The 213,215-nt window shown below is 63.4% G+C and carries 203 protein-coding genes and 2 tRNA genes; 82 read left to right on the forward strand and 123 right to left on the reverse strand.

Going from position 1 to position 213,215, the window contains the following annotated elements; translation table 11 throughout:
• Positions 1–142 precede the first annotated feature (142 nt).
• The 3 genes from prfB to I0K07_RS10965 all read right to left on the reverse strand — a co-directional run bounded on the left by prfB (position 143) and on the right by I0K07_RS10965 (position 5,206).
• A protein-coding gene (gene prfB / locus I0K07_RS10955) for a peptide chain release factor 2 (protein ID WP_203293328.1) occupies positions 143–1,274 on the reverse strand; the annotation gives its coding sequence in 2 pieces (ribosomal slippage) (positions 143–1,204 and positions 1,206–1,274; 1,131 coding nt in all).
• Positions 1,275–1,382: 108 nt separating this feature from the next.
• Complete coding sequence (locus I0K07_RS10960) at positions 1,383–3,890, reverse strand: penicillin-binding protein 1A (protein WP_203293330.1); 2,508 nt, start codon at positions 3,888–3,890, stop codon at positions 1,383–1,385.
• A 104-nt stretch (positions 3,891–3,994) separates the two neighbouring features.
• Positions 3,995–5,206 (reverse strand): N-acetylmuramoyl-L-alanine amidase, encoded by a 1,212-nt coding sequence (locus tag I0K07_RS10965; RefSeq protein ID WP_203293332.1) that lies wholly within the window; start codon positions 5,204–5,206, stop codon positions 3,995–3,997.
• 486 nt (positions 5,207–5,692) lie between these two features.
• Between I0K07_RS10965 and I0K07_RS10970 the strand changes: the two genes are divergently transcribed.
• From I0K07_RS10970 to I0K07_RS10985, 4 genes are all read left to right on the forward strand, one after another.
• The gene (locus tag I0K07_RS10970) at positions 5,693–8,353 is read left to right on the forward strand and encodes an Rne/Rng family ribonuclease (RefSeq protein WP_203293334.1); all 2,661 of its coding nucleotides are present in this window, start codon (positions 5,693–5,695) and stop codon (positions 8,351–8,353) included.
• A gap of 114 nt (positions 8,354–8,467) precedes the next feature.
• Positions 8,468–9,832 carry a M48 family metalloprotease gene (locus I0K07_RS10975; protein WP_203293336.1) on the forward strand — a complete coding sequence of 455 codons (1,365 nt, stop codon included), beginning with the start codon at positions 8,468–8,470 and terminating at the stop codon, positions 9,830–9,832.
• 12 nt (positions 9,833–9,844) lie between these two features.
• Positions 9,845–11,014: a GNAT family N-acetyltransferase gene (locus I0K07_RS10980; protein ID WP_203293338.1), complete on the forward strand. Its 1,170-nt coding sequence runs from the start codon at positions 9,845–9,847 to the stop codon at positions 11,012–11,014.
• Positions 11,015–11,117: 103 nt separating this feature from the next.
• On the forward strand, positions 11,118–11,555 hold the full coding sequence (locus I0K07_RS10985; RefSeq protein ID WP_203293340.1) for an HIT family protein: 438 nt from the start codon (positions 11,118–11,120) through the stop codon (positions 11,553–11,555).
• Here the strand turns inward: I0K07_RS10985 and I0K07_RS10990 are convergent.
• On the reverse strand, positions 11,552–11,974 hold the full coding sequence (locus tag I0K07_RS10990; protein WP_203293342.1) for a hypothetical protein: 423 nt from the start codon (positions 11,972–11,974) through the stop codon (positions 11,552–11,554). The genes I0K07_RS10985 and I0K07_RS10990 overlap by 4 nt on opposite strands.
• A 75-nt stretch (positions 11,975–12,049) precedes the next feature.
• Positions 12,050–13,855: a DNA helicase RecQ gene (recQ, locus tag I0K07_RS10995; protein ID WP_203293718.1), complete on the reverse strand. Its 1,806-nt coding sequence runs from the start codon at positions 13,853–13,855 to the stop codon at positions 12,050–12,052.
• Between the two features lie 172 nt (positions 13,856–14,027).
• Between recQ and I0K07_RS11000 the strand changes: the two genes are divergently transcribed.
• Entirely contained in the window at positions 14,028–15,428 is a 1,401-nt protein-coding gene (locus I0K07_RS11000; RefSeq protein WP_203293344.1) for a S41 family peptidase, read from the forward strand.
• On the opposite strand, the gene I0K07_RS11005 is transcribed toward I0K07_RS11000, so the two are convergent.
• A complete protein-coding gene (locus I0K07_RS11005; RefSeq protein ID WP_203293346.1) occupies positions 15,425–16,264 on the reverse strand; it encodes a DUF2306 domain-containing protein in 840 nt (279 codons plus the stop codon). The genes I0K07_RS11000 and I0K07_RS11005 overlap by 4 nt on opposite strands.
• Positions 16,265–16,406: 142 nt before the next feature.
• Here I0K07_RS11005 and I0K07_RS11010 point away from each other — a divergent pair, with 142 nt between their 5' ends.
• A complete protein-coding gene (locus tag I0K07_RS11010) occupies positions 16,407–17,501 on the forward strand; it encodes a helix-turn-helix domain-containing protein (protein WP_203293348.1) in 1,095 nt (364 codons plus the stop codon).
• A gap of 82 nt (positions 17,502–17,583) precedes the next feature.
• On the opposite strand, the gene clpA is transcribed toward I0K07_RS11010, so the two are convergent.
• The 3 genes from clpA to I0K07_RS11025 form a co-directional block, all read right to left on the reverse strand.
• Complete coding sequence (gene clpA / locus I0K07_RS11015) at positions 17,584–19,893, reverse strand: ATP-dependent Clp protease ATP-binding subunit ClpA (protein WP_203293350.1); 2,310 nt, start codon at positions 19,891–19,893, stop codon at positions 17,584–17,586.
• A 4-nt stretch (positions 19,894–19,897) separates the two neighbouring features.
• Positions 19,898–20,227 carry an ATP-dependent Clp protease adapter ClpS gene (gene clpS, locus I0K07_RS11020; protein ID WP_203293352.1) on the reverse strand — a complete coding sequence of 110 codons (330 nt, stop codon included), beginning with the start codon at positions 20,225–20,227 and terminating at the stop codon, positions 19,898–19,900.
• Positions 20,228–20,633: 406 nt separating this feature from the next.
• Positions 20,634–21,281 (reverse strand): phasin family protein, encoded by a 648-nt coding sequence (locus I0K07_RS11025; RefSeq protein ID WP_238934798.1) that lies wholly within the window; start codon positions 21,279–21,281, stop codon positions 20,634–20,636.
• Between the two features lie 159 nt (positions 21,282–21,440).
• On the opposite strand from I0K07_RS11025, the gene I0K07_RS11030 reads away from it, so the two are divergent.
• The 7 genes from I0K07_RS11030 to rpmG all read left to right on the forward strand — a co-directional run bounded on the left by I0K07_RS11030 (position 21,441) and on the right by rpmG (position 30,186).
• Entirely contained in the window at positions 21,441–22,733 is a 1,293-nt protein-coding gene (locus I0K07_RS11030; RefSeq protein WP_203293354.1) for a D-alanyl-D-alanine carboxypeptidase, read from the forward strand.
• A gap of 140 nt (positions 22,734–22,873) precedes the next feature.
• Entirely contained in the window at positions 22,874–25,483 is a 2,610-nt protein-coding gene (gene topA, locus I0K07_RS11035; protein ID WP_203293356.1) for a type I DNA topoisomerase, read from the forward strand.
• A 5-nt stretch (positions 25,484–25,488) separates the two neighbouring features.
• Positions 25,489–27,753, forward strand: a complete 2,265-nt coding sequence (gene rnr / locus I0K07_RS11040; RefSeq protein WP_203293358.1) for a ribonuclease R — start codon at positions 25,489–25,491, stop codon at positions 27,751–27,753.
• A complete protein-coding gene (locus I0K07_RS11045; protein WP_203293360.1) occupies positions 27,750–28,430 on the forward strand; it encodes an NUDIX hydrolase in 681 nt (226 codons plus the stop codon). Before rnr ends, I0K07_RS11045 begins: the two co-directional genes overlap by 4 nt.
• Position 28,431: 1 nt before the next feature.
• Positions 28,432–28,704: a hypothetical protein gene (locus I0K07_RS11050; RefSeq protein ID WP_203293362.1), complete on the forward strand. Its 273-nt coding sequence runs from the start codon at positions 28,432–28,434 to the stop codon at positions 28,702–28,704.
• 39 nt (positions 28,705–28,743) lie between these two features.
• On the forward strand, positions 28,744–29,919 hold the full coding sequence (locus I0K07_RS11055) for an MFS transporter (RefSeq protein WP_203293364.1): 1,176 nt from the start codon (positions 28,744–28,746) through the stop codon (positions 29,917–29,919).
• A gap of 99 nt (positions 29,920–30,018) precedes the next feature.
• A complete protein-coding gene (gene rpmG / locus I0K07_RS11060; RefSeq protein ID WP_203293366.1) occupies positions 30,019–30,186 on the forward strand; it encodes a 50S ribosomal protein L33 in 168 nt (55 codons plus the stop codon).
• 56 nt (positions 30,187–30,242) lie between these two features.
• On the opposite strand, the gene I0K07_RS11065 is transcribed toward rpmG, so the two are convergent.
• Both I0K07_RS11065 and I0K07_RS11070 read right to left on the reverse strand, forming a co-directional pair.
• Positions 30,243–31,607 carry a PleD family two-component system response regulator gene (locus I0K07_RS11065; protein ID WP_203293368.1) on the reverse strand — a complete coding sequence of 455 codons (1,365 nt, stop codon included), beginning with the start codon at positions 31,605–31,607 and terminating at the stop codon, positions 30,243–30,245.
• A 10-nt stretch (positions 31,608–31,617) separates the two neighbouring features.
• Positions 31,618–31,983 (reverse strand): response regulator, encoded by a 366-nt coding sequence (locus I0K07_RS11070; RefSeq protein WP_138510557.1) that lies wholly within the window; start codon positions 31,981–31,983, stop codon positions 31,618–31,620.
• Between the two features lie 177 nt (positions 31,984–32,160).
• Between I0K07_RS11070 and I0K07_RS11075 the strand changes: the two genes are divergently transcribed.
• On the forward strand, positions 32,161–33,066 hold the full coding sequence (locus tag I0K07_RS11075) for an ROK family protein (protein ID WP_338041058.1): 906 nt from the start codon (positions 32,161–32,163) through the stop codon (positions 33,064–33,066).
• The gene (locus I0K07_RS11080) at positions 33,063–34,364 is read left to right on the forward strand and encodes a DNA polymerase IV (protein ID WP_203293370.1); all 1,302 of its coding nucleotides are present in this window, start codon (positions 33,063–33,065) and stop codon (positions 34,362–34,364) included. Before I0K07_RS11075 ends, I0K07_RS11080 begins: the two co-directional genes overlap by 4 nt.
• On the opposite strand, the gene I0K07_RS11085 is transcribed toward I0K07_RS11080, so the two are convergent.
• On the reverse strand, positions 34,355–35,218 hold the full coding sequence (locus I0K07_RS11085) for an alpha/beta hydrolase family protein (protein WP_203293372.1): 864 nt from the start codon (positions 35,216–35,218) through the stop codon (positions 34,355–34,357). The genes I0K07_RS11080 and I0K07_RS11085 overlap by 10 nt on opposite strands.
• 101 nt (positions 35,219–35,319) lie before the next feature.
• On the opposite strand from I0K07_RS11085, the gene I0K07_RS11090 reads away from it, so the two are divergent.
• Entirely contained in the window at positions 35,320–35,781 is a 462-nt protein-coding gene (locus I0K07_RS11090; RefSeq protein WP_203293374.1) for a RidA family protein, read from the forward strand.
• A 3-nt stretch (positions 35,782–35,784) separates the two neighbouring features.
• Here the strand turns inward: I0K07_RS11090 and I0K07_RS11095 are convergent, their stop codons facing one another.
• Positions 35,785–36,357, reverse strand: a complete 573-nt coding sequence (locus tag I0K07_RS11095) for a manganese efflux pump MntP (RefSeq protein WP_203293376.1) — start codon at positions 36,355–36,357, stop codon at positions 35,785–35,787.
• A gap of 154 nt (positions 36,358–36,511) precedes the next feature.
• On the opposite strand from I0K07_RS11095, the gene I0K07_RS11100 reads away from it, so the two are divergent.
• Positions 36,512–37,249 (forward strand): DsbA family protein, encoded by a 738-nt coding sequence (locus I0K07_RS11100; protein ID WP_238934799.1) that lies wholly within the window; start codon positions 36,512–36,514, stop codon positions 37,247–37,249.
• Between the two features lie 68 nt (positions 37,250–37,317).
• On the opposite strand, the gene I0K07_RS11105 is transcribed toward I0K07_RS11100, so the two are convergent.
• Complete coding sequence (locus I0K07_RS11105; RefSeq protein WP_203293378.1) at positions 37,318–37,683, reverse strand: VOC family protein; 366 nt, start codon at positions 37,681–37,683, stop codon at positions 37,318–37,320.
• A 126-nt stretch (positions 37,684–37,809) separates the two neighbouring features.
• Between I0K07_RS11105 and I0K07_RS11110 the strand changes: the two genes are divergently transcribed.
• Positions 37,810–38,598, forward strand: a complete 789-nt coding sequence (locus tag I0K07_RS11110) for a potassium channel family protein (protein ID WP_203293380.1) — start codon at positions 37,810–37,812, stop codon at positions 38,596–38,598.
• Position 38,599: 1 nt separating this feature from the next.
• On the opposite strand, the gene I0K07_RS11115 is transcribed toward I0K07_RS11110, so the two are convergent.
• Positions 38,600–39,400, reverse strand: coding sequence for a thiazole synthase (locus I0K07_RS11115; protein ID WP_275297525.1), 801 nt, complete (start codon positions 39,398–39,400; stop codon positions 38,600–38,602).
• A gap of 2 nt (positions 39,401–39,402) precedes the next feature.
• Positions 39,403–39,603, reverse strand: coding sequence for a sulfur carrier protein ThiS (gene thiS, locus I0K07_RS11120; RefSeq protein WP_203293728.1), 201 nt, complete (start codon positions 39,601–39,603; stop codon positions 39,403–39,405).
• Between the two features lie 75 nt (positions 39,604–39,678).
• On the opposite strand from thiS, the gene aroQ reads away from it, so the two are divergent.
• From aroQ to aat, 4 genes are read left to right on the forward strand one after another with little or no spacing between them, the layout of a single operon-like run.
• Positions 39,679–40,113, forward strand: a complete 435-nt coding sequence (aroQ, locus tag I0K07_RS11125) for a type II 3-dehydroquinate dehydratase (RefSeq protein WP_203293382.1) — start codon at positions 39,679–39,681, stop codon at positions 40,111–40,113.
• Between the two features lie 31 nt (positions 40,114–40,144).
• Positions 40,145–40,633 (forward strand): acetyl-CoA carboxylase biotin carboxyl carrier protein, encoded by a 489-nt coding sequence (gene accB, locus I0K07_RS11130; RefSeq protein ID WP_203293384.1) that lies wholly within the window; start codon positions 40,145–40,147, stop codon positions 40,631–40,633.
• A gap of 29 nt (positions 40,634–40,662) precedes the next feature.
• Positions 40,663–42,009, forward strand: a complete 1,347-nt coding sequence (gene accC, locus I0K07_RS11135; protein ID WP_203293386.1) for an acetyl-CoA carboxylase biotin carboxylase subunit — start codon at positions 40,663–40,665, stop codon at positions 42,007–42,009.
• A 26-nt stretch (positions 42,010–42,035) separates the two neighbouring features.
• Positions 42,036–42,716 (forward strand): leucyl/phenylalanyl-tRNA--protein transferase, encoded by a 681-nt coding sequence (gene aat, locus I0K07_RS11140; protein ID WP_203293388.1) that lies wholly within the window; start codon positions 42,036–42,038, stop codon positions 42,714–42,716.
• On the opposite strand, the gene I0K07_RS11145 is transcribed toward aat, so the two are convergent.
• Both I0K07_RS11145 and I0K07_RS11150 read right to left on the reverse strand, forming a co-directional pair.
• Positions 42,683–43,153, reverse strand: coding sequence for a DUF2155 domain-containing protein (locus I0K07_RS11145; protein ID WP_203293390.1), 471 nt, complete (start codon positions 43,151–43,153; stop codon positions 42,683–42,685). The two genes, aat and I0K07_RS11145, sit on opposite strands and share 34 nt — an antisense overlap.
• A 41-nt stretch (positions 43,154–43,194) precedes the next feature.
• A complete protein-coding gene (locus I0K07_RS11150) occupies positions 43,195–43,605 on the reverse strand; it encodes an NADH:ubiquinone oxidoreductase subunit NDUFA12 (RefSeq protein WP_203293392.1) in 411 nt (136 codons plus the stop codon).
• 168 nt (positions 43,606–43,773) lie between these two features.
• On the opposite strand from I0K07_RS11150, the gene I0K07_RS11155 reads away from it, so the two are divergent.
• The 3 genes from I0K07_RS11155 to I0K07_RS11165 all read left to right on the forward strand — a co-directional run bounded on the left by I0K07_RS11155 (position 43,774) and on the right by I0K07_RS11165 (position 48,644).
• Entirely contained in the window at positions 43,774–46,713 is a 2,940-nt protein-coding gene (locus I0K07_RS11155) for a TSCPD domain-containing protein (RefSeq protein WP_203293394.1), read from the forward strand.
• Between the two features lie 54 nt (positions 46,714–46,767).
• A complete protein-coding gene (locus tag I0K07_RS11160) occupies positions 46,768–47,256 on the forward strand; it encodes a pentapeptide repeat-containing protein (protein ID WP_203293395.1) in 489 nt (162 codons plus the stop codon).
• 125 nt (positions 47,257–47,381) lie between these two features.
• A complete protein-coding gene (locus I0K07_RS11165; RefSeq protein ID WP_203293397.1) occupies positions 47,382–48,644 on the forward strand; it encodes a pentapeptide repeat-containing protein in 1,263 nt (420 codons plus the stop codon).
• A 73-nt stretch (positions 48,645–48,717) separates the two neighbouring features.
• On the opposite strand, the gene aspS is transcribed toward I0K07_RS11165, so the two are convergent.
• Together aspS and I0K07_RS11175 are read right to left on the reverse strand one after the other, a co-directional pair.
• Positions 48,718–50,532, reverse strand: a complete 1,815-nt coding sequence (gene aspS / locus I0K07_RS11170; protein ID WP_203293399.1) for an aspartate--tRNA ligase — start codon at positions 50,530–50,532, stop codon at positions 48,718–48,720.
• Positions 50,533–50,750: 218 nt separating this feature from the next.
• Entirely contained in the window at positions 50,751–51,575 is an 825-nt protein-coding gene (locus I0K07_RS11175) for a flagellin (RefSeq protein WP_203293401.1), read from the reverse strand.
• An 874-nt stretch (positions 51,576–52,449) separates the two neighbouring features.
• On the opposite strand from I0K07_RS11175, the gene I0K07_RS11180 reads away from it, so the two are divergent.
• The 5 genes from I0K07_RS11180 to rnd are packed head-to-tail and all read left to right on the forward strand — an operon-like array spanning position 52,450 to position 57,166.
• Positions 52,450–53,076, forward strand: a complete 627-nt coding sequence (locus tag I0K07_RS11180; protein WP_203293403.1) for a TetR/AcrR family transcriptional regulator — start codon at positions 52,450–52,452, stop codon at positions 53,074–53,076.
• A gap of 46 nt (positions 53,077–53,122) precedes the next feature.
• Positions 53,123–53,884: a lysophospholipid acyltransferase family protein gene (locus I0K07_RS11185; protein ID WP_203293405.1), complete on the forward strand. Its 762-nt coding sequence runs from the start codon at positions 53,123–53,125 to the stop codon at positions 53,882–53,884.
• 33 nt (positions 53,885–53,917) lie between these two features.
• Positions 53,918–54,655: a lysophospholipid acyltransferase family protein gene (locus I0K07_RS11190; RefSeq protein WP_203293407.1), complete on the forward strand. Its 738-nt coding sequence runs from the start codon at positions 53,918–53,920 to the stop codon at positions 54,653–54,655.
• Positions 54,652–55,971, forward strand: a complete 1,320-nt coding sequence (locus tag I0K07_RS11195) for an MFS transporter (RefSeq protein WP_203293409.1) — start codon at positions 54,652–54,654, stop codon at positions 55,969–55,971. The genes I0K07_RS11190 and I0K07_RS11195 overlap by 4 nt, the downstream gene beginning before the upstream one ends.
• A 37-nt stretch (positions 55,972–56,008) precedes the next feature.
• Positions 56,009–57,166 (forward strand): ribonuclease D, encoded by a 1,158-nt coding sequence (rnd, locus tag I0K07_RS11200; RefSeq protein ID WP_203293411.1) that lies wholly within the window; start codon positions 56,009–56,011, stop codon positions 57,164–57,166.
• A gap of 36 nt (positions 57,167–57,202) precedes the next feature.
• Here the strand turns inward: rnd and I0K07_RS11205 are convergent, their stop codons facing one another.
• The 4 genes from I0K07_RS11205 to I0K07_RS11220 are packed head-to-tail and all read right to left on the reverse strand — an operon-like array spanning position 57,203 to position 62,696.
• Positions 57,203–58,726: a Ppx/GppA family phosphatase gene (locus I0K07_RS11205; RefSeq protein WP_203293413.1), complete on the reverse strand. Its 1,524-nt coding sequence runs from the start codon at positions 58,724–58,726 to the stop codon at positions 57,203–57,205.
• Between the two features lie 5 nt (positions 58,727–58,731).
• On the reverse strand, positions 58,732–60,909 hold the full coding sequence (locus I0K07_RS11210; RefSeq protein WP_203293415.1) for an RNA degradosome polyphosphate kinase: 2,178 nt from the start codon (positions 60,907–60,909) through the stop codon (positions 58,732–58,734).
• Positions 60,906–61,586 carry a P-loop NTPase family protein gene (locus I0K07_RS11215; protein WP_203293417.1) on the reverse strand — a complete coding sequence of 227 codons (681 nt, stop codon included), beginning with the start codon at positions 61,584–61,586 and terminating at the stop codon, positions 60,906–60,908. The genes I0K07_RS11210 and I0K07_RS11215 overlap by 4 nt, the downstream gene beginning before the upstream one ends.
• A 27-nt stretch (positions 61,587–61,613) precedes the next feature.
• Entirely contained in the window at positions 61,614–62,696 is a 1,083-nt protein-coding gene (locus tag I0K07_RS11220; protein WP_203293419.1) for a DUF2066 domain-containing protein, read from the reverse strand.
• A gap of 130 nt (positions 62,697–62,826) precedes the next feature.
• Here I0K07_RS11220 and purM point away from each other — a divergent pair, with 130 nt between their 5' ends.
• Genes purM through arfB form a run of 3 tightly spaced genes read left to right on the forward strand, consistent with a single transcriptional unit; the run spans position 62,827 to position 64,958 of the window.
• Positions 62,827–63,867 (forward strand): phosphoribosylformylglycinamidine cyclo-ligase, encoded by a 1,041-nt coding sequence (gene purM, locus I0K07_RS11225; RefSeq protein WP_203293421.1) that lies wholly within the window; start codon positions 62,827–62,829, stop codon positions 63,865–63,867.
• Positions 63,868–63,887: 20 nt separating this feature from the next.
• The gene (gene purN / locus I0K07_RS11230; RefSeq protein ID WP_203293423.1) at positions 63,888–64,538 is read left to right on the forward strand and encodes a phosphoribosylglycinamide formyltransferase; all 651 of its coding nucleotides are present in this window, start codon (positions 63,888–63,890) and stop codon (positions 64,536–64,538) included.
• Positions 64,539–64,958, forward strand: coding sequence for an alternative ribosome rescue aminoacyl-tRNA hydrolase ArfB (gene arfB, locus I0K07_RS11235; RefSeq protein WP_203293425.1), 420 nt, complete (start codon positions 64,539–64,541; stop codon positions 64,956–64,958). It abuts the gene before it with no gap.
• Here arfB and I0K07_RS11240 read toward each other — a convergent pair.
• Both I0K07_RS11240 and I0K07_RS11245 read right to left on the reverse strand, forming a co-directional pair.
• Positions 64,955–66,001: an adenosine deaminase gene (locus I0K07_RS11240; RefSeq protein WP_420828488.1), complete on the reverse strand. Its 1,047-nt coding sequence runs from the start codon at positions 65,999–66,001 to the stop codon at positions 64,955–64,957. The two genes, arfB and I0K07_RS11240, sit on opposite strands and share 4 nt — an antisense overlap.
• A gap of 40 nt (positions 66,002–66,041) precedes the next feature.
• Positions 66,042–67,262, reverse strand: coding sequence for a winged helix-turn-helix domain-containing protein (locus I0K07_RS11245; protein WP_203293429.1), 1,221 nt, complete (start codon positions 67,260–67,262; stop codon positions 66,042–66,044).
• A gap of 145 nt (positions 67,263–67,407) precedes the next feature.
• Here I0K07_RS11245 and I0K07_RS11250 point away from each other — a divergent pair, with 145 nt between their 5' ends.
• The gene (locus tag I0K07_RS11250; RefSeq protein ID WP_203293431.1) at positions 67,408–68,868 is read left to right on the forward strand and encodes a S41 family peptidase; all 1,461 of its coding nucleotides are present in this window, start codon (positions 67,408–67,410) and stop codon (positions 68,866–68,868) included.
• Here the strand turns inward: I0K07_RS11250 and I0K07_RS11255 are convergent.
• The 3 genes from I0K07_RS11255 to ndk form a co-directional block, all read right to left on the reverse strand.
• Positions 68,865–69,485: a LysE family translocator gene (locus I0K07_RS11255; RefSeq protein WP_203293433.1), complete on the reverse strand. Its 621-nt coding sequence runs from the start codon at positions 69,483–69,485 to the stop codon at positions 68,865–68,867. The two genes, I0K07_RS11250 and I0K07_RS11255, sit on opposite strands and share 4 nt — an antisense overlap.
• Before the next feature lie 101 nt (positions 69,486–69,586).
• Positions 69,587–70,459 (reverse strand): hypothetical protein, encoded by an 873-nt coding sequence (locus tag I0K07_RS11260; RefSeq protein ID WP_203293435.1) that lies wholly within the window; start codon positions 70,457–70,459, stop codon positions 69,587–69,589.
• A gap of 139 nt (positions 70,460–70,598) precedes the next feature.
• Positions 70,599–71,021, reverse strand: a complete 423-nt coding sequence (gene ndk, locus I0K07_RS11265) for a nucleoside-diphosphate kinase (protein ID WP_203293437.1) — start codon at positions 71,019–71,021, stop codon at positions 70,599–70,601.
• A 209-nt stretch (positions 71,022–71,230) separates the two neighbouring features.
• On the opposite strand from ndk, the gene I0K07_RS11270 reads away from it, so the two are divergent.
• On the forward strand, positions 71,231–72,493 hold the full coding sequence (locus tag I0K07_RS11270; protein WP_203293439.1) for a TraB/GumN family protein: 1,263 nt from the start codon (positions 71,231–71,233) through the stop codon (positions 72,491–72,493).
• 58 nt (positions 72,494–72,551) lie between these two features.
• Here the strand turns inward: I0K07_RS11270 and I0K07_RS11275 are convergent, their stop codons facing one another.
• Complete coding sequence (locus I0K07_RS11275) at positions 72,552–73,331, reverse strand: DUF2268 domain-containing putative Zn-dependent protease (RefSeq protein ID WP_203293441.1); 780 nt, start codon at positions 73,329–73,331, stop codon at positions 72,552–72,554.
• 187 nt (positions 73,332–73,518) lie between these two features.
• Between I0K07_RS11275 and I0K07_RS11280 the strand changes: the two genes are divergently transcribed.
• On the forward strand, positions 73,519–75,402 hold the full coding sequence (locus I0K07_RS11280; RefSeq protein WP_203293443.1) for an ABC-F family ATP-binding cassette domain-containing protein: 1,884 nt from the start codon (positions 73,519–73,521) through the stop codon (positions 75,400–75,402).
• A gap of 1 nt (position 75,403) precedes the next feature.
• On the opposite strand, the gene I0K07_RS11285 is transcribed toward I0K07_RS11280, so the two are convergent.
• Both I0K07_RS11285 and I0K07_RS11290 read right to left on the reverse strand, forming a co-directional pair.
• Positions 75,404–76,381, reverse strand: coding sequence for a hypothetical protein (locus I0K07_RS11285; protein ID WP_203293445.1), 978 nt, complete (start codon positions 76,379–76,381; stop codon positions 75,404–75,406).
• Positions 76,382–76,636: 255 nt separating this feature from the next.
• On the reverse strand, positions 76,637–77,011 hold the full coding sequence (locus I0K07_RS11290; RefSeq protein ID WP_203293447.1) for a hypothetical protein: 375 nt from the start codon (positions 77,009–77,011) through the stop codon (positions 76,637–76,639).
• A gap of 320 nt (positions 77,012–77,331) precedes the next feature.
• Between I0K07_RS11290 and I0K07_RS11295 the strand changes: the two genes are divergently transcribed.
• Positions 77,332–77,631, forward strand: a complete 300-nt coding sequence (locus I0K07_RS11295) for a hypothetical protein (protein WP_203293449.1) — start codon at positions 77,332–77,334, stop codon at positions 77,629–77,631.
• Between the two features lie 15 nt (positions 77,632–77,646).
• Here the strand turns inward: I0K07_RS11295 and I0K07_RS11300 are convergent, their stop codons facing one another.
• On the reverse strand, positions 77,647–78,552 hold the full coding sequence (locus tag I0K07_RS11300) for a TolB family protein (RefSeq protein WP_203293451.1): 906 nt from the start codon (positions 78,550–78,552) through the stop codon (positions 77,647–77,649).
• Between the two features lie 181 nt (positions 78,553–78,733).
• Between I0K07_RS11300 and I0K07_RS11305 the strand changes: the two genes are divergently transcribed.
• Positions 78,734–79,951 (forward strand): winged helix-turn-helix domain-containing protein, encoded by a 1,218-nt coding sequence (locus I0K07_RS11305; RefSeq protein WP_203293453.1) that lies wholly within the window; start codon positions 78,734–78,736, stop codon positions 79,949–79,951.
• Here I0K07_RS11305 and I0K07_RS11310 read toward each other — a convergent pair.
• The 4 genes from I0K07_RS11310 to I0K07_RS11325 are packed head-to-tail and all read right to left on the reverse strand — an operon-like array spanning position 79,948 to position 82,623.
• A complete protein-coding gene (locus I0K07_RS11310) occupies positions 79,948–80,301 on the reverse strand; it encodes an I78 family peptidase inhibitor (protein ID WP_203293455.1) in 354 nt (117 codons plus the stop codon). The two genes, I0K07_RS11305 and I0K07_RS11310, sit on opposite strands and share 4 nt — an antisense overlap.
• Positions 80,302–80,326: 25 nt before the next feature.
• Positions 80,327–80,644, reverse strand: coding sequence for an I78 family peptidase inhibitor (locus tag I0K07_RS11315; protein WP_203293457.1), 318 nt, complete (start codon positions 80,642–80,644; stop codon positions 80,327–80,329).
• Entirely contained in the window at positions 80,641–81,093 is a 453-nt protein-coding gene (locus I0K07_RS11320) for a DNA polymerase III subunit chi (protein WP_203293459.1), read from the reverse strand. The genes I0K07_RS11315 and I0K07_RS11320 overlap by 4 nt, the downstream gene beginning before the upstream one ends.
• Before the next feature lie 51 nt (positions 81,094–81,144).
• Positions 81,145–82,623: a leucyl aminopeptidase gene (locus tag I0K07_RS11325; RefSeq protein WP_203293462.1), complete on the reverse strand. Its 1,479-nt coding sequence runs from the start codon at positions 82,621–82,623 to the stop codon at positions 81,145–81,147.
• 123 nt (positions 82,624–82,746) lie between these two features.
• Here I0K07_RS11325 and I0K07_RS11330 point away from each other — a divergent pair, with 123 nt between their 5' ends.
• The 6 genes from I0K07_RS11330 (at position 82,747) to rsmA (ending at position 90,457) form a co-directional block, all read left to right on the forward strand.
• Positions 82,747–83,874, forward strand: a complete 1,128-nt coding sequence (locus I0K07_RS11330) for an LptF/LptG family permease (RefSeq protein ID WP_203293464.1) — start codon at positions 82,747–82,749, stop codon at positions 83,872–83,874.
• Entirely contained in the window at positions 83,871–84,968 is a 1,098-nt protein-coding gene (lptG, locus tag I0K07_RS11335) for an LPS export ABC transporter permease LptG (protein WP_203293466.1), read from the forward strand. The genes I0K07_RS11330 and lptG overlap by 4 nt, the downstream gene beginning before the upstream one ends.
• Before the next feature lie 83 nt (positions 84,969–85,051).
• Complete coding sequence (locus tag I0K07_RS11340) at positions 85,052–87,253, forward strand: LPS-assembly protein LptD (RefSeq protein WP_203293468.1); 2,202 nt, start codon at positions 85,052–85,054, stop codon at positions 87,251–87,253.
• Between the two features lie 68 nt (positions 87,254–87,321).
• Positions 87,322–88,590: a peptidylprolyl isomerase gene (locus I0K07_RS11345; protein WP_238934801.1), complete on the forward strand. Its 1,269-nt coding sequence runs from the start codon at positions 87,322–87,324 to the stop codon at positions 88,588–88,590.
• A complete protein-coding gene (gene pdxA / locus I0K07_RS11350) occupies positions 88,590–89,606 on the forward strand; it encodes a 4-hydroxythreonine-4-phosphate dehydrogenase PdxA (protein ID WP_203293471.1) in 1,017 nt (338 codons plus the stop codon). Before I0K07_RS11345 ends, pdxA begins: the two co-directional genes overlap by 1 nt.
• Positions 89,603–90,457 carry a 16S rRNA (adenine(1518)-N(6)/adenine(1519)-N(6))-dimethyltransferase RsmA gene (gene rsmA / locus I0K07_RS11355; RefSeq protein ID WP_203293473.1) on the forward strand — a complete coding sequence of 285 codons (855 nt, stop codon included), beginning with the start codon at positions 89,603–89,605 and terminating at the stop codon, positions 90,455–90,457. Before pdxA ends, rsmA begins: the two co-directional genes overlap by 4 nt.
• Before the next feature lie 18 nt (positions 90,458–90,475).
• Here rsmA and gmk read toward each other — a convergent pair whose 3' ends face one another.
• From gmk to fabD, 8 genes are all read right to left on the reverse strand, one after another.
• Complete coding sequence (gene gmk / locus I0K07_RS11360) at positions 90,476–91,132, reverse strand: guanylate kinase (protein WP_203293475.1); 657 nt, start codon at positions 91,130–91,132, stop codon at positions 90,476–90,478.
• Positions 91,122–91,997 carry a YicC/YloC family endoribonuclease gene (locus I0K07_RS11365; RefSeq protein ID WP_203293477.1) on the reverse strand — a complete coding sequence of 292 codons (876 nt, stop codon included), beginning with the start codon at positions 91,995–91,997 and terminating at the stop codon, positions 91,122–91,124. Before I0K07_RS11365 ends, gmk begins: the two co-directional genes overlap by 11 nt.
• Positions 91,997–93,049 carry an endolytic transglycosylase MltG gene (gene mltG / locus I0K07_RS11370; RefSeq protein WP_203293479.1) on the reverse strand — a complete coding sequence of 351 codons (1,053 nt, stop codon included), beginning with the start codon at positions 93,047–93,049 and terminating at the stop codon, positions 91,997–91,999. Before mltG ends, I0K07_RS11365 begins: the two co-directional genes overlap by 1 nt.
• Positions 93,050–93,071: 22 nt before the next feature.
• Positions 93,072–94,355 carry a beta-ketoacyl-ACP synthase II gene (gene fabF / locus I0K07_RS11375; protein WP_203293481.1) on the reverse strand — a complete coding sequence of 428 codons (1,284 nt, stop codon included), beginning with the start codon at positions 94,353–94,355 and terminating at the stop codon, positions 93,072–93,074.
• Positions 94,356–94,365: 10 nt separating this feature from the next.
• Complete coding sequence (locus tag I0K07_RS11380) at positions 94,366–94,602, reverse strand: acyl carrier protein (RefSeq protein ID WP_138510330.1); 237 nt, start codon at positions 94,600–94,602, stop codon at positions 94,366–94,368.
• Positions 94,603–94,759: 157 nt separating this feature from the next.
• Entirely contained in the window at positions 94,760–95,497 is a 738-nt protein-coding gene (fabG, locus tag I0K07_RS11385; protein ID WP_203293483.1) for a 3-oxoacyl-[acyl-carrier-protein] reductase, read from the reverse strand.
• A gap of 15 nt (positions 95,498–95,512) precedes the next feature.
• Positions 95,513–95,797, reverse strand: a complete 285-nt coding sequence (locus I0K07_RS11390; protein ID WP_203293485.1) for a hypothetical protein — start codon at positions 95,795–95,797, stop codon at positions 95,513–95,515.
• A 5-nt stretch (positions 95,798–95,802) separates the two neighbouring features.
• Entirely contained in the window at positions 95,803–96,750 is a 948-nt protein-coding gene (gene fabD, locus I0K07_RS11395; protein ID WP_203293487.1) for an ACP S-malonyltransferase, read from the reverse strand.
• A 240-nt stretch (positions 96,751–96,990) separates the two neighbouring features.
• Between fabD and rpsF the strand changes: the two genes are divergently transcribed.
• The 7 genes from rpsF to alr all read left to right on the forward strand — a co-directional run bounded on the left by rpsF (position 96,991) and on the right by alr (position 102,239).
• A complete protein-coding gene (gene rpsF / locus I0K07_RS11400; RefSeq protein WP_203293489.1) occupies positions 96,991–97,347 on the forward strand; it encodes a 30S ribosomal protein S6 in 357 nt (118 codons plus the stop codon).
• 14 nt (positions 97,348–97,361) lie between these two features.
• A complete protein-coding gene (gene rpsR / locus I0K07_RS11405; protein ID WP_138510340.1) occupies positions 97,362–97,616 on the forward strand; it encodes a 30S ribosomal protein S18 in 255 nt (84 codons plus the stop codon).
• Positions 97,617–97,630: 14 nt separating this feature from the next.
• The gene (gene rplI / locus I0K07_RS11410; protein WP_203293491.1) at positions 97,631–98,263 is read left to right on the forward strand and encodes a 50S ribosomal protein L9; all 633 of its coding nucleotides are present in this window, start codon (positions 97,631–97,633) and stop codon (positions 98,261–98,263) included.
• 120 nt (positions 98,264–98,383) lie between these two features.
• A complete protein-coding gene (locus tag I0K07_RS11415) occupies positions 98,384–98,821 on the forward strand; it encodes a hypothetical protein (RefSeq protein ID WP_203293493.1) in 438 nt (145 codons plus the stop codon).
• A gap of 206 nt (positions 98,822–99,027) precedes the next feature.
• Positions 99,028–99,408 (forward strand): hypothetical protein, encoded by a 381-nt coding sequence (locus tag I0K07_RS11420; RefSeq protein WP_203293495.1) that lies wholly within the window; start codon positions 99,028–99,030, stop codon positions 99,406–99,408.
• 250 nt (positions 99,409–99,658) lie between these two features.
• Complete coding sequence (locus I0K07_RS11425; RefSeq protein WP_203293497.1) at positions 99,659–101,146, forward strand: replicative DNA helicase; 1,488 nt, start codon at positions 99,659–99,661, stop codon at positions 101,144–101,146.
• Positions 101,127–102,239 carry an alanine racemase gene (alr, locus tag I0K07_RS11430; protein WP_203293499.1) on the forward strand — a complete coding sequence of 371 codons (1,113 nt, stop codon included), beginning with the start codon at positions 101,127–101,129 and terminating at the stop codon, positions 102,237–102,239. The genes I0K07_RS11425 and alr overlap by 20 nt, the downstream gene beginning before the upstream one ends.
• A 4-nt stretch (positions 102,240–102,243) precedes the next feature.
• Here the strand turns inward: alr and I0K07_RS11435 are convergent, their stop codons facing one another.
• Positions 102,244–102,618 (reverse strand): hypothetical protein, encoded by a 375-nt coding sequence (locus I0K07_RS11435; RefSeq protein ID WP_203293501.1) that lies wholly within the window; start codon positions 102,616–102,618, stop codon positions 102,244–102,246.
• 298 nt (positions 102,619–102,916) lie between these two features.
• Here I0K07_RS11435 and radA point away from each other — a divergent pair, with 298 nt between their 5' ends.
• From radA to I0K07_RS11460, 5 genes are read left to right on the forward strand one after another with little or no spacing between them, the layout of a single operon-like run.
• Positions 102,917–104,293, forward strand: a complete 1,377-nt coding sequence (gene radA / locus I0K07_RS11440; protein ID WP_203293503.1) for a DNA repair protein RadA — start codon at positions 102,917–102,919, stop codon at positions 104,291–104,293.
• Between the two features lie 12 nt (positions 104,294–104,305).
• Positions 104,306–104,950: a CvpA family protein gene (locus I0K07_RS11445; protein ID WP_203293505.1), complete on the forward strand. Its 645-nt coding sequence runs from the start codon at positions 104,306–104,308 to the stop codon at positions 104,948–104,950.
• A complete protein-coding gene (purF, locus tag I0K07_RS11450) occupies positions 104,947–106,428 on the forward strand; it encodes an amidophosphoribosyltransferase (protein WP_203293508.1) in 1,482 nt (493 codons plus the stop codon). The genes I0K07_RS11445 and purF overlap by 4 nt, the downstream gene beginning before the upstream one ends.
• On the forward strand, positions 106,425–107,141 hold the full coding sequence (locus I0K07_RS11455; RefSeq protein WP_203293510.1) for an SDR family NAD(P)-dependent oxidoreductase: 717 nt from the start codon (positions 106,425–106,427) through the stop codon (positions 107,139–107,141). The genes purF and I0K07_RS11455 overlap by 4 nt, the downstream gene beginning before the upstream one ends.
• Positions 107,142–107,179: 38 nt before the next feature.
• Positions 107,180–107,692 carry a GNAT family N-acetyltransferase gene (locus I0K07_RS11460; RefSeq protein WP_203293512.1) on the forward strand — a complete coding sequence of 171 codons (513 nt, stop codon included), beginning with the start codon at positions 107,180–107,182 and terminating at the stop codon, positions 107,690–107,692.
• On the opposite strand, the gene der is transcribed toward I0K07_RS11460, so the two are convergent.
• The 13 genes from der to I0K07_RS11525 form a co-directional block, all read right to left on the reverse strand.
• A complete protein-coding gene (gene der / locus I0K07_RS11465) occupies positions 107,678–109,174 on the reverse strand; it encodes a ribosome biogenesis GTPase Der (protein WP_203293514.1) in 1,497 nt (498 codons plus the stop codon). The genes I0K07_RS11460 and der overlap by 15 nt on opposite strands.
• Before the next feature lie 84 nt (positions 109,175–109,258).
• Entirely contained in the window at positions 109,259–110,626 is a 1,368-nt protein-coding gene (locus tag I0K07_RS11470; RefSeq protein ID WP_203293516.1) for an outer membrane protein assembly factor BamB family protein, read from the reverse strand.
• Positions 110,619–111,383: a tetratricopeptide repeat protein gene (locus I0K07_RS11475; RefSeq protein WP_203293518.1), complete on the reverse strand. Its 765-nt coding sequence runs from the start codon at positions 111,381–111,383 to the stop codon at positions 110,619–110,621. The genes I0K07_RS11470 and I0K07_RS11475 overlap by 8 nt, the downstream gene beginning before the upstream one ends.
• Before the next feature lie 86 nt (positions 111,384–111,469).
• Complete coding sequence (panB, locus tag I0K07_RS11480; RefSeq protein WP_203293520.1) at positions 111,470–112,297, reverse strand: 3-methyl-2-oxobutanoate hydroxymethyltransferase; 828 nt, start codon at positions 112,295–112,297, stop codon at positions 111,470–111,472.
• A gap of 670 nt (positions 112,298–112,967) precedes the next feature.
• Complete coding sequence (locus I0K07_RS11485) at positions 112,968–113,309, reverse strand: hypothetical protein (RefSeq protein ID WP_203293522.1); 342 nt, start codon at positions 113,307–113,309, stop codon at positions 112,968–112,970.
• On the reverse strand, positions 113,306–113,848 hold the full coding sequence (locus I0K07_RS11490; RefSeq protein ID WP_203293524.1) for an RNA polymerase sigma factor: 543 nt from the start codon (positions 113,846–113,848) through the stop codon (positions 113,306–113,308). Before I0K07_RS11490 ends, I0K07_RS11485 begins: the two co-directional genes overlap by 4 nt.
• 25 nt (positions 113,849–113,873) lie before the next feature.
• On the reverse strand, positions 113,874–114,251 hold the full coding sequence (locus tag I0K07_RS11495) for a DUF6249 domain-containing protein (protein WP_203293526.1): 378 nt from the start codon (positions 114,249–114,251) through the stop codon (positions 113,874–113,876).
• A gap of 78 nt (positions 114,252–114,329) precedes the next feature.
• Positions 114,330–114,887 carry an NnrU family protein gene (locus I0K07_RS11500; protein ID WP_203293528.1) on the reverse strand — a complete coding sequence of 186 codons (558 nt, stop codon included), beginning with the start codon at positions 114,885–114,887 and terminating at the stop codon, positions 114,330–114,332.
• 68 nt (positions 114,888–114,955) lie between these two features.
• A complete protein-coding gene (locus I0K07_RS11505; RefSeq protein ID WP_203293530.1) occupies positions 114,956–115,312 on the reverse strand; it encodes a hypothetical protein in 357 nt (118 codons plus the stop codon).
• Complete coding sequence (locus tag I0K07_RS11510; protein ID WP_203293532.1) at positions 115,309–115,839, reverse strand: RNA polymerase sigma factor; 531 nt, start codon at positions 115,837–115,839, stop codon at positions 115,309–115,311. Before I0K07_RS11510 ends, I0K07_RS11505 begins: the two co-directional genes overlap by 4 nt.
• A 1-nt stretch (position 115,840) precedes the next feature.
• Entirely contained in the window at positions 115,841–116,257 is a 417-nt protein-coding gene (locus tag I0K07_RS11515) for a hypothetical protein (protein ID WP_203293534.1), read from the reverse strand.
• 106 nt (positions 116,258–116,363) lie between these two features.
• Positions 116,364–116,993, reverse strand: coding sequence for a COG3650 family protein (locus I0K07_RS11520; protein ID WP_203293536.1), 630 nt, complete (start codon positions 116,991–116,993; stop codon positions 116,364–116,366).
• Between the two features lie 61 nt (positions 116,994–117,054).
• Complete coding sequence (locus I0K07_RS11525; RefSeq protein ID WP_203293538.1) at positions 117,055–118,545, reverse strand: LytR/AlgR family response regulator transcription factor; 1,491 nt, start codon at positions 118,543–118,545, stop codon at positions 117,055–117,057.
• Positions 118,546–118,721: 176 nt separating this feature from the next.
• Here I0K07_RS11525 and I0K07_RS11530 point away from each other — a divergent pair, with 176 nt between their 5' ends.
• The 3 genes from I0K07_RS11530 to I0K07_RS11540 all read left to right on the forward strand — a co-directional run bounded on the left by I0K07_RS11530 (position 118,722) and on the right by I0K07_RS11540 (position 121,864).
• The gene (locus tag I0K07_RS11530; protein ID WP_203293540.1) at positions 118,722–120,173 is read left to right on the forward strand and encodes an alpha/beta fold hydrolase; all 1,452 of its coding nucleotides are present in this window, start codon (positions 118,722–118,724) and stop codon (positions 120,171–120,173) included.
• Between the two features lie 82 nt (positions 120,174–120,255).
• The gene (locus I0K07_RS11535) at positions 120,256–121,098 is read left to right on the forward strand and encodes an AraC family transcriptional regulator (protein ID WP_203293542.1); all 843 of its coding nucleotides are present in this window, start codon (positions 120,256–120,258) and stop codon (positions 121,096–121,098) included.
• A gap of 70 nt (positions 121,099–121,168) precedes the next feature.
• The gene (locus I0K07_RS11540; RefSeq protein ID WP_203293544.1) at positions 121,169–121,864 is read left to right on the forward strand and encodes an SOS response-associated peptidase; all 696 of its coding nucleotides are present in this window, start codon (positions 121,169–121,171) and stop codon (positions 121,862–121,864) included.
• A gap of 9 nt (positions 121,865–121,873) precedes the next feature.
• On the opposite strand, the gene I0K07_RS11545 is transcribed toward I0K07_RS11540, so the two are convergent.
• A complete protein-coding gene (locus I0K07_RS11545) occupies positions 121,874–122,083 on the reverse strand; it encodes a SlyX family protein (protein WP_203293546.1) in 210 nt (69 codons plus the stop codon).
• A 192-nt stretch (positions 122,084–122,275) separates the two neighbouring features.
• On the opposite strand from I0K07_RS11545, the gene I0K07_RS11550 reads away from it, so the two are divergent.
• Entirely contained in the window at positions 122,276–124,201 is a 1,926-nt protein-coding gene (locus I0K07_RS11550; protein WP_203293548.1) for an ATP-binding protein, read from the forward strand.
• 32 nt (positions 124,202–124,233) lie between these two features.
• Positions 124,234–124,617, forward strand: coding sequence for a DNA-binding transcriptional response regulator (locus I0K07_RS11555; protein ID WP_203293550.1), 384 nt, complete (start codon positions 124,234–124,236; stop codon positions 124,615–124,617).
• A 78-nt stretch (positions 124,618–124,695) separates the two neighbouring features.
• On the opposite strand, the gene katG is transcribed toward I0K07_RS11555, so the two are convergent.
• Complete coding sequence (gene katG, locus I0K07_RS11560; protein ID WP_203293552.1) at positions 124,696–126,855, reverse strand: catalase/peroxidase HPI; 2,160 nt, start codon at positions 126,853–126,855, stop codon at positions 124,696–124,698.
• 202 nt (positions 126,856–127,057) lie between these two features.
• Here katG and I0K07_RS11565 point away from each other — a divergent pair, with 202 nt between their 5' ends.
• Positions 127,058–127,537: a glutathione peroxidase gene (locus I0K07_RS11565; RefSeq protein ID WP_203293554.1), complete on the forward strand. Its 480-nt coding sequence runs from the start codon at positions 127,058–127,060 to the stop codon at positions 127,535–127,537.
• On the opposite strand, the gene I0K07_RS11570 is transcribed toward I0K07_RS11565, so the two are convergent.
• The 4 genes from I0K07_RS11570 to I0K07_RS11585 all read right to left on the reverse strand — a co-directional run bounded on the left by I0K07_RS11570 (position 127,534) and on the right by I0K07_RS11585 (position 129,453).
• On the reverse strand, positions 127,534–127,710 hold the full coding sequence (locus tag I0K07_RS11570) for a hypothetical protein (RefSeq protein ID WP_203293556.1): 177 nt from the start codon (positions 127,708–127,710) through the stop codon (positions 127,534–127,536). The genes I0K07_RS11565 and I0K07_RS11570 overlap by 4 nt on opposite strands.
• Complete coding sequence (locus I0K07_RS11575) at positions 127,707–128,183, reverse strand: nuclear transport factor 2 family protein (RefSeq protein ID WP_203293558.1); 477 nt, start codon at positions 128,181–128,183, stop codon at positions 127,707–127,709. Before I0K07_RS11575 ends, I0K07_RS11570 begins: the two co-directional genes overlap by 4 nt.
• Positions 128,180–128,827 carry a pyridoxamine 5'-phosphate oxidase family protein gene (locus I0K07_RS11580; RefSeq protein ID WP_203293560.1) on the reverse strand — a complete coding sequence of 216 codons (648 nt, stop codon included), beginning with the start codon at positions 128,825–128,827 and terminating at the stop codon, positions 128,180–128,182. The genes I0K07_RS11575 and I0K07_RS11580 overlap by 4 nt, the downstream gene beginning before the upstream one ends.
• Positions 128,828–128,907: 80 nt before the next feature.
• Entirely contained in the window at positions 128,908–129,453 is a 546-nt protein-coding gene (locus tag I0K07_RS11585; RefSeq protein ID WP_203293562.1) for a carboxymuconolactone decarboxylase family protein, read from the reverse strand.
• Between the two features lie 123 nt (positions 129,454–129,576).
• On the opposite strand from I0K07_RS11585, the gene I0K07_RS11590 reads away from it, so the two are divergent.
• Positions 129,577–130,485 (forward strand): LysR family transcriptional regulator, encoded by a 909-nt coding sequence (locus I0K07_RS11590; RefSeq protein WP_203293564.1) that lies wholly within the window; start codon positions 129,577–129,579, stop codon positions 130,483–130,485.
• Here the strand turns inward: I0K07_RS11590 and I0K07_RS11595 are convergent.
• Positions 130,482–131,348 (reverse strand): GNAT family N-acetyltransferase, encoded by an 867-nt coding sequence (locus I0K07_RS11595; RefSeq protein ID WP_203293566.1) that lies wholly within the window; start codon positions 131,346–131,348, stop codon positions 130,482–130,484. The genes I0K07_RS11590 and I0K07_RS11595 overlap by 4 nt on opposite strands.
• A gap of 433 nt (positions 131,349–131,781) precedes the next feature.
• The gene (gene guaA / locus I0K07_RS11600) at positions 131,782–133,356 is read right to left on the reverse strand and encodes a glutamine-hydrolyzing GMP synthase (protein WP_238934804.1); all 1,575 of its coding nucleotides are present in this window, start codon (positions 133,354–133,356) and stop codon (positions 131,782–131,784) included.
• Between the two features lie 261 nt (positions 133,357–133,617).
• Between guaA and I0K07_RS11605 the strand changes: the two genes are divergently transcribed.
• From I0K07_RS11605 to I0K07_RS11620, 4 genes are all read left to right on the forward strand, one after another.
• Positions 133,618–134,214, forward strand: coding sequence for a YceI family protein (locus tag I0K07_RS11605; protein ID WP_203293568.1), 597 nt, complete (start codon positions 133,618–133,620; stop codon positions 134,212–134,214).
• A 200-nt stretch (positions 134,215–134,414) separates the two neighbouring features.
• Positions 134,415–135,152, forward strand: a complete 738-nt coding sequence (locus tag I0K07_RS11610) for a sulfotransferase family protein (protein WP_203293570.1) — start codon at positions 134,415–134,417, stop codon at positions 135,150–135,152.
• Positions 135,145–136,017, forward strand: coding sequence for a sulfotransferase family protein (locus I0K07_RS11615; protein ID WP_203293572.1), 873 nt, complete (start codon positions 135,145–135,147; stop codon positions 136,015–136,017). The genes I0K07_RS11610 and I0K07_RS11615 overlap by 8 nt, the downstream gene beginning before the upstream one ends.
• 53 nt (positions 136,018–136,070) lie before the next feature.
• Positions 136,071–136,790, forward strand: a complete 720-nt coding sequence (locus tag I0K07_RS11620) for a sterol desaturase family protein (protein ID WP_203293574.1) — start codon at positions 136,071–136,073, stop codon at positions 136,788–136,790.
• Positions 136,791–136,793: 3 nt separating this feature from the next.
• Here I0K07_RS11620 and I0K07_RS11625 read toward each other — a convergent pair whose 3' ends face one another.
• From I0K07_RS11625 to I0K07_RS11660, 8 genes are all read right to left on the reverse strand, one after another.
• Positions 136,794–137,306 carry a hypothetical protein gene (locus I0K07_RS11625; RefSeq protein ID WP_203293576.1) on the reverse strand — a complete coding sequence of 171 codons (513 nt, stop codon included), beginning with the start codon at positions 137,304–137,306 and terminating at the stop codon, positions 136,794–136,796.
• A complete protein-coding gene (locus I0K07_RS11630; protein ID WP_203293578.1) occupies positions 137,303–138,616 on the reverse strand; it encodes an RsmB/NOP family class I SAM-dependent RNA methyltransferase in 1,314 nt (437 codons plus the stop codon). Before I0K07_RS11630 ends, I0K07_RS11625 begins: the two co-directional genes overlap by 4 nt.
• A gap of 178 nt (positions 138,617–138,794) precedes the next feature.
• Entirely contained in the window at positions 138,795–139,163 is a 369-nt protein-coding gene (locus tag I0K07_RS11635; RefSeq protein WP_203293580.1) for a DUF3088 family protein, read from the reverse strand.
• The gene (locus I0K07_RS11640; RefSeq protein WP_203293582.1) at positions 139,160–139,576 is read right to left on the reverse strand and encodes an MAPEG family protein; all 417 of its coding nucleotides are present in this window, start codon (positions 139,574–139,576) and stop codon (positions 139,160–139,162) included. Before I0K07_RS11640 ends, I0K07_RS11635 begins: the two co-directional genes overlap by 4 nt.
• A 110-nt stretch (positions 139,577–139,686) precedes the next feature.
• Complete coding sequence (gene guaB / locus I0K07_RS11645) at positions 139,687–141,156, reverse strand: IMP dehydrogenase (protein WP_203293584.1); 1,470 nt, start codon at positions 141,154–141,156, stop codon at positions 139,687–139,689.
• A gap of 87 nt (positions 141,157–141,243) precedes the next feature.
• The gene (locus I0K07_RS11650; protein ID WP_203293586.1) at positions 141,244–144,192 is read right to left on the reverse strand and encodes a tetratricopeptide repeat protein; all 2,949 of its coding nucleotides are present in this window, start codon (positions 144,190–144,192) and stop codon (positions 141,244–141,246) included.
• Positions 144,193–144,328: 136 nt separating this feature from the next.
• Positions 144,329–145,009, reverse strand: coding sequence for a DUF4336 domain-containing protein (locus tag I0K07_RS11655; protein WP_203293588.1), 681 nt, complete (start codon positions 145,007–145,009; stop codon positions 144,329–144,331).
• A 91-nt stretch (positions 145,010–145,100) separates the two neighbouring features.
• Positions 145,101–146,177 carry a serine hydrolase domain-containing protein gene (locus I0K07_RS11660; protein ID WP_203293590.1) on the reverse strand — a complete coding sequence of 359 codons (1,077 nt, stop codon included), beginning with the start codon at positions 146,175–146,177 and terminating at the stop codon, positions 145,101–145,103.
• A 105-nt stretch (positions 146,178–146,282) separates the two neighbouring features.
• On the opposite strand from I0K07_RS11660, the gene I0K07_RS11665 reads away from it, so the two are divergent.
• Positions 146,283–147,872, forward strand: coding sequence for a winged helix-turn-helix domain-containing protein (locus I0K07_RS11665; RefSeq protein ID WP_203293591.1), 1,590 nt, complete (start codon positions 146,283–146,285; stop codon positions 147,870–147,872).
• A 116-nt stretch (positions 147,873–147,988) separates the two neighbouring features.
• Positions 147,989–148,396: an ExbD/TolR family protein gene (locus I0K07_RS11670; protein ID WP_203293593.1), complete on the forward strand. Its 408-nt coding sequence runs from the start codon at positions 147,989–147,991 to the stop codon at positions 148,394–148,396.
• Here I0K07_RS11670 and I0K07_RS11675 read toward each other — a convergent pair.
• Complete coding sequence (locus I0K07_RS11675; protein WP_203293595.1) at positions 148,393–149,148, reverse strand: RlmE family RNA methyltransferase; 756 nt, start codon at positions 149,146–149,148, stop codon at positions 148,393–148,395. The genes I0K07_RS11670 and I0K07_RS11675 overlap by 4 nt on opposite strands.
• A complete protein-coding gene (locus tag I0K07_RS11680) occupies positions 149,145–150,251 on the reverse strand; it encodes a Ppx/GppA phosphatase family protein (RefSeq protein ID WP_203293597.1) in 1,107 nt (368 codons plus the stop codon). Before I0K07_RS11680 ends, I0K07_RS11675 begins: the two co-directional genes overlap by 4 nt.
• Positions 150,252–150,463: 212 nt before the next feature.
• Here I0K07_RS11680 and hspQ point away from each other — a divergent pair, with 212 nt between their 5' ends.
• The gene (hspQ, locus tag I0K07_RS11685) at positions 150,464–150,799 is read left to right on the forward strand and encodes a heat shock protein HspQ (RefSeq protein ID WP_203293599.1); all 336 of its coding nucleotides are present in this window, start codon (positions 150,464–150,466) and stop codon (positions 150,797–150,799) included.
• A gap of 10 nt (positions 150,800–150,809) precedes the next feature.
• On the opposite strand, the gene I0K07_RS11690 is transcribed toward hspQ, so the two are convergent.
• The 5 genes from I0K07_RS11690 to I0K07_RS11710 all read right to left on the reverse strand — a co-directional run bounded on the left by I0K07_RS11690 (position 150,810) and on the right by I0K07_RS11710 (position 155,837).
• A complete protein-coding gene (locus I0K07_RS11690) occupies positions 150,810–152,363 on the reverse strand; it encodes a class I adenylate-forming enzyme family protein (protein WP_203293601.1) in 1,554 nt (517 codons plus the stop codon).
• Between the two features lie 109 nt (positions 152,364–152,472).
• Positions 152,473–153,480, reverse strand: a complete 1,008-nt coding sequence (locus I0K07_RS11695) for a fumarylacetoacetate hydrolase family protein (protein WP_203293603.1) — start codon at positions 153,478–153,480, stop codon at positions 152,473–152,475.
• Between the two features lie 56 nt (positions 153,481–153,536).
• Positions 153,537–154,535, reverse strand: a complete 999-nt coding sequence (locus I0K07_RS11700) for a sulfotransferase family protein (RefSeq protein ID WP_203293605.1) — start codon at positions 154,533–154,535, stop codon at positions 153,537–153,539.
• A gap of 13 nt (positions 154,536–154,548) precedes the next feature.
• Positions 154,549–155,178, reverse strand: a complete 630-nt coding sequence (locus I0K07_RS11705) for a carbonic anhydrase (protein WP_203293607.1) — start codon at positions 155,176–155,178, stop codon at positions 154,549–154,551.
• Positions 155,179–155,369: 191 nt separating this feature from the next.
• Entirely contained in the window at positions 155,370–155,837 is a 468-nt protein-coding gene (locus I0K07_RS11710; protein ID WP_203293609.1) for a tetratricopeptide repeat protein, read from the reverse strand.
• Positions 155,838–155,928: 91 nt separating this feature from the next.
• Here I0K07_RS11710 and I0K07_RS11715 point away from each other — a divergent pair, with 91 nt between their 5' ends.
• A complete protein-coding gene (locus tag I0K07_RS11715; protein WP_203293611.1) occupies positions 155,929–156,837 on the forward strand; it encodes a LysR family transcriptional regulator in 909 nt (302 codons plus the stop codon).
• Between the two features lie 9 nt (positions 156,838–156,846).
• On the opposite strand, the gene I0K07_RS11720 is transcribed toward I0K07_RS11715, so the two are convergent.
• The 5 genes from I0K07_RS11720 to I0K07_RS11740 form a co-directional block, all read right to left on the reverse strand.
• Positions 156,847–157,503, reverse strand: coding sequence for a TIGR02466 family protein (locus I0K07_RS11720; RefSeq protein ID WP_203293613.1), 657 nt, complete (start codon positions 157,501–157,503; stop codon positions 156,847–156,849).
• A 2-nt stretch (positions 157,504–157,505) separates the two neighbouring features.
• Positions 157,506–158,564: an isoaspartyl peptidase/L-asparaginase family protein gene (locus I0K07_RS11725; protein ID WP_203293615.1), complete on the reverse strand. Its 1,059-nt coding sequence runs from the start codon at positions 158,562–158,564 to the stop codon at positions 157,506–157,508.
• A gap of 91 nt (positions 158,565–158,655) precedes the next feature.
• The gene (gene pbpC, locus I0K07_RS11730) at positions 158,656–160,692 is read right to left on the reverse strand and encodes a penicillin-binding protein 1C (protein ID WP_203293617.1); all 2,037 of its coding nucleotides are present in this window, start codon (positions 160,690–160,692) and stop codon (positions 158,656–158,658) included.
• A 2-nt stretch (positions 160,693–160,694) separates the two neighbouring features.
• Positions 160,695–165,551 carry an alpha-2-macroglobulin family protein gene (locus I0K07_RS11735; protein WP_203293619.1) on the reverse strand — a complete coding sequence of 1,619 codons (4,857 nt, stop codon included), beginning with the start codon at positions 165,549–165,551 and terminating at the stop codon, positions 160,695–160,697.
• 92 nt (positions 165,552–165,643) lie between these two features.
• Positions 165,644–166,360: a sulfite exporter TauE/SafE family protein gene (locus I0K07_RS11740; RefSeq protein ID WP_203293621.1), complete on the reverse strand. Its 717-nt coding sequence runs from the start codon at positions 166,358–166,360 to the stop codon at positions 165,644–165,646.
• Between the two features lie 115 nt (positions 166,361–166,475).
• Between I0K07_RS11740 and I0K07_RS11745 the strand changes: the two genes are divergently transcribed.
• Positions 166,476–167,246: a DUF2189 domain-containing protein gene (locus I0K07_RS11745; RefSeq protein ID WP_203293623.1), complete on the forward strand. Its 771-nt coding sequence runs from the start codon at positions 166,476–166,478 to the stop codon at positions 167,244–167,246.
• On the opposite strand, the gene ccoS is transcribed toward I0K07_RS11745, so the two are convergent.
• Genes ccoS through ccoN form a run of 8 tightly spaced genes read right to left on the reverse strand, consistent with a single transcriptional unit; the run spans position 167,243 to position 175,117 of the window.
• Positions 167,243–167,416 (reverse strand): cbb3-type cytochrome oxidase assembly protein CcoS, encoded by a 174-nt coding sequence (gene ccoS, locus I0K07_RS11750; protein ID WP_203293625.1) that lies wholly within the window; start codon positions 167,414–167,416, stop codon positions 167,243–167,245. The two genes, I0K07_RS11745 and ccoS, sit on opposite strands and share 4 nt — an antisense overlap.
• Positions 167,416–169,596: a heavy metal translocating P-type ATPase gene (locus tag I0K07_RS11755; RefSeq protein ID WP_338041062.1), complete on the reverse strand. Its 2,181-nt coding sequence runs from the start codon at positions 169,594–169,596 to the stop codon at positions 167,416–167,418. The genes ccoS and I0K07_RS11755 overlap by 1 nt, the downstream gene beginning before the upstream one ends.
• Complete coding sequence (locus tag I0K07_RS11760) at positions 169,584–170,054, reverse strand: FixH family protein (protein WP_203293627.1); 471 nt, start codon at positions 170,052–170,054, stop codon at positions 169,584–169,586. Before I0K07_RS11760 ends, I0K07_RS11755 begins: the two co-directional genes overlap by 13 nt.
• Positions 170,051–171,535, reverse strand: a complete 1,485-nt coding sequence (ccoG, locus tag I0K07_RS11765) for a cytochrome c oxidase accessory protein CcoG (RefSeq protein WP_203293629.1) — start codon at positions 171,533–171,535, stop codon at positions 170,051–170,053. Before ccoG ends, I0K07_RS11760 begins: the two co-directional genes overlap by 4 nt.
• Before the next feature lie 41 nt (positions 171,536–171,576).
• The gene (gene ccoP / locus I0K07_RS11770; protein ID WP_203293631.1) at positions 171,577–172,506 is read right to left on the reverse strand and encodes a cytochrome-c oxidase, cbb3-type subunit III; all 930 of its coding nucleotides are present in this window, start codon (positions 172,504–172,506) and stop codon (positions 171,577–171,579) included.
• On the reverse strand, positions 172,496–172,690 hold the full coding sequence (locus I0K07_RS11775; RefSeq protein WP_203293633.1) for a cbb3-type cytochrome c oxidase subunit 3: 195 nt from the start codon (positions 172,688–172,690) through the stop codon (positions 172,496–172,498). The genes ccoP and I0K07_RS11775 overlap by 11 nt, the downstream gene beginning before the upstream one ends.
• A 4-nt stretch (positions 172,691–172,694) precedes the next feature.
• On the reverse strand, positions 172,695–173,453 hold the full coding sequence (gene ccoO, locus I0K07_RS11780; RefSeq protein WP_203293635.1) for a cytochrome-c oxidase, cbb3-type subunit II: 759 nt from the start codon (positions 173,451–173,453) through the stop codon (positions 172,695–172,697).
• An 11-nt stretch (positions 173,454–173,464) separates the two neighbouring features.
• Positions 173,465–175,117, reverse strand: a complete 1,653-nt coding sequence (gene ccoN / locus I0K07_RS11785; RefSeq protein WP_238934805.1) for a cytochrome-c oxidase, cbb3-type subunit I — start codon at positions 175,115–175,117, stop codon at positions 173,465–173,467.
• A gap of 197 nt (positions 175,118–175,314) precedes the next feature.
• Between ccoN and I0K07_RS11790 the strand changes: the two genes are divergently transcribed.
• Positions 175,315–176,373 (forward strand): DUF2855 family protein, encoded by a 1,059-nt coding sequence (locus I0K07_RS11790; protein WP_203293637.1) that lies wholly within the window; start codon positions 175,315–175,317, stop codon positions 176,371–176,373.
• Positions 176,374–176,478: 105 nt separating this feature from the next.
• On the forward strand, positions 176,479–177,975 hold the full coding sequence (locus tag I0K07_RS11795; protein WP_203293639.1) for an MBL fold metallo-hydrolase: 1,497 nt from the start codon (positions 176,479–176,481) through the stop codon (positions 177,973–177,975).
• A gap of 40 nt (positions 177,976–178,015) precedes the next feature.
• Here the strand turns inward: I0K07_RS11795 and fsa are convergent, their stop codons facing one another.
• The 6 genes from fsa to I0K07_RS11825 all read right to left on the reverse strand — a co-directional run bounded on the left by fsa (position 178,016) and on the right by I0K07_RS11825 (position 182,684).
• A complete protein-coding gene (gene fsa / locus I0K07_RS11800; protein ID WP_203293641.1) occupies positions 178,016–178,669 on the reverse strand; it encodes a fructose-6-phosphate aldolase in 654 nt (217 codons plus the stop codon).
• Positions 178,670–178,773: 104 nt separating this feature from the next.
• Complete coding sequence (locus I0K07_RS11805; RefSeq protein WP_203293643.1) at positions 178,774–179,835, reverse strand: hypothetical protein; 1,062 nt, start codon at positions 179,833–179,835, stop codon at positions 178,774–178,776.
• A gap of 75 nt (positions 179,836–179,910) precedes the next feature.
• The gene (locus I0K07_RS11810) at positions 179,911–180,501 is read right to left on the reverse strand and encodes a GNAT family N-acetyltransferase (RefSeq protein ID WP_203293645.1); all 591 of its coding nucleotides are present in this window, start codon (positions 180,499–180,501) and stop codon (positions 179,911–179,913) included.
• 2 nt (positions 180,502–180,503) lie between these two features.
• Positions 180,504–181,757: a threonine ammonia-lyase gene (locus I0K07_RS11815; RefSeq protein WP_203293647.1), complete on the reverse strand. Its 1,254-nt coding sequence runs from the start codon at positions 181,755–181,757 to the stop codon at positions 180,504–180,506.
• An 85-nt stretch (positions 181,758–181,842) separates the two neighbouring features.
• Positions 181,843–181,992 carry a hypothetical protein gene (locus I0K07_RS11820; protein ID WP_203293649.1) on the reverse strand — a complete coding sequence of 50 codons (150 nt, stop codon included), beginning with the start codon at positions 181,990–181,992 and terminating at the stop codon, positions 181,843–181,845.
• A gap of 122 nt (positions 181,993–182,114) precedes the next feature.
• Positions 182,115–182,684, reverse strand: coding sequence for a DUF4287 domain-containing protein (locus tag I0K07_RS11825; protein WP_203293651.1), 570 nt, complete (start codon positions 182,682–182,684; stop codon positions 182,115–182,117).
• Positions 182,685–182,872: 188 nt separating this feature from the next.
• On the opposite strand from I0K07_RS11825, the gene I0K07_RS11830 reads away from it, so the two are divergent.
• A complete protein-coding gene (locus I0K07_RS11830; RefSeq protein ID WP_203293653.1) occupies positions 182,873–186,328 on the forward strand; it encodes a pyruvate carboxylase in 3,456 nt (1,151 codons plus the stop codon).
• Between the two features lie 153 nt (positions 186,329–186,481).
• On the opposite strand, the gene I0K07_RS11835 is transcribed toward I0K07_RS11830, so the two are convergent.
• The 6 genes from I0K07_RS11835 to I0K07_RS11860 form a co-directional block, all read right to left on the reverse strand.
• The gene (locus I0K07_RS11835; protein ID WP_238934806.1) at positions 186,482–187,465 is read right to left on the reverse strand and encodes a DUF3137 domain-containing protein; all 984 of its coding nucleotides are present in this window, start codon (positions 187,463–187,465) and stop codon (positions 186,482–186,484) included.
• Positions 187,466–187,468: 3 nt separating this feature from the next.
• Positions 187,469–190,309, reverse strand: coding sequence for a valine--tRNA ligase (locus I0K07_RS11840; protein ID WP_203293655.1), 2,841 nt, complete (start codon positions 190,307–190,309; stop codon positions 187,469–187,471).
• Between the two features lie 192 nt (positions 190,310–190,501).
• Positions 190,502–190,885: an endonuclease domain-containing protein gene (locus tag I0K07_RS15880; protein WP_238934807.1), complete on the reverse strand. Its 384-nt coding sequence runs from the start codon at positions 190,883–190,885 to the stop codon at positions 190,502–190,504.
• A 164-nt stretch (positions 190,886–191,049) separates the two neighbouring features.
• The gene (locus I0K07_RS11850; RefSeq protein WP_203293659.1) at positions 191,050–191,652 is read right to left on the reverse strand and encodes a DUF2497 domain-containing protein; all 603 of its coding nucleotides are present in this window, start codon (positions 191,650–191,652) and stop codon (positions 191,050–191,052) included.
• Positions 191,653–191,746: 94 nt separating this feature from the next.
• A complete protein-coding gene (locus I0K07_RS11855; RefSeq protein ID WP_203293661.1) occupies positions 191,747–193,141 on the reverse strand; it encodes a TolC family outer membrane protein in 1,395 nt (464 codons plus the stop codon).
• Between the two features lie 229 nt (positions 193,142–193,370).
• The gene (locus I0K07_RS11860) at positions 193,371–194,024 is read right to left on the reverse strand and encodes a methyltransferase domain-containing protein (RefSeq protein WP_203293663.1); all 654 of its coding nucleotides are present in this window, start codon (positions 194,022–194,024) and stop codon (positions 193,371–193,373) included.
• 169 nt (positions 194,025–194,193) lie between these two features.
• Between I0K07_RS11860 and I0K07_RS11865 the strand changes: the two genes are divergently transcribed.
• Positions 194,194–194,267, forward strand: a tRNA-Cys gene (locus I0K07_RS11865).
• 8 nt (positions 194,268–194,275) lie between these two features.
• On the opposite strand, the gene I0K07_RS11870 is transcribed toward I0K07_RS11865, so the two are convergent.
• Positions 194,276–194,971 (reverse strand): SDR family NAD(P)-dependent oxidoreductase, encoded by a 696-nt coding sequence (locus I0K07_RS11870; protein ID WP_203293665.1) that lies wholly within the window; start codon positions 194,969–194,971, stop codon positions 194,276–194,278.
• A 63-nt stretch (positions 194,972–195,034) separates the two neighbouring features.
• Here I0K07_RS11870 and I0K07_RS11875 point away from each other — a divergent pair, with 63 nt between their 5' ends.
• Complete coding sequence (locus I0K07_RS11875) at positions 195,035–196,549, forward strand: cryptochrome/photolyase family protein (protein ID WP_203293667.1); 1,515 nt, start codon at positions 195,035–195,037, stop codon at positions 196,547–196,549.
• Here the strand turns inward: I0K07_RS11875 and I0K07_RS15995 are convergent.
• Both I0K07_RS15995 and I0K07_RS11885 read right to left on the reverse strand, forming a co-directional pair.
• Positions 196,510–196,692 (reverse strand): DUF2256 domain-containing protein, encoded by a 183-nt coding sequence (locus tag I0K07_RS15995; protein WP_203293669.1) that lies wholly within the window; start codon positions 196,690–196,692, stop codon positions 196,510–196,512. The two genes, I0K07_RS11875 and I0K07_RS15995, sit on opposite strands and share 40 nt — an antisense overlap.
• Positions 196,693–196,762: 70 nt before the next feature.
• Positions 196,763–197,119: an Mpo1-like protein gene (locus tag I0K07_RS11885; protein ID WP_203293671.1), complete on the reverse strand. Its 357-nt coding sequence runs from the start codon at positions 197,117–197,119 to the stop codon at positions 196,763–196,765.
• Positions 197,120–197,489: 370 nt separating this feature from the next.
• Here I0K07_RS11885 and I0K07_RS11890 point away from each other — a divergent pair.
• Positions 197,490–197,565: transfer RNA gene (locus I0K07_RS11890), tRNA-Asn, on the forward strand.
• 78 nt (positions 197,566–197,643) lie between these two features.
• On the opposite strand, the gene I0K07_RS11895 is transcribed toward I0K07_RS11890, so the two are convergent.
• The 3 genes from I0K07_RS11895 to I0K07_RS11905 form a co-directional block, all read right to left on the reverse strand.
• Complete coding sequence (locus tag I0K07_RS11895) at positions 197,644–198,369, reverse strand: prephenate dehydrogenase (protein WP_203293673.1); 726 nt, start codon at positions 198,367–198,369, stop codon at positions 197,644–197,646.
• Positions 198,370–198,421: 52 nt separating this feature from the next.
• The gene (locus I0K07_RS11900) at positions 198,422–200,320 is read right to left on the reverse strand and encodes an ABCB family ABC transporter ATP-binding protein/permease (protein ID WP_238934808.1); all 1,899 of its coding nucleotides are present in this window, start codon (positions 200,318–200,320) and stop codon (positions 198,422–198,424) included.
• 171 nt (positions 200,321–200,491) lie between these two features.
• The gene (locus I0K07_RS11905) at positions 200,492–201,499 is read right to left on the reverse strand and encodes a LysM peptidoglycan-binding domain-containing protein (protein WP_203293677.1); all 1,008 of its coding nucleotides are present in this window, start codon (positions 201,497–201,499) and stop codon (positions 200,492–200,494) included.
• Between the two features lie 132 nt (positions 201,500–201,631).
• Here I0K07_RS11905 and I0K07_RS11910 point away from each other — a divergent pair, with 132 nt between their 5' ends.
• Positions 201,632–202,195 (forward strand): LOG family protein, encoded by a 564-nt coding sequence (locus I0K07_RS11910; RefSeq protein WP_203293679.1) that lies wholly within the window; start codon positions 201,632–201,634, stop codon positions 202,193–202,195.
• Between the two features lie 150 nt (positions 202,196–202,345).
• On the opposite strand, the gene I0K07_RS11915 is transcribed toward I0K07_RS11910, so the two are convergent.
• The 8 genes from I0K07_RS11915 to I0K07_RS11950 all read right to left on the reverse strand — a co-directional run bounded on the left by I0K07_RS11915 (position 202,346) and on the right by I0K07_RS11950 (position 208,850).
• Positions 202,346–202,549: a helix-turn-helix domain-containing protein gene (locus I0K07_RS11915; RefSeq protein ID WP_203293681.1), complete on the reverse strand. Its 204-nt coding sequence runs from the start codon at positions 202,547–202,549 to the stop codon at positions 202,346–202,348.
• The gene (locus I0K07_RS11920; RefSeq protein WP_203293683.1) at positions 202,546–202,935 is read right to left on the reverse strand and encodes a hypothetical protein; all 390 of its coding nucleotides are present in this window, start codon (positions 202,933–202,935) and stop codon (positions 202,546–202,548) included. Before I0K07_RS11920 ends, I0K07_RS11915 begins: the two co-directional genes overlap by 4 nt.
• Positions 202,932–203,078 (reverse strand): hypothetical protein, encoded by a 147-nt coding sequence (locus I0K07_RS11925; protein WP_203293685.1) that lies wholly within the window; start codon positions 203,076–203,078, stop codon positions 202,932–202,934. Before I0K07_RS11925 ends, I0K07_RS11920 begins: the two co-directional genes overlap by 4 nt.
• 165 nt (positions 203,079–203,243) lie before the next feature.
• Complete coding sequence (gene gltX, locus I0K07_RS11930) at positions 203,244–204,581, reverse strand: glutamate--tRNA ligase (protein WP_203293687.1); 1,338 nt, start codon at positions 204,579–204,581, stop codon at positions 203,244–203,246.
• A 70-nt stretch (positions 204,582–204,651) separates the two neighbouring features.
• Positions 204,652–205,086 (reverse strand): hypothetical protein, encoded by a 435-nt coding sequence (locus I0K07_RS11935; RefSeq protein ID WP_203293689.1) that lies wholly within the window; start codon positions 205,084–205,086, stop codon positions 204,652–204,654.
• 468 nt (positions 205,087–205,554) lie between these two features.
• Positions 205,555–207,225 carry an NAD+ synthase gene (locus tag I0K07_RS11940; RefSeq protein WP_203293691.1) on the reverse strand — a complete coding sequence of 557 codons (1,671 nt, stop codon included), beginning with the start codon at positions 207,223–207,225 and terminating at the stop codon, positions 205,555–205,557.
• A gap of 73 nt (positions 207,226–207,298) precedes the next feature.
• Positions 207,299–208,228 carry a Gfo/Idh/MocA family protein gene (locus tag I0K07_RS11945; protein WP_203293693.1) on the reverse strand — a complete coding sequence of 310 codons (930 nt, stop codon included), beginning with the start codon at positions 208,226–208,228 and terminating at the stop codon, positions 207,299–207,301.
• 136 nt (positions 208,229–208,364) lie between these two features.
• Positions 208,365–208,850, reverse strand: coding sequence for a GNAT family N-acetyltransferase (locus I0K07_RS11950; RefSeq protein WP_203293695.1), 486 nt, complete (start codon positions 208,848–208,850; stop codon positions 208,365–208,367).
• An 87-nt stretch (positions 208,851–208,937) separates the two neighbouring features.
• Between I0K07_RS11950 and I0K07_RS11955 the strand changes: the two genes are divergently transcribed.
• Positions 208,938–209,717: a DUF3667 domain-containing protein gene (locus I0K07_RS11955; RefSeq protein WP_203293697.1), complete on the forward strand. Its 780-nt coding sequence runs from the start codon at positions 208,938–208,940 to the stop codon at positions 209,715–209,717.
• Between the two features lie 25 nt (positions 209,718–209,742).
• Positions 209,743–210,738 (forward strand): NADP-dependent oxidoreductase, encoded by a 996-nt coding sequence (locus I0K07_RS11960; RefSeq protein ID WP_203293699.1) that lies wholly within the window; start codon positions 209,743–209,745, stop codon positions 210,736–210,738.
• Between the two features lie 32 nt (positions 210,739–210,770).
• On the opposite strand, the gene I0K07_RS11965 is transcribed toward I0K07_RS11960, so the two are convergent.
• Positions 210,771–212,060 carry a GAF domain-containing sensor histidine kinase gene (locus I0K07_RS11965; protein ID WP_203293701.1) on the reverse strand — a complete coding sequence of 430 codons (1,290 nt, stop codon included), beginning with the start codon at positions 212,058–212,060 and terminating at the stop codon, positions 210,771–210,773.
• Positions 212,057–212,443 carry a response regulator gene (locus tag I0K07_RS11970; protein ID WP_203293703.1) on the reverse strand — a complete coding sequence of 129 codons (387 nt, stop codon included), beginning with the start codon at positions 212,441–212,443 and terminating at the stop codon, positions 212,057–212,059. The genes I0K07_RS11965 and I0K07_RS11970 overlap by 4 nt, the downstream gene beginning before the upstream one ends.
• A 456-nt stretch (positions 212,444–212,899) precedes the next feature.
• On the opposite strand from I0K07_RS11970, the gene I0K07_RS11975 reads away from it, so the two are divergent.
• Positions 212,900–213,166 (forward strand): HU family DNA-binding protein, encoded by a 267-nt coding sequence (locus I0K07_RS11975; protein ID WP_203293706.1) that lies wholly within the window; start codon positions 212,900–212,902, stop codon positions 213,164–213,166.
• Positions 213,167–213,215: the final 49 nt, after the last annotated feature.

A 213,215-nucleotide genomic window follows, 5' to 3' on the forward strand; every position in this document is an offset into this window, starting at 1 on the left:
AAATCGGGAGGTCATTGATGGGTCTGTTCACCGCGCTTCAGCGCGAGTTTGACTATGTGAGCGGCATGCTGCGCGTGTTCAGCGCTGTGAAGAAGGTGCCCACCGCCGGCTTTTTTTGTGCCGGAATGTCCGGGGTCCGGGATCAGGCCTCGTCCTGGTCCTCGCCCCCGACGCGGGCGGCCAGGGCGGCCGCCATGAACTCGTCCAGATCACCATCCAGCACACCGCCGGTATTGGACGTCTCCACATTGGTGCGCAGATCCTTGACCATCTGGTAGGGCTGCAGGACGTAGGAGCGGATCTGGTGGCCCCAGCCGATCTCCGTCTTGGCATCGGCCTCGGCCTGGGCTGCAGCCTCACGGGCCTGCAGTTCGACCTCATAGACGCGCGCCCGCAGCATGTCCCAGGCCTGGGACCGGTTCTTGTGCTGGGAGCGGTCATTCTGGCACTGGACCACGATCGGCTTGTCCTGGCCGGGCATGTCATAGGTCAGGCGGACAGCACTGTCCGTCTTGTTGACGTGCTGACCACCCGCGCCGGAGGCGCGATAGGTGTCGGTGCGGACCTTGGACTCGTCGATCTCCACCTCGATGGCATCATCGATGGACGGGAAGACCCCAACCGAGGTGAAACTGGTGTGGCGGCGGGCCGCGCTGTCGAAGGGCGAAATGCGCACCAGACGATGCACGCCGCTCTCCGTCTTCAGCCAGCCATAGGCATTCTCGCCCTTGACCAGAAGGGTCGTGGATTTCAGGCCGGCTTCCTCGCCCGCCTGCTCTTCCATGATCTCCACCTTGTAGCCATGGGCATTGGCCCAGCGGGAATACATGCGCGCCAGCATGGCCGCCCAGTCCTGGCTCTCCGTGCCACCGGCACCGGAGTGGATTTCCACGAAGGCGTCATTGCCGTCAGCTTCACCGGAAAGCAGGGCTTCCAACTGGGCGCGGCGCATGCGTTCGGCGAGACGGTTGAGGCCGGCAATGGCCTCCTCGACCATTTCCTCATCGCCTTCCATCTCGGCGAGTTCGACAATCTCGACCGTGTCGGAGAGCTCGGTCTCCGCTTCGCGAATCGTCGTCATCGCATTGTCGATGCGATTGCGCTCGCGCATCAGGGCTTGGGCTTTCTGGGGGTCATTCCAGAAGTCGGGCGCTTCGGACTGAGCGTTCAGCTCATCAAGGCGTTTCTGGGCAGTATCCCAGTCAAAGACGCCTCCTCAGCAGGCCAACTGCCTGCTGGATTTCGTCGGACAGGGTCTGGATGTCAGCGCGCATGGCGTGGCACCTCACTCTTCATTCGGATGAATCGGCAGAACTGCCGGAACAGGACAGCAGGGATTATAACCGCGCCCGCAGCAAGACAAGATGGTCAGGGCAGATGGGTCAGTACAGACCGCCCAGCCCGTCATCCTCGTCTTCCTCTTCCTCCTCGCCATCGCCCTCTTCGGAGAGCAGGACGGCGAGCGGATCATCGCTGACGGAGGAGCGGGCAAAGGACAGGCCGCTCTCTTCTTCTTCGGTCTCGCGGGATGGTTCCGTCCCCGGGCGGAAGGCTTCGAGGAGCACACCCGGCTGACCCAGCGCGCCCGGCTCACCGGACTGACGGTCGATCGGCACAAGGCGCACGCCTTCGGGCACACGGAAGGGCGCGACCGGATAATTTTCCAGAGCAACCGCCAGGAAATCGCGGGCGATCGGAGCCGCCACCCGCCCCCCGGCCTCGCCCGGCCCAAGCTGGTAGGGCGTGTCGAAACCGACATAGACGCCGACCACGAGGTCCGGGCCGAAGCCGACAAACCAGGCATCGCGGAAATCATTCGTCGTGCCGGTCTTGCCGCCGAGCGGACGGCCCAGCGGACGCAGTGCCGTACCGGTACCGCGCTGAACCGCACCTTCCAGCATGTGGACGACCTGATACGCGGTCACCGGATCGACGATTTCCTCACGCATTTCCGGGAAGAGCGGTTCGAGCAGGGAGGGGTCCCATTCGGCCTCATCACACGTATCGCAGGGCAGAACTTCATGGGCGTAGATCGTCGCGCCGGTGCGGTCCTGGACACGGTCCAGAATGGTCGGCTGGACCTGGCGGCCGCCATTGATCAAAGCCGCATAGGCGGTCACCAGACGGTCCAGCGTGGTTTCCCCGGCACCCAGCGCCATCGCCAGAACGGGTTCCATATCGTCATAAATGCCGAAGCGCTCGCCATATTCGGCAATCGGCGCCATGCCCATTTCCTGGGCGAGACGCACGGTCATCACATTCCGGGACAATTCCAGACCCAGGCGCAGGGTCGACATGCCGTAATAGCGTTCCGAATAGTTGGACGGCATGTAGAAGCGCTCATCCGCGCCGCCGGAGGCCACGAATGGCGCGTCCAGGATCAGGCTGGCCGGCGTATAGCCATTGTCCAGAGCGGCCGCGTAGACGAAGGGTTTGAAGGAGGAGCCCGGCTGGCGGCGGGCCTGGGTGGCCCGGTTGAACTGACTGTGCTGGAAGGAATAACCGCCCACCATGGCCAGGACGCGGCCGGTGTGCGGGTCCATGGCGAGAATACCGCCATTGATTTCAGGCACCTGACGCAGGCCGTACTGGCCCTCGCCGTAATCCTCCTGGTCGGCAATCGAGGCGACCAGAATGACATCCCCGGCGCTCAGCGCGTCGGACGGGCGACGGACGAGATCGCCCAGTTCACCATCCGGCAGGGTTTCGCGGGCCCATTCCAGGGCCGACATCGGAATCTCGCCCTCATGACCGTTCAGCAGGCCAATCCGGGCTGCAGAGGCCGTGGTCTCCAGAACGACGGCCGGAATCCAGCCCTCATCCAGATCGCGCGGGATTTCCACTTCGGCGAGACGTTCATCCCAGCCCTCACCCAGTTCGATCGTGGCCAGGGCGCCGCGGAAACCATGGCGGCGGTCATAGGCTTCCAGACCATCACGCAGGGCGCGGCGGGCAGCCAGCTGCATATTGGTGTCGAGCGTGGTGCGGATGGAGAGGCCGCCATCATACAGCTCGTCATCGCCATACATGGAGAAGACCTGGCGGCGGACATTCTCGACGAAATATTCGGCGGCCGTATAGGTGGCGCCGGACAGGCGGTCGACGACTTCCAACGGCTGGGCCTGGGCCTCTTCGGCGGCTTCGGCGGAGATATAGCCATTCTCGGCCATCCGCGAGAGCACCCAGTTGCGGCGCTCGATGGCGGCAGCGTGATGGCGTTCGGGATGATAATTGGCCGGGCCCTTCGGCAGAGCGGCGAGATAGGCGATCTCGTGCAATTCCAGCTCGTCCAGGGATTTGCCGAAATAGTTCAGCGCCGCCGCGGCCACGCCATAGGCGCGATTGCCCAGATAGATTTCATTGAGATAGAGCTCGAGGATCTGGTCCTTGGTGAAAGCCCGCTCGATCCGGCGGGACAGCACCATTTCCTGCACTTTGCGCTCGATCCGCTGTTCCGAGGAGAGCAGGAAATTCTTGGCGACCTGTTGCGTGATCGTGGAGGCGCCTTCCAGGCGGCGGCCATTGAGCACGTTGGAGACATTGGACAGGGCCGCACGGATGATGCCGCGGAAATCCAGCCCGCCATGCTCATAGAAATTCTTGTCCTCGGCCGAGATGAAGGCATGGACGACATTTTGCGGAATATTGTCGATCGGCACGAAGACGCGGTGTTCGCGGGCATATTCGGCGATCAGCAGGCCGTCACCGGCATGCACCCGGCTCATCACCGGCGGCTGATATTCCGCCAATTGCTGGTGATTGGGCAGGTCCGCAGTGACGCGCACGACATAGACGGCCGCTGCAATGAAACCGATGACGCCCAGCACGGCGGCGGCGATACCGCCCCACAGCGCGGTACGCATCATGTTACGCAAAGTGAAGATCTTCATTACGCCTTGTGCCCTCTGGCCGCTCTACCCGCTGGACAGACATAACCCAGGAGCATGACACCGAGGCGGCATTATGGCCGCAGCGGGTTCGAGATTAAAGCGATTCAGCGTGCCGGAAGTGCAATCTGGTCGCTATCGGCGAAATCATCATCGCCGCGATTGGCGAAGTAGTCGTCGATACCGGAGACGACAGATGCCATCTGGCGGCGGCGCGCCGCGGCTGAAGTGAGATTATTCTCATCGGTCCGGTTGGTCAGGAAGCCCATCTCGACCAGGACAGCCGGGACACGCGGATCCAGCAGGACGAACAGGTTCGCCTGGCGGTGCGGGTTGGGCAGAAGCGGGCCGGCGCTGGACAGGTGTTCCAGCAGAACCTCGGCAAAGGCGGAGGACTGGTTGCGCTTCTCGCGCAGTTCCAGCTCCAGCAGGATGTGGTTCACCTCGGCCAGTTGGGTCCGGTCATTATTCTGCCGGCCGCGCTGGCGCGCGCGGTCTTCGGCGCGATCATTGAGCGTGTAGACAGCCGCACCGCGGGTCGAACCGTTCGGCGAGGAATCCGCATGCAGCGAGATGAACAGGTCAGCGCGCGAATCGGCCATCACACCCACGCGCTCTTCCCAGGACGGGTAGATGTCGCGGTCGCGGGTCAGCAGGACTTCATAACGGCCCGTGGCTTCCAGCTGACGGCGCAGTTCACGCGCAGCTTCCAGCGTCACATCGCTCTCATGCGTGCCCTGCCCGCCAATGGTGCCGGGGTCACGGCCGCCATGACCGGCATCCACAACAATGACACGGCGTTCGCGGGCCGGCGGCACATAGACCGCTTCCACGCGTTCCATGATCAGGGAATCAAGGCTGCCCGCGGAGGTATGGCTGAAACCGGAGGCCGTCTGGAAACTGGCTTCGGTGGAGCGTTCCACATCGATGACGAGACGGTGATTGCCACCCGGCGACGCCGGATCGAGGGCGAACTGGCTGACGATAACGGCCGGATGCTCGAGCTCGAACACCACGCGCGAGGATGCCGTGGAGTTCGAGAAGAACCGGAAACCGTCGACGAGACCGTGGCCCACGCCCTCGCCGGCTTCCAGCCCGCGCACGGACCAATCCATGTTCGGCAGGTCGACCACGAGGCGATCGGAAATTCCATCGAGGGTGAAAGCGCGGAAGTCGACCGCTTCAGCGGTTTCGATCACGACACGTGTGCGCTCGCCGTCCACACCGAAGCGGACATCGCGCACTTCCTGGTCTGCCATCCCTGCCCCACAGGCAAGAACAGCCCCCATCACCGCCGTCATGATCGTTCTGATACGCATAGCCACACCATCTATGCCGTAGCGATTCTGTCTACGGCTTTTCAGTCACCCTAACGTGCGGACCTTGACGTTTGGTTGATGCACCAGTGCGAAATGCAACGCAACCACCCAACCGCGAGAGACACTTTTCATAGCCGACGGAATGATGCATGTTGCCAAGACCTTGGCGAAACCGCAGCCGCATGACGGCTGGCCGCGTCCCAGGGCCCCCGGCCGGATAGCCATCCCGCCGGTTTCACTATCGCCGCTTCGGTACTGATTTCTTTGGTGCCCAAGCCCCGATCGCCGCGCCCGACGCCCTGAACAAGGCCGGGAGGCGCACATGGTAAACGCTGATGCGCGAGGAGCGCCTGATGCACAGTCCTATGACATCACGTCACGAGACGGCAGGCAGCTCCCCGGCGACAGCCCCCCCGCCGCCGCAGATCGTCCGCTCCACAATTCGGGGCCGGTCCATCCTGCAGGCGTGCGCAGGAGAGACTTTTAATGTCCAAGAAAATGTTGATCGACGCCGGTCATCGCGAAGAGACCCGCGTCGTCGTCGTCGACGGTTCCAAAGTTGAGGATTTCGATTTCGAGGCGGAAGCCCGCCGTCCCATCCGCGGAAATATCTATCTGGCCAAGGTCACGCGCGTAGAGCCGTCGCTGCAGGCCGCTTTCGTTGAGTATGGCGGGAATCGTCACGGCTTCCTGGCCTTCAACGAAATCCATCCCGACTACTACCAGATCCCCTATGAGGACCGCATGGCCCTCGCCGAGGAAGAAGCCTCGGCTGTGCAGGAGGATGCCGAGGACGACGTCGCTGAGAGCGAGGACGCCGCAGAGGCGAATGCCGACGCGGCCGATACGGCTGCGGCTGACGGTGAAGAGGCGCCCGAAGCGCCGGAAACCATCGGTGATGACAGTGAAGACGACATGGATGACGCGCAGGCTGCGCGCCGCCGCCGTCAGCTGTACCGCAAGTACAAGATCCAGGAAGTCATCAAGCGCCGCCAGATCCTTCTGGTCCAGGTCGCCAAGGAAGAACGTGGAAACAAGGGTGCAGCCCTGACCACCTATCTCTCCCTGGCCGGCCGCTATTGCGTGCTGATGCCGAACACGCCGCGCGGTGGCGGGATTTCCCGCAAGATCTCCAACGCCTCCGACCGCAAGCGCCTGAAAGGCGTGGTCAACGAGCTGGAACTGCCCAAGGGCGTCGGCCTGATCATCCGCACCGCGGGTGCCAGCCGCACCAAGACCGAAATCAAGCGCGATGCCGATTACCTCCTGCGCCTGTGGGAGAATATCCGCGCGCTGACGCTGAAATCCGTGGCCCCCTCACTGATCTATGAGGAAGGCAATCTGGTGAAGCGGGTGATCCGCGATCTCTATGACAAGGAGATCGACAGCGTCCTGGTGGAAGGCGAAGAGGCCTACAAGGAGGCCAAGGCCTTCATGAAGATGCTGATGCCTTCACACGCCAAGAAGGTGCAGCACTACAAGGAAACCGTGCCGCTCTTCCTGCGTTTCCAGGTCGAGGCCCAGCTGGAAGCCATCTATTCGCCGATCGCGCCGCTGAAATCCGGCGGTTATCTGGTGATCAACCCGACCGAAGCCCTCGTCTCCATCGACGTGAACTCGGGCCGGGCCACGCGTGAGCGCAATATCGAAGCCACCGCCCTGCGCACCAATCTGGAAGCCGCTGCGGAAGCGGCGCGCCAGATGCGCCTGCGCGACCTGGCCGGTCTCGTCGTGATCGATTTCATCGACATGGACGAGAACAAGAATAACCGCGCCGTCGAAAAGAAGATGAAGGACGTGCTCAAGCGCGACCGGGCCCGCCTGCAAATGGGCCGCATCTCCCAGTTCGGCCTGATGGAAATCTCGCGCCAGCGCCGCCGTACCAGCCTGCTGGAAGGCTCAACCACGCCCTGCCCGACCTGCCGGGGCACGGGACATCTGCGCTCCACCGAGTCCAGCGCCCTGGTCGCCCTGCGCGGCCTGGAACGCGAAGGCACGCGCGGCAAGTCCAAGCGCGTGCGCATCTCGGTGCCGACCGATGTCGCCATCTACCTGTTGAACGACAAGCGCGACCATCTGATGCAAATCGAGGAACGCTTCTCGATGCGCATCATCGTGGCCGCCGATGACAGCATCCTGGCACCCGAATTCACCATCGAGGCCCTGGAAAGCCGCGAGCCGGGTGAAGAACTCCAGATCGCACCGCTCTCCGTGGAATCGATCGAGGAAATCTCCATTCCGGACGAGGATGAGACCACGGCCAGTGAGGACGACGAACCGCGCGAAGGCACGGGCCGTCGCCGCCGCCGTCGCCGCCGCCGCAAATCGGGTGGCTCCGAGGACGCTCCGGCTTCCATGGACGTGATCTCGGTCGATGATGAGGAATCCGGTGACAGCGCCGAGGCCTCCGACGAGAGCAGTGAAGACGGCGAAGACCAGCCGCGTCGCCGCCGCCGTCGCGGCCGCCGGGGTGGCCGTGGCCGCCGCCGCAATGAGAACCAGGCCGAAACGGGCAATGAGGATACGGGCGAAGAGTCCGGTGAGGACACCGCCGAAGCCGGCGCCGAACCGGTCGAGGCCAAGGCCGATGCTCCGGCCGTCGAACCTGCGGCTGATGCCGAACCGGCCGTAGAGGCCGAAGCGGAAGAAAAGCCGAAGCCGAAGCGCCGCACCCGTCGCAAGAAGGCCGACGTTGAAGCTGAAGCCGAAGCGAAGACGGACGAGGCTCCGGCTGCAGAGGCTGAAGCCCCGGCCGAAACCGCTGCCGAGGACGAAAAGCCGAAACGCCGGACCCGCCGTCCGCGCAAGAAGGCGGAGGCCGAGCCGGCCGCTGAAACGGTAGAGGCCGAAGCCAAGACCGAAGCCGAACCGGTTGCCGAAGCTGAAGCGGAAGAAAAGCCCAAGCCGAAGCGCCGCACGCGCCGCAAGAAGGAAGAGCCCAAGGCCGATGCCGAAGCTCCGGCCGAAGCTCCGGCGGAAACGCCGGCTGAGGCTCCGGTTGAGGCCGCCGCGGAAGAAACACCGGCCGAAGCGACGGAAACGCCTGCCGAGGACCGTGAAACGGAAACGGCCGGTGCCGGCGACGATGACGGCCGGCCGAAACGCCGCGGCTGGTGGAACCGCACCGGCCTGTTCGGCGGCAATTAAGACAGACTGCCGGACCGCCCCTTGCATGGGGGCGGTCCGGTCGCCATTTCGTGAGCTGGCGTGTTGGGGAACCGCTGTTATCATGACCGGGCGGGGGCAAGACGTGGAGGCAGGATGTCATTCCTGAAAGCCATCGCCGCGGCCACCAGCCTAGCTGTGGCCAGCTCGGCACCGAGTTGGGGTCAGTCGCTGATCCGGGATACGGAAATCGAGCACATGCTGCACGATTACGCCGACCCGATCATCGAGGCTGCCGGACTGCAGGTTGCCGATGTTGATCTGTATATCGTCGCCGACAATTCCCTGAATGCCTTCGTCACCGGCGGACAGAACATCTTTCTCCATACCGGCATCATCGTGGAAGCCGACACGCCCAACCAGCTCAGAGGCGTGATTGCGCACGAAACCGGTCATATCACCGGCGCCCACCTGGCCCGCTCCGGCGACGCCATGCGCAATGCCCAAGCCCCCATGTTCATCTCACTGGGTTTGGGTGTTCTGGCAGCGCTGGCCGGTGAAGGCGGTGCGGCTGGTGCCCTGATGGCGTCCAGCCAGCAATTCGGCGCCCTCTCCTTCCTCACCTATAGCCGGGCCCAGGAAGCCTCCGCCGACCAGGCCGGTCTGCAATTCCTGGAAGCCGCCGGTGAGCCGGCCACGGGCCTCGTCGAATTCTTCGAACGCTTCCGCTACCAGGAAGTCATGTCGCAGGCGCGCCGCTTCCCCTATTTCCGGTCGCACCCGCTGTCCTCGGAACGGATCTCCTATCTGCGGGACCGCGCTGCGAATGCGCCCTCGGTGAACAATGTCGATACGCCGGAAGAGATCGCCTATCTGCGGCGCATCCAGGCCAAGATCTACGGCTTCCTGGTGGATCCGGAATACGTCTTCTTCCGCTATCCAGAGAGCGATACCTCCCTGCCCGCCCGTTATGCCCGGGCCGTGGCCTATTATCACGAGGCCCGCCTCGACCGGGCCCTTGAAGAGATCAACAGCCTGCTCGCGGAAGAACCTGACAACCCGTATTTCCACGAATTGCACGGCCAGATGCTGTTCGAAAGCGGTCATGCCGAAGACGCCATCGCACCGCACCGTCGTTCGGTGGAATTGGAGCCGACAGCACCGCTGCTCCGGATCAATCTGGCGATCGCCATGATTGCGACGGAAAACCCCGCCTATCTCGATGAAGCCGCCCAGCATTTGCGCGTCGCTCTGGATATCGAGCCTGATAATGGGTTCGGCTGGTATCAGCTCTCCATCATTCATGAGCGAAATGGGGAGACCTCCCTCGCCCAGCTGGCCATCGCCGAACAGGCCTTTGCCTCCGGACAACGCATGCGGGCCAACCAGTTTGCCGCCCGCGCCCGCGAAGGCCTGGAACAGGGGTCCACTCCCTGGTTCCGCGCCACGGAGATCCAGGCCATATCACAGCCGACCGAGGCGGAATTGCGGGAGATGCGCCGCCAGCAGCGCCGCAATTGACGGGATACCGGCATGCCCGCAGATGATGATCGTTCCCCGGACGAGACACTGAGCCTGCGCGCGACGACGGGTCTGGCCGAGGTGTCACGCGAGGACTGGGACCGGCTCGCCAATCCGCCCGGCGAAGCCTACGACCCCTTCCTGAGCTGGGACTTTCTGGAAGCCCTGGAAGCCAGCGGCAGCGTGTCCGACGAGACCGGCTGGTCACCGCGTCATTTGCTGCTGGAAAACGGGAATGGCGATTTGCTGGGCGTGATGCCCTTCTACATCAAGTCCCATTCCATGGGTGAATACGTGTTCGACCAGGGCTGGGCGGACGCCTATGAACGGGCCGGCGGGCAGTATTATCCCAAATTCCTGACAGCCGTGCCCTTCACGCCGGTGACCGGCCGGCGCCTTCTCGCGCCGACACCGGCCCTGCGCCAGGCTCTGATCATGGGCGCCGTTGATCTCACCCGCCGCAACCAGGCCTCCAGCTGGCACATCACCTTTCCCGCCCTGCAAGATGCACAGGATTTGGGCGATATGGGGCTGTTGCAGCGGATCGACCGGCAATTCATCTGGTCGAACCGGGGATATGGAAGCTATGACGACTTCCTCGGCGACCTCTCATCCCGCAAGCGCAAGGGCTTGCGCAAGGAACGGCGCACCGCCCAGGAGGGAATCGAGATCGAGCGGCTGAGTGGTGCAGACCTCCAGCCGGGGCACTGGGACGTCTTCTTTGCCTGTTATCAGGAGACCGGGTCACGCAAATGGGGTTTTCCCTATCTCAACCGGGCCTTCTTTGACCTCCTGCACCAGCGCATGGCGGACCAGGTCATTCTGGTCATGGCCAAGAAGGAGGGCCGCTATATCGCCTCCGCCCTCAATCTGGTGGGGTCGGATGCACTGTACGGCCGGTATTGGGGGCGTCTGGAGGACCATCCCTTCCTGCATTTCGAACTCTGCTATCACCAGGCCATCGACATTGCGATCGAGCGCGGTCTGGACCGGGTCGAGGCCGGGGCCCAGGGCGATCACAAACTGGCGCGCGGCTATCGGCCAACAGCCGTCCGCTCGGCACATTTCATCGCCAATGAGGGCTTCCGGGACGCGGTTGCCGAATACCTGAACCGCGAGCGCCCGGCAGTGGAATCGGACATTGCTTTCCTCGATGAGGAAAGCCCGTTCAGGCACGAGTGACGGCATTGAAGGCCTATCCCCGTCCGCTTCTTCAGCCAGAAGCCTTGCATCCCGGACCGGCTCGGCCTTCCATACCGACAGAGCGATCAACGAGGACACCGCAATGAGCCTGTACGGCGACTATGATCCCGAAAACATCTTCGCGAAAATCCTGAAGGGCGAGATGCCGTGCGTGAAAGTCTATGAGGACGAGCACGTCATTTCCTTCATGGACATCTTCCCGCAGGCGCCCGGTCACACGCTGGTCGTGCCCCGGGAGCCGGTCCGCAATGCGCTGGAGATGACCGACGGGGCGCTGCAGGCGACGATCGTGCGGGTCAAGCGGATCGGCAATGCCGTCAAAACCGCCCTCAAGCCGGACGGGATTGTCATCACCCAGTTCAATGGTGCTCCGGCGGGTCAGACGATTTTCCACGTCCATTTCCACATCATTCCGCGCATGGAAGGCCAGGCGCTGGGCGCCCATGGCGGCGGACAGGCGGACATGGATGAGCTGAAAGCGCAGGCCGAGAAGATCGCCGCGGCGATCGAGATGCCCTAGAGCTGGATCGGACGGACCGGGCGCGGTCCCAGGGAACCGTCGAAGCTGAGAATGAGCAGGAGCGCGAAGATGGCGCCCTGCAGGGTGAAGGAAAACAGCGCCCAGGCATCCACGGCAACCATGTTGGCAAACAGGGCATTGCCGGACATCAGAATCCATTCTCCCCGGTCCAGAATGAAGGATAGAATGAAGACTGGCAGGGCGAGCCGCCAACGCAGCAGGACCAGCATCAGGGTCACGCCATTCATCACGACGTGGGAAAAGAACAGGATTTCCTGAACCAGGCCGAGTGAGTTGACGAATTCAATGGCTTGAAGCTTGTCCGGCCAGAGGCCCAGCCGGGCGGAAATGTCATGCAGGGCCCAGAACAGGCCGTAAAGGACCTGGATCACGACCAGACCGATCAGAACGCGGTGCATTCCGTCCATCCGTCCTGACATGACCGACCCTTCCAGCTGTTCCCATGCCAGAACGCCATGAGTCTGCCGTGCGCGTCATCCCTCTGCCGGCGCGCTGCCCTGGATGATTTCGAGAAACGCCTCGCCATAATCGGACAGTTTCTTCGGGCCGACACCCTTCACCTCGCCCATCTGCACCAGATCTGCAGGCTTCAGTGCCGCCATTTCCATCAGGGTGGCATCCGGGAAGACGACATAGGCCGGAACGCCCTTGGCCGCCGCAAGGTCGCGCCGTAAGGCTTTCAGCCGCCCCAGCAGGTCGGCATCGACATCATCCGGCAAGACCTGGACCGCGCGCCGCGGACCGGAGGAAGATTTGCGCGCGACATATTCACGGGTTTCCACCCTCGCTTTGCCGGCAAGAACCGCTTCGCCCTGTTCGGTCAGCTGCAGCGCGCCAAATCCCTCGATGTCCAGAATCAGCTGGCCGCCGGCCAGGCATTGCCGGACCAGGCTCTGCCAGAAGGGTTTGGGGCGCCCCGCACCCACTCCATAAGTGGGCAGGGTGTCATGACCGCGCTCGCGGATTTTTTCGGTATCCGCGCCACGAACGATGTCGATGATATGCGCCGTCCCGAAACGCTGGCCTGTGCGGGCGACGGCCGACATCAGCATTTGTGCCTCGCGCGTCGCATCGACCAGCTTGGGCGGATCGAGGCAGATATCGCAATTGCCGCAGGCTTCCTCGCGCTCCTCACCGAAATAGGCCAGCAGGACCTGGCGGCGGCAGCGCGTGGCTTCGCAATAGGCCAGCAAGGCATCCAGGCGTTTGTGCTCACGCCGCTTGTGGTCGAGATCCTCGCCATCCTGTTCGATGAATTGCCGGCGCATGCGGGCATCCGACAGGCCGTAGAGCATCAGCGCCTCGGCCGCCCCGCCATCGCGGCCGGCCCGGCCGATCTCCTGATAATAGGCCTCCATCGAGGCTGGCAGGTCGAGATGAAGGACATAGCGGATGTCCGGTTTGTCGATCCCCATGCCGAAAGCGATCGTCGCCACCATGATCACGGCGGGTTCCGCCATGAAGATTTCCTGGTGCTCGCGGCGCCTCTCCGGCGCCAGGCCTGCATGATAGGGCAAGGCCCGATAGCCGGCATCGACAAGCCGCTGCGCGGTTTCCTCGGTTGATTTGCGGGACAGGCAATAGATGATCCCGGACACGTCCCGGCGGTCCTGCAGGAAGGCGAGCATTTGCTCCACGCCCTTCTCGCGCGGCATCACCGCGAGGGAGAGATTGGGACGGTCAAACCCGTGCACCACGATCTCCCCGCCCCCGCCGAAGAGCTTGCGGGCGATATCCTCACGCGTGGCGGTATCGGCCGTCGCCGTGAAGGCGGCCAGGCGGGCTTGGGGGAAGTGATCCCGAAGCGCACTCAATTGCTCGTATTCCGGACGAAAGGCGGCGCCCCATTTGGAGATGCAGTGCGCCTCATCAACCACGAAGAGCGCAGGGGAGATGCGCTGCAGGGCTGCGAGCATGCGCGGTGTCATCAGACGTTCCGGCGAAAGATAAAGCAGCCGGATCTCGCCCGCCTCGAAACGCCGCCAGTCCGCGACATTCTCCTCCCTCGAGCGGCCGGAGTGGATGGCCGCAGCCTCCACACCATTGGCCTTCAGCCCGGCGACCTGGTCATCCATCAGGGCGGTAAGCGGCGAGACCACGATGGTGGGGCCATCGAGCAGGAGGGCTGGCACCTGGTAGCACAGGGATTTGCCCGCGCCGGTCGGCATCACGCACAGGGTCGGATACCCTTCCAGAATATTGGCGACAATGCCTTCCTGGCCCGGCCGGAAACCGGGAAATCCGAAAACATCGTGGAGAATCTCGAGTGGCGCCGTCATGCTCTGACAGGTGACGTGAACCGCCTCCGGGAACAAGGCCGATCCAGAAAGAATGTCAGGCATACCCTCACGGGCATCCGCAAGAACGTCCTACCAATTCTTCACCTCGCGCAAACTTTCCCCTCAGACGCGCGCCCTCAAAGTCCTGGCTACGACACGGGGAGATATCCTGATGAAATTGTTCCAAGCCGCATGCCTGATGCTCGCAGTCACCCTACCGGCCCAGGCGGATGAGGCTGAACCGCTGAGTGAGCAGGAAGCCCGCGAGGAGGTGGAGCGCGTCTACACCCGGATCATGACGGAACACCCCGATCCGCTCTGGTATACCAGCGAGGCGGACTGGGAAGACCATCGCGACACGCTGCTTTCCCGGACCGGTGAGATCACCCATGAGCGCCAGTATTTCGACCTGGCCGGGCTGATGTCCCTGGCGATGGACACGCATGTCCAGATCTATCCGGAAGCCGATACGCCCGGTTTTGAAACCAGCTATCCGCTGCGCTTTCGCCTTCTGGCCGATGGCGTTTGCATCACGGCGGCCGATGATCCCTATCGGGACTGGGTCGGCGGCTGCATCGAGACCATCAATGGACGGCCAATGGCGGCCGAGCTGGACCGGATCGAGGATTACGCCTTTTCCGACAATCCACTGCGTCGTCGCAGCTGGGCGGCTGAGCAATGGCTGATGAACCCGGCCGCCCACCGGTATTTCGGCTGGCAGAATGAAGAGGGCGTAACGCCGCTGCGCCTGCGCATGCCGGATGGCGAGCGCCGCCAGCTTGCCCTGGACCATGAACGCGAAGAGCCGGTCGACACCGTCCTGCGCAGTGGTCGCAGCCAAGCCTATTACTGGCCCGAAGACTGGCGCACGCTTGACGATCTGGCGGCCTCTCCCACGCCCCTCTCCCGGAGCCGCTTGGAAGAGAATTTCTGGGCGACCGACCTGGCCGGTGGCAACATCCTCTACATCCAGGTCAATACGACTTCGGACCGGGCCGACGGGACCCGCTTCATCGACTTCACGCTCGACCTGTTCCAGGAGCTGCGGCAGCGTCAAAACACGCCCGAGCGGATCATCCTGGACCTGCGCTATAATCTGGGCGGCTGGATCAGCCGCTCCCTGCCGATGGCCTTTCTGACCCAGTCCACAGGCGTGTGCTGCCGCCGCGGCAGTGTCGTCGTGCTGACCGGGCCCGAAACCATTTCAGCCGGCAGCGTGTTCGCCGGGGCGATGGAAATCGCGACACGGCCGGTCGTGATCGGACAGCCGACCGGAGGTCGCCCCAATCTCTTCATCGGGCATAGCGGCGAAACGCTCGCACATTCAGGCCTTTGGGCCGAAGTGGCCAGTGAGGCCTATTACGGAACAGACACCAGCGATAACCGGCATTTTGTGGCACCGGACATTCCGGTTGAAGAAAATCTGGCGGATCTGATCGCCGGCCGGGACCGCGCACTTGAAGCCGCGCTGGCCCTAACCGAAGAGCAGGCTGAAGCCTTCTACCCCGGGGACACGCCGGGCCGCCCTTGGACGCGTCCGTCCCAGGAGCAGGCCCGGCCGGACACCGACTAGATATGCGGGCTCCACATCATCATCCAGGCCCCGAAGACGCCCAGAGCCGTGAAGGCTGCGGCCAGCAGGACCACGCCTGACATGGCGAACTTCACAGCGCTGGACCGGCTGTCCTGGGCGCGCATGTAGAGCTCAAGCAGGATCCAGGGAATGAGGAAGCTTCCCCAGGCGATGAAGCTGTCAAACCAGCCCGTCAGGTCCCGTGACATGCCGGCGCCCCCGGTCAGCATGGCCCAGCCCATATAGCCGATCCGGGTGAACCAGACGCCGCTGACAAAGATGAAGAGACGCATCGCCCAGCGCCGGTGGGAATTGATCTGGCGCGCCATGGCATGGCGCAGGGCAAAACCTGCCGCGACGAGGATCAGGATGGCATCCATTGTGGTGCCCAACGCCGCGACATCATTCACGCGCGTGCCACGAATCCAGATCAGACCGATCCCGCCCAGCGCCATGAAGACGGCGATCAGCATATAGGTGCGGCCGGTCCAGCGGTGGAGCGCCGGAAAGCGTTTGCGCAGGGCTGGTGTCAGCTGCAGCAAGCCACCCGCGGTGATCACCGCAGCGAGCAGAACATGGCTGATGAAGGCCAGATTCCCCCAAGCATCGCCTTGGGTGTAGCCCTCCATCAGGCCCGTATCGTCCCAACTGGCATAGTCACCGGCCACGGTCACCGGGAGATAGGCCAACGTGATGTAATAGACGAACATCCACTGGCCGGTGGCGGCCGCCAGGAACCAGAGCTTGGCCGAAGCGGACAAGAGGGTTCGCGACAGGGACAGGCCGGCTGGCGGGACCGGCGAACGGGCGGCTGTCGGGGCAGACGCGTCAGACATGTTTCACTCCTCATTTTTGGCCGGCGCTAGAACGGGGATGCCGACCGCAACATTCCCCTGCCAGAAAGCGCGAAAACCGGTCCTGCCGATTTGGAAATCGACCGGAATTCAGGCAAAGAGAGCGGTGAAAAGGAGGCCGTCCATGCTGGATTTCGTGCTGGCCATCAAACTCGGCGTCGCGGCTGTGGCCCTGACCTGGATCCTCGGCATCGTGATGATGCCCAAGCGTCAGACCCTGCATATCGTCTGGGCGATTTTTTGTGGTGGCTTGGCCGCCGTCATGCTGCGCGAGGTTTTCACACCGGCCCAGCTGGGCGTGATGGGCCCGGCCCTGATCATCGCCAGCTGTGCCAGCTGCAGCCTGTTCTGGCTGGTTTCACGCGCGCTTTTCCGACCGAATGCGGCAGTGGGCTGGCCCCAGCTCCTTTTGGTCGGTGGCATTTTTGCCCCCACCGTGATCAAGCAATTCCTGCTGGCCATCCAGGCCGATACCGTTCTGGGGGCCGCCGCACAGGCCCAGCTGTTCGAAAGCCTGAGCCACGGCCAGACCCTGCTCAGCTCGACGGTTCTGGTCCTGTCCTTCTGGGAAGGCGTGCGCGGCTGGTCACCTGCCCTGCCCGCCAATGAAAAACGCCTGCGCGGCCTGTTCCTGGCGACCTTCGGCCTGTGCGTATCCACTTGCGTGATGGTGCTAGATCATGGAAGCGCTAATCTGCCCGCTGATCTGATGGCCGCCATCCAGGCGATCTGCGCCTTGGCGATCCTGGCCGTGACCAGCGTCGCCGTGCGCTATCGTGAACGCCATCCGCTGCCCGTCGAAACGCCGACTTCACGTCCCGTCCTGGCAGACGAGGCCCGGGAGGAAGCCCGCGAAATGGCCCGGCGCATCCGCGCCCTGATGGAGCAGGACGCGCCCTACCTGGACCCGGACTTCAAAGTCGCAGGCCTGGCGCGTCGCCTGCGCGAGCCGGACTACAAAATCTCCCGCGCCATCACGGCCGGTCTGGAAGCGCCGAATTTCAATCGCTACGTCAATGGCTGGCGGGTTGAACACGCCAAGGGCCTGCTGGCGGACCCTTCCCTGGTCAAAGAGCCGGTGCTGAACATTGCCCTGGATAGCGGATTTGCCTCACTCGGCCCGTTCAACCGGGCCTTCAAGGAGATGACCGGCCAGACACCGCGCGACTACCGCAAGGCCCGGCTTGAGACTGATCCCGGCCTCGCCCGGCTGGCTTGATCCCCACTGGCCCCAGACCGGCACAAAGAAAAACGGCGCCCCGAGAGGCGCCGTTTCATTTTTCAGGGATCGAAGGTGAGGATCAGACCTCTTCCTTCTTGTCCTTTTTCTTGGAATTGCGCGGCAGGAGCCGGTCGCCCGGTGTGATGTGGAAGTCGAGCCGGTCATTGTCGGCCGGGTCCACATCGACCTTCACAAGCCCACCCTTCTTCAACTCACCGAACAGGATCTGGTCCGCCAGCGGCTTCTTGATGTGCTCCTGGATGACGCGCGAGAGCGGACGGGCGCCGAAACGCTTGTCATAGCCACGCTCGGACAACCAGGCCGTCGCATCCGGGGTCAGTTCGAAGGTCACGCCGCGATCGATCAGCTGGGCCTCCAGCTGCAGGACGAATTTCTCGACCACGCGGCCGATCGTGTCGGCAGCCAGCGGGGCGAACGGAATGATCGCGTCCAGACGGTTGCGGAATTCCGGCGTGAACAGGCGTTCCACGGCGGCATCGGCCTCGTCCGTCTTCTTGCCACGGCCGAAACCGATGGCTTCCTTCTGGGCATCGGCGGCCCCCGCATTCGTCGTCATCACCAGGATGACATTGCGGAAGTCGACCTTCTTGCCGTTCGAGTCGGTCAGCGTGCCATTGTCCATCACCTGCAGGAGGATGTTGAACAGGTCCGGGTGGGCCTTCTCGATCTCGTCGAGCAGCAGCACGGAGTGCGGATGCTGGTCGACCGCATCGGTCAGCAGACCGCCCTGGTCGAAACCGACATAGCCCGGAGGCGCACCGATCAGCCGCGAAACAGCATGGCGCTCCATGTATTCGGACATGTCGAACCGGTGCAGTTCCACACCCATGATATCTGCCAGCTGACGCGTGACCTCGGTCTTGCCGACACCCGTGGGGCCGGAGAAGAGGTAACAGCCGATCGGCTTGTTCGGTTCACGCAGGCCGGCACGGGACAGTTTGATCGCCGTCGCCAGCTGGTCGATGGCATTGTCCTGACCGAAGACGACATGCTTCAGATCCGTCTCCAGATTCTTCAGCGAGGTTTCGTCATCCTTGGAGACGGTCTTCGGCGGGATGCGGGCCATGGTCGAGACCACATTCTCCACTTCCTTGACGCCGATCGTCTTCTTGCGCTTGGACACGGGCTGGAGACGCATCTGGGCCCCGGCCTCGTCGATCACGTCGATCGCCTTGTCCGGCAGTTTGCGGTCGCCCATATAGCGCGCCGACAATTCCACGGCCGATTTGAGCGCTTCATTGGTGAAGCGGACATCGTGGAAATCCTCGAAATAGGATTTCAGGCCCTGCAGGATCTTGATGGCATCCGGCACGGACGGCTCGGCCACATCGATCTTCTGGAAGCGCCGCGCCAGGGCCCGGTCCTTCTCGAAGTGCTGACGATATTCCTTGTAGGTCGTCGAGCCCATGCAACGCAGGCCACCATTCTGAAGCGCCGGCTTCAGCAGGTTGGAGGCATCCATGGCACCGCCGGAGGTGGCACCGGCCCCGATCACCGTATGGATCTCGTCGATGAAGAGGACGGCATTGTCCTTTTCCTCGAGTTCCTTGACGACCTGTTTCACGCGCTCCTCGAAATCACCGCGATAGCGGGTGCCGGCGAGCAGGGAGCCCATGTCGAGCGAGTAGATCGTCGCTCCGGCCAGAACGTCGGGCACTTCCTTCTCGACGATCTTGCGGGCGATACCCTCGGCAATGGCGGTCTTGCCAACGCCCGGATCACCCACCAGGAGCGGATTGTTCTTGCGGCGGCGCACCAGGACCTGGATGCAACGCTCCACCTCGGCATCGCGGCCGATCAGCGGATCGACTTCGCCCTTCTTGGCCTTCTCGTTGAGATTGACGCAATAGGCGGAGAGCGCATCGCCATCCTTGGCCGGCTCTTCGGTTTCCTCGGTCCCGCGCACAGCGCGCTCCTCGGAAGCGCCCGGCTTGCGGCCGATCCCATGCGAGATGAAATTCACCGCGTCATAGCGGGTCATGTCGCGCTCGGCGAGGAAGTAGGCGGCATGGCTTTCGCGCTCGGCGAACAGCGCCACCAGAACATTCGCCCCGGTGACTTCCTCACGTCCGGCATTCTGGACGTGGATCACGGCGCGCTGGATGACGCGCTGGAAACCGGCCGTCGGCTTGGCATCCTCGTCATCATCGACGACGAGCTCGGACAATTCGTTGTCGACATATTCGGTCAGCGTGGCGCGAAGCTCGTCGAGATCGACTTCGCAGGCCTTCATGACGGCGCTGGCATCCTGGTCGTCCACGAGCGCAAGCAGGAGGTGCTCCAGGGTCGCGAATTCGTGTCCACGCTCATTGGCGTAACCCAGAGCGCGGTGCAGGCTGTCTTCCAAGTCTGAAGAGAAAGATGGCACCACTCTACTCCTTTTCCATTGTGCACTGGAGCGGGTGCTGGGCCCGCCGTGCAGCGTCCATGACCTGGGCTACCTTTGTCTCGGCAACCTCATACGTGTACACGCCACACATGCCGACACCGTTCTGATGAACATGGAGCATGATTCTCGCGGCATCCTCGGGAGTTTTTCGAAATATGCGGACGAGAATCTCGACCACGAACTCCATTGGCGTGTAGTCATCATTGAGTAGGAGAACACGGTAAAGCGAAGGTTTCTTGGTCGCCGGACGCGTCTTCGTAGCGAGGCCCGCACCTTCCTCAATTCCGTTATCTTCTTGATTTTTATCGGTCATATTTTAATCGTGCTCGAATATTACTCACGGGCTCTCAAACAGAGATGGGGGTGCGCCCGCTCATTGGAAAGACCCCGGCTGCAAACCGGTCGAGATCAAAAATATAGCACGCCGGACAAATTCTTTCTTCCCGTTTCGTGCGGAAGGACATATGAAGGGGCCCCCACATTTTGTGAGGGATCCACCGGATCACCTTCGGGCCCGGTCGGGGAGGACAGCGCCGTCAGCATCCAGAAAACTGGAGCGGGCGCAAAACGACGGCAGACACGGCGCGCTCAAAGCCGGCCGAACGTGTCCCGTCAGACGCCTGGGCGACCCACCGCCCCAAGAATCATCATTCCCAAAAAAAAGGGCCCGGTGACGATCACCGGGCCCAGTCGGGGAGGAAAACTCGTTTGCTGAAGCCTTAGTGCGGCTGGGCCAGTTCCATGGCCGCCATGACGCGCGCGTTGAGCGGCTTCAGCGAATCCTTCACCAGGTCGGAGAACAGGTCGGACGTCTTGTTCAGCTCAGCAAGGTAGCTGTCGACGGCGGATTTGGTGTACTCAGACTGGATTTCAAACAATTCCTGGACCGACTTGGCCGAGGCAAAAGCCTTGGTCGCGGTGACGCCTTCTTCCATCAGCGATTTCGCATAGGCGACGGCGTTCGCGTTGGCGGTCTCGATACCCTTGCCGGCCACGGTGGCCGAGGCGATCAGGGCATCCACGGTTTCTTTCTGGAAGTTGCTGGCTTCGGTGACCGATTTCAGCGTCTTCTCAAAACCTTCCTTGAGCGCTTCATTGCTCGCGGCGGTCATGCTCTCAATGGTCTGGTTCATGTCAAAGCTCATCTCAGTGGGGGCAACCGAGACCTGTGCAGGCTTGGATGCCGGTTGGGGAGTGGCGGTCTTCAACTTGGGCTCCGCCGGTTTGCCCACTTTCTTCTTCGCCGGGGCCTTAGACTTCACCGCCGGTGTTTTCTTGACCGTCGCCTTGACCGTCTTCGGTGCAGCCTTGGCAGCTTTCGCTGCGGGCGCTTCCGTTTCGGCCGGGGTCGTTTTGACGTCGCTCATCGATCTAACTTTTGTTGCGACCGCTCTTCGCAGTCGCACAATACATACGCCCCACCCCGGGCAGGGTCAAGGGATTTTTGTGCGGCGCACAATTTTTCGCTCATGCCCTATGAGACAGGCTTAACCGGCTGGCAATAAGCGGCTTGGCACACTGCAGCCATGCTTGGCTTTTCGCGTTTCATCCTTGCAGGTTTTCTGGTGCTGGCGACCTGGTGCGTCCCGGCCGCACCCGTGCATGCCGATACGTCTCGCTATGCGGCCTTCGTTGTCGACCAGACAACAGGCGTGGTGATGCATTCCCGCCGGTCCGATGCCAGCCGCTATCCCGCATCCCTGACGAAGATGATGACGCTCTACATGCTGTTTGATGCCCTGGAATCCGGGGAAATCGGCCTGCAGGACCAGATCCGGGTGTCAGCCAACGCCGCCAATGCGGTGCCCTCCCGACTGGGGCTGGAAGCCGGCGACACGATCACCGTGGAAACCGCGATTCGCGCCCTGGTGATCAAGAGCGCCAATGATGTCGCCATTGCCGTGGGTGAACGCCTGGGTGGCGGTGAGAGCCGCTTCGCCACGCTGATGACGGAACGGGCCGGCGAGCTGGGCCTGACCCAGACGGTATTCCGCAACGCCTCCGGCCTGCCCGACCGGCGCCAGACCACGACGGCCCGCGACATGGCCCGCCTCGGCATCGCCTTGCACCGGGATTTCCCGCAATACTTCCACTATTTCGACGAAGAAAGCTTCACCTATAACGGCCGGACCTACCGCAATCACAACTCGCTGGTGGGCCGCGTCGAAGGCGTGGACGGTCTCAAGACCGGCTATATCCGGGCCTCCGGCTTCAATGTCGTGGTCTCGGCCGAGCGTGGTGACCACCGGATCGTGGCCGTTGTGATGGGCGGCCCCAGTGCTGCAGCGCGCGACGCCCATGCCGAGGAACTGCTGGAAGCCGCCTTCGACACGCTGGAACAGCGTGAGGATACCCGCCTGTTCGCCGCCCTCTCCTCGCCGCGTGTCAGCCCGATGCGCCAACAGGAGCTGATCGCCATGGACGTCGCCGCCCTGCACCTGGCCGAGCCGACCGAAATGGGTTCCAGCCAGCCCGCTCCGCCCGTCCGCATCGTCCTAGCCGACGAGGACGAAATGAACCAGCCGCGCCTTTCCGACATGAATACCGAGGTCGAGCATCCCTCCCTGCTGCGCGGCGCCTGGTCTGTCCAGGTGGGCGCCTATAATTCCGCCGACCAGGCACGGGACCAGCTAGACCGGGTCACGACATTCTCCCTCGCGCTCAACGAGGCCCAGCCCGCAGCCCGTTCCGTTGATATCAATGGCAGCCGACTGTGGCGGGCCCGCTTCGAATCGCTGACGGAAGACGAAGCCCGTCAGGCCTGCGAAGACCTGTCCGCCCGCCGCGAAGCCTGCTTCGCCGTCGCACCGGGACGCTGATTTCCGACACTTTCCACGCCTGTCCTGCGCGATGGGCTGGAATCTTCTGGTCGGTTGACACAACCTTGCCCCTCGAACACTTTCGCGCGCCTTGGCTGCCGCCCGGCGGCCCCTAACCTCATGTCTGGACGCAATTGCCGATGAATGTCGTCGTCGTAGAATCCCCGGCCAAGGCCAAGACCATCAACAAATATCTCGGGTCGGATTACACGGTTCTGGCAAGTTTCGGACATGTGCGCGACCTGCCGCCCAAGGACGGATCGGTCAAGCCGGACGAGGATTTCGCCATGGCATGGGAGGTCGACACGGCCTCCACGAAACGGGTGAAAGCCATCGCCGATGCGGTCAAGGAGAGCGACCGGCTCATCCTCGCGACTGACCCGGATCGCGAAGGTGAAGCGATTTCCTGGCACTTGCTGGAAGCGCTGACCAAGCGCCGCGTGCTCAAGGATGTCGTGATCGAACGTGTCGCCTTCAACGCGATCACCAAACAGGCCGTGCAGGAAGCCATGCGACATCCGCGGGCCGTCGACATGGAATTGGTGAATGCCTACCTGGCCCGACGCGCGCTGGATTATCTGGTGGGCTTCACCCTGTCCCCGGTCCTGTGGCGCAAGCTTCCCGGGTCGCGCTCCGCCGGCCGCGTGCAATCGGTCGCGCTGCGCCTGATCTGCGACCGGGAACTGGAAATCGAGAAATTCCGGGCCGAGGAATACTGGACCGTCGATGCCGATATCACGGCCGGCTCCGATCCGTTCCGCGCCAAACTGGTCACCCTGGATGGCAAGAAGCTGCAGAAGCTCTCCATCAAGGACCGCGCCATGGCCAATGCCGCGGTCGAGGCGATCAAGTCGGCGGATCTGTCGATTGCCTCGGTCGAGGCCAAGCCGGCCAAGCGCAATCCGCCGCCGCCCTTCACCACCTCGACCCTGCAGCAGGAAGCGGCCCGCAAGCTCGGCTTCTCCGCCACCCGCACCATGCAGACGGCGCAGAAACTCTATGAGGGCGTCAATATCGGCGGTGAGACGACCGGTCTGATCACCTATATGCGGACCGACGGCGTCTCCATGGTGCCCGAAGCGATCAGCCAGGCCCGCGATGTGATCGGCAAGGAGCATGGCTCGCTCTATGTGCCTGCCAGCCCCCGCATGTACTCCACCAAGGCCAAGAACGCCCAGGAGGCCCACGAGGCCATCCGCCCGACCTCCTTCTCGCGCCTGCCGGAAACGCTAAGCCTGGATGAGGACATGGCGCGCCTCTACCAGCTGATCTGGCGCCGTGCCGTGGCCAGCCAGATGGAAAGCGCCCGCTTCGAGCGCACAACGATCGAAATTGCCTCGTCCGACCAGAAGACCGGCCTGCGTGCCACCGGATCGGTCCTGCAGTTCGACGGCTTCCTGACCCTCTACCAGGAAGGCCGCGATGATGAGGAAGATGAAGGCGAGACCCGCCTGCCCAAGGTGACGCAGGGCGTGTCGGCCGAAGCCGGCAAGACCTATGCGGACCAGCACTTCACCCAGCCGCCCCCGCGCTTCACCGAAGCCTCGCTGGTCAAGCGGATGGAAGAGCTGGGCATTGGCCGCCCGTCGACCTACGCCTCCACCCTGCAGGTCCTGCGGGATCGCGACTATGTGCAGATGGAGAAGAACCGTTTCCATCCGCTCGACAAGGGCCGTGTGGTCACGGCTTTCCTGGAGAATTTCTTTGCCCGCTATGTGGAGTATGACTTCACGGCCGGGCTGGAGACCCAGCTCGACAAGGTGTCCGCCGGTGAGCTGGACTGGAAACAGCTTCTGCGTGATTTCTGGACCGAATTCCGTGCGGCCGTCGACGAGATCGGCGATCTGCGGATCGGTGAGGTCCTCGACGCGCTGAACGAGGCCCTGGCCCCGCACATCTTCCCGGAAAAGGAAGACGGCACGGATCCGCGCCTCTGCCCGTCCTGTGGCGAAGGCACGCTCTCCCTGCGTCTGGGCAAGTTCGGCGCTTTCCTGGGCTGCTCCAACTATCCGGACTGCAAATTCACCCGCCAGATGGGCGAACAGGATGCCGAACCGAAGATCGAGGGCGATGGCCAGGTGGCCATCCACCCGGAAACCGGCAAGCCGATCGTGCTCAAGGATGGCCGTTTCGGTATCTATCTGGAGATGGAGCTGGAGGGCGAAGACAAGCCCAAGCGCGCCTCGATCCCCAAGGGCTGGGACGCCAAGGAGCTGACCGAGGCCCAGGCGATCCAGCTGATCGACCTGCCGCGCCTGGTCGGCGAACACCCCGATGACGGCCAGCCCATCACGGCAAATATCGGCCGCTATGGTCCCTATGTTCATCACGAAAAGACCTATGCGAACCTGCCGACAGTCGAGGAAGTCTTCGAGATCGGCCTGAACCGCGCCGTTTCGGTGATTGCCGACAAGCGCGCCAATGGCGGCCGCCGCGGCTCCACGGCAACCGCGCTCAAAGAGCTAGGCGAGCATGACGGCAAGCCCGTGCGCATCATGTCGGGCCGCTATGGGCCCTATGTGAAGTATGAGAAGGTCAATGCCACCCTGCCCAAGGGCACGGATCCGGAAAGCGTGACGCTGGAACAGGCCATGGAATGGGTCGAGGCCAAGGCGGCCAAGGGCGGCAAGAAGAAGGCGCCGGCCAAGAAAAAGGCCCCCGCCAAAAAGAAGACCGCCGCGAAAAAGACAACCGCCAAGAAGACGACTGCCAAAAAGCCCGCCGCGAGCAAGAAGGCGGAGACGGAGTAGCCAGGATGGCCGGCGAACCGACATCAGACGCCGGCTCCCTGCGCGAGGCGGTCATAGAGGCTATCAAGCTGGGCGAAGGCCAGTTCGGCAAACGCGAGATTGCGCGCGCCCTCAAGCTCAAGGGGACAGAAGCGAAATGGGCGTTGAAAGACGCCCTCTCCGCCCTCGAGACCGAGGGCGCGATCACCCGAAATAGCGACAAGTCCTACACTCTGGCCGGCACCCTGCCCGCCGTTACCGTCGTCGAGATCACCGACCGGGACACGGATGGCGAATTGCTGGCGACGCCTGTGCGCGCTGACCGCGCGGCGCCGCGCATCCGGCTGGCGCCCGGCGAAGGAGCCGGCGGCAAGGGCGAGACCGCCCTGGGTATTGGCGACAAGGCGCTGGTCCGCCTCTCACCCGACGAAGAAGGCGGGTACGAGGCCCGGCTGATCAAACGTCTGGGCCAAAGCGCCCACAAGATTCTCTGCGTCCTGCGCAAACCGGCTTCCGGACCGATGCGCCTGGTGCCCGTTGACCGGCGCTCGCGCCATGAAATGGTCCCGGCCCGCGGTGAAGCCGACAAGGCCGAGGATGGCGATCTCGTCCTCTGCCAGATCGCCCGCGAACGCCGCCACGGCCTCAAGACGGCCGAGATCGTCGAAGTGATCGGCGATGTGTCCGGCCCCGGTGCCGGCAGCCTGATCGCACTCTATTCGCACGGCGTGCCGCAGGGTTTCTCGGAAACCGAACAGCGCGAGGCGGATACGGTCAAACCCGCCAAGATGAAGGACCGCGAGGACCTTCGTGGACTGCCCCTGATCACGATCGACCCGGACGACGCCAAGGACCATGATGATGCTGTCTGGGCGGCACCGGACGACAATCCGAAGAATGAAGGTGGCTGGCAGGTCATCGTCGCGATCGCCGATGTGGCCGCCTATGTGACGCCGGGCAGCGCACTGGACCGTGGGGCCTTCAAGCGCGGCAATTCGGTCTATCTGCCCGACCGGGTCGTGCCGATGCTGCCGGAACGCCTGTCCAATGATCTATGCTCCCTGCGTGAGCTGGAAGAACGCCCCTGCATGGCCGTGCGCATGGTGTTCGACAGCCAGGGCAATAAAACCTCCCACCGCTTCCTGCGCGGCTGGATGAAGTCGGCGGCGAAACTCTCCTACACCCAGGCCCAGACAGCGATTGATGGGGGCGATGGCGGACCAGCCAATGCCTTGCTGGACGAAGTCCTGAAACCGCTCTGGGGCGCCTATTTCGCGGTACGCGAAGCCCGGGCCCGCCGTGAACCGCTGGAAATTGATGCTCCGGAACGCCGCGTGCGGGTCGGTCCGGACGGCAAGGTGATCGGTGTTGAGGTGCGCGAACGTTTCGATGCCCACAAGCTGATCGAAGAATTCATGATCCAGGCGAATGTCTGTGCCGCGGAGACGCTGGAAAAGCACAACACACCGCTGATCTACCGGGTCCACCCACAGCCCTCGAAGGAAAAGATCGAGGGCCTGGCCGCCTATCTGCCCACTGTCGGCCTGAAATGGACACGGGGCGAACGCCTTCAGACGGGACGCTTCAACCAGCTGCTCAAGCAAGCCAAAGCGTCCGAGCATTATGAGACGATCAATGAGGTCGTCCTGCGCAGCCAGTCCCAGGCCGTCTATGACACGGATAATCAGGGCCATTTCGGCCTTAATCTGGACCGTTATGCCCACTTCACCTCACCGATCCGCCGGTATGCCGACCTGACCGTTCACCGTGCCCTGATCCGGGCTCTTAATCTGGGCTCCGACGGGCAGTCCGATGAAGAGCGCTCCAAGCTGGAGGTGATTTCCGAGGAGATCACCCATGCCGAGCGGCGTGCCATGGCAGCCGAGCGCGATGCCGTGGACCGCTATATCGCCCTCTACCTCGCCGACAAGGTCGGTACGGAGTTCGGTGGCCGCATTACCGGCGTGACACGCTTTGGCCTGTTCGTGCGCCTGAACGAGACCGGCGCGGACGGTCTGGTGCCGATCAGCACGCTGGGCCAGGAACGCTTCGAACATGTCGAGGCCGAACACGCGCTGGTCGGTCTGGAAACCGGTACGCGCTTCCGTCTGGGCCTGTCTGTCACGGTCCGCGTGGAGGAAGCCCAGCCCATTACAGGCGGCCTCCTGCTGGACATCCTGACGCCCGGCGAAAAAGGCCCGAAACCGAAATCCCGCTTCCGCCATGGCGGACCGCCGGGTGGCCGCCGCTCCGGCAAGCCCTGGAAGGGCAAGAAGGGGCGCCGCCGATGAGTGATGAAACGCGCAGCCGCGATGTCAAACCCATGCGCCCCAAACTGGCGGCCTCGCTGATCCTGACCCGCCCTGTGGCCGACACGGTGGAAGTCCTGATGGGGCGCCGCTCGTCCAAGCATGTCTTCATGCCGAACAAATATGTCTTCCCGGGCGGCCGGGTGGACCGGGCTGACCTGACAGCGCCCTATGCCCGTGATCTGGACCCACGAGTGCTGGACATCATGTCCCGCACCCTCCCCGCTCAGCGCGCCCGAGCCGCGGCCGCAGCGGCCGTGCGCGAAACCGCCGAGGAAACCGGTCTGCTGATTGCCCGGGAGGGCGAAGTGCGCTCGCGCCATGCCAATTGGTCGCCCTTCCGCAAGCACAGGGCGGCACCGGATCTGGGCGGGCTGAAACTCATCACCCGTGCCATAACCCCGCCGGGACGGACGCGCCGCTTCGATACCTGGTTCTTCACCGCCGATGCCGGTGTCCTGTTCGACGACCGCCCGCCCTCACCCAGCCCCGAACTGGAAGACGTGCAATGGGTGCCGCTCGCCGAGACCCGCGATCTGGACCTGCCCTTCGTGACGCATTTCGTGCTCGATGAGCTGGGCCGTGTCCTGCCGCCCGCCCCGGAAACGCCGCGCTGCATGCGTGCCCGTCATGGCAAGATGGTATTGGAGGCGCTTTGACATGGCGCAGCCCCATCTCCTCGCCCGCCTGATCCGCAACCATCCCGCCCTGGCGCTGGGCCTGCCCTGGGGGCTGATCATGATCATTGTCATGACGGTGTTCAGCGTGCTTCAGGGCCAGGCCTTCCTCCCGACACTTGTGCTTCACGTGCCGCTCTACGGTCTGGGGGGATTGGCTTTCGGCTTCGCGATGAAATGGCTTGCCCTGCGCCAGATGCGCCGGCAGGCCGAAACGGCGCCGAACACAGACGAAACCCACCCGCCTGCCGCCTGAGCGAGACGGCGCAGAAAAGCGGGGCTATAGCTCGCTGCCATGTTCGCCCTGCTGACCGATATCCGTTATGGCCAGACCCGCGCGCTTGTCGCCGCGATCTGCTGTGCCGCCGTGTGCGGGATCGTGTTCGGCCTGTCGATGCCACTGATCTCATTGCGGCTGGAATACATGACAGGGTCGGGGCTGGTCGTGGGCCTGAACGGTGCCGCGGCAGCGCTTTCCACTCTGGTCATGGCGCCGGTCATGCCGCGCATCATGCGCTTGGCCAAGCCGCGCTATCTGCTGAGCCTGGGCCTGGCCTGTGCCGCCGCCCTCTTCCTGCTTTTCCCGGTCTTCGTGAGCGTGGAAGCCTGGTTCGTCCTGCGCTTTATCGTCGGCTGCCTGATGACCCTGGTCTTCGTGATCTCGGAGAGCTGGATCAACCAAGTCGTCTCGCCGCACAGACGGGCACTGATGCTGGGCATTTACGGCACGGCCCTCGCCGGCGGGTTCGGCGTCGGCGGGCTGTTGTTCGCGGCACTCGACCCCATGGCGGACACGGCCTTCTGGCTGGGCGCGCTGATCTTCCTGGCCGGCATTCTCCCTGTGACCCTGCTGAAGGGGCCCCAGGCAGTACCGCCGGACGAGGAAGGCTCTTCCATCAAAGCCATCCTCAAGGCCGCAGGTTCGGCCCCTGCGGCGATTCTCGCGGGCCTGGCCTTCGGGGCCCTTGAAACCCTCGCCTTCTCGCTCCTGCCCGTCTATGGCGACCGGATCGGGCTGGAGCACGCCCTGATCGGTGCGCTCATGGTGGCAGCCGCCCTGGGCGGACTGTCCTTCCAGATCCCGCTGGGTTGGATCGCCGACAAGACGAACCGGCGCGCCACCCTGTTCTGGATCGCGGCCTTCACCACCCTGTCTCCCCTTGCGATGGGGCTAAGCAGTGGAAACCTCGCACTCTTGCTCATGCTTGTTTTCCTGCAGGCCGGCATGGCCAGCGGCATGTATTCGGTCGGCCTTTCACTGCTGGGTGAGCGCTTCTCCGGCGGCGCCATCGCGCCGGCCAATGCGGCCTTCATCTTTGCCTATGGACTGGGCAGTTTCGCAGGCCCGCCCATAGCCGGTGGCGCCATGGACATGATGGGTCCCTGGGGCCTGCTCGTGACGCTTGCGGCGATCTCCGGCAGCTATGTCCTGATCGTGGGTCTGCGGAGCCTGACACGGCAGGCTGACTGACCGCTGTCAGGAGTTGACTTCGTACCCTGCATGCGTATGTTCGCGCGCTCCCGCGACGGCACAGGGCCGTGTGCGCACCAAGTTTTATGGACCAGAGCCATGGCGAAGCCGACAACCATCAAGATCCGCCTGAACTCCACGGCTGATACGGGTTACTTCTACGTGACCAAGAAGAATGCGCGTACGATGACCGAGAAGCTCGTGCTGAAGAAGTACGACCCGATCGCGCGCAAGCACGTCGAATTCAAGGAAGCCAAAATCAAGTAGGTCGATGGCGCGATTTATCGCGCTTCACTGAACGGTTTCAGGCAATAAGCCTTCAGTCAGGCCGCGGATGCTACCGCGGCCTGAACTTGATTCCGGCCATCATGTTTCGCGGCATACAAGGCCGTGTCCGCGCGGCGCAGCAGGCTCTCGAAGCTCTCGCCGATCTGGGCCTGGGCCAGACCGATACTCACCGTCACGGCGATGTCGGTGCCGTCTTCCAGCACAAAAGCCTCGTCCGCCACGCCGGCCCGCAGCCGCTCGGCGGCGATCTGGGCCTCGGCCATGCCGGCACCCGGCATCACGACCAGGAATTCCTCACCGCCATAACGCGCCGCCAGATCGAGGGCGCGCAGCGCGCTCTGCATGCGTTTGGCAAACCCCTGCAGGACATGGTCCCCGGCCTCATGGCCATAGAGGTCATTGATCGATTTGAAATGGTCGATATCCGCGATCATCACGGAAACCGGCGCACCGCCATTATTGGCCCCGGCCAGCGCCTGGCGCAGGCGTGAGGAGATATAGCGGCGGTTATGCAGGCCGGTCAGCGGATCGGTGACAGCCATTTCCAGACTGTGGTCGAGGGAAGCGCGCAAACGGTCCGCATAGCTCTTGCGGCGCAGCTGGGTGCGCGCCCGGGCATTCAACTCACCCGCATCGACCGGACGGTGAATGATGTCATTCACGCCGAGATCGAGGGCCCGGACAGCCTTGGGCACATCATCCGTGCTGACCACGGCCAGAATCGGTAATTGGCGCGTCTCGGCATCCGAACGGATGCGCGCGCACAGGCGAAGCCCGTCATAATCGGGCGATGTCAGATCGACGATGAGCAGGTCCGCACCGGCCCGGGCGGCGGCAACAGCCTGCGCCGGGTCCGTGAAACAGCTGGCCGCCACGCCCGCCGGCAGAGCCGACTCATAGCGCTTGGAAGCACGCGGATCTGCAGACACGATGATGGCGTGATGCCCTTCGGTCTGCTCCTCGACGATGTCCGCATCCACCTCTGAAAAGGCGGCACTGGATTCGCGGTGGCGCAGTTCGTCCAGCAGGGTTTTCAGACGCAGAAGGCTGCGCACCCGGGCGAACAGGGCAACATCATCAATCGGCTTGGTCAGGAAATCATCCGCGCCGGACTCCAGGCCGCGGATCCGGTCTTCGCGCTGGTCGAGTGCGGTGACCATGACAACCGGGATGTGGCGGGTATGACGATCAGCCTTCAGCTTGGCACAGGTCTCATACCCGTCCATGCGTGGCATCATCACATCGAGAAGAATCAGGTCCGGCTGTTGCGAGCGGGCGACTTCGATCGCCTCGAAACCATCGCTGGCCGTGCAGACATCGAAATACTCAGCCTGGAGCCGCGCCTCGAGAAGGCGCACATTCGCAGCCTGATCATCGACAACAAGGATACGCGCACTCACCAGAAACTCCCTAATCCAGGAACTGGCGAACGGTCTCGATGAAGGTGGTCACGGTAATCGGTTTGGACAGGTAGGCTTCACAGCCTCCTTCCCGAATCCGTTCCTCATCCCCTTTCATCGCGAACGCCGTCACGGCGACAACAGGAATGGCCGACAGGGATTCGTCGTCCTTGAGCCACTTGGTGACTTCAAGGCCGGAGACTTCCGGCAACTGGATGTCCATGAGAATCAGGTCGGGTGTATGTTCACGGGCGAGTTCGAGCGCCTTGAAGCCATCCTTCGTCTGCAAGGTCTCATAGCCATGAGCTTCAAGCAGATCGTTGAAGAGCTTCATGTTGAGCTCGTTATCCTCGACGATCAGAACCTTTTTCGGCATGACCTGCAGCATGTCGGCGACGCGCTTCCCGTGTAATGCACGCTTTTTACGTGCGTGTTTGACCCCGCCTGCATCAAACCCGATCTTCCTTAACCAACCATGAGTCACCGAGCACTTTTCGGGCTCACAGGAACAAGATAAGAACAAAATCGTTCAATTAAAGGCCTGGAGAATAGCGTGACGGGAAACGCCAACCGGATTGGGATTGATTTGGGCGGAACCAAGATTGAGGCCGTCCTGATGGCCCCGGACGGCGCCATTCTCGCCCGTGAGCGGATCGCTACGCCTCCAGATTATGCCGCCAGCCTCGACGCCATTGCAGCCCTAGTGGGACGCATCGAGGATGGCGGATTGCCTTGCCGCACGGGCCTAGGCCACCCCGGCTCTCTTAATCCTGAGACCGGGCTCATGCGCAATGCCAACTCCACCTGGCTCAATGGAAAGCCTCTCAAGCGCGATCTGTCTGCACGTCTGGGGCGGGATGTACGCACCGCCAATGATGCCGATTGTTTCGCCCTTTCAGAAGCCAGAGACGGAGCCGGAACAGGCGCAGACAGCGTGTTCGGGGTGATTCTGGGAACCGGCGTTGGCGGCGGGCTGGTCTTTGACGGAGCCCTTCACGCCGGGGCCGGACAGAAGGCGGGGGAATGGGGACATAATCCCCTGCCCTGGCTCCAGGCCGACGAGTATCCAGGCATCCCATGCTGGTGTGGCAAGTCCGGCTGCCTGGAAACCTGGCTCTCCGGCCCGGGCCTGTCGCGCTGGCATGCGGCCGAAACCGGTGAGGTGCGCGATGCCGCCGACATCCTGTCGGCGCAGGATGGTCCGGCAAAGGCCAGCCGAGCCCGCTATGTCAGCCGGATGGCACGCGGTCTCGCCCACGTCATCAATCTCGTCGACCCTGATGTCGTCGTGCTGGGCGGGGGCGTTTCCAATGCGCCCGGCCTGGCGGAGGACGCGGAAGCCGCCCTGCCTGCACTCGTCTTCGCCGACGGGATCGCTACGCCTGTTCTCAAGAACCTTCATGGCGACAGTTCCGGCGTGCGTGGTGCCGCCTGGCTCTGGCCACCGGAGTGTGAATGACCGGCCAGCCAAGTGATCCGGGTTATTGCCGCGCCTGCCTGGAACCCCTGGCCGGCGGCGAGCCGGCCTGTCCGGCCTGCGGCTCGCACAAACTCCTGCGCCATGCCGAGATCAACACGCTCTCCATCGCCCATATCGATTGCGACGCCTTTTTCGCTGCGATCGAGAAACGCGACAATCCGGCCCTGGAAGACAAGCCGGTCATCATAGGAGGCGGTCAGCGCGGCGTTGTGTCGACCTGCTGCTACATCGCGCGCCTCTACGGCGTGCATTCCGCCATGCCGATGTTCCAGGCGCTGAAGGCCTGTCCGGACGCCGTGGTGATCAAGCGGGAGCATGGCAAATACACAAGGGAAGGCTATCGGATCCGGGAGATGATGAGCGATATCACTCCGCTGGTGGAACCGCTCTCCATCGACGAGGCCTTCCTGGACCTGACCGGCACCAGCCGGCTGCATCACGCGCCACCGGCCCTGACCCTGTTGCGCCTGCAGCGCGCCATTCGGGAGGAGGTCGGGATCACGGTTTCGGTCGGCCTGTCCTTCAACAAATTCCTCGCCAAGACGGCCTCCGACCTGGACAAGCCGCATGGTTTCGCCGTGATCGGCGAAGCGGAGGCGCAGGACTTCCTCGCCAAACGGCCGGTCCGGGCGATCTATGGCGTCGGACCGGCGTTTGCGGCCAAGCTGGAACGCGACGGCATCCGCACGCTGGCCGATATCCGCCGCCAGGGCGACAAGGCCATGGCCCAGCGCTATGGCGATATGGGCTACCACCTCTCCCGCCTCTCGCGCGGCGAGGATACGCGCAAGGTCTCGCCAGTGCGCGAGCGCAAGAGCGTGTCCAGTGAGACGACCTTTAACGCGGACCATGATGATGGCGATGTGCTGAAGAAACAGCTCTGGCGCCTGTGCGTGAAGGTCTCCGACCAGATGAAGGCGAAGGGGATTTCCGGATCCGTGGTGACGCTGAAACTCAAGACGTCGGACTTCAAGTCTCGCACGAGACGACGCACGCTGAATGAACCGAGCCAGCTGGCCGACACGCTCTTCCGGGTCGGGCGTGAATTACTGGCCAAGGAAGTCGACGGCACGCGCTACCGGCTGATCGGGATCGGTTTCTCGGACCTGCGGGACGCTGTGGGGGATGCCGGTGATCTGCTCGACCCCAATGCTATCCGCCGGGCCACCGCAGAGCGCGCGATGGACAAGGCGCGTGAGAAATTCGGCGGCGATGCCGTGGTGAAAGGCATTGGTTTCCGCTCAAAGCCGAAGCGCGAGCCGGGTGATCAGAGATAAGTCTCGAACCACTCAAAGGGCAGCGGCCAGAAGCCGGCCGCCTCGCGGCTGAAAGCGCCGGCATGATCGACCTTGCGAGCGCCGACATCCTGGGGTGACAGGCGGACGATTTCCGGATTGGCGGCACTGTAGAGGCTCATCATTTCCCGCGCGGAGCGCTCGGACGCCAATTGATCATCGGTGAAGGTATAGTTCCGGATCGGCGTGGTGAGCGTATCGAAACGCGACCCTTCGATCTCACCGAGGAGATCCCCGAAATAGCGTTTCCGGAAGGCCCAGTTGCGCCATTGCTGAAAGACCGGCTTGGGCAAGGCCGTGCCGCCCCACAAACCACCCTCGGCGATATGCCCTTTCAGGGCCAGGTTGAGGGGGCCGATGCCGAGCCAGAACAGCAAGGCGCGCGGGATATAGGCCGGGTCGTGGGAGCCCCAATATCCAGATCCGCAACAGACAAAGGCATGGGCCCGCGCACGGTCGGCATTGTCGGCAAACCCGACCAGATGACCGCCGACCGAATGCCCCAGCGTGAAGACAGGCTTGCCCGGCGCCAGGTCTGCCGCGCGGTCGAGTGCCGCGGGAAAATCCAGTCGCGCCCAGTCGAGAATATCAGCCTGGAAGCCTCTCAACCTGTCGGGCGCCGAGCCGGCCACGCCGCGATAATCATAGATCAGGCAAGCAAAACCCTGCTCCGCGCCTTGTGCGGCGATCTTGCGGTAGAAGCCCTTGGGAAAGCCGGTGCCCGAGGAAATCAGTACAGCCGCTTTGGGATTGTCAGGCGCAAGAATCCGGCCGGACAGGGAATACCCGTCGCGCGCGTCAAACCGGATCTCGTTTTCCTGGATCAATTGGGTCATTCACGTACTCTGCCCGATGACGTGCGCGTCAAGTCAAGAAGGCGGATTGCATGAGGTCCATACGCGGCTAAGTTTCGCTCCAACGCAGCGAGGAGATTCCCATGTCCGCGATCGAAACCCGCCTGTCCGAACTGGGCATCACCCTGCCCGAACCGGTCGCCCCCGTGGCCAATTACGTGCCTTTCGTCCAGACCGGCAGCCAGGTCTTTATTTCCGGTCAGGTCTCCATCGCCCCGGACGGGCTGGTGAAGGGCACGCTGGGCAGTGACATGGATGTGGCAGCCGGCCAGGCCGCAGCGCGTCTGTGCGGCATCAATCTGATCGCCCAGCTGAAGGCCGCCTGCGGTGGCGATCTGTCCCGCCTGAAACGCGTGGTGAAGCTCGGTGGTTTCGTGGCTGCCGTGCCCGGCTTCACGGATATTCCCCAGGTGATCAATGGCTGTTCGGACCTGATGGTGGATGTCTTCGGCGATGCCGGACGCCACGCCCGCTCGGCCGTGTCCTGCCCGGTCCTGCCGCTCGGTGCCGCGGTTGAAGTGGACGGGATTTTCGAAATCGCCTGACGATCAGCCGGCGGTGACATGGCTGACAAAGATCGAGACACCGATCAGGATCAGCGTGGCGCCGCCGCCAATCTCGGCCCATCCGCCCAGCTTCTCACCCACCTTGGGTCCGATCCGGTAGCCCAGCGAAGCGATCAGGAAGGATGACAGACCGACCATGAGGGCCGTCCAGACGGGACCACCCGAAACTGACAGCGCGACCCCGACCGCCGCGGCATCGATACTCGTCCCCAGCGCCGTGACGGCTGTGCCCGCCAGAGAGCGGTTCGCCGGAGGCGCGTCTTCCGCAGCCTCATCATCGCCCGACAGGCCGTTGCGGATCATCATGCCGCCAATGCCCGCCAGCAGGATCAGGGCGATCCAGTGATCCAGAGCCGTGATCCAGCTGCCGGCCACGCGGGCCAGCAGCCAGCCGGCCAGACACATCAGACCTTCAGACAGGCCGAAGACCGCACCCGTTCTCAACGCTTCCGGTGTGCGCGCACCCGGATGCCCCGCACCGCGCGCCAGAGCCGCGGCGAAGGCATCGGTGGACAGGGACAGGCTGGTGAGGACAAGCAGGACGGGCGACAGCATGATGTTCCCATAGGCGGGCGTTGAGTTCGGGACAAGCCGACGGGTACAGCCTGACGCGGATACACGCGGATTTTACACGCGCACCTCTCGCCGCCACGGACGAGACCGGCTAAGTACGATCTACAACACGAACTTCTCTTGAGGATTTGTCCTGATGATGCGTCTTGCCGGATTGATGATTGCCGCCCTCGCCCTGCTGGGCTGCCAGCAGGCCCAGGCCCAGATGTCCGAGGCCGACCGCGATGAAGTTCGTGAGATTGTCCGCGAATACATTCTGGAAAATCCGGAAATCATCGAAGAGGCGCTGATCGAGCTCCAGCGCCGCGCCCGGGCCCGCGAAATGCAATCCATGTATGACGCAGTGTCTGCCCAGTCCGATGCGATCTTCAATGATCCGCGCGACCCGCGCATCGGCGCCGACGAGCCCGATCTCGTGATCGTGGAATTCATGGATTACAAATGCTCTTACTGCCGCGTCGCCAATGACTGGGTCGAGGATGTCCGCGAGCAATATGGTGACCGTGTCCAGTTCATCTTCAAGGAATACCCGATCCTCGGCGATGACTCGGTCCAGGCCTCCATCGCCGCCCTCGCTGCGCTTCGCCAGGGTGTAGAGGTCTATTCGGCGTTCCACACAGCGATGATCTCCTCCTCCGGCCCGCTGCCGGACGAGCGTATCTTCCAACTGGCCCGCGTATCGGGTGTGGATGTCGAACGCATGCGCGCTGACATGGAAGATCCCGCCCTTCTGGAGCACATCACCCAGAACCGATCCCTGGGCAGTGTACTGGGCGTGACGGGAACGCCCTTCTTCATCGTGGGAGACACGGTGGTGGCGGGTGCCAATGAAATGGCGCTGGATGAAGCTCTGGCCCGCGGCCTGAACAACTAAGCCGACCGGTCCGGAAGCTACGCTCCCATGGACACATTGCCCGCCGGATCGATGACCCATCGATCATTCTAGGCAATCTCCCAGGCATGACCGTCCGGGTCGGCAAAATAGCCGGAATAGCCACCCCAAGGGGCTTGGTGGGCGGCCTTCAACAGGCTGCCGCCGGCTTGCACGGCCTGTTCGAGCAAGGGATCAACCTCATCCCGCTCCCGCACATTATAGGCCAACGCCACCCGGCCTGAGCCGTCATTGTCGCGCATCATGTCCGCGTCAAAGCTTTCCCGGCGGAACAGGCCCAGCACGACGCCATTGAGCTGGAAGAAGACGATCTCGTCATTCTCGAAGGCGGCCTTCCATCCCATGGCTTCATAGAAGGCGCGCGACCGGGCCGGGTCCTGTACGCCCAAGGTGATCAATGAAATGCGCGGGTCCATCGCCTGTCTCCTCTTTGAATCGAAGACTAGAACAAAAGAGGAACACATGTCCACCCAACGCAAGCCCGCATTGCCCCGTCGCGTCTCAGGCGCAAGACTGAGGGCAAGCGGGAATCGGACCCGTCCTTGAAAATCCAAGAGGAATTGGCGGCCGTGCTCGACAAGATCCGCTCACTCTACGAAGCCGACACCCTGACCGCCCAGCGCTTTCGCTATGGCATTCTCGGCTTCGACATTGCCGCGACCTGCTATGTGATCGCGACATCCTTCTTTCCGCGGACACTGGCCATTGAACTGGGCGATCTGCTTCTGGGCCTGGTCATCCTGACCGATTTCATCGCGCGCCTGATGATCGAGAAGAACAAGCGGATGATCTTCATCCGGCCGACCACCTGGGCCGATCTGGTCGCCATTGGGTCCTTCCTGGCACCGATTGCCGGGGAAGGCCTGGGCTTCCTGCGCATCTTGCGGACCCTGCGCCTTTTGCATTCCTATCAATTGCTCAACCGGCTGCGGAAAGATTTCCGCTTTTTCCGGAACCATGAAGAGGAATTGCTGGCCGGGCTGAACCTGCTGATCTTCTTGTTCGTGACGACGGGCCTGATCTACGCCCTGCAATACGCCAGCAATCCGAACATCAACAATTATGCCGACGCCTTCTATTTCACGGTGACCACGCTCACCACGACCGGGTTCGGCGATATCACGCTGGAAGGTACGAGCGGGCGGCTGCTCTCAGTGGCCGTGATGATTGTCGGTGTGACGCTCTTCCTGCGCCTGGCGCAGGTTCTCTTCCGTCCCACCAAGGTCCGCGAGGAGTGCCACAAGTGCGGGCTGATGCTGCACGATGCCGACGCGGTGCACTGCAAGCACTGCGGCGAGACCATCCATATTCACACCGAAGGCTCGACCTAGATCAGATGAGGCCGGAGAGCGGGCTGGACGGGTCGGCATAGCGCTTCTTGGGCATGCGACCGGCCAGATAGGCTTCGCGCCCGGCGATGACCGCGTGCTTCATGGCCGAGGCCATGCGGATCGGGTCCTTGGCTTCGGCAATAGCAGTGTTCATGAGAACGCCGTCGCAGCCCAGCTCCATCGCCACGGCGGCATCGGAGGCCGTGCCGACACCGGCATCGACAATCACCGGGACTTTTGTCTGCTCGATGATGAGACGGATATTGACCGGGTTCTGGATGCCCAGGCCGGAGCCGATCGGGGCGCCCAGTGGCATGATCGCGCAACAGCCGATCTCTTCCAGCTTCTTCGCGTAGACCGGGTCGTCCGAGCAATAGACCATGACGTCGAACCCGTCCTTGATCAGCATCTCGGCAGCGCGCAGCGTTTCCGCCATGTCCGGGTAGAGGTGTTTGGGGTCGGAGAGGACTTCCAGTTTCACCAAATTCCAGCCGCCAGCTTCGCGGGCCAGGCGCAAAGTGCGGACCGCGTCCTCCCCGGTGAAACAGCCTGCTGTATTGGGCAGGAAGGTGTAATCCTCCGGTGAAATGAAATCGACCAGGCGCGGTTCGTCCGGATTGGACAGGTTCACGCGGCGGATCGCCACGGTGATCATGTCGGCCCCGGAGGCTTTCAGCGCCTCGGCATTCTGGGCATAGGTGGCATATTTGCCGGTGCCGATGATGAGGCGGGAATTGAAAGTCCGGCCGGCCACGACCAGCGGCGTATCCTCGACCATCACATTCGGGTTTGCGTCATCCATGCCTATCCACCTCCAACAAAGGCGACGATCTCGATCCGGTCGCCATTTTCCAGTTCCGTCTCGCCATATTGCGAGCGCGGCACAATCTCCAGATTGCGCTCGACGGCGATCTTGCGACCATCCAATCCGAGCACACTGACCAGGTCCGACACACTGCTGCCGGCGGGCAATGACCGGTCTTCCCCATTGACTGTTAGCTGCAGCACGGCTTCGGTGACCTCTTCTGACTCCTGACGTCTGTCACCTCGTAATTCGCCGAAGGGCTGCAAGGCAAGGCCATGACCAAACCCATTCACATCCTCAACGGACCGAATCTCAATCTTCTCGGCACACGGGAACCAGAGGTCTACGGCACAATGACGCTGGCGGATATTGAAACTGCCTGCGTCGAGCGGGCCCGGGATTTGGGCTTCTCCATTGTCTTCCGGCAGTCAAACCATGAGGGCCAGCTGATCGACTGGCTGCATGACGCAAACGTCAACGCCTCTGCAGTTGTTTTCAACCCGGGTGCATTTACGCATACATCGGTCGCTTTGCATGACGCCGTTCGCGCTATAGAACCTCCGGTCATCGAAGTTCACTTGAGTCAGACGGCAGCACGCGAAGACTTCCGGCATCACTCCTACGTCGCCCCTGTCGCCCGGGGAAGCATCACCGGGCTGGGACTGCAGAGCTATCTGCTGGGTATCGAAGCCGCTGCCAAATGTCTCTGATTAAAATCGACGGAACCAAAGGCCTTTCATCATGAGTTCTGATTCTCGTTCCCGTACGCCGATCGATCCCGCCCTCGTCCGTGAACTGGCGGATATCCTGCGCGAAACGGAATTGTCCGAAATCGAAGTCGAGCATGACGATCTGCGCCTGAGGATTGCGCGCCAGCTCACTGCCGCACCGGTCGCCCAGACCGTAGCCGTCCCGGCCACCGCTCCGGTCGCTGCCGCACCGGCGGCTGCAGAAGCCGCGCCGGCTGCCGCTGCCGCAGCCCCGGCTGGCGAAAAGCCGGGCACGGTGAAATCCCCGATGGTCGGCACCGCCTATCTCAAGCCGAACCCGGACAGCGCCAATTTCGTGCGCCCGGGCGATGCCGTGAAGAAGGGTGACACCATCCTGCTGGTTGAAGCGATGAAGACCTTCAACCCGATTACCGCGGAGAAGGATGGTACGGTGACCGATCTCCTGGTTGATGACGGTCAGCCGGTGGAATACGGCGAGCCGCTCTTCGTCCTGTCCTGATCAAGCCAGCCGAGGCGAACGCAGAAGCCATGTTCGACAAGATCCTGATCGCCAATCGCGGCGAGATCGCCCTTCGCGTCCACCGCGCCTGCCGTGAAATGGGTATCCGCACTGTCGCGGTGCATTCGGAAGCCGATGCCAATGCCATGCATGTCCGCCTCGCGGATGAAAGCGTGTGTATCGGCCCGCCGCCCGCCGGCAAATCCTATCTCAATGTGCCCGCCATTATCACGGCTGCCGAAGTGACCGGCGCCCAGGCTGTGCACCCCGGCTATGGCTTCCTGTCGGAAAACGCCCGTTTCGCCGAGATCGTCGAAGCCCATGGCCTCGCCTTCATCGGCCCGACGGCAGACCATATCCGCATGATGGGTGACAAGATCACCGCCAAGAAAGCCGTGATGGATGCCGGCATTCCGGTCGTCCCGGGTTCCGAGGGCGGTGTGGCCACATATGAAGAGGCCAAGCCCATTGCCGCCGAGATCGGTTACCCGGTTCTCATCAAGGCCGCCTCCGGTGGTGGTGGCCGCGGCATGAAGGTCGCCGAGAGTGAGGACAAGCTGAAGGAGGCGATGGAAACGGCCTCGGCCGAAGCCTCTGCCGCTTTTGGCGACGGCACGGTCTATCTGGAAAAATATCTCGGCCAGCCGCGCCATATCGAAATCCAGGTCCTCGCGGACACCCATGGCAATGTCGTGCATCTGGGCGAGCGCGACTGCTCCTTGCAGCGCCGCCACCAGAAACTCCTGGAAGAAGCCCCCTCGCCCGCCCTGAGCGCCGAGGAACGTGCCCAGATCGGCGATGTCGTCTCCAAGGCCATCTCGGCGATCGGATACCGCGGTGTCGGCACGATCGAATTCCTCTGGGAAAACGGTGAATTCTACTTCATCGAAATGAATACCCGCCTGCAGGTGGAGCATCCGGTGACCGAGATGATCACCGGTATCGACCTGGTGCGCGAACAGATCCGTGTTGCTGCCGGCCTGCCGCTGGAGATCACCCAGGACGACATCCAGCTGGAAGGCTGGGCCATTGAATGCCGTATCAATGCGGAGAATCCGAAGACATTCGCGCCCTCGCCGGGCAAGGTCACCGAGTTCCACGCGCCGGGTGGTCTGGGCGTTCGCCTCGATTCCGCCCTCTATGCGGGCTATTCCATTCCGCCTTACTATGACAGCCTGATCGGCAAGCTGATCGTCCATGGCCGGACCCGCCAGGAAACCCTCCTGCGCCTGCGCCGTGCCCTGGAAGAAATGGTTGTCAGCGGTGTGGAAACGACGATCCCGATCTTCCTTGACCTGCTCGAGGAACCGGACTTCGTGAATGGCGACTACCACATTCGCTGGCTCGAGGAGTGGCTGGCCCAGCGCAACGGCTAGCTGGCCACGCGTCACGCGGAGGCTTGATGCGCGGATTTGGTGCCCAGGACCTGATCGACTGCTATGCCCGCGGCGTCTTCCCGATGGCGGAAGGCCGTGACGATCCGCGCATATACCTGTTGGACCCGGACGAGCGGGGCATTCTCCCGCTCGACCATTTCCACATCTCCCGCAGCCTCAAGAAGACGGTCCGGCAGGACCTCTTCCAGGTGTCGATCAATGTCTGTTTCCAGGACGTGGTGCAAGGCTGTGCCGCCCCGGCGCCCGGGCGCGAGGAAACCTGGATCAATTCCGGCATTCTCTCTCTCTACAGCGAACTGCATTCCCTGGGCATCGCCCATTCCGTGGAATGCTGGTCCGGCGGTGATCTGGTGGGCGGGCTGTATGGCGTCGCGCTGGGCGGGGCCTTCTTCGGGGAAAGCATGTTCTCGCGGCGGCGGGATGCGTCAAAAGTGGCTCTGGTCCACCTTGTCGCCCGTCTGAGAGCCGGGAGATTTCTCCTGCTGGACACCCAGTTCACCACCGAGCATCTGGAACGTTTCGGCGCCGAAACGATCTCACGCGCGGACTACCGTCAACGCCTGGACGCCGCGCTGCAAGTGGACGCCGATTTCAGGAAAATTGCCGACGAGATTTCGGGACAGCAAGCGCTCGATCTCGCCCTGTCAGGCGATCAGGACCGGCAGTCCAGCACCCAGACATCATAGACCGGGTGTTCCAGCGGGTTTTGCGCCGGACGGGAAGCAAACATCCAGCCGGAGAAGATCTGCTCACCATCAACATCCACACCAAACCCGTCCGTGCGCCGGTCATGCACTTCCAGGAAGGCATAGGTTTCCGGCGTTTCTTCCGGCGGGCGGCGGCGGCAATAATGCGCCGTGATGGACAGGGCACCGAACTGGGCCGACTCACCAATCGGGATTTCGAAATCCCGGGTCCGCGCCGTCACCTTGTCCAATCCCCGCAGGACCACGACAGTGCCCGGTTCACTTGAGAGCGGGCCCCGATCACTGGCATCCGGATCATCCCGGCGCAGCAAATCAGCAATGGAATCACCCTGATCAGCGTCAGACGTGTCCTGGGCCTGCACGGCCGAAGCCATCAGGCACGCAATGGAAAGGGAAACAAGAAGACGGGTTTTCATGGCGCCCACTCTGCCGTGGGAATGTGACCGTGTCGAGACGCTCACGCCTCGTCGGGGGACCAGGCCTGATAATCGCCGGACGAGGCCTGGCGTTTCTCGGGGACCAGCAGGGAGCCGGTCGGGCGATAGGCATAGACCGTGCCGGTCAGATTGGGATGGTGGTCCTTCTCCCAGGCCTGACGGTGCAGCGGCGCTTCACTCGGCGGCGTGTCGAAGGTGTGGTGCAGCCAGCCATGCCAGTCCGACGGCACGCGCGAGGCATCCGCATAGCCCTTGTAAACCACCCAGCGGCGCTTGCGGCCATCCGGACCGGTATTGCCGCGCTCGGTGAAATAGCGATTGCCGTATTCATCCTCGCCAACCTTCTGGGCACCACGCATGGCCAGGGTCAGGAAGGTCCCCGGGGTGGCGTCTTTCCACCAGACGAAAATCTTGGCGATGAATCCGAACATGGTCATGAGCTCCGAGTCGGGCAGGTCTTTCGGGGCTTTATATGCCTTCGCACGCGCAGCGGTCCAGTGCCGAACGCGGCTCGCGTTGAGTTCGGGTTTCTCGGCCTGCGGCCGGCGCGTTAGACTCGTTCTTCTCCCGAGCGATTCGGGGTGGCTGAGGGCACACGCATGCACGTCGAACAACGCTTTGCAGAATGGCTGGCGAACCAGGGCGAAAACCAGGCTCTGGAGACGCGAGAGCTGGTTGTCGGTGGTGATCCGGACCTGCCCAGTGACACGCGTCGCATCCAGGTGCCAGCCAGCTGGTCCACCCTGGCAGCCGACACACTCTGCCGCCTGCTCGACACGCCCCGCCCCGCTGTCACAAAGCCGAAGTCCGGCGTGAAAGCCTTCGGGGGCCTGACACCTCACATTCCGGCCGACGAGACCCGCCAGCTGGAAAACTCGCTGGATGATGTGACCACACGTCTGGCCGGTTCCCTCGCCTGGTCGGCGGCCCGTCAGGGCGCGTTCGACGCGGATGAGGATGCCGAATCCCTGGCCCGCGAACTAGCGGCCAGCATTCAGGGCCGCTTTGTCACGCCCGATGCCCATCTGATCCGCGAAGGCGGTGTGGACTGGGCCTATGGTGACACACCCGCCCGCGCCGAGACTGCCGATACGCCACTTCAGATCCGCGCCCAGTCCCGGTCCGCGCCGGGCCAGCTGCGCCGCGTGGCTGAAGGTGCGCTGCGCGCCTCCGTGCTGGATGTCGGCGCCCGGGTAACCCGCGAGCGCCTGGAAGCCATTGGCGAAGCCTGCCGCAAATGTTCCGGCGATGAAGCCGAATGTTTCGACCCTCGTCGCAATGCCGCCCTCGCCCGCGCCATGCGCCGGGCGCTCAAGGATGGTGTACCCGAAGAGGCCGTGGAACGTGCGCTCTCCCTGGCCCGGCAGGGTACGGATGATGATGCGCTCTCCGCGCTTGTTCCCGACGCGGCCCCGCAGCGCCCGGCCCTGATGCATGTCCCGCCCGCCTTGATGAAAGCGGTCCAGGAGGATGAGGCCTGGTCCTTCGACGAGGATGGCGGCACGGTCCGTGCCCGCGATTTCCGCACAGGCATTGCCCGCTCGATCTGGAGTTTCGGCACGCCGGGACTGGCCTTCCATGAAGACCCGCCGGCCATCGGCCCGATCATCCACATCAACCTGCCCGCCTTCCTGGATGAGGGCTCGCAATTGCAGCCTGATCTGCTGACGGACGCGATCACCTACTGGTCGACGGTTCTGGTGTTGAGCGCCTCCAAGGGCGCCCAGTCGGCCGGGACGCTGTCGTTGAATGGTCTGGGCGCGGTGCTCATGAGTGCCGGTCTCGCCTATGACAGCGAGGAGGCCCAGCGCTCTGCGGCGGCGATCGGACGTCTCTGCACAATCGCCTTGCGTAATGCCGCCTCGCAAACCGGGGCCAGTGCGCCGGGACTGGGCCCCGAGGTCGATCTGGATGGCCTGCCGGAAGCCTTCGACCTTCTGGTGGATGCGCTGACAGCCGCCGATACGTGCTTCATGCCGAAAGCCGCCCTTGCCCGGCCCGGCATCCAGCTGGCCTGCCTGCTACCGGATGCAGAGATTTCCAGCCTGATGGACGCGGACAGTCTGGGGGCCCTTCCGGTCCCCGGGAGCACGACGACCGACGACACCTATTCCGCAAGCCGCCGGCTGCGCGAATGCGCCCGCCGTGGCCTGGAACAATCCGGTCTGAGCGCTGGCGCCATCGAGGCCGCCGAGGACCATGCCGCCGGCCATGGCACGCTGCGTGGTGCACCGGGCATTTCAATTGAAGGCCTGCGTGAACGCGGTGTTCCCGAGGATGCGCTGGAACGGCTGGATGATTCCATTGGCGAAGGCGCTTCGGTGCGGTTTGCCCTCAATCGCTGGACGCTGGGCGACCGGGTCTGCCGCGCGCTCGGCCTGCCGTCCGATATCGTGGAGACACAGGGGCAATCCCTGTGCACCGCTCTGGGCTATTCCGAAGCGGATATCCGCGCCGCCGATCGTCACGCCCTGGGAACGGCAAACCTCGACGAAGCGCCCGGCCTGACGGCCGCGCAACGCAGTGTGTTTGCCCCGGTCTCGCCCCAGGCCCAGATGCGACTGGCCCAGGCGCTGGAACAACAGATCGAAGGGGCTTGCGCAACATCCCTGTCGCTGGAGGGCGATGTCACCATCGATGATGTCTCTGCCCTCATCGACATGGGTGGAGAACTGGGCCTGCGCCGGCTGGACATGCGCCGCACCGCCTCCGGTCTGTTCGACCTCCTGCCCGCGATTGATTTCGACAAGGGCGATTATGCTGCCGAAGCCCCGGTCCAGGAACGGATCGTGGAACGCACGGTGGAGCGCGTGGTCGAGAAACCGGCCGCCCGCCGAAAGCTGCCGGATCGCCGGAAGGGCTATATCCAGAAAGCCACGGTCGGCGGGCACAAAGTCTATCTCCACACTGGCGAGTTCGATGATGGCGAGCTGGGCGAGATTTTCATCGACATGCACAAGGAAGGCGCCGCCTTCCGCTCCCTGATGAATAATTTCGCGATCGCGATCTCGATCGGCCTGCAATACGGCGTGCCGCTGGAGGAATTCGTCGACGCCTTTGTCTACACGCGCTTCGAACCGGCCGGGCCGGTTGAGGGCAACGACTCCATCCAGCACGCGACCTCCATCCTGGACTATCTCTTCCGGGAGCTCGGCGTGTCCTATCTCGGCCGGGAAGACCTCGCTGAAGTTTCGCCAGACAAGGCAGATCCCGGCGGGATCGGCAAAGGCGTGGAGCAGGAGAAGCTGGCCCAGGAGGCCGCAGCCAAATTCATCTCGCGAGGTTTCTCGCGCGGCCAGGTGCCCGACAACATCCTCATGTTCGCCAATGCGCCCAAAAAAGTCGCCGCCGGCGGCCAGGAAGGTGACGAGACCGGACATTTCGAGCTGGAAGACCATTCCGTCAGCCGCCCCGCCAGCGGGCGGGATATTTCGGCCTATTCCGGCGACCCCTGTCCGGAGTGCGGGCATTTCACCGTGGTGGGTGGCGAGGACGCACCGCGCACCTGTGACGCCTGCGGCTGGCACGACAAGAGCTGATCGCGGCGCGCGGATTGCAAGGTGCTGACTGGTTTTCTCCGGGAGTGCACCACTATGGCACGCTTGTTTCTGGCTCTGGCCCTTCTGATCGCCGCCCCCTCTGCCTCGCTGGCACAGGATGCGTCCCAGATTGCGCGCGTGCAGTCCGGTCAGTCCTGCCCCGGCTGCAATCTCTTCCAGGCGGAACTGGCCTATCGCGACCTGCCGGGCATTGACGTGTCCGGTGCCCGCCTGCGCCAGGCCAATCTCGCCCTGTCGACCATGAATCACGCCCGGTTCGACAATGCGAACCTGTCGATTGCCAACATGTTCGGCGGCCGTTTCACCGGCGCCAGCTTCCGCAATGCCGACCTGACCCGGGCCAATCTGGTGGGCGCCTATCTGGGCAGTGCCGACCTGAGCGGGGCCAATCTCACCGGTGCAACCCTGTCCGGTGCCGAGCTGGAAACCGCACGAGGCCTGACCCAGCGACAGCTCAACACCGCCTGCGGGGATGCATCCACGCGCCTGCCTGCCGGCCTGACGATTCCGCACTGCGACTGACCCGTTCACCGGCCGGTCCCGGGCTTTGCCCGCCAACCGAAACCGCCTACGTTTCATACGATATGCGGTGGGGTTACTGTGATTTAAGTCGAATTCGGGCAAAGCCTGCCGTATCCCATGGGGTTATGCGCTACACGAAACGTGTCATTCTTGCTGCTCTGACGACCACCGCGCTGGTTTCCATGCCAGCCTGGGCGGGCGATGACGAGCATCCGCGCCGCGGTCTTTCGATCGGCGGTGATTGCGAGAATTGCGACTTCTCCGAGAAAAACCTGGCCGGCGCGATCTTCATCGGCGCCAATTTCCAGGGTTCCACCTTTGCCGACAGCGAACTGCCGGGCGTGACGATTGTGGAAAGCCGGTTCAACGTGACCGATTTCACCGATGCACAAATGCCGGCGGCCCGTCTGACCGGTGTGACGTTCTCGCGTTCTGTTCTGGATGATGCCGACCTCACCGGCAGCCATATCGAACGCGTGAATTTCTCCTCGGCCAATCTGCGCGATACCGATTTCACCGGCAGCCAGATGGTGTTCGTGACCTTCATCGGGTCCGACCTGAACGCCACGCTTTTCGCCGATGCCCGCCTGCGACAGGTCAATTTCCTGCGCGCCGAACTCAATGGTACAAATTTCCGGGGCGCTGAACTGCGCCGGGCAAACTTCTCCGAAGTGAACGGCACCGAAGTGAATTTCCATGATGCCGATCTGTCCGGCGCCAGTTTTGACGGGGCCGAGCTGCAAGATGTCGACTTCACGGGCGCGACGCTGAATGGGGCCAATTTCTCCTCGGCCCATATCCAGAATGTCCGCGGCCTCACGAAAACCAGCCTGACCGGTGCGTGCGGCAATGAGGCGACCGAGATCGACTGGGAATTCACCCTGCCCGTTTGCTCGGACACGCCGCAAACCGTCCAAGGTGCGGCTCAAGGCTATTCCTATGTCGTGCGGTATAATGGCGATACGGCCGCTGATACCGTGATCGAACTCCAGGCGATGGAAAATACGCGGATCGAGGTCCTCACCCAGATCGCCGACGCCCTGGAAACCCATGCGGGTGAGCTGGACCGTGATGCGATCAGTGAAGCCACACGCGAAGCCATGCGCGAGATTGCCCGCAACCAGCGCGCCATTCGCGAGGCCCAGCGGGAACTGGCCCGCGACCAGGAAGAACGTGAACGCCAGCGCGAGCTGATGCGCGAAGAGCTGGAGCGCGAACGGGCGATCATCCGCGAACAGCTCGAGCAGGACCGGACTGTCGTGTTCGATTACCGCCGTACCAATACCCGCGCCGTTCCGCCGGTGGACCCGGTCCCGCCGCAAACCGGTTTTAGGAGCAATACGGGTGGCGATATTCCGGAACCGCCACCTCCCCCGCCGCAGCGCTGACCCGCGGACAGTCTACACAAACAAAAAGCCCCGGCGGATAACCGCCGGGGCTTTTGCTTGGCCTGTGGCCGGATCAGCCCTTCTTGGCGTCCGGCACCACCGTGCGCAGGTGAAGTTCGCGCAGCTGTTTCATTTCCACTTCGGCCGGAGCGTTCATCATCAGATCGCGGGCCTGCTGGTCCTTCGGGAACATCACGACTTCGCGGAGGTTCTCGACACCGGCCAGCAGCATGACGATACGGTCGACACCCGGGGCGATACCGGCGTGCGGCGGGGCGCCGTAGCGGAAGGCGTTGAGCATGCCGCCGAACTCTTCCTCGACCGTCTCGGCATCATAGCCGGCGAAGGCGAAGGCTTTCAGCATCACGTCCGGACGGTGGTTCCGCACGGCGCCGGAGGAGAGTTCCACACCATTGCAGACGATGTCGTACTGGTAGGCCTTCAGGGCCAGCAGCGCATCCGTGTCAGACCCGTCGAACTTGAGGAAGTCGTCCGGATCGATCTGCGGCATGGAGAACGGGTTGTGGGAGAAGTCGACCTTCTTATTGTCCTCATCCCATTCATACATCGGGAAATCGACGATCCAGCAGAAGCGGAAAGTGTCTTTCTCGCACAGGTCCAGCTCGGTGCCGACCACATCGCGGGCCTTGCCGGCGAAGCTGTAGAAGTCCTTGGGATCACCGGCGGCAAAGAAGACCGCATCGCCCGGCTCCAGGCCGAGTTCGGTGCGCAGGGCTTCAGTGCGTTCCGGACCGATATTCTTGGCAATCGGACCGGCACCCTCAATGGCACCACCCTCTTCACGCCAGAAGATATAGCCCAGACCCGGCTGGCCTTCCTTCTGCGCCCAGGAATTCATCCGGTCGCAGAAAGCGCGAGAACCGCCGGTCTTGGCCGGGATGGCCCAGACCTGGACCTTGGGGTTCTTCTCCAGCATGCCGGCGAAGACCTTGAAGCCGGAACCGCGGAAGGTTTCCGACACGTCCGACATCTTGATCGGGTTGCGCAGGTCCGGCTTGTCCGAACCATACCAGCGGATCGCGTCGAAATACGGGATCTGCACGAAGGGCTCGTCCGGCACGTGCCGGCCGTCGGCGAATTCCTCGAACAGGCCCTTCATGACCGGCTCGATCACGTCGAACACGTCCTGCTGGGTCGCGAAGCTCATTTCCATATCGAGCTGGTAGAACTCACCCGGCGCACGGTCGGCGCGGGCGTCTTCATCGCGGAAACACGGGGCGATCTGGAAATACCGGTCGAAGCCGGAAACCATGATCAGCTGTTTGAACTGCTGCGGCGCCTGCGGCAAGGCGTAGAACTTGCCCGGGTGCAGACGGGACGGCACGAGAAAGTCCCGCGCGCCTTCCGGCGAGGAGGCCGTGAGGATCGGCGTCTGGTACTCGGTGAAGTTCTCCTCGACCATGCGGCGACGGATGCTGTCGATGATCTTGGAACGCAGCACGATGCGCTTGTGCAGGCTTTCACGACGCAGGTCGACATAGCGGTGCTTGAGGCGCACTTCCTCGGACCAGTCCGGCTCACCGAAGACCGGCAGCGGCAGTTCTTCCGCTTCGGACTGGATCGACATGTCGGCCAGGCGGACTTCGATCTCGCCGGTCGGCAGGTTGGCATTCACCGTCTCGTCGGAACGGGCGATCACTTCGCCGGTCACCGTGATGACGCTTTCAACGCGCAGGCGCTCCAGCGTGGAGAAATGCTCGCTCTCCGGCTCCAGGACAACCTGGGTCAGACCGTAATGGTCGCGCAGGTCGATGAAGAGCAGACCACCATGGTCGCGCTTGCGGTGAATCCAGCCGGAAATCCGCGCGGTCTGGCCAACATCAGCCTTGCGCAGCTGGGCGCAGGTGTGGGTGCGATATGCGTGCATGGGTAAGCGTCCGAAAATCGGTGTTTGACAAGTTGCCGCGATGTGCCGGTTTGCGGGGTGAAATGTCAAGGAGAGCGGGGCGCGGGGCGCAGTTGTTTCCACGCCTTGGCAAACAGAAAAATGGGGGCGCCGGAGCGCCCCCAGTTGTACGCCGACCTCAAAACGGCGTCACCAAGTGTGTTGTTTGCGGGCCCGAAGACCCAAATGTCTGCCCCGGATCAGGTGAAGTAACCCAGGATGCTGACCGGGCTCGCATTGGCGATGGACAAGGCCTCGACCCCCAATTGCTGCTTGACCTGCAGCGATTGGAGACGGGCGCTTTCCTTGGCCAGGTCGGCATCGACGAGATTGCCGATCCCCACTTCCAGCGCATCCGACAGCTTGCTCACGAAGGCCTTGTGGACGCCGAGGGATTTGGACCCCGTGCCGAGGCGCGCCAGCGAGGCGTTGAGATTATCCAGCGAGGTCTCGATCGTGGAAACCAGCGTGCTGGCCTCACCCGCCGAGGCAAAAGAGGCCGTCGCGGACAGGGTGATTGCCGTGCCCCCCAGTGACAGGTCTTCCGCCGTGATCGAGATCGTCGACGTGCCGGCGGCATTCGCCAGCGAAGAGATCGAACTCTGCGAGCCATCGATCAGATTGGTTCCGTTGAAGGACGCCGTTTCCACGATCTTGGAGATCTGATCGCGCAGCGCCTTGAAATCCTCGTTCAGGGCCGATCGCGAGGCCGTGTCGAGCGACGTATCGGATCCAGCCAGCGCCTTCTCCTTGAGCTCCACCAGGAGATCGGAAATGGCTTCGCCGCCCGCCAGGGCCACGTCCACGGTCGAGACCGACAAATCGAGTGAATTGCTGACGGCCGCATAACCGCGCACATCGCCGCGCATGGACTGCGCGATGGCGAAAATGCCGCCATTATCCTTGGCCGAGCCGATTGCCAGACCGGTATTGATCCGGTTCTGGACCTTCTCCAGATCGCGTTGCGTCTGGTTCAAATTCTGCAGGGCCATCATGGCCCCGGCATTTGTGTTGATCGTCGCCATTTCTTGGCTCCCCCACACTGTTCCCACCACCGGACGCGACACCTGGCTTTTTGCTGGTTTTTTGAGCACCCGGTTTCTAGACACTACCGCTCAGGTATAAAATATTACCTAACGTGAATATGGATATTCCCTGCCCACACAGGGGAATTCATCGAATTGCGAAGTAAAACAGTGCGCTAGCGAAGGTCGCATTGACCGAATTATTCCCGTTGTGCGGGTCATACCACCCGATTTGGGGGGTATTTCCACGCCCAAGACCGCCACGACGCTGCCGCCTGGCGATATGAGGAGTGCGGGACGCCTTTCGGCATCGTCTAGGAAACTGAGTGAGTGACACCGCAAGGCGTCCCGCACGCGAAGATTTCCTCCCGCCTCGCGACGGGTATTCAAGACCAGGCGGATACTGGAGCCAAACCTCGGCACTCTTGGACCCCCTGATAGCCGTCCCTTCCTCCTGGCGGTCAGCCCAGACACCCGGAACGCTCCGCGACCGCCTCACCCCCGACCTGACCGGGCCGGGCCTCGAGTGGTGAAGAGGCTGGGGGAGTATGGAGTGGGATGTTGGGGGTGGGGATAAGATTGGGGAAGCTAGGTTTCCCCTCTCCCTGGGGAGAGGGTGGCGCGCATGCGCCGGGAGCGGGGAAAATCCCGGTGCTGGCAGACAATCGCACCGACCTCGACGCCCCCCTCATCCGCCGCTTCGCGGCACCTTCTCCCTAGGGAGAAGGGAAGCACCAAACAAGCCACTGAAATCACGCGTGAATCATCTTTACATGGCCTGTAAGCGATTATTCACTTGCGATTTTGGAGCACGCCCCGTACACATCATGTAAATGATCATTCACATGATCGGTTTCAACGAGGACGAACCGCCATGACCGGGATGCTGAGAACAGGGATTTTCGACGGGGTCGACACGAATGTCGGCGTGACGGCGAAGACCGGGACGACCAAGGCCCGGATCGAGCGGGCCGCGCTGATGCTGTTTGCCCAGCACGGCATGGATGGCGTCTCGATCAAGCAGATCGCGGAAGCCTGTGCCATTTCCGACGGTGCCATGTACCGGCATTTCAAGTCCAAGGACGCGCTGGGCCGGCAGATGTTCGAGGCGATCCACAAGAAGCTGGAAGGCCTGGTCGCCACGCATCTCAAGCCGAATGCGACGATGGAAGACATCGCCCGTGCCCTGACCAAGGCCTATTGCGAACTGGCCGATGGTGACCCGGCGCAATTCGTCTACCACCTCACCCACCGCAATTACTTCATCGCGGCGTCGGGCGATGGCGGGGCCGACCCGTCCGACCTGATGACCGATTGTGTCGCCGAGGCGATGAAGCGCGGTGAGATCCCGGCCGGTGATCCGGAACTGAAATCCGCCATGGCGCTGGGCGTGGTCATGCAGACCGCGGAATACTCGCTCTATGGGCGGATCAAACTGCCGCTCTCACAGCATGTGGAGGTGTTCGTGCGGTCGATCATGGCCGTTCTGAAGACCGCCTAGAACCAAACCAACCCACTCAATATCGACAGCAAAAAGGGAGGCGATCATGCGCTCCTTGGTGTTCAATATTGCCTATTGGTCCCTGTCCGGCGTCTACGCCATTGTCTGCGCCATCCTGGCGCTCATCCCGGGCCGCCGCGTGTTGATGCACGGTCTGCGCTCCTACTCCCGGGCGACCCTGGTCCTGATGCGCGTGATCTGCGGCATCAAGGTTGAGGTGCGCGGCACCCCGCCGAAGAACCAGCCCGTCATCATCGGCGCCAAGCACCAGTCCTGGGGCGATGGCATCGTCATGATGGCCAAGTGCGGCGATGTGAATTTCGTCTGCGGCGACCACATGCTGGACTATCCGCTGATCGGCTGGGTGTTGAAACGCTGCGGTGCGATTGTCCTGTCCAACCAGGGGGGCGCCGAAGCCCAGGCCAGCCTGGAAGCCGGTGTCCGCCGGTCGCAGGGCGAAGGCCGCCCGCGCCCGATCCTGATCTATCCGGAAGGCCATCTGACGCCGGTGGGTGAAGGCATGCGCTATCGCTCGGGTGTGTGGCGCCTGTCGCAGCAGCTGGACCGTCCCATTGTGCCGGTGGCGACCAATCTGGGTCAGTGCTGGCCGCAGAATGAGTGGAGCAAGTTTTCCGGCACGGCCGTGATCGAATTCCTCGATCCGATCGGGCCGAGCGAAGACCGGGATGCCGTCCTGGCCGAGCTGGAGACACGGGTCGAAGCCCGGTCCCGCCAGCTCGAGGCAGAGTTTGCACCGGTCACCGAACCGTCGCAGTGTCAGATCCCGCTGGAAGGTGCCCGCCCGTGAGAGGCGTGACCAACCGGCCCATGGGGAGAAAAGATGCGATCGGCCCTCTTCAATTGCCTGTTCTGGCCGTGCCTGGCGGTCTTCGCCCTGGCGGCCTGGCTGGTCAGCTTCCTGCCCTGGCGCAGCGCCTTGGTCGGCACGATGCAAGCCGCCTGTCACAGCGTGCGCTGGCTGATGCGCTGGGTGATGGGGATCAAGGTGGAAATCCGCGGCCGCGTGCCCCGGCAGGAAGCCGTGATCATCGCCTCCAAACACCAGTCCTGGGCCGATGGCTTCATCCAGATGTCCCTGTTGGGCGATCTCAACTTCGTCATCGGCAACGGGATCGAGACCTTCCCGCTGGTGAGCCGTATCGTGGCGAAGTCGGGCGCGGTGATGGTGGCCTCCCCGGGCCTGCGCGGCGCGGAGGGAGCCCTGCAGGCCGCGCTGGAGAAGGCCGCCGACGATCCGCGCCCCATGCTGATCTTCCCGGAGGGCGGATTGGCCGAAGTGGGCGAGGCCAAGCGCTACAGGAAGGGTGTGCACCTCATGTATGAAACGCTCAACCGGCCTGTCGTGCCCGTCGCCCACAATCTCGGCCTGCGCTGGCCGCAGAACCAGTGGACCAAGTTTTCCGGCCCGGCGGTGATCGAGTTCCTCGACCCGATCCCGCCCGGCCTGCCGCGCGACGCGTTTCTGCCGCGCCTGCAAGTGACCATCGAATCCCGGACGCGCGATCTGGAAGCCGAAGGCTCCGGCGCGCCATCCCCCGAACAGGAGGCGAGCTCATGAGTGCCGCCATTGCTGCAAACCTGATGACCCAGCGCCGCTTCGTGCCGCTGCTGGTGGCCCAGTCCCTGGGCGCATTCAATGATAATTTCTTCCGTTATGCCGTGGTGACCATGGTGACCTTTGGCGGTCTGAGCATGTTCGGTCTGGACCGGCTGACCCTGGTGTCCGTCGCCGCTTCCATGTTCACCATTCCGATTTTCCTCTTCTCGGCTATTGCCGGACGCTTTGCCGACCGGTTTGACCGGACGCGCATCATGCGGTTCGCGAAGTTTGCCGAGATCTGGCTGATGCTGCTGGTCGCCCTCGCCTTCATCCTGGAACAGCCGCTGCTGCTGGTCGTGACGCTTTTCCTGATGGGGACGCAATCGGCTTTCTTCACGCCGGCCAAGAATTCTGCCCTACCGACCCTTTTGCAGGATGAGGAGTTAGTGCCGGCCAATGCACTTCTCTCGGGTCTTCTCAACGTGTCGGTGCTGGTCGGCATCGGGCTTGGGACCTGGCTGATCACCCAGACCTTCGGACCTGTCGCCGTGGGCGGGGGTCTGGTTCTGATGGCGATCATCGGTTGGCTGGCGATCCGGCAATTGCCCGAAGCCCCGGCCTCGCAGCCGGATCTGAAACTCTCCTTCAACTTCGTCGCCGAGACACTGCGGGTGCTGGGTTATGCGTTGCGGGCTCCGGACGTGTTACGTCCCCTGCTCGGCGTGGCCTGGTTCTGGATGCTGGCGGCCTCGATCGTGACCCTGATGCCGGTCTTCACGGCCTCGGTGCTGGGCGCCAATGAAACCGTTGTTCTGGCCTTCTCCGCCATGTTCACGATCGGTGCAGCCCTGGGCGCACTCCTGTGCGGGACGCTGAGCGGCAAGGGCGATGCCCTGCCCTTCTCCATCATCGGTGCCATCGGCGTGGTGATCTTTGCCGGCGATGTCGCCTTCTACACCTGGCCGCGCCCGCTGGTGCCGCACGGGGCGGAATTGATGTCGATCGATGTCTTCCTGGCGGACAAAAGCAATTGGCGGATCATGATCGACCTGGCCATGGCGGCCGTGTCCGCTGGCCTGTTCGTGGTACCGCTGCAGGCCATGGCCCAAAGACGGGCCCCCGAGGACAAGCGCGGCCGTCTGCTGGCCGCTGGCGGCATTCTGAACGCGGCCACGGCCACGCTGGGCCAGTTCGTGCTCGCCGGTATCGCAGCGACAGGACTGGCGATCCAGAGCGCCTTCTTGTCGATCTCCGCCATCAGCCTGGTCGCGGCCTGCATCATCGCCTGGCGGCTCAGCAAGCGGTGGAAAACGGCGTCTGACTCGCCTTCCTGATGGAAAAGTGGAGCGGTCCGCGCTAAAGGGCCGCTCCATGAACATTATCACCACGACCGAGGCCCTCGAGCGGGCCTGTGACGAACTGCTGCAAAATCCCTATGTCGCCGTCGACACCGAATTCATGCGGGAGACGGTCTACTGGCCGCAGCTCTGCCTGATCCAGGCGGCCGGGGGCACGACGGAAGTCATCATCGATCCGCTGGCCGAAGGCCTGGACCTGGAACCCTTCTGGGAGCTGATGGCGGATGAGCGCATTACCAAGGTCTTCCATGCCGCGCGCCAGGATCTGGAAATCTTCTTCCACCGCGGCGGCGACAGCCTGATCCCGCATCCGATGTTCGACAGCCAGGTGGCCGCCATGGCGCTGGGTCTGGGCGACTCGATTGCCTATGACGCCCTGGTCAAGGCGCTGCTGAAACGCCCGATCGACAAGGGGCCGCGCTTTACCGACTGGTCGCGCCGTCCGCTGTCCAACGCACAGCTGGAATATGCCATCGCCGACGTCACCCATCTGCGCGACCTCTATCCGATCATGCTGGAACGGCTGGAGAAGAAGGGACGCGGGGAATGGCTGGCCGAGGAAATGAAAATCCTCACCAATCCGGACACCTACCGGCTCGACCCGGAACAGAGCTGGCGCCGGATGAAGTTGCGCAAGTCGACGCCGAAATGGCTGGCTGCGCTGCGCGCCGCCGCCGCCTGGCGCGAGACCGAGGCGCAGACGCGTGACATGCCGCGCCAGCGCGTGATGAAAGATGACGCGATCTACGAAATCGCCGGTGTTGCGCCGACCGCGCCGGAACAGCTGCAGGGCCTGCGCGCCGTGCCGAAGGGTTTCGAGCGCTCCTCCCCGGCCCGCCGCCTGTTCGAGAAGATGAGCGAAGCCTTGGCCGATGCGGAGGCCTATGCGCCGGCCTATGAAAAGCCGGCCCCGCCGCCGCAGGGCGTCGGTCCGACAGTGGAACTGCTCAAGGTTCTCCTGAAACAGGTTGCCGAGGAAGCCGGCGTCGCCACCCGCCTGATCGCCACCGTGCCGGAACTGGAACGCCTGGCCGCCAGCGATGATGAGGACAATCCGGCCATGAAGGGCTGGCGCCGGGAAGTGTTCGGCGAACCCGCCATGCGGCTCAAGCGCGGCGAGCTCTCGCTGACGCTGAAGGACGGCAAGGTCGTTGTCTCGGAAGTGAAGTGAAGACGGGGCCCTGCGGGGCCCCTTCTCATTTCCGGATCAGACGTAATCCGCTTCGGACCGCCGATTGATGGCGCTGGCGAGATTGTCGAGCAGGCTCAACGAGCGCTCGACATAAAGATCCCGCACGCTCTCATCGACGGCCAGATGCACGGTTTCCGGCGTGACAGAGAGGGTGAAACGGTCGAGCAGGCGCACGGCGCGGCCTGAGAGCTTGGCCCCCAGACGCAGGGCACAGCCCATCATCTGCGCGACATTGTGCTGGGTCTCGTCCAGCAGATCGAACTCGTCATGCTTGTCCAACTGGGAGCGCTTGCCGGCATAGCGGTAATGCAGGGCGGCGGCGAGGAAGGCGCGCTCGGCATGGGTGGCGCCGGCAAACGGCGCGTAAAGCACGGTATCGCGGGCCAGTTCGGCGCGATGATCCGGGTGGAAACGCGCGCCCAGATCGGTCAGGCGGGCTCCGGCCTCCTGCAGGACACGGTCGCGGGCCGGATCGAAAGCGGTCTCCACCTCGCGCATGGCGGGGGCAATCCAGGCGGCCAGCGCCCGGCCGAAATCGGGGGCCGGCGAGGACGGCCGCGCCATGGCCTCGGCGCCGGCGATCAGCGGGTCGGTGGCCAGCAGGTCCGGCGGCAGACTTTCCGCCAGCACGCCTTCCCGCACGCCATAGGCGGAGAAGACGATGCGGTCGAACGCCCCGTGACGCATCACCCGCCGGAGCAGGAGCGCCGCATAGGGCAGTGTTTCAACACGGCGTGAGGACAGGCCGGGCGTGCCCCGCAGGGACGCCGCGCTGAGCCGGGTCGTAAGCCGGGCCAATTCGCGCACCTCGTCCGCCTCGAGAGCGAACTGGTGGACGACATGGAGCGGATAGTCGAAGCGCGCAAAGGCCAGCTGCGCCATGGCGCGCCAGGCGCCACCAACCGCATAGAAAGTCCCGCCCTGCCCGCTGAGAACGCCGGTCTCGGCCAGGCGCTCATCAATGATTGCGGTGACGGCCTCAGCGTCAAAGACCGGGCCATCCAGGACTTCCTGCGGCCCCAAGGCGGAAGTGCGACCGGCCTGGGGCTGGCCATTGAGAATGGGGGTGAGTTCCAGCGAGGACCCGCCCAGATCGCCCATCACGCCATGGGCGTCGGGAATGCCGGCCACCAGGCCAAGCGCGGAATACCAAGCTTCGTCTTCGCCGGAGAGCACACGGACATCCAGCCCGGTCTCCTCGGCGACTTCACGGACGAAATCGGGGCCATCCTTGGCATTGCGCACGGCGGCCGTCGCGACGACATGGCGGTTGCGCACGCCCTTGGCATCGAGCAGGCGCTGGAAGCGTTTGAGGGCGCGCAGGGCGATGTCCCGGCCTTCGGGATGCAGCTTGCCGGTATCATGGACACCCCGGCCCAGCCCGGCCATCACCTTCTCATTGAAGATCGGCCAGAGTGCCCGTCCCTCGACCCGGAAATGCACGAGCCGCACCGAGTTGGAACCGACATCGATCACCGCGATATCCCGGTGGATGGCGGTCTCGGCAATCAGCGGCTCGATGGAGTGTGCGTCGGCCAAGGCGGTCAGCTGCCCAATTGCCCGGTCAGGGTCGGCGGCTGGTCATTCTTGAGCGCATGCCCGCGGCCCGACAGGCTCGGATTGGTCATGAAATAGGCGTGAGCGGAGAAGGGCTTGTCGACATTCGCGGTATCCACGCGGTGATAATCGCCCTCACTGTCCATATACCAGGACTGATCGGTATCATTGAGATTGGCGACCATGATCTGGTCGAGCACCTGACGGTGCACGGTCGGGTTCTGGATCGGGCAGAGATGCTCGACCCGGCGGTCCAGATTGCGCGGCATCCAGTCGGCGGACGAGATAAAGACCTTGGCGGCGGGAGACGGCATGGTCTGGCCATTGGCAAAACAGACAATGCGCGAATGCTCCAGGAAGCGGCCGACGATGGATTTCACCCGGATGTTGTCCGACAGGCCCTTGATGCCCGGGCGCAGGCAGCAAATCCCGCGCACGACGAGCTCGACACGCACGCCGGCCTGGCTGGCCCGGTAGAGGGCGTCGATGATTTCCGGATGGACCAGGGAATTGAGCTTGGCCCAGACCGCAGCCGGCTTGCCGGCGCGGGCACTGGCGATCTCCGTCTCGATATGCTCGAGGATGAATTCCTTCATCCCGATCGGCGAGACGGACAGGCGTTCCAGGTTTTCCGGACGCGCATAACCGGTGACATAGTTGAACACCCTGCCGGCATCGCGCCCGAAGGCCGGATCGGCGGTGAACAGGGACAAATCGGTATAGATGCGCGCCGTGATCGGGTGGTAATTGCCGGTGCCGAAATGGGCATAGGTGCGCAGGTCCGAGCCCTCGCGACGCACGACGAGCGAGATCTTGGCGTGGGTCTTGTACTCGATGAAGCCGTAGACGACCTGAACACCGGCGCGTTCCAAATCGCGGGCCCATTTCAGGTTTGCCTCTTCATCGAAGCGCGCCTTCAGCTCGACCAGGGCAGTGACATTCTTACCGCTTTCCGCGGCCTCGATCAGGGCCGCCACGATCGGGCTGTCCTTGGAGGTGCGGTAGAGGGTCTGCTTGATCGCGATCACGTCCGGATCGGCCGCGGCCTGACGCAGGAAACCGACGACGACGTCGAAGCTTTCATAGGGATGGTGGACGATGATGTCCTTTTCCCGGATCGCCGCAAAACAATCCCCGCCATGATCACGGATGCGTTCCGGATAGCGCGGCTCGTACGGCGTGAAACTGTGATCCGGGCGGTCGTCAGGGATCAGCTGGGCGGCTTGGGCCAGCCCCAGAATGCCATTGACCGGCACGATGTCCTGCGGCCCGGCATGCATGTGCTGGACGATCATGTCGCGCAGGCCCGGCGGCATGCCGGAACTCATCGTGAGACGCACGACCGCACCGCGCCGGCGCTGTTTGAGCAGGTTTTCAAACTCCAGCATCAGGTCTTCGGACTCTTCCTCGACCTCGATATCGCTGTCGCGGATGACGCGGAATTCGCCCTTGCCGATGACTTCATGGCCCGGGAAGAGCGTGTCGACGAACAGGGTCAGCACGTCTTCCAGCGCAATGAAACGACGGTCCGGACGGCCGCCATCGCGGCGCGGGCGGCTGGGCAATTCGACAAAGCGCTTCACACCACTGGGCAGCGGGATGAGCGCATTCATCATCTTGGCGCTTCCCTTGCGGCGCAGATGCAGGGCCAGGGCAAAACCCAGATTGGGAATGAAGGGGAACGGGTGCGCCGGGTCGATCGCCAGCGGCGTGATCACCGGCAGGGTGTGTTTGAGGAAGTCTCCACGCAGCCAAGCCGCATCCGTCTTGTTGATCTGGCTGGGCTGGAGCACCTTCACGCCGACCTTGCCGATCTCTGTCTTCAACCGGCTCCAGAGCCTTTGCTGTTTCAGCATCAACTCTCCGGCCAGCGCATGGATCTTCTCCAGCTGCTCGGCCGGGGTCAGCCCGTCGATACTGGTCGCGGTGACACCGGAATGCATCTGGGCCCGCAGACCAGCCACGCGCACCATGTAGAACTCATCCAGGTTGCTGGCCGAAATGGACAGGAAGCGCAGGCGTTCAAAGACCGGATGGTTCGGGTTCTCCGCCTCTTCCAGGACACGCAGGTTGAAGCGCACCCAGGAGAGCTCCCGATTGAGGAAACGCGCCGGCGAATTCATCAGGGCATCAATGTCCGATATGTCGCGCATCGGCAGGTTCATTCGGGCTCTCCACTGTCCTGCCATGTCTCTAGCACTTCGCGGGCCACGGTGCGATTGATCGGCGATTTTTTTGCCAGCGCCAGCTTGTCCATCCGCTCGACCAGACGCCGCACGGCCGCCACCGAGCGTTCCATGCGTGGCAAGAGATAGTCGATCACGCCCGGATTGATCGCCACACCGCGATCGGCCAGCTGTTTCTCGATCAACCGGGTGAGCAATTCATCATCGGCCTCGTGCAGATCCGTGTGCGGCAAGGCACGCAGGCGCGAGACCAGATCCGGCAATTGTGCTGTCCACAGAACCGGCGGTTTGCGGGCGGTCAGCAAGAGTGCCGGGATATCGCCCTCAGCGGCCCGGTTGAGCGTGTGGAAGAGCGCGTCATCGTCCACGCCCTGATCGACATCCTCGACCACGAGATACTGCCCGGCCGGGATTTCCGGCAGCACCGCATGGAGATCGCGGGCCGCAACGGTCCGCGCCTGGCAATTGCCGGCCCAAATCGCTGCGAGATGCGACTTGCCGGCCCCTTCCGGCCCGATCAGCGCCATCACATGACGTGGCCAGTCCGGCCATCGGCCCAGCGCCGCCAGTGCCTCAGCATTGGACGGGCCGAGGATCAGGCTCTGCGCAGAGAAGTCCTCGCGCGCGGGCAGATCGAGCGCCAATTGGGGTGTCATTCCGGATCCGCCGTGTTTCGTCACGAGTTAAGGCGTGGTCAGTACCACCCAGCCCAGTCCGGGGTGTTCTTCCAATGTCGCGCCGCGCTCGGCAAGCTCTGACACCAGCTGCTCGAAAGCACCGCGATAGCTTACCGTCATGCGGGCCCCGTCACGCGACAGGGCGTCCAGCTGGGCATTCTGGACCAGCGAAGCCCGGGTCAGCGCCTGCTGCAGGCGCCGCCATTCCGGCAGACCGGAATACATCACCGTCACACGAAGCTCGGTTTCCTCGCCATCGCGCACGACGGACTGGACTTTCCAGGCCTCTTCGCGATCGGCGACAAAGTCGCGGGCGCCGGTATTCCAGTCACCATAAACCGTCTGCGGGCCCCAGGTCTCCACGGCCAGAGAGCCATCGGCCGCGACCTCGACCAGATATCCGCCGAAGCGTCGCGCCCCGCCGCGCTCACCGGCGCGCAGGACCGCGATCCGGTTGACGCCCTGGCTGCGCGCCAGCTCCAGCAAGGCCGTTTCGTCCAGCTCAAGCGCCTGGCGCGCCGTGATGGCCGCCCGGGAGGGCACATACATGGGGGTCAGCGCGTTGGAGAAATTCTGCCGCCAGGCCGCCCGCCAGGGATTGCTCTCGAACATCTGGAAGCCGGTCTCGCCTTCGAAAACCGGCAGGACGAGCATGGGACGCGACTGGCTTTCCACGAAGGGTACGCCATAGGCGTCCATCACGCGCGCGACGGAGCGGCGGTGGAAGCTGACATCCAGCTCGGCCAGATAACGCGTTGCGGAGCGCTGTTCATTGCGGATTTCCAAGCCGGAAATCATCTCTGCAATGATCGCGTCGGACAGGGCGAAACCCGGCTGCATCTCGCCATACTCGTCCATGTGCGGCTGCAGATCGAGCGGCGTGTCGACCCGGTCTTCTGCCAGGGTCAGCCGGCGCACCAGCCGGCGGGCCGCTTCTCGCTGCCCCTCGCGCAAGGCAAGCTGATAGGCTTCCAGCGCATTGGACGACGTCGCATCGATGTCCACGCCCGTGATCGTGTACGGGTCATCTGCATGCGCAGAAGACAGGGAAGCCAGGCTGAGGCATAACGCGGCGATAAATGAACGCACGGCGGACTCCTGTGGGATTCTTGTCGGCGCCACTATACCCGGACGCAGTCCCGCGTGAAGCCCGTGGCTTGCTTCCAAAGCGGGTTTCGACTGTACTCCGCCGCACTTTTGACGAGACGAGGGAATCGGCATGGCCGAAACCGGAAACACCCCGAAGAAAAACGGCCTGACCTATGCCGATAGCGGCGTCGATATCGATGCCGGGGACGCGCTGGTCGACCGCATCAAACCTCTGGCCGCGGCCACCCGCCGGGCTGGCGCAGCTGCGGATCTGGGCGGTTTCGGAGGCGCTTTCGACCTGAAAGCGGCCGGCTATGAGGACCCGATCCTGATCTCCGGCACGGATGGCGTCGGCACCAAGCTGAAACTCGCCATCGCGACCGGCAAGGTGGATACGGTCGGCATCGACCTGGTGGCCATGTGCGTCAATGACGTGCTGGCCCAGGGGGCCGAACCGCTGTTCTTTCTGGACTATCTGGCCTGTTCCAAGCTCGACCCGGCCCGCGGCGAAGCGATCGTGAAAGGTATTTCCGATGGCTGTCGCGAAAGCGGCTGCGCGCTGATTGGTGGCGAAACCGCGGAAATGCCGGGCATGTATGAGGGCGATGATTTCGACCTGGCCGGTTTCGTGGTCGGTGCGGCCGAACGCGGCCGCCTCCTGCCGGATCATGACGCCATGCAGGAAGGCGATGTGCTGATCGGCCTCGCCTCCTCCGGCGTGCACTCCAACGGATTTTCCCTCGTGCGCAAGGTGATGGAAGTGGCCGGGCTGGACTGGGCCGACCCGGCTCCCTTTGCCGAGGGCAAGACGCTGGGCGATGTCTTCCTGACGCCGACGCGGCTTTACGTGAAGTCCTGCATCCCGCTGATCAAGTCCGGACTGGTGAAGGGCCTGGCCCACATCACCGGTGGCGGTCTCGTGGAAAACCCGCCGCGCATGATGCCGGACCATCTGGTCGCTACGATCGACTATGACAGTTTCACGCTGCCGCCCCTCTTCCAGTGGCTGGAATCCACCGGCGGGATTGCCCGCCATGAAATGCACCGGACCTTCAATTGCGGCATCGGCATGCTGCTCTGTGTCGCAGCCGACAAGGTCGATGCGGTCACCGACGCGCTTGCCTTGACCGGCGAGACCGCCATGATTGTCGGTCGTGTCGACAAGGCCTGATCCGGCTGGGAACAGAATAAATGGCGAAGACCAAGATCGCCGTGCTCATCTCCGGGCGCGGTTCGAACATGCAGGCTTTGATCGAAGCCGCCAAGGACGAGGATTATCCGGCCGAGATCGTGCTGGTCGCCTCGAACAATCCCGATGCGCCGGGTCTGGAGGTCGCGCGCGCGGCCGGGATCGAGACGGATGTGGTCAATCACCGCGACTATGAGGATCGCGAGGCCTTCGAGGAAGCGCTGGACCAGACCATCAAGCTCTATGGCGCCCGCATCGTCTGCCTCGCCGGTTTCATGCGCATCCTGACGCCCTGGTTCACCGAGCGCTGGCGCGACCTGCTGATCAATATCCACCCCTCCCTCCTGCCGGCCTTCAAGGGGCTGCACACGCATGAGCGGGCGCTGGAAGCCGGCGTGCGCATCCATGGCTGCACAGTCCATTATGTGCGTCCGGAAATGGATGACGGCCCGATCATCGGCCAGGCCGCCGTGCCGGTCCTGCCCGGCGATACGCCGGATGTGCTGTCAAACCGGGTGCTGGAAGCGGAGCACAAGCTCTATCCGCAATGCGTGGCCCTGGCCTGTTCCGGCAAGGCGCGCGTCGCCGGCGAACGCGTGCGCCTGCAGGCCCGCGAATTCGGCGCCGAACTGCTGATGAACCCGCACGACTAGATGCGTATCACCGACACGCTGGCCATTGATGAGGCCTGGATCGAGGAGAGCTTCATGCGCGCCTCCGGTCCGGGTGGTCAGCATGTCAACAAGACCGAGAGCGCGGTGCAGCTGCGCTTTGACCTGAAGGCGTGCACGGTACTGGATGGCGGGCAGGTCTCGCGACTGAAACGCTTGGCCGGATCCCGTCTCACCCTGGACGGGACCATCCTGATCCGCTGTGACAGCCACCGTATGCGCGAACGCAACCGGGCCGAGGCGCGCGAACGCCTGCGCGCCCTGATCGAGCGCTGCCTGGAAGCGCCCAAACCGCGCAAGAAGTCACGCCCTTCCCTCGCCTCGGTGAAACGCGCCAAGGCCGCCAAGACCCAGCGCTCCCAAACCAAGGCCCTGCGCCGCAAGCCAGCGCGCGACGACTAGGTCGCGGCTTCCAGGACGGCGTCGATCTCAGCGAGACGGATGGCCTTGTCGGCCTCGGACAGGAAACTGCCTTTAAAGGAATTGCGGGCCAGGGTGATAATCTCGTCCGCTGTCAGGCCGATCGCCTCGGCTGTGCGAATGAAATTGTCATTCACATAGCCGCCGAAATAGGCCGGATCGTCCGAATTCACCGTGGCATGAAGGCCCGCAGCCAGCATGCGTTTAAGCGGATGATCTTCCAGGCGTTTGACGCCACACAGACGCAGATTGGAGAGCGGGCAGACGGTCAGCGTCATGCCGCTGTCGGCCAGGCGCTGGGTCAGGGCCGCATCTTCCAGCGAGCGATTGCCATGATCGAGCCGGTCGATCTTGAGCAGGTCGAGCGCCTCGATGACGTATTCCGGCGGCCCCTCCTCGCCAGCATGGGCCACGCGTTTCAGCCCCAGCGAGCCGGCCGCATCGAAGACGCGCTGGAATTTTGAGGGCGGATGCCCCAGTTCCGAACTGTCCAGCCCGACCCCGTCAATGCGGTCCAGCCAGGGCTTGGCCATGTCCAGCGTCTCGAAGGCCGCTTCCTCGGAGAGGTGACGCAGGAAGCAGAGGATGAGTTTGGACGTCATGCCCCATTCCGCCTGAGCTTGGTCGAGGGCGCGGGTGATGCCGGTCATCACCGTGTCGAAGGCAATGCCCCGGTCGGTATGCCCCTGGGGATCAAAGAAGACCTCCACATGACGCACATTGTCGGCACGAACGCGCTGCAGATAGGCCAAGGTGAGATCAAAGAAGTCCTGTTCCTGAACCAGAACATTCATGCCGACATAATAGATGTCGAGGAAGTCCTGGAGATTGGAAAAGTCGTAGGCGGCGCGGATTTCCTCGACGGATTTATAGGGGATTTCCAGACCATTGCGCTGGGCCAGGGCGAACATGAGTTCCGGTTCCAGCGAGCCTTCCAGATGCAGGTGGAGCTCGGCCTTGGGCAGGGTTTCGATCAGGCGGACAAGATCGGGCGACATGGCGTTCTCCTTCTGGCTGTCGCGCAGAATCCGCCGTTTGGGTCGCACTGGCAAGGCTTGGCCCTGCTCAACAGGTCTCGCCGGTCGCCTGTTCCAGGTCTGCGCAGAGGGCGGTGGCCTCACCCGTATCACCGGAGGCGGCCAGCAAGGTGGACAGGCCGCGCACAGCTTCGACATTGAGCGGGTCCAACGTCAGCACACGGCGATACCAGAGCTCGGCTTCCTCATTGGCGCCGGCCTCCAGCTTGTCCTGTGCCACGGAGAGGCCGACCGCACTGTGCCAGGGGCGGATCAGGACGGGGTCGGTTGCATAGCGGCGCTCCATGGCAGCCCAGGCCTGTTCCAGATAGGGGGTGGAGCGGCCCGGCTCTCCCATCAGCGTGTAGAGTTCGGAGAGGTTGATCATCGTGCCCCAGTCGTCGGGATCGATCACCAGCGCGCGTTCATAGGCGCGTTCGGCCTGGGCAAACTCACCTGCTGCCGACAGGGCCAGGCCTAGCGCGCGCCAAGCGCGGGTGTGGGAGGGATCGATATCGGTGGCCCGGCGGGCCAGGGCGACAGCCCGTTCCAGCGCGGCAAGGGCGGTCTCGCTGTCCAGCCAGCCGGAGTCCAGGGCCTGGGTGAGCGTGGTCCGCCCCTGCCCTTGCGAGCCGGGCCCTTCATAGCGGATCTGTCGCTGGGTCAGCGCATTGGCCAGTCCGGCCAGGGCGGGCGCATTATCAGGATCCAGATCCAGCGCATCGGAATAAAGGCGCAGGGCGGCTTCATTGTCGGCCCGGCCGTATTGGGCATAAAAGCCATCGGCCCGTTCCAGCATGCGAGCGACGGCATCTTGTGGCGGATCGGCGGGTTCCGGGCGCTCCTGGAAAAGGCCGTAAAGCGACATGGCGAGAAAGAGCGCGACCAGAACGACCGTGCCAAGCAGGGCCTTGCGGTGCCAGGTTTCGGCCTTGGCTGCGAATTGTTCCGCCGGCGTGGTGACGTCTGCGACCAGGCGATATCCACGCTTGGGCACGGTGGCGACATAGCGCGAATTGCGCGCCTCATCCCCCAGCGCCTTGCGCAGTTTGAACACGGTGCGGGTCAGGGCATCATCATTGACGTGGACCTCGCCCCATAGCGCGCGGGCGATCTCGTCCTTGGACATCACCTCACCGGGCTGGCCCGCCAGCAGGATGAGCAGATCCATGACGCGCGGTTCCAGCTCAACCGATCCGTCCGGACCGCTGATCTGGTTGGCGCGGGCATCCACGCTCCACTCACCGATGATGACACGCTGCAAGCCCATGGGTTTCCGTCACTCCCGGGCCGAAAATAAAAAGGTCAGAGGATGAGGAGGCCCCGGTCATGGCTTTCCAGCACGCAGCGAGGCTTTCGTAAAGGCACACGCCGCGCTGGCGGTGGATTATCCCCTGACGATACAAAGGCCTTCCATGTTGCCCCTTCCCCAATTCCTGCGCCCCGCCCTCACCGGCCTGGCTCTCATCACCAGCCTTTCCACCGCCTGTGCCCAGTCCGGCCTGATCCCGGCGGACGAGGCCCGCGCCGATCTTGAAACCCTCTATTCCGGCCTGATCGAAGCGGAGGCGGATCTTTTCCAGGCCACGCCGCGCGCCGTGTTCGACGCCCGTTATGCCGAACTCCATGACCGTCTGGATGACGCACAGACACCGGCGCAGCTTCACGCCGAATTCCAGCGCTTTGCCGCCCTGGCCCGCCACGCCCATACGCGCATCGAGGGGCTGAACCCGATCTGGGCGGACCATGCCGGTGCGGACGGCCTGCTGTTTCCGCTTCGCTTCATCGTGGAGAATGGCGAGGTGATCATCACCGCGGCCCCCGCAGGCTCTGATGTGTCGCCGGGCGACCGCATCCTGGCGCTGGAGGGCGAACCCAACCCGATCTGGCTGGCGCGCCTGACCCGCAATATCTCCGCAGAGACGCCGGAATTTGCCTATGCCCAACTGGCCAATGGCGAGTTCTACTACATGCTGCTGGAATATGGCGCGCGTGAGCAATTCACCGTGACGGTGGACCAGGATGGCGTTTCTCGCTCTCTGACCCTGGACGCCATTCCCCTCTCCCGGCTGGGCGAGCTGGAAGGCACAAGTCCGCGTTTCAACCTCGAGGGGCGTGAAGCCGGCATGCTGACACAGCGGATCGCCTATATACGCCCCGGTCCGTTCTGGGATATCGAAGCGGAAGATCCGGCCTTGCACTATGCGCCGGACGGTCTGGCCCGCTATCAGGACTGGCTGGATACCGCCTTCGAGGATTTCATCGCGGCGGGGGCCACGGATCTCATTCTCGACCTGCGTGACAATCCGGGCGGGGATAATTCCTGGTCCGATCCGGTGATCGCCTGGTTTGCCGACCGGCCCTTCCGCTTTGCCGCCGATTTCCAGATCCGTGTCAGCGAACAGAGCACGGCCTCCAACCAGGCGCGGCTGGACGCGACCGGTGCGGATGAAGCCTCCTCCTCGGCGCGCCTTGCCGCGCTTTATGCCGACGCCAGCAATGGAACGCTTGTGTCCTTCGACTTCCCTCATGCCCAGCCCCGGGAGGGTGAACGCTTCGCTGGCCGCGTCCATGTCCTGGTCAACCGCCATTCCTATTCCAACGCGGTCACCACGGGGGCGCTGATCCAGGACTACGGGTTCGGGACTGTCTATGGCGAGCCGACGCGCGACATGGCAACCACGTTCGGCGCGATGGAGCATTTCACCCTGCCGCACAGTGGACTGGTGGTCGGCTATCCCAAGGCCCGGATCATCCGGCCCAATGGTGAGGCCGAACCGCACCCGCTGACCCCGGACGTGCTCCTACCCGCCCCGGCCATTCGCGGGGAGCGGGATGTGAGACTGGAAGCGTTGGTGGCGCGTCTGTCCGACTAACCCGCCAGGATCATCAGGATCGTCGCGGCAATGGTCGCGGCGATCCCGGCATTGAGGATACGGGCCCAGCGCGGATCGGTCATGAAGCGCTTGATCGTACCGCCGGCCAGCATCCAGGTCAGACCGCCCGGTGAGCCGAAAGCGATGAAGGTGAGCACCATGATCAGCGCACGCTGCGGTGCCGTCTCGGCGAGGGCGACATAGGCGCCGGCCGCGGAGACGCACATCATCAGGGCTTTCGGATTGACGATCTGGAACAGGGCCGCCTCATAGGTGCGGAAAGGCCGCGTCCGGGTCTTGCCCTCGGCACGCTGGGCGGCTGGCAGCGGATTGATCGCGGCGGAGGCGAACTTCCACGCCATCCAGGCGAGCCAGAGCGCGCCGCCCAGCTTCACCACCGTGAGCGAGACCGGATAGCGCGTGACCAGCTCCCCCAGTCCGAAGACGGAGGCGACCAGCATCAGATTGAAGCCGATATTCACGCCCAGCCAGTGCGGCAGGGTCCGCTTGAAGCCGAACAGGGCGCTCGACGACATCACCATGAGATTGTTCGGACCGGGCGTGAAGGACATGGCCAGCACAAAACCCACAAGACCGAACCAGAGCGCCATATCCATCGGCAATTCCTCGAAAACAAGAGCCGACAGTTAGGGAGCGCCGCGCCGGATCACAATCCGCTTCTTGCGGCGTCCTGACACAAGCGTGTCAGGACACACGCCTATTCAAGGTCCTCGAATGCCCGATAGGCCGGCAGAGAGCCGCTGGACGGGCCCAGATAGACGAAGCTGTCATAGTCATCCACGCGGGCGGCCAGATAGGAATTCGCTGCAATCTCATCGGCGTTCAAGACGCGGGGGGCGCCGGTTGTCTCAGACCGGGTGGGATGGACGTCGCAGGTTGGCTGGCCATCTTCACCGAGCTGGCAGTTCCAAGACTCCCCGGACCCCGCGACCAGATTGATTGCGTGGAAGGCCTCGCGCGGGGTGAGACTTCCGGTGGTTTCCAGCACACGGTCACCAAAGCGGGCCTGATTGCGTTGGGCATGGACATTGCCAACGATCAGGATGACGCGGTCAGCGTCTGCCGCCAATGCCTGAAGGCGCCGTGACATGGCTTGGTCCCGGGGTTGGGGCAGATCATCCAGATCCGCATCCGGCTCACCGCGGTCCACGGCACGCAGGCTGAGCGCGGCTCCGTCCGCGATCCGCTGGCGCGTGCGCTCGATCATGTCGAGCATGGCCGTACTGCTGCGCCCGTCCTGGAACGGCGTCATCCAGCGCTCGCTGGCCACGATCATGCGCTGGGCTGCTTCTCCGCCATCCGAGGCGATATAGGCGTCATAGAGCGGTTGCTCATCGACGGTCCGTTCCAGCGCGAGCACCACGGTCTCGCCGCGGGCCAGGGCCAAACAGACAAAGGCATCGGCCGCGGCCGGTGCTTCATTCGTGCCGTGCAATTCTCCCAGCAGGAGGATGGGCGCCGGCGTATTGGCAAGGAGCTCTGCCGCGCCCGCCGGGGCGTTGCAGGCTTCATCGGAAACGGCAGGGCTGGCTGCCGCCACGAACAGGGCAAGACTCGTCAGATACAACATGGGGTAGAAGTTACCTGCACTGACAAGCCGGTCAAATTAAACTCAATCAACGCACCGCCAGATGTCACGAACGCCCTTTCGGCCACAAAAAAGGCCCGGCGTTGCCGCCGGGCCCTTCAAACTCGAAAAGGCGTGTGCCTTAGCCGACGATTTCGGCGTCCGTGAAGAAGAATTTGATCTCTTCAGCGGCGGTTTCCGGAGCGTCGGAACCGTGCACGGAGTTTTCGCCGATCGACAGGGCGAATTCCTTGCGGATCGTACCGTCAGCGGCTTCGGCCGGGTTGGTGGCGCCCATGACTTCGCGGTTCTTCGCGATGGCGTCTTCACCTTCCAGGACCTGAACCACGACCGGCTCGGAGATCATGAAGTCGACCAGTTCGCCGAAGAAGGGGCGTTCCTTGTGGACCGCGTAGAAGCCTTCGGCCTGTTCGCGGGTCATGTGGATACGCTTGGAGGCGACGATGCGCAGACCGGCATCCTCGAACTTGGCGATGATTTTGCCGGTGAGGTTACGCTTGGTCGCGTCGGGCTTGATGATGGAGAAGGTGCGCTGGATCGCCATGGGAGACTTCCTTGAAACGTGACTGTGTGATCGGGGTTGCCCGGAGGGACCGGCCAATGAATTCGCGCGGCTTATAGCGGGGGAAGACGGGAATGGGAAGGCAGACCGTCAAGCCTTGACACCTCCACTGCAAATCGGCCTCTCATCCTGTATTCAGCCCGCGCTCAGCACAGATCTTGAGACGCAGACCATCCTTGGGGGGACGGCATATGTTGAAACTGGTACGAAACATCATTCTGGGCGCCATTCTTCTGGCGATCGCCCTACCCTGGACCGGCGTGATCCAGGACGCCTTCACCGGTGGACGCTATCGCGACTATCTGGAAGAGCATCACCAATCTGTCGATCTGACTGTGGTGGGCGGAGACCTGCAGTTCGATCCGGACTTCTACACCAACCGGCTGTTCATCATGGGCGAGATCCACGGGACACAAACCTCCCAGTTGCTCGACCTGCGCCTGATGCAGCATCTCAACGAGCAGATCGGTCTGCGATACATCATGGCGGAAATGGATCCGACCCAGGCGGACCGGATCAATGCCTATCTGGACACAGGCAATGAAAGCCTGATCCGGCCGGTCTTTCGGGCCTGGCTGGCCGAAGCCGCACAGTGGGGCAACCAGCAGCATTTCGAAAAGCTGCAGCAACTCTACGAGTACAATGCCAGCCTGCCGGCTGATCGCCGTTTCCACTATGTCGGAGTCGACCAGATCCAAAGGCGTGAGATCGCTCTGGACTGGTTCAGCACACGTCTCGCCGACATCAGCCCGACCGGGGCAGCGGCCGCCCTTCTGGAAGCGCTGGAGCGCGAGGAGCGCCAAGATGACGCTCTGCCAAGCCTGTTCGATTCAGCCCTGCCCCAACTGGCAGCGGAGCCGGACCCGGTTCTGGCCTATATGGCACAGGCCATTCGGGCCGATTTTGACAATCCGGGTCGCTACGAACGCGTCCTGTCGAATATCAACACCATGGTGGATGTACTCGCCATTGGCGATGACGAACCTGTCTATGGTTTCTGGGGCCTGTTCCATTCGCTGGGCGTGACTGTGAATGACGGCGCGCGTCCCTTGGTCCTGCGACTGCGCGAGAGCGATCTGCCCTTTGCCGGAGCCATCGCCAATCTCACCCAGTCCTATGCCAACAGCAGCCAGAACATGCCCTCGCACATCCTGCCCGAACCCATCCGACCGGACGGGCCCTTCTTCGACGCGCTGGTGAGCCAGGACAATCCCTACCTGTCCTATCTCGACGGGATCGGAGACCTGAAGGCGGTGGCCAGCGATCAAAACGCGACCATCTTCCGGATCAATGCCCCCGGCTCGCCATACGAGAATGGTGGCCGGCTGATCGAGCAAAGCGGTTTATTGACCCATGTCTTCCGTTTCGAGATTGATCCGTTCGCGGGCTTTGCCACCGATTATGCGATTTTGATCCGGAACTCACCGGCACAGACACCGTACGAAGACGAATAGAAACAGGTCGGGGCGGAGAGTATCACCCCGGCCTGTTATCTCAGCCAGACAGCGGGCCCTAGTCCGCCAGCCTCGCCATCGCCCAGATTTCCTCCGGTGTGGCTTCGGTCAACGCGACCGCATCCTGGCCGCTATTCTCCATCGCCTGCTGGACGACATAGCGGCCCGTGCGATAGCCGACGCCTTCGCGGCCGTCGGGGTGGGCGAACATCCATTGCATGTAGTCGGCATTGACCGGCAGGTCGCGGATTTCCAGGGCCCAGGATTCGGCGACATGATCCGCAGGCGGGGCATTGCCCGCATAGCGGCGACCGGTGAGCTGTTCGGAATAAGCCACGGCCAGGCCTTCATTGGCGGCGGCAATGGCGATGCCGGGGCCGAAGCGGTTTTCCATCATGGTCCAGCCGCGCACCAGATGGTGCAGCTCATGGGCGAAGGCCGGCTCAAGACCGTCAGCGATGGCGGCATCGGCACCCCCCGCTCCGCTGATACTGATCTCGATCAGGATGCGCCCGGGCGCATCGGCACGGCCGGAGACACCACCGACGGAGGACAGGTCGCGGTCCACCGGGACAACCGTCACTTCGACCACTTCAGCCAGATCCGGGAAGTCCGCGCGGACCGCGGCATGGGTATTGTCGAGCACGGACTGGATGCGCGTGCGCTGTTCCGGAGAGAAGCTGAACGCACCTGCCGTTTCGAACCGGGTCTGCACACCGATCCGGTAATAGGTCACGGACTTGCTCGTCTGGAGGGCCGGCGATGCTGCGGCCAATCCTGCAATGGGCAGGCCCAGGGCCATAAGCGTGGCCCACGCGATCTGAGTGCGTTTCATCATCTTCATTCCTGGCACGGGCGGGCGATATCCCGCCTTGTGCCCCCAAGCGTTGGCAGCCTCCTATCAAGCGTCCTGCATTCGCGGGAACGGGATTGTGCCAGGGCCCGTCCCCTCCCCGTCCGAAGTGTCCGGCTTTCAGAGCCAATTGCTTGCACGGCCTCACGAGCCGCGCTAACCGCCTTGGCCCATGTTGCACGTCAATGATCTCACCTATCGCATCGAAGGGCGGATGCTGTTCGACCAGGCGACCCTCTTCCTGCCCGCCAAGACGCGGATGGGCCTGGTGGGGCGTAACGGGACGGGCAAGTCCACCCTCTTCCGCCTGATCCGCGGCGAGATCCAGCCGGAGACCGGCGATACCCGCGTGCAGAAAGGCGCCCGTATCGGCTGGGTCGCCCAGGAAGCACCGGGCGGCGATGAGAGCCTGATGGATGTGGTGCTGGCCGCCGATACCGAGCGTGCGGCCCTTCTGGTTGAGGCGGAAACCGCCACCGACCCCCACCGTATCGCCGAGATCCAGACCCGCCTGGCCGATATCGAAAGCCATACGGCGGAAGCGCGGGCCGGCTCCATCCTGTCGGGCCTGGGCTTTACCGGCGAGGAACAGCGTCGCCCCTGCCGGGAATTCTCCGGCGGCTGGCGCATGCGCGTGGCCTTGGCCGCCACCCTGTTTGCCCGGCCGGATCTCCTGCTGCTGGATGAGCCGACCAATTATCTCGACCTGGAAGGCGTGATGTGGCTGCAGTCCTATCTCAAATCCTTCCCCGGCGCCGTCCTGGTGATCTCGCACGACCGCGACCTGCTGAACGGGGCGATGCAGAAGATCGCTCATCTCAAGGATGGCAAGCTGACCGTGTTCGACGGCGGCTATGATGATTTTGAAAAGGCGCTGGCCGAGAAGCAGCGCCTGCAGATGAAGCTGGTGGAGAAGCAGGAAGCCGAGCGCCGGCATCTGCAAAGCTTTGTCGACCGGTTCAAGGCCAAGGCCTCCAAGGCGAAACAGGCCCAGTCACGCGTCAAACGGCTGGAGAAGATGCAGGTCATCGCCACCACGGTGGATGATCCGATCGCGCCTTTCGACTTTCCCAATCCGCAGCGCCGCATGGCCCCGCCGATTGTGCGCATGCTGGACATGGCGGTGGGCTATGAGCCGGACAAGCCGATCCTGAAGGGTGTTTCGCTCAATATCGACCCGGATGACCGGATCGGCATTCTCGGCCGCAATGGGGCAGGCAAATCGACCCTGGCCAAGCTTCTCAATGACAAGCTGGAACCGTGCGAAGGCTTCCTGCGCAAACACAAGAAGCTGCAGATCGCCTTCTTCGCCCAGCACCAGATCGAACACCTCTCCCCGGAAGTCTCCGCCTATCAGCATGTCATCGAGCTGATGCCGGATGCGACCGAGGCCCAGCGCCGCGCGCGCCTGGCCCGGTTCGGCCTGCCCGGTGATCGCCAGGAAACCCCGGCCAAGCATCTCTCCGGCGGCGAGAAGGCGCGTCTCCTGTTCAATCTGATCACGTTTGAGGGTCCGCACCTGCTGATCCTCGACGAACCGACCAACCACCTCGACATGGACAGCCGCGCCGCCCTGATCTCGGCGATCAACACCTATGAGGGCGCGGTCGTGCTGATCTCCCACGACCGGCACTTGATCGAGACCTGTGTCGACCGACTCTGGGTGGTGGGCGACGGCACGGTCAAACAATATGACGATGATATCGAGACCTACCGGCAAAGCCTGCTGGGCCGGGTGCCGCGCGATCCCAATGCCAAGAAGAAGGCCAGCCCGCCGGACGAGAAGACCCAGCGCCGCCGCGACAAGGCCGTCCAGCGCGAAGCCCTCAAACCCATCAAGGCCGAGATCGCCCGCTGGGAAAAGGAAGCCGACCGCCTGCGCGGCATTATCGAAGTGATCGACAAGGGCCTGTCAGCCCCGGGCCTCTACGAAAAAGACCCCAAGACCGCGACAGACCTGCAGATCAAGCGCGCCAAGGCGGTGGATCTGCTCGACGCCGCGGAGATGAACTGGCTTGAGGCGGAGGAGCGGCTGGAAGCGGCGCAGGCCGAATAGCTCACACCACCTTCCGCGACGCATCATTGATGGGCGGGGCGACATAGGTCTCCAGGATCAGGCGGCGATTGTCGGGGTCGTCATAGCCGGCTTCGATGTTGAGGCGGCCGAGGCCGCGGCGGTCGAGATCGGCGGAGAGGATGCCGAGGGCCTTGGGCAGGTCGAGATCGTCGGACTTGTCGCGGAAGACCTGGAGGGCGTGCTCATCGGCGAAGGCATAGGCCTTCCACAGGATGGACAGGCGCATCGCCTCGCCCGTGACCGGGATGGAGACATCACCATCGCGGATGATCCAGTCCGTCTCGCCGGCGGTTTCCAGCACGGCCTGACGCGAGATCGAGCCCGGCGCCATATGATCGGCATCGTGCCCGACGCCGCCGACGCGGTGATACATATACTCATTGTCCGATACGACGGCCTTGTTCCAGAGCGGGCTGGACAGGGTCTGGCGGGCACCGTCCGGCCCGTCCGGCCAATAGTCGAAATCCCCGCCGGGTCCGCGATAGAACCAGGCCAGGGTCGAGGCGATCGGAATGGCCCAGGGATGGAAGAGGCCGGAATAGCCCATCGCCACGAGCAGGTTGAAGGGAAAGCCCGAAGCGCCGCGGAAATGCGGCAGGTCGAGATGCGGTACGCCGCCAGCCATGGGCGCGTTGAGATTGTTCATCAGGGAGCTGGGCACGATCACTTTCGCGCCGAAGCTTTCCTTGGCCGCCTCGATGAAGCGTTCATTGTGAAAGACGAATTTCGCCGCCGGATCGATCAGCTTTTCGCCAGCCGCCCAGAAGACGCGGAACCAGGGTACATCCTTGCCCGTCTCATGGGTGCGATGGACGGCTGCCGCGAGGCGGTAGGGCGCAGAACTACGCACCAGATCGATGACCCGGTCTGGAGCCTCGAAAGCCGGATCGATCGGCACCGGCTTCGCCAGCATGGTTTGCGGGCGCAGGCTTTCGCGCGGCTCCAGTACATCGGCCATGGCATCCTCCAGCAGCTTTTTGAGTTTTGAGCATGCTGCCGCTGAAAGCATGTGACAAGCATCAAAGCAATCAAAACACCTGTTTGTTGCTCCAGTATGCCTGTCCGACGCCCGCAAGCCTGCCTCAGCACCACTCAGGCGCCGAAAACACATGGGCCCGGAGCGACCGTCCCGGACCAATCGGCCAACGGCCTGCGCACAAAAAGAAACGGCGCAGGCAGTCCCTGCGCCGTCTCATGATGGGTGTCCGTCAGATCAGTCCTGGCATTGGCCGAGGAAGAAATCAGCCCAGGCCGCGCCACCCAGGGCAGCACCATTGCCCAAGGCGTGGTCGCCCGTATAGCCCAGAATGGCGACATCAATATCATTCATCGCCTGGGTGGTTTCCTCCTGGCTGGTGCAGCCATCCCCATTCAGGTCAAACAGGTCTTCCGGCTCTGTGAGCTCCTGGGTTTCGGTCGGAAGAGGAGGCCAGGTCGGATCCGGCGTTGGCGCAGGCCCCGGCCCCGGTGGCGTTTCCGGGTCTTGCTTGGCGAGCGCTGATCCCGCCTTGTCCGCGACGCCCTCGGCCAAGGCCGGAGACGAGACGAGCATGAATCCCGCCAGCAGCGCCGCCGCGCACGCAGACATGCGATTGTTTCTGGTTTGATTTGGCATGTGTAACCCCCGTTTGTTGTTGGAACTTTACACAATCAAGCCGTGCTCTTGGGGTCAAGGCGCCACGTGGTCTCGTTAACAAACCATTTGCATTTCACTCATACGATATGACCACGTTCAGAATGAAGGTGGATGGATCATGCGATCCACAGGTGCGCTGCCGGGCACCGTCCACGATTTGGGACGCCGCCCGGCGGCTGACATAACGGCGCAGAAGCGCTTACGGACAAGCAGCCTTGCCAGGCCCGCTATCCCCTTCCTTCACACTGCATTCCAGACAATTGGAGCCGGTCATGAAGATTGACCGCCCGGCTCCCGTTGCGTCCAGCCCGCGGACGGGCGCACGCCCGCACGCACCGGGCGCCGCAGCGACACGGCATGACCATTCCTTCCACACATCGGATGATCTGCGGATCGATGTGGTGATCGGCGCCTTTCCCGATCCGGAGGATCCGCCGGAGTTCGACGGACCGGATCTGGACCCCGATCATGCGCGCGAAACCGCTCACCAGATCTCCGACTGGCTGGCCGCCCACGGCCTCTCCATTGCCAATGCACAGAGCCACCGGCTGCAGCACTTGTTCGCCGGCTAGACGAAAGCCTGGCGCCTAGTCGGCATCCGCTGTCGTGCGGGTGAGATTCCGCATGCCGCTGCCATCTTCGGCCATCAGATAGATTTCGCTATCGCCCCACCGATAGGTGGAAAAGCTGATCTGATGACCATCCGGCGACCAGAAAGGCGCATGATCCGACGCCTCATGCCGGGTCAGGACAACCACCTCGCCCGTGTCCGGATCGAAGCGGGCGATATTGCGATTGCCTGCGGTATTCCGGTAGGTCAGCAGAACATCTCCCGCCGCATTCAGACGGGGCGACGCCGCCTGACCGCCCAGATTCAGCCGTTCGCGCACCAGGCCGGTTTCCAGGTCGAGCGAGGCGAGAACAGCGGCTCCCGTCGCACGATCGGCACCCGCCTCGCCCACGGACATCCAGACGTTCTGGCCGTCAGGACCGAAAGACGGATTGCGCTCGTCAAGTTCAGCGCTGCGGGTCAGGTTTTCCGGTTCACCACCGTGAAAACCGACCCGCCAGATATCATTCGCCCCACCTTCTCCGGTGGCCGGAAAGACGATGCTCTCACCGTCAGGGGAAACACTGAGCCCCAGCTTCATGGCGCCGTCATGGGTGACCCGGCGTTCCTCGCCCGTGGCCCGGTCCAGCACGTAAATGTCCGATCCCTCAAAGGGGCCATAGTCGCGGTCCGAGACAAAGACGATATAGCGTCCGTCCCGTGTGACATCCGGGAACCAGTCATTGCCCTCATTGTCCGTGATCAGTTCAACCGTCCCGGTTTCGACGGATATCCGCACCAGTTCGGCATCCCCGAAACGATAGGTATAGCCAATCAGCGCCTGGCCATCCCGGTCCCAAACGCCCCAGGTGTCATAGGTGCTGACATCCTCCTCCAGAGCCAGACCCAGAGCCATGGCGGCCAGTCCAAACCCAGTCCACATACGCATCTCCCTTCAACGCAATTGACGGAAGCCTGATCGCACCATGCTGTTCGGACACGCGATCTTTGGTGATATTGGGTGATATTTCAGGCCCTACCCTGTCCGCGCACCGCAAAGCGCAGGATGAGTTACCCCTTCGATTCCGCCAGCTTTCCGGCTGGCCCAAGCCCGAGACATCTGGATGCCCCCGACCCTTTGCGCCGCCGAACTCCGCCTCGACACAACGCGTCGCCAGGCCTGGCTGGGCGAGCAGGACATCACACTGTCCGATCTGTCCTTCCGGGTTCTGGCCTGCCTCGCCGGGGCGGCCCCCGAAGCGGTCAGCCTGGCAGAGCTGAAACGCGTCGCATGGGGATTGGAGGTCAGTGATGACGCGGTCAAACAGCGCATCAAACTTCTGCGTCGCGCCCTGGAAGAGGCGGGCGCGAACGGATTGCTGGCGACAGATCGCGGACGAGGCTATCGGCTGACACAGCCGGCGATCTTCGCGGACACGCCTGCGCCGGCAAGTCCAAAGGAAATTCGGACCCCGCGCAGGCATGGCGCCGCCATCGCGGCGGGACTGGTCATCAGCCTGCTGGTGATCGCCCTGGCGGGCTGGCGGCTCTGGCCCGAAGCCGATGATGGCCTTTCCCGTGTCGCGGTCATGCCCTTCTCGTCCGGATCGGATGAGGCAGACTGGCTCGCCTCCGGCCTGGAACTGGAACTGGCCTCCGCAATTGCCCGGATAGACGGTTTTGAAGCGGTCTCCCGGACCTCCAGCCATGCTCTGGCCGAGCGTCGGGCCCGCACGCTGCACCGTGAATTGGGTGCCGATGTCTTGCTGGACGGGCATATCAGCCAGGATGAGACCGGCTATCGCGTCCGCGTCCAACTGGTCGACACGCGGGATGAAACCCAGATCTGGTCGAGCCAGTACAGCCTGCCGGAAACCGGACTCAATACGGTGCTGGCTGATATCGCCACCCATATCGCCCTGATCGTCCACGGCACACGCGGTTCCGGCCTGTATGAGCGCATGCTGGCCGGTCCCACCGGCAATATCGATGCCTATGAGGAATACATCATGGCGCGGGCCTATCTGGACCGGGCCTCACCGGCCCATCTGGAGATTGCGGAAGCCCATTTCAGGGCCGCCATTGCCCAGGACCCGGAATTTGCCATGGCCCGGGCCTGGCTTGCCTATACATTGACGCGGCAAGAGGGCGCAGAGCGGGGCCCAGCCGCGCTCGACGAGGCCAACCGGGCGCTGCAGCTACAGCCGGGCCTGGAAGAAGCCGTGCTGGCACGGGCTGAAGCCCTGGCGATGACCGGTGATACGCGCCAGGCCGACAGATTGCGGCGTGAAGTGCGCCAGACCATGCCTTATCTGGCGGATTTCATGTCGGTTCGCCGCTAGCCGCAGGCCATGCTTTCCACGACATCCTGCTCATTGACGCGAATGGTCAGCCGGTTGGCCCGGTAATCCATCGTCACAGGCGTGTTGGGACCGACAACGCGGTAGAGATCCGGCATGGCGCTGCGCGGCACGCTGGTGCGCGGCTGGCCGACATAGTGCTGCAGGCTTTCCATGCCGCAATTGCCGGTGATCGGCGGCGTGACATCCCCGCCTCCGACATCCTCGGCTTCCCCCAGGGGCGGCAGGGCGTCGGCCATTTGCGGCGCGTCCGAAGGCGTGTTGGACGCCTGCGTGGTGACCGCGCATCCGGCGAGAAAACAACCGATCAGCAGGGCCAGACGCTTATTCATGGAACACACTCGCTATTTGGGTTGATCAACCACACCAGGGACGCAGGATGACGTCATCCGCGTCGAGGTCAAGATTCAACCGGTCCGGGCGGTGATCCATCGTGACCGCATCGCCGGGGCGGATCACCCGGATATTGCCGGCCAGCGAGTCCAGATCGACTTCGCCGATGGCCTGGCCAATGAGGTAGGCACGCGCCTGGGCGCCACAGTGATCCCCATCAAGGGCATCACCGTCAAACACCGGCTGGTCCAGTGCATTGCCCGTGTCCGGAATGCCATTGCCGGTCGCGGAACAGGCCGCCAGGCCCAGCAGGGCCAGCGGGAGGATCCAGGCGTGTTTCATGCTTTCTTCTCCCAGCGCCCCTCGGGCGATTGGCGCCAATAGGACACGGTGATGCCCTGCCCCGACGCGGTCTTCCACAGGCTGCGCGCATCCTGCACGGCGATTTCATCCTGACCGTCAAACATGACAATCATACGTTCGAAGGCCGACGGGTTTACCGGCTCGGCCCCGTCAAGCAGGAACAGGCATTGCGCCTGGTTGGGATTGGCCTCGTCCTCGGCGATCAGGACAGGCTGGCGGGCATCCTCATTCTCTCCGGCCTGGGCATGCGGGATGAAGCTCTCATCCTTCCAGGTCCACAAGAGCTGGTCGATCGCTTCGCGGCGGCGGTCATCTGGCGAACGCACCAGCGCGCGCCAGCCCCGCGCCAGCGTCTTCTCGAGCAATTCCGGCAGGACCTCGTCCAGCGAGGAGCGCTCGAGATGATAGAACCAGAGTTCGCCGCTCATTCATGAAAAAGGGCGACCGGCCGGCCGCCCTCTCCTTGTTCAGAAAGCCGATCAGGCCTCGTAATTATTGCGGACCAGACGGTCCAGGATGCGCACACCCCAGCCCGTGCCCCAGCTCGGCTGGCGCGGGTCGTCCTTCATGCCGCCCATGGCGGTGCCCGCGATGTCGATATGGCACCAGGGACGGTCATTGACGAAACATTTGAGGAATTCCGCGGCCGAGATCGAGCCGGCCAGACGGCCCTCACCGACATTCTTGATGTCGGCATTTTTGGTCTCGATATGCTTCTCGTAATCGGCACCCAGCGGCATGCGCCAGACCGGCTCGTCGCTGTCATTGCCGGCGGCGAACAATTTGTCGGCCAGTTCGTCATTGTTCGAGAAAATGCCGGCGCGGCTATTGCCCAGCGCGATCAGCATGGCGCCGGTGAGCGTGGCGAGGTCGATGATCAGCTTGGGCTCGAAACGGTCCTGCGCATACCAGAGCACGTCAGCCAGGACGAGACGGCCCTCGGCATCCGTGTTGTGGATCTCGATCGTCGTGCCATTCATGGCGGTGACAATGTCACCCGGGCGCTGGGCCTTGCCGTCCGGCATGTTCTCCACCAGGCCGACAATACCGATCGCATTGACCTTGGCCTTGCGGCCGGACAGGGCACGCATCAGACCGACCACGGCGGCCGAACCGCCCATATCGCCGCGCATCTCGTCCATGCCGGCACCCGGCTTCAGCGAGATACCGCCACTGTCGAAGGTCAGGCCCTTGCCGACGAAAAGAAGCGGTGCTTCGCCGTCGGGACCACCGGACCATTTCATGATCGCGATCTTGGCTTCGAACTCGGAGCCCTGGCTGACGCCGAGCAGGGAGCCCATGCCCAGTTCGCGCATCTTGTCTTCGCCGATGATCTCGATTTCCAGACCATGTTCGGCCAGGCCTTCGATCTTCTCGGCATAGCTGGCCGGGTAGAGCACGTTCGGCGGCAGATTGGTGACATCGCGGGCCAGATCGACCCCGTCGGCAACAGCGCCCCAGCCAGCCCATTCGGCCTCAGCGGCCGCAACATCGCTGGCGGTGATGGTGACCGTGGCGAGCGAGGGCTTCTGCTCGTCCTTCAGCTTGGTGCGGAACTGGTCATAACGGTAGGCGGCCAGGCGGGCGCCCAGACCCGTACGGGCTGCACCCTCGGCATCGGTTTCGCCGGCCAGGGCAATCGTGAGCCGGGTCTCGCCACCGGTCAGCAGGAGTTTGGCAACGGCCGCACCGGCTTTTTCCAGCGTGGACGCGGTGCGCTTGTCTTTCTCACCGAGGCCGAACAGCACGATGCGGGACGCCTCGACACCGGCCGGCGCCACGATTTCCAGCGTCTGGGCCGGCTTGCCGGTGAAGCGGGACGCCGCAATGGCGCGCTTGACCGCACCGGAGGTCGCCGCATCCAGTTCAGCAGCCACATCCGACAGGGTGGACTCAGCATAAACCGGAACAGCGATCGCTCCGGCATGGGTCCCGGCGGCGGCAAATTCGATTTTCATGGCATCCTTCTCCGGTCTGTTACGGCCTCGAATCGTGCAATTCGAGGAAAAATCCTGTGTCGTGAAAGTGGTATCCGATCACGACGTGAGATAGAAGGCGGATCACGCAGCACAAGCCCGGCCATGATTCTCGTACAGCGGTATTTCTTCAACCAGTTGCTCTGGCCCCTGCTTGTGGCCGTGGCGGCCTTTGCGGGTCTGGCCCTGCTGACGCAGTCGCTGTCGAATATCGACCTGATTTCCGGCTATTCGGAAACGACCTTCACCTTCCTGAAAGTCACGGTTCTGGCCCTGCCGCAGCTGACGGCCCTGCTGGTGCCGCTCGCGCTGTTTGTGGCGGTGCTGTCGACGCTGAACCGGCTGACGGGTGACAGTGAGACCGTGATCGCCTCGGCGGCCGGGATGAGCCGGTTCGGCCTGATTGCGCCAATCCTGCGCCTGGCCGTCTATGTCATGATCGCCAATCTGGTGATCAATCTCTTCGTCCAGCCGATTGCCTATCGGGAAATGCGCCGCAGCCTGCATGCGTTGCGCTCGGATGTCGCGGCCAGCCTGGTGACGCCGGGGGCCTTCACCCAGCTGGGCTCAGGCGTGACTATGTATGCCCGCGAACGGGATCGCGATGGCCGCATGCACGACATCCTGATCCACGACACGCGCGACAATTCCCAGGCCACCTTCACGGCGCGCGAAGGCTTTGTCGTGCGCAATGACGCCTCCTCCATCATGGTGCTGATCGATGCCAACCGGCAGGAGATCGATGAGGCCGGAGAGCTTTTCTACGGTACGTTCGACCGTACCGAGTTCGACCTGGGCGATTTCGTCGGCCCGGTCGATGCCATGTTCTTCAAGGAATCCGACCGTTTCCTGCACGAGCTGATCTGGCCGGATGCGGGCACGATTGCGCGCACGGGCGGACCGGAACGAGCCTGGGCCGAGGCGCACTATCGCCTCTCCGCCCCGCTCTACAATCTCGCTTTCGCCCTGATTGCCGCCGCTGTCTTCCTGGGCGGCGACCATTCCCGCATGGGGTATTCGCGCCGCGTCATGTTTGGCGTGGCAGCCGGCATGACGATGCGGCTGGTCGGGTTCGGCGTGCAATCGGCCAGCGCCGATGACGGTGCCATGAATATAGCCCAATACCTGGTGCCCCTGGCCGGGATTTTCGGCTCCATCCTGGTCATTTACTGGCCCGCCCGCCGGCGCCCCAAACGCCGGGCCAATGCCAAGATGGCAGAGGTGGCGGCATGATCGGGGGCCGTCTCAACCGCTATATGATGACCCAGACCCTGACCGGTCTGGGCCTGGCTGCGTTGACCATTTCCACCGTGATCATCCTGGTGGATTTCGTGGAGCAATCGCGCGCCATCGGCACGCGGGTGGACGCGTCCACGCTGGACCTGTTGAGCCTGACCCTGCTCAAGACGCCGGCCCTGCTGGAAACCACCCTGCCCTTCATCTTCCTGTTCGGCATCCTGACCTCGCTGTTCCGGCTGAACCGCCGCAGCGAGCTGATCGTGATGCGGGCTTCGGGCATGTCAGCCTGGCGGATCCTGACCGCGCCCATGCTGCTGGCCATTTGCGCCGGGATTGCCGGCGCCGTCGCGCTGAACCCGCTGGCCGCCATGGGCAGTGCGGAATTCCAGAACCGCCGCGACCAGTTGATGAATGTCCAGCGCGCCACGGGTGTGGAAGAACCGATCTGGCTGCGTGAGACCTCCGAAGACGGTTTCACCGTGATTGCGGCCACGGCCCTGCAGGAAAACCGGCAGGAATTGATGGACCCGACCTTCTATATTTTCACGCTCGACGAAAATGGCGTGCCCAATCTGGACCGCCGCATTGATGCCGCCCAGGCGCGGCTGAGCGACGGGTTTTGGCAGATCATTGACGCGGTCGAACGCTCACCGAATGCGCCGACGCGGACCTTGCAGGAGGAAACCCTGCCCACCCAGATCAACCGTCAGGCCCTGTTCGAACGCTCGCGCTCACCGGAAGGCGTGTCCTTCTGGGACCTGCCGCAATTGATCAGCTCGGCCCGTGAAGCCGGGCTGGCGACGGAACGCTATGAGCTGCGCTGGCACAGCCTTCTGGCCCTGCCGCTGACCCTGCTCGCAGCGACGCTGATTGCCGCGGCCGCCACTCTGCGCCTGCACCGGCTGGGCGGCGCGGCAGCCTTTGCGCTGGCGGGCGGGCTGGCCGGTTTCGTGATGTTCTTCCTGCAGGAATTGCTGGGCTCCATGGGAACCACGGGCGCCCTGCCGCCGCTCACGGCGGCCTGGGCCGCACCGGCGCTCACCGCGCTGATCGCGCTCACCTATATCGCCTCCACGGAAGACGGATGACGTCGTGGACGCAGCCACCGGCATCGGCTAGTCAGGAAGAGGCGGTTCAGCCGGGGGCCGGACAAGATGAGGGAGTGACGCGCATGGCGTCGCAGTTTCGCCGCTTTGCGGCTGCGTTGATGGGGTCAAGCGCGCTGGTGCTGACCGGTGCTGCCCTCGCCCAGGATGCTCCGTCCTCCAATGCACCCGTCTATCTGGAAGCGGACCATCTGGAAGACCTCAATGGTGGCGGTTATCTGGCAACCGGCAATGTGCGTGTGCGCCAGGACGGCCGCACCCTCATGGCGGACGAGCTGGAATACCATCCCGAACGCGACCGGGTGATTGCCCGCGGTCATGTCGTGATCACCGGTCAGACGCCCTATCCGCAATATGCCGACGAGGTCGAGCTCGATTCGGCGCTCGCATCCGGCGTGGCGCTGGGCTTTGCCTCCCTGCTGGAAAACAATGGCCGGCTTGCCGCAGCCGCGGCCATTCGCGATGCCGACCAGTCGCTGACCCTGCGCCAGGCCTATTACACGGCCTGTGAACTCTGCGAGGACGGCGAAGGCGAGCCGACCTGGCGCCTGCGCGCCCGGGAAGTGCGCCAGGATGCTGAAGAGCAGATGATCTATTACCGGGACGCCCGGTTCGAATTCATGGGTGTGCCCGTGCTGTATGCACCGGTCTTCTCCCATGCGGACCCGTCCTCGGAACGCCGCTCGGGCTTCCTGTTTCCCAAGGTCGGCGTGTCTTCCCGCCTCGGCTTCGTCTTCCAGCAGCCCTATCTCTGGTCGATCTCGCCCTCCCAGGACCTGGTGATCGCCCCGCGCTATATGGGGAATTTCAATCCGCTCCTGTACGGCGAATACCGCAAGCGTTTCTGGTCCGGCTTTGTCGATTTCGAAGCCAGCGTCACGCATGAAACCGATATCGACAGTGATGGCGAGCGCTTCGGCGAGGAAGCCTGGCGCTGGCATGTCTTCGGCGGCGGCCGGTTCCGGATCGCCGAGGACTGGCGATGGGGGTTCGGCATCCAGCGGATCCATGATTCCGAGGATGATCTCTATCTGCGCCGCTACGACTTCTCCGAAACGCTCAAGGATTACGGCCAGCCCATCGAGGCGTTGAGCCGCCAGCTGGTCAGCCAGCTCTATCTGGAGAACCGCACCGAGACGCGCTACGCCTCGGTCATCGCGGCCGGATACCAGTCTGTGCGGGCCAATGTGAATGACGACACGCTGCCGGTGATCGCGCCGCAGATGAGCGTGCGCCAGGTCTTCACCGCTCCGGAAGGCTGGGGCCGCGTCAATCTGGACGCGAATGCCACTGTGCTCACCCGGTCCGACGGTGTGGACTATACCCGCGCCAGCACGGCACTGGACTGGCGCACCCGCTGGATCGCGCCTGGCGGCCTTGTGGTGGAACCCTTCGCCCTCGGCCGTGTCGACTACTACGAACTGGGCGACCTGCCCGTGGCCGGTGGCGCACCGGACAGCGATTCGTTCAGCCGGCAGCTTGGTCTGGTCGGGACGGAAGTCTCCTGGCCCTTCTATCGGGGTGGCGAGACGGTCGACACGATTATCGAACCCGTCGTCTCACTCGTGGCCGCCACGGATGATCCGGAAAGCAATCGCCTGGTCAATGAGGACAGCCTCACACTCGACCTGGATGAAAGCCTGCTCTTCCAGCCCGTCCGCGCCTCCGGCTATGACCTTTGGGAAGAAGGCGTGCGCGCCAATTATGGCCTGCGTGCCACGGCCTTCTGGGGTGACGGCGGTTTTGCCCGCGCCTTTGTCGGCCGCTCGGAACGTCTGGACGGTGATGCAGTCTTCTCCGCCACCAGTGGCCTGTTCGAGGAACAGTCGGACTATGTCGTGACCGGCGAAATCGATTGGGGTGCCTTTGCCCTCGAGATTGCCACCCGGCTCGACACCGAGGATTTCGACGTCAACACGCTGCAGTTTGACGCCAGCTTTGACACAGAGCGCCTCAGTGTCACGCTTGGATACCTCGACTCTAGCGACGACGCAGCAGTCTCTCGGCGTGGCCCGCAACGCGAGTTGCGTTTTAATGCTTCGCTGCAGCTGACGTCATCCTGGAGCTTGCTGACAAACAATGTTCTCGACCTAGACGCCGAGACCACTCGACGCTCCCAGATCGGGTTCATGTATGAAGACGAATGCTCCCAATTTGAAATATTGTACCAACGCGAGGATACTGGAATTGCTGCCCTGGGACCGTCGGAATCCATCCAATTCCGGATTACACTCCTGACGCTCGGCAGCGTCGATCCCGACAGCTAACAGTGCCCGGCGATTGCGCCTGTGCCGAGTTTGAGTAATGTTCGCGCCGAACCGATATGCGATTGCTTATGACCTGCGCCAGAATTCTTGTTTCCGTCCTGTTTGCCGCGCTGGCCATGTCCGGCCCGGTGACGGCCCATGCCCAGTCGACCGAAGGCGTTGCTGCGCTGGTCAATGACGAGCCGATCACCACGGTGGATGTGCGCAACCGCATGCGCCTGATCATCGCCTCGACCGGCATGGCCCAGATCGATGAAGCTACCCTGGCCCGCATCCAGGACCAGGCCATTCGCGGCCTGGTGGACGAGCATTTGCAGCTGCAGGCCGCCCGCGATTTCGAGGTCCAGGTCGCGGACGAAGAAATCACCGCCTCCTTGCTCGACCTGGCCCAGCGCAACAATACGACGATCGACAATATCATCGCCGATCTGCAGAATTCCGGCGTCGATGTGTCGACGCTGCGTCACCAGCTGGAGGCGGAAATCGCCTGGCAGATCCTGGTGAGCGGCCGCTACGGCTCGCGCGTGCGGATTTCCGAACAGCAGATCGAGCTGGCCCTGGAACGCCTCGCCGCCAGCGCGTCCCAGCCGCAATATCGCATTTTCGAAATGTATTTTGAGGTTCCCGGCCCCGGTCAGGAACAGGCCACGGTGCAGCGTGTTGTCGCCGTGATGAACCAGCTCCAGCAAGGCGCCGCCTTCCCGGAACTGGCCCGCCAGTTCTCCGACGCTCCGTCGGCTGCGTCCGGGGGTGATATCGGCTGGATCACGGCCTCGCAGCTGCAGCCGGAAGTCGCCTCCATCATGCCGATGATGCGCCGCCAGTTCGACCAGTCCGGTGGCCGCGGCGCCCTGTCCAACCCGGTCCAAGTACCCGGTGGTTTCATGGTGATCGCCCTCGTCTCCGTGCGCGATGGCACGACCACGCTGCAATACGACCTGGTCCAGCTCACCCTGCCCAACAGCGCCGTCAATGAAGACAGCCGCCGCGACCTGCAGCGCCTGCTGGATGATGAGCCGACCTGTACGATCGCCGAGCAGCGCTCCAGCGATATCGACGGCCTGATCTTCACCAATCTTGGCACGATCGGCGCCGATGCCGTCCTGCCGCAGATCCGTGAAGCGCTCGAGCCCCTGTCCCGTGATGGCAATACCGGCATTATCGAAAATCCGGCCGGCCTGCAGGCACTGATCGTCTGTGACCGCCAGATTGCTGGTCCGGGCGTGCCGTCGCGCGATGATCTGGAAAGCCAGCTGCGCAGCCAGCAGCTCTCCCTGCAAGCCCGTCGCTGGCTGCGGGATCTGCGCCGCGAATCGACCATCGAGATCCGCGAGTAATGACGGCCCAGCCACCCATCGTCGTGTCGATGGGTGATCCGGCGGGTGTCGGTCCCGAGATCATCCTGAAAGCCTGGCAGCGCCTGCGCCATCATCCGATGGTGTTTGCTGCCATCGGTGATTTCGATCTCTTCTCCCGGACAGCCAGCACGCTGGGCCTGCCCGGTCCCATTCCGATCGACAGCCCGGCCCTTGCCAGTGCGCATTTCGCCGACTGTCTGCCCGTGCTGGGCACCGAGGCTGCCCTCTGCGAGCCGGTGATCCCGGGCCAGGCCAATCCGGCGCATGCGGCAGCCACAAAATCCGCGATCGAAGCCGGTGTGCGCTATTGCCTGGACGGTGAAGCCAGTGCGCTGGTCACGGCGCCGATTGCCAAATCCGTCATGTATGCCGCCGGGTTCAGCTTTCCCGGCCATACCGAGTTTCTCGCCGGTCTGACGGCACAGGCGCCGCTGGAAGGCCCGCGCGGCCCCGCCATGATGCTGACCGGCGGCGGACTTCGCGTCGTGCTGGTGACGATCCACGAGCCGCTGCAGCGCGCCATCTCGCTGATCAGCGAAGCGCGTATCCAGCATATTGCCCGCCTCACCCATCACGCGCTCAAGCAGGATTACGGTATTGCCCGTCCGCGCCTGGCTCTGGCGGGTCTCAACCCGCATGCGGGCGAAGGCGGTAGTTTGGGGGATGAGGAAATCCGCATTCTCAACCCGGCCGCTGAACAACTGCGCGCGGAAGGGATCGAGATCAGCGATGCCCGGCCGCCGGACACGCTCTTCCACGAGGAGGCGCGTAAAACGTATGACGCGGTGGTCTGCATGTATCACGACCAGGGCCTGATCCCGGTGAAGACACTGGACTTCCATGGCGGCGTGAATGTCACGCTGGGCCTGCCCATCATCCGCACCTCACCCGATCACGGCACGGCTTTCGACATCGCCGGTACGGGCGAGGCGCGCGCTGACAGCCTGCTGGCCGCGATCCGCGAGGCCAAAGCGATTGCGAGCCACCGGAGATGAGCCTGGATTCACTTCCCCCGCTGCGCGATGTCATCGCCCAGCATGATCTCGGCGCCAAGAAAGCCTTCGGCCAGCACTTCCTGCTGGACCTGAACCTGACCGGCAAGATTGCCCGTTTGGCCGGCGATCTGAGCCAGGCCCACGCCATCGAGATCGGACCGGGCCCGGGTGGATTGACGCGCGGCATTCTGGAGGCCGGTGCCAAGAGCCTGACCGTGGTAGAAAAGGATCCGCGCTTTCTCGGCGCACTGGAGGATATCAACCAGGCCTCCGGCGGGCGCCTGACCGTGCACCAGGCGGATGCGCTGGACGTGGACGAGGACGCGCTACTGCCCACGGATGCACCGCGCGTCATCCTGTCCAACCTGCCCTATAATGTCGGCACGCTCTTGCTGATCAAATGGCTGGAGGCGGACCCGGCCTGGTGGACGCGGGCCGTGCTCATGTTCCAGCGCGAGGTCGCCGACCGCGTCGTCGCCCAGCCGGGCACGAAAGCCTATGGCCGCCTCGCCGTGATCTCGCAGTCGCGCTGTGATGTCCGCATGGGGCTGAAAGTCCCGGCCCGGGCCTTCACTCCGCCGCCCAAGGTGGAAAGCGCGGTCGTGGTTCTGGACCTGCTGCCGGAAGAGAAACGCTTCGCCGATGTCCAAGCGCTGGGCATCGTTACGGCCTCCGCCTTCGGACAGCGCCGCAAGACGCTGCGCCGCAGCCTGGCCCAGGCGGCCGGCCAGACGAAGGCCAGCGCCGAGGACCTGCTCAACGCCGCCGGGATTGATCCGGGTGCGCGGGCGGAAGTGATTGATGTGGAAGGTTTCCAGCGCCTCGCCACAGAATGGCGCAAGGCGCGCTGATCACGCAGGGCTGAAGCCCTACTGCTCCATGATGGCGCCGACGAAGTCTTCCAGCCAGGGATGACGCATGCGCTTGAGGCGCTCGGCGTGGAGGATCTGGTTCAGCTTTTCCAGGGCCCGGGCGAAGTCGTCATTGACGATGACATAGTCATATTCGTGCCAGTGCGAGATCTCGTCCTTGGCGCGGTCCATGCGGCCCTTGATGACATCGGCCGTGTCCTGACCCCGCTTGCGCAGACGGTCTTCCAGCAGTTCCAGCGAAGGCGGCAGGATGAAGATGCGGACTGTGTCTTCCGGTGCCTGTTCGGCCAGCGCCTGGGCGCCCTGCCAGTCGATATCGAAGACCACGTCGCGGCCTTCCTCGACGGCTTCCATCACCGGGGTTTTCGGCGTGCCGTAATAGCGGCCGAACACTTCGGCCCATTCGAAGAACTCGCCCTCTTCGATCTTGTCCTTGAAGTCCTCGACCGAGAGGAAGTGATAATCCTGACCATCCACTTCGCCCGGACGCGGCTGGCGCGTGGTGGCGGAGACGGACAGGACCACATCGGGATTCTGGCTCAGCAGGCGCTTGGACAGCGTCGTCTTGCCGGCACCGGACGGGCTGGACAGGGCCAGCAGGACGCCACGGCGGCGTCCACGAAAAATCGGTCCGGAATGGCCGTCACTCGACATTCTGTACCTGCTCCCTGAACTGGTCGATCGTGTTCTTGAGATCAAGACCGATCTGGGTGAGTGAAGAATCGGAGGACTTCGAGCATAGAGTGTTCGCCTCGCGATTAAACTCCTGGCACAGGAAGTCCAGTTTGCGGCCCACAGGCGAGCCGCCGGAAAGCAGGTCGCGCGCCGATCCGATATGGGCGTTGAGCCGGTCCAGCTCTTCGCGGATATCCATCTTCACGGCCATCGCCGCCGCTTCCTGGGCCAGCCGTTCTTCCGGCAGATCACCCTGGATGAGTTCGGCAAACTTGGCCCGGAAACGGTCGCGAATGCTGTCGATGCGCACGGCGGAGCATTCACCGGCCGCCACTGTCAGACGCTCGATTTCGTTGACATGACCGGACAGGACCGGTGCCAGGGCCGCGCCCTCTTCCAGCCGTGCGGCCTTCAGCGCGGCCAGGGTGGCGTCCAGACCGTCCAGCAGGGCGCGGTCGAGCGCCGCATCCGGCGCTGTGATCTCTTCACTGCCCAGCACGCCCGGGATCTGCAGCAGATCGCCAAAGCTGGGGCGCGACACGCTACCGGCCTCGATATAGGGCTGGCTGGCCTTCAACAGCGCTGCAAGCTTGTCCTGATCAATCGTGACGGCCGAGGCGCTGCCTTCCCGCTTCAGCGTCAGGGAGGCCTGGAGATTGCCGCGATTGAAGTGCTGCTTGGCCAATTCACGGGCCTTGATGTCGAGCCGGTCGAAACCGGCCGGCAGGCGAAAACGGGCTTCCAGCCCCTTGCCGTTCACACTGCGCACTTCCCAGGCCCAGCGCCAATCACCCTGCGTGCCGTCCAGGCGCGCAAATCCGGTCATGCCGGACAGGGCCGCCATTATTGGCCACCTCCGGCGCGGCGCTGGCGTTCGATACGGCGCCATTGGGCGACATTGCGCTGATGCTCGGCATAGGTATCAGCAAAGACATGCCCGCCCGTGCCATCGGCCACGAAGAAGAGCGCGCTGCTTTCGGCCGGATTCAGCACGGCCGCCAGGGATTCGCGCCCCGGATTGGCAATCGGCGTCGGTGGCAGGCGCGGGATCTGATAGGTGTTCCAGGCATTGTCTTCATTGTCGATTTCCGACCGGCGCAGACCGCGGCCCAGCGGTTCGCCCTGGCTGATGCCATAGATGATGGTCGGATCGCTCTCCAGACGCATGCCGCGACGCAGGCGGTTGATGAAGACCGCCGCCACTTCGGGGCGTTCCGAGGCAACCCCCGTCTCCTTTTCCACGACCGAGGCCAGGATGATGGCTTCCTCACGGGTCTCGATCGGCAGGTTAGGCGCCCGGTTCGGCCAGAGCTCGTCCAGCAATTCACGCTGGTCCCGCGCCATGCGGTCCAGCAAGTCCTGGCGCGAGGCGCCACGGGTCACGTGATAGGTCTCTGGCAGGAGGGTGCCCTCGGCCGGGATTTCGGTGATCTCGCCGGTCAGCACGTCGGCCTCGTTGAGCACGGCCACGATCATCGCGCTGGTCAGGCCTTCCGCGAAGGTCACCGAGTGCTGGATGGTCTGGCCGGAGCGCAGCAGCTCATAAACCTGGGCCATGGAGGAACCGGCGGGGATGCTGTACTCGCCAGCCCGCAGGGAGCGGTCGCCCTGGTCCAGCGTGACGGCAGCGCGGAAAATACGCTGGTCACTGATCACGCCTTCGCTTTCCAGCTGGGCGGCAATGCGGATCAGGCCGGAGCCGCGGGGAAGAAGCACAATTGTGTCCTCGACCGTCGGACCCGGCGCGGCAAACTGCGCTTCCAGCCATTTGTAGCCGCCATAGAGCGTGCCGAGAGCGCCCAGGGCCAGCACGGCCAGGACAATCACGGATATCAGCAGGAATTTCGCCAGCCCGCCGGATTTCGGCTTGGGCTGCGGCGTCGACGCCTCACTCATACCAGGCTTCCCCGATCAACAGCTATTCAGCCGCGACAAATACCACGGAGGCATTCGTCCCGCCGAATCCAAACGAGTTCGACAGGGCGGCTTTCACCGGCTTTTTCACAGCCGTTTTGGGCGCCAGATTGATGCTCGTTTCAACCGACGGATTGTCCAGGTTCAGGGTCGGCGGACAGACCCCGTCGCGGATCGCCAAGATGGAGAAAATCCCCTCGATCGCGCCGGCAGCCCCGAGAAGGTGGCCGACAGCGGATTTGGTGGAGGACATGACCAGTCCGTCGGAATGATCCCCGAACAGGCGTTCCACGGCGCGCAGCTCGATCTCGTCACCCAGCGGGGTGGAGGTGCCGTGCGCATTCACATAATCGATATCGCCCGGCGTCAGCCCGGCATCCTTGAGCGCCGCGGACATGGAGCGGAACCCGCCATCGCCATCCTCGGCCGGAGCCGTGATGTGATAGGCGTCACCGGACAGGCCATAGCCCTTCACCTCGGCATAGATCTTCGCGCCACGCGCCTTGGCGTGCTCGTATTCTTCCAAAACGAGAACCCCGGCGCCCTCGCCCATGACAAAACCGTCCCGGTCCTTGTCATAGGGCCGCGAGGCGGCTTCAGGCGTATCGTTGAAACCCGTGGAAAGCGCCTTGCAGGCAATGAAGCCGGCCACGCCCAGACGGCAGACCGTGGCTTCCGCTCCGCCGGCCACCATGATGTCGGCATCGCCACGCGCCACAAGGCGGGAGGCGTCACCAATGGCATGCGCCCCGGTGGAACAGGCCGTCACCACAGCATGGTTCGGACCTTTCAGGCCATGACGGATCGAGACCTGGCCGGAGACCAGATTGATCAGCATGCCCGGAATGATGAAGGGAGAGAGGCGCCGCGGCCCCTTCTCGTGAAGCTCGATCGAATTGTTGTAGGTCGTTTCCAGACCGCCAATGCCGGAGCCGATCATGACGCCGGCACGGCATTTGTCTTCTTCGGTCTGGGGATCCCAGCCCGCATCGGCGAGAGCTTCGTCAGCCGCCGCGATTCCGTAGAGGATGAAATCATCCACCCGGCGGCGGTCCCGGGCGCTCATCACGCTGTCAGGGTCAAACACCCCGGCATCGCCTTCGCGCCCGCCACCGCGTCCGTCGGTACGGGGAACCATTCCGGCAATCTTGCAGGCAAGATCACCGGTTTCAAAATGCTCGATCTTCCCCAGCCCTGAACGGCCGGCGAGAAGGCGTTCCCAAACGACTTCCCGCCCGCAGCCCAATGGCGTGACGAGGCCGATTCCCGTGACGACGACGCGACGCATGAAGGGGTCGTTAGCCCACCTTCTCGGAGATGAACTTCACGGCATCACCAACCGTCTGGATGTGCTCGGCGGCATCATCCGGGATCTCGATGTCGAATTCTTCTTCGAACGCCATGACGAGTTCGACATTGTCCAGGCTGTCAGCGCCCAGATCATCAATGAAGGACGCCTTCTCGGTGACCTTTTCCGCATCCACATCGAGATGCTCGATAACAATTTTCGTAACGCGCTCGAGAACGTCAGACATTTCAGACCCTCATAATGATTCACCGCGGAACTATAGCGGCGCAGGAGAAGACGGGAAGGGCCCAAATACAACCCAAACCCAAGATGCGCGGGCAGTTAACACACTTCATTCCGGTAGGCCAGAATGTCGCACAATGCCCGCAAACGAAATTATGCCATCAGATCATGGCCATGCCGCCATTCACATGCAGTGTCTGGCCGGTCATGTAATTGGCTTCCTGGCTGGCGAGATAAACCACAGCAGCGGCGATATCATCGCCCGAGCCGAGATCACCCGCCGGAATTTTCGACAGGATGGCGGACTTCTGGTCGTCCGTGAGGACGTCCGTCATCGGCGAGGCAATAAAGCCCGGCGCGACGCAGTTCACGGTGACGCCACGCGCGGCCACTTCCTGGGCCAGCGATTTGGAGAAGCCGATCATACCGGCCTTGGAGGCGCAGTAATTGGTCTGACCCGGATTGCCTGTCACGCCCACCACGGAGGTGATGCCGATGATGCGGCCCCAACGGGCCTTCATCATGCCGCGCAGGGCGGCACGGGAGAGGCGGAAATAGCTTTCCAGATTGATGCGGATGACCTGATCCCAGTCCTCATCCTTCATGCGCATGAGGAGCTGGTCCTTGGTGATGCCGGCATTGGCAACCAGGATGTCCAGCGAGCCCATGGCTTCGGCCGCCTGCTTGGGCAGCGCGTCCACGGCTTCGGCGTCGGACAGATTGCAGGACAGGACGTGGGCGCGTTCGCCCAGCTCGTCGGCCAGTTCCTGCAGCACGTTCTCGCGCGTGCCGGACAGCGCCACCGTGGCGCCCTGGGCGTGCAGCTTGCGCGCAATCGCATTGCCGAGGCCGCCGGTGGCACCGGTCACGAGGGCGTTCTTGCCAGTCAGGTCAAACATTCCAATTCCCTCCAGTCAGGGCGAAGTAAACAGAACGAACAGCATGGGGACAGCGATAAAGGCGAACAGCGCCGCCATGAACCCCCAGCCGATCGGCGTTGGCACCCGGGACGCGAAACGGGCACCGACGAAAACAAGTATGGCCGGGAGCGTCCATCCCAGCGCGATGAGGACCATGAGGGCGGCGGCATCCAGCAGCCAGGCCAGCCAGAGGATTTCCTTCTCGCGTTTCTTCCGCGCGGAACGAAACCGGTCAAGAACGGCAGCCTTGGAATAATCCCTCGTTTCCCCCTCGCTCAAAACACCTAGCCTTTCAGGCTGGCCGCGAAGGCTTCCAGATCGGCCGCGCTGTTGAGCGCGACGCCGGAGGCGTCCTTCGTTGTGCGCTTGAGCATGGTGGTGAGCACCTTGCCGGAACCGGCTTCGGCCAGCGTGGTGATCCCCGCCTCCTCGACCATCCACAACACGCTCTCGCGCCAGCGGACGCGGCCGGTGACCTGCTCGACCAGCTGTTTGCGGATCGTCTCGACATCATCGGTCGGGCGCGCCGTGACATTGGCGACAACCGGGACGGCCGGGGCGTTGATGGTCGCTGCGGCCAGGGCTTCGGCCATGGCGTCGGCGGCGGCCTGCATCATCGGGCAGTGGAAGGGCGCGGAAACCGGCAGTTTCATCGCCTTCTTCAGACCTAGCTCGCCCGCCTTGGCGATCGCGGCATCAATCGCGGCGGTGGCGCCGGAGATCACGATCTGTCCCGGGGCATTGTCATTGGCGATGGCGCAGACGCCAGCTTCAGCGCCGGCAGCCACGGCCTGGGCGGCGAGATCCTCATCGGCCCCCAGCAAGGCAGCCATTGTCCCCTCACCCACCGGCACGGCCTTCTGCATGGCCTGGCCACGCAGCTTCAGCAGTTTGGCGGCATCGGTGATGGAGAGCGCGCCTGCGGCAGCCAGGGCTGAATACTCACCAAGACTGTGACCGGCGACGAATTGGGCGGCGTTGACGTTTACGTCAAACTCGCTCTGGAGCACCTTCATCACAGCCAAGCTGGCGGCCATCAGGGCCGGCTGGGCATTCTCAGTCAGGGTGAGGTCTTCGATCGGGCCATTGGACATCAGACCGGACAGGTCCTGGCCCAGCGCCGCGTCCACTTCGTCAAAGACGGCCTTGGCGGCTGCAAAGTCCTTGGCCAAGTCCTGACCCATACCCACGGCCTGGCTACCCTGACCGGGAAAGACAAAGGCGAATTTCATTTGAGATTCTCTCCGGTGAATTTCGGCTGACCGCTCGATAGACCGTGACAGACGTTCTGCGCAAGGGCGCATGCGGCTTGCACTGCCGTGGCATTTCAGGTAATGGCCGCGCTTCGCTTGATTGCGGTCCTTCTTCCATCAGGTGTCGTACAGGGTGTACGCGCCGGGAGCGGGAGCCACCGCGGGCCTGCCCGACCCTTCGGCATGGTCTGCGCCGCGATCTACTTGAAGGGAGCCGAAATGGCACTTTACGAGCACATCTTCATCGCGCGTCCGGACATTTCCCCGGCGCAGATGGAATCTCTCATCGAAGAGACCAAAGCCCTGATCGAAGAAAAGGGCGGCAAGACCGGCAAGACCGAATACTGGGGTCTGCGCAACCTGGCCTACCGCATCAACAAGTCGCGCAAGGGTCATTACGGCCTGATCGACATCGATGCCCCGGCTGACGTTGTGGCCGAGCTGGACCGTCTCCAGCGCCTGTCCGAAGACGTGATCCGTCACATGACGGTCCGCGTCGAAGAGCACACCGAAGAGCCCACCGCGATCCTCACCAAAAAGGATGATCGTCGCGGCGGTCGTCGTGAGCGCAACTAGGAAAGGTCGCTAAGATGTCTTCTGGAAACATCTCCAATCTGCCGGCACGCCGTCCGTTCATGCGTCGCCGCAAGGTCTGCCCGTTCTCCGGCGAAAATGCGCCGAAGATCGATTACAAGGACCCCAAGCTCCTGCTTCGCTACATGTCCGAGCGTGGCAAGATCGTTCCGTCCCGCATCACCGCGGTTTCGGCCAAGAAGCAGCGTGAACTGGCCCGTGCGATCAAGCGCGCCCGCCAGCTGGCCCTGCTGCCGTATGTGGTCGATTGAGGGAGGACTGAATAATGAAACTGGTTCTCCTTGAACGCGTTGAAAATCTCGGTGTGATCGGCGACGTCGTCTCCGTCCGCCCGGGTTTCGCCCGCAACTTCCTGCTGCCGCAAGGCAAGGCCCTGCGCGCGACCGAAGCCAATATGGCGCGCTTTGAAGCCGAGCGTGAAGTGCTCGAAAAGCGTAATGCCGAGCGCGCTGCGGAAGCGGCTGAAGCCGGTCAGTCGATCGATGGCGAAAGCTTCGTCATGATCCGTCAGGCGGGTGAAAGCGGTCAGCTCTACGGTTCTGTCACCTCCCGTGACATTGCCGAGATCGTGTCCGAAGGCGGCACCAAGGTCGTGCGTTCCCAGGTTGCCCTGAACGCACCGATCAAGACGCTGGGTCTGCACGAGCTGAAGATCAAGCTGCACGCCGACGTCTCCGTGACCGTGACGATCAACATCGCACGCTCCGAAGATGAAGCCGAACGCCAGGCTGCTGGTGAAGACGTGATCGCCTCCCAGGCGGACGAAGATCGCGCCATCGCCGAAGCCCAGGCAGCCGAACTGTTCGAAGCCAGCGAAGAAGGCCAGGAACTGGCCGCTCAGCAGGCGTCCGAAGAGGCTGCTGCCGAAGACGGCGAAGCGGAAGAGACCGAACAGTAAGTCCGGTTTCTCAAGACGATTGCAGGAAAAGGGCAGCTCCTCGGGCTGCCCTTTTCTTTTTGTTGGGAAATGCACAGATAGTGGTGAAGTGAAGCTGTTTGCCGCACTGTGAGAGCCGACGTGTCCGCTACCACCGACCCAGAGAAGCGCCATGTTGAACGCTGGATCGCCTTCGCCATCTCGATCTTCCTGTCATTGGCCGCGAGTTATTTCGTCCTCGGCCTGATGTCCGCGCCGGTGGAAGAGTATGTGAACCTGCAGGACGATATCCATTTCGCGGACGTCCAGCCTGTCGTGGGCCCCTTCCTCTTCGGGGTATTGGCCGTGACGGCCATCTCTTGTGTGATCGGCACACTATTGCAGGCCTTCAATACGCGCTGGTCGCTGCCCGTCATGCTCTTCTATTTTCTGTCCGCCAAACTGTCCTGGATCCTGTCCTCTTTCCTGCCCAATTATGATGGTGGGGCGACAGGAGCGGTTCTGACACTGATCCAGCTGATCATGTTGTTTCTGGTATTCCGCACCCAGGGACACAAATGGTTTCGCCTGCAAGCCTAAGCTGGCACGAGCCTGGCTCGCACAGTCAGGTCATAGTTAAATACAGGCCCAATGGCGGGTTTCGCTTTGCTTCTCTTCATTGACGATGATTAATTGCAGTTAAGTTTCATGGACTAACACAACCCCTCAGAGCAATGGAAACAACCGCCACTCCTCTTTCCGCGACACGCAAACGGCAGATCGAACGCTGGATCGGGATTGCGATCATGATCACCCTGACCCCGGTGGCGAGCTATTACGCCCTGGGTGTGGCCGGATTTCCGATCGAGCGCTTTGTCGATATTGATCCGACAACCCGGTTTGATGATGTGCGTTTCCTGATCGGCCCCCTGCACTATTGGGCCCTGATCGTGTCCGGCAGCTTCGCTGTCCTGTCCCTGGTCCTGCAGATCCTCGATTCCCGCTGGTCCATCCCGGCCCACATCATCTATTTCATCGGCGCCAAGATCGGCTGGATCATGGCCTCCTTCCTGGCCAATTATGACGGCGTTCTGGTCGGCGCGACGACGACAATTTTCCAGATGACGGTTCTCGTTATCCTGGTCCGGACCCAAGGCCAGAAATGGTTCCCCCGCCGGCCCCGCTGAGCACCGGGTTGTGGATAATATCAACGCTCCAAACACTTGATTTTACGGTGCTGACAGTATCCGGACAGTGGCATTAAGCGTTTGTACTTTCAGCGACAGAACGCGTTATCCACAGCGATCAACACAATTTCGCGAATGGCAGGAATCAACTGATTCTGTCCGGATTCGGGTGTGGCCATCGCCAGACCGTCCCGGTATTCAACCTGTCTTCTCCGCACCGGACGGACGCGGAGATCAGGGGACCAGATCAATGACCACCGCGTTGCAGCCGTTCATCGAGGACGACTCTCACATTGCTGATGTCGAAACCGCGCCGCACAACCTGGATGCCGAGCAGGCCTTCCTGGGCGCGCTTCTGTACGACAATGAGCTGTTTCACCGGGTCGCCGACTGGCTGAAGCCGGAGCATTTCTATGACCCGGTGCATGGCCGCATCTATGACACGGCCTCCGACCTGATCGGCCGTGGCTCGCTGGCCGACGCCGTCGTGCTGAAAACCCAGTTCGACAAGGATGACGGGCTGCGCGAGATCGGCGGCACCACCTATCTCGCCGTTCTGATGGAAGGCGCCGTGTCCGGCAATGCCGCCATCGAATACGCCAAGATCATCTATGAACTGGCCCTGCGCCGCGAACTGATCCGCATCGGTAATGACCTGGCCAATGCCGCCAGCCAGGATGCGGAAATCCAGGCCCGCGCCCTGATCCAGGATATCGAGCAGCAACTCTATAATCTGGCTGAGGAAGGCTCCGCCTCGCGCGGTTTTGTGAGTTTCAAACAGGCCCTCGCCGAGTCCGTGGAATCCGCCTCTGCTGCCTATGAGCGCGATGGCGGTCTGGCCGGCATTTCCTCCGGCCTGAACGAGCTGGACCGCAAGCTGGGCGGACTGCACCCATCGGACCTGATCATCCTCGCCGGCCGCCCGTCCATGGGTAAAACCTCGCTGGCGACCAATATCGCCTTCAACATTGCCAAGGCCTATCAGTTCGAGGAACAGCCCGACGGGACGAAAAAGACGACCAGTGGCGGCGTTGTGGGCTTCTACTCACTGGAAATGTCCGCCGAACAGCTCGCCACCCGTCTGATTGCCGACCACACCTCCATCCCGGGCTACATGATCCGCCAGGGTACGATCGACGCGGCCCAGTATGAGGAGATCCGCGACGGTGTGCTGGAAATCCAGGCCCTGCCGCTCTTCATCGACGATACCGGTGGCCTGCCCATCTCCGCCCTCGCCGCCCGTGCGCGCCGCCTCAAGCGGACCCATGGCCTCGACATCATCATCGTCGACTACCTGCAGCTGATCACCTCCTCGCGGGCCCGCGCCGGTGCCAGCCGTGTGGAAGAAGTCTCCGAGGTCACCCAGAACCTCAAGGCGCTGGCCAAGGAACTCAATGTTCCCATCATCGCCCTCTCCCAGCTCTCGCGTCAGGTGGAGAACCGCGAAGACAAGAAGCCCCAGCTCTCGGACCTGCGTGAATCCGGCTCGATTGAGCAGGATGCTGACGTGGTGCTGTTCGTCTATCGCGAGGCGTATTACAAGGAACGCGAGAAGCCGCGTGAGGACACGCCGGAATATCTCGCCTGGGAAGAAGAGTTCCGCCGGATTGAGAAAGTCGCTGAAGTCATCATCGGCAAACAGCGTCACGGCCCGATCGGATCGGCTAAGCTCGCCTTTGATGGCATGCTGACCAAGTTCACCGATCTGGAAACCCGGTATGACGACGAGCCCAACTGACGCAACGGCCGAACCCGCTCCCCGCCTGATCATCGATCTGGCGATTATCCAGCAGAATTACGCCAAGGTGCGCGAACTTGCGCCCAATGCCGAAGCCGGAGCCGTGGTGAAAGCCAATGGCTATGGCCTGGGCGCAACCGAGATCATCCCTGCCCTGGCCGATGCCGGTTGCCGCAATTTCTACGTCGCCCACACGTCCGAAGGCCGCGAAGCGCGTCAGGCGCTCGGCGGACGTCCGGCCAATATCTTTGTGTTCAACGGGTTCTGGCCGTCCGAATTGCCAGCGCTGCGCGAAGCGGAACTCTTCCCGGTGATCAATGAACTCGCCCAGCTGGAAAATCTGCGCCGCCTGGCGCCGGACCTGCCCTGCGCCATCCATTTCGACACCGGCATGAACCGTCTCGGCCTCGGCGAGGAAGAGACGGAGGCGCTGATCAAGGATCCGTCGCGCCTGGATGCGATCGATGTGCGTCAGATCATGAGCCATCTGGCCTGCGCAGACGATCCGGAGCATCCGCTCAACGCGAAACAGCGCGACCGGTTTGCCCGTATCCGATTGGCCTTCCCGGGCATTCCCGCCAGCCTGTCCAATTCTGCCGGCATCCTGCTGGGGCCGGACTATCATTTTGACGTGGTCCGACCCGGCCTCGCCCTGTTCGGTGGTGTGCCCGCGCCCGGCCATCCCTCGCCCTTCGAGCCGGCGGTGGAAATTGACGCGCCCATCCTGCAGATCCGCGATCTCAAACCCGGTGACACGATCGGTTATGGCGCCACCTTCACGGCCAATGATCCGCGCCGGATCGCGACTGTCGCCGCCGGCTATGCGGACGGTCTGCTGCGCGCCTTCGGCAATGGTGGCTATGGCCGGATCCGGGAGCATCGCGTGCCGATCACCGGACGGGTCTCGATGGATCTGATCGGGGTGGATGTCACCGAAGCGGGCAATGTGAAACCGGGCGACCCGGTCTGTTTCCTCGGCCATGACATCGAGGACATGGCCGATAGTGCCGCGACGATTTCCTATGAATTCCTCGTGCGCCTGGGCCTGCGCTTCCACCGCATCTACAAGCCGGGCCGGCCGGCAAAGCGCTGAGCCGTCAGCGCAGCAGGCGCCGGTTGGCCAGCATGCTGAGCATGACCATGCAAATCACTTCCGACGTGAAAATGACCAGTCCCGGCCAGGCCGGAACATAGGGATTGAAGGACACGCGGACCCAGATCAGTACATGCAGGATCGCCGCGCCAAGCAGGACATGCATGGCGCGTTTCCGCCGCGCCAGCAGGAGAATGAACACGGCCAGGATACAGGCCTGAAACGTGCCTGCGGCGAAGCCCATGGTGAAGGTCGGCATGGCATCGATCACCATGCGGGCATCGGTGCCGAAAATCTGGAACTCGTCATATCCCAGCACGACCAGCGCGCCGGCGACCTGCCAGGTGCTGGCCTGGCTGAAAATCAGGGCCAGACACAAGAACGCGACCCGGCGTGTCCATGTCTCGAACGGTCCGGGAACGTGCTTACGCTCTTTTGGTCCACTCACACTGCTCATAGCGTCCTTGCCCAGAACCCCATGACATCATTCTTAGACCAGAAATTTTGTGCGGAAAATGCTGAGCGCCTCGCTGGCGAATATGGCGAGGACTGCCCGTTGAGGTCCCTGCCCGTATTTCGCTGTTCCGCCCCTGTCCCTGCAGCGCAACGCAGGCTAAGGACAGTTTCTGTCGCCCGCGTCTGGTCAACTCCTAGCGGAGTTGAAGGAGAATATCGAAATGGCCCGTGCCGATAGTGTTTTTGTCTGCCAGTCCTGTGGCTCGACCCATTCCAAATGGGCCGGCAAGTGCGATGATTGCGGTGAGTGGAACACGCTGGTCGAAGAGGCCCCGTCCGCCCCGCTGGGCACACAGGCCAGCGCCGCCAAACGCCGCGGCAAGTCGGCCCGGCTGGAATTGGTGGATCTGGGGGCCGAGACGCCGGAAACCCCGCGCCTGATCTCCGGCATTGCCGAACTGGATCGTGTCGCCGGCGGCGGGCTGGTCCCCGGTTCTGCAATCCTGGTCGGCGGCGATCCCGGCATCGGCAAGTCGACACTCCTGCTGCAGCTGATGGCCCGGGTCGCCAGCGACAATACCAAGGCGATCTATATTTCCGGCGAGGAAGCCATCGACCAGGTCCGTCGCCGCGCCAAACGCCTGGGCCTGGCGGACAGTCCGGTCGCCCTGGCCTCGGAAACCTCACTCAATGACATCCTGGACGGTCTGAAGGCGGAAAAGCCGGACATTGTCGTTATCGACTCCATCCAGACGCTCTGGTCGGATCAGCTCGCCGCCGCACCGGGCACGGTCGCCCAGGTCCGCGCCTGCGCCCAGGAACTCGTCCGCTTTGCCAAAAAGCGCAATTGCACGGTCATCCTGGTCGGCCATGTCACCAAGGATGGCCAGATTGCCGGCCCGCGCGTGGTCGAGCACATGGTCGATGCCGTGCTCTATTTCGAGGGCGAACGCTCGCACCAGTTTCGCATCCTGCGCGCCGTGAAGAACCGTTTCGGGCCGACCGACGAGATCGGCGTGTTTGAAATGGGCGACAAGGGGCTGGGCGAAGTGGCCAATCCCTCCTCCCTCTTCCTGGACGGCCGCGGCGAAGCCAATCCGGGGGCCGTCGTCTTTGCCGGCATGGAGGGCACTCGCCCCGTGCTCAGCGAGATCCAGGCCCTGGTCGCTCCGGCCGCCTTCGGCACACCGCGCCGGGCGGTGGTGGGCTGGGATTCCGGCCGTCTCGCCATGGTGCTGGCCGTGCTGGAAGCGCGCTGCGGCTTCAACATCTCCAACCGGGACATCTTCCTCAATGTTGCCGGCGGGCTGAAAATCGCCGAACCGGCCGCCGATCTGGCCGTCGCGGCGGCCATTGTTTCCTCCGCCCTGGACGTCGCCCTGCCCGGCAAGGGGGTCGTTTACGGAGAAATCAGTCTTTCCGGCGATATTCGTCCGGTCGGCCGCAGTGATTCGCGGCTCAAGGAAGCGGCGAAGCTCGGTTTCATCGAAGCGATCGCCCCCACCGCCTCGGCCGACGACACCGCACCGATCAAGGTCAGGGGCTTGGCCACCGCCCTGGAATTGGTGCAGACTTTGAACGCCTTGGCTGGCGAGTAGGGAGCGACACCCATGGATGGGACGCTGAGTGCTTTTGACGGTATCGGGCTGGCAATCCTGCTGGCATCCGGATTGCTCGCCCTGGTGCGGGGTTTTGTCCGCGAGGCGCTCTCTGTCACCGCCTTTGTCGCCGCCTCCCTGGCGACGCTCTGGGCCCTGCCGGTTTTCATCGCCCCGGCCCGCGACATGATCGATCCAGACTGGCTGGCCCCGCTGGCCATTGGCGGTTTCGTCTTCATCATCATCTATCTCGCCGTCACCTTCGTGACGTCCTCCCTGTCCAAGGGACTGGCCAAGGGCGAGGATGTGAATGTGGTCGACCGGACGCTGGGCTTTGCCTTCGGCCTGGTGCGCGGCCTGGTCCTGCTGGGTCTGGGCGTGATCTTCCTGGCCGCGACGCTGGGCGAGAATGGCCGGCCGCCGGCCTGGGTCTCGCAGGCACGCATCTATCCGCTGGTGAATGCGACCGCCCGGGCGTTGCAAACCCTGGCGCCTGAAACCTCACGTCTGGCGGAAACCGCGCCCCTGCCCGGTGGCACGGATGACCCGATTGCAGAAACAATAAGAAATAATGACAGCTCCTATGGCCGTCGCGATCGAAACCGACTAGATGACCTCATCGGTTCGACCACGGATGACCAGGACGACGACGGATGAGCTCCACACCCGCCTTTCCTGCCACGCTCACCTATGATCCGGCTACGGATCGCCCCCAGGAAGAATGCGGCGTTTTCGCCGTCTACGGCACCAAGGATGCCGGCATCCTGACCGCGCTCGGGCTTCACGCCCTGCAGCATCGCGGACAGGAAGCCTGCGGAATCGCGACCCATGACGGGTCGCGTTTTCACATTGAACGCTATCTCGGCCTGGTGGGGGAGAACTTCACCTCGCCGGACATGCCGGAACGCCTGCCCGGCAGTGTGGCCATCGGCCATGCGCGCTATTCCACCCAGGGCGCCTCGGTGCTGCGCAATGTCCAGCCGCTCTATTGTGATGTGCGCGGCGGCGGTATCGCCCTCGCCCATAACGGCAATCTGACCAATGCCCGCGTCCTGCGCGAGGAATTGGTCAATCAGGGCGCCATCTTCCAATCGACATCCGACAGTGAGGTCGTGCTTCACCTGGCGGCCCAGTCGAAGAAGACCAAGCTGACCAATCGCGTCCTGCAGGCCCTCAAACAGGTCCAGGGCGCGTTTGCTTTTGTAGCCCTGGTCAATGACCGCCTGATCGCGGCCCGCGACCCGTTCGGCATCCGCCCGCTCGTCATGGGCAAGCTGGGTGATGCCTATATCTTTGCCTCCGAAACCTGTGCCCTGGACATGGTCGGTGCCACATTCGAGCGCGAGATCGAGCCGGGTGAAGCGGTGGTGGTGAATGAGGACGGCATCCGCTCGGAGCGTTTCGCGCCGGAACACAAGGCCAAGGTCTGCGCCTTCGAATACATCTATTTCGCGCGTCCCGACTCGGTGATCGGCGGTCGCAGCGTCTATGAAGCCCGCAAGGAAATGGGCCGTCAGCTGGCGCTGGAAACCCCGGCCGAAGTCGATGTGGTGATCCCGGTGCCGGACAGCGGCGTACCGGCCGCGATCGGCTATTCGGAAGCCGCTGGCATCCCGTTCGAGCTGGGCATTATCCGTTCGCACTTCGTCGGCCGGACCTTCATCCAGCCGACCCAGGACCGGCGCGACCTTTCGGTCCGCCGCAAGCACTCGGCCAATGCGGCCGCCGTGCGCGGCAAGCGCGTCCTGCTGATCGATGACAGTATTGTGCGCGGCACGACCTCGCTGAAGATCGTGCGCATGATGCGCGAAGCCGGCGCCAAGGAAGTCCATTTCCGCTCCGCCTGCCCGCCGATCAAATTCCCGGACTTCTACGGGATCGACATGGCCGGTCAGAAGGAACTCATCGCGGCCTGCATGGACCTGACCGAGATGACCGACAAGCTGGAAGCCGACAGCCTGGCCTTCCTGACTGTGGACGGTCTCTACAAGGCAGTCATCGGCGAAGCGCGCAATGATGCGGACCCGCAACTGTCCGACCACTACTTCACCGGCGAGTATCCGACGCGCCTTGTTGACCATGACCGGGACCTCTCGGCCAAGGAATTCCAGCTCTCTCTCCTGGTAGACGCATGACCGACATTGATCTGAACGGCCGCCTCGCTCTCGTCAGCGGGGCTTCGCGGGGTATTGGCTATGCCATGGCGCTGGAACTGGCCAAGGCCGGCGCCCACGTCATCGCCACGGCCCGCACTCAGGGCGGACTGGAAGAGCTGGACGACAAGATCAAGGCGGCTGGCGGCACCGCCACACTGGTACCGATGGACCTCCTGTCGGAGGACGGGATCGAGCAGCTGGGCCAGATCGTGATGGACCGGTGGGGCAAGCTGGACATCCTGCTGGCCAATGCGGGCGCGCTGGGTGAATTGACGCCAGCCGCCCAGGTCAAGGCCAAGCAATGGCAGACCGTGGTCGGTGTGAACCTGATCGCCCCGGCCCGCATGATCCGCGCCTTTGAGCCGGCCCTGCTGGCCTCAGACGCCGGTCGCGCGGTTTTCATCTCCTCCGGTGCCGCTGAGAGCCGCCGCGCCTTCTGGGCGCCCTATGCGGCTTCCAAGGCCGGTCTGGACGCTCTGGTCCAGTCCTGGGCCAAGGAACACGAGACCGAGGGCAAGCTGAAGGCGAATATCGTCTATCCCGGCGTGATGCGGACCATCATGCGCGCCAAGGCCTTCCCGGGCGAAGATCCCAAAAGCCTGCCGCACCCGTCCGTGCTCTGGCCGATGATTTCCGAACTCGTCAGCCCGGCCTGCACGCGCCATGGCGAAATCGTGAAATACGAGAACTAGGCTTCACTGCCCGCTGACGCAGGTGTGAGAGGACGTCCGTGCAACCCGGTGCTAGCTATCGGGCCATGAACTCCACACCGCGTCTGCGTTTCACCCGTCTTACCGAGGTCCCGTTGGAAGCGATCAGGGCGCATATGCGTCATCCGCGTCTGGCTGAGCACATGCCCCTTCTCAAGGGCGCTTGGGATCTGACCCAGTGCCAGGCCCTGGTCGACACCAAGGAAGCCCATTGGAAGCGGGATGGTCTGGGTCACTGGGCCTTTCTGGCCAATGGCCACTATGCCGGCTGGGGCGGTTTCCAGAAAGAAGGCGAGGACTGGGATTTCGGACTGGTCCTGCATCCCGATCATTTCGGTCTCGGACTGCCGATCACCCGCAAGGCGCTGACCTTCGCCCGGCAGACCGCCAAGCTGGACGCCATCACTTTCCTGCTGCCGCCCTCGCGCCAGCACCTCAAAGCGCTCCTGCGTCTGGGCGCACAGGAATTGGCCGCCACGCATTATGACGGCCATGAGTTCCGCAAATTCCGGCTGGACCTAGCCCCGGCCTGACGGCTTCATCCGGGCGGGTTTCTTGGATGCGGCCTTGCCCGCCGTGGCTTTCTTCGGTGCGGCCTTGCGCGGCACGGGACGCTTGCCGGCGCCCGGCTTCTTGGCATCCGCACCGGAACCGCCGCGATCACCTTCGGCATAGGGGTTCTTGCCCGCCTTCACGATCAGACGGATCGGCACACCCGGAAGCTCGAAGGCCTCGCGCAGACCATTGACCAGATAGCGCTTATAGCTCTCGGGCAGTTCAGAGGCGCGCGAACACATCATGACGAAGGTCGGCGGACGCCCCTTGGTCTGGGTGATGTAGCGCGGCTTGACCCGGCGGCCATTGATGGAGGGCGGCGGATGCCGCTCGATCATCTCGTGCAGCCAGTCATTGAGATCGCGGGTCTTCACCTTCGCGTCCCAGTCGGCATGCAGCTTGGCCAGGGTCGGCATGATCTTGTCGAGCCCTTTATTCTTCACCGCAGAAATCGGAATGATCGGCGCCCCGCTCATCTGCGGCAGAAGACGTTCAAACTCGATCTGGATTTCCTTGATGAAGGCCTCGCGGTTTTGCACGAGGTCCATCTTGGACACGGCAATCGCGACGGCGCGGCCTTCCTTGTAGGCCATGTCGGCCAGGGTCAGGTCCTGCTTTTCCAGCGGGTGGCCGGCATCCATCATCAACAAGACGACTTCGGCGAATTTCACGGCCCGCAGCGTGTCGGCGGCGGACATGCGTTCCAGCCGGTCATTCACCTTGCCGCGTTTTCGCAGCCCGGCCGTGTCGTGCAGGCGGACGCGGTGGCCATCCCACATCCAGTCGACCGCAATCGCGTCCCGCGTAATCCCGGCTTCCGGGCCAGTGATCAGGCGTTCCTCGCCGATCAGCGCATTGATCAGCGTGGACTTGCCGGCATTGGGACGGCCGATCACGGCGATGCGCAGCGGCGGGCTGTCCTCGGCGGACTGGCGTTTGCGCGCCTGTTTGGCCAGCGGGCCGAGCCCGGCTTCCACGGCGTCATACAGCTCACCGATACCGCCGCCATGGGCAGCAGACACGGGAACCGGTTCACCCAGGCCCAGTTCGAACGCATCGATCAGCCCGCTCTCGCCGAACCGGCCTTCGCACTTGTTGGCGACCAGCACGACCGGACGGCCGGAGCGGCGGATGACATCGGCAAAGCTCTGGTCCAGCGGCGTCACGCCGGCGCGGGCATCGATCATGAACAGGCAGAGATCGGCATGCTCCAGCGCCATTTCGGTCTGGGTGCGCATCTCGAAGTCCAGACCGTCCTTCTCGCTATCATCATAGCCAGCAGTGTCGATCAGGAGGAGATTCATGTCGCCCAACCGGCCACGCGCCTCACGCCGGTCGCGTGTCACGCCCGGGCGGTCGTCGACAATGGCCAGCGGTTTGCCGGCCAGCCGGTTGAACAAGGTGGATTTTCCCACATTGGGCCGTCCCACGACGGCGATGCGGGGCAGATGTGCAGTCATGCGTTTGCGCCTTGGAGCCCTCCCGGCGTGATTACCAAATCACGCGGGGAGGTCAAAATTTTCTCGTTCAGGCGCCGGCATTCTCTAGCGGAGAGCGATCAGCCGCGCCTCGTCGGTGAGCACATACACGGTTTCATTGGCAATGACAGGACCAATAAACACATCATCGCGCAAATTCATTTCACGGATGAGTTCACCATCATAGGCATTGAGGATGGTCGCACGGCCGTCACTGGCGGCCACAAACACACGGCCACCGGCCAGAAGCGGGCCCGTCCAGGCTATCCGGTCGCGGCGCTTGTTCGGGTCCTCGAACAGGTCAAGCTGGGTGATCCACAGCACGGTCCCGTCGCGCCGGTCGATACAGGCCACTTCGGCCTCATTGGTCGTGATGAAGAGATAATTCCCGGCCACCCAGGGTGCGTGGGCGCCGCCGGCCGGCTGCGTCCACAGACGTTCACCGGTACGCAGGGAGATCGCGGCCAGCAGGCCGGAATGGCTCATCGCATAGACGGTATCATCCATGATGACCGGGCTGCCCGCGACATCATTGATGTCGGACAGAGCTGTCAGGCCGGTCGAACCGCTCAGACTGTCGGACCAGACCGGGTTTCCGTTCTGCACGCGCAGGGCAATCAGTTCGCCAGAAGCGAACGGCGCCACGACGAGATCACCCAGTACAGCCGGGCTCGGCGCGGTCAGCAGGCGGGCATTCTCGACAATGCCCTGATAGGTCCACATCACCGTGCCGCTCTCGGCCTCGATGGCGATGAGTTCATTGTCGTCAGAGGTCACGAAGACGCGGCCTTCGGCGACCGTCGGCGCGCCATGGAAGGGCACCAGCGTTTCGGTGCGCCAGAGTTCGGCACCGGTATCGGCGTCCAGGGCGACAAAATAGTTGAAGCCGGAATGGGCAAAAATGCGTCCATTCTCATAGGCCACGGCCCCGCCAAAAGACATGCGGTCGCGACGGGTCGGGCCTTCCAGGCGGGTCGACCAGATCCGGTCACCGCCATCGGCGGAATGCGCGAACACGGTGCCATTGGCATCAATCGAGAAGATGCGGCCATCAGCGATCACCGGACGCCCGATCAGGCGGCGGTTATTGTCCGAACCCTGACCGAAGCTCTGGCGCCAGGCCACGTCCAGCGGACCGCTGGCCTGGGTGTGCTGCAGGGCGTGGGTGGGATAGCCACCGGGCTGCGACCAGACCGGATTGGTGTAGGCGGTCGGCAGATCGACCGGCGCGACATTGCTGTCCAGCTGCAGGCCCTGCTCGAAACTCATGATGGAGATCCGGCCATCATCCGGCGCCGTACCGTTCAGATCATCCTGATTGCGCCCGCCAAACCCCGGGATCGCGTCGATCGGATTGGGGATGGAGGAACAAGCCGCCAGCGGTGCCAGGGCGGCAGCGAGCAGGATGGAGCGGATACGCGTTACATCAATCATCGCCTTGATCCCCGGCGCTGGTGTCCTCGGATGTGGCGTCCGGCTGGGCCGGGGCCTCGTCAGTCTGGGTGTCTTCAGCCGGTGCCGCCTCGCTCGCCGGAGCCGCCAGGGCTTCGTCACGCTCGATGATGGCCAGCGCTTCCTGGGCCCGGCGGCGTACGCCTTCCGGAGCCTCGAAGGCAAAGCTGATGAATTGATAGGCGGAACGGGCGCGCGTCAGGTCACCGTCGCGCAGGGCTGCCGCGCCGATGGTCTCGCGGGCCAGGAAACGATAAGGCGCAGTGTCCTGGGTCAACGGCGTCAGGCGAATCTCGACATCGGCGGCGCTCAGCATGTCCCAACGGGCCCACACAGCGCGGATTTCAGCCAGATCACTGACCAGCGGTTCCGATGTCGCGGCAGCCGCCTGCTCGAAGAAGTCTGCGGCCGCAGCCGTGTCGCCTTCGTTCAGCGCAACATTGGCGCGCTGCATCAGGGCGAGCGCGGGATAACCGGCCGCGCCGGTCTCGGCCAGGGTCTCGAATCCGGTTGCAGCCAGGGCGAGCTGGTTTTCCTCGCTGGCACGGATGGCAGAGATAAAGGCTTCGGAAGAGGCTTCCCGCTCGCCCAGACGATAGGCCTGCCAGGCTTGATAACCGGCTGCCACGGCAATGATACCGATGGCGCCACCAAGCGCCCACGGACCATATTTCCTCAGCAGTTCCTGATACTTGTCCTTGCGAAGTTCTTCGTCGACTTCTTCGAAAATATCGACCACGTCGATGCGGCTCCGTGTCTTAAACGCAAATGCCCAATGGGTGTTTGCGGGACCCTAGCCTTGAAGGCGCGCAGCGGCAACCAAGCTCAACCGTCGATACGCCGCAGCGTGTAGACCTCGTCATCCGACGGGAAGGCCCGGCTGCGCACATCGGCGGCATATTGGGCGACAGCTGCGTCGGTGCGCTCGGCCATATTGTCATAGCGTTTGACGAATTTCGGCGTCCAGTCGAACACGCCCAGCATGTCCTGGGTGACCAGAATCTGCCCATCACAGGCGGCCGAAGCGCCAATGCCGATGGTCGGAACTTTTACCTGGGCGGTGATCTCTCGGGCCAGATCCTCGGCCACACCCTCGATCACGATGGCGAAAGCCCCGGCCTGGGCGGTGGCAACCGCTTCCTCAATGACGCGATGGCGTTCGATGTCATTGCGTCCCTTGGCCTTGAACCCGCCATCGGCGAGCGCGGCCTGCGGGCGCAGACCGATATGGCCGATCACCGGAATGGAGCGCTGCGCCATGAAGTCGATCGTCTCGGCGGCATAGGTACCGCTTTCGATCTTGATCGCCTGACAGCCCGTCTCCGACATGATGCGCGAGGCATTCTCGAAGGCCTGCTGCGGTGAGCTTTCATAACTGCCGAAGGGCATGTCCACGGCAACCAGGGCCTTCCTGGAGCCCCGCATCACCGCCTTGCCGTGCAGGATCATCATGTCGAGCGTGACGCCGATCGTTGAGTCCAGCCCGTGCACCACCATGCCGACACTGTCGCCCACCAGAAGCAGGTCGCAATGCGGATCCAGGATGCGCGCCATCGGGGCGTCATAGGCCGTCAGGCAAACAAGCGGCTCCCCGCCCTTGCGGGCACGGATATCGGGCGCGGTGATACGGCGGGTCTGGGACTGGGCAGACATGGTACTCACTCCGGTTGGGTTCGCGGACCCTAGCTCACCATGCTGCAGCGCAAAAGCGCTTTGGTGAATGGCGTGTATTCGGGACTGGGATGCGCGTTCAGCGCCACGGCGCTTCCGCCTGGCGGTATGAGAGGTGTGCGGGAGGCCGGCGGCTGTCTGCCGGCGAATTTTCTAGTGTGTGTGACAGGCGTCTGCCTCCCGCACGCGGAGATTTCCCGAACGCTCTCGCCCCCGTTTCCAATCCGGCCGGTACTCGGGTCGGGCGTTTAGTGCCGTCAGACCGGTCCGGACGCCCTGCCGGAGCTCAGGATGTCACCCCCTCGCGCGGACAGGCTCCGCAAACCCCCGGGCACAAGGGACTGAGCTCGCGCCTCTCTTCCCGGAAGTCGCCTGTATTGTGCCTGAGGTTTCCGGGGTGGGGATAAGTTGGGCTCGATCAGCACTCCCTCTCCCTGGGGAGAGGGTGGCGCGCATGCGCCGGGAGCGGGGGAAATCCCGGTGCGGGCAGATAATCGCGAAGACCTCGCCGATCCCCCTCATCCGCCCCTGCGGGGCACCTTCTCCCCGGGGAGAAGGGGGGCGTTGTGCCTGAAAACTGAGCGCCCAAAAGAAAAACACCCCCTCTCCCAAAGGAGACGGGGTGCCAAAATCGGGGATTGAAAGAAAAGCCCTAGGCGAGACGCCGCGGGAGGATGGCCGCGACTGCGGCGACCGCGATGGCCATGGCACCGGCCGCCATCACTTCCGGAGACATCAGGAAGGTGGCATTGGCCATCAGGCCCTCGGCCGGCAAATTGATATTGCCGAACAAGCCTTCCAGCTGCGTGCCGGCAATCGCCGAACCGGTGGAACCGGCACCGCCCAGGATCAGGACGCGCTTGCGGTCCGGATTGGACAGGCGGTCCATGACGCGCTTGGTGAAGCGGTCTGCCTCGCTCTCGCGCGCCATCGGGGCTGCGGCGTCGGCAAAGGCCGCCTTCAGCCTCTGATCGAATGCATCATCCATAGTCATGACGCCATTACCTCTGCTTCCTGGAAGAAGGCCTGCAATTTGGCCCTTCCGCGGTTCACATGCGATTTCACGGTCCCCAGCGGCATGCCTGTGGCTTCAGCCGCTTCGGAGTGTGACATTCCACAAGAGTAACACATCACAACCAGCGTGCGTTCCTCTTCTTTCAATGTGGCCAGTCCGCGATCCAGATCAACCACACTCCCCATGTCGCGGGGCGCTTCGGTGTCTTCAACACCGCTCTGGAACTTCTCCATCACCCGTTCGGTCGATTTGCGCTTGCGCGCCGACTTCAGGAACTCGGTATAGGCGATGGAACACATCCAGGACTTGAAGGAGCCGGTCCCTTTAAAGCTCCCGATTTTCTCATAGGCCCGGATGAAGGTGTCCTGGGCCAGATCGTCGGCGAGGGCGTGGTTGCGGCACATGCGGTGCAGCATTCCCCGCACGATGCCTTGGTGGCGCCGGACAAGCTCTCCGAAGGCCGCCGGATTCTTCGTGGCGACAACCAGAGCAACCAATTCTTCGTCCGGCGCCTGCATCGGCAAATCCCCTCCCCGGCTCTGCCTAGCTGGACTTCTTGTTGCCCAGCAGGCCGAAGCCCAGCAGGACGATACCAATGAAGCCCGGGAAGGACGACATGCCCAGGAAGACCTGGAAGGCTTCGTCTTCGCCACCCATCATGCCGATGGTCGCACCGAAGACGATCATGGCCAGAGCGACCGCGATCAGGATGCCACCCCATTTCAGGTCGGCATTGGAATTCTTTTGCGGCATGCCCAGCGCCTGGATCGTTTCCGGCGTCATTTGCTGGCCTGCCCGGATCGCTTCCTGAACCGTGGCCAGGATGGCCTTGCGCTTTTGGGTCCCGCCATTCACCGCGATGAAGACAATCAGCACGACCATCGCAAACAGGCCCGTCGGGACGAGAACTTCAACTCCCATTTCAACCTCCGTTACCGGCCACACCATGCGGCCTTTGTCCCCTAGATGCACGGGGTTCAGGATTTGGATGCAGACGGATTACCCGATAATGGCAACGCCGAACAGATACATGTGCAAATTCATGAGGATAAGGGCCGCCAAAATTCCCAGAACAATGGCAGTCAGATCCCCGCCCCAGCCTTTCACGACAGGCGGTGGCGTCTCGCGCAGGCAAGCTGCAACGAATGTGATCGCGGACCAGACCAGGAAACTGCCGAACAGGACCAAGGCCGCCAGCTCGCCATTCGCCAGAGCGTGAGCACCGGCCCACAGGACGACACCGGCCAGCATGGGATGCTGAACCCAGCGGCGGATATGTCCCGGCGCATAAGAGGACACGATGAGGATCAATGCGATCGGCACCAGGGTGAAGGCCAGGTGACGCGTCCAGGCGGGTGGCACCCAGACCGGCTCACTGGGATGGGCCAGAATCTTGCCATAGATGATGAGGCCGAAACCGATCAGGGACAGCGCGGTATAGGCCAGCTTGTAGGGCATTTCGCCGAGCCGGGCCTGAAGCGTCCCTCGAGCGCCCGGGATCACGCGCAGGAAATGTACGCCGAGAAACAGGACCAAGCCTGCGATCAGGACCGCCATGGCAGCCTCCCCCTCCATTTTGTGGTGACTATAGACGATTCACATCCACATCACCGGCAAAAGCACGTCTAGCGCAAACGCAGACGCCCCAGCTTCAGGCGTGGCAGGTCAGGATGGCGCTGCAGCCAGGCCTGGGCGGCAAAGGCCCCGAGCACGGCCAGCAGGACCAGAACCAGGATTTCCAGCAAGGGTGCCCCCAGCGCCGTGGCCAATTGGTCGACCACCGGGATGAGCAGTCCGGCCAGAATGACGAGAAGGGCCAGCACGCCTGTCCGGATCGCCAGACCGAGGCGGAAACGCCGCCGCGCGACGGCTTCCATCACGGCGATGCGGAAACCGGGATCGACCGGCGCAACCTCTCCAGCCTCGAAAAAGGCCGACAGGGCATCCGTCCTGCTTTCCATGTTTTCGGGCTCGCGTGTCATCCGCTCACTCCCAGAATCTCCTCCAGCCGGGCACGGCCACGGCTGACATGTGATTTTACCGTACCCAACGGCATTTCCAAGACGTCTGACGCGTCCTGGTGGGTCCAGCCGCCTGCCAGGCAGAGAGCGACAGCGGCGCGCTGGTCCTCCGGCAGCTGGGCCAGGGCCTGTTGCATGGCCAGATGCATTTCGCGGTTCGGCGTCTCGGCCTGCGGCTGATGCGCGTGCCAGGCCTGGTCGCGATTGCGGCTGCGCGCCATGGAGCGAGCCGTCATCTTGGCCTGCCGCCAGGCAATCCCGAACAACCAGGATTTCAGCCGTTCGCCCGTGTCGAGCAGGCGCAGCCTTGTCCAGGCCGCCAGGAAAACCTCCTGGGCGATGTCGTCGGCATCGGACTCATAGACACAGACCCGCCGCAAGAAGCTGCGGACCGGCGCCTGGTAGCGATCGACGATCCGCGCGAAGGCTGCGTCAGAGCCCGACCGGGCCGCTGCGACCAGCGCAGCGTCCGTCGGCTCGGTGGTCATGTCAGTCGCGCCGGCGTCCGCCACGGAACAGGCCGCCGACCAGGAAGGCCAGGCAGAGCACGCCCATGATCATCGCGACGAAATACATTTCCTCCCGGATGTCACCGAGCAGGCCGGCATAGCCGGTATAGGCGAAGACACCGGCCAGGCCGGCAAACAGGATCACCAGGAAGGCATTGGACGAGCTGGCATGGCCGCTGCTGCCCTTCTCTGTGTCATGCCACTCATTGTGGTCATCCTCACTTTTGTCGAGGGAGGCAATCAGCTCGGCCGGCGGTTCGCGGCCCGCCGCCGTATAGGTCTTCAAGAGGTCGATCTTCGCCTGGTGCCGCTTGTAGCGCATGAAGCTGCCCCAACCCGCGGCGATGAACCAACCCAGCGGAAACAACAGCCACCAATAGTGAAACAGGAAATCCATATCATCCTCGCAATTCTCTACGGAGCGCGATTGCGCCTTTCATGACTGTGTTGCCGCCCAAGCGACGTCTGGATGCAGGCCGATGCAGATTCTCTTCCGTCGGGCGTCAGTCATTCTGAACCGGCGTGCGGCAACAGCCTTCCATCAGGCGGGCCCCCTCACCATCGCGCGCATCGACCACGGCCTGCCAGCCATAGTCCCGGTCGCTCATCCCGTCGGAACAACGCCCCGGCCGGATCAGGGCCATGCCCTCAATCTCGCCGGTGAAATAATAGATGAAGGGCTCGAAACGGCTGCGGGCGGTTCGAGCGTCTGTGATGGTCACCACCCGCTCCTCCCCCAGCGTCATCATGTCATGATAGATCGCGCTGCCATCCGGCCGGATCGAGAGGCCCCAGAAGGGTTCGGTGCCCGAGCATTGCAGTCCGGCCGGCGCGTCCATGCCCGCCACACCGGGGCGCGGCATTTCGCTGAGATAGGCCAGGCTGACCCAGCCGGACCCTTCATCCTGCAGGATGCGTCCCCAGCCATGGCGGACCTCCAGCACCTCAACCGCGCTCGCTGTGGGCTGCAACGTTCCGATAATCGCCGATGTCGTGCTGGGCGTCGCGCGGATCACCAGCGTGTCATGGGCATCGACATTGACCACGCGATAGAGCGTCGGTTGGGCCAGCAGCTTGCCGGCCGGGACCAGGGCCAGCATGAGTGCAACAGCCAGAATGCGTGTGATCGTCATGGGCCCCCCGATTTGGGGACACGCTAGCCCCTCGCCCGGACGGCCGCCAGACATTCCTGCGTCAGGCCGCGGCCAGGGCTGTGCGGACTTTCGGCATGATGCGGCGGCTGACCGGAACATCGCTGCCATTGCTCATCATCAAGCGCCCCACCCCGCTGGCATCCCGTTCAAGCGCGCTGACGAAAGCGGTGTTGACGATGTGAGAGCGGTGGACTCGCAGGAAGGTCGCCGGCAGTTCGGTTTCCAGCCCGGCGAGCGAGCCATTGTACAGCGCCGTGCGGCCATCATCGTGGTGGACCTCAACATAGTCTCCCGCGCCCTTGAGCTGCACGATCGTGTCAGTCGGCACATAATCCACCCGCCCCGAACTGACGAGTTGGAGCTGGGCCGGTGCAGAGCGCTGCCGGGCCTCGGCCAGCGCCGTTTCCAGTCGCTGCGCCCGCTCGCGCTCGATCTGCCGGTCCTGGCGGGCACGGACCAGGTTCTGGGCCTGCCGGTAGAACAGGAAGAGCAGGATGCCGGCGCTGGCGACATAGAGATAGATGTCCAGGAAACGCCCACCGAACAGCGGGATGAGCAGCGCCATGCCGGCGAAGACCGCCATATGGCTGAGCGCCCCCGGCGTCCGGCGCCAGGCGCGATAGGCGCACCAGGCTGCACCGTGCAGCAGGGCCGCCAGCAGGGAAAACCCGGTCTTGCCGTCAAACCCGCTGACCAACAGCACGATGGCCAGCATCACGGCGGCCAGTCCGCCCAGGATGGTGTATCGCCAGCGCGCCGGCAGGTCGGACAGGGTCTTGAGCACATAGGCGTTCAGGCACAAGCCAAACCCGAAGGCGAAGACGACAATGCCGATCAGGCGGATATCGTGGACGGGGTAGTCATAGGCGAACAGGCCGCGTGACACTTCCCAGAGCAATTGCCCGCCGGCGAAGAAAGAGGCCAGGGCGAGGATAGCGGAACTTTCCCGTGCCGCGCTGCGCCAGGCCATCACGCCGAAGAAGACAAAGCCCAGCGCAAAGAATCCGAACGTCACCAGGGCGGGTCCGTAATGCGCCGCAATCCGCTCGACCGGCCGTCCATAGGGCATCAGGAAAAGACCATGCATGGGCGAGGACAGACGCAAATGGCTGTGCATGCCGGACAGATGAAGCACCAGCTCATTCTCGCCCGGCTGCAATCGCGCCCGCGGAACATAGAAGACCGCATCCATCCGGCCCGGAATCTCATGGGCCCGGTCAGGCCCCGGCTGACCATTGCGCCCCAGGGACTCGCCATTCAGCCAGACTTCCGAGGCCGCCTTTCCTGAAATCAGCAGGCCCAGCGGCCAGTCGGCTTCACGATCCGTCTCGGGCACAATGATCCGGGCCTCGACCCAGATCTCCCGGAATTGGGGGTCGATCTGGAACAGGGTCGTGTCCTGGCAGTCCGGACCGTCAAACCGGTCTGGCCGTCCGCCATCCGGCGCTGGCGGGCAGACGCGCAGGACCGGCATGTCGATCAGGCTGAGCGACTGGCCGGCCGCTGGCGCGGCCGGGAGAAGACAAAGCAAGAGGCAAAGGAGGGCAGAGCCAGGGAACAGGGTTTTCATTCACCCAGACTAACGCGCCGTTCGCCGAACGCCGATGCCGCTCAACGGTTCGACGCTGCCGCTGACAGATCACACCGTGCCCTGCAAGGCCCGGACGGCAATTCTGGGTATCCCGATAGTCAAGCGATGAGTCCCTGATGACCGTGTTCAAACCCCTTTGCCTTGCCCTTGGACTGGCAACCGCCGGCCTGACACTGCCCCTCGCCCACGCCGAGGAAACCCCGATCGAATTCACCGCACAGTCCGGCGAAACGGTTGCGGCCTTCCAGGGCCATGTCGAGGTTCCGGAGAACCGGGCCGATCCCGACAGCCGCCTGATCCGGCTGAGCTATGTCCGGTTCCCGGCCACCACGGACACACCGGGCAATCCGATCGTCTACCTGGCCGGCGGGCCTGGCGGGTCGGGCAGCGGGACAGCCCGGGCCCAGCGTTTTCCGCTTTTCATGCAGATGCGCCAGCATGGCGATGTGATTGCCTTCGACCAGCGCGGCACCGGCGACAGCACGCCCCTGCCCGGCTGTGCCTCTTCGGTCCTGATCCCGGACACGCAACCCGTCACGGATGCAGAACTCGCCAGCGCCTATCGTGAGGCCGTCGAGGAATGCGGCGCCTTCTGGCGCGAACAGGGCATCGCGCTTGAGGGCTATACCACCCGGGACAGTGTCGCCGACCTGTCGGACTTGCGGGCGCATCTGGGTGCCAGCCGGATCGATCTCTGGGGCATTTCCTATGGCAGTCACCTGGCGCTGGCCGCGCTCAATGAGATGCCGAACGAGATCGGCCGCGTCGTCATTGCCAGTGCGGAGGGCCTTGACCAGACGGTGAAATTCCCGGCCCGCACCGACGCCTATATTGCCCGCCTCCAGGCCGCCGTGGACAGCCAGCCCGCCGCCCGTGCCGCCTATCCGGACATTGCCGGCCTGATGCGCCGCGTCCATGCCCGTCTGGAGGCCGAACCGCTTCTGCTGGACATCCCGCAACAGGACGGGACCAGCGCGCCCTATCTGTTGCAGCGGCATAATCTGCAGCAATTCGCCTCCGGCATGATTTCCGATCCCGGTTGGGCGCGGATCATGCTGGCCCTCTATGCCAGCCTGGATGCCGGTGACCCGCAGCTCGCCATCGCCCTGCTGCAGCGTTTCCATACGCCAGGCGAGCCCATCACACTGCGCGCCATGCCGACCGCGATGGACCTGGCCTCGGGGATCAGTGACGCGCGACTGGCCGAGGTGGAACGCCAGGCGCAAACCAGTCTTCTGGGCGCCTATCTCAACTTCCCCATGCCGCAAATCCGCGGCGCCTGGGACGGGTTCGATCTGGGTGAGGATTTCCGCACGGGCCCGACGGGCGACACGCCTGTCCTTCTCCTCACGGGAACGCTGGATGGCCGCACCTATCCGCAAGCCCAGGCGGAGGCTGTTGCCGGTCTCAGCCATGTGACCCAGATCATCGTGCGCAATGCCGGGCATAATCTCTTCATGAGCTCACCGGCCGTCCACGATGCCATGCACGCCTTCATGCGCGGCGAGACCGTGACGACAAGCGAGATCGAAGTGGAGCTGCCGGACTTCACAGAACTCCCCTTCTGACCGCAAAGCGAGCAAGAGCGGGAACGTCAGGCGGGCGCGGTTGGGGTGAAATGGTCTAGACTGGACAACAGGAGGACCGTTCATGAGACCCGACAACCGCGCCCGCTATGCCGACCGTATCGACCGTGTCCTGGCGCATATCGAGGCCGCCGACGCCCCGGAAAGCCTCGACCTCTCCACCCTGGCGGGGATCGCCGCGCTTTCCCCCTTTCACTTCCACCGTGTCTTCCGGCTCATGACTGGCGAGACACCGGCGGAGACCCTGCGCCGGGTCCGTCTGGCGCGGTCCCTGCCGGAACTGGCCAGCGAAAGCGTCTCGATCACTCAAGCGGCGGGCGCTGCGGGCTATTCCACTTCACAGAGTTTCGCCCGGGCCGTCCGCGCCAGCACGGGCGGTACCGCCAGCGAGGTGCGCGCCGATCCGTCCCGGATCAAGCGCCTGCTCAAACCGCTGGAAACCGGCGCGGCCATGCCGATCGAGATTGTCTCCACCGATCCGCTCCGCCTGCTCGCCATCCGCAATGTCGGAGCCTATGCAGAACTCAACCAGACCTATGAAGCCCTGTTCGGCCGGGTCTTCGCGACCGCCCCGATGGAGGCCCTGCGCGGCATTTGGGGTGTCTGGCACGAGGATCCGCGCTATGCCGATCCCGACACGCTGGAATTCGACTGTGCGATCGATGTCGGCGATCTGCCCGCGCCGAACGGGATCGAGATTCTGGATGTGGAAGCCGGCCGTCATGCGCGCCTGCGCCATGTCGGGGATTATGACAGCCTGCACGACAGTATCGACCGGCTCTATGCCAGCATGATCGACGCCGGCGAGGAATTGGCCGACCGGCAGCTCATCGTGAACTATGTCGATGATCCGGAATCACGTCCGGCCGAGGAATGGCGCTCCGACATCTATTTGCCCCTCGCCTGACGCCTGCCACCGCGCCCTTGCCAGTCCCGCCGCACCGGCCAAGACTGGCGGGGCAATCGGGAGCCGGCACATGTGCGGACGTTTCACACAGCTTTGGACCTGGGCGGAACTGCAGGGCTATTTCTCCATGTTCATGCCCGGCGCCTCCAACTTCCAGCCGGAATACAATCTTGCGCCGACGCGGGAGATCTGGGCGCTGATGCCGGAAGGCGAGGGTCTGAAACTGACCCGCGCCCGGTGGGGTCTGGTGCCGGCCTGGTGGAAGAAGCCCTTCAAAGACCTCCCCAGCGCCTTCAATGCCCGCAGCGAAAGCGCCGCCGAGAAACCCTTCTTCCGCACCGCCTTCAAACAGCGCCGCTGCATCATCCCGGTCAGTGGTTTCTATGAATGGACGGGTGAGAAGGGTGCCCGCAAACCGCATTATTTCACCCGGCGCGATGGCAAGCCCATGTTCCTGGCCGGTCTCTATGAGGGGCATACCGACCCTGAAACCGGCGAGATGACAACCAGTACCGTCGTGCTGACCTGCGCCGCCAATGGCTTCATGTCGCATTTCCACGACCGCATGCCGGTCATCCTGGAACCCGAGACGGTCCAGGCCTGGGTGGAAAAGGGCGATACCGCCCTGCTCTCGCCGGCGGATGAGACGGTTCTGCAGGAATGGGCGGTCGACCCGAAGGTCAATTCCAGCCGCTATCAGGGCGAGGATGCCATCGATCCCTGGGAGGAAATGCCGACACTGGGACTGGCACAACCCAAGGGCTGAACGCCGGGATCAATAGTGCGGCGGCTTGTGGGCTTCCGGTCCCGGTGCCAGGTCTTCCAGCGTATCGACGCGGCCCATCAGCTTGTCCAAACGGCGCGTGATGCGGGTGATTTCCTCGCGCTGGATCAGCACGACCTGGTTCATGTCCTCGATTTCCTTTTCGGTGTGCGCGAGGTGCGCTTCCAGGGCTTCGATACGCTCAAGCGTCTTTTCGGACATGCGGGTCTCCAGCGGTGCAGGTCGGGGCATGTAAAACAGGACAGGCCTGCGGAAAAGAGAGGCGCGTCAGCCCGCCCAGACACAGGTGCAGTTAATAAAGGATGACCCTGGAGGCAAGCATACGGACCGGTTCGAGTTTGATCAGCGCCTTGTTTGCGCGTCTAATATCGCAAAACACAGGGTGAGGAATTGATGGACCTGGAACGCCTGATCTCCAGCGCGCCGGCCTTGTTCGGCTCCGCCTCGATGGAGGGGCGCTTTGTTTCGCTGAGCCCGCAATGGCAAGACGTGTTGGGCTTCGAACTGAAAACCCTGATCGGCGCCGAATTCCTCGACTATGTCCACCCCGATGACCGTGCACAGACCGAGGCCGCCCTGGCCGAACAGGAAGACGGCACCAGCGTTCTGGGCTTCATTAACCGGTATCGCTGCAAGGATGGCAGCTACCGGCATATCGAGTGGCGCTCCAAACGGAGTGATGACGGTCTGGTCTACTTCATCGCCCTGGATGTCACCGAGCGCGTGACGACCCAGGAATCGCTGAAAGTCTCACTGGAACGCCTTCAGCAAGTGTCCGAGATCGGCGGCATGGGCGGCTGGGAGCTGGATGTCGAGACCTCGGCTCTGCATTGGGACAAGCGGACCAAGGAAATCCATGAAGTCCCGGCCGATTTTCAGCCAGAACTCAGCAAGGCGATCGAATTCTATGCGCCCGAAGCGCGCGACATGGTCGCCCAGGCTGTGGACCAGGCCCTGGCAAAGGGCGAGAGATGGAATTTCGAGGCACCGCTGATTACAGCGACCGGCAAACGGATCTGGGTGCATGCCAGCGGAGCCCCGACCTATCAGAATGGCCGTCTGGTGCGCCTCAGCGGCATTTTCCAGGACATCACCGCGGAGAAGACCCACGCGCTGGAGCTGGAGGACGCCCTCAAACAGGCTGAAGACATGCAAGCGCTGGCCGAAGAAGCCTCAAAGGCGGCGGAAGCGGCCAGCCGGGCCAAATCGCAATTCCTAGCCAATATGAGCCATGAAATCCGCACGCCGCTCAACGGGCTGATGGGGATCACCCAATTGCTCAAAAGAACGGAATTGTCGGGCAAACAGGTCAAATTCGTCGAAACCCTTGAGGCCACAGGTCAGACCCTGCGCAGCCTGATCGAGAATATTCTCGACTTCTCCCGCATCGAGGCCGGCTATATCGCGCTGGAAAACGCACCGCTTCGTCTGGACGAACTGGTGACGGCGACCTGTCAGGTCGCCTCCGTGGAAGCCTCACAGAAAGGCCTGGAACTGGGTTGTGCCATTGATCCCGGCGTCGAGCCGGGCCGGCTGGGTGACCGCAAACGCATGGCGCAGGTCCTGCTCAACCTGGTCGCCAATGCGGTGAAATTCACGGATAGCGGGTCCGTCCGGGTGCAGGTGACCGAGCCACGGGACGGTGTCATCCGTTTCGCCGTCACCGATACCGGTCCCGGGGTCACAAAAGAGGCCCAAGCCATCATTTTCGACCGTTTCGCCCAAGCGGATTCCTCCTCCCGGCGCTTTCATGACGGCGCCGGTCTTGGCCTGGCCATCAGCAAGGAGCTGGTCGATCTGGCCGGCGGCTCGATCGGCCTGGAGTCCACGCCCGGTAAAGGCTCGACCTTCTGGTTTGACTGGCCGCTTCCGGTTGATGAGAGAGCTGAAACCCCGCAGACGGCCGAGCCAGACGAAAGCGCCGCCCTGCGCCGGAAGCTGCAGGGCCGGATTCTGGTTGCCGAAGACAAGGAGACCAATTTCCTGGTGCTCAAGGCGGCACTGGAGCGGGACGGGCTTGACGTCCTGCATGCCCGAACCGGGGTCGAGGCGGTTGAACTCAACGCCCAGCATGCGCCCCAGCTCATCCTGATGGACCTCCACATGCCGGGCATGACCGGTGATGAAGCCATCGACATCATCCGCAAGGATTCGCGCTCCAGGCCGAGCATTTTCGTGGTCACAGCCGACGCCACCCCCGGCGCACGGGCGCGCCTGCAGGAGCTCGATATTGCGGGCGTCTTCATCAAACCCTTCGACCTCGACCAGATCCTGTCAGCCGTTGGCGACGCTCTGGCGGCCCATGCCATTGAAGGGTAAAATCCCCGCTCAGCAGGCATGAAGGTTCGGGAATGGCGAAGATCGCGGTGATTGATGACGACCCGGTCGAATACATGCTGCTGACCGAATTCGCCGCGCTGGGCACGCGGAAGGATGACTGGCAGCACATCCAGACACTGGACGCCTTCGCCGCGGCCCATGCCGAAACCGGTTTTGACCTGGTCTTCCTCGACCGCCGCGTTCCGCCAGTCGGGCGTTTTGCCGAAAGCCTGCCCCTGATCCAGGCGGCTGGCTATGCCGGACCTGTCGTCCTGATGAGCGCCTCCTATGACGGCAAGCCGACAGCGCCCGATGGCATCCTCCTGCTCGGACCGGTGGAGAAATCGGACATCCAGTCGGAGACCGCCCTGGACGCGATGGTGGCCCGGGCCCTGGAACAAGGCTTGGCCCACTGACCCGTTTGCCGCCCAAAAGAAAACGCGCGGACCGTGAGGCCCGCGCGCTTGATTTTGGATGCAGTCCGTAGCGGTTGATCAGTGCAGATCGAACCGGTCGGCATTCATCACCTTGGTCCAGGCCGCCACGAAGTCCTTCACGAACTTCTCGCCATTATCGTCCTGGGCGTAGACTTCCGCATAGGCACGCAGGATGGAGTTCGAACCGAACACCAGGTCCACGCGAGAGGCCGTCCATTTGGTGGCGCCGGTCTGGCGGTCCTGGATCTCGTAGAGACCATCCTTGGACGGCACCCACTTGTTCGCCATGTCGGTGAGATTGACGAAGAAGTCGGTGGTCAAAGCGCCTTCGCGATCCGTGAAGACACCATGCTTGGTGCCACCATGGTTGGTGCCCAGTACACGCATGCCGCCGATCAGGCAGGTCATTTCGTGCGCCGTCAGACCCATCAGCTGGGCCCGGTCGAGGAGCATTTCCTCGGCCTCGACGACATAGTCCTTCTTCTGCCAATTGCGGAAACCGTCAGCCAGCGGCTCCAGCACGGAGAAGCTGTCCGCATCGGTCTGTTCCGCGGTGGCATCACCCCGGCCCGGCTCGAACGGCACGGCGACCGCGAAACCGGCGGCCTTGATGGCCTGTTCCAGACCGACATTACCGGCCAGCACGATGACGTCCGCGATGGAGGCATTGTGCTTGGACGCGATCGGCTCGAGCACGCCGAGCACCTTGGCCAGACGGGCCGGCTCATTGCCGTCCCAGTCTTTCTGCGGCGCCAGGCGGATACGGGCCCCATTGGCACCACCGCGCAGATCAGAGCCGCGGAAAGTGCGGGCGCTGTCCCAGGCGGTGGAGACCAGTTCGGCAACGGACAGGCCGGCGGCGGCAATATCGGCTTTTACGGCATCGACATTGTAGGACTTGGAACCGGCCGGGATCGGATCCTGCCAGATCAGGTCCTCTTTCGGCGCATCCGGGCCGATATAGCGGTCACGCGGACCCATATCGCGGTGGGTCAGCTTGAACCAGGCGCGGGCAAATGTGTCCTTGAAATAGTCCGGGTCCGCCATGAACTTCTCGCAGATGGCGCGATAGGTCGGATCCATTTTCATGGCCATGTCGGCATCGGTCATCATCGGCATGCGGCGCACGGACGGGTCCGTACTGTCGACCGGCATGTGCTCTTCCTTGATGCCAACCGGCTGCCACTGATTGGCACCCGCCGGGCTCTTGGTGAGCTCCCACTCATAGCCGAACAGAAGCTCGAAATAGCCCATGTCGAACTTTGTCGGATTGGTCGTCCAGGCCCCTTCAATGCCGGAGGTCACGGCATTGGTCGCCTTGCCACCCATGTTCGGGTTCAGCCAGCCAAAGCCCTGGTCCTCGATGGCACCGGCTTCAGGTTCCGGGCTCAGCGCGCCGGCATCACCATTACCGTGGGCCTTGCCGACCGTGTGACCGCCACAGGTCAGGGCCGCGGTTTCCTCGTCATCCATCGCCATGCGGGCGAAGGTTTCGCGGACCTGGGCCGCCGTCTTGATCGGGTCCGGCGCGCCATTGACGCCTTCCGGGTTCACATAGATCAGGCCCATCTGCACGGCGGCGAGCGGGTTTTCCATGGTTTCCGGACGCATCACATCTTCATAACGCGTGTCCGACGGCGGCAGCCATTCGCGTTCGGCACCCCAATAGGTGTCCTTTTCCGGCGCCCAGATATCCTCGCGGCCGAAGGAGAAGCCATAGGTCTTCAGACCCATGTTTTCATAAGCGATCGTACCGGCCAGCAGGATGAGATCGGCCCAGGAAACCTTGTTGCCGTACTTCTTCTTGAGCGGCCAAAGCAGGCGGCGCGCCTTGTCCAGATTGCCATTGTCCGGCCAGGAATTCAGCGGGGCAAAGCGGATATTGCCGCAACCGCCACCACCGCGACCATCGGCCAGACGATAGGAACCGGCCGAGTGCCAGGCCAGGCGGATCATCAGGCCGCCATAATGCCCATAGTCTGCCGGCCACCAGTCCTGGCTGTCGGTCAGAAGGGCATGCATGTCTTTCTTGAGAGCCTCGACGTCGAGCTTCTTCACTTCCTCGCGGTAGTTGAAGCCTTCACCCATCGGGTTCGTCTTGCTGTCATGCTGGTGCAGAATGTCCAGATTGAGGGTTTTCGGCCACCAATCCACCACGGAAGCACCGGTCTCGGTGAGACCTCCGTGCATGACGGGGCATTTGCTGCTGTCGTCCATGATCGCTCCGATCTTATATTGGGGTTTTCCTCCAGATGTCGCCACGATGGACCTCGCGTCCCCATGCGTCAAATCAATTACTTCTTATTAGACCATGAAATTTTTCTATAGATGCGGGGACGGATGATTCCCGTGGCGCGCGAAAGCGTGCGAATCTGTCCATCTTTCCGGCCCCTGCCTTCACAACCCGCGGAGCGTTCCAATGGCATCCATCTATGACTTCAATGCCGCCCAATTGTCCGGCGAAGACGTGCCGCTGGCGAATTACAAGGGCGATGTCCTGCTGATCGTGAACACGGCGTCCAAATGCGGCTTCACCCCGCAATATGAAGGCCTGGAGACCCTGCACAAGGAACTCTCCGGCAAGGGGTTCACCGTACTCGGCTTCCCTTGCAACCAGTTCGGCAAGCAGGAACCCGGGGACGCCGAGGAAATCGCCAATTTCTGCAAGCTGACCTATGACGTCTCCTTCCCGATGTTCGCAAAGATCGACGTCAACGGGCCCAGCGCCCACCCGCTCTATGAATTCCTCAAGGATGAGGCGAAAGGCATGATGGGGTCGAAGTCCATCAAGTGGAATTTCACCAAATTCCTGGTTGATCGAGACGGCAATGTCGTCAAACGCTTCGGCCCGCAGGACACGCCGGAAAAGATCCGCGCAGAAGTCGAGGCCCTGCTCTAGCCCGGACGGCAATCCGGACCGCGGGGCGGACAGGGCATTTTCACGCTCTGCGTCCGCTCAGCGGCACCATCCGCCCCCGCCTGCGATGGCGATGGCAAGAGCATGACCGGCAGGATGAGCAGGATCACGCCCAGCGTGATCCGCAGCTCCCAGATCTGCCAGCGGCGGCTCACAGGCCCAGCTCCGTCAGGCCGGGATGCGCGTCCGGCCGCCGGCCCTGAGGCCAATGAAAGAGGCGCTCATCCTCACCAATGGCCTGGTCATTGATGCTGGCCACGCGGCGGCGCATCCGGCCATCGGGCGCAAATTCCCAATTCTCATTGCCATGGGCGCGGAACCATTGGCCCGCCGCATCGCGCCACTCATAGACAAAACGGACCGCGATCCGGTTCTCCCGCCAGGCCCAGACCTCCTTGATCAGGCGATAGTCCTGCTCGCGCGCCCATTTGCGGGTGAGGAAGTCGACAATCGCCGCCCGTCCGGTCAGGAAGACATCACGATTGCGCCACTCACTGTCCGGCGTATAGGCGAGCGAAACCGCCACCGGATCCCGCGAGTTCCACGCATCCTCGGCCAGCCGGACCTTGCGGGTAACAGCGTCCAGCGTTTCAAAAGGCGGCAGCGGGGGGCGAGACGCTTCGCTCATGTCCACGCCTCCACCTGACCGCGCCGGGCCAGGGCGAGTTCGGCGCGAAGACGGGTATTCTCGTCTTCCAGCACTGTGAGCCGTTCCCGGACATCCCGCATCGCATCGATGATCTCGGCCTGGGTGAAACGCGGGGTGATATGGGCGGGACAGTTCCAGTCGAACGCTTCCAGGCGAAGCAGGACGATCCGCTCCGGGCGCGCGCGATAATCCGGTGTCACCACCTGACCGGTGAGGTCATCCTCGGCGTCCAGGGAAAGAAACTCGACCCGGGCGTAGAGTTTCAGCCGCATCTGGCGGGGATAATCCATCAGGATCAGGCAGACACGGTCATTGGCGCGCAGATTGCCGGTCGAGATGTATTGGCGATTGCCGCGATAGTCCGCAAAAGCCAGCCGGCGCTCATCCAGCACGGTCAGGAAACCGGCCGGGCCGCCCCGGTGCTGGACATAGGGCCAGCCGGTCTCCGACACGCTGGCCATGTAGAAACTGTCGCGCGCAGCGATGAAATCCATTTCGCGGCGGGTGAAAACATCGAAAGCCCGGTCGCCCTCGAACCGGTCAAAGATGTGGGCGCTGCCCATTTCCGCCTGCACGGCGCGCACGCTCGGCGTCCGTGCGATATCGAGAAATCCGTAACTCATCCGGGCTCTCCTGTCCGTTTGCCCTCAAGAAATTCGGGTGTGAAACGCGGGCGGGCCGGAGGGGACCCGCCCGCGAGACATCAAGCGGCAGCGGCGGCCGAGACGACCGGGAAGTCGATATCGGTCTGGGCTACATTGTTGATCAGGTTGGTGAAAACATTCTCGGCGGCGATGGCGACGATCTCGATGATCTGGCCATCGGCAAACCCGGCATCCCGCAGGCCGGCAATGTCGGCATCGCTGACACGGCCACGCTCCCGAACGACTTTGGCAGCAAAACGCACCGCCTCATCCGCCTTGGCATCACCAGAGCCACCCGCCCGGTTGCGGGCGATTTCTTCCGGCGTCAGCTTGGCCAGGTTGAGACCGAGATAGGTGTGGGCCGACAGGCAGTAATCACAGCCATTGATCTGGGCGACGGCCAGGGCGATGCGTTCGCGCGTTTTCACGTCCAGCGTCCGCGCCAGGGCGGCATTATTGCTGGTGAAGCCTTCCAGCGCGGCCGGGCTGGTGGCGACGAGGCGGAACATGTTGGGCACGACGCCCAGCTGTTTGTTGACGGCATCCAGGATGGGCTTGGACGCTTGCGGGGCGGCGTCGAGATCGGGGATCGGCAGACGGGACATGATGTTCTCCTTGAAAGTCCGGCGGCCGGTCTGGCCGCGTCTTGCCGAGGAGAGATAGAGATTTCATTCTGGAAGATAATTCGGTAAAATCGGAAAACATCTTTCCACAAAATGGAAGAACAAATGGACCGCCTCAAAGCCATGTCGATCCTGGTCCGTGTTGTCGACACGGGCAGTTTCTCGGCCGCCAGCCGGGCCCTGGACATTCCGCTGGCGACAGTGAGCCGCCAGGTCACGGAGCTGGAAACCCATCTGGGCACCCGCCTGCTCAACCGCACCACGCGCACCCTTGCCCTCACCGATTCCGGCGAGGCCTATCTGCGCGCCGCGCGCCGGATCCTGGAAGAGGTGGAGGAGGCCGAACAGACCGCCGCCGGCGAATTCCAGACACCGCGCGGCGAGCTCGTCCTGACGGCTCCGGTCTGTTTCGGCCGCATGCACACCCTGCCCGTGGTGCGCGACTTCCTGGCCGTCTATCCGGACATCAATGTCCGCCTCAACCTGTCCGACCGCAATCTCCACCTGATGGATGATCATATCGACATGGCGGTGCGGATCGGCCCGCTGCCCGATAGCGGGCTGATCGCCACGCGGGTCGGCGAGGTGCGCACGGTCGTGGTCGCCTCGCCGGACCTGCTGGCGCGACATGGCACACCGGAAACGCCGGAGGCCCTGTCCGCCCTGCCCGGCGTGCATTTCGACATCCTGTCACCCGGCGCACGCTGGCATTTCACGGGTCCGGACGGTCAGGCCTGCGATGTCGCACCTCGCCCGCGCCTGACCGTGTCCGGCGCCGATCCGGCGATCTGGGCCGCCAGTGAAGGCGTCGGGGTGACGCGGGTACTCGGCTATCAATGCGCCGATGCGGTGAAGTCCGGCGCCCTGCGGGTCGTGCTGGAGGACTATGAGCCGGCGCCCCTGCCCGTACATCTCCTGCACGCCGCGCGCGGCACAATGCCCACCAAGATGCGCGTCTTCCTGGATTTCGCGAAAACCCGCCTACGCGAGCGCCTGAAGGCCCTGGCCTGCTAGCCCAGCTCGAACGTCGTCACGCCGAAAACGCGTTCATGCGCGATGTCCGGCACGCCGCCCAGATACATGCGGGCACAGCCGAAGCTCTCAGCCAGGCCATGGCGTCGCACCAGGGCCTGGGCGTCGGGATGGTTTTCCGGCGCGTCGATGATCAGCGTGTCGCCCGCGGCAAATTCCGCCAGCGACTGGAAGAGCGCCTCGGCGCCGGCCGCATCATCGGCAAAGAGCGGGCCGATCTTGCAGCCCTTGCCGCAACGCCGGATCACGCCATAGCCCGCCAGCCGCCCCTCGCGCACCAGGCCGACCGCCTTGCGTTCGGGCAGGGAAATCCAGGCTTTCAGGAAGGCCTCACGCGGGCCGGGAAAACAGGTGCGGTCATACGCGCAAAGCGCATCAAACGGCACTTCTGACAGGGGAACAAGCTGGGGCGACGCATCCGCCGTGAAATCCGCCGGCCAGGCGCGCTCATAGCGCAGATTGCGATGGGAGAAGACGAAGCCGCCCCTGGCATACCAGTCCGCCATCTCGAACACGCCATCCATGCCGATCACGGCCCCCGGCTTCAGCCGCGCGATGAGCCGGTCACGCCGCGCATGCCAGAGCTGCGTGCCCAACCCCTGACGACGGATCTCAGCCTGCATGATGAAGAGCCCCATGAAGCCGTATTCGTCCCCATAGGCCGTGATCGCCCCACCGCCGATGATCTCGCCCTCCAGCTCGGCGGCGATGAAGGCGTCGGGATCACAGGCCCAGAAAGCCTCGTCATCGTGATAACCGGGAAACCAGCCTTCCGCCTCCGCCCGCTTGATATGGGCAAAGGCTTCGGCGCGCGTCATGGGGCGGATGGTGGGGGATTGGGTCATGGGGGGAGATTGGGGTGGTTCGCACAGCGACGGAAGCCAGAAAGCAACCCGCCTTCCCCTTGATGGGGAAGGTGGCTCGGCGCGCAGCGGCGAGACGGAAGGGGTGAATCCCGGTCCAGCCGGACACACCTCGCCCCCACCCCCTCCGTCCGGCATGCGCCGGACACCTCCCCCATCAAGGGGGAGGATGAACCTGGCCAGTCATCGGTCCGGTCAGGCTCTGAAAATCCCGTGGGTCCCGGACAGCGCTGCGCGCTTCCGGGAAAAATGAGCGCGGGGAAAGGATCAATCCCATCCTTCCCCTTGATGGGGAAGGTGGCCCGAAGGGCCGGAAGGGGTGAAACGCGCAGCGTTCCAGGTCTTCGAAGGTCACCCACTCCACCATTGCTGCGCAATGGTCCCCCTCGCCCATCAAGGGCGAGGAGCTAAACGATTACTCCCACTCAATCGTCCCCGGCGGTTTCGAGGTCACGTCGTAAACCACCCGGTTCACGCCGCGGCATTCATTGATGATGCGCGTGGCGACGCGGCCGAGGAAGTCGTGTTCGAAGGGGTAGTAGTCGGCGGTCATGCCGTCGACGGAGGTGACGGCGCGCAGGGCCAGGACGTGGTCATAGGTGCGCTCATCGCCCATCACGCCGACCGTGCGGACCGGCAGGAGGACGGAGAAGGCCTGCCAGATCTTGTCGTAGAGGCCTTCCTTGCGGATCTCGTCGATATAGATGGCGTCGGCCTTGCGCAGGATGTCGGCCTTCTCCTTGGAGACGGCGCCGGGGATGCGGATGGCCAGGCCCGGTCCCGGGAAGGGATGGCGGCCGACAAAGGCTTCCGGCAGACCCAGTTCGCGACCCAGGGCGCGGACTTCGTCCTTGAACAGTTCGCGCAGCGGCTCGACCAGCTTCATATTCATGCGTTCCGGCAGGCCGCCGACATTGTGGTGCGACTTGATCGTCACGGACGGACCGCCATCAAAGCTGACGCTTTCGATCACGTCCGGATAGAGCGTGCCCTGGGCAAGGAAATCGGCGCCGCCGGCCTCTTTCGCCTTGGCCTCGAAGACATCGATGAAGAGCTTGCCGATCGTCTTGCGCTTCTTCTCCGGATCATCGATCCCGTCCAGCGCGCCCAGGAAGAGCGCTTCCTCATCGGCATGGACGAGCGGGATATTGTAGTGCTCGCGGAACAGGTTCACGACCTCGTCCGCCTCGCCCAGGCGCATCAGGCCGGTATCCACGAAGACACAGGTCAGCTGGTCGCCAATGGCCTCGTGCAGCAGCACGGCCACGACGGATGAGTCGACGCCGCCGGACAGGCCGCAAATCACCTTCTTGTCGCCGACCTGGGCGCGGATCTTCATGATCGCCTCGTCCTTGAAGGACTTCATCGACCAGTCGCCTTTGAGGCCGGCAATCGTGTGGGTGAAGTTTTTCAGAAGGGCGGCGCCGCGCGGCGTGTGCACGACTTCCGGGTGGAATTGCACGCCGTAGAATTTGCGGTCCTCATCGGCAATGGCCGCGAAGGGGGCATGGCCGGAGGTTGCGATCACCTTGAAGCCCGGCGGCAGGGCCGAGACGCGGTCGCCATGGCTCATCCAGACGCGTTCCTCATGGCCGATCGGACCGAAGCCCTCGAACAGCGGGCTTTCTTCGACCAGGGTGATGTCGGCGCGGCCGAATTCGCGGTCGTCGGAGGCTTCCACCGCGCCGCCCAGCTGGGCGCACATGGTCTGCTCGCCATAGCAAATGCCCAGAATGGGCAGGCCGCGGGTGAAGACGCTCTCATCGGCGCGCGGGGAATTGTCCCAATGTGTGGAGTGCGGCGAACCGGACAGGATGATCGCCTTGGGATCGAATTCATCGATGAAGGCGGCATCGGCGCGGTTATAGGGGTGCACCTCGCAGTATACCCCGCTCTCGCGCACCCGGCGGGCGATCAGCTGGGTCACCTGGCTGCCAAAATCAATGATCAGCAGTTTCTCGTGGTTCTCGGAAATCAGATCGTCAGTCATGCGCGCACTGACCCGCAGGCGCGGGTCTCCCGGAGGTCAAATTGTGAGGGGTTGGCCGAGTCGGTCATCAGCATGTCGCCCGATAGCGCGGAACGGCCGGCATGGCTAGTGCCGAGCGGCATTGAGAACGGGATTTTTGTTGGTGCTGCGGGCCGTCCCACATCATTTTATCAACGAAAACCGCGCCCTCTCCGCGCTCGCCCCCTTGAACCGGCCCCCTCACCGGCTCACTTTTGCAAGGCGCACACACAGGAGCCCGCCATGTCCCGCCTTTTGCCTGCCCTCGCCCTTGTTCCGGTTCTGGCCCTGGCCACGGCCTGTTCGCAGCAGGCTGGCGGCGACTGGACGCTGGATGCCGAGGCCTCCCAACTCAATTTCGTTTCCATCAAGTCCGGCGACATCGCCGAAGTGCATCATTTCTCCGGCCTGTCCGGTTCGGTGTCCGAGGATGGGCAGGCGGAGCTGGTGATCGATCTGGCCTCGGTGGAAACCGGGATCGTGATCCGCAATGAGCGCATGCGCGAACATTTGTTCGAGACGGAGACCTATCCGACGGCCCGGCTGACGGCCCAGATCGATCTGGCCGCCCTGGCCGCCATGGCACCAGGTGATCAGGCTGCGCTGGAACTGGATGCGCTGCTGGACCTGCACGGCATGCAAGTGCCGGTCTATGCGGATGTTCTGGTCACGGATCTGGACGGGTCCCGCGTGATTGTCACCACCCAGGGGCCGGTTGTGCTGCATGCGGCGGATTTCAATCTCCAGACCGGTCTCGATACGCTGCAGGGCCTGGCTGGCCTGCCCTCGATCACGCCCGCCGTGCCCGTCTCCGCCACCCTGGTCTTCCAACGGGGATGAGTCGCTTTGCGGCGACTTTGTGACCGCAAGTTACGCCTGCATGACATATCGGTAAATTATTGAATTTGTTTAATTTCAGGCTCACACAGAAGACAGTGTAGAGCGCGCATCCTGCTTGTCAGCGAGGGGATGTGCACATGCATTATGCGGTTGGAAAATCGCCCATTTTCATCGGTGGAGCGCCCCGTTCAGGGACCACTTTGCTGCGCGCGATCGTCAATGCCAGCCGCAATATTGTCTGCGGACCGGAAATGCGCGTCATTCCCGCGCTCTGCCATCTCAACCAGCAGATCGAGGACGGGCATCTGGATGTGCTGGAGGCCAATTACGGGCTCGATGCCCAGGCCCTGCACGACCGCTTTGCCCGCACGATCGACCGCCTCCTCACCCCGCTGCACCACAAAACCGGTGCGCGCGTGGCAGAAAAGACCCCGGCCAACATCCTCCACTTCCCGCGCCTGCGCCGCCTGTTTCCCGACAGTCCGCTGATCGCCGTTGTGCGCGATGGCCGCGATGTCGTGGCCTCGCTCCTGTCGATGGACTGGACCGATGCCCGCACCGGCCAGCCTATGGCCATCACGCGCGATGCCACAGCGGCCGCCCGGCTCTGGGTGCAAAGCGTCGAGGCCGGCCGCAAGCTGGCGGATGATCCCGGCTTCATCGAGCTGCGCTATGAACGCCTCGCCAGCGATCCCCAGGCCGAGATCGGGCATTTGTTCGACCGGCTGGGCGAGGATGAGGCCGCCCTGGCACGGGCCCTCGATCACGTCCGGCATTTCGACCGCGCGGCCGGTCAGGCGGAAAGCTCTGCCGAGCGCGTCTCCCAGCCGATCGACAAAACGGCCATCGGCCGCTGGCAGCGCGACCTGACACCGGGACAGATCCGCCAGGTGGAGCATGAGGCCGGGCCGGTGCTGGAGGCCTTGGGCTATGTCTGAGGCGGAGACCGCCGAGGCCATGAAACCCGCCGACACCCAGGGCGCCCGCATTGTCTTTGCCGGCGGCTGTCCGCGCTCCGGCCTGACCCTGCTGCGCCGCATGCTCAGCCCGCACAGCAAGATCGAGTGCGGCCCCGATACCGGCCTGCCGCCCTCCATCGCCATGCAATGGCAGGCCTTTGCCAGCCAGCTGGGTGATCTGCACGCGCGCGATTTCGATCTGCAGGCCGAGGATATGCGCCGCGCCATGGCGGAACTCCTCACCGGCCTGTTCGACACGCCGCTCTCGCGCTTTCCCGATCATGTCCTGATCGAGAAGACCGCGCTCAATGTCGCCGTGTTCGAACAATTGGGCCGCCTCCTTCCCGAAGCGCGCTTTATCCATGTTGTGCGCGATGGCCGCGATGTCGCCACCTCCCTGATGGAGCGCGACTGGAAAGACGCCAATGGCACGCCCTTCCCCCATGTCAGTCGTCCGGACGCGGCGCTGAAATACTGGAGCGATCTGGTCACAATCGGACTGAAGGCGGAACGCGCCCTGCCGGGCCGCGTTCTGCGCGTGCCTTATGAGGAACTCGTGCGCCGTCCCAAGGCGACGCTGACCGCCGTGTGTGAATTCCTGGATCTCGACTATGAGCGGACGCTCGTCCACTTCGCCGGCTATCCGATCGAGCTGAAAGGCCTGGAACGCGACAGCCTGCCCCTGATCAACAAACCCCTCACCCAGCGCCGTGTTGGCTCGGGCGTGGATCTGGACGCCCTCGTCGCACCGCAGACACGGCAATTGCTGGACATGCTCGGCTATGGCGAGCCGGAAACGCCGGCCGAACGGCGCAAACGGCTCAGGAAGACGATCCGGCGTTAAGTGCGACCTTGTTCGCTATTGCGCGCTGAACAGAAGCCTTCCATCGTCGCTTCATGTTGGTCCTTTTCTTCACCGCTGCGCTCTTCACGATCATTTTCACGCGAGAGGTCATAGCGCCCGCTTCAGGGGCCAGCTGTGACAAGCGATGGAGAATCATTGCCGGCGCGCTGAATGCAGCCAATCTCGGGGTTGTCATACTCGCCGGCTGGCTGTTCGAAGCGCCCATCAGCGAGCACGCCATTCTGCCTCTTGCGGACAACATCCCGTGGCTGGCGCAAGCCCTGATCGTTTTCTTGACGGCCAGCCTGTTCGCCTATGGCTGGCACCGCCTGACCCATGCCTCGGACACGCTGTGGCGCTGCATTCATCAGCTCCATCACAGCCCGTCGCGCATTGAGGCCCTGACGGCATTTTACGTGCATCCACTCGATAGCTTTCTCGCCAGCATGATCAACGGTCTCGTCGCCTATTGGATATTCGGCGTCGGCCCGGAGGTGGCGGCACTCGTGCTTTGCTGGGTGGCTCTGTTCAATCTGGTCGCCCATGCCGATCAGCGAACACCCTGGTGGCTGGGTTTCATCCTGCAACGCCCGGAAATGCATCGCCTGCATCACGAAAGACACCAGCATCGTTCGAATTACGGTCTACCGCTTTGGGACCTGATCTTCGGCACTTGGCGAAACCCGAAGACGAGCACGGTTGAATGCGGCTTCACTCCCGACCGCGAGTACCGCGTGAAAGACATGCTGCTGATGCGCGATGTGGATGGATAGGCTCTAAGCGTTCGAAGAGCGACTTGAATGCGTCACAAAATCCTGGCGCATCGCATTCATGCTTTGCACCAACTCATCGAGAGGTTCCGGCAGAGGCACACCGAGCCAGTCATTCCGCTTGCAAAGCCAACGGGTCAAACGCCGATAAACGCCCGATGAAGCCGTCTCATTATCAAAAACGATCATGCGGGACCCACCCATGGCCCAGAGACTGAAGTCCGAACAATCAGACCAATGGACCCGGCGCCGTCGAAGGATGCCAATCTCGTCGAACCCATCGGAGTCAAATTTCAATACTGTTCGGTCTTTGGAGCGATAGACAGCCAACGAAATTGCGTGTGCGGCATACCAGCCGGTGGCAATGAAGAACATGCTGGCGAGAAATACGAGCCCTCTTTCAGCCTGTTGTATCCAAACTCCGGCCAGTGCTCCCACGGCAATAAAAAACAAGCCACAAGGAACCATCAAAGCGCGCCAAACTGGCGCACGCTGAATCCGGACTTCCTTGGCACTCACCCCACCCGCTCCATCACGCAGATGTAGAACCCGTCCGTATCGGTGCGTCCCGGGGAGAGCTGGAGGGCGCCGTGGAGGCCGACGCAGGTTTCCAGGATTTCGCGGCCGCCCTCGGGCAGCTGGCCGGTGGCTTCGATCACGTCGAGCACGGGCACGGATTTGAACACGGCGGACTTCGCCAGGAAGTCGCCGACCCGGTCCTCATTCTCTTCCGGCAGGACGGAGCAGGTGACATAGACCAGACGCCCGCCCGGCTTCACATAGTGCTGGGCGCGATCCAGCACGGTGTTCTGTTCCTCGATCCGCTTGGCCAGCGCGGTCGGCTTAAGACGCCATTTCGCGTCCGGACGGCGGCGCCAGGTGCCGGTTCCGGTGCAGGGCGCGTCGCAGAAGACCACATCCATTTTCTCAACAAGATCAGACAAGGCCTTGTCTTCATTGCCATCCTTGACCTGGACATTGCGCGCATCGGCGCGCTTGAGGCGGGGCCAGATGGCGCGCAGGCGGCGCCAGTCGATATCCCAGGCATGGACTTGTCCGGTATTCACCAGAAGGGCTGACAGGGCGAGCGTCTTGCCGCCCGCTCCGGCACAATAATCAAGCACTTGCTGGCCCGGAACCACGCCGGAAGCCAGGGCTGCCAGCTGCGATCCGATGTCCTGCACCTCGACCCAGCCCTTGCCATAGGCGGGAATGGCCTCGGCGGCCGCAGCCTTGCCACGCGGATCCCGCTGCGGAATCCGAATACCCGAGCTGACGAGTCGGCTTTTCTCGGCCGCTTTCAGTTTTGAACTTACTTCCTTGAAAGCCTTATCGAAATCGACCTTGGCTTCATTCACCCTCAGATCCACCGGAGCCCGCGAAGAGAGGGCCCGGCCCTCATCGGCAGCCGCCTCGCCGAAGGCGCGCAACAGGCTCGCTTCCAGCCATTCCGGCACGTCGGCGCGGATATGCAGCGGCGCATCGGAAATGTCCCGCGCCAGCCCTGCCCGCTCCGCCTCGGTGAGCTTTTCCGGCGCGTGGTCATCGCCCTCGAACAAGGCGTCGATCGCGTCTGCTTCCAGGCCCCAGACCCGGCCGACCGTACCCAGCGCCAGGGCGCGGGCACTGTCATCTTCCATGGCAAAAGCGGTGGAGGATTGATGGCGCAGCGCGTCCAAGACCAGACCGCCGATCCAGGCGCGATCGCCCGAACCGGCGAAACGGTGCGCCTTGCCCCAGTCGCGCACGGCGTCTTTCACCGGCTGGTTCTGGCGGGTCAGTGTGTCGAGGATTTCGATGGCTGCAGCAATGCGGGCGCCGTCTCTCATGGTGCGGGGTCCTCTTTCTTCCCCGTCTCATGGGGAAGTGGGCCGATGCGGAGCATCGGGTCGATGGGGCGCCGCATCAGCGGCGAATGATCTCGGCAGGCGATAGCACGAAACACGCGCTTCGCGCGCCCCTCCACCGCTGCGCGGCCCCCCTCCCCACACATGGGGAGGAAAACACCTATTTCGGCTGGGCACCGCCATAGCAGGCGGCAAGCTGGCGGCAAATGGTTTTGGGATTGGTATAGATCCGCAGCCCGTTCACCTCGGCTTCCGGATCCTGGTGCGCGGTCGTGCCGGCCGCCAGGATCAGGGTCGGGGCATTCTGGTGGTCTTCATCCAGCAGGGCGACGATCTCCGGGCGCGGACGCGGTGCGTCGATGCGCACGACGCGGATGGATTTCATCCAGTGCGGATTGACCAGAAGCGCGCCTTCCATCGTGCAGCAATCGGCGCACAGCCAGGGCCCGCCATCGGCATCGTCCCACTGACCGGTCAGCAGGAAGAGGATGTCCTGGTCCAGATCGAGAGCAGGCTGCTCATTCATCATCGGCTGACCACCTCAACCGCCAGCACCACCCAGAAGGCCAGCAGCGCGATCACGCTGGCACCGAAGGCCAGGAAGCGCAGGCGCAGATTATTGGAGGTGATGTGGATGCCCGCATGCACGACGCGCAGGCCGAACCAGGTCCAGGCCAGCATCATCAGGATCGGACCGGCCGCGTTCAACGTCATGGCGAAGAGGATACCGGCATAGAAGAGGATCGGCGTTTCCAGCTGGTTCTGGAACGCATTGGAGAATTGCTGGACCTTCACCGGCCAGGCCTTCTGGCCCAGCACGATATCACCCACCTTCACCTTGCCGGACGACACAGAGGCAAAGCGCATCCCCGCCGTCGTGAACAGAAGGGCGAAGGTCAGCGCGATTTGCGCCAGGACCGGATAGAGAAGAGCTTCAGACATCACACACTCCGTTGGGAAAGTCCGCGAGACTAGAAATCGGCCCCTACCGCGCAAGACGACGCCGGGACATGGCCTCCATACGCGGATAGAGGCTTGTCCCGGCGGCGCTTTTAGCTGGTGGTCGGGTAGTTCGGCGCTTCGCGCGTGATCTTCACATCATGCACATGGCTCTCGCGCAGGCCCGCATTGGTGATGCGGACGAATTGCGCGCGCTGGTGCAGATCGGCGATCGTACGGGAACCGGTATAGCCCATGGCCGCGCGCAAACCGCCGACCAGCTGGTGCAGGATCGGTCCGACCGGCCCTTTGTAGGGCACCTGACCCTCAATCCCTTCCGGCACGAGCTTCATGCGCTCGGTATCCTTCTGGAAATAGCGGTCGGCCGAGCCGGCCGCCATGGCGCCCAGCGAGCCCATGCCGCGATAGGATTTGTAGGAGCGGCCCTGGTAGAGGAAGACCTCGCCCGGGGCTTCTTCCGTACCGGCCAGCAGCGAACCGACCATGATGCAGTCAGCGCCCGCGGCAATGGCCTTGGCCATGTCACCGGAGAATTTGATCCCGCCATCGGCGATGATGCAGGCATCGGAGCCTTCCGCGGCGCGGCGGGCATCCATGATGGCCGTCAGCTGCGGCACGCCGACACCGGCGACAATGCGCGTGGTGCAGATCGAGCCCGGCCCGATCCCCACTTTCACGCAATCCGCCCCCGCATCGATCAGCGCCTTGGCACCGTCATAGGTGGCGACATTGCCGGCCACGACGCGGGCGGCATTGGAGGCCTTCTTCACGCGGGTGACCTGGTCGAGCACGGATTGGGACTGGCCGTGCGCCGTATCGATCACGATCACGTCGACACCGGCATCCATCAGGGCTTCAGCGCGTTCAAACCCGCTATCGCCGACCGTGGAGGCGGCCGCGCAGCGCAGACGGCCCTGGCTGTCCTTGGCGGCCATGGGGTGGGCCTGGGCCTTCTCCATGTCCTTCACCGTGATGAGGCCGATGCAGCGGTCATCCTCATCCACCACCAGGACGCGTTCGATCCGGTGCTTGTGCAGTTTGGCGCGCGCCTCCTCGGCCGGCGCCCCCTCGCGCACCGTGACCACGTCGCGCGTCATCAGATTGCCGACCTTCTCGTTCGGGTCGTCGGCAAAGCGCACATCACGATTGGTGATGATGCCGACCAGCTTGCCCGGCTTGGCCGGCGTGGCGCCTTCGACCACCGGAATGCCGGAAATCTTGTGCTGTGCGATCAGGGCCCGAAGTTCGGCCAGGGTCGCATCCGGTGCGATCGTCACCGGATTGACCACCATGCCGCTCTCGAACCGCTTCACCCGGCGCACTTCCTCGGCCTGTTCGGCGATGGTCAGATTGCGGTGGATGACGGCCAGCCCTCCGGCCTGCGCCATGGCGATCGCCATGCCGGCTTCGGAGACGGTATCCATGGCGGCGGCCATGATGGGAATGTTCAGCCCGACATCGGGAGCCACATGTGTGGACACAATGGCATCGGCGGGAAGAACTTCGGACGGGCCCGGTTGCAAGAGCACGTCATCGAAGGTGAGACCTTCGCGAATCTCCATGGGAGACTCCTCTCTGCTGCTTGCGGCGCGGCAATAGAATGGATTCGACGGGGTGGCAAGGGCCCAAGGCGCGACTTGATGGAATTGTCACAATTGGGGGGTGTCGGAGGGGGCGTCGAGGGCGGCGAGTTTGGCGCGGACTCGGGTGAGGGATTTGGTCGCGGTGCCATAGTCGTAGGGCATGTGTTCTGAGGTGTAGACGAGCAGCGAATTTTCAAAGGCCTGGACGGCCAAGTCGAGTTGGTCACGAGCATCGAAACCTTCTGCGTCCGCCATCGCCTCCCGGCAAAGGCCAATATTCTCTTGCGTCATCGCCCACAGAACCGGCATGTCGGTTGGGGTTCTTACCTGCAAAGCCGCCTCAAACGCCACAACAGCTTGCCCCAGCGCTCTCGCGCCGATTTCCCCGCCCTGCCGCTCCCCAAGGCTGGACAGCGCGATACCCAGATTGTTTTGCGTTGTCGCCCAATGAGCCGGCATGTCGGCTTGAGTTCGCACCTGCAGTGCCTCCTCCAACGCCCCTATAGCTTGGCGCAACGATCTCACGCCCGCCTCCCCGCCCTGCCGCTCCCCAAGGCTGGACAGCGCGATACCCAGATTGTTTTGAGTCATCGCCCACTGAGCCGGCATATCGGCTTGTTTATAGACCTGCAAAGCGGCCTCAAATGCTTCAGCAGCTTGTTCCAACGCTCTCGTGCCCGCCTCACCGCCTTGCCGATCCCCAAGGCTTCGAAGCGTGTTTCCCAGATTGTTTTGCACCGTTGCCCAGCCGGCTGGCATGTCGGCTTGCTTATAGACCTGCAAGGTCGCCTCATACGCCTCAACGGCTTGCCCCAGCGCTCTCGTGCCGGCCTCGCCGCCTTGCCGCTCCCCAAGGCGGGTGAGCGCATTACCCAAGTTGATTTGCGTCATCGCCCACTGAGCTGGCATGTCCGCTTGAGTTCTCACCTGCAAGGCCGCTTCAAACGCCTCAACAGCTCGACCCAACGCTTTGGCGCCCACCTCACCGCTCTGCCACTCTCCAAGACGGTACAACGCGGCGCCCAGGTTATTTTGCGCCGTTGCCCAGTCGGCTGGCATGTCGGCTTGCTTAAAAACCTGCAAGGCCGCCTCATACGCCTCAACAGATTGCCCCGCCGCTCTCGCGCCCGCCTCACCGCCCTGCTGATCCCCAAGGCTTCGCAATGCAATGCCCAGATTGTTCTGCGTCATCGCCCACTGAGTCGGCATGTCGGCTTGCTCATAGACCTCCAAGGCCGCCTCAAAAGCCTCAACAGCTTGCCCCAGCGCTCTCGCGCCTGCCTCTCCGCCCTGTCGATCCCCGAGGCTTCGTAACGCAGTTCCGAGATTGTTCTGCGTCGCTGCCCAGTCTTTCGGCATGTCGGCATGCGTATAGACCTCCAAGGCCGCCTCAAAAGCCTCAACAGCTTGCTCCAGCGCTCTCGCGCCCGCCTCTCCGCCCTGTCGATCCCCGAGGATTCGCAACGCAATACCCAGATTATTCTGCGTCGCTGCCACGTCAGCCGGCATGTCGGCTTGCGTGTAGACCTGCAACGCCGCCTCAAACGCCTTAATAGCGCGGGCGTGGGCCGCCAAGCCAGGCATCAATTTTCCATAATCATCGCTCACATCGCCTTCGGAGAAGCGATATTGCGCCATGGCTTCCAGATCAAAGCCCTGCACGAGGTCCGCCGCAGCCGCGTAGTGATCAGCCGCCTCCATTAAGGCACCGCGCGCACGTGCGGCCTCCGCCCTTCGGGCCTTGAACTGCGCTGCCGTGATGGTTTCGAGGCGCTCGGCCTCTTTTGCTTCGTTTGCCGCCGCCACTTGTCGATTTCGCGCTACCCGCGTTCGTTCGACGATTTGCATCTGTGCCGCATCCAACTCGGCAAGAGCCTCATCGGCACCTTCCACATCACCTTCCTGCACACGCTCCAACGCGCGATCTCGAATGGACAACAAATCAGCAGGAATGGAGTTACTCGGATCTTGCAGCGCTGCAGTAAGGTCCACCAGAGCTTCGGCTTGTCCAAAAAAAGCGGTTTCCAGTGCCTCGTGCGGCAATTCAGGCCACAGACTGAGCGCTCTCAATATGCCTCGAGCCTGATCCTCACTGATCCCCTTCGCAGGCTTATCAAGCATCCGCTCGATAGACTGCCGGAGCCGCACATTCTCTGCCCTGTCGCGTTCACTCACCTCGATCAGGTAAGCGACCCCTTGATGCGTTTCCGCCAGGATCATGGCGTCAAGCTTGTGACGGAATGAAGCTTCGTTCTGACGCTTATTCTGAACCAAGGATTTGAAGGTCGGCCAAAATCCTTCTGTCTCGGATCGGAATTGCGCCACGAAGCGCGCCGGCATTTCGCTATCCCAATTGGTGTCGTCAGACGCTGTGGCCGCCACCAACTCGCCAAACACCGTGTCTTGCATAGAGGCAATGAAGGTGCCGCGCGCCTCCTCCACGACGAGACCAAAATCACTCCCTGCGTTCACAAGCGCGGTCTGCCGAGCATCTGAAAAATCGAGCAATTCGATCGCCAACAGCGCCAGGCGATCTGCGTCGCAGAACAAGTCCTTTTCGGCCCCGGATTGTTCGGCAGGCGTGAACCAGGATCCGATGAATTCCGAGAACTGAACCGATTTCCGCACATTGTCGGCCAGAACTCCTGCGGTCACATCCTTGAGACGTGTTCTGGGCAGCTCGGCCCGCCCGTCCAAAATCTTGTCCGGGTCACATTTCAACTGTGCATCCAGCCAGGTTGAAATACGCATAAGAACGGGAGAACCCGCCACGCCATCCTTCAGGTCTTGGGCGCTCTGCAAAAGGACGCGCCTCGTCGCCTCAAGCCTTGCTTGCCTGATAGCTTTGAGCAGGAAATGGTTGGCAGGGACTGCCGCAGGGTCAGCCAACGCTTGCCAGTCTGAGCCCGCCTTCTGGGCCAGCCGTTTGGCAACATCATCACCAATTGCTCCAGCGACGGCAGCAACGACTAACGGACCGGACACACCAGCCGCACCCGTCGCCAACCCGGTCAATATTGTACTCAGTGCCCCCAAAAAACCGCTCCGCTCACGCCGCAATCCGTCCGCATGCAAGCTTAGCGCGCTCAAACTTCGGAAGAAAACCCAATCGGGAAATCAAATGTGGAGAGAGTGGACGGATCCTGCGCCCCTACCCCAACCACGCAAACGCCTGGTCCAGAACCGCCTGCGCGTCCTCATGCACGACCGGGCCATGGGCCACGACCAGTTGTTCGCACGGCCACTCCCGAATGCGGGCCATGGCCGGGCGGGCGGCGGGTTTGTCGGTGAAGGCAAGTCGGAACTTGTTGGGGACGGACAGGGTGTGCCGGGTCATCCCGTCCCACCGGGCGATCCAGCGGCGCCAGCCGGTGAACCAGTCTGGCGGGAATTCTTGCAGCAGATCGGTGACAATCACCGTGCCGCTGGCGCGGTGGAAGAAGACGACTTCCGTGGTGATGGCATTGCCCGGCACAACGACCTGGTCGATCTCGCCAGCCCAGGCCGGGTCAGACGCGTCGGATAAAGTGGTGGCGAAATCGAGATCCAGGCGTTTCTTCGCCAGCCCCGGCGCGGCATGCAGCCGTGCAGACGGATAGGCCGCATGCCAGTCGGTCAGGGCGAGATCGTGCAGCGAATTCGGCGCGATGATATCGGAGACCAGGCCCAGGGCGTCGACGGCCTGTTTGGTGGCTGCGTCCAGGGCAATCGGTGACCAGACCCAAAGCCGGTCATTCGCGAGCCGGATCACCACCATCCGGGTCGGGAATACAAACCCGCCCAGCCCCGTCACAGTGGGGCCGTCCATCAGGACCAGCCCTGTTTGATCCATCCCGTTCACCCAACCCTCCGGCGACCCTCTTGCGGCAATTACAGCGCGAATGCGGGGCCGGAACAAGCGATCCAGCCCCGTCCCCGGAACATCAATTGCCGGCCTGCAAGCGCGCCACGATCTCGGTCTCGAAGAAGGCCTGGGCATTCTGGTGCATCTGGCGTGTGTTGAAGTCGGTATTGGTGAAAACCAGGGTCACGCCGAAATCGGGCAGGATCATCACGCGATTGCCGCCATTGCCGGTCATCGCGGCCGCCCAGAAACGCTGCCCGTCCACCTCATAGGGCATCAGCCACCACAGATAGCCGTATTCCCAGCCCGGCGTGTCCGGGATGGCGGCGTGATGGGCCAGTGAGGCCTCAACCCAGTCCTGCGGCAGGATATCCGCGCCGTCGCGGCGATAGAGTTCACCCAGGGCGCCCAGAGCCTGTGTCGTCAGGCGCAGCCCGCCGCCCATATGGGCCTGGCCTTGGCCATTCATCGCCCATTCCAGCGCATCGATGCCCAGCGGCATCAGGATGCGGCGTTCGGCGTAGTCGGTGAAGGCTTCGCCCGTAGCCCGGGCCACGACCTCGCCCAGCAATTGGACTCCGGCCGTGCAATAGGAGAAGGCGCGGCCATAGGGGCTGTCTTCCGGTGGGGTCTGCCAGGCGGGAAAGCCCCGCACCGGCAAATCCCAGAAGAAAGCGCTCCAATTCTCGACCAGATACATGCGCTCCTCATTGCCGCGGGAAAACTCGTTCCAGTCATTGCACTCCAGCGGACCACTCATGGTTAGAAGATCCTCCACCGTCACCTCGAATTTGCGTGGGTCGGGATTGGCGAAGGGCATGAGTTCGGGGAAGAAGTCGGCGACCGGGCTGTCCAGCGCCAGGGCCCCGTCCGCGATGGCCGCGCCGACCGCCATGGACGTCACCGTCTTGGTGACCGAACGCGTGTCGTGCAGCGTGGTCGCATCAGTGTCCTGGAAGTAGGCCTCATAGACCGGCTCCCCGCCCGACAGGACGAGCAGGCTGGTCACCGTGCCATAGGTGTCGGCTTCGACAGCCTGGCTGACGGCAAGGCTGCTCTCTTCGGACCAGTCGAGCGACTGGCTCCAGGCCGGTGCTGGCGTGACGGGCAGAAGAAAAACCGAACCGGCGAGCAGGACGGGCTTGATCATGGACATGAGCTTGGGTTTCCTCGTGTGATGTCGGGGTGTGAAACACACGCCAAACTGGCCCCAAGGCCGGTCCGGGATCACTTGAAGAATTCTGAAACGGCCTGAAGACACATGAATGAGACCCCGGAAACACCGGCTGACCCGGCCAGACAGGGCAGTCTGAAGAGCGGCGATCTGCGGATTGACCTCAATCGCCGCATCGTCTGGCGCGGCGGCATGCCGCTGGACATTTCCGACCTCAGTTTTGACCTGCTCGTCGCGCTCGCCCGCCAGCCCGGCGAGGCCATGGACATGCATGCCATGGCGAGACAAGTCTGGAATCAGGCTTCGGTCAGCGAGGAGACGATCGCCCAGCGTGTCGCCCTCCTGCGCAAGGCGCTGGGTGATGGGGCGCGCCAGCCGCGCTATATCCGCACGGTTCGCAATTCCGGCTATGCCTGGATGCCGCCTGTCGCTGAGGGACCAGCCATCCCACTGCAAGGCCGGATGGTGAAAGCCTTCAGCCTGGCCGGAGCGCTGGCTGTCGTGATCGCTGGCGCGGCGCTGATCCTGCCCCGCCTGGACCTGTTTGAGGCAGCCGAAGCGCCCGCCACCGCAACGGACACGATCGATACCAGCCTGCCCCTGCAACGCGCGCGCAATCTGCTGGAACTACACCGCCCGGCCGACACCGACACGGCCATCGACTTGCTGGACGGCATCCTGGCGACCCATCCCGATCATGCCGGAGCCCGGCTCAGCCTCAGCTTTGCCCTGACCACACGGGCCACGAAATTTTCCGGGCAGGATGATGATGTCAGCCGCGCCGAAGCGCTCGCCCGTTCCCTGCTCGCCGAGGATACGGGGCAAGGATCGGCCTGGCACGCCCTCGCCTATGCTCTGGATGCCCGCGGACAGCTGGACGATGCGCTCAGCGCCTACACCCAGGCCTATACGCTCGATCCGCGCGATGCCGCTGCCCTGTCCTCGGCCGCCTATCTCCTGCGCGTGCGCGGCCGTCTGCACGCCGCCCTGCAGCTGGAAGCCCGTGCGCTGGAAGCCGGACCGCCCACACTCTATGGCCCGCTGCAGATCGCGGTCTGTCTCGACCTGGTCGAACATCCGGCCGCGGCGGCCTGGTGGGATCGCGCCCTCACCGCCGGTGCCGGGGAAGCCGTGGTCCTGGCCGAACGCATGCACACGGATATGCGCCAGGGCCGGCCGGCCAATGCCCTGGAACGCTTTCAGCAAGCTGGCCCCGCCCTGCAGGACACGCCGCGCCTTCAGCGATTGGCGGGTCTGGCTTATTGGCGGTTGGGGGATACAGACCGGGCCCGCCCCTGGTTCGAACGGGCCGGGGAAGCCGCCCTGCCCGAACGTGCCATGCTGGACGCGTCCGGTTCACAGGCCGATACGCTGACACAGGACTGGCTGGATGAGGCGCTGCAGGACGGTGCCAGCTGGCCGGATCTGCGCATCCGACTCGCCGAAGTGGAAGCGTCTGCCGGCCATACACAGCGCGCCATCGAACTGATCGGCACCGCCATTGATCTGGGCTGGCGCGATGTGGCGTGGATTGAAACCTCGCCCGCCTTGCTGCCGGTCACGGCCTCGGCCGCCTGGCCGGACCTGGCCCGGCGCATCGAGCGGGAATTGGCGGCGCAAAGACGCCTGATCGAGGCCGACCCCGCGCTCGTTTCATTAATATACGCCCCGAATTGACCCCCTAATCGTCGCGTTTTCGCCCTCTCGCCGGCCCGCTTACGCCCCGGATCGGGCCTGCAATCCTGTGCGGTGCTGAAGGGACGCACCGGATAGGAGCCCATGGGGAGGCTTTCATGCGCAAACGCTTTCGCAAGAAGGATGAGAGCGCCGAGGTCAATATGACCCCGATGCTGGATATCGTCTTCATCCTGCTGATTTTCTTCATTGTTACGGCCACCTTCCTGAGTGAGGAAGGGGTGGATATGCGGCCGCCGCCTGACTGTACCGGCGATGATTGCGGCACCGGTCCGCCGCCGATCGTGGTTCAGGTCGACAATGAGAACCAGATATTCGTCAATGGCACCCGAACCGATGTCGACCGCGTCCTCGCCGCCGTCAATCGCCACCGCGCGGAGGAACCCAATAGTGCTGTTCTTCTGGAGGTTTACGACGAGGCCGAGCATGGCATCGTCGTGCAGATCTGGGATGAGATGGGGGCAAATGGCGTGCCGGTCTCGATCCAGCGCACCCGCGAGGACTAATCCTCCTTCTTGCCCTTGAAACCCATTGCAATCACAAAGGTTTCGGCACTTTCCGACCGGCTGGCATCCGGTTTGAAGTGCCGGACTTTCTCGAAATTATGCTTCAACAGGTCGAGCAATTCGCCATCGGATCCCCCCTGGAACACCTTGGCGACAAAGAAGCCACCCGGTTTCAGGGTTTCCAGCGCGAAATGCGCCGCCAGTTCCACCAGGGCGACGATGCGCAAATGGTCGGTCTTCTTGTGACCGGTCGTCCAGGGCGCCAGGTCCGAGATCACGGCATCGGCGGGACCGCCCATTTCCGCCTTCACCAGGTCCGGTGCATCATCCTCGGAGAAGTCGTGCTGCAGCAGGGTCGCGCCCGGAATGGGTTCGATTTCAAGCAGATCGATGCCGACGACCTCAGATGCATTGGCCTTCAGCGCGACCTGGACCCAGCCGCCCGGCGCGGATCCCAGATCCACGACCCGCATGCCCGGCTTGAACAGTTTGAAGCGTTCATCCAACTGCAGCAGCTTGTAGGCGGCGCGGGAGCGATAGCCCTCCATCTGGGCTTTCTTGACATAGGGATCATTCAGCTGGCGCTGCAGCCAGCGCGTCGAGGATGATTTGCGGCCACGCGCCGTCTTCACCCGCTCGAACATCTGCTTGGCCGCCCGGGCATCCCCGCCCTTGGTGACAGGACCGGAGCGCCGGCGCCGGCGCTTCTCGCCGCCCTCTTCGCCTTCCGGCTTGTCGTTCTCGTCACTCATGTCTCGGCTCCGGAGCTTTCGCCCGATGATTTGCGGCGGCGACGCCGCTTCTTGGGCCGCCGCATCAGATTCAGCAACATGCCCTCGCGCAGCCCCCGGTCACCGACCCGCAAACGGTCCGCCGGCCAGGCTTCTGCCACGGCCTCGTAAATCGCGCAGCCCGCCAAGACAAGCTCTGCGCGGTCGGAACCAATGGTCGGTTCCTGGGCCCGACCGGCCACATCCAGATTGCGCAGGCGGGCGCAGGCGGCCAGGGCCTCTTCCCCGCTCATCCACAAACCGTCCACGCGGGAACGGTCATAGCGCGGCAGCCGCAAATGCACACCGGCCATCGATGTCACCGTGCCACTGGTCCCGACAAGGTGACCGCGGCCTTCATCGAAGAGTTCGCGCATCGCCCGCGCCCCGCGCGGTGTCTTGATCTGTCGACGTGCATAGGACTTCATCTCGTCATACCAGGCCTCGCGATCCTCCCGTTCGGGAAAGCGCTCGGACAGGGTGACGACGCCGACCGGCGCCGAGGTCCAGGATTTCATCGGCGGTCGGCCGCCACTTTCCGGTCCGCCGCGACGGCGCCACTCGGCGAGGTCGACCCAGGACAATTCCGTCGATCCACCGCCGATATCAATCACCAGCGCCGCATCCTTTTCCGGATCCAGAAGGTCGATACAGCCATGGACGGCCAAACGCGCTTCTTCCTCCGGGGAGATCAGGTCAAACTCCAGACCGGTTTCCTCTTGGACACGGGTCAGGAAGGCTTCGCCATTGCCGGCCATGCGGCAGGCCTGTGTGGCGATGGAGCGGTATTTGATGACATTCTGCCGGCGGATCTTGCTGGCGCAGATCTTCAGCGCCTCGACCGCACGATCCATTGCGTCCTGGGAGAGATTGCCCTCGCTCGCCACGCCTTCGCCCAGACGGACAACGCGCGAAAACGCGTCGACAACCTGAAATCCACCGCCTGACCTCTGGGCCAGCAGCATGCGGCAATTATTCGTGCCGAGGTCGATTGCGCCGTACACCGGGGCCGGTGCGCGTTTGCGACCACCCCGCTTGCGTCCGGCGGCAACGCGGCCCGGCTTTCCGGGCGTGGTCTCCGCCATGATATCCCTTCCGCCGACCGGCGCGCTCGAGCTGCCCGAAGGCAGCGGCGCATCTCGAATCGACCATGAAACAGTGTCTTGGCCAGAATACCCTGATGCGTTCCGTCTGCAAGGATGCGTGACGGAACGCACCTGTTTTCGTAGCTTGTTGCTCAACCCGCCCCATATAGGGGTTTCAAGACATCAAACTGGAAACGCGTTAGAGTAAGAGCATGGAAATTCGCCACGCCAAATTCGCTCTCGGTGATGTGGTTCGCCACCGCCTCTTCCCCTTCCGGGGCGTGATCGTGGATGTGGACCCCGAATTCGCGAATACGGAAGAATGGTATGAGGCCATTCCCGAAGACATTCGCCCGCGCAAGGACCAGCCCTTCTACCATTTGCTGGCCGAGAATGAGGACAGCTATTACGGCGCCTATGTCTCGGAGGGCAATCTCTTGCCGGATGCCGAAAACGGTCCGGTCGGCCACCCGCAAGTGCCCGAAGCCTTCGAGGAATTCGACGGCCAGCGCTATACGCTGCGTGACGGGCCAGAGCAGGCGCACTGACCCGACAGGCTCACTCGCCGGCCGCGTAGACCTCCTGGAGCTCACGTTTGAGCACTTTGCCGATCGCGCTGCGCGGCAGGGTGTCGATGATACGGATGTCTGACAGGCGTTGCATCTTGCCCAGCTTGGCATTGGCCGCGGCCAGGATATCAGCCGGTTCGGCCGCGCCCGGTTCTGCCAGGCAGACAAAGCCGACGGGCGTTTCGCCCCAATCCTTTGACGGTACGCCAACCACCGACGCGTCCGCCACGGCCGGATTGTCCAGCAGGATCGCTTCCAGATCGGCCGGATAGATATTCATCCCGCCGGAAATGATCATGTCCTTGGCGCGCCCGACAATGGTGAAGAAGCCGTCCTCATCGACACTGGCCAAATCGCCGGTCCGGATGAAGCGCTCACCCTCCGGCGAGAACCATTCGGCCTCGCGGGTTTTGTCGGAGCGGCCGTGATAGCCGGTCATCATCGCACCGGACCGTCCGACCACTTCACCGATCTCGCCCGGCGGCAATTGCGACCCGTCCGGACCGATCACGCGGATGTCGTGCCCGGGCATGGGCTGGCCGACCGTGTGCAGCTTGTCGGGATGCTGATGGGCGATCAGGGCACAGGTGCCGCCGCCTTCCGTCATCCCGTAATATTCGATCAAGCCACCGGGCCAGCGCTTGAGGACCTCGGCCTTGAGCTCTGCCGAGAAAGGCGCGGAGGTGCAGAATTTCAGCGTGTAGGCCGACAGGTCGAACTGGTCGAAATCCGGTTCCGCGAGGATGCGCTGATACTGCACCGGCACCAGCATTGTGTGCGTCACATGATGCTGTTCCGCCAGTGTCAGATAGGCATGAGCATTGAACTTCGGCATCAGGACAAGCGTGCCGCCGCCCGCCAGGGTCGGCAGGACATGCACCAGGGTGGTGTTGGAATAGAGCGGCGTCGATACCAGGGCGACGGCCTGGGGACCGAAACCGACGGTCTCGCCGAGATGATTGTGCGGCCAGCGCATCTTGAAGCTCTGGACAATCCCCTTGGGCACGCCGGTCGTGCCGGAGGAATAGATGATGTTGAAGGCCATGTCCGGCGTGATCTCGATCACTTCCGGCTTTGAACCTTCCGGCGCCATCCAGTCATCAAGCGCCTGTCCCTCAGCCCCGGGATCAAGCGCCAGGCGCTTGGCCTCCACTGCGCCGGAAGCCTCTGAAAGGTGGGCAGAAACACCGGCGTCCGTCGCGAGGTGCGACGCGCCGCAATCGGCGATCATGGCCTGCAACTGGTCAGGCGTCGCCGAGGGCGAGAGCGGTGCAATCGCCGCCCCGGTCCGCAAGGTTCCGATGAAGAAGGCCATATAGTCGATGGAGGACAAGGCACAGATGGCTGCCACGCCGCCCGGTCGCACGCCGTCCCGCTGCAGCGCCGCCGCGATCCGGTCCGCCCGGGCATCCAGGCCGGCATAGGTGATCTGCGCATCCCCGCAGATGATCGCGACATGGTCCGGCCGGGCCTGGGCCTGCAGCCGGATGAATTCGGGAAACACGCCGAAGCTTTGTTCGGCATAGGCCTTGATCGGGTCCAAAACCCTCTCCCCTTCAAGTTTTGGAGGCGAGGTATGCCCTCGCCTCCTGCTATTCTTGATAAGGAGATTAGCGCTGCCGCCACCGGTATGGAAGCGGCCGGATCAGGTCCTAGACCTTCACCACTTCCTGTTCGATCGCGCCGAAGATGGACTTGCCATCCTTATCCTTCATCTCGATGCGGACCGTATCGCCATAATTCATGAAGGGTGTTTTCGGGGCGCCGTCATTGATCGTCTCGATCATGCGGATCTCGGCAATGCAGGAATAGCCAACGCCACCTTCGCTGATCGGCTTGCCGGGCCCGTCATCCAGCTTGTTGGACACGGTGCCTGAACCGACAATCGTACCGGCCGTCACCGGGCGGGTCTTGGCGAGGTGGGCAATCAGCTGCGGGAAATCGAAGGTCATGTCGATGCCGCACTCGGCCTTGCCGAACAGTTCGCCATTGTATTTCACCAGCAGGGGCAGGTGCAGTTTGGCACCATCCCAGGCATCGCCCAGCTCGTCCGGCGTCACGGCAACCGGCGAGAAGGCGCTCGGCGGTTTGGACTGGAAGAAGCCGAACCCCTTGGCCAGCTCGGCCGGGATCAGGCCACGCAGGGACACATCATTGACCAGCATGACGAGGCGGATCGACTTCGCAGCCTCTTCCGTGGAACACCCCATCGGCGCATCACCGGTCACCACGGCCACTTCGCCTTCCATGTCACAGCCCCAGGCCGTGTCCCCCAGCGGAATATCCGCGCGCGGAGCCAGGAAAGCGTCAGAGCCACCCTGATACATCAGCGGGTCGGTCCAGAAGGTGGCCGGCATTTCGGCATTGCGCGCCTTGCGGACCAGTTCGACGTGATTGACGTAGGCCGAACCATCGGCCCACTGGAAAGCCCGCGGCAGCGGCGACAGGGCTTCACGCTCATGGAAGCGTTCGCGCGGAATGGTCTCACGCTCCAGCTCGGAGGACAGGCTGCGCAGCTCCGGCTCGCATCGTTCCCAATCATCCAGGGCGGCCTGCATGGTGGGGGCAATGCGCGTGGCATCGGCACACCAGGCCAGATCCTTGGAAACAACGACCAGACGGCCGTCGCGATTGTCGGATTTGAGCGTTGCGAGTTTCATGTCTGTCTTCCTTTGGTCGGCGGACATTGATGACCGGACACTACCGGCCTCTGGGGTTAGATCAGCGCGTTGGGCAAGACGCCGTCACGCGGAGATTGGGGAAACAGGCCGTAACTCCACGCAATGATCGCGTCGAGTTCCGGTCCCAGTTGATCAGCAATACGTTCGGCCTCTGCCTTGCGACGATCCGGCCCGAAGGCCTGCGAGGCGTCCTTGGCGTCGCGCTTGAACAGCGGGCCGTTCGCAGTGGCCGTTATGTGGGTCGTACCCAGGCCCAGACCGAAGAAGTCATCGACCGCGGTCAGGGCGGGTTCGGGATCGGCCACGAACAGGTCGCCGTCCAGCGAGGCGAAATGATCGCGCGGCCCCTTGGCGAACGCCTCCAGCATGGCGGCCACCTGCATCTGCCAGACGAGCGCGGCGATCTGCAGATCGGACATCTGCATCAGCTGCCGCGGATCCGTGCGGGCAATGGGATGGCCATCCATGGCGAAGATCGTGAACAGGCGCCGTGCGAAGGACCGTCCCGCCTCCCCTTTCTTTGCAATGGAAATCAGAAAGGCGCGCAATTGCGAGGTCAGCAGGACGTGACGGGCCTCCGGGTAGAGACGCGCCATGTCGGCGATGAGGTTATTGACCGTATTGGTCGGCTTCAGGGTGACGAAGCCCTCTCCCTCGACCGGCTGGCACAAGGCCGGCATCACACCGCGGATCCAGGTGTCGCTGACCGCGGCGCCCTGACGCCGCTTGATGTTGGAGATTTCCATCAGGGCAGCCGGTTCGCGCAAACCCAGATTGGTGCCCGGCTTGTCCAGACAGCGGGCCAGCAGGGTCGAACAGCAAAAAGCCGTATGCCAGATGAAGACGGGACGGGCCTTGGGTGCCTGCTGCGGCATGTCGGCCAGGCGCACCGGGCGCGTTGGGAAGCCAGACCGGTCCCAGCGCTCGTCCAGAAACGGCGTTTCCGCGAGCGCAGCCCGGTCCACCTCGCACAGGCGCACGACCTGGTTCTGCGCGTCCAGCGCATCGGCGAACCAGATCTTTTGTGCGCTCATCGACATCCCTCTATCAGACGGCAGAGAATTCGCCGTCGGACCCCAGCCATTCCAGAACACCGTCATGGATGGAGAAACGGGCGCCATGCAATTCCAGCCCCCGCTCCTCGATCGCATCGCGGACAAAGCCGAACTGCTTGAGACGTTCCAGGGAATGCTTGATGGAGACAAGTTCCAGATGCGGGGCCAGCTTGCTTGCCTCCGACGTGCCGACCTCAGCCTCGGCTTCCGCACGGGCCGGGTCCATCGTCTTGAGCCAGGGGCCAAGATAATCGCTGGGCACACCGGCCAGACCGGTCGCGCAGGCTTTCACGCCGCCGCAATCACCATGCCCCATGACCAGCACGCCCTTCACTTTGAGGACTTTCACGGCGAATTCCAGTGCTGCCGAGACCCCATGCAAGCCGCCCCCCTGATCCTTCGGCGGGACGAGATTGGCGACATTGCGGACCACGAAGAGTTCACCCGGCGCCGCGTCGAAAATCGCGGCGGGATCAACCCGGCTGTCGGAGCAGGCGATCACCAGGGTGTGCGGGGTCTGCCCTTCGGCGAGGTCGGCATAATGCGCCTGTTCCACGCGGAAACGGCCGCCCTTGAAGCGCTTATAGCCGTCATGGAGTGTCTCCGGCGGTATGGCGGACATCCAGCTCTCCTGTCATGGCCATCATCAGCACAGACCGCTGCGGCCCGTCCATGGCAGGGGTTCTAGTTGCATTCGAAACCAACGGAAAGCCCGACGCAGCAGACCCGCGAGGACCGGACAGGAAAAAAGGCCGGGACGCGAACGTCCCGGCCTTCAGGCAAGTGCGATAAGGCTATAGCAGTCTGGGAGGATCAGCCGGCCGCAACGCACTGGGACAGAGCCAGGTTCGCCGTCACTTCATCCTCGCCCGAGGACGCGGTTTCAGCCGCCTGGAAAGCGGACAGGGCCGCATCCGGCTGGCCGCTCAACCACAAGGCAGCGCCCCGGTTGTTGAGCGCACGCCAGGCGCCATCACGCATTTCCAGCGCCGTATCGCAGGACTCGATGGCCCGCTCATACTCACCGGTCGCAGCATAGGCGGCGCACAGATTGGTCAGGGCCGCGACCTTGTGGCCCGGGGCCCCGCGAGAGGCCAGGATTTCTTCGCCGAAGTGGATGGCATCGGCCCATTCACCCCGGCTCACTGCATTGTACTGAGCCCGCACAACGCCATTGGCGGTACGATGGCCGGCAAACTGGGGAGCCGTGTCACAGGACTGGGCATAACCCACAGACGAAAACACGGCCGCCAAGGCGACCGCAGCAGAGAGAGCGCGCATCTCAGAATCTCCAATGTGAACACTGTTTAGTTTTAGAACTAAGTTCTGCGAATGAAATTGACGATTCAGGATGCGGTGAATACAAAAACGTATGGATGATTGGTCCGACTATCTCGTTTGCCTGGCTGTAGCCGAGGCAGGCAGCCTGACCGCCGCGGCTCAACAGCTCGGCGTCAGCCAACCCACTGTGACCCGCCGCCTGCAGGCGCTGGAACAGCGTTTCGGTGAACCGGTTTTTGACCGGGACCAGGGCCAGTCTCGCCTGACAACCCTCGGCCAGAAAGTCGTGGCCCATGCCAAGCGCATGCGTGAGGAAGCCTCGGCGATCGAACGAGCCGTGATCGCCCAGGACCAGTCCTTGTCGGGCCTCGTCGTGGTGTCCGCCTCTGAAGGCCTGGGTGCCGACTGGCTGCCACGCGCACTCGCCTCCTTCCAGCGGGCCAATCCGCAAATCGGGATCGAGATCGCCATCAAGAATCATTCGGCCAACCTGGCTGATCGGGAGGCTGACATTGCCCTGCGCTGGAATGGGCCCGGCACACAACAGAGCCTGATCGGCCGCCGCGGGGCCACTGTGGGCGCCGGCCTTTATGCCGCCCGGGAATATCTGGATGAGTATGGCCGTCCCGAAAATGTCGAAGACCTGGCCGACCATGCCTGTGTCGGCTGGACGGTCGGAGATTTCTTCGGCTGGCCCTCCACCGTGTCCGGCTCGGCCGTGGTGCCGAAGAATATCTCCTTCAAGGCCAACAGCCCGGCCAGCCATCTCAAGGGGATCGAGGCCGGGTTCGGGGTTGGCGTGACCTCCCACCGTCTGGCCCGCCATTGCGACAATATCGAGCGCATCCTGCCGGAATTCACGACATCACTGGACCTGTGGGTCGTGGCGCACGAGACCGTCCGCAAAAGCGGGCGGGTGCGCGCGGCCTTCGACCACATCATTGCGCAGATGCAGGCCGACAGCGCCTATTTCACACGCGGTGAGAGCTCGATTCTCTAGATCTGGTGCCTAAGCCTGCTCCGGCGGTGGTGCCGGCAGGGCCAGGATGTTCATGGCGATGGAGATACGCTCGCGCGGTCCCGAGTGGGGGCGCACGGCATGCATCATCCAGGACGGGAAAATCACCAGCTTGCCGGGTTCCGGACGCACCCGGAACTGGGAGAGTTGCTGCTGCCCGTCCTCATCCTTGAAGACCAGGTCCGGCGCGACCATGCGCACCATGGGGAAACGCGGATCCTGGGCGACGAAAGCGCCTTCGGTCTGGTCTCCGCCATCATCGATGTAGAAACTCGCCGACCAGAAGGAGCCCGGATGGGCGTGCATCTGGTTGGAGGCCCCGGCGGGCGAGACATTTGCCCACATCTCCATGCCCATCTCGTAACGCGACTGCCCTTGCACACCATTGAGATCGCTCGTGAAACGGCCGCAGACCTGCAGCGTCTCGCGAGCCAGCACCATGGCGGGCTCACCACCCCAATGCAGCATCTCAATGTCGGAATGCCAGCCATGGATGTTCGAGCGCCGCACGCCGGGCGAGCGGGCCTTTTGCGCCATGATCACGTCGCGCAGGGCCGGCACCAGCGTGTCCGCCTGGGGCAGGCGCACTTCGATCAACGGCGTGCAGAACAGCCGGTTGACGGTGATCTCGGGCTCACTCGCGCTCATGCCTAGTCCTCATCGCCATAAATGGAGACGACCGGCTCACCGCCTTCGCTCTGGCGGGCGCGATACATGCCGGGCGTGTTGAAGCTCCAGGCAATATCGCCCGCGGCCGTCAACGCCACGATCCCGCCATCGCCTTCCAGCGCGGTCAGTTCGTCCTGGATCACCCGGTCTGCCGCGTCCTGCAGGGACAGGCCCTGAAGCTCGACGAGCGCGCAAATGCGGCTGGCCACGGTGAGACGGATGAAATACTCGCCCGTCCCCGTCGCGGAGACGCCGCAGCTTTCATTATTGGCGTAGGTGCCGGCCCCGATGATCGGGCTGTCGCCGACCCGGCCCCAGCGCTTGGCCGTCGTGCCCCCGGTCGACGTGCCCGCTGCAATATTGCCGTCCCGGTCCAGCGCCACGACACCGACCGTGCCGAAACGATGTTCCCGGCTGTCACGTTCCAGTGCGCCATGATCAACGGGTTCCGGCTCCGGCGCACCTTCCGGCCGCGGCGGGATCGGCAGGCCGAGACGGTTCAGGGCGCGTTCCAACGAGGCCCAGCGGCGCTCGGTGAAGAACCAGGCCGGCTCGACGATTTCCAGATCCTGCTCGCGGGCAAAAGTCTCTGCGCCCTCGCCTTGCAGCATGACATGACGGGAATTCTCCATCACGGCCCGGGCCAGCGAGATCGGATGCCGGACCTGGGTCACGCCCGCGACGGCACCGGCATTCAAGGTCGCGCCATCCATGATGGACGCATCCAGCTCATTGCGGCCCGCCGCGGTGAAAACCGCACCCCGGCCGGAATTGAAGAGCGGGTCATCCTCGAGCCCGTGGATCACGGCGACCACGGCGTCCAGCGAGGAGCCTCCCTCGTCCAGCACGGCCTCGCCCCGTTCCAGAGCCGCATTCATCGCGGCGCGATAGGCCGCTTCCGTCTCCGGCGTCATGGCGCCCCGTTCGATCACACCGGCCCCGCCATGAATGACGAGCGCCCATTCACCGGGCTCACCGGCGAAGGCGGCAGACGTGGACAAGAGGGCGGCGCAGGCCGCCGGAAGAAATCGGCGCAACATGATGACAACTCCCCAAAGCTTTCGACCGGAAGACTTCCCTGTCCGGCGCACGGGTGCAAGCCCGTGGCGCTGTCACGAACCCGAAACGCCCCTAGCTGTCAGACAGGATGCGCACGCGGGAGCGCGCCTGGCGCCCCTGCGGGTCCACGGCCGTCACCGAATAAAATCCCGGCCCGGACGGGACCCAGACCGGCTCTCCCATGGCGTTGGTCGCCACCATTTCGCCATCGGCATACCAGGACAGCTCCCCCTCGGCCTGGGCCGACAGGACGAATCCGCGGCCGGCACGATCCGCCCAGACTTCCGCGCCATCGGGCGGAAACAGGATGTGGGGCGCCGGATCGGCCTGGAAATCAACGAGCGTCTCAGGTGTTTCCGGCAAGGCATTGCGGTCTTCAGCGCCCGACATGCCCTCCGGATCGATACGGCCAATGCCATCGGCGATCCGGAACAAAAGCGGCAGCGCCCCTTCCCGCCCGGTGACGCCTTCACGCGGGGCGCCATCGGCCCGCCCGGTCCAGACGACCAGTGTGTAATTGCCGGCCAGCCCGGCCGACCAGGCATCCCGGAAGCCGTAAGACGTGCCGGTCTTGAAGGCGATGTCGGGCGCCTGACGCGCCAGTGCCGCCGGCATGCGGCCACCCGGATGCGGTGCGCGGCGCAATATGTCGAGGATTTCCCCGGCCGATTCCGCGCTGAGCACCGGGTGGACCTCGCCCGGACCCTCATCGTCAAACCAGCGCAGGGGTTGGGCCACGCCTTCATCGCCCAGGGCCGCATAGAGGGTTGCGATCTGGCGTACGGTCAGACCCGCCCCGCCGAGAGCGACGGCCAGACCACTGTCCTGACCGGCCGAGCGTGGCCGTTCCGGACGGGCACCTGCGAATGCCAGGACCGCGTTGAAACGGCGCGCCCCGACCCCGTCGAGCGCCGTGACCGCGGGAACATTGAGCGAGTGCTGCAAGGCTTCTGCAATGGTGACATCGCCCCGGAAACGCCGATCGAAATTATCGGGCTGATAGCCGGCAAAGCGCCGCGGCAAATCAGAAATCCGGGTTCCGCCGGCGGCCAGACCATCATCGAAAGCCATGCCATAGATGAAGGGTTTCAGCGTCGAGCCCGGCGAACGCGGACGGTCTGTCAGATCGATCCAGCCTCCCGGACGGCCGCGGCTGGCCGAGCCGGCCAGGGCCCGCACTGCGCGCGTCTCTGTCTCCACGATCATGGCGGCGAACTGGACGTCTGGGGGCGTCTCCTGTGCCGCCAAGGCCAATTCATCCTGCAAGAGGCGCTGAAGATCGATATCGAGCGTGGAGACAATATCGTGCTGATCCGGACGCGCCGCGGCGAGATCAGAGGCGGCATGCCAGGCATCCGCAGGAAAGGCCGAACGGGCCGGAACCGGGTCCAGAGCGGCATCTGTAGAGGCACCTGCCCGGGCCAGGCCGACTTCGGCCAGACGATCCAGGACGCGGCCCCGCGCCATGCGCGCATTCTCGGGACGAAGGTCGGGACGGCGGGCTTCCGGTGATTGCGGCAGGGCGAGGAGAAGCGCGGTTTCCTCGATGGTGAGCTGTTCCGGTTCGCGGCCGAAATAGGCCCAGCTGGCCGCCCGGACCCCCTCCAGATTGCCGCCATAGGGCGCGAGCGTGAGATAGGCTTCCAGGATTTCCCGCTTGGAATAGCGCAGCTCCAACTGCACCGCCCGGACGATCTGGAAAAGTTTGGCACCCAGCGTGCGTTCCCGCGGCTCCAAGAGGCGGGCGAGCTGCATGGTGATGGTGGAACCGCCGGACACGATCCGGCCTGCCAGAAGACTGTCCCGGCTGGCGCGCATCAGGGCGAGCGGGTCGACGCCGGCATGCCGGTAGAAACGCTCATCCTCATAGGCCAGCAAGGCGTCGATGAAATGCGGGTCGATCCGGTCCAGATCGGCCGCCAGCCGCCAACGCCCCTCACTCACGGGAAAGGCACGCAGCACACGCCCATTGCGGTCGCGCACCACGGTGGAGACATCCGCCAGGGCCGCCTCCAGCGGCGGCGGATACTGGCGATCGAGCGCCAGCAAGCCCACCAGAAGGGCGAGGCCAAGAACACCGGCCCAGTATATCCGGTGAAGTCCCAGCATGATCAGCCGCGCGGCGCGATCACGACCCGACCGGTTTCCGACCGCGCGAAGGCATCCACGGCATACATGTCCTGCGCGACCACACCCGGCAGGGTGTATTCGCCCGGTGTCACGGCCCGCACGATATAAGCCACGCGCTCGGCCCGGCGATTGCGCAGATCGACAGCCGCCACATAGCGGTCATCCCGCGCCTCCGCGACGCGCGGCGCATTGATCCGGCCCAGCCAGGCATAGGGACCATTGCGGCCGGCATCAGCCGGTTCCACGACGGCCTCGATCTCAAAGCCCGGCGGCAGGAGGTCTTCCACGATCACCGGCATGAGACGCTCTGTCTCCGGCGCCAGGGTGATGTCCACCATCAGGCGATCCCCCTGCACAAGCGCTTCCAGATCAACCGGCGAGCCATCAAGGCGGCGCACGCGTTTCTGGACGGCCAGACCTTCACGCGCAGCCTCAGGCGGGGTGAGCGACTGACCATGAGCGAACTGGGTCACCCAGACCGGCGTATCGCTCTCCACGGCAAAGCTCGCACCGGCATCCAGCGCCGACATGTCCAGATCGAACTGGCCCGGTCCCTGAGCGGCAACACCGGCGGGCGCTGCCACCTGCACACCTTGATCACCGGCCATCGCCCGCGCTGCGAAGAGCAGGAAGGCCTTTTGCTGGGTATTCAGCCGCGCCGGTTCCGGCAGGTCCGCCGACACGCGGTCCGCCAGTCGGGCAACGCGGTCCGCATCACCGACTTCAGCGGCCAGGGCGAGCACACCCGCCAGGTCGCGGCGGGCGGATTGGTAGTAATTGCCCGGATTTTCAAAGCCCAATGCCGCCTCGGCAGCATCCAGGGCAGACATGGTCCGGGCCTGGTCGCCGATCAGATAGAGCGCAGCAGCGATCTGGGCCCGTGCGAGCGGGCTGTCGATCTCGTCCAGCCGCTGGTCATGCATGTAGCGCAGGCGCGACCGGTCAACACGTCCGGCCCGGGCCAGCACATAGAGCGCATAGGACACGGAGCGATCGCTCATCCGTTCGGACGTGTCGGTCTGGCCCTGCCAGCGATAGATGGAGGTGTCATAGCCCGGCACCCGCCACATCTCACCGGCAGCGATGTGTTCCAGAGCGGTGTAGGCGCGCTCCAGAGCCGCATCGGGAACGGCATAACCTTCAGCCTTCGCACGGGCGAGGAAGTCGGTCATGTAGACACCGATCCAGGGACGCGCAGCGCGGTCACCGACCCGCCACAAGCCGAATACGCCATCCGAACCCTGACGGGAGAGCAGCGTGCCGATGGCCGCCTGGATCTCGGCCCGGGCGCCTTCCGGACCGTCCAGACCGGCCGCATCGGCCAGCGGAAGGGCGTACAGCAGGGGCAAGGCCCGGCTGGTGATCTGTTCGCCACAGCCATAGGGGTAGCGGTTCAGGGATTGCAGGAGCGCGGCCTCGTCCAGCGGTGTTGGCGAGAAGCTGAGCGACAGGCTGGCCGATCCCTCCAGATAGCCGGCCAGGGCATCCGCCGGCACGGTCCAGCTGTCTCCCGGCATGACCCGTCCGCGAACGATGTCAGAGGAGGCGAGCCAGGCCGGACGTACTTCGATCGGATAGGAACGGGACACGTCGAAACCACCCGGTCCGCTGACGGCCAGAGCAACTTCACCGATCGCGGCACTCGTCCCACCCAGCGCATAGCGCCGGTCCACCCGTTCGCCGGCCGCCAATTGCAACGTGTCCGCCGCATCGAAGCTGACCGGGCCGGAGCCGTTGAGCGTTGCGGCGTAGGCACCGGCTTCGCCGTCAACATTGTCGATGGTCAGTGTGGCGGTGGAAACATCGCCCGGCGCGAGGAAGCGCGGCAGGATGAGTTCGGCGGGAACATCATCCCGGACGGTGAGCGGCTGGGCCGCCTGCCCGACGGCCCGGCCCGTCCAGGCGACCGCCATCAGGCGGAGTTCGCCATTGAAGTCCGGAATTTCCAACGTCACCGAGGCACGTCCATCACGCCCCACTTCGACCGGCCCCGAATAAAGCGCGACCGTGCGGGTCGGCACGACGGTCAGACCGGCTCCGCCAATCTGGTCACCGCCCTGACGGACCGGCGCGGCAGCCCCCTGATTGGGGTCGAGCAAACGCCCGTAATCATCATAGAGGTCCACATCCAGCGCGGCCTGGCCGAAATACCAGGCTTGCGGATCCGGGGACGCAAAGCGGGTCAGGGCAAGAATTCCCTCATCCACAGCAGCCACCGAGACATAAGCGCCGGAGCGGACGGGGCCTTCGATCTGAAGGTCCAGCGTATAGGTCTGGCGGGGATGGATGCGATCGGGCGCGTCGAAACTTACACTCAAGGTGCGGTCGGACGTATCCACCGGCAGATAGCTAACACCCACGGCGCGGCGCGGAGCCGGACGGTCGACCGGATCACGCGGCGTGTAGACCGTCACCATGGCATAGGCGCCGGCACCCCAGTTTTCGGTGACCCGGAAATCGATCTCGGTTCCGCCTTCATCCAGGCTGATTGTGCGGGTCTCCAGGACCCGGTCGCTGGCGATGACGATTTCGGCCTCACCGGCATAAGGGGGCAGTATGGTCAGGCGGGCGCGGTCACCCACGGCGACAGGCGCATCGGGGCCGGACACGGCCACCTGGTCGGGCGCCTGGGTGCCGGGTTCGCTATCGCCGCCCCAGCCAACCCAGAATCCGCTCGAGGCGGAAATGCCGCTGGCCGGTTCGGTCAGGATGATCTGGTAATTGCCCCAGTCCAGGCCGGGCAGGACAAGGTCTTCGGACTGTTCGCCATCGAGGCGCAGCACGCCGGTTTCGATCGGCACGACATGGCGGGTCCGCCGCCATTGCCAGCGGCCGCCATCGGTGCGGTACCAGTCATAGTCCCAATCGATACGAACGAGCTGCCAGCCCAGTTCCGCGGCTTCCGGATTGCCCAATCCATCCAAGGCGATGACGCCGAACCGGGTTTCCCGATTGCGGGCAGCGCGGCCCTCGAATTGCGGCTGCAGGCCGATATAGAGCGGGGCCGGACGGTAGGGAATGCGCACATCATCGGCGACGGCGCGGCCGCCCGGCTCGATGGCCGAGATGACGGCACGGATCCGCAGCGGCTGACTGGCATCTTCTCCAATCCCTTGCGGATCAAGGCGTTGCAACGCCATGCCCGCGCCATCCGCCACTGTGGCCGGCATGTCCAGCGAGCGTTCCCGGAAGGGTGTTTCATGGCGGCCGAAGCTGAAGCCGGACCAGTCGTCGAAGGGGCTGGGGTCGGTTTCAACGCGCAGGCGGCCTTCAACGGCGAGGCCGGCACCCGGCGCGCCGTAGAGGAAGCGGACATTGGCTTCCACATCGCGCGTTTCCCCTGCCATGACAGGGGTTTGCGTGTCAGCTTCGAGATCGAGGGCAATGCGTTGGGGGACGAAATCCTCGACCGAGAAACGGGTGGAGGCGACGCGGCCATAGCCATCCATTTCAGCAACGATGCGCCATTCGCCACGTGCGGCCGCAATCGGTAAGTCATAGTTCCAAAAGACAGATCCGGCCTGGGCGGCATCGGGATAGCGGGCATTGGCAATCTCGATCCCGTTTGGACCAAAGGCGGTCAGGGTGACGGGGCGGTCGGAAATGGCGACAACCTCGCTATCCCGCACCATGGCACCGATCCGCACAGTCTCGCCGGGGCGGTAAATCCCCCGGTCCAGCCAGAGATATCCATCAGCCCCGTCGGGACGCTGGCGGCCGGAAATACCCTGGCCGGACAGGTCGACCGGATTGCGCCGGAAATCGAGCACGGCGAAATCATTGTCCGGTCCGTAGGCCAGCAGGAGACGCGGCGCCATGGCCCCCTCGCCCCGCACCAGCGGCGCCGCAAAACGGGCATGGCCGTCTGCATCCGTTTCGGCCGCGGCGAGAACTTCATTGGAGCCAGCGATGAGCTCGACACGCACATCCTCGACCGGACGGGCCGATTGCAGCGAGCGGACGGTGAAGTCGATCCCGTCCTGGCCACGATAGGCGGTCAGGGCCAGATCGGTAATGACCAGCCAGCGATTGGCGCGCGCGGGATTGCGATAGCCGTCATCAGCCTCGGCCGCGTCGCGAATGGCAATATAGTAAGCCCCGGGCGTCAGCGTGCCGATGGCTTCGGCCAGCGGGAAAACCGTGGTGACAGGCGTGTTCAGCGGCCCGTCCGTATCCATTTCACCGGACCAGATTTCCTCGCCCACTTCGAAGGGACGTTCTTCCGGCGGAGTCCAGTTGTAATCCCCTTCGGCCCCGTTGAAGCCCTGGGTGATGGAGCGGAAAGCCAGGGCCCGGTCTGTGACCCGCCAGAGCTCGATATCGACACTGTCGACATTGACGGTCTCGATGGCGAGCCCGTCCGCATCACGGCGCGGCAGGATGACCCCGTCCCCGGCAATGCCGACATAGGCCGGACGGTCGCCGAAATCGACCGGAATGGTCTCGTCAGCCGGCAGGGACTGACCATCGGCGGCGGGCAGGCCTGTGCGCAGGATAATTTCCTGGCCATCCCCGAAACCCAGACCGCCGATGCAGAGGGTTTGTCCACTCACCGAGAGGGCGATCGGGCGCTGCGGGCTGACGGTGACATAGGAGGCGTAATCCACGTCCGGGTCGAGCGGTGTGGTGAAGCCAAGGCAAAGCTCAGGCGCGTCACCATCCACGCTAACCGTATATCGCAAAAAGGAAAAACGGGTTGAGACCTCAGCGGCGGCGCGCGGCGCATCGGCGGGACGGGCATCAAGTTGCGGCCCTGTATCCTCCGGCTGGGAGGGCGAACAGGCCACCAGACCCAAGCCAAGGACGATTCCTGCAAGACCACGACGCCAGTGTTTCATGCGACCTCTCCCCTTCCCGAGGCCGCAAGCATAAGACATTGTTAACGAAATGACACCGGCGAATTGGCCCGGCGAACCGGTTTTTTAAAGGCTCATTCGACCGGAATGCCACACAGCGCCGCGATCGTGCGCCAGGGCAGTGCCGCTGACGCGACAGCGACAAGAATGATCAGCAAGCCTGTCACAATGCGTACGCCGCGGGATCGCAACCGGCCCAGAAGGCGGACAAGACCGAACACGGACAGCACCACCGCCGGTACCGTCCCCAATCCGAACCCGGCCATGAGCAGCATGCCGGTCATCACATGCCCGGTCAGCATGGCGTAGAAGAGCATGGCGTAGACCATGCCGCAGGGCAGGAAGCCCCAGATGAAGCCAGCCAGGACCGGGCTGGCCGAAGACAGGGCTCCGGCGAAGGGCTTCTGCGTCCAGGTGACTATGTGGTGGCCGACGCGGTCGAACCCGGCCAGCGATGGTGCCCAGCCGGCGACCGACAGACCGATATAGACAAGGACGACAGCCGCCGCCCAACGCAGGATGAGATGCAGGCCGGTCTGGTCGAAACCGATATAGATCGTGGATCCCAGGGCTGCGAGCAGGCCCCCGGCGGTGATGTAGGCGAGGATACGGCCCAGCTGGGCGAGCAGAAGGATGCGCGCCTGCTGGCCCGGAGTGGCATCTTTGCCGCCCAGCGAAAGGGTCAGGCTGGTCGCGATACCGCCGCACATTCCGATGCAATGGAGGCTGGAGGCAAAACCGGCCAGGAAACCGCCCACAAGGCTGAGATCGGAAAATGTGGCCGGCGTCATGTCCACCTCGAAAACACGCCCTGTCTTTGCCCGCTTAAACCCACAAGAAAACTGTGGCGTAATGACGCAAAACAGCCAAAGCTGTGAGGACTATAACAAGAGGGCGGAGGAAAGCATGGTTGAACTGAAGCGAGTTCGGCGTGACGCACCCTGGTCCTGGCTGAAAGCCGGGTGGGCAGATCTGGTACGGGCCCCGCGTGTGGCCCTGAGTTATGGCCTGATTTTCGTGGGCGCCGGCGGATTGATCGCCCTGGCCCTGCACCTGGCCAATCTGACCGCCGTCATTCCCGTCTTCCTGAGCGGGTTCGCCCTGATCGGACCGGCGCTGGCGACGGGCATCTACCAGGTTTCCCGCGCCATCGAGCGCGGTGAGAAGCCCCGTTTCCGGGTGATCATCTCCCGCTTTCCCTCACGGATTTCCCAGATCGGCTTTGTGAGCATTCTTCTCACCCTGCTCTTGATGCTGTGGGTGCGCGCCGCGCAATTCCTTCTGGTCGCCATCGCACCGAACAGCCCGCTGACGCCGGACGCTTTCACGAATTTTGCGATCTCTGACACGGCCGGACTGACGCTGATCGTGATCGGCACGATTGTGGGTGGCTTCCTGGCCGCTGTGGCCTTCGCCATGTCCGCCCTCTCCTTCCCCATGCTGATCGACCAGGATGTGGATGCGGTGACGGCGATGGTGGCGAGCTTCAAGGCTGTCTTCGCCCAGCCCTTCGTCATGCTGACCTGGGCCTGGCTGATCGCCTTCATGGTGGTGGCGGGATCCGTGGTCTTCCTGGTGGGACTGGCCGTGACCTTTCCCTGGATCGCGCTGGCGACCTGGCACGCCTATCGGGACTTTGCTCCCACGCCGACCCCGTCGGCCTCGGCGGCAGCCTAGTCTTTCTGCGAGTCTGAAGGCGGGATCGGTTTGTCGTCATCCATCAGGATGCGATGGGCCGCCCCGTCCAGATCGTCAAACTGGCCGGATTTCATGCTCCACATGAAGGCGAGGAGGCCCAAGCCCCCCATGCCAAGGGCCACAGGGATAAGCCAGATCAGAACAGACATCAGCGCGACAACCGCAAAGCGTTGAGAGTAACCAGAATGGACGAGCCTGACATGGCGATGGCCGCCACGAGCGGGGTGACAAAGCCGAACACGGCAAGCGGCACGGCGATCATGTTGTAGACAACGGCGAGGCCGAAATTCTCCAGCACGCGGCGCTTGGCCCCGCGGGACACGTCCAGAGCGATGACGGCACTGTCCAGCTTGTCAGCCTGCAGGACGAAATCAGCGGCCGCTTGGGAAATCTCGGCGGCCGAAGCCAGCGAGATCGAGACATCGGCAGCCGCCAGGGCGGGCGCATCATTGATGCCATCGCCGATCATCGCGACGCTGCGCCCTTGCGCCTTGAGCGCTTCGAGACGGGCGATCTTGTCCTGGGGTTTCAGTTCGGCCTGCCAGGTATCCAGACCCAATTCTCGGGCGATAGACGCCACCGGACCGGTGCGGTCACCGGAGAGGAGTTCCACCTGGCAGCCGCGCTCTTGAAGCGCCTTGATGGTGGCCTTGGCGTCCGCGCGCAACTGGTCCTGGAAGCGGAAACAGACGGGTTCCTGATCGCCGATCTGCAGCCAGGCTTCGGTATAGGCGTCTTCCGCGGTCTCGATACCGAGCCAGCGCGCAGAGCCGAAACGGATGGTGACACCCGCCTCGACGGCCTCGACGCCGCCGCCGGAGACTTCCCGGGCATCGCCGGTCACCTCGCCCATGCCGGCCGCATCGGCGACAGCGCGGGACAGGGGATGCCGGCTGGTGCGGGCGAGACGCGCCGCGGTTTCAAAGTCCGTATCGGCAATATCGGACCGGTTGATGAGGCGCGGACGGCCTTCCGTCAGGGTGCCGGTCTTGTCGAAGACGGCCGTGTCGATCCCGGCCAGGCGTTCCATGGCATCGCCGGACTTCACCAGCACACCTTCCCGATAGAGGCGGCCGGAGGCGACGACCTGCACAGCCGGCACGGCCAGCCCCAGCGCACAGGGACAGGTGATGATCAAAACGGCAATCGCATTGATGATGGCCGGACGGGCCTCGCCGCCAATGATCAGCCAGCCCACCAGGGTGAGTGCGGCCAGGGAGTGCACGACGGGGACATAGAGTTTGGCGGCCCGGTCGGCGAGCTTCACATAGCGCGAGCGGGATTGTTCCCCGGCCTCGACGAGGCGGGTGATCTCGGCGAGCAGGGAATTGTCGCGGTCGGCTGTGGCTTCCAGGACCAGTTTGGCATCCAGATTGAGCATGCCGGAGAAGATCTCGGTGCCAGGTCCGGCTTCCACCGGCTGGGTTTCCCCGGTGACCAGGGAGCCATCCAGTGCGCCCTGCCCTTCCACGACGACAGCATCCACAGGGACACGGTCACCGGCGGCCAGAACCAGCCGGTCCCCGGCCAGAACGTCACGCGCGGGAATGGCTTCCACACGCCCGTCCGGACGCAGGCGGTTGGCGGTGGCGGCCTGCATGGCGGCGAGGCCGCGCGCGGCTTCACCGGCCCGCGCCCGCAGGCGCATGTCGAGGAAGCGGCCGATCAGCAGGAAGAAGAGCAGCATCACGGCGGCGTCGTAATAGGTGTGGCCGTGACCGATGAAGGTTTCCCAGATGGACAGGCCACAGGCCAGGAAGACCGCCAGGGAGATCGGCACATCCATGTTCACATGGCCATTGCGCAGGGCTGTCCAGGCCGAGCGGAAGAAGGGCTGGCCGGCATAGGCCGCGGCGGGAAGCACGATGAGGGCTGAGATGCGGTGCATCAGCGACTGCATCGTCTCAGTCATTTCCATGCCCCCGGCCCAGACCGAGATGGAGAGCAGCATGACATTGGCCATGGCAAAGCCGGCCACGGCCATGGCGCGCAGGAGTTTGCGCTCTTCTTCCTTCTGGGGGTCGGCTTCGCTTTCCGGCTCATAGGGCGTGGCGGGATAGCCGATCGAGCGAAGCTTGGAGACGTATTCACTGGCAAGGGCCGGATCACCGCGCCAGGACAGGGCCAGGCGGCCCGTCGACAGGTTCAGGCGGGCATTCTCAACCCGCGGGTCTTCGCGCAGTCCGGATTCGATGCGGGCGATACAGCCGGCGCAGACGGCGCCGCGCACGAGCAGGTCGAGACGCGACTGGCCATCGGCAATCCGCACGAAAGCCTGCGGGTCGACCTGGCTGGATGTGTCCAGATGCGAGCTGTCTAGGGCAGCCACAGATCATGCTCCATCTCGAAGGGGGCATCCCCTTCATTGACGGCGCGCAAATGCCACTGGCCGCTGTCCGCACAGGTCAGCGGAACCTCATAGAGACCGGTGCGGGCCTCCTGGAAGGCCAGCGAACAATCGCGGCCGGTATCGGTCGGATGGTTGAGCGAGCCGGCCAGGCTGAGGCCGGACACCGGAGCACCCTCGGCATCGAGCACTTCAACCAGCAGGCGCTGCTCCACCACATTCACGCGGGCCGTCCAGCCCAGCTCAGCCTGGGCATGCCGCCGGTTCAGCGTGTCGTTGTAGTTGAGCCCCTGATAATAGGAGCGCGGCACATCCTCGCCGGGATGGGTACGGACCGCCATGGTGATGAAGGTCGCATTCACGCCGATGGTCACACCGAAGAAGAGCAGGATCATCACCAGGACGTGCCAGCCCCGCACGGGGTTCAGGAAGCCTCTCATTCGCCTGCTCCGGTAATGATCATGGAGGGTGTGGTCGCCGTTTCGCCGGTGGTGCGGTCGGTGACGCGGAAGCGGAGTTCCTCACGCGGGCCGTCGACCGCATCTGCCGGAAGCGTCAAGTATAGCACAAAATCGCGGGTCCGGTCGGCTTCAATGCTCAGCTGCATCGGATCGTCTTCCGGTGCACCCAGCACCCGGACCTGGATGGACGGATCGCCTTCGACGACCAGATCCATGATGCGGGGTTCATTGGCTTTGTTCACGACTTTCAGAGTGTAGCCATTGCGCACGGAACCGTCGGACAGGATGACGTAATTGGGATTGCGGTCGCGCTGGGAGTTGAGTTCCAGCTCGGTCCGGTTGACCAGCGCCCCCAGCATGACGGCCGCCACGATGAGGAAGGCCGTGGCATAGACCATGGTGCGCGCCCGGAAGAAGCGATAGCGCGGCTTCTCGCCCTTTTCGAAACGCTCGACATTGTCGTCGGTCTCATAGGTGATCAGACCGGTTGGACGGCCGACCTTTTTCATGATGTCGTCGCAGGCATCGATGCACAGGGCGCACTGGATGCATTCCAGCTGCGAGCCCTCGCGGATGTCCACGCCCATCGGGCAGACAGCGACGCACTGTTTGCAATCAATGCAGTCGCCGCGGTCATCCCAGCTTTCGGACTTCTTGTGGGCGCCGCGCGGTTCACCCCGGTCGAAGCGGTAGGTGACGTTGAGCGCTTCACGGTCCGTCATGGCCGCCTGGATACGTGGCCAGGGGCACATATAGGTGCAGACCTGTTCCCGCATCGTGCCGGCCAGCGTGTAGGTGGTGAAAGTCAGGACACCGGCGAAGAGATAGGAGGATGCCGCGGCCTGGCCGGTGAAGAAATTGGCCAGCGTGTCATAGGCATCGTGGAAATAGAGGATCCAGGCCCCGCCCGTTGCCAGCGCAATGAGGAGCCAGACTGTGTGCTTGCCGACCTTGCGCCAGAGCTTGTTGAAGGACCAGGGCGATTTGTCCAGGCGCATGCGGGCATTGCGGTCGCCCTCAAAGGCCCGCTCCACCCAGATGAAGAGATCGGTCCAGACGGTTTGCGGGCAGGCATAGCCACACCAGACCCGGCCGAAGAGCGCGGTCGCCAGGAAGAGCGCCAGCGCGGCCAGGATCAGAAGGCCCGTAATGTAATAGACTTCCTGAGGCCAGATCTCGATGAAGAAGAAGTAGAAACGGCGGCCGGCGAAATCGACCAGCACGGCCTGGTCCGGCGCGTCAGGACCGCGATCCCAGCGCAGGAAGGGCACGATGTAGTAGATGCCCAAGGTCACGGCCATGACCAGCCATTTCAGGGACCGGAATTTGCCGTGGGCCAGTTTGGGGTAAATCTGCTCGCGCTTCTTGTAGAGTTCGCGCGTGTCCGCTGCGTTGACCGCCTCGGCTTTCGATTGCCGGATGCCAGGCGCCGCCATGGCGTGTTTTTTTTGTTCGCTCATGACGGCGCTCTAGCCTGTCTCCAGCCTATTGACGATGCGACCTAGCGCCCCGTGGGACCGTTCGCCGCACCATCGGATTCACCGCCGCCCAGCAGATAGACATAGGCGGCCAGGGCATCGATCGTCGCTGCATCCAGACGGCCTTCCCAGCTCGGCATGACGCCGTAGGGGCCGCGATGGATGATGTCGATCACCTGGTCCCGCTCACTGCCATAGAGCCAGTCGCGGTCGGTCAGGTTCGGGGCCCCCTGCAAGCGGTCACCACTACCGTCTGCCATGTGGCAGCTGGCGCACTGGGCCTGATAGATCGTGGCCCCGTGGGCGATCGCCTCCGCGTCGGCCTCATGGCCGGACAGGGAGAGGACATAATCGGCCACATCCGCAATCTCCGAACGCGACAGGAGTTCGTCACGGCCGAAGGACGGCATTTGCGAGAAATGCGTGTCCGGATGGTCCGTCCGGATGCCGAAGCGGATCGTGGTGCGGATTTCCTCATAGGAGCCGCCCCACAGCCAGACATCATCATTCAGGTTCGGATAGCCCACGAAACCCTGGGCGCCCGCACCGTGACAGGTGGCGCAATTATCACCGAAGGCGGACTCACCGGCCGCACGGACAAAGCCGAGCAGTTGGGGATCATTCTCGATCTGCTCGATCGAAGCCCCTTCCAGTGCAGCAAACCCGCTGGCCCGCTGGGCCTGGAGGTCGGCCACGGCGGCCGCCACATTGGCGCGTTCGGAGTGATCCCGCAGACCGCGCGTGTGGTCGGTCTCTCCGGCAAGACCCGGCAGGGCCGGCCAGGCCGGCATCAGGACCCAATAGACCACGGCCCAGGCGCAGGTGGCGTAGAAGATCCAGAGCCACCAGCGTGGCAGCGGCGTGTCGAGTTCCTTGATCCCGTCCCAGGTATGACCCGTGGTCTGGGTGCCCGAGTGGGCGTCGTGCTCAACGTCGTGCTCATTATCGGACATGGATACCGTCCTCATTCTGTCCGGACGTCGCCGGTGTATCGGATTCCGTGAGAGGCGTGTTCGCCGCGGCATCGAACCGCGCCTGGTTGCGGGGCCAGAGCGCGTAGGCCACGACACCCGCAAACAGGAAAACGAAGATCAAAAGCCCCCCGGTCTGGGCGAAGATGGAGAGTGTCTCGTGCATCGCCCTACCTCAGATTTTCGTCGGCTTCGGCCTCATAGGTGGAGAAGTCCACCATGGTGCCGAGCACCTGGAGATAGGCCACCAGCGCATCCATCTCGGTGACCCGGGACGGATCGCCATCGAAGTCACGCATCAGCGCGCCCGGATAGCGTTCCTGGAAACCATCGAAATCCATGGCGTAGGGATCAAGTTGGGTCGTGACGTCGGCCACGGCGGTCTCGATCATCTCGTCGGTATAAGGCACGCCGACCAGGCGCAGGGCCCTCAGATTGGCGGCGATATTGTCGAAATCGAGCTCGCTCTCCGCCAGGAAGGGATAGTCCGGCATGATGGATTCCGGGACCACGGATTGGGGGTCCGTGAGGTGGTCGCGGTGCCATTCATCCGAATACTTGCCCCCGACACGGGCGAGGTCCGGCCCCGTCCGCTTGGAGCCCCACTGGAAGGGGTGGTCATACATGCTCTCCGCGGCGAGCGAGTAATGGCCGTAGCGCTCGACCTCGTCGCGCAGCGGACGGACCATCTGCGAGTGGCAATTATAGCAGCCCTCACGGATGTAGATGTCGCGGCCGATCTGCTCGAGCGGGGTGTAGGGGCGCACGCCCTCCACTTCCTCGATCGTGGAGTCCAGATAGAAGAGCGGGGCGATCTCGACGATCCCGCCGATCGACACGGTGACGAGGACGCCAACCGTGAGGATCAGGGAGTTCTGCTCGAACAGCTTGTTGTGAAGCTTGCTCCAGCGGCTTTTGGATTGTGCCATCAGACGCTCCCTTACTCTGCCGGAATGGCGGCGGTTTGAGGCACGACATGCTCGTCTTCCTCAGTCACGTCGCCCTTGATGGTGCGGTAGACATTGTAGGCCATGATCAGGGCACCACTCAGATAGAGCAGACCGCCGACAGCCCGGATGATGTACTGGATGTGCATCGCTTCCACGGTTTCCACGAAGGAGAATTCCAGGAAGCCGAGCTCGTTATAGGCCCGCCACATCAGACCCTGCATGATCCCGGCGACCCACATCGAGGTGATGTAGAGCAGGATGCCGAAGGTCGCGATCCAGAAGTGCCAGTCGACCAGCGCCTTGGAGTGCATGCCCTTGCGCTTCCACAGCCAGGGCACCAGGCAGTACATGGCACCGAAGGAGATGAAGCCGACCCAGCCGAGCGCACCGGAGTGCACGTGGCCGACGGTCCAGTCGGTGTAGTGCGACAGCGCGTTCACGGCGCGGATCGACATGACCGGACCTTCAAAGGTCGACATGCCGTAGAAGGCCACGGAGAGGACCAGCATTCGCACGACCGGGTCGGTGCGCAGCTTGTCCCAGGCCCCCGAGAGGGTCATCAGACCGTTGATCATCCCGCCCCAGGACGGCATCCACAGCATGATCGAGAAGGTCATGCCCAGTGTCTGCGCCCATTCCGGCAGCGCCGTGTAGTGCAGGTGGTGCGGACCGGCCCAGATGTAGATGAAGATCAGCGACCAGAAGTGGATGATCGACAGGCGGTAGGAATAGACCGGGCGCTGCACACGTTTGGGGATGAAGTAGTACATGATCCCCAGGAAGCCGGCGGTCAGGAAGAAGCCCACCGCATTGTGGCCGTACCACCATTGCGTCAGCGCATCCTGCACCCCGGCGAACAGCGAATAGCTGCGCGAGCCGAGGAAGGAGACCGGAACGGCCAGATTGTTGACCACGTGCAGGACCGCGATCGTCACGATGAAGGCCAGGTAGAACCAGTTCGCGACGTAGATGTGCGGCTCTTTGCGCTTCCACAGCGTGCCCAGGAAGACCAGGAGATAAACGACCCAGACCAGGGTCAGCCAGAGGTCGGCATACCATTCCGGCTCGGCATATTCCTTCGATTGGGTAATGCCGATGATGTAGCCGGAGGCCGCGATCACGATGAAGAAGTTATAGCCCCAGAACACGAACCAGGGCCAAATCCCGCCGGCGATCCGGGTGCGGCAGGTGCGCTGGACCACATAGAAGGACGTTGCCAGCAAGGCATTGCCACCAAAGGCAAAAATCACCGCCGAGGTGTGCAGCGGGCGCAGGCGTCCGAAATTGGTGAAGCCGAATTGCTCGATATTGAGCACCGGGAAGGCCAGCTGCAGGGCGATGATCACCCCGACCAGCAGACCGGCAATACCCCAGAACAGGGTGGCGATGACGCCCGCCTTGATCAGGTTTTCATTGTATTCCCGCTCGTCATCGATCACGCCGCCGCCGGCAATGGTGCCGACGAGCATGATGATCCCGGTCAGGAAACCGCCCAGGATCAGCCAGGACTGACCTCGCATGGCAGCATCGGGGGCGAAGGCAGCCGCGAAAAGCGACCACAAAGCCCCAAGAATGGTAATGAGAAAGACGGCTGCCGTGCTGGGATCTGTCCCGGCCCGGCGAAGCCCTTGAGCGATCGACATTTGCGCCCCCGGCTGGCTGTTATTGGCCCCGGTGTAGCGCAGATTTCCGCAAAAACTCTATGGCAATTTGTCGCGTGCGACGAAACGGTTCTGCGCCACATCCTTGACGCGCAGTGGAACACACAGCCGGTCGCGTGTCACCACTTGAACAATCGCTCACCTTCCCGCACACACGTATAAAAATATGGGAGGAAATAATGGGTTGGTCGCTTTCCATCGACAAGACGTCGATCAATGACGCCAAGATCGCGCAATTTAATGAAACCGCGCTGAAGCCCGGCGAGACCCGCCTGCGCGTGGATCGCTTTGCGCTGACAACCAATAACATCACCTATGCCGCCTTCGGTCATGCGATGCGCTATTGGGATTTCTTCCCGGGTGAGGATGGCCGCGGCCGGCTGCCGGTCTGGGGATTCGCGGAAATTGTGGAAAACACGATCGAGGGCCTGGAAGTCGGCGAACGGATCTACGGATATTTCCCCGCCGGCTCGGAACTCGTCGTCCAGCCGGGCCGGATCGAGGATCAGCGATTCTTCGACATGGCCGAGCACCGGGCCGAACTGGCTCCGGCCTACAACACCTATACGCGCTGTGCCGCCGACCCGGCCTGGTCAGAGGCGATGGAGCCGGCGCAGATGGTGCTGCAGCCGCTCTTCATCACGGCCTTCCTGCTGGACCATCATCTGCGCGACATGGCGCAGGGCCCGGTCCTGCTGACCAGTGCCTCCTCGAAGACGGCCATCGCCCTGGCCTTCCTGCTGAAGGCCGCGGGCAAGCCGGCCCATGCCCTCACCTCCAAGCGCAATGCGGACTTCGTGAAGGGTCTGGATCTCTATGACGGGGTGACGACCTATGACGCGTTGGACGGGCTGACCGGCATGGACCAGGCGGTGATCGTCGATTTTGCCGGCGACTCGAAACTCAACACGGCGCTGCACGAAACCCTGGCCGGCCAGCTGGCGGCGAATATCCGGGTGGGCGGCGCCCATTGGGAGAACAGCGCGCCGCCGAAAGACCTGCCGCCGCCCAAACCGCAATTCTTCTTCGCCCCCGATGCCGCCCGCAGCCTGATCAAGGCCTGGGGGCAGGACGAATTTGACCGGGTCTATAAAACCGCCTGGACGAATTTCGCCCATGCCGCCTCCGGCCTGTTCGACTTCACCGGAAGCGATGGCGCGGACGGTTGCCTGGCGACTTATGATGCCCTGATCAAGGGCGAAGTCCCGGCCAAGGCAGCGCTTTACGTGACCGCCTGACCGGCCAGGTCCGCGCTGCCGGAAATCTGACGATCTCCTTACAACACCCTCATTTGATTTCTGTTTTCAGACAGGATGGCATGGGCGGCGAGAGGAGATCAGTTCATGTTCACACGTTTTGCGCCGGTCACTGGCCTGGCCGCCACGCTTTTGCTTTGCCCGGGTGCTCTGGGACAATCCGCACCGGATGCGCAGGAGCGGATCGATGCCGCTTTGGCGGCGCTTGGTGCGGTCGCTGAGCCGGCGGGGCCGCTCTGGCTGCAGGCCGATATTTCCGGAGAGGCCTGGATGCTGGAGCAATCGGGCACGCTGGAGGGCGGCTGGATCCGGCTCGACCAGTCCGCCGAGATCATACTGGACCTAGCCTCTGCCTCCGGTGATGTCCGCCAGAGCCGGAATATTCCGGCCTGGTCCAGCACGCCCTACGGGCAATGGCATGTCCGCTTTGGTCCGGACGGTGCGGCCATGCAGGGTCGCAACCAGGCGGGGGAAAGCGTCTGGGGTCCAGCCCGTTCCTCCCAGACCCGGGACGCCCAGCGCTATCTCGACCTGTTCCCGCAAACCCTGTTGCGCGAAGCGGCGGCAGCCCCTGATCTGGCCCTGACGGATACCGGTGGCATCACCTACACACGCGAACGCAGCGGTCAGACCGAAAGCGTCCGGCTGGACTGGACCGAAGGCAGTCCCCTGCCCGCCGGTTTCACGATCCGGGCGCGCTATCTGGATGATCTGTTTCTCTATGGCTGGGAGGAGAACGAACTCAGCGGCCAATACGGGTTCTGGTGGCGAACCGAGGCGGGCCGCCTCCTGCCCCGCCAGTTGGACATCGCTTTCAACGGCATGCCCTGGCAGCGCTATGAATTGACCGATTTCCGTTTTGAAGCTCCGGACACGGATATCGCCCTGCCCGAGGCGGGACAGGACGGGCCCGTCGTGCGGTCCATCGACGATTTCCCGTTTGCTCGCAGTCTGGAAACCGTCGCGCCCGGCGTGCGCCTGTATTCAGGCGCCTGGAATGTGGCCGTGATCGAGCGGGCCGATGATGTGATCGTGCTCGATGCTCCGATCTCCACCGGCTATGGCCAGGCCGTGCTGGCGCAGATCGAAACGGACTTCCCGGACAAGCCGGTCGCCGGCGTGATCACCACGTCCAATGCATGGCCGCATATGGCAGGGCTTCGCGCCTATGCCGAGCGGGGCATTCCGATCCTTGCCCATCCGGACAATATCCAGCTGATTGACCGCATGATGCCGGAGATCCGGACACAGACCTCACTTCACGCCCTGTCCGACGGAGAGGTTTTGGGTGCCGGCGAGGACGCCGTGATCGCACGCTTCGCCCCGGGTCCGGCCCTGGATCGAATGCTGTTTGTTGCGGCCCCGGGACATGGCGTGGTCTGGGCCAGTGACGCGGTCCAGCTGGCCGGCGAAGCGGGCCGGCCGCAGGACCATGCGCGGCAATACCATGCGGAATTCCTGGCCGCGACCTGCGCGGACCTGACACCGCAAACCCTGACGCTGGCGATGCATATCGCGCCAATCCCGGCTGAGGCCCTTGTCGGGGCTTTCGCGGACGACGCCGAACCGCCCTGCCGGCTCTGAAGTCCGCCAGGCTCAAGAAAGGCCGGTCAGAGGATGTCCTCTAAAGGATGCTCTGGCCGGTCTTTTCCCAGTCGGCCATGAAGGCTTCCAGACCGGCATCGGTGAGCTTGTGCTTAACCAGGCCCTTGAGGACGGAGGGCGGCACGGTGGCGACATCGGCTCCGGCCAGGGCGCATTGCTGGACATGATCGGCGGAGCGGATCGAGGCGGCCAGGATTTCCGTCTCGAAACCGTAATTGTCGTAGATGATCCGCAAATTCTCGATCAGCTCCATCCCGTCAACGCCGAGATCGTCCAGACGGCCGATGAAGGGCGAGATATAGGTGGCGCCGGCCTTGGCAGCGAGCAGGCCCTGATTGGCCGAGAAGCACAGGGTGACATTGGTCTTGATGCCGTCGGCAGTCAGCGCCTGGCAGGCTTTGAGCCCTTCAAAGGTCAGCGGGAGTTTCACCACGACATTGTCGGCGAGCGCGGCGAGCTTGCGGCCCTCTTCCAGCATGGTGGGAGCGTCGAGCGCAGTGACCTCGGCACTGACCGGGCCGGAGACGAGCGCGCAGATTTCCTTCGTCACCTCGATGAAATCGCGGCCCGATTTGGCAATCAGGGACGGGTTGGTGGTCACACCATCCACAAGGCCCGCGGCGTCCAGTTCACGGATGTCAGCCACATCGGCGGTATCAACGAAGAATTTCATGTCTCATCTCCCGGCAAGTCACGCGTCGGGCTCCACTGAGCCCCGATCCACGTGCGCCTAGCATGCGTGTGTGTCAGTTGGATGCCAAGCGGGAGCGTGCAGCGCTACATCCTGCGAAGGAGCTCTTCCACTTCTTCAGAATTCTCCCACCAGTAGGATCGAGCTTGTACAAGATTGGTAATGAAGAGATCAAATTCATCCATCAAGCTGCACTCATAATCAAACTCCTGCCCGCCACTGAGAAAGATGGGCGCGGTCGCGATTGGGACACGAGGGGAGTCTGCATCGCCGCGGTGGAAGCTCGTACTCGGATCAATGCACCAACCATTGTCAGACAACTCAATCGACGTGTTTTCGTCGAACAACACTTGCGTGTCCGCAAGCCAAACTCGATCAGCGACTAGAGTGGTCGACCGTAAATCCAGAGTACCGCCGCTGAAGCTCACGAAAGAGAATTCTGCACGCCCGTGGAGGGGCGGCACCAATGGCGCTACTTGTAAGTTTGCCCCCACAAACGCTGATTCTCGAACCACCAATAATGGCGTCGACCCAACGACCGCGACTCCGCCCCGTGCAATGAAGGCATTTTCAATCTTAAAAGTTTGCAGCACGGGAATGCTGGCGAGAGCTAGAATGCTGTTGTCCATGGCAAGGTCCGTGAAGTCCCACGCCTGCTGCCCATCCTCTTCCAGGTTCACCGTAAGCTGAGCATCTGTCAGACGTATCCTGTTTGCTTCAACTCGGTGCGGTGCGCCGGAAACGTCCAGACGCACTCCCTCAATATCAAGCTCGGCCACCCGTTCTTCTCTGTTGACGAGGTCTACGAGGTAAGAACTGGCCTCTGCATCCAATCTACGATCTACAGCTCGAAAGAAAGCATCATACAACTCAGCCGACGACAATTCGTCACCCGTTTCGCTGAAAAACTGTATGTAGGCCGTCCAGATTGTCGCCAAAGCGGCGACAAAACCAACCAGCCAACCAAGAGTTTTGAAATACCTCAGGTGCGAGCTCTCTTTGTTTTTTCCGACCACAGAACCGCAACTCCCAATTGCCAACCTTAATTTTAGCAATCTTTGGAAACCAGACCAGCCTCGGTTTGGTGTCCGCTGCATTACTGCGCGCGAGCGCCTTTTATTGTTGAGTTTGTTGACGATATAAATCACGCGTCGTTGGTCGGCGTGACACGGGCAATGGACACCCAGCGAGTGAAATCACATCTGGCACAGAGAATACTTCCCCTACCCCACTGATTTCCGCATCCGCGTCAGCGGAACGCCGACCCCGTCCGGGGTGGGCTCAAACCAGTCCTCGACGGGTTCATAGCCGGCCGCCTTGTAGAGGTGGGCGCCGGAACGGGTGGCGGCGAGTTCGACGGTGGTGAATCCGGCAGCGGCGGCTTCGGCCTCGCAGCGGGTGAGGATGAGGCGGCCCAGGCCTTTGCGGGTCCAGTCCGGATGCGTGTACATGGCGCGCACGCGGGCCGGTTCCGTGGCGGGGTCCAGCGGACGCGAATTGCGGCCGGCCGTGCTGTCGCCGCCGAACAGGGTGGCGCGGCGGGACCAGCCGCCACAGGCCACCAACTCATCGCCGGACCAGACGGTGAAATAGGTCCCGTCCCCGATCAGCTCCCGGTCCACGCCCATAATATGGCGCGAGGCGGCCACTTCGGCATCATCGAGATCGGCGGGCAGGAGTGTGGCAATCGACAGTTCGACCAGCGCTTCGATGGCGGGCACGTCGAGCGGGGTGGCATGGCGCACGATCATGTCGGGCTGTCTCCGTGAGGGTGTGGCCGGGCGGGCCGGGGCAAGCGTGTCCTGGATGGCCATGATCAATACCCCGCCGGCTCGACGCGGAAACCGGCCTCACGCAGGGCGGTCTCGATCCGGTCCATATGGGCGCCGTCCTGCGCCTCCAGGGAGATGTCGATATAGGTCACCTTGGCCGGCAGGTCCGAGAAGGTCTTGTGATAGGCGACGTCCGTGACATTGCCCTCGGCGCGGGAAATCACTTCGGACACTTTGGAGAGCTGGCCGGGCACGTCGACGAGTTCGATGCGCAGACGGGCCAGACGGCGCGAACGGGCCAGGTCGCGCAGGAGGAGCGAAGACAGGAGGCGGGTGTCGACATTGCCGCCGGTCAGGACGAGGCCGACCTTCTTGCCCTTGAAGCGTTCCGGATCGGCCAGCACACCGGCCAGGCCGGCCGCGCCAGCGCCTTCGGGCAGGACCCGCAGATGGGAGATGAAGAGGTTGAGGGCGCGTTCGATCTGGCGCTCATCGACCAGGAGGACATCGTCCAGCAGATCCATCAACAGGGCGCGGGTCGCCTGCCCCGGCTCACGCACGGCAATGCCTTCGGCCAGGGTGAAGCCGCCGATCGGGCGATTGGTGCGGTGGTAGAGATTGGCGAAGGAGGGAAAGAGGTCGGACTGGACACCGACGAGCTCGATCTCCGGCTTGATGCGGCGGGCCGCCAGACCGCATCCGGCCGCCAGGCCACCGCCGCCGATCGGCAGGACGAGCGTGTCGAGATCGGGATATTGGGCCAGCATTTCCATCGCCAGCGTGCCCTGCCCCGCCATCACGACCGGGTCGTCGAACGGGTGCACGAAGACCGCGCCGGTTTCCTCGCTGAGCGAGAGGGCGTGCGCCTTGGCCGCGTCAAAATCGGATCCGACAATATCCACTTCTGCACCCAGGGCCCGGGTCTGGTGGACTTTCACCATGGGCGTGCCTTCGGGCATGATAATGGTGGCCCTGATCCCCATGGCCGCGGCATGACGGGCGACGCCCTGGGCATGATTGCCGGCCGAGGCGGCCACGACACCGCGCTGGCGCTCCGTATCCGTGAGGGCGGACAGGCGCGCAAAGGCACCGCGTTCCTTGAAGGAGCCGGTGGCCTGAAGATTCTCCAGCTTGACCACGACCTCGCAGCCCAGCGCTTTTGACAGGGTGGGCGATGGCAGGCAGGGCGAGTTGAGAATGCCACCCATCCCCTGCGCGTGGAGGCTTTCGACAAAGGCGAAAGCCCCGGCAAGGTCCGGGCTGAGCGGCATTTCGGTTTTCAACGCGGTATGGGGCATGCGGGTCTCCGGCATGACCGCACACGAAAAAGCCCCGCTCCTTTAGGAGCGAGGCCGGTTTTCCGTGCGGTCATCCTGTTGGATGTCAAACGGGGGTCGGCAGCGCTCCCAGCAGGGCGGCTCCAATAATAATCGAAATGGTAATGAGACCGGCGGTCATGAGACGGCGCGCGCGTTCCGCACGTTCCTCATCAATCCGCTTTGCAATCGCAATGGCTTTGGCGCGCTGGCGCATGCCGGTTCTCCTGTGTTCGACAACCAAGATGGCGATGCTTTTTCCAAGAGTCCAGTGCCCAAGCGCAATTCGTGCGCAGTATCATGAAGAATTACCGAGCCGGCGCACGATCCTGCCGCGGATCATCCCGCCGCGTCATAGGCGGCCTTGAGCCAGGCGATCAATTCCTCATCCACCTCATCGACCGAGGTCAGCTTCACCCGGTGCGAGACCATGGCATTGAAGGAGCCGGAGGCTTCCAGCCGCCCCTGCGGCGCCTGGCCCTTGAGATTGATACCGACATCGACCCGGGTTTTCGTGGAGGGCTGGATGAGGCCGAACTGTTTGGCCCGGCGCAGGGAGACATAGGCCTTCTTGGGCGCGAGCTCGACATCATGGCCGAAACCGCTGACCGCGCTGGCCAGGGCGTCATGGATCGGTTTTAGCCCGGCCTTGGCACCGGCATATTGGGCCGCCACGAGGTCCTCACCCGCGGCCGGCGCCGAAACAACGCCGCCACGGGCCTCATGGGCGACGAGATTGGCGAAGCCGTGCGTCATGCCGTGTTCGGTCTTGAGCAGTTTGATCATCTCGCCATGCTTTTCCAGGCCGCTGGCCTTGATGATGGCGATCCAGTCGGCCAGCGATTTGCCGGTCTTTTCCGGCATGTTGGCGACCATGCTGTCGCGCATCTCTTCCGGTGATTTGGCCATGGAACCCCCTCCTGTCCCGGTCTGTATCCCGTTCCAGTAAAGCGCATCCGGTCTTCACCCGGAACCGGATTTTGCGCGCCCCGCGACTTCGCACCTGCATCATTTCCCTTTCCAAACAGCATCAAAGCGCGTTTCATGGTATCGGTACCATTTCAATCCTGACTGACGCTGCCGAGAAGAGGTTCGCCTTGCCCGAACGCCAGACCCCCGAAAAACTCCTGGTCGCCAACCGGTCCGAGATCGCCATCCGCATCATGCGGGCGGCCACGGAATTGGGGCTGAAAACCGTCGCCATCTATGCCGAAGAGGACAAGCTGGCCCTGCACCGGTTCAAGGCGGATGAGAGTTATCGCGTCGGTGCCGGGCTGGGCCCGGTCAAGGCCTATCTGGATATCGACGGCATCATCGCGATTGCCAAGAAGTGCGGCGCGACCCTGGTCCATCCCGGCTATGGCTTCCTGTCGGAAAACCCGGATTTTGCCGAAGCTTGCGCCGCCGCGGGCCTGACTTTTGTCGGCCCCTCCCCCGATGTCATGAAATCCCTCGGCAACAAGGTCGCAGCGCGGAACATGGCCGTGCAGGCCGATGTGCCCGTCGTACCCGCCACCGGCCCGCTGTCGGACGATCCGGCGGACTGGGCGAAGCTGGCCGGCGAAGTGGGCTATCCGCTGATGCTGAAGGCGAGCTGGGGTGGTGGCGGCCGCGGCATGCGCGTCGTGGAAAACGAGGCCGAGCTGAAGAACCAGGTCGAGGCTGGCCGGCGCGAGGCGGAAAGCGCCTTCGGCAATGGCGAGGTCTATCTGGAAAAACTGATCCGCAAGGCGCGGCATATCGAGGTCCAGATCCTCGGCGACAGCCATGGCAATCTCGTCCATCTCTGGGAGCGTGACTGCACGGTGCAGCGGCGCAACCAGAAAGTCGTCGAGCGCGCCCCGGCGCCAGACATGGATGCCGACACGCGAGCGGCGATCTGCGAGGCCGCCCTGCGGCTGACGCGGCATGCGGGCTATTGCGGCGCCGGGACGGTGGAATTCCTGCTCGATGCGGAGACGCGGAAATTCTACTTCATCGAGGTCAATCCGCGCGTCCAGGTGGAGCATACGGTCACCGAGGAAGTGACCGGGATCGACATCGTCCGCGCCCAGATCCAGATCGCGCGCGGCGGTCATATCGGCGTGACGGAGGAGACCGGTGTTCCGGTGCAGGAGGAGATCCGGCTGCACGGGCATGCCCTGCAATGCCGTGTCACCACAGAAGACCCGCAGAACAGTTTCACGCCGGATTATGGCCGCATCACCGCCTATCGCGGCGCGACCGGGTTCGGCATACGGCTGGATGGCGGCACGGCCTATTCCGGCGCGGTGATCACCCGCTATTTCGACAGTTTGCTGGAAAAGGTGACGGCCTGGGCGGCAACGCCGGAAGAGGCCGTGCGCCGGATGGACCGGGCGCTGCGGGAATTCCGCATCCGCGGCGTCTCCACCAATATCGCCTTCCTGGAAAACGTCATCAATCACCCCGATTTCGTGTCGGGTCAGATCACGACACGCTTCATCGACACCACGCCGGCCCTGTTCGACTTCCCCAAACGGCGGGACCGGGCGACGCGGCTTTTGACCTATATCGCCGACGTCTCGGTGAACGGGAATCCGGAGGTGAAGGGCCGGCCAAAACCGCCCACCCATGCCCGCACACCCGTGCCGCCGAAAGTGGATGGCGCGGCCCTGCATGACGGCACGAAACAAATCCTCGACCAGCACGGACCGGAAGGTCTGCGCGACTGGATGCTGGACCAGACGAAAGTCCTGATCACCGACACGACGATGCGCGATGCGCACCAATCCCTGCTGGCCACGCGCATGCGCTCTTTCGACATGGTGGCGGTGGCGGATGCCTATGCCGAACATCTGCACGATCTCTTCTCGATCGAGTGCTGGGGCGGGGCGACGTTTGATGTGGCGCTGCGCTTCCTCAAGGAGGACAGCTGGGACCGGCTGGCGGATCTGCGTGAGCGCGTGCCCAATGTGATGCTGCAAATGCTGCTGCGGGCCTCCAATGCGGTGGGCTACACGAATTATCCCGACAATGCGGTGGATCATTTCGTCCATCAGGCGGCCGAGACCGGGATTGATGTCTTCCGCGTCTTCGACAGTCTGAACTGGGCGGAGAACATGAAAGTCGCCATGGAGAGCGTCCTGAAGACGGACCGGCTCTGCGAGGCGGCGATCTGCTATACGGGCGATCTGGGCAATCCGGACCGGCCGAAATACCAGCTGGATTATTATCTCGATCTGGCGCGCGAACTGAAGGGCGCCGGGGCGCACATACTGGGCATCAAGGACATGGCGGGCCTGGCGCGTCCGGCGCAGATCCGCACCCTGGTGAAGGCCCTGAAGGACGAGACCGGCCTGCCGATCCATTATCACACGCATGACACGTCGGGCATTGCCGCGGCGACCGTGCTGGCCGCCTGCGAGGCGGGTGCGGATGCGGTGGATGCGGCGATGGACAGTTTCTCCGGCCTGACCTCCCAGGCCAATCTGGGCTCCATCGTCACAGCGCTGGGCGATACCACGCGCGATAGCGGGCTCTCCCCGGCCACGATCCGCCGCTTTTCCGATTATTGGGAAGATGTGCGCACCCAGTATGCGGCCTTTGAGTCCGATCTGCGCTCCGGCGCGTCGGAGGTCTATCTGCACGAAATGCCGGGCGGGCAGTTCACCAATCTCAAGGAACAGGCGCGCGCGGTGGGGCTGGCGGAACGCTGGCATGAGGTCGCCAAAATGTATGCCGACGTCAACCAGATGCTCGGCGATATCGTGAAGGTGACGCCCTCTTCCAAGGTCGTCGGCGACATGGCGCTCTACATGGTCTCATCCGGGCTGACAGTGGACGACGTGCTCGATCCGGACACCGACATCACCTTCCCGGACAGTGTGATCGGCCTGTTGCGCGGCGATCTGGGTCAACCGCCCGGCGGCTGGCCGAAGGATCTTCAGGCCAAGGCGCTGAAGGGCGAAAAGCCGACGACGGACCGGCCGGGCAAGCATCTCGCCCCGACCGATTTCGATTCCGTGCGGGCCAGCATCCAGGGGCATGGCGGGCGCGCGGTGAACGAGAATGATGTCGCCTCGGCGGTGATGTATCCCAAGGTCTTTGCCGATTACGAGACCCACCGCGCGCAATATGGCCGCGTCGACAAACTGCCCACCCCGGTCTTCTTCTACGGGATGGAGCCGGGCGGCGAGATCTCGGTGGATATCGACAAGGGCAAGACGCTCAATATCCGCCTGATGACGATCGGCGAGGCCGATGAACAGGGCTGCCGCGAAGTCTTCTTCGAGCTCAATGGCCAGCCGCGCGTGATCCGGGTGGATGACCGCTCGGTCGCCTCGACGGTGGAAGCCAATGAAAAGGCCGACATGTCCAATCCGGCGCATATCCCCGCCCCCATGCCCGGCCTGATCGCCACGCTGGTGGCCAGTGAGGGTCAGAGCGTGAAGGCGGGCGATGTGCTGATGACGCTGGAAGCGATGAAGATGGAAACCTCGATCACCGCGCAACAGGCGGGTGTCGTGAAACGCCTGGCGGTGAAGGCTGGCACGCAGGTGGATGCGAAGGATTTGCTGGCGGTGGTGGAGTAGTTTCCTCCCCATGTCATGGGGAGGTGTCCCGCAGGGACGGAGGGGCCGCTGGAGCGAAGCGGAAGCGGAAATCGCCGCTGCGCGCCGCCCCTTCGACCCGATGCTGCGCATCGGCCCACTTCCCCATGACATGGGGAAGGAAACCCGTCGGCGCTACTCGGTGCCAGGCGCCGCATGATCCCCGAACTGGGCCGGTTCGACCAGCGTGTCGATGATGGCGAGGAGTTCTTCCAGTTCGCGGACCAGGGTGTGGACGCGGCCCTTGTCGGCCAAGGGTTTGGACATCGAACCGGCCTCGAACCGGTTATAGGTCTCCGCCGCGATCAGCAGCTCGCCCTGGCCGGAGGCTTCGTCAAACATGGCGCGGATCTTGGACCCGCCCATCGCCTCTTCCAGCGCCAGGAGACGCTCCATGAAGGAGGGGGTGACCATGTAGCGGGCCAGTACCTGGTCATTGCCATGGACCTCGAAAATCTTCTCGAATTTCGGATCGACGAGACCGATCCGCTCCAGCCCCTTGCCGCCATATCCCTTGCCCAGCGCGCTGAGCCCGTTGAACCAGCCGGCATCGCGCGAAATGACCGTGATACCCTCCACCTTGCGCGGAAAGGTGATGCGGATCAGCGCGCCGCGGAAGACGGTGACGTAATAGGTGCGGTTCTTTGACCGGCGCTTCTGCTCCAGATGCGCCTCATAAAGCTCGAAGGAACAGCCCTCGCGTTCACCCTCGAAATGATCCTCGAAGCTGCGCCGGTTATAGGAGGGCAGGAGCGAGTATTCGCGGAAGGTCTCGAAACGGGCCGGCAGGAGCGGCTTTTCCGCATAGGTCAGGCCCAGCGCCTGGGCGATCGCCCCATTGAGGCGCAGCTTGACCTGTTTGCGCAGCTTGTTGACCCGGCGATTGCCGATCACCGCGCCCAGGAAAATCGCCCCCATCCCGCCGAAAAAGGCGACTTGCGGCAGCGGCCAGACGATCAGGAAGAGCACGATACAGACCGTGCCCAGCGCGATACCGGCCAGGATCCAGTAGCGGCGTTCCGTCACCGCCGCGACGCGCTCACCCTCCAGCTCGGACAACCAGGGGCCAAGCGTGCTCTCCCAGAGCTTGTCCCAGTCGTAGTTTTTGGGCTGGGTCAAAGGCTACATCCCCTGCAGACGCTCCAGGGCTTCGCCCATCTTGGTTTTCTGACTGGCGTAGTCTTCGAGTTTTTCGCGCTGTTCAGCGACGACTTCAGCCGGGGCGTTGGCGACGAATTTCTCGTTTCCGAGCTTTTTCTCGAGCCGCATGATCTCGCCATCCAGCTTCTTAAGTTTGGTCTGCAAGCTAGATTTCACAGATTCAAACAGCTCCTTTGATGGCAACTGAATGAAAATCGTGCATCTGCTCGCCGGGAACTCCGCCGATCCGCCTTCAGCCATTTCGGAAAGCTCTTGTGCGGGATGAAGCACGGACATGTGGGTTCCCGTGAGTCGGCAAATGATCGCACGGTAGTTCTGGGCCCAAGAACTGGTCACGTCGTCATGGCCCAAAACGTTGACCATGTAGCGATCCTTCGGCTCAAGCCCCAGCTCCGAGCGCAGGCGGCGGATATCGGTGATCAGATCGATCAGCCAGCCGATCTCGGCCGTGGCCTCAGCATTGTCGAGACCCTCGAGGACAGGCCAGCTGGCGGTGATCAGCTGGGTGTCGCGCTGACCGGTCTGGCTCCACAGCTCTTCGGTGACGAAGGGCATGAAGGGGTGGAGCATTTTCAGGGCCTGATCAAGCACATAGGCGGTGGTGGCGCGGGTCTCGGCCTTGGCGGCCTCGTCCTCGCCCTGCAGGAGCGGTTTGGCCAGTTCCAGATGCCAGTCGCAGAACACATTCCAGACGAAACGATAGGCGGCCGCCGCGGCATCATTGAAGCGGTAGCCATCGAGCCCGGCATTGATCGCCTTCACCGTCGAGGCGGCCTCGGAGAGGATCCACTGATTGACGGTGCGGGTGACGGATTTCGGATCGAAATCGGCCGGGGTGACGCATTCATTCATCTCGCAGAAGCGCGCGGCATTCCACAGTTTCGTGCCGAAATTGCGATAGCCTTCAACGCGTTCCTTGGACATGCGGATATCGCGCCCCTGCCCGGCCTGGGCGGCCAGGGTGAAGCGCAGCGCATCGGCGCCGTATTCTTCCACGATCTCCAGCGGGTCGATCACATTGCCCTTGGACTTGGACATTTTCTGACCCTTCTCATCGCGCACGAGCGCGTGGATGTAGACATCCTTGAAGGGGATCTCGTCCATGAAGTGCAGGCCCTGCATCATCATCCGGGCGACCCAGAAGAAGATGATGTCGAAGGCCGTGATCAGCACGGAGGTCGGGTAGAAGCGTTTGACTTCCTTGGTGTCGTCCGGCCAGCCCAGCGTGGAGAAGGGCCAGAGCGCAGAGGAGAACCAGGTGTCGAGGACGTCCTCATCCTGGGTCAGTGCCTTGCCGCCGGCCTGAGCCTTGGCGTCATCCTCGCTCTCGGCGACATAGACATTGCCGTCGGCATCATACCAGGCCGGGATCCGGTGACCCCACCAGAGCTGGCGGGAGACGCACCAGGGCTGGATGTTGCGCATCCATTCGAAATAGGTCTTTTCCCAGGTCTTCGGATGGAAAGTGGTGCGGCCATCCTCGACGGCGGCGATGGCATCCTTGGCCAGGGTGGCGGCATCGGCGAACCATTGATCGGTGAGCATGGGTTCGATGACCACGCCGGACCGGTCGCCGAAGGGCTGCTGGATCTTCTTCTTTTCAACGAGCGGAATGGCATTGCCCTGCTCGTCCTCGGTCATCACGGCGAGGCCTTCCTCCGAGATCGCCGCGACGATCTTCTTGCGAGCCTCGAACCGGTCCAGACCGCGATAGTCTTCCGGCACGAGATTGATGGCATCGACCTCGGCCTCTGACGGCAGGTCGGCACCCTTGGCAATCGCCTGGGCCTGGGCGGCGCATTCCGCATAGGACGGACCGTCGGCGCGCATGGCGGCCTGCACGTCCATGAGACGGTAGAGCGGGATATTGTTCCGCTTGGCGACTTCATAGTCGTTGAAGTCATGGGCACCGGTGATCTTCACCGCGCCGGAGCCGAAATTCATGTCCGGATATTCGTCGGTGATGATCGGGATCAGGCGGCGCTGTTCTTTCGGACCGACCGGGATTTCACACAGCGCGCCGACGATCGGGGCATAGCGTTCATCATCCGGGTGCACGGCGACGGCACCATCACCCAGCATGGTTTCCGGGCGCGTGGTGGCGATGGAGATATAGTCGCGCTCTTCCTCCAGCACGACATTCCCGTCTTCGTCCTTCTCGACATAGGTATAGGTGCGGCCGCCGGCGAGCGGGTATTTGAAGTGCCACATGAAGCCGTCGACTTCGAGATTCTCCACCTCGAGGTCGGAGATCGCGGTCTCGAACTTGGGATCCCAGTTCACCAGGCGCTTGCCGCGATAGATCAGGCCTTCCTTGTAGAGCTGGACGAAGACTTTCATCACCGCCTTGGACAGGCCCTCATCCAGGGTGAAGCGCTCACGCGACCAGTCACAGGAGGCGCCCAGACGGCGCAGCTGCGTCATGATCTGGCCGCCGCTCTCGGCCTTCCATTCCCAGACGCGCTCGATGAAGGCCTCGCGGCCCATATCGCGGCGGGACATCTGGCCTTCCTCGGCCAGCTGGCGCTCCACCACCATTTGCGTGGCGATGCCGGCATGGTCAGTGCCCGGCTGCCAGAGCACGGAACAGCCCAGCATGCGCTTGTAGCGGACCAGCACGTCCTGCAGCGTGTTGTTCAGCGCGTGACCGATGTGGAGACGACCGGTGACATTGGGCGGCGGGATGACGATGGAGAAGGCTTCCGCATTGTCGTCATCGACCGGCTGGAATGCCCCGGAGGCCTCCCAGGCCTCATAGATCCGGGTTTCGGCGTCCTGGGGGTTGAAAGTCTTGTCCATCATGGGATCCGCGTCTTGATTGGCCGCGCGAGGCGGGCGTTTGCACTGTTATGGCAATCTGATCGCGAAAGTCAGCCCGCTAACTGCGGATGGGGGGTGGATTTGGGGTTTGCCGAGAAGGGACACCGCGCCCCTTCTCCCTGGGGAGAAGGTGGTCCGAAGGACCGGATGAGGGGGGAAGCCCGGTGTTCGTCCCTAATTCCAGTTCAGCGGATTGTCCGGATGGATGGCCCAGCGCACCGTCTCGGTGATGACATCCATGACCGCGTCGGTCTGCCCCAGGATTTCATCATTCCAGAAGCGCAGCACAGTGTAGCCACGCATTTCCAGAAACCGGGTGCGGCGCAGATCCGCCTCTTCCTGGTCGCTGTGCTGAATACCGTCGGCCTCGATGATCAGGCGCGCGGTTCGTGACGCGAAATCAACGACAAAGGGGCCAATCGGTACCTGGCGGCGAAATTTCACCCCCATCATCCGGCCCTTGCGAAGACGCGACCAGAGCCGGGCTTCGGCCAGTGTCGGGCGGCGGCGAAAGGCGCGGGCACGGTTGATGTTCTTATGGCGAGACTGACTGGCCAAGGGCGGTGCTGTCCCCCTCTCCCGCCCCTGCGGGGCACCCTCTCCCCAGGGAGAGGGGGGCAGAGTACTGGGGAAGCATTCAGAAGAGCGTGACCAGGCGCACGACCAACAAAAAAGGCGCGCCTCGGCAGGACGCGCCTTTTGAAACTTGTATCCGGTGAGGCCTAGCGGCGACGGCGGGAGACGCGATCGATTTCGGCCTGGACTTTTTCGTCGACGATGGACGGCAGGTTGGCGTCGAGCCATTCCTTGAGCATCGGACGCAGGAGCGCGCGGACAACGCCTTCCAGCGTACGGCCCTCCTCTTCGGAAATCCGGATCTGATCCGCCAGGGTGTGGAAGGATCCCATCGCGGCCGTGGCGGCCGGTTCGGACATGATGCCGTCGGAGACTTCCTCTTCCAGAGCGTTGAAATCGATCTCCGGCTCCGGCTCAGGCTCGGCCATGGCGACCGGCTCTTCTTCCTCTTCCCGGTCGACGATCATGAGATCATCATCCATCGCCATCGGGTCGGTGCCGGCATCGGCATCATCGACCTTCTCGGTCAGTTCGAGCACATCCTCGCCGCCGGCATCGTCATCGCCGCCGAACAACGCGTCGATATCGTCCTGCGATTGCGGTTCGTCCTCGGCGGGCGCCGGTTCCGGCGCAGCCGCTTCAGCCTCGGCTTCCGGCGCGGCTTCTTCATCATCCTCATTAATGATCCGGCGGATCGAGGAGAGGATTTCTTCCATCGACGGTTCGTTATCGGCGGTTTGCTCAGCCATGCGCCATTCCTTGCGATATGCGGGCGTTTTCTCTTCTAACGCGAATTAAACGGGCCGAAAATCAGCCTGTCCAGTCCGAGAGTCGCCGGAAAGGCTAGTCCCAGGGCGTTAAGTCAAGGTTAGGGAAACCCGATTCGCCTCTGTCGGATGCAGACGGGTCATAAATTTCTACATTCAGACCCAATTCCTGGGCCGACACGGCCCCCATGGCCTGAAGGAGATTATAGCCGGCCACGTAGGAATCGCGTTCCGCGGTGACGAGCGTCAGCCGGGATTCCAGCAATTCCTGTTCTGCATCAAGCACATCGAGTGTGGTGCGGATGCCGACATAGGCTTCCTGCTCCACCCCGTCGAGGGCGATCTCATTGGCGCGCACGGCCTGGCGCGAGCTTTCGATCACGGCCAGGGAGGCGACATAACCGCTCCAGGCATTGGTCACACCCTCGGTCACGAGACGGCGGGCTTCGCGAACCTGATAGCGCGCCTGTTCTTCCTGAGCGACGGCCGCGCGGACGCGCGAGCGATTCAACCCGCCGGTGAGAATCGGCACGGAGACCCGGCCCATGACGGACACGCTGTCGCGCTCATCACCGGTGAAATTGCTGTCGCGTGCGGCCGAGGCCGTGGCCGACAGGGAAACCTCCGGCAGCATATTGCCACGGGCAATGCGGATCGCGTGCTGGGAGGCCTGTTCGGCATACTGGGCCGCCAGCAATTGCGGGGAATTGTTGAAGGCATATTCGGCCGCATCGGCGAGATGATCCGGCAGGGCCGGCAGTTCCGGCGGATCCTGCAGAGTGGCCGGCGGCGTGCCGGTCACGCGCTCATAGGCGGCACGGCTGATCGCCAGCTGGGACTGGGCAGCGGACAATTGCGCCTGGGCACCGGACAGGCGGGCTTCGGCCTGGGCGACATCGGTGCGGGTGATCTCACCCACTTCGAACCGGTCTTCCGCAGCTTCCAGGTGCTGGGCCAGCACGTCGACATTATTGCGGCGGATCTCGACCACCTGGGCGTCACGGCGGACATCCATGAAAGAGGTCACGGCGCTGACCAGGACCTGTTGCTCCGTGGCGCGGAGATTTTCCCGGCTGGCCATGATGACGGCCGTGGCCTGATCGATCGCACCGGAAATCCGGCCGCCCTGATACAGGGCCTGCGAGGCAGTGATCGAGTAGTTCTTCGGGGTGGCATCGCTCTCGCTGGCCGAAGTCAGGTTCTGGCCGCCAATCACGAACGTGCTGGATGATTCGGTGTGCTGGCGCGATATCGAGGCCGAGGCGGAAACCGACGGGAGCCGACCGGCACGGGCCTGGACCCGCTGCTCGTCCGTGGCGCGCAGACTGGCGCGCTGGGCCTGCAGGGTCGGGTTGGAATTATAGGCCTGGATGAGGGTTTCCTCGAGCGTCTGCGCCTGCGCAAAGCCCGCAAAGGCCAGCAGGGACACGCCCCCGGCAAGAGCCATCGTCCAGTGTTTCAATCGCGTCATCCAACTTCCCCTGAAGTCACGGGACCGGCTTTCCCGATCCCTCTTTTCGCCATCATAGCGCCCGGACCCGGCATGGCCAGTGACGCTTTATCCATGCATATAGGCGCTGCCATATAAAAAGTGAACAGCGTTTACTTTAATATTCTGCAAAGTTTGCAAATACACGAACAGACCTGTCACGGTCCAGCGCGAAAAATCCGTCGCGACGGCGTGTCACACCCTGGGAAAATCAGAAGGCGAAGCCGGTTTCCGCTTCAAAGCCCGGCAGGACGGTAGCGGTCGCGTCGAACACGACACGCTCGCCAATGCCGGCGGACGATTTGGTGAAGACGGTGGCCTTGCCGACCGGGCCCTTGCGCACGATCACGACAAGACGGCCACCATCGGCCAGCTGGTCGAACCAGGCGGTGGGGACAGTGTCGACGGAACCATTGACGAAGATCACGTCGAACGGGCCCTGCTTCGGCACGCCGGCCTTGGGATCGCCCTCGACGACCACGGCATTGTCGGCACCGATATCGGCCAGCAGGCCGGTGGAGCGGGACAGGCCGTCCTCATCATTCTCCACACCCACAACCGTTTCGGCCATGCGCGCCAGGATGGCGGTGGAGTAGCCACGGCCATTGGCGATATCCAGCACCAGCTCGTCCGGCTGGATGTCAGCGGCATGGATCAGCTTGGCCATGTCACGCGGACGCATCAGCGTGCGGTTGTCGGAGGTAACGACCTGGCTGTCGGCATAGGCCGAAGCGCGGCGCGAGCGCGGGATGAAAAGCTCACGCGGCGTGTCCAGGAAAGCGGCGATGAGACGCCGGTCTGTCACGTCGGACGGGCGGATCTGGCTGTCCACCATGTGCTTGCGTGCCTGTTCGAATTCGCTCACGGGTCTCTCCCTGCGGTCCGGAAGCCGCTGATATATCCTGTGTGCGCAAGGATCGGCAACCACCAGACTGCGCGAAGCCACGCGCAAAACGCCGCAATCTCACTTCGCTGTGAATTGGCGCATTGCTCCCATCGGTCTGTGGGGTTATAGCTCCCGGCTCCATTCCTGAGGCACCGTGGCGGAGTGGTTACGCAGAGGACTGCAAATCCTTGTACCCCGGTTCGATTCCGGGCGGTGCCTCCACCCTTCCCCTAAAAACTGATCGCCATACCCTTGTGGTCGCGGAAACCGCCCGAATCGTCCGGTCCCAGTCCGGCGATGACGCGGAGCAGATCCTGTGCGGCTTCCTGCGGCGGGCGGACATCCAGTCCGGATTTGGAAAAAGGCTCGGACAGGCGGGTTGCGACCGTGCCGGGATGCAGGGCGATGCAGATCGCTTCGGGCTTGCGGCGTTTCATCTCGATGGAGACGCTGCGCAGGATCTGGTTGAGCGCGGCCTTGGAGGCGCGATAGGCGTGCCAGCCGCCCAGGCGATTGTCCGAAATCGAGCCGACCCGCGCGGACAGGGTGGCGAAAACCGAGCGACCCTGACGCGGAAGGAGCGGCAGGAAATGCTTCATCAGCAGAGCCGGTCCGGTGGCATTGAGCGCGAAAGCGCGGGCGAAATGATCCGGATCCAGCTCGCGCAGGCTGCGCTCGGGCGAAAAGACGTCATCATGCAGGAAGCCGGTCGCATCGATGATGAGGCGGATCGTGTCGCCGCCTTCCTTGAGCGCCTGCGCGGCGGCGTGGATGGAGGCTTCATCCAGCAGATCGAGCGGCGGGCTGGTGCGGCGGGACAATGCGGTAACCGTCCAGCCCTGTGCCTCCAGCTCTGCGACCAGGGCTGAGCCGATACCGCCGCTGGCGCCGATCACCACGGCGTGTCCGGTTTCACTGTCTGTCATGCCGTCATCCACTGGTCTGCCCTGCCCCTGTCTACGTAGACACAGGCAAAGCGGATGGATGCGATGACAGACCTCGTCCTGGTGCTGGGAGACCAGCTCACACATGATTTGCCCAGCCTGCGCCAGAAGCCGGAAGCCGCCGACGTGCTGATGGCGGAAGTGGCGGCCGAGACGGACTATGTCTGGCATCACCGCAAGAAGATCGCCTTCATCTTCTCCGCCATGCGCCATTTTGCGGACGAACTGCGCGCGGCGGGGCGGCGGGTGCATTACCGCGCTTTTGACGAGACCCCGCCCTGCCCGGACCTGGCCAGCGCTGTGGAAGATGCGCTCAAGGCGGGCACCTACGACCGGCTGATCCTCACCGAGCCGGGCGAGTGGCGGTTGAAGCAGGAGATGGAGACCTGGTCCGAGCGGTTCGGACTGCCGGTCATGATGCTGGAGGATGACCGTTTCGCGTGCTCCCACGACCGGTTCGCGCGCTGGGCGGAGGGGCGCAAGCAATTGCGGATGGAGTATTTCTACCGCGAGATGCGACGCGAGACCGGCCTCCTCATGGAAGGCGACAAGCCGGTCGGCGGGCGCTGGAATTTCGACGCGGAGAATCGCGAGGCGGCCTCATCCAGCCTGTTCATGCCCCAACCCTTCCGGGTGGAGCCGGACGAAATCACGGCGGATGTGCTGGACCTGGTGGAGGCCCGCTTTGAGGGGTTTGGCGATATCCGCCCCTTCCACTTCGCCGTCACGCGCAAGGATGCGCTCAAGGCGCTGGATCATTTCATCGAGCACGCCCTGCCCGATTTCGGCACCTATCAGGACGCCATGCTGAAAGGCGAGGCCTTCCTCTATCACTCCCTCCTGTCGGCCTATCTCAATGTCGGCCTGCTGGGCCCGCTGGAGATCTGCCAGGCGGTGGAGGCGGCCTGGAAGCGCGGCCATGCCCCGCTCAATGCGGCAGAGGGCTATATCCGCCAGATCATCGGCTGGAGGGAATATGTGCGGGGCATTTATTGGCGCGAAGGGCCGGACTATGTCCGCCGCAATGCGCTGGGCGCGGACCGTCCCCTGCCCGACTTCTACTGGAGCGGAAAGACCGACATGGCCTGCCTGGCCGCCGCAATCGGGCAGACGCGCAAGGAGGCCTATGCCCACCATATCCAGCGCCTGATGGTGACCGGGACCTTCGCCCTCATTGCCGGGATCGATCCGCATGCCCTGCATGAATGGTATCTGGCGGTCTATATCGATGCGTTCGAATGGGTGGAGGCGCCCAATACGGTGGGCATGTCGCAATTTGCCGATGGCGGATTGCTGGGCTCGAAACCCTATGCCGCCAGTGGCGCCTATATCGACCGGATGTCGGACTACTGCTCCGGTTGCCGCTATGATGTGAAGGACAAGACGGGGCGCAATTCCTGCCCGTTCAATTCGCTCTACTGGGACTTCCTGGCGCGCAATGAGGACAAGCTGCGCGGCAATCCCCGCCTGGGTCCGGTCTATCGCAATTGGGACCGGATGAGCGAAGAGAAGCGTCAGGCCTATCGCGACCGGGCCGCCGAGGTGCTGGAGGCGCTCTGAGCCGGTCGGGACCGGCGGCAGCGCTCAGAACAGTATTTCACCTCATCCCAAACGCGCTCCCACTTCTTGCGCCACTGGAAGGGCCGCCCGCAGGTGAGGCAGGTCTTTTCAGGCTTTGGATGACGGGCGGTTTGGCGGGGCATGGTCGGGACCTAGTCCGCACGCCCAGCCCGGCAAGATCGTCTTGCCGGCGAGATCGTCTTTCTGGCGAGATCAGGCGTGTTCCGCGCTCAGCGAACCGTCCGCATTGATGCCGGCCTTTTCCAGTTCCGGACCCAGCTTGCCCAAAAGGAAGAGGACATACATGCGGTAATCGCCGATCAGCGACCAGAGCGGATAGGTGAAAGTGGCCGGCTTGTTGCGCTCGACGAAGGCATGGCTGACCCAGGCGAAGAAATAGCCGGAGACCGGCACGGCCAGGAGCAGCCACCAGGTCTGCGTCACCAGGGCCGCCAACAGGACGATCAGGGCCAGTGTGGAGCCGACATAATGCCAGTTGCGCGTCGCCGGACGGGCATGCTCGCGCAGGTAAAACGGCCAAAACGACTTAAATGTCTGATGTTCACGCATCGTCTTCTCCCCGGTGATTCGCGGCTGATTGTGAAGCCTCACCCTGTTGCACCAGAATAAATCGCGATTTCGTGGTGAATCAAATCCCTCGCTGAAATGAGGCATTTCGATGATTCCATTAGGCTTTCGGCAAGGACGATAAACCAAATGCCGAATTGCCCCTTTCCTGTTAACCCCGCCTTAAGGGTTCTGACCCAATTCTTCACCTGTCTTCCCGTGAAGACACCCCACCATCCACCCAATGCCTTTTCGGGAGCCTTCGTGGCTCCCGATTTTTTTTGCAGAAACCCCTGCAATTCAGCGCAGAAGGGTGCTTGCGCGGCGGCGCGAAGCTCTGATACAAGCCACGCCTCGCTTGCGAGAAGAGTGTTCCCCGGTAGCTCAGTTGGTAGAGCAGGTGACTGTTAATCACCGGGTCGGCGGTTCGAGCCCGTCCCGGGGAGCCATTCTCGCGAATTTCCCAGATATTGTTGGTGAGTTGAGCGCTGGGCGGGCTTTTGTGGTCCGCTTTACGGACGCCCAAACTAATCCACCAGCCGTTCATCCAGCTTGCGCGCGGCGTCGAAGAATCGCCGGCGGAGATCCGCCGCGTGGGGATTGTGGCGTTCGATGGCGCGGAAGAGTTCGTCGCTGTCTTCGGCGACCAGACGGGCGGCCTCGGCGAGGAGGTCGTAGGAGCGGGTTGTGTAGGGAGCGTCCATCAGGCCGAGATCCGTGATCACCTTGGACACAAGGTGGGTAAGCGCCTGCACGCTGGCCATGGTGCGGTCATGCGTGTCGGCATCGGAGATGTGGACGTCCAGGGAGAGCGTGTCCTTGAGGAAATCCGCCACACAGCCCGCCTCCACGCCCGGTTCCGGGCAGAGTACGATGGACTGGCCGGCCACGCCCTGGGCCGCCGATTGCGGACCGAAGAGCGGGTGGGTGCCCAAGATGCGCGTCCCGGCCGGCAGGGCCTCACGCAGGATGCGCAGGGGTTCCAGCTTCACCGAGGCGACATCAATGACCAGTGCGCCTTCGGCCAAGTGCGGTGCGATGGCTTGCGCCACGCCCGCCAGAGCCTGAACCGGGACGGCAAGAATCACGACGGGCCGTGCGGCGGCCTCTTCCAGCGACACCCAAGCTCCGCCCGGCATGTCGCGCACGGACGGGTCATGCCCCACCAGATCAAAATGCGGAGCGAGATGCGTGGCGGCCAGCCGGCCGAACGCGCCCAGGCCGATCAGGCCGATTTGGGTCTTCTGTGTCATGACGTCCCCATACTCCCCCGCACACTAGCGGGAATCGTCAGGCGGGGAATGCCTATTGCGCGGCGGGGACTTCCACGGCGCTGGAGGGCTCAGCCCCCTCGCCCGCCTCGCTCTGGCGCTTCCACATGGCGGCGTAGAGGCCATCCCTGGCCAGGAGTTCGGCATGCGTGCCGTTTTCCGCGACATGGCCATCATCGAGCACGATGATCCGGTCGGCCCCGGCAATGGTGGAGAGACGGTGGGCGACGGCAATCGTGGTGCGGCCCCGGGCGGCCTCGGCCAGGGCGATCTGGACATCCTTTTCGGTCTGGCTGTCGAGCGCGGAGGTGGCTTCGTCGAGGACGAGAATGGCCGGGTTCTTCAGAATGGCGCGGGCGACGCCGACGCGCTGTTTCTCGCCGCCGGAGAGTTTCAGCCCGCGCTCGCCCACAATGGTCTGCAGTCCGTCGGGCAGACCGTCCACAAAATCGGCGAGACGGGCGCGCTCGACGACATCGCGGATCTCGGCCTCGGTCGCGTCGGGGCGGCCATAGATGATGTTGGCGCGCAGCGTGTCGTTGAAGAGGACGACATCCTGGGGCACCAGGGCGAGACTGTCGCGCAGGCTCTGCTGGGTGAGCTGGCGCAGATCCTGGCCATCAATCCGCACGGCGCCGCTTTCCGGATCATAGAAGCGGAAAAGCAGCCGCAACACGGTCGACTTGCCGGCACCGGACGGACCGCAAATCCCGACAAAACTGCCCGCGGGAATCTCGAAACTGACATCCTGGATGGAACGGGACCGGCCATCATGGGTAAAGCCGACACTGTCGAAACTGACCGCTCCGCCCGTCACGGCGAGCGGTTTGGCCTCCGCCGCATCGGCGACATCCGGCTTGATGGCCAGCGTCTCGAAGACGCGTTCCATGTCGACCGCGCCCTGTTTGATCTCGCGATAGGCCCAGCCCAGGATGTTGAGCGGCTGATAGACATTCATCAGGATGAGGGTGACCGCGGCGACATCACCCGGCTGGAGCTGGCCATTCCAGGCTTTCCAGCCCGCCATCAGCGCCATCGCCAGCAGACCGCCATTCATGATCAGCGCCTGGGCCCCATTGAGCAGGGCGAGCGAGGACTGGGACTTGGCCGCCGCATGGGCATAGCGCGTCATCGACCGGTCAAAGGCATCCGCCTCGCGGCGTTCGGCGGCAAAGGCTTTCACCGTCTCGAAATTGATCAGGCTGTCGACGGCGCGCGCCGAGGCTTCATTATCGGCCTCATTCATCGTGCGGCGGATCTGGACGCGCCATTCGGTCACCGACCAGGTGAGCGTCATGTAGATGGCCACCGTGATGATCGCGATCAGGGCGAACTCCCAGCCATAATTCGAGCTGAGCACCAGCGCCGCCAGACCCAATTCCAGCAGGGTCGGCGCGATGTTGAAGATCAGGAAGCGCATCAGGAAATCGACGGCCCGGGCGCCGCGCTCGATGATGCGGTTGAGCGCGCCGGTGCGCTTGGTCTGGTGATAGCCGATGGAGAGCGTCTGGACGTGGGCGAAGGCACGCACGGCGGTCAGGCGCTGGGCATCCTGGCTGACCGGCGCGAACAGCGCATCGCGCAATTGCGGCGCCCCGACCGAGAGGAAGCGCGCCACGGCATAGACGATGAAGGCCAGGGTGAAGGTGGTGATGATGCCTGACAGGGCATTTCCGCCTTCGGCCGCGGGCTGCGCCCCGCCCTGCCCGGCATGGGCGGTAATCAGATTGATCCCGTCACCGAAGAAGACCGGGGCATAAACGGCGAAGAGTTTGGCGATCAGGGTCAGGACCAGCGCGACGCCCATGCGAAAGCGCCATTTCGCCATCTCCGGCGAGGCCAGCAGCGCAAACAGCCGCCACATCGTCGTGCCCAGCGAGCCTTTCGGCGCCTGCTTGGCTTCCGCCTCGGTATCGGTGGGCAAGGGTCTCATCGTCGCCAGAGATAGGGCTCCGGCGGGGATTGTGCCAGTGGGTGGGTGCTTTCTTCCCCGTATCGCACCCATGCCGGGGTGCACACTCGTCTCGACGAGTCACCCACTCCACCGCGCATGCGCGCGGTCCCCCTCGCCCATCAAGGGCGAGGATGGCGCTGAGCCTGTCGTCTAGCCCTCATCCTCCGACGGCGCTTGCAGCACCTGGCCGGGATAGATGAGGTTGGGGTCGCGGATCTGGTCGCGATTGGCTTCGTAGATCACCGTGTACTGGACGCCCTCGCCATAGAGACGGCGGGCCAGGCGCCAGAGGGAATTGCCCGGTTGGACCACGACCGCGTCGGGGCCGAGATTGAGGGCTTCCGGGGCGACGCGCTCGAAGGGCAGGACGATGACGGCGGAGACATTGCCGTCCGGATCGACCTGGTCGATCTGGAGGTCATAGACGCCCGGTGCCAGCAGGGAGCCGGCCTGCAGGTCCCAGCGGCCATCACGGCCGACATTGGTTTCACCCACCAGGGCGCCATTGGCGAAGACGCGGACTGTGGTGCCGGTATCGGCGCGGCCGGAGAAGATCACGGCACCGGTGGCGTCGTAATCGACGGTCTCGAGCACCAGGGATCCCATTTCCGCATCCAGGCAGGACGGGCATTGCCAGACACGGCTGGCTTCACCCGGACGCCCGACCACGACCAGAGGGGTCGGGCCGCGCTGTTCGGGGATGGAAACGACAACGACCTGTTCGGAGAGCATTTCGCGGCCATCGGGCGCGACCATGCGCAAGGAGAGCTCCACCGCACCGGAGGGCAGCGGATCGTCGGGGATGATGACCCATTCGCCGCGCTCATTGATCAGCTGCGTATCAGCGCGCTGCCCGTCCTCATCGGTGAAGAAGAGCGCTTCGCCATCGGCCAGGAGCTGAATGGTGGCCCCCGGCTCGCCGCGGCCCGCCGTGACGGCCGACCCGACCGGGGCGACACGGACAATGTCGAAGACCGGCGGCGCGATCATCGCGGCCGGCGCGGTTCCGGGAAGCTCGGTGGGTGTTTCGGTTTCAGACAGGGCCGGACTCTCCGCCGCGTCATCCGCAGCGGGCCGGTACATGATGAAGGTGAGCGCCGCGGCAATCGCCAGCGTCGCCAAAGCAGCCGCAATGATAAAGGACCGCGTTGCGGTCATGGCAGGTCTCCTGTCATCGGCAGCCGGAACGAAACATGCGCACCAGCACCCAATTGCTGGATGCAAGCCTCGCGCCGCCCGCCTTCGGCGAATAGCATCCTGTCCCGAGAAAGCAAATATGAGTGATGTGAGATGGCGAAAGTAAGGTCGATCGGTGTCTTTTGCGGTTCACGCATGGGTGAACGGAAGGAATATTTTGATGCCGCCCGCCGTGTCGGTGCCGCGATTGCCCAATCGGGCTGCCGTCTGGTCTATGGGGGCGGGGATGTCGGGCTGATGGGCGCCTCGGCCTCGGCCGCCGCCGAACAGGGCGGCAAGGTGCTGGGAATCATTCCCGATTTCCTGATCGCCCGTGAAGGCCATCTCGACCGTGTGGAGGTGCGGATCGTCGACTCGATGAGTACGCGCAAGAAGCAGCTGATCGAGGAATCAGACGCCTACATCATCCTGCCCGGCGGCACCGGGACGCTGGAAGAGGTCTTTGATGTGGTCTCCCGTCAGCAGCTCGGCCTGCATGACAAGCCCATCGTCTTCCTTAACACGGCTGGCTTCTGGGGCCCGATCATCGATCTGATTGCGCACACTGTCCGCGAAGGTTTCACCCCGCAGAGCCTGGCCGACCATCTCGACCTGGTGGACGAGCCGGAAACAGCTGTTGCGCATCTGGTGGAGATGATGGGGGCGATTGGGCGCTGAAATCCCCCTCTCCTCAGGGAGAGGGTGGCGCGCATGCGCCGGGAGAGGGGGAAATCCCGGTGCTGGCCGACAATCACGAAGACCTCGCCGTTCCCCCTCATCCGCCCCTTCGGGGCACCTTCTCCCCAGGGAGAAGGAGGGCCGGGCTAGCTACGCCCCCTCCCCCTTCGGGTCGAAGACATCCTCGATTTTCAGCCCGAAGGCGTCCGCCAGGGCGAAGGCCAGGGTGAGTGACGGATCGTGCTTGCCGGTTTCCACGGCATTGATGGCCTGGCGGGAGACGCCGACGCGGTCTCCCAGCTCAGCCTGGCTCCAGCGCCGCTCGGCGCGCAGGACGCGGAGACGGTTCTTCACCGCTCTGCCTTCCAGTAGAGGACGCCCTGCGCCAGGCCGTAGACGCCGCAAATGGCCGGCATGACCCAGAGAAGGCTGATCGTGGGCACGTCGACGGCGCCTTCCAGAAAGCCATAGCCGAAAGCGGCGAAACCGACGATCCCCGTCGCCCAGAGCAAGGCTTCGGAGGTGATGCGTTGCTGGAACTCATCCATCGCCTTGTAGCGCTCGACGAAGGCTTTCAGCGCGTAGAGCGCCGGAATGAGCGGGGTCAGCGAAGCCAGGCCGGCAGACCAGCCCGACAATTCCCCATTCCGTATCGCGATGATCGAACCGACCAGGACCAGCGCATAGGCCAGCATGGCCAGGCCGAAATGCTTCACATAGCGACGGCTGACATCACTCATTGTTCGGCCTCCAGGGTGATCGCAGCCGGTGCGGCCGGCGCGGTCCTGTCTTGCGCCGACAATCCGCCAGCAATGGCGGCGAGCGCGGTGCTGATCGCAATGATCGCGCCGACCAGGGGCGTGACTTGCTTGCAGGTGAACATGGCTTTCTCCATCAACCATCCATGACATATTGTCAGGACAACCTGACACTCCTGAGCGCGCATGTCAAGACAACCTGACAAATCGTCATGTAGTCACGACAAAGACAAAGGGCGGCACCGCTGTGGCACCGCCCTTTCTTCAATTCATTCAGAGTGTTGCCGAGATCAGGCCGTTTCGCCCTGCAGGCGTTTCAGCACGGTCTCGCGGCCCAGGAGCGGCAGGAGGACGGCCATTTCCGGTCCGCGCGGCTCGCCGGTCAGCATGAGGCGCAGCGGCATGAAGAGCTGTTTGCCCTTGCGGCCGGTGGCCTCTTTCAGGGCATTCGTCCATTCGCCCCAGCTCTCGCCGGTCAGCTCGCCCTCGGGCAGGTGCCGGGCGGCGGCTTCGGCATAATCGGCCTCCTCGATCACCGGAGTGACCGGGCCGGCGACCAGCTGGGCCCAGGCCTTGGCGTCAGCGAGGACTTCCAGATTGGGGCGCACGGCATTCCAGAAGGCTTCACCGCCATCGGCGTCCAGCGCGGCCAGGCGCGGCTGGGCCGTCTCATAGCTCATCGAGTGCAGGAGTTTGGCATTGACGCGCTTGAGCTCCTCCGGATCGAAGCGGGCCGGCGAACGGGACAGCTTGCCCAGGTCGAAGCCCTCGAGCAGGCCGTCGACATCGGCGAAGGCGTCAACCGCGTCGGAGGTGCCGATCTTGGCCAGGAGCGACATGATCGCCATCGGCTCCAAACCGTCCTCGTCACGCAATTCCTGGATGCCCAGCGAGCCCATCCGCTTGGACAGCTTGCCGCCATCCGCGCCGACCAGGAGCGCCTGGTGGCCGAATTGCGGCGCGGACCCACCCAGCGCCTCGAAGACTTCGATCTGGGCACCGGAATTGGTCGTGTGGTCCTCGCCGCGGATGATGTGGGTGATACCGGCATCGATATCATCCACCACGCTGGGCAGGGTGTAGAGATAGGAGCCGTCTTCGCGGATCAGGATCGGGTCGGAGAGCGAGGAGGTCTCGATCGTCACCGGACCGCGCACCATATCGTCCCAGCTGACCGGATTGCCGGAGAGTTTGAAACGCCAGTGCGGCTTGCGGCCTTCCGCTTCCAGTGCGGCCTTGTCTTCGTCCGTCAGCGACAGGGCGGCGCGGTCATAGACCGGCGGCCGGCCATTGGCCATTTGCAGGCGGCGCTTGCGGTCCAGCTCCTCACCGGTCTCATAGCAGGCATAGAGAAGGCCCATTTCCTTGAGCTTCTCAGCGGCCTGGCCATAGACGTCGAACCGGTCGGACTGTTTGAACGTGTCGTCCCAGCTGATCCCCAGCCAGGTCAGATCGGCCCGGATCCCGTCCTCAAAAGCCTGCGTGGAGCGTTCCACATCCGTATCGTCGATGCGCAGCAGGAATTGCCCGCCAGCCTTGCGCGCGAAGAGATAGTTGAAGATCGCGGTGCGAACATTGCCGACATGGAGTTTCCCGGTCGGGCTCGGCGCAAAACGGACTTTGGTCATCGGGGCAGGCCTTGGCTCTGTGTGAAGCCGCACGGCTTAGCGCTGTGCGCGGGTTCGGGCAAGCGGGGGTTCAGTGTTTCCCCGCCACGAGCCGGTACACCGCGCCACCTACAAGCCCCACACCTCCGAAGAGGGCGCTGGTCAGGAGGCCTTCTGCGCCGGCATCGAGGGTGAAGACGAAGACCTGGATCATGACGGCGCCGGTCAGACCGCCCAGGAGGGCGGCCTGCCAGATCGCCTGCCAGCGCAGGACGTGCATCAGCCAGGCAGCGACCAGGGTCGGGAGGAGGGTGAAGGCGGCGATATAGGTGCCGAAGAGGAGGCTGGCGGGGATCAGGCTCTGGAGGAAGTCCTGCAGATCACGGGCGGTCGTCGTGCCTTCGAACAGGCTGAGGATTCCGAAGGTGAGCGTCAGGGTGAGCCCGCTGGCGATACTGGCCGCCAGCCAGGCAAGGCTTGGACGGATGATATGGACCGGGCGTGTGGCGATTGCGGCAGTGCTCATGACAGCCTCCATTTCCTTGATTTCTGTTTTGACAGAAATTTGAGAAGGCGAGGATGTGGTGGGGTGTCGCAGGGGGATGAGCACCCCCTCTCCCCCGCCGGGGAGAGGGATAAAGGGTGAGGGGCGCGCGGCGTCAGCCGCGCAAGCAATGAGTTTTTGGTGGCCGCTTTGCGGCTGCCCCTCATCCGCCGCTTCGCGGCACCTTCTCCCCGGTGGGGGAGAAGGGGTGGGGATAGATGACACGGTGAAGCAGCATTGCGGCGAGCAAAATGGGTCGCGAACCTCCTTCTCCCTGGGGAGAAGGTGCCCCGCAGGGGCGGATGAGGGGAAACGGCGAGGTCTTCGCGATCTCATGTGAACACCGGGATTTTCCCCTCTCCCGGCGCATTCGCGCCACCCTCTCCCCATGGGAGAGGGAGTGGGAGCTTTGCCCGTCTCAAAGCCAGTGCGGCCTCGGAAATCAGAGCCCTACCCGCCCGACTTGAAATGGTTGGTGATGGGATACCGCCGGTCGCGGCCGAAGTTTTTGGGGCCGATCTTGACGCCGGGCGGGGCCTGGCGGCGTTTGTATTCGGCGCGGTAGAGGAGGTTTTCGATGCGGCGGACCGTGTCCTCGTCCTGGCCTTCGGCGACCAGTTGGCGGACCGAGCGTTCTTCCTCGATCAGGCCGTAGAGGATGGCATCCAGCACGTCATAGGGCGGCAGGCTGTCCTGGTCTTTCTGGTCTTCGCGCAGTTCGGCCGAGGGCGGTTTGGTGATGATGCGTTCGGGGATGACCTCGCCGACCGGGCCGAGGCCGGGTGAACGGGTCTGGCCATTGCGCCACCAGGCGAGCTCGAAGACTTCCGTCTTGTAGACGTCCTTGAGCGCGTTATAGCCGCCATTCATGTCGCCATAGAGGGTGGCATAGCCGACCGCCATTTCCGACTTGTTGCCGGTGGACAGGACCATGGGACCGAACTTGTTGGACAGGGCCATCAGGATGACGCCGCGGGCGCGCGACTGGATGTTTTCCTCGGTCGCGTCCGGCTCGGTGCCGCGGAAAGCGGTGGAGAGCGTCTTGCCGAAGGCCTCGATGGTCGGTTCGACATCGATGATGTCATAGCGCACGCCCAGGCGTTCGGCGCAGGCACGGGCATCCTCAAGGCTTTCCTCGGACGTGTATTTGGACGGCATCATCACCGCCCAGACCCGGTCCGGCCCCAGCGCATCAGCGGCGATGGCGGCGGAGATGGCACTGTCGATACCGCCGGACATGCCCAGGACGACGCCCGGGAAACCGGCCTTGTCGACATAGTCACGCAGGGCCAGCGTCATGGCTTTCCAGTCGGCTTCCAGACCGATCACGCGCGGTGCGCTGTCGCCGCCCGTCGCGGTCCAGCCGGTCTCGGTGCGCTGCCATTCCACCAGGTCGAGGGCTTCCTCGAAGGCGGGCAGGCGCTGCACGGTTTCGCCCTCGCCTTCACCGGTCCAGGAGAAGCTGGCGCCATCAAAGACGAGCTCGTCCTGACCGCCGACCTGATTGATGAAGACCAGCGCCTTGCGGCCCTCCCAGCTGTCGAACCAGGTGGAGAAGGCGGTCTTGCGCTCACGCTCGATCGTGCGCCGCCAGGGCGAGCCATTGATCGAGATCATCATTTCCGCGCCCTGTTCGATCAGGGCCTTGGGCACGGTGTCGTACCAGAGGTCCTCGCAGATCGGCAGGCCGAGGCGGATGCCGCGCCATTTGACGATTTCCGGCACCGGTCCGGGCTGGAAGACGCGCTTCTCGTCGAAGACGGCGTAATTGGGAAGCTCATGCTTGAAGCGCAGGGCGACGAGATGACCGTCCTCCACCAGCGCCACGGCATTGTGGAGTTTTGCGCCCTGCCGCCAGGGCAGGCCCATCAGGATGGCCGGACCGGACTTGCTGTCCTCAATGAGCTGGTCGAGCGCCGTGCGGCAGGCTTCCACAGCGGCCGGTTTCAGCACCAGATCCTCGGGCGGATAGCCCAGCAGGAACATTTCCGGGAAGACGATCAGGTCGGCATTGCGAATGCGGGCCTGGGACAGGGCGGCGCGCGCCTTGGCCAGATTGCCCTTCACATCCCCGACAACCGGGTTGAGCTGGGCGGTGAGAATGGAAATCCGGTCTGTCATGATCGCGACTTAGACCGCGCCGCGCTTCATCGCAAGAGGTCAGCCACCCGCCGGGGCGCTGATCCGTCCTGCATCAGTCGCCATAGCTGCGCGCACCGTCGATTGCCCGGGCGGCATCCAGTGCCCGCAGGCCGGCAATGCCCGGCACGGCAACCGGCGCTCCGTCGAGCACGGAGGCGATGAAGGCGTTGACGTTCGCGCCAAGCGAATCCTTGGCACTGGGATCGTCGGCGAAATCGGGATTGAGGTCGTAGGGCGTGGAATTCTTGAACGTCTTGGCGACGAAATCGATTTCCAGCACGCCGGTCTCGTATTCCACGCGCATCTTGCGATCGCGCTCATGATGGACCCGGCTGGCTTTCAGCTCGGCGACGCAGCCATTGTCGAAGACCAGCTTGGCCTGAGCCACATCCGGATGGCCGAAGCGGCCCTCATCGACAATGCCTTCGACTTCTTTCACGGCACAGCCGGCCAGGGCGATCACCAGGTCGAGATCATGCACCATGAGGTCCAGCGTGACGGAGACATCGAGGCAGCGTTCCGAGCGCGGGCCCATACGGCTGGCTTCCACGCGCAGCGGCTTGTCCGGCACGTTGAACAGGCCCATCGCATTGAAGACGAAGCGCTCCTGGTGGCCGACCTGCAGCACGCAGCCATGGGCGGCCGCGAGGCCGATGAGTTCGCGCGCTTCCTCGACGGAAGAGGCAATCGGCTTTTCCACCAGGACGTGGCGGCCATGGGCGAGCGCCGCGGCGGCGGCCTCGAAATGGTGCACGGCCGGGCTGGCCACGGTCACGGCATCGACCTCGGCGAGCATCTTGCCGAGATTGTCGAAGGCCTTGGCGCCATGCTTGGCCGCCAGATCCTTGGCGCGCTGCAAGTCGGGATCATAGATACCGACGAGTTCCGCGCGGTCATGAGCGGCATATTTGGAGGCGTGAAATCCGCCGAAGACACCGGCACCGACAACGCCGGCACGCAGCACTTTGCTCTCCGAAGACATGGCATTTCCTTGTGTGACCGGGGGCGTGATAGCGCCCTGCCCCGCTCAATCAAGCGAAGCATGCATCAAGACGTGTTTCCGCGAATTGCAGGAAGCGGGCCGTTCAGCCCCAGATCAGCTAGCAATCAGCCAGTGATCAGCCAGCGATGGACTTGGCCATGTGCCAGTTCGGCAGGGTCACACCCCGACGTACGGGTGCCTGTTCACGAACGATTTCCCAGCCCTGACGGGTGAAGAAGGCCTTGGCCATGGTTGAGGCATCACTGGTCAGACGGTCCAGCCCGTCCGCCTTCGCTTCGGCTTCCAGCACGCTGTAGAGGTCATAGGCCACACCGCGGCCGATATAGGCAGGGGCGACGAAAGCGAAATCGATATGGCCGTCCTTGCGCAGGGTCATGAAGCCGATCACCTCGCCCTCGCCATCCTCGGCCAGCCAGACTTTCTGGTCACCCAGGCGCACACGCCAGACCTCGGTCTCCGGAAGGTCCGGCGCCCAGGCGGCCCGCTGGCTTTCGGTATAGTCGGGACCGGCTCCCTCGCGCACGGACGTAAAGAAGAGACGCGTCAGCGATCCCATATCGGCATCACCGGCCCGTCGAATTGTCCACTCGCTTTGGCTCACGGCCATCCTCCCTACCTCAAACTGCAGCGCGGACGGCTTGCACCGCCTCTTCACCGCTTTACCATGACATACGGGAGGGACTGCCAGTTGGACAATGAGGAAAAGCCGAAGGATCGGTCATCCGACCTTCTGGATTCCATTTCCATTGCCGCTTTTGACGTGGACGGGCGGATTTTCCGCACCGTCTGGCATTCCCTTGTCCGCGCGCCGGAGGTGGCGCAAGCGGCCCTTGCCGGGGATTATACACGCTATATCGCCCCGATCCGGCTTTTCGTGGCGCTGTTCGGCTTCCAGTTTGTCGTGGCCAGCATATTTGACATCGCGCTGACCGGATCGCTGGAACAATTGGCGTCATCGCTGACACCTGAGCAAATCCAGTCCTGGCTGGCCATGGGACAAATGCCGGATGGCAGTGCCGTCACTATCGCAGCCGTCGACCAATCACTGGAGGAATGGGGCAGTATCTTCATCTGGCCCGTCACCATTCTGGCCTCCCTGCCCTTCCTTCTGGTGCTGAAACTCTATCGCCCGTCCATCCCGTTTTGGGGGCATGTCCAGATCTATCTGACGTCGTCGAATGCCAGCTTCTTTCTGTTGATCCTGATGATCCCGTTGATCTCTGTTTCCTATGCCGCCTTCATGGCGGGCATGGCGTTCGGGCTTCTGGTCTATTTCGTCGTCATGATCTGGCTGGTGGCGCGGTTTTACAGTCATTCGACCACGGGAACGGTGCTGCGGGCGCTGGGACTCATCCTGTTATTGCCGGTCACCCTGGCCATTTCCACGACCGGCCAGCTTCTCGTCATGGCCTGGTCTCTGGACCATGACTTCAATCTCTCTTTCGCCGAGCTGATGCGGCTCTACTAATCCTCCCCAACCAAAGGAAAGCACGATGAAATCGCGTGAAATCCATCTCAATGAATATCTGAAGGGCGAACCCCGCCACGAGAATTTCTCCCTGGTCGAGGTCGATGTCCCTGCGCCCAAGGATGGCGAGGTCACGGTCAAGAACCACTATATCTCCGTGGACCCCTACATGCGTGGCCGGATGAGCGGCATCCGCACCTATATCGGCCCGTTCGAACTGGGCCAGGTGATGGAAGGCGGCGCTGTCGGCGAAGTGGTCGAGTCCAAGGATGACCGTTTCAAGCCGGGCGATTTCGTCAATTCCATGCATGGCTGGCGCGAGGCCTATACGGCGTCGGCGGACGGCCTCACCAAGATCGACACCGACCTGCTTCCCGCCCAGGCCTATCTGGGTCTGGCCGGCATGCCGGGCCTGACCGCCTATGCCGGGATCAAGCGCATTATCGACCTGAAGGAAGGCGAGACGCTGTGGATGTCCGCCGGTGCAGGCGCGGTCGGCACGGCCGGTATCCAGTTTGCCAAGGCGATGGGTGCCACAGTGATCGCCACGGCCGGCGGCCAGGAGAAATGCGATTTCGTGAAGTCCCTCGGTGCCGACCATGTCATCGACTACAAGGCGACCGACAATCTGACCGCCGCCATCCAGGCCGTCGCCCCGAAGGGCATTGACGGCTATTTCGAGAATGTCGGCGGCACGCACTTCACGGCGGCCCTCAATGTGCTCAAGCCGATGGGACGCATGGCGGCCTGCGGCATGATCCAGCGCTATAATGACACCGAAGCCTCGATGATCCCGGACAATCTCACCCAGATCGTCGGCAAATCGCTGAAGATCCAGGGCTTCATCGTCTCCAACCATTTCGATCTCATGCCGACCTTTGTCGGTGAGCTGGGCGGCTGGATGGCTCAGGGCAAGATCCAGCTGGCCGAGACCGTGATGGACGGGATCGAAAAGGCGCCGGACGCCTTCATGGGCCTCTTCACCGGTGCCAATACGGGCAAAATGCTCGTAAAGATCTGATCAAGTCCCCGGAACCCCCAGGGGTTCCGGGGCTATTCGCCTGCCTCGGCGATTTCCAGCCAGAAGACAGCGCCCCCGCCTTCGGCAGGCTGATAACCGATACGCGCCTGCATGGCGTCGGCTATGGCACGCGACAGGGCCAGGCCCAGCCCGATGCCACCATGGCGGCGGCGCGAGCTTTCATCGCCCTGGCTGAACTGCCCGAACACGTGATCCACCTGATCATCGGAGAGGCCGGGCCCATGATCGCACACCTCCACCCTCACCTGGCCGGCAGACAGGCCCTCCACGATCCGCACATCCGGCGCATGACCGGCGAATTTGAACGCATTGTCGATGAAGCTGCTGACCACCTGAACCACGCGGCGACGGTCGGCCAGCACGTCGATTGACGGGCCCGCCATCAGCGCAGGCGCGGTTTCGCCAGACGGCGTTGCGAGCTCACAGGCCTCGGCCACGGCATCGTTGAGATTGAAGATCTGGGGGCTGAGGACAAAATTCCCGCCCTCCAGAGCCGACATGTCCAGAATGGAATTGACCACTTGCAGCAGCCCGCGGCCTGACCGCTCGATCACCTCGACCCAATTGCGCGAGTCGCCGGACAATTCCGGCGCCAGTTTGAGAATGGCGGCACCGCCCAGAATGCCGTTCAGCGGTGTGCGCAGCTCATGGGAGGCATTGGCCAGGAAATGCGTCTTGGCGATATTGGCGGCTTCCGCGTCCTGGAGTGCCTGGGTGAGGCGTGCATTGGTATCCTGCAGCGTTTCGGCCAGCGCGCGGCGCCCGGCCAGCTCCATGGCGAGACCGACATATTCAGCCACCGAGGCCACGAAAGCGCGCTCTTCCTCGCGCCAGGGCCGCAATTGCCCGACTTCCTCGCAGCACACCACGCCGCGCAAGCCGCGAAAATCGCGGATCTGGGCGTCCAGCATGGAGCGAATGTCCAGGACACGCAGATAGGTGTCGGCGAACTCCCGGGTCCGCGGATCCTCGATCGCATCATCGGCGGATACAACACGGGCGGTTTGGAATGCCTGGAAATAGGAAGGAAAATCGCCCGCCGACAGCGTCATGCCGGAGTCGATCTGTCCTGTTTCGGCGTCGAACAGGCATTGGCAGATCAATTCCTTCTGGGTCTCGTCCAGCAGCCAGACGCTGGCCCGGCGAATGCCCAGCATGCCTGTCATGGAGCGTGTCGCGGCCTCCATGAGATCCGGCAAATGTCCGTCCTGGTCCCGGCTGGCCGTCATCAGGCGGTCCAGTTCGGCATTGAAGCGGCGCAGACGGCTTTCCGTACTCTCTGTTGCGGGAAACGGCGTCATGCGGGCTGACGCTCCGGGCCGATATGTTTGTTATAGAGCGCCAGAATGTCCTCCGGATCATAGGGCCGCTCCACAAGCGCCCCGACCGGCCAGGCCCGGATGCGGCTGGCGAACTCCGTATTGAGGGCTGCGGTGACAACCACGACCTGCTGCAGCAGATCCGGCCGGCTCTGGCCCAGTTCCTCGACAACCTCCACCCCGTCCACGAGGGGCATCATGATATCGAGAAGGACCAGGTCATAGGCGCCGCGAACAATCTGGTCGGCAGCCCCATTGCCATTGGTCAGCTCATCGATCTGGCAATGTTCGCAGAGTGCCCAGCGAAACAATTCGCGGTTCACCGGATCATCGTCGACAATAAGAATCCGCGTTTCCAGAGACATCCAGACCAAGCCCTCGATCGCAGACAGTTTTGTCCAACCACCGCGGCTTGCCAAGCCCGCTCAGTCCCGCATCAGACGGCCGAGTGTCCAGCCCGCCGCAATTGCCGCCAAAACCGGCGACCAGGTCTCTCCCGCACCTGCGAGAAATGCGAGCCCGTAAACCCCCAATCCTGCTGCAAGTGCGAACGGCAGCAGGCGAATCGAACGATTCGCGATTACCGGATTAGTCTTTGGTTCACCCTGATACATGACCGAAAATGTACGCAAATGGGGTGCCGAAGGCGAGTTTTGCCGTTTCTCCCAAGGAAATTGCAGTAAATCCGGCCCGATTCACCTGTTATGGCTTGCAATCGAAGATGGATATCGGCCTTCTTGCGGGGTCAACGAACACGCGGCAACACCAGACGATCACGATGACCGTGACCATCTGGCGCTGCGCCAACTGGGGGGAACCCTATGAACAAGTCTGATCTCGCCAAAGCCGTCAGCGAAACGACGGGCCTGTCCCGCACGCAAGCTGGCGAAGCCGTCGACGCCGCGATCGAAGCCATCATCGGCTCCGTCAAAGGCAATGACAGCGTTCAGCTGGCTGGTTTCGGCACCTTCTACGCCAAGCACCGCGAAGCCCGTGAAGTCCGCAACCCGCGCACCGGCGAAAAAATGATGTCCAAGGCTCGCACCCAGGCGGCTTTCCGCCCGGCTGCTGCCCTGAAGGACATCTAATCAGTCCATTCGGGTTCTGATGAACGAAACGCCGCCCGGGCAACCGGGC

The organism is Maricaulis parjimensis (genome assembly GCF_016817355.1).
GTDB classification, from domain to species: Bacteria; Pseudomonadota; Alphaproteobacteria; order Caulobacterales; family Maricaulaceae; genus Maricaulis; species Maricaulis parjimensis.

Coding starts and splice junctions, on each gene's coding strand:
- I0K07_RS10960 (WP_203293330.1), bottom strand. CDS start 3,890: ATGAAGATCTTCACTTTGCGTAACATGATGCGTACCGCGCTGTGGGGC.
- I0K07_RS10965 (WP_203293332.1), bottom strand. CDS start 5,206: ATGCGTATCAGAACGATCATGACGGCGGTGATGGGGGCTGTTCTTGCC.
- I0K07_RS10970 (WP_203293334.1), top strand. CDS start 5,693: ATGTCCAAGAAAATGTTGATCGACGCCGGTCATCGCGAAGAGACCCGC.
- I0K07_RS10975 (WP_203293336.1), top strand. CDS start 8,468: ATGTCATTCCTGAAAGCCATCGCCGCGGCCACCAGCCTAGCTGTGGCC.
- I0K07_RS10980 (WP_203293338.1), top strand. CDS start 9,845: ATGCCCGCAGATGATGATCGTTCCCCGGACGAGACACTGAGCCTGCGC.
- I0K07_RS10985 (WP_203293340.1), top strand. CDS start 11,118: ATGAGCCTGTACGGCGACTATGATCCCGAAAACATCTTCGCGAAAATC.
- I0K07_RS10990 (WP_203293342.1), bottom strand. CDS start 11,974: ATGCACCGCGTTCTGATCGGTCTGGTCGTGATCCAGGTCCTTTACGGC.
- recQ (WP_203293718.1), bottom strand. CDS start 13,855: ATGACGGCGCCACTCGAGATTCTCCACGATGTTTTCGGATTTCCCGGT.
- I0K07_RS11000 (WP_203293344.1), top strand. CDS start 14,028: ATGAAATTGTTCCAAGCCGCATGCCTGATGCTCGCAGTCACCCTACCG.
- I0K07_RS11005 (WP_203293346.1), bottom strand. CDS start 16,264: ATGTCTGACGCGTCTGCCCCGACAGCCGCCCGTTCGCCGGTCCCGCCA.
- I0K07_RS11010 (WP_203293348.1), top strand. CDS start 16,407: ATGCTGGATTTCGTGCTGGCCATCAAACTCGGCGTCGCGGCTGTGGCC.
- clpS (WP_203293352.1), bottom strand. CDS start 20,227: ATGACCGATAAAAATCAAGAAGATAACGGAATTGAGGAAGGTGCGGGC.
- I0K07_RS11025 (WP_238934798.1), bottom strand. CDS start 21,281: ATGAGCGACGTCAAAACGACCCCGGCCGAAACGGAAGCGCCCGCAGCG.
- I0K07_RS11030 (WP_203293354.1), top strand. CDS start 21,441: ATGCTTGGCTTTTCGCGTTTCATCCTTGCAGGTTTTCTGGTGCTGGCG.
- topA (WP_203293356.1), top strand. CDS start 22,874: ATGAATGTCGTCGTCGTAGAATCCCCGGCCAAGGCCAAGACCATCAAC.
- rnr (WP_203293358.1), top strand. CDS start 25,489: ATGGCCGGCGAACCGACATCAGACGCCGGCTCCCTGCGCGAGGCGGTC.
- I0K07_RS11045 (WP_203293360.1), top strand. CDS start 27,750: ATGAGTGATGAAACGCGCAGCCGCGATGTCAAACCCATGCGCCCCAAA.
- I0K07_RS11050 (WP_203293362.1), top strand. CDS start 28,432: ATGGCGCAGCCCCATCTCCTCGCCCGCCTGATCCGCAACCATCCCGCC.
- I0K07_RS11055 (WP_203293364.1), top strand. CDS start 28,744: ATGTTCGCCCTGCTGACCGATATCCGTTATGGCCAGACCCGCGCGCTT.
- rpmG (WP_203293366.1), top strand. CDS start 30,019: ATGGCGAAGCCGACAACCATCAAGATCCGCCTGAACTCCACGGCTGAT.
- I0K07_RS11070 (WP_138510557.1), bottom strand. CDS start 31,983: ATGCCGAAAAAGGTTCTGATCGTCGAGGATAACGAGCTCAACATGAAG.
- I0K07_RS11080 (WP_203293370.1), top strand. CDS start 33,063: ATGACCGGCCAGCCAAGTGATCCGGGTTATTGCCGCGCCTGCCTGGAA.
- I0K07_RS11085 (WP_203293372.1), bottom strand. CDS start 35,218: ATGACCCAATTGATCCAGGAAAACGAGATCCGGTTTGACGCGCGCGAC.
- I0K07_RS11090 (WP_203293374.1), top strand. CDS start 35,320: ATGTCCGCGATCGAAACCCGCCTGTCCGAACTGGGCATCACCCTGCCC.
- I0K07_RS11095 (WP_203293376.1), bottom strand. CDS start 36,357: ATGCTGTCGCCCGTCCTGCTTGTCCTCACCAGCCTGTCCCTGTCCACC.
- I0K07_RS11100 (WP_238934799.1), top strand. CDS start 36,512: ATGATGCGTCTTGCCGGATTGATGATTGCCGCCCTCGCCCTGCTGGGC.
- I0K07_RS11105 (WP_203293378.1), bottom strand. CDS start 37,683: ATGGACCCGCGCATTTCATTGATCACCTTGGGCGTACAGGACCCGGCC.
- I0K07_RS11115 (WP_275297525.1), bottom strand. CDS start 39,400: ATGGATGACGCAAACCCGAATGTGATGGTCGAGGATACGCCGCTGGTC.
- aroQ (WP_203293382.1), top strand. CDS start 39,679: ATGACCAAACCCATTCACATCCTCAACGGACCGAATCTCAATCTTCTC.
- accB (WP_203293384.1), top strand. CDS start 40,145: ATGAGTTCTGATTCTCGTTCCCGTACGCCGATCGATCCCGCCCTCGTC.
- accC (WP_203293386.1), top strand. CDS start 40,663: ATGTTCGACAAGATCCTGATCGCCAATCGCGGCGAGATCGCCCTTCGC.
- aat (WP_203293388.1), top strand. CDS start 42,036: ATGCGCGGATTTGGTGCCCAGGACCTGATCGACTGCTATGCCCGCGGC.
- I0K07_RS11145 (WP_203293390.1), bottom strand. CDS start 43,153: ATGAAAACCCGTCTTCTTGTTTCCCTTTCCATTGCGTGCCTGATGGCT.
- I0K07_RS11150 (WP_203293392.1), bottom strand. CDS start 43,605: ATGTTCGGATTCATCGCCAAGATTTTCGTCTGGTGGAAAGACGCCACC.
- I0K07_RS11155 (WP_203293394.1), top strand. CDS start 43,774: ATGCACGTCGAACAACGCTTTGCAGAATGGCTGGCGAACCAGGGCGAA.
- I0K07_RS11160 (WP_203293395.1), top strand. CDS start 46,768: ATGGCACGCTTGTTTCTGGCTCTGGCCCTTCTGATCGCCGCCCCCTCT.
- I0K07_RS11165 (WP_203293397.1), top strand. CDS start 47,382: ATGCGCTACACGAAACGTGTCATTCTTGCTGCTCTGACGACCACCGCG.
- aspS (WP_203293399.1), bottom strand. CDS start 50,532: ATGCACGCATATCGCACCCACACCTGCGCCCAGCTGCGCAAGGCTGAT.
- I0K07_RS11175 (WP_203293401.1), bottom strand. CDS start 51,575: ATGGCGACGATCAACACAAATGCCGGGGCCATGATGGCCCTGCAGAAT.
- I0K07_RS11180 (WP_203293403.1), top strand. CDS start 52,450: ATGACCGGGATGCTGAGAACAGGGATTTTCGACGGGGTCGACACGAAT.
- I0K07_RS11185 (WP_203293405.1), top strand. CDS start 53,123: ATGCGCTCCTTGGTGTTCAATATTGCCTATTGGTCCCTGTCCGGCGTC.
- I0K07_RS11190 (WP_203293407.1), top strand. CDS start 53,918: ATGCGATCGGCCCTCTTCAATTGCCTGTTCTGGCCGTGCCTGGCGGTC.
- I0K07_RS11195 (WP_203293409.1), top strand. CDS start 54,652: ATGAGTGCCGCCATTGCTGCAAACCTGATGACCCAGCGCCGCTTCGTG.
- rnd (WP_203293411.1), top strand. CDS start 56,009: ATGAACATTATCACCACGACCGAGGCCCTCGAGCGGGCCTGTGACGAA.
- I0K07_RS11210 (WP_203293415.1), bottom strand. CDS start 60,909: ATGAACCTGCCGATGCGCGACATATCGGACATTGATGCCCTGATGAAT.
- I0K07_RS11215 (WP_203293417.1), bottom strand. CDS start 61,586: ATGACACCCCAATTGGCGCTCGATCTGCCCGCGCGCGAGGACTTCTCT.
- purM (WP_203293421.1), top strand. CDS start 62,827: ATGGCCGAAACCGGAAACACCCCGAAGAAAAACGGCCTGACCTATGCC.
- purN (WP_203293423.1), top strand. CDS start 63,888: ATGGCGAAGACCAAGATCGCCGTGCTCATCTCCGGGCGCGGTTCGAAC.
- arfB (WP_203293425.1), top strand. CDS start 64,539: ATGCGTATCACCGACACGCTGGCCATTGATGAGGCCTGGATCGAGGAG.
- I0K07_RS11245 (WP_203293429.1), bottom strand. CDS start 67,262: ATGGGCTTGCAGCGTGTCATCATCGGTGAGTGGAGCGTGGATGCCCGC.
- I0K07_RS11250 (WP_203293431.1), top strand. CDS start 67,408: ATGTTGCCCCTTCCCCAATTCCTGCGCCCCGCCCTCACCGGCCTGGCT.
- I0K07_RS11255 (WP_203293433.1), bottom strand. CDS start 69,485: ATGGATATGGCGCTCTGGTTCGGTCTTGTGGGTTTTGTGCTGGCCATG.
- I0K07_RS11260 (WP_203293435.1), bottom strand. CDS start 70,459: ATGTTGTATCTGACGAGTCTTGCCCTGTTCGTGGCGGCAGCCAGCCCT.
- ndk (WP_203293437.1), bottom strand. CDS start 71,021: ATGGCGATCCAGCGCACCTTCTCCATCATCAAGCCCGACGCGACCAAG.
- I0K07_RS11270 (WP_203293439.1), top strand. CDS start 71,231: ATGTTGAAACTGGTACGAAACATCATTCTGGGCGCCATTCTTCTGGCG.
- I0K07_RS11275 (WP_203293441.1), bottom strand. CDS start 73,331: ATGATGAAACGCACTCAGATCGCGTGGGCCACGCTTATGGCCCTGGGC.
- I0K07_RS11280 (WP_203293443.1), top strand. CDS start 73,519: ATGTTGCACGTCAATGATCTCACCTATCGCATCGAAGGGCGGATGCTG.
- I0K07_RS11285 (WP_203293445.1), bottom strand. CDS start 76,381: ATGGCCGATGTACTGGAGCCGCGCGAAAGCCTGCGCCCGCAAACCATG.
- I0K07_RS11290 (WP_203293447.1), bottom strand. CDS start 77,011: ATGTCTGCGTGCGCGGCGGCGCTGCTGGCGGGATTCATGCTCGTCTCG.
- I0K07_RS11295 (WP_203293449.1), top strand. CDS start 77,332: ATGAAGATTGACCGCCCGGCTCCCGTTGCGTCCAGCCCGCGGACGGGC.
- I0K07_RS11300 (WP_203293451.1), bottom strand. CDS start 78,552: ATGTGGACTGGGTTTGGACTGGCCGCCATGGCTCTGGGTCTGGCTCTG.
- I0K07_RS11305 (WP_203293453.1), top strand. CDS start 78,734: ATGCCCCCGACCCTTTGCGCCGCCGAACTCCGCCTCGACACAACGCGT.
- I0K07_RS11310 (WP_203293455.1), bottom strand. CDS start 80,301: ATGAATAAGCGTCTGGCCCTGCTGATCGGTTGTTTTCTCGCCGGATGC.
- I0K07_RS11315 (WP_203293457.1), bottom strand. CDS start 80,644: ATGAAACACGCCTGGATCCTCCCGCTGGCCCTGCTGGGCCTGGCGGCC.
- I0K07_RS11320 (WP_203293459.1), bottom strand. CDS start 81,093: ATGAGCGGCGAACTCTGGTTCTATCATCTCGAGCGCTCCTCGCTGGAC.
- I0K07_RS11325 (WP_203293462.1), bottom strand. CDS start 82,623: ATGAAAATCGAATTTGCCGCCGCCGGGACCCATGCCGGAGCGATCGCT.
- I0K07_RS11330 (WP_203293464.1), top strand. CDS start 82,747: ATGATTCTCGTACAGCGGTATTTCTTCAACCAGTTGCTCTGGCCCCTG.
- lptG (WP_203293466.1), top strand. CDS start 83,871: ATGATCGGGGGCCGTCTCAACCGCTATATGATGACCCAGACCCTGACC.
- I0K07_RS11340 (WP_203293468.1), top strand. CDS start 85,052: ATGGCGTCGCAGTTTCGCCGCTTTGCGGCTGCGTTGATGGGGTCAAGC.
- I0K07_RS11345 (WP_238934801.1), top strand. CDS start 87,322: ATGACCTGCGCCAGAATTCTTGTTTCCGTCCTGTTTGCCGCGCTGGCC.
- pdxA (WP_203293471.1), top strand. CDS start 88,590: ATGACGGCCCAGCCACCCATCGTCGTGTCGATGGGTGATCCGGCGGGT.
- rsmA (WP_203293473.1), top strand. CDS start 89,603: ATGAGCCTGGATTCACTTCCCCCGCTGCGCGATGTCATCGCCCAGCAT.
- gmk (WP_203293475.1), bottom strand. CDS start 91,132: ATGTCGAGTGACGGCCATTCCGGACCGATTTTTCGTGGACGCCGCCGT.
- I0K07_RS11365 (WP_203293477.1), bottom strand. CDS start 91,997: ATGGCGGCCCTGTCCGGCATGACCGGATTTGCGCGCCTGGACGGCACG.
- mltG (WP_203293479.1), bottom strand. CDS start 93,049: ATGAGTGAGGCGTCGACGCCGCAGCCCAAGCCGAAATCCGGCGGGCTG.
- fabF (WP_203293481.1), bottom strand. CDS start 94,355: ATGCGTCGCGTCGTCGTCACGGGAATCGGCCTCGTCACGCCATTGGGC.
- I0K07_RS11380 (WP_138510330.1), bottom strand. CDS start 94,602: ATGTCTGACGTTCTCGAGCGCGTTACGAAAATTGTTATCGAGCATCTC.
- fabG (WP_203293483.1), bottom strand. CDS start 95,497: ATGTTTGACCTGACTGGCAAGAACGCCCTCGTGACCGGTGCCACCGGC.
- fabD (WP_203293487.1), bottom strand. CDS start 96,750: ATGAAATTCGCCTTTGTCTTTCCCGGTCAGGGTAGCCAGGCCGTGGGT.
- rpsF (WP_203293489.1), top strand. CDS start 96,991: ATGGCACTTTACGAGCACATCTTCATCGCGCGTCCGGACATTTCCCCG.
- rpsR (WP_138510340.1), top strand. CDS start 97,362: ATGTCTTCTGGAAACATCTCCAATCTGCCGGCACGCCGTCCGTTCATG.
- rplI (WP_203293491.1), top strand. CDS start 97,631: ATGAAACTGGTTCTCCTTGAACGCGTTGAAAATCTCGGTGTGATCGGC.
- I0K07_RS11420 (WP_203293495.1), top strand. CDS start 99,028: ATGATCACCCTGACCCCGGTGGCGAGCTATTACGCCCTGGGTGTGGCC.
- I0K07_RS11425 (WP_203293497.1), top strand. CDS start 99,659: ATGACCACCGCGTTGCAGCCGTTCATCGAGGACGACTCTCACATTGCT.
- alr (WP_203293499.1), top strand. CDS start 101,127: ATGACGACGAGCCCAACTGACGCAACGGCCGAACCCGCTCCCCGCCTG.
- radA (WP_203293503.1), top strand. CDS start 102,917: ATGGCCCGTGCCGATAGTGTTTTTGTCTGCCAGTCCTGTGGCTCGACC.
- I0K07_RS11445 (WP_203293505.1), top strand. CDS start 104,306: ATGGATGGGACGCTGAGTGCTTTTGACGGTATCGGGCTGGCAATCCTG.
- purF (WP_203293508.1), top strand. CDS start 104,947: ATGAGCTCCACACCCGCCTTTCCTGCCACGCTCACCTATGATCCGGCT.
- I0K07_RS11455 (WP_203293510.1), top strand. CDS start 106,425: ATGACCGACATTGATCTGAACGGCCGCCTCGCTCTCGTCAGCGGGGCT.
- der (WP_203293514.1), bottom strand. CDS start 109,174: ATGACTGCACATCTGCCCCGCATCGCCGTCGTGGGACGGCCCAATGTG.
- I0K07_RS11470 (WP_203293516.1), bottom strand. CDS start 110,626: ATGATTGATGTAACGCGTATCCGCTCCATCCTGCTCGCTGCCGCCCTG.
- panB (WP_203293520.1), bottom strand. CDS start 112,297: ATGTCTGCCCAGTCCCAGACCCGCCGTATCACCGCGCCCGATATCCGT.
- I0K07_RS11485 (WP_203293522.1), bottom strand. CDS start 113,309: ATGACTATGGATGATGCATTCGATCAGAGGCTGAAGGCGGCCTTTGCC.
- I0K07_RS11490 (WP_203293524.1), bottom strand. CDS start 113,848: ATGCAGGCGCCGGACGAAGAATTGGTTGCTCTGGTTGTCGCCACGAAG.
- I0K07_RS11495 (WP_203293526.1), bottom strand. CDS start 114,251: ATGGGAGTTGAAGTTCTCGTCCCGACGGGCCTGTTTGCGATGGTCGTG.
- I0K07_RS11500 (WP_203293528.1), bottom strand. CDS start 114,887: ATGGCGGTCCTGATCGCAGGCTTGGTCCTGTTTCTCGGCGTACATTTC.
- I0K07_RS11505 (WP_203293530.1), bottom strand. CDS start 115,312: ATGACACGCGAGCCCGAAAACATGGAAAGCAGGACGGATGCCCTGTCG.
- I0K07_RS11510 (WP_203293532.1), bottom strand. CDS start 115,839: ATGACCACCGAGCCGACGGACGCTGCGCTGGTCGCAGCGGCCCGGTCG.
- I0K07_RS11515 (WP_203293534.1), bottom strand. CDS start 116,257: ATGGATTTCCTGTTTCACTATTGGTGGCTGTTGTTTCCGCTGGGTTGG.
- I0K07_RS11520 (WP_203293536.1), bottom strand. CDS start 116,993: ATGACGATCACACGCATTCTGGCTGTTGCACTCATGCTGGCCCTGGTC.
- I0K07_RS11530 (WP_203293540.1), top strand. CDS start 118,722: ATGACCGTGTTCAAACCCCTTTGCCTTGCCCTTGGACTGGCAACCGCC.
- I0K07_RS11535 (WP_203293542.1), top strand. CDS start 120,256: ATGAGACCCGACAACCGCGCCCGCTATGCCGACCGTATCGACCGTGTC.
- I0K07_RS11540 (WP_203293544.1), top strand. CDS start 121,169: ATGTGCGGACGTTTCACACAGCTTTGGACCTGGGCGGAACTGCAGGGC.
- I0K07_RS11545 (WP_203293546.1), bottom strand. CDS start 122,083: ATGTCCGAAAAGACGCTTGAGCGTATCGAAGCCCTGGAAGCGCACCTC.
- I0K07_RS11550 (WP_203293548.1), top strand. CDS start 122,276: ATGGACCTGGAACGCCTGATCTCCAGCGCGCCGGCCTTGTTCGGCTCC.
- I0K07_RS11555 (WP_203293550.1), top strand. CDS start 124,234: ATGGCGAAGATCGCGGTGATTGATGACGACCCGGTCGAATACATGCTG.
- katG (WP_203293552.1), bottom strand. CDS start 126,855: ATGGACGACAGCAGCAAATGCCCCGTCATGCACGGAGGTCTCACCGAG.
- I0K07_RS11565 (WP_203293554.1), top strand. CDS start 127,058: ATGGCATCCATCTATGACTTCAATGCCGCCCAATTGTCCGGCGAAGAC.
- I0K07_RS11575 (WP_203293558.1), bottom strand. CDS start 128,183: ATGAGCGAAGCGTCTCGCCCCCCGCTGCCGCCTTTTGAAACGCTGGAC.
- I0K07_RS11580 (WP_203293560.1), bottom strand. CDS start 128,827: ATGAGTTACGGATTTCTCGATATCGCACGGACGCCGAGCGTGCGCGCC.
- I0K07_RS11585 (WP_203293562.1), bottom strand. CDS start 129,453: ATGTCCCGTCTGCCGATCCCCGATCTCGACGCCGCCCCGCAAGCGTCC.
- I0K07_RS11590 (WP_203293564.1), top strand. CDS start 129,577: ATGGACCGCCTCAAAGCCATGTCGATCCTGGTCCGTGTTGTCGACACG.
- I0K07_RS11595 (WP_203293566.1), bottom strand. CDS start 131,348: ATGACCCAATCCCCCACCATCCGCCCCATGACGCGCGCCGAAGCCTTT.
- guaA (WP_238934804.1), bottom strand. CDS start 133,356: ATGACTGACGATCTGATTTCCGAGAACCACGAGAAACTGCTGATCATT.
- I0K07_RS11605 (WP_203293568.1), top strand. CDS start 133,618: ATGTCCCGCCTTTTGCCTGCCCTCGCCCTTGTTCCGGTTCTGGCCCTG.
- I0K07_RS11615 (WP_203293572.1), top strand. CDS start 135,145: ATGTCTGAGGCGGAGACCGCCGAGGCCATGAAACCCGCCGACACCCAG.
- I0K07_RS11620 (WP_203293574.1), top strand. CDS start 136,071: ATGTTGGTCCTTTTCTTCACCGCTGCGCTCTTCACGATCATTTTCACG.
- I0K07_RS11630 (WP_203293578.1), bottom strand. CDS start 138,616: ATGAGAGACGGCGCCCGCATTGCTGCAGCCATCGAAATCCTCGACACA.
- I0K07_RS11635 (WP_203293580.1), bottom strand. CDS start 139,163: ATGATGAATGAGCAGCCTGCTCTCGATCTGGACCAGGACATCCTCTTC.
- I0K07_RS11640 (WP_203293582.1), bottom strand. CDS start 139,576: ATGTCTGAAGCTCTTCTCTATCCGGTCCTGGCGCAAATCGCGCTGACC.
- guaB (WP_203293584.1), bottom strand. CDS start 141,156: ATGGAGATTCGCGAAGGTCTCACCTTCGATGACGTGCTCTTGCAACCG.
- I0K07_RS11655 (WP_203293588.1), bottom strand. CDS start 145,009: ATGGATCAAACAGGGCTGGTCCTGATGGACGGCCCCACTGTGACGGGG.
- I0K07_RS11660 (WP_203293590.1), bottom strand. CDS start 146,177: ATGTCCATGATCAAGCCCGTCCTGCTCGCCGGTTCGGTTTTTCTTCTG.
- I0K07_RS11665 (WP_203293591.1), top strand. CDS start 146,283: ATGAATGAGACCCCGGAAACACCGGCTGACCCGGCCAGACAGGGCAGT.
- I0K07_RS11670 (WP_203293593.1), top strand. CDS start 147,989: ATGCGCAAACGCTTTCGCAAGAAGGATGAGAGCGCCGAGGTCAATATG.
- I0K07_RS11675 (WP_203293595.1), bottom strand. CDS start 149,148: ATGAGTGACGAGAACGACAAGCCGGAAGGCGAAGAGGGCGGCGAGAAG.
- I0K07_RS11680 (WP_203293597.1), bottom strand. CDS start 150,251: ATGGCGGAGACCACGCCCGGAAAGCCGGGCCGCGTTGCCGCCGGACGC.
- hspQ (WP_203293599.1), top strand. CDS start 150,464: ATGGAAATTCGCCACGCCAAATTCGCTCTCGGTGATGTGGTTCGCCAC.
- I0K07_RS11695 (WP_203293603.1), bottom strand. CDS start 153,480: ATGAAACTCGCAACGCTCAAATCCGACAATCGCGACGGCCGTCTGGTC.
- I0K07_RS11700 (WP_203293605.1), bottom strand. CDS start 154,535: ATGAGCGCACAAAAGATCTGGTTCGCCGATGCGCTGGACGCGCAGAAC.
- I0K07_RS11705 (WP_203293607.1), bottom strand. CDS start 155,178: ATGTCCGCCATACCGCCGGAGACACTCCATGACGGCTATAAGCGCTTC.
- I0K07_RS11710 (WP_203293609.1), bottom strand. CDS start 155,837: ATGCGCGCTCTCTCTGCTGCGGTCGCCTTGGCGGCCGTGTTTTCGTCT.
- I0K07_RS11715 (WP_203293611.1), top strand. CDS start 155,929: ATGGATGATTGGTCCGACTATCTCGTTTGCCTGGCTGTAGCCGAGGCA.
- I0K07_RS11720 (WP_203293613.1), bottom strand. CDS start 157,503: ATGAGCGCGAGTGAGCCCGAGATCACCGTCAACCGGCTGTTCTGCACG.
- I0K07_RS11725 (WP_203293615.1), bottom strand. CDS start 158,564: ATGTTGCGCCGATTTCTTCCGGCGGCCTGCGCCGCCCTCTTGTCCACG.
- pbpC (WP_203293617.1), bottom strand. CDS start 160,692: ATGCTGGGACTTCACCGGATATACTGGGCCGGTGTTCTTGGCCTCGCC.
- I0K07_RS11735 (WP_203293619.1), bottom strand. CDS start 165,551: ATGAAACACTGGCGTCGTGGTCTTGCAGGAATCGTCCTTGGCTTGGGT.
- I0K07_RS11740 (WP_203293621.1), bottom strand. CDS start 166,360: ATGACGCCGGCCACATTTTCCGATCTCAGCCTTGTGGGCGGTTTCCTG.
- I0K07_RS11745 (WP_203293623.1), top strand. CDS start 166,476: ATGGTTGAACTGAAGCGAGTTCGGCGTGACGCACCCTGGTCCTGGCTG.
- ccoS (WP_203293625.1), bottom strand. CDS start 167,416: ATGTCTGTTCTGATCTGGCTTATCCCTGTGGCCCTTGGCATGGGGGGC.
- I0K07_RS11760 (WP_203293627.1), bottom strand. CDS start 170,054: ATGAGAGGCTTCCTGAACCCCGTGCGGGGCTGGCACGTCCTGGTGATG.
- ccoG (WP_203293629.1), bottom strand. CDS start 171,535: ATGAGCGAACAAAAAAAACACGCCATGGCGGCGCCTGGCATCCGGCAA.
- ccoP (WP_203293631.1), bottom strand. CDS start 172,506: ATGTCCGATAATGAGCACGACGTTGAGCACGACGCCCACTCGGGCACC.
- I0K07_RS11775 (WP_203293633.1), bottom strand. CDS start 172,690: ATGCACGAGACACTCTCCATCTTCGCCCAGACCGGGGGGCTTTTGATC.
- ccoO (WP_203293635.1), bottom strand. CDS start 173,453: ATGGCACAATCCAAAAGCCGCTGGAGCAAGCTTCACAACAAGCTGTTC.
- ccoN (WP_238934805.1), bottom strand. CDS start 175,117: ATGTCGATCGCTCAAGGGCTTCGCCGGGCCGGGACAGATCCCAGCACG.
- I0K07_RS11790 (WP_203293637.1), top strand. CDS start 175,315: ATGGGTTGGTCGCTTTCCATCGACAAGACGTCGATCAATGACGCCAAG.
- I0K07_RS11795 (WP_203293639.1), top strand. CDS start 176,479: ATGTTCACACGTTTTGCGCCGGTCACTGGCCTGGCCGCCACGCTTTTG.
- fsa (WP_203293641.1), bottom strand. CDS start 178,669: ATGAAATTCTTCGTTGATACCGCCGATGTGGCTGACATCCGTGAACTG.
- I0K07_RS11810 (WP_203293645.1), bottom strand. CDS start 180,501: ATGGCCATCCAGGACACGCTTGCCCCGGCCCGCCCGGCCACACCCTCA.
- I0K07_RS11815 (WP_203293647.1), bottom strand. CDS start 181,757: ATGCCCCATACCGCGTTGAAAACCGAAATGCCGCTCAGCCCGGACCTT.
- I0K07_RS11820 (WP_203293649.1), bottom strand. CDS start 181,992: ATGCGCCAGCGCGCCAAAGCCATTGCGATTGCAAAGCGGATTGATGAG.
- I0K07_RS11825 (WP_203293651.1), bottom strand. CDS start 182,684: ATGGCCAAATCACCGGAAGAGATGCGCGACAGCATGGTCGCCAACATG.
- I0K07_RS11840 (WP_203293655.1), bottom strand. CDS start 190,309: ATGATGGACAAGACTTTCAACCCCCAGGACGCCGAAACCCGGATCTAT.
- I0K07_RS11850 (WP_203293659.1), bottom strand. CDS start 191,652: ATGGCTGAGCAAACCGCCGATAACGAACCGTCGATGGAAGAAATCCTC.
- I0K07_RS11855 (WP_203293661.1), bottom strand. CDS start 193,141: ATGACGCGATTGAAACACTGGACGATGGCTCTTGCCGGGGGCGTGTCC.
- I0K07_RS11870 (WP_203293665.1), bottom strand. CDS start 194,971: ATGACAGACAGTGAAACCGGACACGCCGTGGTGATCGGCGCCAGCGGC.
- I0K07_RS11875 (WP_203293667.1), top strand. CDS start 195,035: ATGACAGACCTCGTCCTGGTGCTGGGAGACCAGCTCACACATGATTTG.
- I0K07_RS15995 (WP_203293669.1), bottom strand. CDS start 196,692: ATGCCCCGCCAAACCGCCCGTCATCCAAAGCCTGAAAAGACCTGCCTC.
- I0K07_RS11885 (WP_203293671.1), bottom strand. CDS start 197,119: ATGCGTGAACATCAGACATTTAAGTCGTTTTGGCCGTTTTACCTGCGC.
- I0K07_RS11895 (WP_203293673.1), bottom strand. CDS start 198,369: ATGACACAGAAGACCCAAATCGGCCTGATCGGCCTGGGCGCGTTCGGC.
- I0K07_RS11900 (WP_238934808.1), bottom strand. CDS start 200,320: ATGAGACCCTTGCCCACCGATACCGAGGCGGAAGCCAAGCAGGCGCCG.
- I0K07_RS11905 (WP_203293677.1), bottom strand. CDS start 201,499: ATGACCGCAACGCGGTCCTTTATCATTGCGGCTGCTTTGGCGACGCTG.
- I0K07_RS11910 (WP_203293679.1), top strand. CDS start 201,632: ATGGCGAAAGTAAGGTCGATCGGTGTCTTTTGCGGTTCACGCATGGGT.
- I0K07_RS11920 (WP_203293683.1), bottom strand. CDS start 202,935: ATGAGTGATGTCAGCCGTCGCTATGTGAAGCATTTCGGCCTGGCCATG.
- I0K07_RS11925 (WP_203293685.1), bottom strand. CDS start 203,078: ATGTTCACCTGCAAGCAAGTCACGCCCCTGGTCGGCGCGATCATTGCG.
- gltX (WP_203293687.1), bottom strand. CDS start 204,581: ATGACCAAAGTCCGTTTTGCGCCGAGCCCGACCGGGAAACTCCATGTC.
- I0K07_RS11935 (WP_203293689.1), bottom strand. CDS start 205,086: ATGAGCACTGCCGCAATCGCCACACGCCCGGTCCATATCATCCGTCCA.
- I0K07_RS11940 (WP_203293691.1), bottom strand. CDS start 207,225: ATGACAGACCGGATTTCCATTCTCACCGCCCAGCTCAACCCGGTTGTC.
- I0K07_RS11945 (WP_203293693.1), bottom strand. CDS start 208,228: ATGTCTTCGGAGAGCAAAGTGCTGCGTGCCGGCGTTGTCGGTGCCGGT.
- I0K07_RS11960 (WP_203293699.1), top strand. CDS start 209,743: ATGAAATCGCGTGAAATCCATCTCAATGAATATCTGAAGGGCGAACCC.
- I0K07_RS11965 (WP_203293701.1), bottom strand. CDS start 212,060: ATGACGCCGTTTCCCGCAACAGAGAGTACGGAAAGCCGTCTGCGCCGC.
- I0K07_RS11970 (WP_203293703.1), bottom strand. CDS start 212,443: ATGTCTCTGGAAACGCGGATTCTTATTGTCGACGATGATCCGGTGAAC.
- I0K07_RS11975 (WP_203293706.1), top strand. CDS start 212,900: ATGAACAAGTCTGATCTCGCCAAAGCCGTCAGCGAAACGACGGGCCTG.